236 protein-coding genes (2 of these 236 only partly in view) are annotated in these 230,686 nt (G+C 39.5%); 137 read left to right on the forward strand and 99 right to left on the reverse strand.

What is annotated here, in order from left to right; genetic code table 11:
* On the forward strand, window positions 1-1,798 hold the 3' portion of the coding sequence (locus tag ACULLG_RS03050; protein WP_452125294.1) for a hypothetical protein. 923 nt of this gene lie to the left of the window's left edge; only the last 1,798 of its 2,721 coding nucleotides appear in the window; the start codon falls outside the window, past its left edge; its stop codon occupies window positions 1,796-1,798.
* Between the two features lie 60 nt (window positions 1,799-1,858).
* Here the strand turns inward: ACULLG_RS03050 and ACULLG_RS03055 are convergent, their stop codons facing one another.
* The 5 genes from ACULLG_RS03055 to ACULLG_RS03075 all read right to left on the reverse strand — a co-directional run bounded on the left by ACULLG_RS03055 (window position 1,859) and on the right by ACULLG_RS03075 (window position 5,650).
* The gene (locus ACULLG_RS03055) at window positions 1,859-2,497 is read right to left on the reverse strand and encodes a class I SAM-dependent methyltransferase (protein ID WP_452125295.1); all 639 of its coding nucleotides are present in this window, start codon (window positions 2,495-2,497) and stop codon (window positions 1,859-1,861) included.
* A gap of 40 nt (window positions 2,498-2,537) precedes the next feature.
* The gene (locus ACULLG_RS03060) at window positions 2,538-3,650 is read right to left on the reverse strand and encodes an alpha/beta hydrolase family esterase (RefSeq protein WP_452125296.1); all 1,113 of its coding nucleotides are present in this window, start codon (window positions 3,648-3,650) and stop codon (window positions 2,538-2,540) included.
* Window positions 3,643-4,422: a sterol desaturase family protein gene (locus tag ACULLG_RS03065; RefSeq protein ID WP_452125297.1), complete on the reverse strand. Its 780-nt coding sequence runs from the start codon at window positions 4,420-4,422 to the stop codon at window positions 3,643-3,645. The genes ACULLG_RS03060 and ACULLG_RS03065 overlap by 8 nt, the downstream gene beginning before the upstream one ends.
* A gap of 76 nt (window positions 4,423-4,498) precedes the next feature.
* Entirely contained in the window at window positions 4,499-5,062 is a 564-nt protein-coding gene (locus ACULLG_RS03070) for a Crp/Fnr family transcriptional regulator (protein ID WP_452125298.1), read from the reverse strand.
* A 129-nt stretch (window positions 5,063-5,191) separates the two neighbouring features.
* Window positions 5,192-5,650, reverse strand: coding sequence for a YHS domain-containing (seleno)protein (locus tag ACULLG_RS03075; protein ID WP_452125299.1), 459 nt, complete (start codon window positions 5,648-5,650; stop codon window positions 5,192-5,194).
* A gap of 131 nt (window positions 5,651-5,781) precedes the next feature.
* Between ACULLG_RS03075 and ACULLG_RS03080 the strand changes: the two genes are divergently transcribed.
* Window positions 5,782-6,714 carry an AraC family transcriptional regulator gene (locus ACULLG_RS03080; protein WP_452125300.1) on the forward strand — a complete coding sequence of 311 codons (933 nt, stop codon included), beginning with the start codon at window positions 5,782-5,784 and terminating at the stop codon, window positions 6,712-6,714.
* A 10-nt stretch (window positions 6,715-6,724) separates the two neighbouring features.
* Here the strand turns inward: ACULLG_RS03080 and ACULLG_RS03085 are convergent, their stop codons facing one another.
* The 3 genes from ACULLG_RS03085 to ACULLG_RS03095 are packed head-to-tail and all read right to left on the reverse strand — an operon-like array spanning window position 6,725 to window position 8,814.
* Complete coding sequence (locus ACULLG_RS03085) at window positions 6,725-7,216, reverse strand: YdcF family protein (RefSeq protein ID WP_452125301.1); 492 nt, start codon at window positions 7,214-7,216, stop codon at window positions 6,725-6,727.
* A gap of 36 nt (window positions 7,217-7,252) precedes the next feature.
* Window positions 7,253-7,648, reverse strand: coding sequence for a DoxX family protein (locus ACULLG_RS03090; RefSeq protein ID WP_452125302.1), 396 nt, complete (start codon window positions 7,646-7,648; stop codon window positions 7,253-7,255).
* Between the two features lie 14 nt (window positions 7,649-7,662).
* Window positions 7,663-8,814, reverse strand: a complete 1,152-nt coding sequence (locus ACULLG_RS03095; RefSeq protein WP_452125303.1) for a DNA polymerase III subunit — start codon at window positions 8,812-8,814, stop codon at window positions 7,663-7,665.
* A 131-nt stretch (window positions 8,815-8,945) separates the two neighbouring features.
* Between ACULLG_RS03095 and ACULLG_RS03100 the strand changes: the two genes are divergently transcribed.
* The 3 genes from ACULLG_RS03100 to ACULLG_RS03110 all read left to right on the forward strand — a co-directional run bounded on the left by ACULLG_RS03100 (window position 8,946) and on the right by ACULLG_RS03110 (window position 12,856).
* On the forward strand, window positions 8,946-10,136 hold the full coding sequence (locus tag ACULLG_RS03100) for a phosphoglycerate kinase (RefSeq protein ID WP_452125304.1): 1,191 nt from the start codon (window positions 8,946-8,948) through the stop codon (window positions 10,134-10,136).
* Window positions 10,137-10,255: 119 nt separating this feature from the next.
* A complete protein-coding gene (locus ACULLG_RS03105) occupies window positions 10,256-11,857 on the forward strand; it encodes a LysM peptidoglycan-binding domain-containing protein (protein WP_452125305.1) in 1,602 nt (533 codons plus the stop codon).
* Between the two features lie 12 nt (window positions 11,858-11,869).
* The gene (locus ACULLG_RS03110; RefSeq protein ID WP_452125306.1) at window positions 11,870-12,856 is read left to right on the forward strand and encodes a DUF4837 family protein; all 987 of its coding nucleotides are present in this window, start codon (window positions 11,870-11,872) and stop codon (window positions 12,854-12,856) included.
* A gap of 95 nt (window positions 12,857-12,951) precedes the next feature.
* On the opposite strand, the gene ACULLG_RS03115 is transcribed toward ACULLG_RS03110, so the two are convergent.
* The 3 genes from ACULLG_RS03115 to tatA form a co-directional block, all read right to left on the reverse strand.
* The gene (locus tag ACULLG_RS03115; RefSeq protein WP_420320936.1) at window positions 12,952-13,122 is read right to left on the reverse strand and encodes a DUF6747 family protein; all 171 of its coding nucleotides are present in this window, start codon (window positions 13,120-13,122) and stop codon (window positions 12,952-12,954) included.
* 255 nt (window positions 13,123-13,377) lie between these two features.
* Window positions 13,378-15,441 (reverse strand): OmpA family protein, encoded by a 2,064-nt coding sequence (locus tag ACULLG_RS03120; RefSeq protein ID WP_452125307.1) that lies wholly within the window; start codon window positions 15,439-15,441, stop codon window positions 13,378-13,380.
* Between the two features lie 230 nt (window positions 15,442-15,671).
* Entirely contained in the window at window positions 15,672-15,866 is a 195-nt protein-coding gene (gene tatA / locus ACULLG_RS03125) for a twin-arginine translocase TatA/TatE family subunit (RefSeq protein WP_163420762.1), read from the reverse strand.
* Window positions 15,867-16,036: 170 nt separating this feature from the next.
* Here tatA and ACULLG_RS03130 point away from each other — a divergent pair, with 170 nt between their 5' ends.
* From ACULLG_RS03130 to ACULLG_RS03215, 18 genes are all read left to right on the forward strand, one after another.
* Window positions 16,037-16,909 (forward strand): M23 family metallopeptidase, encoded by an 873-nt coding sequence (locus tag ACULLG_RS03130; protein ID WP_452125308.1) that lies wholly within the window; start codon window positions 16,037-16,039, stop codon window positions 16,907-16,909.
* Window positions 16,910-18,406: a GH3 auxin-responsive promoter family protein gene (locus tag ACULLG_RS03135; RefSeq protein WP_452125309.1), complete on the forward strand. Its 1,497-nt coding sequence runs from the start codon at window positions 16,910-16,912 to the stop codon at window positions 18,404-18,406.
* A 57-nt stretch (window positions 18,407-18,463) separates the two neighbouring features.
* On the forward strand, window positions 18,464-20,149 hold the full coding sequence (locus ACULLG_RS03140) for a DUF6909 family protein (protein ID WP_452125310.1): 1,686 nt from the start codon (window positions 18,464-18,466) through the stop codon (window positions 20,147-20,149).
* 2 nt (window positions 20,150-20,151) lie between these two features.
* A complete protein-coding gene (locus ACULLG_RS03145) occupies window positions 20,152-21,201 on the forward strand; it encodes a hypothetical protein (RefSeq protein ID WP_452125311.1) in 1,050 nt (349 codons plus the stop codon).
* 13 nt (window positions 21,202-21,214) lie between these two features.
* Window positions 21,215-22,438 (forward strand): L-2-hydroxyglutarate oxidase, encoded by a 1,224-nt coding sequence (gene lhgO, locus ACULLG_RS03150; protein WP_452125312.1) that lies wholly within the window; start codon window positions 21,215-21,217, stop codon window positions 22,436-22,438.
* A gap of 2 nt (window positions 22,439-22,440) precedes the next feature.
* Complete coding sequence (locus ACULLG_RS03155) at window positions 22,441-23,439, forward strand: NAD-dependent epimerase/dehydratase family protein (RefSeq protein ID WP_452125313.1); 999 nt, start codon at window positions 22,441-22,443, stop codon at window positions 23,437-23,439.
* 2 nt (window positions 23,440-23,441) lie between these two features.
* Window positions 23,442-24,584 carry a LegC family aminotransferase gene (locus ACULLG_RS03160; protein WP_452125314.1) on the forward strand — a complete coding sequence of 381 codons (1,143 nt, stop codon included), beginning with the start codon at window positions 23,442-23,444 and terminating at the stop codon, window positions 24,582-24,584.
* Window positions 24,581-25,225, forward strand: a complete 645-nt coding sequence (locus ACULLG_RS03165) for an acetyltransferase (protein WP_452125315.1) — start codon at window positions 24,581-24,583, stop codon at window positions 25,223-25,225. The genes ACULLG_RS03160 and ACULLG_RS03165 overlap by 4 nt, the downstream gene beginning before the upstream one ends.
* A gap of 6 nt (window positions 25,226-25,231) precedes the next feature.
* Window positions 25,232-26,239, forward strand: coding sequence for an N-acetylneuraminate synthase (gene neuB, locus ACULLG_RS03170; protein WP_452125316.1), 1,008 nt, complete (start codon window positions 25,232-25,234; stop codon window positions 26,237-26,239).
* Complete coding sequence (gene neuC, locus ACULLG_RS03175) at window positions 26,236-27,399, forward strand: UDP-N-acetylglucosamine 2-epimerase (RefSeq protein WP_452125317.1); 1,164 nt, start codon at window positions 26,236-26,238, stop codon at window positions 27,397-27,399. Before neuB ends, neuC begins: the two co-directional genes overlap by 4 nt.
* Window position 27,400: 1 nt before the next feature.
* Window positions 27,401-28,285 carry a formyltransferase family protein gene (locus ACULLG_RS03180; RefSeq protein ID WP_452125318.1) on the forward strand — a complete coding sequence of 295 codons (885 nt, stop codon included), beginning with the start codon at window positions 27,401-27,403 and terminating at the stop codon, window positions 28,283-28,285.
* Window positions 28,285-28,956 (forward strand): PIG-L deacetylase family protein, encoded by a 672-nt coding sequence (locus ACULLG_RS03185; protein ID WP_452125319.1) that lies wholly within the window; start codon window positions 28,285-28,287, stop codon window positions 28,954-28,956. The genes ACULLG_RS03180 and ACULLG_RS03185 overlap by 1 nt, the downstream gene beginning before the upstream one ends.
* 20 nt (window positions 28,957-28,976) lie before the next feature.
* A complete protein-coding gene (locus tag ACULLG_RS03190; RefSeq protein WP_452125320.1) occupies window positions 28,977-30,023 on the forward strand; it encodes a nucleotidyltransferase family protein in 1,047 nt (348 codons plus the stop codon).
* Complete coding sequence (locus ACULLG_RS03195; protein WP_452125321.1) at window positions 30,024-30,713, forward strand: acylneuraminate cytidylyltransferase family protein; 690 nt, start codon at window positions 30,024-30,026, stop codon at window positions 30,711-30,713. It abuts the gene before it with no gap.
* A 27-nt stretch (window positions 30,714-30,740) separates the two neighbouring features.
* Window positions 30,741-31,382: an acyltransferase family protein gene (locus ACULLG_RS03200; protein ID WP_452125322.1), complete on the forward strand. Its 642-nt coding sequence runs from the start codon at window positions 30,741-30,743 to the stop codon at window positions 31,380-31,382.
* Between the two features lie 56 nt (window positions 31,383-31,438).
* Entirely contained in the window at window positions 31,439-31,765 is a 327-nt protein-coding gene (locus ACULLG_RS03205) for an acyltransferase family protein (protein ID WP_452126525.1), read from the forward strand.
* Between the two features lie 540 nt (window positions 31,766-32,305).
* The gene (locus ACULLG_RS03210; protein ID WP_452125323.1) at window positions 32,306-33,229 is read left to right on the forward strand and encodes a lipopolysaccharide biosynthesis protein; all 924 of its coding nucleotides are present in this window, start codon (window positions 32,306-32,308) and stop codon (window positions 33,227-33,229) included.
* Window positions 33,223-34,257, forward strand: a complete 1,035-nt coding sequence (locus ACULLG_RS03215; protein ID WP_452125324.1) for a polysialyltransferase family glycosyltransferase — start codon at window positions 33,223-33,225, stop codon at window positions 34,255-34,257. Before ACULLG_RS03210 ends, ACULLG_RS03215 begins: the two co-directional genes overlap by 7 nt.
* A 99-nt stretch (window positions 34,258-34,356) precedes the next feature.
* Here ACULLG_RS03215 and ACULLG_RS03220 read toward each other — a convergent pair whose 3' ends face one another.
* Window positions 34,357-34,518 carry a hypothetical protein gene (locus ACULLG_RS03220; RefSeq protein WP_452125325.1) on the reverse strand — a complete coding sequence of 54 codons (162 nt, stop codon included), beginning with the start codon at window positions 34,516-34,518 and terminating at the stop codon, window positions 34,357-34,359.
* Window positions 34,519-34,708: 190 nt separating this feature from the next.
* Here ACULLG_RS03220 and ACULLG_RS03225 point away from each other — a divergent pair, with 190 nt between their 5' ends.
* The 8 genes from ACULLG_RS03225 to purD all read left to right on the forward strand — a co-directional run bounded on the left by ACULLG_RS03225 (window position 34,709) and on the right by purD (window position 43,570).
* Window positions 34,709-35,374: an O-antigen ligase family protein gene (locus ACULLG_RS03225; RefSeq protein ID WP_452126526.1), complete on the forward strand. Its 666-nt coding sequence runs from the start codon at window positions 34,709-34,711 to the stop codon at window positions 35,372-35,374.
* A gap of 229 nt (window positions 35,375-35,603) precedes the next feature.
* Entirely contained in the window at window positions 35,604-36,590 is a 987-nt protein-coding gene (locus ACULLG_RS03230) for an O-antigen ligase family protein (protein ID WP_452125326.1), read from the forward strand.
* A complete protein-coding gene (locus ACULLG_RS03235) occupies window positions 36,580-37,479 on the forward strand; it encodes a hypothetical protein (RefSeq protein WP_452125327.1) in 900 nt (299 codons plus the stop codon). Before ACULLG_RS03230 ends, ACULLG_RS03235 begins: the two co-directional genes overlap by 11 nt.
* Window positions 37,480-37,502: 23 nt before the next feature.
* Window positions 37,503-38,192, forward strand: coding sequence for a WecB/TagA/CpsF family glycosyltransferase (locus tag ACULLG_RS03240; protein WP_452125328.1), 690 nt, complete (start codon window positions 37,503-37,505; stop codon window positions 38,190-38,192).
* 131 nt (window positions 38,193-38,323) lie between these two features.
* On the forward strand, window positions 38,324-39,673 hold the full coding sequence (locus tag ACULLG_RS03245) for an undecaprenyl-phosphate glucose phosphotransferase (protein WP_452125329.1): 1,350 nt from the start codon (window positions 38,324-38,326) through the stop codon (window positions 39,671-39,673).
* A gap of 78 nt (window positions 39,674-39,751) precedes the next feature.
* Window positions 39,752-41,155, forward strand: a complete 1,404-nt coding sequence (locus tag ACULLG_RS03250) for a UDP-glucose 6-dehydrogenase (RefSeq protein WP_452125330.1) — start codon at window positions 39,752-39,754, stop codon at window positions 41,153-41,155.
* Window positions 41,156-41,158: 3 nt separating this feature from the next.
* Window positions 41,159-42,145, forward strand: coding sequence for a UDP-glucuronic acid decarboxylase family protein (locus ACULLG_RS03255; protein WP_452125331.1), 987 nt, complete (start codon window positions 41,159-41,161; stop codon window positions 42,143-42,145).
* 153 nt (window positions 42,146-42,298) lie between these two features.
* Entirely contained in the window at window positions 42,299-43,570 is a 1,272-nt protein-coding gene (gene purD / locus ACULLG_RS03260) for a phosphoribosylamine--glycine ligase (protein WP_452125332.1), read from the forward strand.
* Here purD and ACULLG_RS03265 read toward each other — a convergent pair.
* On the reverse strand, window positions 43,565-43,786 hold the full coding sequence (locus tag ACULLG_RS03265) for a DUF6341 family protein (RefSeq protein WP_420320954.1): 222 nt from the start codon (window positions 43,784-43,786) through the stop codon (window positions 43,565-43,567). The two genes, purD and ACULLG_RS03265, sit on opposite strands and share 6 nt — an antisense overlap.
* A 39-nt stretch (window positions 43,787-43,825) precedes the next feature.
* Between ACULLG_RS03265 and ACULLG_RS03270 the strand changes: the two genes are divergently transcribed.
* The 3 genes from ACULLG_RS03270 (at window position 43,826) to ACULLG_RS03280 (ending at window position 46,577) form a co-directional block, all read left to right on the forward strand.
* Entirely contained in the window at window positions 43,826-44,758 is a 933-nt protein-coding gene (locus ACULLG_RS03270) for a DUF6427 family protein (RefSeq protein ID WP_452125333.1), read from the forward strand.
* A gap of 180 nt (window positions 44,759-44,938) precedes the next feature.
* Window positions 44,939-45,544: a DUF4254 domain-containing protein gene (locus tag ACULLG_RS03275; RefSeq protein WP_452125334.1), complete on the forward strand. Its 606-nt coding sequence runs from the start codon at window positions 44,939-44,941 to the stop codon at window positions 45,542-45,544.
* The gene (locus tag ACULLG_RS03280) at window positions 45,528-46,577 is read left to right on the forward strand and encodes a glycosyltransferase family 9 protein (RefSeq protein ID WP_452125335.1); all 1,050 of its coding nucleotides are present in this window, start codon (window positions 45,528-45,530) and stop codon (window positions 46,575-46,577) included. The genes ACULLG_RS03275 and ACULLG_RS03280 overlap by 17 nt, the downstream gene beginning before the upstream one ends.
* Window positions 46,578-46,716: 139 nt before the next feature.
* Here ACULLG_RS03280 and ACULLG_RS03285 read toward each other — a convergent pair whose 3' ends face one another.
* Window positions 46,717-47,343, reverse strand: coding sequence for a TetR/AcrR family transcriptional regulator (locus ACULLG_RS03285; RefSeq protein ID WP_452125336.1), 627 nt, complete (start codon window positions 47,341-47,343; stop codon window positions 46,717-46,719).
* 409 nt (window positions 47,344-47,752) lie between these two features.
* Here ACULLG_RS03285 and ACULLG_RS03290 point away from each other — a divergent pair, with 409 nt between their 5' ends.
* The 3 genes from ACULLG_RS03290 to ACULLG_RS03300 all read left to right on the forward strand — a co-directional run bounded on the left by ACULLG_RS03290 (window position 47,753) and on the right by ACULLG_RS03300 (window position 49,315).
* Window positions 47,753-48,535, forward strand: a complete 783-nt coding sequence (locus tag ACULLG_RS03290) for a class I SAM-dependent methyltransferase (protein WP_452125337.1) — start codon at window positions 47,753-47,755, stop codon at window positions 48,533-48,535.
* 230 nt (window positions 48,536-48,765) lie between these two features.
* Window positions 48,766-49,017, forward strand: coding sequence for a type II toxin-antitoxin system ParD family antitoxin (locus ACULLG_RS03295; protein WP_452125338.1), 252 nt, complete (start codon window positions 48,766-48,768; stop codon window positions 49,015-49,017).
* Window positions 49,010-49,315 carry a type II toxin-antitoxin system RelE/ParE family toxin gene (locus ACULLG_RS03300; protein WP_452125339.1) on the forward strand — a complete coding sequence of 102 codons (306 nt, stop codon included), beginning with the start codon at window positions 49,010-49,012 and terminating at the stop codon, window positions 49,313-49,315. The genes ACULLG_RS03295 and ACULLG_RS03300 overlap by 8 nt, the downstream gene beginning before the upstream one ends.
* A 33-nt stretch (window positions 49,316-49,348) precedes the next feature.
* On the opposite strand, the gene arsS is transcribed toward ACULLG_RS03300, so the two are convergent.
* The 4 genes from arsS to ACULLG_RS03320 form a co-directional block, all read right to left on the reverse strand.
* Complete coding sequence (gene arsS / locus ACULLG_RS03305) at window positions 49,349-50,437, reverse strand: arsenosugar biosynthesis radical SAM (seleno)protein ArsS (RefSeq protein ID WP_452125340.1); 1,089 nt, start codon at window positions 50,435-50,437, stop codon at window positions 49,349-49,351.
* Between the two features lie 173 nt (window positions 50,438-50,610).
* On the reverse strand, window positions 50,611-50,946 hold the full coding sequence (locus ACULLG_RS03310; protein ID WP_116184458.1) for an arsenosugar biosynthesis-associated peroxidase-like protein: 336 nt from the start codon (window positions 50,944-50,946) through the stop codon (window positions 50,611-50,613).
* A 165-nt stretch (window positions 50,947-51,111) separates the two neighbouring features.
* On the reverse strand, window positions 51,112-51,813 hold the full coding sequence (locus tag ACULLG_RS03315) for a TIGR04282 family arsenosugar biosynthesis glycosyltransferase (RefSeq protein ID WP_452125341.1): 702 nt from the start codon (window positions 51,811-51,813) through the stop codon (window positions 51,112-51,114).
* A 334-nt stretch (window positions 51,814-52,147) separates the two neighbouring features.
* On the reverse strand, window positions 52,148-53,197 hold the full coding sequence (locus ACULLG_RS03320; RefSeq protein ID WP_452125342.1) for a 2Fe-2S iron-sulfur cluster-binding protein: 1,050 nt from the start codon (window positions 53,195-53,197) through the stop codon (window positions 52,148-52,150).
* A 125-nt stretch (window positions 53,198-53,322) separates the two neighbouring features.
* On the opposite strand from ACULLG_RS03320, the gene ACULLG_RS03325 reads away from it, so the two are divergent.
* Window positions 53,323-54,792, forward strand: coding sequence for a DUF5687 family protein (locus tag ACULLG_RS03325; protein ID WP_452125343.1), 1,470 nt, complete (start codon window positions 53,323-53,325; stop codon window positions 54,790-54,792).
* 132 nt (window positions 54,793-54,924) lie between these two features.
* Window positions 54,925-55,620: an ABC transporter ATP-binding protein gene (locus ACULLG_RS03330; RefSeq protein WP_452125344.1), complete on the forward strand. Its 696-nt coding sequence runs from the start codon at window positions 54,925-54,927 to the stop codon at window positions 55,618-55,620.
* A 154-nt stretch (window positions 55,621-55,774) separates the two neighbouring features.
* Here the strand turns inward: ACULLG_RS03330 and ACULLG_RS03335 are convergent, their stop codons facing one another.
* From ACULLG_RS03335 to ACULLG_RS03350, 4 genes are read right to left on the reverse strand one after another with little or no spacing between them, the layout of a single operon-like run.
* Window positions 55,775-56,146 (reverse strand): SnoaL-like domain-containing protein, encoded by a 372-nt coding sequence (locus ACULLG_RS03335; RefSeq protein WP_452125345.1) that lies wholly within the window; start codon window positions 56,144-56,146, stop codon window positions 55,775-55,777.
* Between the two features lie 38 nt (window positions 56,147-56,184).
* Window positions 56,185-56,847, reverse strand: a complete 663-nt coding sequence (locus ACULLG_RS03340) for a DUF2461 domain-containing protein (protein ID WP_452125346.1) — start codon at window positions 56,845-56,847, stop codon at window positions 56,185-56,187.
* Between the two features lie 4 nt (window positions 56,848-56,851).
* Window positions 56,852-57,178, reverse strand: coding sequence for a TfoX/Sxy family protein (locus ACULLG_RS03345; protein ID WP_452125347.1), 327 nt, complete (start codon window positions 57,176-57,178; stop codon window positions 56,852-56,854).
* Window positions 57,179-57,180: 2 nt separating this feature from the next.
* The gene (locus tag ACULLG_RS03350; RefSeq protein ID WP_452125348.1) at window positions 57,181-57,495 is read right to left on the reverse strand and encodes a hypothetical protein; all 315 of its coding nucleotides are present in this window, start codon (window positions 57,493-57,495) and stop codon (window positions 57,181-57,183) included.
* 90 nt (window positions 57,496-57,585) lie between these two features.
* Between ACULLG_RS03350 and ACULLG_RS03355 the strand changes: the two genes are divergently transcribed.
* From ACULLG_RS03355 to atpG, 11 genes are all read left to right on the forward strand, one after another.
* Window positions 57,586-58,620 (forward strand): GlxA family transcriptional regulator, encoded by a 1,035-nt coding sequence (locus ACULLG_RS03355; RefSeq protein WP_452125349.1) that lies wholly within the window; start codon window positions 57,586-57,588, stop codon window positions 58,618-58,620.
* A gap of 115 nt (window positions 58,621-58,735) precedes the next feature.
* A complete protein-coding gene (porW, locus tag ACULLG_RS03360; RefSeq protein ID WP_452125350.1) occupies window positions 58,736-61,282 on the forward strand; it encodes a type IX secretion system periplasmic lipoprotein PorW/SprE in 2,547 nt (848 codons plus the stop codon).
* 6 nt (window positions 61,283-61,288) lie between these two features.
* Window positions 61,289-61,717 carry a bactofilin family protein gene (locus ACULLG_RS03365; protein ID WP_452125351.1) on the forward strand — a complete coding sequence of 143 codons (429 nt, stop codon included), beginning with the start codon at window positions 61,289-61,291 and terminating at the stop codon, window positions 61,715-61,717.
* Window positions 61,695-61,925, forward strand: a complete 231-nt coding sequence (locus ACULLG_RS03370) for an AtpZ/AtpI family protein (protein ID WP_452125352.1) — start codon at window positions 61,695-61,697, stop codon at window positions 61,923-61,925. Before ACULLG_RS03365 ends, ACULLG_RS03370 begins: the two co-directional genes overlap by 23 nt.
* Window positions 61,925-62,329: a DUF6168 family protein gene (locus ACULLG_RS03375; RefSeq protein WP_452125353.1), complete on the forward strand. Its 405-nt coding sequence runs from the start codon at window positions 61,925-61,927 to the stop codon at window positions 62,327-62,329. Before ACULLG_RS03370 ends, ACULLG_RS03375 begins: the two co-directional genes overlap by 1 nt.
* 105 nt (window positions 62,330-62,434) lie before the next feature.
* Entirely contained in the window at window positions 62,435-63,571 is a 1,137-nt protein-coding gene (gene atpB, locus ACULLG_RS03380; protein WP_452125354.1) for a F0F1 ATP synthase subunit A, read from the forward strand.
* A 31-nt stretch (window positions 63,572-63,602) separates the two neighbouring features.
* Entirely contained in the window at window positions 63,603-63,794 is a 192-nt protein-coding gene (gene atpE, locus ACULLG_RS03385; protein WP_045801726.1) for an ATP synthase F0 subunit C, read from the forward strand.
* 80 nt (window positions 63,795-63,874) lie between these two features.
* On the forward strand, window positions 63,875-64,375 hold the full coding sequence (locus tag ACULLG_RS03390) for a F0F1 ATP synthase subunit B (RefSeq protein ID WP_452125355.1): 501 nt from the start codon (window positions 63,875-63,877) through the stop codon (window positions 64,373-64,375).
* A 3-nt stretch (window positions 64,376-64,378) separates the two neighbouring features.
* Entirely contained in the window at window positions 64,379-64,918 is a 540-nt protein-coding gene (atpH, locus tag ACULLG_RS03395; RefSeq protein ID WP_452125356.1) for an ATP synthase F1 subunit delta, read from the forward strand.
* A gap of 2 nt (window positions 64,919-64,920) precedes the next feature.
* Complete coding sequence (atpA, locus tag ACULLG_RS03400) at window positions 64,921-66,501, forward strand: F0F1 ATP synthase subunit alpha (protein ID WP_452125357.1); 1,581 nt, start codon at window positions 64,921-64,923, stop codon at window positions 66,499-66,501.
* A 110-nt stretch (window positions 66,502-66,611) separates the two neighbouring features.
* Window positions 66,612-67,472: an ATP synthase F1 subunit gamma gene (atpG, locus tag ACULLG_RS03405; protein WP_452125358.1), complete on the forward strand. Its 861-nt coding sequence runs from the start codon at window positions 66,612-66,614 to the stop codon at window positions 67,470-67,472.
* A 167-nt stretch (window positions 67,473-67,639) separates the two neighbouring features.
* On the opposite strand, the gene ACULLG_RS03410 is transcribed toward atpG, so the two are convergent.
* Window positions 67,640-69,277: a sulfatase family protein gene (locus ACULLG_RS03410; protein WP_452125359.1), complete on the reverse strand. Its 1,638-nt coding sequence runs from the start codon at window positions 69,275-69,277 to the stop codon at window positions 67,640-67,642.
* A 113-nt stretch (window positions 69,278-69,390) separates the two neighbouring features.
* Between ACULLG_RS03410 and ACULLG_RS03415 the strand changes: the two genes are divergently transcribed.
* The 7 genes from ACULLG_RS03415 (at window position 69,391) to ACULLG_RS03445 (ending at window position 76,190) form a co-directional block, all read left to right on the forward strand.
* Window positions 69,391-70,860 (forward strand): lipopolysaccharide biosynthesis protein, encoded by a 1,470-nt coding sequence (locus ACULLG_RS03415; RefSeq protein WP_452125360.1) that lies wholly within the window; start codon window positions 69,391-69,393, stop codon window positions 70,858-70,860.
* Entirely contained in the window at window positions 70,850-71,284 is a 435-nt protein-coding gene (dut, locus tag ACULLG_RS03420) for a dUTP diphosphatase (protein ID WP_452125361.1), read from the forward strand. Before ACULLG_RS03415 ends, dut begins: the two co-directional genes overlap by 11 nt.
* Before the next feature lie 80 nt (window positions 71,285-71,364).
* Window positions 71,365-72,381, forward strand: a complete 1,017-nt coding sequence (locus tag ACULLG_RS03425; RefSeq protein WP_452125362.1) for a sugar phosphate nucleotidyltransferase — start codon at window positions 71,365-71,367, stop codon at window positions 72,379-72,381.
* A 92-nt stretch (window positions 72,382-72,473) separates the two neighbouring features.
* The gene (locus ACULLG_RS03430) at window positions 72,474-73,343 is read left to right on the forward strand and encodes a tetratricopeptide repeat protein (protein ID WP_452125363.1); all 870 of its coding nucleotides are present in this window, start codon (window positions 72,474-72,476) and stop codon (window positions 73,341-73,343) included.
* Window positions 73,343-74,128, forward strand: coding sequence for a DUF4292 domain-containing protein (locus ACULLG_RS03435; RefSeq protein WP_452125364.1), 786 nt, complete (start codon window positions 73,343-73,345; stop codon window positions 74,126-74,128). The genes ACULLG_RS03430 and ACULLG_RS03435 overlap by 1 nt, the downstream gene beginning before the upstream one ends.
* Before the next feature lies 1 nt (window position 74,129).
* Window positions 74,130-75,353, forward strand: coding sequence for a murein hydrolase activator EnvC family protein (locus ACULLG_RS03440; RefSeq protein WP_452125365.1), 1,224 nt, complete (start codon window positions 74,130-74,132; stop codon window positions 75,351-75,353).
* A 3-nt stretch (window positions 75,354-75,356) separates the two neighbouring features.
* Complete coding sequence (locus ACULLG_RS03445) at window positions 75,357-76,190, forward strand: aldo/keto reductase (RefSeq protein ID WP_452125366.1); 834 nt, start codon at window positions 75,357-75,359, stop codon at window positions 76,188-76,190.
* 156 nt (window positions 76,191-76,346) lie between these two features.
* On the opposite strand, the gene ACULLG_RS03450 is transcribed toward ACULLG_RS03445, so the two are convergent.
* Both ACULLG_RS03450 and ACULLG_RS03455 read right to left on the reverse strand, forming a co-directional pair.
* Window positions 76,347-76,859 carry an acyl-CoA thioesterase gene (locus ACULLG_RS03450; RefSeq protein ID WP_452125367.1) on the reverse strand — a complete coding sequence of 171 codons (513 nt, stop codon included), beginning with the start codon at window positions 76,857-76,859 and terminating at the stop codon, window positions 76,347-76,349.
* 58 nt (window positions 76,860-76,917) lie between these two features.
* The gene (locus tag ACULLG_RS03455; protein ID WP_452125368.1) at window positions 76,918-77,862 is read right to left on the reverse strand and encodes an HU domain-containing protein; all 945 of its coding nucleotides are present in this window, start codon (window positions 77,860-77,862) and stop codon (window positions 76,918-76,920) included.
* Between the two features lie 105 nt (window positions 77,863-77,967).
* Between ACULLG_RS03455 and dprA the strand changes: the two genes are divergently transcribed.
* The gene (gene dprA, locus ACULLG_RS03460; RefSeq protein WP_452125369.1) at window positions 77,968-79,074 is read left to right on the forward strand and encodes a DNA-processing protein DprA; all 1,107 of its coding nucleotides are present in this window, start codon (window positions 77,968-77,970) and stop codon (window positions 79,072-79,074) included.
* A gap of 300 nt (window positions 79,075-79,374) precedes the next feature.
* Here the strand turns inward: dprA and ACULLG_RS03465 are convergent, their stop codons facing one another.
* Window positions 79,375-79,566, reverse strand: a complete 192-nt coding sequence (locus ACULLG_RS03465; protein WP_452125370.1) for a hypothetical protein — start codon at window positions 79,564-79,566, stop codon at window positions 79,375-79,377.
* Here ACULLG_RS03465 and ACULLG_RS03470 point away from each other — a divergent pair.
* Complete coding sequence (locus tag ACULLG_RS03470) at window positions 79,557-80,579, forward strand: hypothetical protein (protein ID WP_452125371.1); 1,023 nt, start codon at window positions 79,557-79,559, stop codon at window positions 80,577-80,579. The genes ACULLG_RS03465 and ACULLG_RS03470 overlap by 10 nt on opposite strands.
* 284 nt (window positions 80,580-80,863) lie before the next feature.
* Window positions 80,864-81,184, forward strand: coding sequence for a GIY-YIG nuclease family protein (locus ACULLG_RS03475; RefSeq protein ID WP_452125372.1), 321 nt, complete (start codon window positions 80,864-80,866; stop codon window positions 81,182-81,184).
* Window positions 81,185-81,316: 132 nt separating this feature from the next.
* Here ACULLG_RS03475 and trpS read toward each other — a convergent pair whose 3' ends face one another.
* A complete protein-coding gene (gene trpS, locus ACULLG_RS03480) occupies window positions 81,317-82,285 on the reverse strand; it encodes a tryptophan--tRNA ligase (protein WP_452125373.1) in 969 nt (322 codons plus the stop codon).
* A 79-nt stretch (window positions 82,286-82,364) separates the two neighbouring features.
* On the reverse strand, window positions 82,365-82,607 hold the full coding sequence (locus tag ACULLG_RS03485) for a GlsB/YeaQ/YmgE family stress response membrane protein (RefSeq protein WP_452125374.1): 243 nt from the start codon (window positions 82,605-82,607) through the stop codon (window positions 82,365-82,367).
* 56 nt (window positions 82,608-82,663) lie between these two features.
* Here ACULLG_RS03485 and ACULLG_RS03490 point away from each other — a divergent pair, with 56 nt between their 5' ends.
* Window positions 82,664-83,407 (forward strand): lysophospholipid acyltransferase family protein, encoded by a 744-nt coding sequence (locus ACULLG_RS03490; RefSeq protein ID WP_452125375.1) that lies wholly within the window; start codon window positions 82,664-82,666, stop codon window positions 83,405-83,407.
* On the opposite strand, the gene ACULLG_RS03495 is transcribed toward ACULLG_RS03490, so the two are convergent.
* The 5 genes from ACULLG_RS03495 to recA all read right to left on the reverse strand — a co-directional run bounded on the left by ACULLG_RS03495 (window position 83,404) and on the right by recA (window position 89,119).
* Window positions 83,404-85,266, reverse strand: coding sequence for a sensor histidine kinase (locus ACULLG_RS03495; RefSeq protein ID WP_452125376.1), 1,863 nt, complete (start codon window positions 85,264-85,266; stop codon window positions 83,404-83,406). The two genes, ACULLG_RS03490 and ACULLG_RS03495, sit on opposite strands and share 4 nt — an antisense overlap.
* Before the next feature lie 198 nt (window positions 85,267-85,464).
* A complete protein-coding gene (locus ACULLG_RS03500; protein WP_452125377.1) occupies window positions 85,465-87,033 on the reverse strand; it encodes a hypothetical protein in 1,569 nt (522 codons plus the stop codon).
* A gap of 1 nt (window position 87,034) precedes the next feature.
* Window positions 87,035-87,565: an RNA polymerase sigma factor gene (locus tag ACULLG_RS03505; protein ID WP_452125378.1), complete on the reverse strand. Its 531-nt coding sequence runs from the start codon at window positions 87,563-87,565 to the stop codon at window positions 87,035-87,037.
* Window positions 87,566-87,593: 28 nt separating this feature from the next.
* Window positions 87,594-88,016: a hypothetical protein gene (locus ACULLG_RS03510; RefSeq protein WP_452125379.1), complete on the reverse strand. Its 423-nt coding sequence runs from the start codon at window positions 88,014-88,016 to the stop codon at window positions 87,594-87,596.
* A 95-nt stretch (window positions 88,017-88,111) separates the two neighbouring features.
* A complete protein-coding gene (recA, locus tag ACULLG_RS03515; protein ID WP_452125380.1) occupies window positions 88,112-89,119 on the reverse strand; it encodes a recombinase RecA in 1,008 nt (335 codons plus the stop codon).
* A gap of 197 nt (window positions 89,120-89,316) precedes the next feature.
* On the opposite strand from recA, the gene ACULLG_RS03520 reads away from it, so the two are divergent.
* From ACULLG_RS03520 to ACULLG_RS03555, 8 genes are all read left to right on the forward strand, one after another.
* Complete coding sequence (locus tag ACULLG_RS03520; RefSeq protein WP_452125381.1) at window positions 89,317-89,628, forward strand: hypothetical protein; 312 nt, start codon at window positions 89,317-89,319, stop codon at window positions 89,626-89,628.
* A gap of 238 nt (window positions 89,629-89,866) precedes the next feature.
* The gene (gene trhO, locus ACULLG_RS03525) at window positions 89,867-90,898 is read left to right on the forward strand and encodes an oxygen-dependent tRNA uridine(34) hydroxylase TrhO (RefSeq protein WP_452125382.1); all 1,032 of its coding nucleotides are present in this window, start codon (window positions 89,867-89,869) and stop codon (window positions 90,896-90,898) included.
* A gap of 100 nt (window positions 90,899-90,998) precedes the next feature.
* Complete coding sequence (locus tag ACULLG_RS03530; RefSeq protein WP_452125383.1) at window positions 90,999-92,156, forward strand: PSP1 domain-containing protein; 1,158 nt, start codon at window positions 90,999-91,001, stop codon at window positions 92,154-92,156.
* On the forward strand, window positions 92,146-92,634 hold the full coding sequence (locus ACULLG_RS03535; RefSeq protein WP_452125384.1) for a gliding motility lipoprotein GldH: 489 nt from the start codon (window positions 92,146-92,148) through the stop codon (window positions 92,632-92,634). The genes ACULLG_RS03530 and ACULLG_RS03535 overlap by 11 nt, the downstream gene beginning before the upstream one ends.
* A 2-nt stretch (window positions 92,635-92,636) precedes the next feature.
* The gene (locus tag ACULLG_RS03540; RefSeq protein WP_452125385.1) at window positions 92,637-94,970 is read left to right on the forward strand and encodes a penicillin-binding protein 1A; all 2,334 of its coding nucleotides are present in this window, start codon (window positions 92,637-92,639) and stop codon (window positions 94,968-94,970) included.
* Between the two features lie 207 nt (window positions 94,971-95,177).
* Window positions 95,178-95,879 carry a CoA transferase subunit A gene (locus ACULLG_RS03545; RefSeq protein WP_452125386.1) on the forward strand — a complete coding sequence of 234 codons (702 nt, stop codon included), beginning with the start codon at window positions 95,178-95,180 and terminating at the stop codon, window positions 95,877-95,879.
* A gap of 74 nt (window positions 95,880-95,953) precedes the next feature.
* A complete protein-coding gene (locus ACULLG_RS03550; RefSeq protein ID WP_452125387.1) occupies window positions 95,954-96,220 on the forward strand; it encodes a hypothetical protein in 267 nt (88 codons plus the stop codon).
* Complete coding sequence (locus ACULLG_RS03555) at window positions 96,220-96,873, forward strand: CoA transferase subunit B (protein WP_452125388.1); 654 nt, start codon at window positions 96,220-96,222, stop codon at window positions 96,871-96,873. The genes ACULLG_RS03550 and ACULLG_RS03555 overlap by 1 nt, the downstream gene beginning before the upstream one ends.
* Window positions 96,874-96,899: 26 nt before the next feature.
* On the opposite strand, the gene ACULLG_RS03560 is transcribed toward ACULLG_RS03555, so the two are convergent.
* The gene (locus tag ACULLG_RS03560) at window positions 96,900-97,484 is read right to left on the reverse strand and encodes an O-methyltransferase (protein ID WP_452125389.1); all 585 of its coding nucleotides are present in this window, start codon (window positions 97,482-97,484) and stop codon (window positions 96,900-96,902) included.
* A gap of 434 nt (window positions 97,485-97,918) precedes the next feature.
* Here ACULLG_RS03560 and ACULLG_RS03565 point away from each other — a divergent pair, with 434 nt between their 5' ends.
* Complete coding sequence (locus ACULLG_RS03565) at window positions 97,919-98,434, forward strand: GNAT family N-acetyltransferase (protein WP_452125390.1); 516 nt, start codon at window positions 97,919-97,921, stop codon at window positions 98,432-98,434.
* On the opposite strand, the gene ACULLG_RS03570 is transcribed toward ACULLG_RS03565, so the two are convergent.
* The gene (locus ACULLG_RS03570; protein ID WP_452125391.1) at window positions 98,414-98,743 is read right to left on the reverse strand and encodes a hypothetical protein; all 330 of its coding nucleotides are present in this window, start codon (window positions 98,741-98,743) and stop codon (window positions 98,414-98,416) included. The genes ACULLG_RS03565 and ACULLG_RS03570 overlap by 21 nt on opposite strands.
* Window positions 98,744-98,888: 145 nt before the next feature.
* Here ACULLG_RS03570 and ACULLG_RS03575 point away from each other — a divergent pair, with 145 nt between their 5' ends.
* Window positions 98,889-99,587, forward strand: a complete 699-nt coding sequence (locus ACULLG_RS03575) for a helix-turn-helix domain-containing protein (protein ID WP_452125392.1) — start codon at window positions 98,889-98,891, stop codon at window positions 99,585-99,587.
* An 83-nt stretch (window positions 99,588-99,670) separates the two neighbouring features.
* On the opposite strand, the gene ACULLG_RS03580 is transcribed toward ACULLG_RS03575, so the two are convergent.
* From ACULLG_RS03580 to ACULLG_RS03590, 3 genes are all read right to left on the reverse strand, one after another.
* Complete coding sequence (locus tag ACULLG_RS03580; protein ID WP_452125393.1) at window positions 99,671-100,816, reverse strand: methionine aminotransferase; 1,146 nt, start codon at window positions 100,814-100,816, stop codon at window positions 99,671-99,673.
* Between the two features lie 148 nt (window positions 100,817-100,964).
* Complete coding sequence (locus ACULLG_RS03585; protein ID WP_452125394.1) at window positions 100,965-101,453, reverse strand: very short patch repair endonuclease; 489 nt, start codon at window positions 101,451-101,453, stop codon at window positions 100,965-100,967.
* Window positions 101,454-101,501: 48 nt separating this feature from the next.
* The gene (locus ACULLG_RS03590) at window positions 101,502-102,383 is read right to left on the reverse strand and encodes a winged helix-turn-helix domain-containing protein (protein WP_452125395.1); all 882 of its coding nucleotides are present in this window, start codon (window positions 102,381-102,383) and stop codon (window positions 101,502-101,504) included.
* Between the two features lie 106 nt (window positions 102,384-102,489).
* Here ACULLG_RS03590 and ACULLG_RS03595 point away from each other — a divergent pair, with 106 nt between their 5' ends.
* Window positions 102,490-103,113: a YceI family protein gene (locus tag ACULLG_RS03595; RefSeq protein WP_452125396.1), complete on the forward strand. Its 624-nt coding sequence runs from the start codon at window positions 102,490-102,492 to the stop codon at window positions 103,111-103,113.
* A 140-nt stretch (window positions 103,114-103,253) separates the two neighbouring features.
* Here ACULLG_RS03595 and ACULLG_RS03600 read toward each other — a convergent pair whose 3' ends face one another.
* From ACULLG_RS03600 to ACULLG_RS03610, 3 genes are read right to left on the reverse strand one after another with little or no spacing between them, the layout of a single operon-like run.
* Complete coding sequence (locus ACULLG_RS03600; protein ID WP_452125397.1) at window positions 103,254-104,000, reverse strand: succinate dehydrogenase/fumarate reductase iron-sulfur subunit; 747 nt, start codon at window positions 103,998-104,000, stop codon at window positions 103,254-103,256.
* A 5-nt stretch (window positions 104,001-104,005) separates the two neighbouring features.
* Window positions 104,006-106,009, reverse strand: coding sequence for a fumarate reductase/succinate dehydrogenase flavoprotein subunit (locus ACULLG_RS03605; protein WP_452125398.1), 2,004 nt, complete (start codon window positions 106,007-106,009; stop codon window positions 104,006-104,008).
* Window positions 106,010-106,011: 2 nt separating this feature from the next.
* Entirely contained in the window at window positions 106,012-106,680 is a 669-nt protein-coding gene (locus ACULLG_RS03610) for a succinate dehydrogenase cytochrome b subunit (protein WP_452125399.1), read from the reverse strand.
* A 240-nt stretch (window positions 106,681-106,920) separates the two neighbouring features.
* Between ACULLG_RS03610 and ACULLG_RS03615 the strand changes: the two genes are divergently transcribed.
* From ACULLG_RS03615 to ACULLG_RS03625, 3 genes are read left to right on the forward strand one after another with little or no spacing between them, the layout of a single operon-like run.
* Complete coding sequence (locus tag ACULLG_RS03615; RefSeq protein WP_452125400.1) at window positions 106,921-107,811, forward strand: RimK family alpha-L-glutamate ligase; 891 nt, start codon at window positions 106,921-106,923, stop codon at window positions 107,809-107,811.
* Window positions 107,789-108,760 carry a succinylglutamate desuccinylase/aspartoacylase family protein gene (locus ACULLG_RS03620; RefSeq protein ID WP_452125401.1) on the forward strand — a complete coding sequence of 324 codons (972 nt, stop codon included), beginning with the start codon at window positions 107,789-107,791 and terminating at the stop codon, window positions 108,758-108,760. Before ACULLG_RS03615 ends, ACULLG_RS03620 begins: the two co-directional genes overlap by 23 nt.
* A 5-nt stretch (window positions 108,761-108,765) precedes the next feature.
* A complete protein-coding gene (locus tag ACULLG_RS03625) occupies window positions 108,766-109,353 on the forward strand; it encodes a 3-keto-disaccharide hydrolase (protein ID WP_452125402.1) in 588 nt (195 codons plus the stop codon).
* Window positions 109,354-109,369: 16 nt separating this feature from the next.
* Here the strand turns inward: ACULLG_RS03625 and ACULLG_RS03630 are convergent, their stop codons facing one another.
* The 4 genes from ACULLG_RS03630 to ACULLG_RS03645 form a co-directional block, all read right to left on the reverse strand.
* Complete coding sequence (locus ACULLG_RS03630; RefSeq protein ID WP_452125403.1) at window positions 109,370-109,795, reverse strand: hypothetical protein; 426 nt, start codon at window positions 109,793-109,795, stop codon at window positions 109,370-109,372.
* Window positions 109,796-109,885: 90 nt separating this feature from the next.
* A complete protein-coding gene (locus ACULLG_RS03635; protein WP_452125404.1) occupies window positions 109,886-111,064 on the reverse strand; it encodes a DUF1624 domain-containing protein in 1,179 nt (392 codons plus the stop codon).
* Between the two features lie 129 nt (window positions 111,065-111,193).
* Window positions 111,194-111,811 carry a hypothetical protein gene (locus ACULLG_RS03640; protein ID WP_452125405.1) on the reverse strand — a complete coding sequence of 206 codons (618 nt, stop codon included), beginning with the start codon at window positions 111,809-111,811 and terminating at the stop codon, window positions 111,194-111,196.
* Window positions 111,808-114,654 carry a VPS10 domain-containing protein gene (locus ACULLG_RS03645; protein WP_452125406.1) on the reverse strand — a complete coding sequence of 949 codons (2,847 nt, stop codon included), beginning with the start codon at window positions 114,652-114,654 and terminating at the stop codon, window positions 111,808-111,810. The genes ACULLG_RS03640 and ACULLG_RS03645 overlap by 4 nt, the downstream gene beginning before the upstream one ends.
* A gap of 178 nt (window positions 114,655-114,832) precedes the next feature.
* Between ACULLG_RS03645 and ACULLG_RS03650 the strand changes: the two genes are divergently transcribed.
* From ACULLG_RS03650 to ACULLG_RS03700, 11 genes are all read left to right on the forward strand, one after another.
* Window positions 114,833-115,114 (forward strand): hypothetical protein, encoded by a 282-nt coding sequence (locus tag ACULLG_RS03650; protein ID WP_452125407.1) that lies wholly within the window; start codon window positions 114,833-114,835, stop codon window positions 115,112-115,114.
* 97 nt (window positions 115,115-115,211) lie between these two features.
* Window positions 115,212-116,504 (forward strand): aminopeptidase P family protein, encoded by a 1,293-nt coding sequence (locus ACULLG_RS03655; protein ID WP_452125408.1) that lies wholly within the window; start codon window positions 115,212-115,214, stop codon window positions 116,502-116,504.
* Complete coding sequence (locus tag ACULLG_RS03660) at window positions 116,504-117,064, forward strand: Crp/Fnr family transcriptional regulator (RefSeq protein ID WP_452125409.1); 561 nt, start codon at window positions 116,504-116,506, stop codon at window positions 117,062-117,064. The genes ACULLG_RS03655 and ACULLG_RS03660 overlap by 1 nt, the downstream gene beginning before the upstream one ends.
* Window positions 117,065-117,184: 120 nt before the next feature.
* Window positions 117,185-117,385, forward strand: coding sequence for a tautomerase family protein (locus ACULLG_RS03665; RefSeq protein WP_452125410.1), 201 nt, complete (start codon window positions 117,185-117,187; stop codon window positions 117,383-117,385).
* Window positions 117,382-118,125, forward strand: coding sequence for an SDR family NAD(P)-dependent oxidoreductase (locus tag ACULLG_RS03670; protein ID WP_452125411.1), 744 nt, complete (start codon window positions 117,382-117,384; stop codon window positions 118,123-118,125). Before ACULLG_RS03665 ends, ACULLG_RS03670 begins: the two co-directional genes overlap by 4 nt.
* A gap of 12 nt (window positions 118,126-118,137) precedes the next feature.
* Window positions 118,138-118,506 (forward strand): nuclear transport factor 2 family protein, encoded by a 369-nt coding sequence (locus tag ACULLG_RS03675; protein ID WP_452125412.1) that lies wholly within the window; start codon window positions 118,138-118,140, stop codon window positions 118,504-118,506.
* Window positions 118,507-118,617: 111 nt separating this feature from the next.
* Complete coding sequence (locus ACULLG_RS03680) at window positions 118,618-118,794, forward strand: hypothetical protein (RefSeq protein WP_452125413.1); 177 nt, start codon at window positions 118,618-118,620, stop codon at window positions 118,792-118,794.
* A gap of 12 nt (window positions 118,795-118,806) precedes the next feature.
* Window positions 118,807-119,430: a Crp/Fnr family transcriptional regulator gene (locus ACULLG_RS03685; protein WP_452125414.1), complete on the forward strand. Its 624-nt coding sequence runs from the start codon at window positions 118,807-118,809 to the stop codon at window positions 119,428-119,430.
* A 67-nt stretch (window positions 119,431-119,497) separates the two neighbouring features.
* Window positions 119,498-119,737 carry a hexameric tyrosine-coordinated heme protein gene (locus ACULLG_RS03690; protein ID WP_420321035.1) on the forward strand — a complete coding sequence of 80 codons (240 nt, stop codon included), beginning with the start codon at window positions 119,498-119,500 and terminating at the stop codon, window positions 119,735-119,737.
* 8 nt (window positions 119,738-119,745) lie between these two features.
* On the forward strand, window positions 119,746-120,294 hold the full coding sequence (locus ACULLG_RS03695) for a DUF6896 domain-containing protein (RefSeq protein ID WP_452125415.1): 549 nt from the start codon (window positions 119,746-119,748) through the stop codon (window positions 120,292-120,294).
* Window positions 120,295-120,477: 183 nt separating this feature from the next.
* A complete protein-coding gene (locus ACULLG_RS03700) occupies window positions 120,478-121,128 on the forward strand; it encodes a LamG-like jellyroll fold domain-containing protein (protein WP_452125416.1) in 651 nt (216 codons plus the stop codon).
* On the opposite strand, the gene brnQ is transcribed toward ACULLG_RS03700, so the two are convergent.
* Window positions 121,121-122,395 carry a branched-chain amino acid transport system II carrier protein gene (brnQ, locus tag ACULLG_RS03705; protein WP_452125417.1) on the reverse strand — a complete coding sequence of 425 codons (1,275 nt, stop codon included), beginning with the start codon at window positions 122,393-122,395 and terminating at the stop codon, window positions 121,121-121,123. The two genes, ACULLG_RS03700 and brnQ, sit on opposite strands and share 8 nt — an antisense overlap.
* A 268-nt stretch (window positions 122,396-122,663) precedes the next feature.
* Here brnQ and ACULLG_RS03710 point away from each other — a divergent pair, with 268 nt between their 5' ends.
* Complete coding sequence (locus ACULLG_RS03710; RefSeq protein WP_420321039.1) at window positions 122,664-122,918, forward strand: hypothetical protein; 255 nt, start codon at window positions 122,664-122,666, stop codon at window positions 122,916-122,918.
* Window positions 122,919-123,036: 118 nt separating this feature from the next.
* On the opposite strand, the gene thiL is transcribed toward ACULLG_RS03710, so the two are convergent.
* Complete coding sequence (gene thiL, locus ACULLG_RS03715) at window positions 123,037-124,083, reverse strand: thiamine-phosphate kinase (protein WP_452125418.1); 1,047 nt, start codon at window positions 124,081-124,083, stop codon at window positions 123,037-123,039.
* A gap of 64 nt (window positions 124,084-124,147) precedes the next feature.
* Between thiL and ACULLG_RS03720 the strand changes: the two genes are divergently transcribed.
* The 11 genes from ACULLG_RS03720 (at window position 124,148) to ACULLG_RS03770 (ending at window position 134,607) form a co-directional block, all read left to right on the forward strand.
* Window positions 124,148-125,425: a choice-of-anchor B family protein gene (locus ACULLG_RS03720; protein WP_452125419.1), complete on the forward strand. Its 1,278-nt coding sequence runs from the start codon at window positions 124,148-124,150 to the stop codon at window positions 125,423-125,425.
* 10 nt (window positions 125,426-125,435) lie between these two features.
* The gene (locus ACULLG_RS03725) at window positions 125,436-126,776 is read left to right on the forward strand and encodes a hypothetical protein (RefSeq protein WP_452125420.1); all 1,341 of its coding nucleotides are present in this window, start codon (window positions 125,436-125,438) and stop codon (window positions 126,774-126,776) included.
* A gap of 121 nt (window positions 126,777-126,897) precedes the next feature.
* On the forward strand, window positions 126,898-127,227 hold the full coding sequence (locus ACULLG_RS03730) for a HesB/IscA family protein (RefSeq protein WP_452125421.1): 330 nt from the start codon (window positions 126,898-126,900) through the stop codon (window positions 127,225-127,227).
* A 39-nt stretch (window positions 127,228-127,266) separates the two neighbouring features.
* Window positions 127,267-128,712: a Fe-S cluster assembly protein SufB gene (sufB, locus tag ACULLG_RS03735; protein ID WP_452125422.1), complete on the forward strand. Its 1,446-nt coding sequence runs from the start codon at window positions 127,267-127,269 to the stop codon at window positions 128,710-128,712.
* A gap of 82 nt (window positions 128,713-128,794) precedes the next feature.
* Window positions 128,795-129,673 (forward strand): N-acyl homoserine lactonase family protein, encoded by an 879-nt coding sequence (locus ACULLG_RS03740; protein ID WP_452125423.1) that lies wholly within the window; start codon window positions 128,795-128,797, stop codon window positions 129,671-129,673.
* A 17-nt stretch (window positions 129,674-129,690) separates the two neighbouring features.
* Window positions 129,691-130,443, forward strand: a complete 753-nt coding sequence (gene sufC / locus ACULLG_RS03745; RefSeq protein WP_452125424.1) for a Fe-S cluster assembly ATPase SufC — start codon at window positions 129,691-129,693, stop codon at window positions 130,441-130,443.
* Window positions 130,444-130,540: 97 nt separating this feature from the next.
* Window positions 130,541-131,857, forward strand: coding sequence for a Fe-S cluster assembly protein SufD (gene sufD, locus ACULLG_RS03750; protein WP_452125425.1), 1,317 nt, complete (start codon window positions 130,541-130,543; stop codon window positions 131,855-131,857).
* Between the two features lie 36 nt (window positions 131,858-131,893).
* A complete protein-coding gene (locus ACULLG_RS03755; RefSeq protein ID WP_452125426.1) occupies window positions 131,894-133,120 on the forward strand; it encodes an aminotransferase class V-fold PLP-dependent enzyme in 1,227 nt (408 codons plus the stop codon).
* 72 nt (window positions 133,121-133,192) lie between these two features.
* Entirely contained in the window at window positions 133,193-133,615 is a 423-nt protein-coding gene (locus ACULLG_RS03760; RefSeq protein WP_452125427.1) for a SufE family protein, read from the forward strand.
* A 78-nt stretch (window positions 133,616-133,693) separates the two neighbouring features.
* Entirely contained in the window at window positions 133,694-134,023 is a 330-nt protein-coding gene (locus ACULLG_RS03765; RefSeq protein ID WP_452125428.1) for an SUF system Fe-S cluster assembly protein, read from the forward strand.
* 77 nt (window positions 134,024-134,100) lie between these two features.
* Window positions 134,101-134,607: a DUF2480 family protein gene (locus tag ACULLG_RS03770; protein WP_452125429.1), complete on the forward strand. Its 507-nt coding sequence runs from the start codon at window positions 134,101-134,103 to the stop codon at window positions 134,605-134,607.
* 70 nt (window positions 134,608-134,677) lie between these two features.
* Here ACULLG_RS03770 and ACULLG_RS03775 read toward each other — a convergent pair whose 3' ends face one another.
* Window positions 134,678-136,030 (reverse strand): Ig-like domain-containing protein, encoded by a 1,353-nt coding sequence (locus ACULLG_RS03775; protein ID WP_452125430.1) that lies wholly within the window; start codon window positions 136,028-136,030, stop codon window positions 134,678-134,680.
* Between the two features lie 155 nt (window positions 136,031-136,185).
* Here ACULLG_RS03775 and ACULLG_RS03780 point away from each other — a divergent pair, with 155 nt between their 5' ends.
* Window positions 136,186-137,118 (forward strand): DUF3078 domain-containing protein, encoded by a 933-nt coding sequence (locus ACULLG_RS03780; protein WP_452125431.1) that lies wholly within the window; start codon window positions 136,186-136,188, stop codon window positions 137,116-137,118.
* Window positions 137,119-137,389: 271 nt separating this feature from the next.
* Here the strand turns inward: ACULLG_RS03780 and hflX are convergent, their stop codons facing one another.
* On the reverse strand, window positions 137,390-138,601 hold the full coding sequence (gene hflX / locus ACULLG_RS03785) for a GTPase HflX (RefSeq protein WP_452125432.1): 1,212 nt from the start codon (window positions 138,599-138,601) through the stop codon (window positions 137,390-137,392).
* 96 nt (window positions 138,602-138,697) lie between these two features.
* Between hflX and ACULLG_RS03790 the strand changes: the two genes are divergently transcribed.
* Both ACULLG_RS03790 and ACULLG_RS03795 read left to right on the forward strand, forming a co-directional pair.
* A complete protein-coding gene (locus ACULLG_RS03790) occupies window positions 138,698-139,651 on the forward strand; it encodes an endonuclease/exonuclease/phosphatase family protein (RefSeq protein WP_452125433.1) in 954 nt (317 codons plus the stop codon).
* Window positions 139,652-139,802: 151 nt separating this feature from the next.
* Window positions 139,803-142,004, forward strand: coding sequence for a S8 family serine peptidase (locus ACULLG_RS03795; RefSeq protein ID WP_452125434.1), 2,202 nt, complete (start codon window positions 139,803-139,805; stop codon window positions 142,002-142,004).
* Window positions 142,005-142,080: 76 nt separating this feature from the next.
* Here the strand turns inward: ACULLG_RS03795 and ACULLG_RS03800 are convergent, their stop codons facing one another.
* Window positions 142,081-142,794, reverse strand: a complete 714-nt coding sequence (locus ACULLG_RS03800) for a 3'-5' exonuclease (protein ID WP_452125435.1) — start codon at window positions 142,792-142,794, stop codon at window positions 142,081-142,083.
* A 74-nt stretch (window positions 142,795-142,868) separates the two neighbouring features.
* Between ACULLG_RS03800 and ACULLG_RS03805 the strand changes: the two genes are divergently transcribed.
* Window positions 142,869-143,978 carry a hypothetical protein gene (locus ACULLG_RS03805; RefSeq protein WP_452125436.1) on the forward strand — a complete coding sequence of 370 codons (1,110 nt, stop codon included), beginning with the start codon at window positions 142,869-142,871 and terminating at the stop codon, window positions 143,976-143,978.
* Here ACULLG_RS03805 and ACULLG_RS03810 read toward each other — a convergent pair.
* From ACULLG_RS03810 to hemA, 13 genes are all read right to left on the reverse strand, one after another.
* Complete coding sequence (locus tag ACULLG_RS03810) at window positions 143,975-144,445, reverse strand: methylated-DNA--[protein]-cysteine S-methyltransferase (RefSeq protein WP_452125437.1); 471 nt, start codon at window positions 144,443-144,445, stop codon at window positions 143,975-143,977. The genes ACULLG_RS03805 and ACULLG_RS03810 overlap by 4 nt on opposite strands.
* The gene (locus ACULLG_RS03815; protein WP_452125438.1) at window positions 144,445-145,566 is read right to left on the reverse strand and encodes a CNNM domain-containing protein; all 1,122 of its coding nucleotides are present in this window, start codon (window positions 145,564-145,566) and stop codon (window positions 144,445-144,447) included. Before ACULLG_RS03815 ends, ACULLG_RS03810 begins: the two co-directional genes overlap by 1 nt.
* A 43-nt stretch (window positions 145,567-145,609) precedes the next feature.
* Complete coding sequence (locus ACULLG_RS03820) at window positions 145,610-146,842, reverse strand: serine hydrolase domain-containing protein (RefSeq protein ID WP_452125439.1); 1,233 nt, start codon at window positions 146,840-146,842, stop codon at window positions 145,610-145,612.
* A gap of 257 nt (window positions 146,843-147,099) precedes the next feature.
* On the reverse strand, window positions 147,100-148,089 hold the full coding sequence (gene hemB, locus ACULLG_RS03825; RefSeq protein ID WP_452125440.1) for a porphobilinogen synthase: 990 nt from the start codon (window positions 148,087-148,089) through the stop codon (window positions 147,100-147,102).
* Window positions 148,090-148,101: 12 nt separating this feature from the next.
* A complete protein-coding gene (locus ACULLG_RS03830) occupies window positions 148,102-148,710 on the reverse strand; it encodes a hypothetical protein (RefSeq protein WP_452125441.1) in 609 nt (202 codons plus the stop codon).
* 69 nt (window positions 148,711-148,779) lie between these two features.
* Window positions 148,780-149,568 carry a PhzF family phenazine biosynthesis protein gene (locus tag ACULLG_RS03835; RefSeq protein WP_452125442.1) on the reverse strand — a complete coding sequence of 263 codons (789 nt, stop codon included), beginning with the start codon at window positions 149,566-149,568 and terminating at the stop codon, window positions 148,780-148,782.
* Between the two features lie 28 nt (window positions 149,569-149,596).
* The gene (gene hemF, locus ACULLG_RS03840) at window positions 149,597-150,499 is read right to left on the reverse strand and encodes an oxygen-dependent coproporphyrinogen oxidase (protein WP_452125443.1); all 903 of its coding nucleotides are present in this window, start codon (window positions 150,497-150,499) and stop codon (window positions 149,597-149,599) included.
* Window positions 150,496-150,990: a DUF6973 domain-containing protein gene (locus ACULLG_RS03845; RefSeq protein WP_452125444.1), complete on the reverse strand. Its 495-nt coding sequence runs from the start codon at window positions 150,988-150,990 to the stop codon at window positions 150,496-150,498. The genes hemF and ACULLG_RS03845 overlap by 4 nt, the downstream gene beginning before the upstream one ends.
* On the reverse strand, window positions 150,987-151,535 hold the full coding sequence (locus ACULLG_RS03850; protein WP_452125445.1) for a GNAT family N-acetyltransferase: 549 nt from the start codon (window positions 151,533-151,535) through the stop codon (window positions 150,987-150,989). Before ACULLG_RS03850 ends, ACULLG_RS03845 begins: the two co-directional genes overlap by 4 nt.
* Before the next feature lie 15 nt (window positions 151,536-151,550).
* Complete coding sequence (gene hemE, locus ACULLG_RS03855) at window positions 151,551-152,576, reverse strand: uroporphyrinogen decarboxylase (protein ID WP_452125446.1); 1,026 nt, start codon at window positions 152,574-152,576, stop codon at window positions 151,551-151,553.
* Window positions 152,569-153,234, reverse strand: coding sequence for a uroporphyrinogen-III synthase (locus tag ACULLG_RS03860; protein ID WP_452125447.1), 666 nt, complete (start codon window positions 153,232-153,234; stop codon window positions 152,569-152,571). The genes hemE and ACULLG_RS03860 overlap by 8 nt, the downstream gene beginning before the upstream one ends.
* Complete coding sequence (gene hemC, locus ACULLG_RS03865) at window positions 153,212-154,138, reverse strand: hydroxymethylbilane synthase (protein WP_452125448.1); 927 nt, start codon at window positions 154,136-154,138, stop codon at window positions 153,212-153,214. Before hemC ends, ACULLG_RS03860 begins: the two co-directional genes overlap by 23 nt.
* Window positions 154,135-155,391, reverse strand: a complete 1,257-nt coding sequence (gene hemA, locus ACULLG_RS03870; RefSeq protein ID WP_452125449.1) for a glutamyl-tRNA reductase — start codon at window positions 155,389-155,391, stop codon at window positions 154,135-154,137. The genes hemC and hemA overlap by 4 nt, the downstream gene beginning before the upstream one ends.
* Window positions 155,392-155,601: 210 nt before the next feature.
* On the opposite strand from hemA, the gene ACULLG_RS03875 reads away from it, so the two are divergent.
* Both ACULLG_RS03875 and ACULLG_RS03880 read left to right on the forward strand, forming a co-directional pair.
* A complete protein-coding gene (locus ACULLG_RS03875) occupies window positions 155,602-156,480 on the forward strand; it encodes a helix-turn-helix transcriptional regulator (RefSeq protein ID WP_452125450.1) in 879 nt (292 codons plus the stop codon).
* Between the two features lie 9 nt (window positions 156,481-156,489).
* On the forward strand, window positions 156,490-157,236 hold the full coding sequence (locus ACULLG_RS03880; protein ID WP_452125451.1) for a ThuA domain-containing protein: 747 nt from the start codon (window positions 156,490-156,492) through the stop codon (window positions 157,234-157,236).
* Here ACULLG_RS03880 and ACULLG_RS03885 read toward each other — a convergent pair.
* Entirely contained in the window at window positions 157,222-158,070 is an 849-nt protein-coding gene (locus ACULLG_RS03885) for an N-acetylmuramoyl-L-alanine amidase-like domain-containing protein (protein ID WP_452125452.1), read from the reverse strand. The two genes, ACULLG_RS03880 and ACULLG_RS03885, sit on opposite strands and share 15 nt — an antisense overlap.
* Before the next feature lie 133 nt (window positions 158,071-158,203).
* On the opposite strand from ACULLG_RS03885, the gene hemH reads away from it, so the two are divergent.
* From hemH to ACULLG_RS03900, 3 genes are all read left to right on the forward strand, one after another.
* Window positions 158,204-159,235: a ferrochelatase gene (gene hemH, locus ACULLG_RS03890; protein ID WP_452125453.1), complete on the forward strand. Its 1,032-nt coding sequence runs from the start codon at window positions 158,204-158,206 to the stop codon at window positions 159,233-159,235.
* 123 nt (window positions 159,236-159,358) lie between these two features.
* Window positions 159,359-160,738 carry an MATE family efflux transporter gene (locus ACULLG_RS03895; protein ID WP_452126527.1) on the forward strand — a complete coding sequence of 460 codons (1,380 nt, stop codon included), beginning with the start codon at window positions 159,359-159,361 and terminating at the stop codon, window positions 160,736-160,738.
* A 54-nt stretch (window positions 160,739-160,792) separates the two neighbouring features.
* The gene (locus tag ACULLG_RS03900; RefSeq protein WP_452125454.1) at window positions 160,793-161,890 is read left to right on the forward strand and encodes a lactonase family protein; all 1,098 of its coding nucleotides are present in this window, start codon (window positions 160,793-160,795) and stop codon (window positions 161,888-161,890) included.
* A 5-nt stretch (window positions 161,891-161,895) separates the two neighbouring features.
* Here the strand turns inward: ACULLG_RS03900 and ACULLG_RS03905 are convergent, their stop codons facing one another.
* From ACULLG_RS03905 to ACULLG_RS03945, 9 genes are all read right to left on the reverse strand, one after another.
* Window positions 161,896-163,182, reverse strand: a complete 1,287-nt coding sequence (locus ACULLG_RS03905) for an SMP-30/gluconolactonase/LRE family protein (protein WP_452125455.1) — start codon at window positions 163,180-163,182, stop codon at window positions 161,896-161,898.
* Between the two features lie 88 nt (window positions 163,183-163,270).
* A complete protein-coding gene (locus ACULLG_RS03910; RefSeq protein ID WP_452125456.1) occupies window positions 163,271-163,735 on the reverse strand; it encodes a nuclear transport factor 2 family protein in 465 nt (154 codons plus the stop codon).
* An 11-nt stretch (window positions 163,736-163,746) separates the two neighbouring features.
* On the reverse strand, window positions 163,747-165,972 hold the full coding sequence (locus ACULLG_RS03915; protein ID WP_452125457.1) for a DUF5916 domain-containing protein: 2,226 nt from the start codon (window positions 165,970-165,972) through the stop codon (window positions 163,747-163,749).
* A 95-nt stretch (window positions 165,973-166,067) separates the two neighbouring features.
* Entirely contained in the window at window positions 166,068-166,829 is a 762-nt protein-coding gene (locus ACULLG_RS03920; RefSeq protein WP_452125458.1) for a LytR/AlgR family response regulator transcription factor, read from the reverse strand.
* A 131-nt stretch (window positions 166,830-166,960) separates the two neighbouring features.
* A complete protein-coding gene (locus ACULLG_RS03925; RefSeq protein ID WP_452125459.1) occupies window positions 166,961-167,602 on the reverse strand; it encodes a hypothetical protein in 642 nt (213 codons plus the stop codon).
* A 17-nt stretch (window positions 167,603-167,619) separates the two neighbouring features.
* Window positions 167,620-167,826 carry a hypothetical protein gene (locus ACULLG_RS03930; protein WP_452125460.1) on the reverse strand — a complete coding sequence of 69 codons (207 nt, stop codon included), beginning with the start codon at window positions 167,824-167,826 and terminating at the stop codon, window positions 167,620-167,622.
* A 163-nt stretch (window positions 167,827-167,989) separates the two neighbouring features.
* Window positions 167,990-168,490: a hypothetical protein gene (locus tag ACULLG_RS03935; RefSeq protein ID WP_452125461.1), complete on the reverse strand. Its 501-nt coding sequence runs from the start codon at window positions 168,488-168,490 to the stop codon at window positions 167,990-167,992.
* A gap of 21 nt (window positions 168,491-168,511) precedes the next feature.
* A complete protein-coding gene (locus ACULLG_RS03940) occupies window positions 168,512-169,603 on the reverse strand; it encodes a DNA helicase PriA (protein ID WP_452125462.1) in 1,092 nt (363 codons plus the stop codon).
* A gap of 71 nt (window positions 169,604-169,674) precedes the next feature.
* On the reverse strand, window positions 169,675-170,808 hold the full coding sequence (locus ACULLG_RS03945) for an SPFH domain-containing protein (protein WP_452125463.1): 1,134 nt from the start codon (window positions 170,806-170,808) through the stop codon (window positions 169,675-169,677).
* Window positions 170,809-171,029: 221 nt separating this feature from the next.
* On the opposite strand from ACULLG_RS03945, the gene ACULLG_RS03950 reads away from it, so the two are divergent.
* The 9 genes from ACULLG_RS03950 to ACULLG_RS03990 all read left to right on the forward strand — a co-directional run bounded on the left by ACULLG_RS03950 (window position 171,030) and on the right by ACULLG_RS03990 (window position 182,225).
* Complete coding sequence (locus ACULLG_RS03950; RefSeq protein ID WP_452125464.1) at window positions 171,030-174,164, forward strand: VPS10 domain-containing protein; 3,135 nt, start codon at window positions 171,030-171,032, stop codon at window positions 174,162-174,164.
* Between the two features lie 77 nt (window positions 174,165-174,241).
* On the forward strand, window positions 174,242-174,790 hold the full coding sequence (locus ACULLG_RS03955; protein WP_452125465.1) for a CopD family protein: 549 nt from the start codon (window positions 174,242-174,244) through the stop codon (window positions 174,788-174,790).
* Between the two features lie 184 nt (window positions 174,791-174,974).
* On the forward strand, window positions 174,975-176,381 hold the full coding sequence (locus ACULLG_RS03960; RefSeq protein WP_452126528.1) for an ATP-binding protein: 1,407 nt from the start codon (window positions 174,975-174,977) through the stop codon (window positions 176,379-176,381).
* Window positions 176,382-176,396: 15 nt separating this feature from the next.
* On the forward strand, window positions 176,397-177,179 hold the full coding sequence (locus tag ACULLG_RS03965) for an enoyl-CoA hydratase/isomerase family protein (RefSeq protein WP_452125466.1): 783 nt from the start codon (window positions 176,397-176,399) through the stop codon (window positions 177,177-177,179).
* A gap of 24 nt (window positions 177,180-177,203) precedes the next feature.
* Window positions 177,204-178,760 (forward strand): hypothetical protein, encoded by a 1,557-nt coding sequence (locus ACULLG_RS03970; protein ID WP_452125467.1) that lies wholly within the window; start codon window positions 177,204-177,206, stop codon window positions 178,758-178,760.
* 53 nt (window positions 178,761-178,813) lie between these two features.
* Window positions 178,814-179,266 carry an META domain-containing protein gene (locus ACULLG_RS03975; RefSeq protein ID WP_452125468.1) on the forward strand — a complete coding sequence of 151 codons (453 nt, stop codon included), beginning with the start codon at window positions 178,814-178,816 and terminating at the stop codon, window positions 179,264-179,266.
* A 55-nt stretch (window positions 179,267-179,321) separates the two neighbouring features.
* Window positions 179,322-180,395, forward strand: a complete 1,074-nt coding sequence (locus ACULLG_RS03980; protein WP_452125469.1) for a PA0069 family radical SAM protein — start codon at window positions 179,322-179,324, stop codon at window positions 180,393-180,395.
* A gap of 179 nt (window positions 180,396-180,574) precedes the next feature.
* Window positions 180,575-180,928, forward strand: coding sequence for a YciI family protein (locus tag ACULLG_RS03985; RefSeq protein WP_452125470.1), 354 nt, complete (start codon window positions 180,575-180,577; stop codon window positions 180,926-180,928).
* Window positions 180,929-180,980: 52 nt separating this feature from the next.
* Window positions 180,981-182,225: an RNA polymerase sigma factor gene (locus ACULLG_RS03990; protein ID WP_452125471.1), complete on the forward strand. Its 1,245-nt coding sequence runs from the start codon at window positions 180,981-180,983 to the stop codon at window positions 182,223-182,225.
* On the opposite strand, the gene ACULLG_RS03995 is transcribed toward ACULLG_RS03990, so the two are convergent.
* The 7 genes from ACULLG_RS03995 to ACULLG_RS04025 form a co-directional block, all read right to left on the reverse strand.
* A complete protein-coding gene (locus ACULLG_RS03995; protein ID WP_452125472.1) occupies window positions 182,222-183,325 on the reverse strand; it encodes an acyltransferase family protein in 1,104 nt (367 codons plus the stop codon). The two genes, ACULLG_RS03990 and ACULLG_RS03995, sit on opposite strands and share 4 nt — an antisense overlap.
* A 54-nt stretch (window positions 183,326-183,379) precedes the next feature.
* A complete protein-coding gene (locus ACULLG_RS04000) occupies window positions 183,380-183,679 on the reverse strand; it encodes a hypothetical protein (RefSeq protein WP_452125473.1) in 300 nt (99 codons plus the stop codon).
* A 116-nt stretch (window positions 183,680-183,795) separates the two neighbouring features.
* Complete coding sequence (locus ACULLG_RS04005; protein WP_452125474.1) at window positions 183,796-185,220, reverse strand: Gfo/Idh/MocA family protein; 1,425 nt, start codon at window positions 185,218-185,220, stop codon at window positions 183,796-183,798.
* Window positions 185,221-185,281: 61 nt separating this feature from the next.
* Window positions 185,282-185,932: an HD domain-containing protein gene (locus ACULLG_RS04010; RefSeq protein WP_452125475.1), complete on the reverse strand. Its 651-nt coding sequence runs from the start codon at window positions 185,930-185,932 to the stop codon at window positions 185,282-185,284.
* Window positions 185,933-185,936: 4 nt separating this feature from the next.
* On the reverse strand, window positions 185,937-186,665 hold the full coding sequence (locus ACULLG_RS04015; RefSeq protein ID WP_452125476.1) for a lysophospholipid acyltransferase family protein: 729 nt from the start codon (window positions 186,663-186,665) through the stop codon (window positions 185,937-185,939).
* 1 nt (window position 186,666) lies between these two features.
* Window positions 186,667-187,383, reverse strand: a complete 717-nt coding sequence (locus ACULLG_RS04020; protein ID WP_452125477.1) for an SDR family NAD(P)-dependent oxidoreductase — start codon at window positions 187,381-187,383, stop codon at window positions 186,667-186,669.
* Between the two features lie 61 nt (window positions 187,384-187,444).
* Window positions 187,445-187,855 (reverse strand): BrxA/BrxB family bacilliredoxin, encoded by a 411-nt coding sequence (locus ACULLG_RS04025; protein ID WP_452125478.1) that lies wholly within the window; start codon window positions 187,853-187,855, stop codon window positions 187,445-187,447.
* Window positions 187,856-187,980: 125 nt separating this feature from the next.
* On the opposite strand from ACULLG_RS04025, the gene ACULLG_RS04030 reads away from it, so the two are divergent.
* From ACULLG_RS04030 to ACULLG_RS04045, 4 genes are all read left to right on the forward strand, one after another.
* Entirely contained in the window at window positions 187,981-188,718 is a 738-nt protein-coding gene (locus tag ACULLG_RS04030; protein ID WP_452125479.1) for a TerB family tellurite resistance protein, read from the forward strand.
* Window positions 188,719-188,728: 10 nt separating this feature from the next.
* Entirely contained in the window at window positions 188,729-189,313 is a 585-nt protein-coding gene (locus ACULLG_RS04035; protein WP_452125480.1) for a HupE/UreJ family protein, read from the forward strand.
* Between the two features lie 85 nt (window positions 189,314-189,398).
* A complete protein-coding gene (locus ACULLG_RS04040; protein ID WP_452125481.1) occupies window positions 189,399-189,836 on the forward strand; it encodes a deoxycytidylate deaminase in 438 nt (145 codons plus the stop codon).
* A 15-nt stretch (window positions 189,837-189,851) separates the two neighbouring features.
* The gene (locus ACULLG_RS04045; protein ID WP_452125482.1) at window positions 189,852-191,483 is read left to right on the forward strand and encodes a S41 family peptidase; all 1,632 of its coding nucleotides are present in this window, start codon (window positions 189,852-189,854) and stop codon (window positions 191,481-191,483) included.
* Here the strand turns inward: ACULLG_RS04045 and ACULLG_RS04050 are convergent.
* A complete protein-coding gene (locus ACULLG_RS04050) occupies window positions 191,480-191,683 on the reverse strand; it encodes a hypothetical protein (RefSeq protein ID WP_452125483.1) in 204 nt (67 codons plus the stop codon). The two genes, ACULLG_RS04045 and ACULLG_RS04050, sit on opposite strands and share 4 nt — an antisense overlap.
* Before the next feature lie 11 nt (window positions 191,684-191,694).
* Window positions 191,695-192,273, reverse strand: a complete 579-nt coding sequence (locus ACULLG_RS04055; RefSeq protein WP_452125484.1) for a MarC family protein — start codon at window positions 192,271-192,273, stop codon at window positions 191,695-191,697.
* 117 nt (window positions 192,274-192,390) lie between these two features.
* Here ACULLG_RS04055 and ACULLG_RS04060 point away from each other — a divergent pair, with 117 nt between their 5' ends.
* Complete coding sequence (locus ACULLG_RS04060; RefSeq protein WP_452125485.1) at window positions 192,391-192,960, forward strand: DUF3109 family protein; 570 nt, start codon at window positions 192,391-192,393, stop codon at window positions 192,958-192,960.
* Here the strand turns inward: ACULLG_RS04060 and ACULLG_RS04065 are convergent.
* Both ACULLG_RS04065 and ACULLG_RS04070 read right to left on the reverse strand, forming a co-directional pair.
* Window positions 192,953-194,770 carry a tetratricopeptide repeat protein gene (locus tag ACULLG_RS04065; protein ID WP_452125486.1) on the reverse strand — a complete coding sequence of 606 codons (1,818 nt, stop codon included), beginning with the start codon at window positions 194,768-194,770 and terminating at the stop codon, window positions 192,953-192,955. The genes ACULLG_RS04060 and ACULLG_RS04065 overlap by 8 nt on opposite strands.
* Before the next feature lie 165 nt (window positions 194,771-194,935).
* Window positions 194,936-195,670: a LytR/AlgR family response regulator transcription factor gene (locus ACULLG_RS04070; RefSeq protein ID WP_452125487.1), complete on the reverse strand. Its 735-nt coding sequence runs from the start codon at window positions 195,668-195,670 to the stop codon at window positions 194,936-194,938.
* Between the two features lie 158 nt (window positions 195,671-195,828).
* Between ACULLG_RS04070 and ACULLG_RS04075 the strand changes: the two genes are divergently transcribed.
* From ACULLG_RS04075 to ACULLG_RS04085, 3 genes are all read left to right on the forward strand, one after another.
* Entirely contained in the window at window positions 195,829-196,080 is a 252-nt protein-coding gene (locus ACULLG_RS04075) for a hypothetical protein (protein ID WP_452125488.1), read from the forward strand.
* Window positions 196,081-196,583: 503 nt separating this feature from the next.
* On the forward strand, window positions 196,584-197,570 hold the full coding sequence (locus tag ACULLG_RS04080; protein WP_452125489.1) for a ribonucleotide-diphosphate reductase subunit beta: 987 nt from the start codon (window positions 196,584-196,586) through the stop codon (window positions 197,568-197,570).
* A gap of 129 nt (window positions 197,571-197,699) precedes the next feature.
* On the forward strand, window positions 197,700-200,177 hold the full coding sequence (locus ACULLG_RS04085) for a ribonucleoside-diphosphate reductase subunit alpha (RefSeq protein ID WP_452125490.1): 2,478 nt from the start codon (window positions 197,700-197,702) through the stop codon (window positions 200,175-200,177).
* Between the two features lie 252 nt (window positions 200,178-200,429).
* Here ACULLG_RS04085 and ACULLG_RS04090 read toward each other — a convergent pair whose 3' ends face one another.
* Entirely contained in the window at window positions 200,430-201,080 is a 651-nt protein-coding gene (locus tag ACULLG_RS04090; protein ID WP_452125491.1) for a gluconate 2-dehydrogenase subunit 3 family protein, read from the reverse strand.
* Window positions 201,080-202,798 carry a GMC oxidoreductase gene (locus ACULLG_RS04095; RefSeq protein ID WP_452125492.1) on the reverse strand — a complete coding sequence of 573 codons (1,719 nt, stop codon included), beginning with the start codon at window positions 202,796-202,798 and terminating at the stop codon, window positions 201,080-201,082. The genes ACULLG_RS04090 and ACULLG_RS04095 overlap by 1 nt, the downstream gene beginning before the upstream one ends.
* A gap of 143 nt (window positions 202,799-202,941) precedes the next feature.
* Here ACULLG_RS04095 and ACULLG_RS04100 point away from each other — a divergent pair, with 143 nt between their 5' ends.
* The 5 genes from ACULLG_RS04100 to ACULLG_RS04120 are packed head-to-tail and all read left to right on the forward strand — an operon-like array spanning window position 202,942 to window position 207,985.
* The gene (locus tag ACULLG_RS04100; RefSeq protein ID WP_452125493.1) at window positions 202,942-203,928 is read left to right on the forward strand and encodes a sugar phosphate isomerase/epimerase family protein; all 987 of its coding nucleotides are present in this window, start codon (window positions 202,942-202,944) and stop codon (window positions 203,926-203,928) included.
* 28 nt (window positions 203,929-203,956) lie between these two features.
* Window positions 203,957-204,400, forward strand: coding sequence for a DinB family protein (locus tag ACULLG_RS04105; protein WP_452125494.1), 444 nt, complete (start codon window positions 203,957-203,959; stop codon window positions 204,398-204,400).
* An 11-nt stretch (window positions 204,401-204,411) separates the two neighbouring features.
* On the forward strand, window positions 204,412-205,638 hold the full coding sequence (locus tag ACULLG_RS04110; RefSeq protein ID WP_452125495.1) for a nucleoside permease: 1,227 nt from the start codon (window positions 204,412-204,414) through the stop codon (window positions 205,636-205,638).
* Between the two features lie 21 nt (window positions 205,639-205,659).
* Window positions 205,660-206,835 (forward strand): MFS transporter, encoded by a 1,176-nt coding sequence (locus ACULLG_RS04115; protein WP_452125496.1) that lies wholly within the window; start codon window positions 205,660-205,662, stop codon window positions 206,833-206,835.
* A 13-nt stretch (window positions 206,836-206,848) separates the two neighbouring features.
* Window positions 206,849-207,985, forward strand: coding sequence for a Gfo/Idh/MocA family protein (locus ACULLG_RS04120; protein WP_452125497.1), 1,137 nt, complete (start codon window positions 206,849-206,851; stop codon window positions 207,983-207,985).
* Window positions 207,986-208,061: 76 nt separating this feature from the next.
* Here the strand turns inward: ACULLG_RS04120 and ACULLG_RS04125 are convergent, their stop codons facing one another.
* The 3 genes from ACULLG_RS04125 to ACULLG_RS04135 are packed head-to-tail and all read right to left on the reverse strand — an operon-like array spanning window position 208,062 to window position 211,114.
* Window positions 208,062-208,877, reverse strand: coding sequence for a hypothetical protein (locus ACULLG_RS04125; RefSeq protein ID WP_452125498.1), 816 nt, complete (start codon window positions 208,875-208,877; stop codon window positions 208,062-208,064).
* 59 nt (window positions 208,878-208,936) lie between these two features.
* Window positions 208,937-209,401 (reverse strand): ASCH domain-containing protein, encoded by a 465-nt coding sequence (locus ACULLG_RS04130; RefSeq protein ID WP_452125499.1) that lies wholly within the window; start codon window positions 209,399-209,401, stop codon window positions 208,937-208,939.
* Between the two features lie 9 nt (window positions 209,402-209,410).
* Window positions 209,411-211,114 (reverse strand): GMC oxidoreductase, encoded by a 1,704-nt coding sequence (locus ACULLG_RS04135; protein WP_452125500.1) that lies wholly within the window; start codon window positions 211,112-211,114, stop codon window positions 209,411-209,413.
* 142 nt (window positions 211,115-211,256) lie between these two features.
* On the opposite strand from ACULLG_RS04135, the gene ACULLG_RS04140 reads away from it, so the two are divergent.
* The 6 genes from ACULLG_RS04140 to nadD all read left to right on the forward strand — a co-directional run bounded on the left by ACULLG_RS04140 (window position 211,257) and on the right by nadD (window position 216,061).
* Window positions 211,257-212,309: a sugar phosphate isomerase/epimerase family protein gene (locus ACULLG_RS04140; RefSeq protein WP_452125501.1), complete on the forward strand. Its 1,053-nt coding sequence runs from the start codon at window positions 211,257-211,259 to the stop codon at window positions 212,307-212,309.
* 123 nt (window positions 212,310-212,432) lie between these two features.
* Window positions 212,433-213,182, forward strand: a complete 750-nt coding sequence (locus ACULLG_RS04145) for a 3-keto-disaccharide hydrolase (protein ID WP_452125502.1) — start codon at window positions 212,433-212,435, stop codon at window positions 213,180-213,182.
* Window positions 213,183-213,932, forward strand: coding sequence for a 3-keto-disaccharide hydrolase (locus ACULLG_RS04150; RefSeq protein WP_452125503.1), 750 nt, complete (start codon window positions 213,183-213,185; stop codon window positions 213,930-213,932).
* Window positions 213,933-214,019: 87 nt separating this feature from the next.
* Entirely contained in the window at window positions 214,020-214,877 is an 858-nt protein-coding gene (locus ACULLG_RS04155; protein WP_452125504.1) for a YicC/YloC family endoribonuclease, read from the forward strand.
* Entirely contained in the window at window positions 214,874-215,473 is a 600-nt protein-coding gene (gene gmk / locus ACULLG_RS04160; RefSeq protein ID WP_452125505.1) for a guanylate kinase, read from the forward strand. Before ACULLG_RS04155 ends, gmk begins: the two co-directional genes overlap by 4 nt.
* 3 nt (window positions 215,474-215,476) lie before the next feature.
* Complete coding sequence (nadD, locus tag ACULLG_RS04165; protein WP_452125506.1) at window positions 215,477-216,061, forward strand: nicotinate (nicotinamide) nucleotide adenylyltransferase; 585 nt, start codon at window positions 215,477-215,479, stop codon at window positions 216,059-216,061.
* Window positions 216,062-216,065: 4 nt separating this feature from the next.
* Here the strand turns inward: nadD and ACULLG_RS04170 are convergent, their stop codons facing one another.
* The 4 genes from ACULLG_RS04170 to ACULLG_RS04185 form a co-directional block, all read right to left on the reverse strand.
* Window positions 216,066-217,172, reverse strand: a complete 1,107-nt coding sequence (locus ACULLG_RS04170) for a glycoside hydrolase family 130 protein (protein WP_452125507.1) — start codon at window positions 217,170-217,172, stop codon at window positions 216,066-216,068.
* Window positions 217,173-217,176: 4 nt separating this feature from the next.
* On the reverse strand, window positions 217,177-217,884 hold the full coding sequence (locus ACULLG_RS04175; protein ID WP_452125508.1) for a DUF6503 family protein: 708 nt from the start codon (window positions 217,882-217,884) through the stop codon (window positions 217,177-217,179).
* A gap of 97 nt (window positions 217,885-217,981) precedes the next feature.
* Window positions 217,982-220,285: an anion permease gene (locus ACULLG_RS04180; protein WP_452125509.1), complete on the reverse strand. Its 2,304-nt coding sequence runs from the start codon at window positions 220,283-220,285 to the stop codon at window positions 217,982-217,984.
* Between the two features lie 76 nt (window positions 220,286-220,361).
* Window positions 220,362-221,564, reverse strand: a complete 1,203-nt coding sequence (locus ACULLG_RS04185) for a porin (protein ID WP_452125510.1) — start codon at window positions 221,562-221,564, stop codon at window positions 220,362-220,364.
* Window positions 221,565-221,887: 323 nt separating this feature from the next.
* On the opposite strand from ACULLG_RS04185, the gene dgt reads away from it, so the two are divergent.
* Entirely contained in the window at window positions 221,888-223,246 is a 1,359-nt protein-coding gene (gene dgt / locus ACULLG_RS04190; RefSeq protein ID WP_452125511.1) for a dGTP triphosphohydrolase, read from the forward strand.
* Here dgt and ACULLG_RS04195 read toward each other — a convergent pair.
* Both ACULLG_RS04195 and dxs read right to left on the reverse strand, forming a co-directional pair.
* Entirely contained in the window at window positions 223,243-224,310 is a 1,068-nt protein-coding gene (locus tag ACULLG_RS04195; protein WP_452125512.1) for a DUF3078 domain-containing protein, read from the reverse strand. The two genes, dgt and ACULLG_RS04195, sit on opposite strands and share 4 nt — an antisense overlap.
* Window positions 224,298-226,079: a 1-deoxy-D-xylulose-5-phosphate synthase gene (gene dxs / locus ACULLG_RS04200; protein ID WP_452125513.1), complete on the reverse strand. Its 1,782-nt coding sequence runs from the start codon at window positions 226,077-226,079 to the stop codon at window positions 224,298-224,300. The genes ACULLG_RS04195 and dxs overlap by 13 nt, the downstream gene beginning before the upstream one ends.
* Before the next feature lie 81 nt (window positions 226,080-226,160).
* On the opposite strand from dxs, the gene ACULLG_RS04205 reads away from it, so the two are divergent.
* Entirely contained in the window at window positions 226,161-226,610 is a 450-nt protein-coding gene (locus ACULLG_RS04205; RefSeq protein WP_452125514.1) for a nucleoside deaminase, read from the forward strand.
* A gap of 56 nt (window positions 226,611-226,666) precedes the next feature.
* Here ACULLG_RS04205 and ACULLG_RS04210 read toward each other — a convergent pair whose 3' ends face one another.
* The 4 genes from ACULLG_RS04210 to aspS form a co-directional block, all read right to left on the reverse strand.
* Window positions 226,667-226,858: a cold-shock protein gene (locus tag ACULLG_RS04210; RefSeq protein ID WP_298793226.1), complete on the reverse strand. Its 192-nt coding sequence runs from the start codon at window positions 226,856-226,858 to the stop codon at window positions 226,667-226,669.
* A gap of 82 nt (window positions 226,859-226,940) precedes the next feature.
* A complete protein-coding gene (locus ACULLG_RS04215) occupies window positions 226,941-227,204 on the reverse strand; it encodes a hypothetical protein (protein ID WP_452125516.1) in 264 nt (87 codons plus the stop codon).
* Complete coding sequence (locus ACULLG_RS04220; RefSeq protein ID WP_452125517.1) at window positions 227,201-228,985, reverse strand: chloride channel protein; 1,785 nt, start codon at window positions 228,983-228,985, stop codon at window positions 227,201-227,203. Before ACULLG_RS04220 ends, ACULLG_RS04215 begins: the two co-directional genes overlap by 4 nt.
* Before the next feature lie 170 nt (window positions 228,986-229,155).
* On the reverse strand, window positions 229,156-230,686 hold the 3' portion of the coding sequence (aspS, locus tag ACULLG_RS04225; protein WP_452125518.1) for an aspartate--tRNA ligase. Its footprint extends 218 nt past the window's final position; the window shows 1,531 of its 1,749 coding nt (coding positions 219-1,749); its start codon lies off the right edge, out of view — the gene reads right to left on this strand; its stop codon occupies window positions 229,156-229,158.

Here is a 230,686-nt window from a genome sequence, read left to right on the forward strand (position 1 = left end):
GCCCAATGTTCGCTACCACACAAGAGTTGTTTCAGAAAACAACGTTCATGTAGATACTATATTCCCATTACCGGTGGCAACTCCACAAGGAAGCATTTTGTCCGTTGAGAAAGCAGAAGAAGAAATAAGATTTCGAGTTGTCTCAAACAGTCAAACAGACAGCATTACCATCAAGGTCAGTTGCCGGGGAGAGGATTATTATTTGATAGAAGGTTTGCTGCACAAAGGAAACCTTCTTTCCGAAATTCCATCCGCAGATCTTCCTGATGGAATTGTCGTTTTCACCTTGCTAGACAAACAGAAACAACCAATCGCGGAACGACTTTTTTACAATGAATCAGGGAAGGAAAAACTACAGGTCGAACTTACAACGGACAAAACCACTTATAATCGACGAGAAAAAACGAGGTTGGACATTCAGGTGATTGAAAATGGAAGAGAACCTTCGGTTGCAAATATGTCCATCAAAGTGATTAAAAAGAATCAATGGCGTGAAGATGTTGGTGGGTTCATACAATCCTATTTCTATTTGGAGTCAGAATTGAGGGGAAACATTGAGAATCCAGGTCGGTATTTTGATAAAACCAATCCCGATCGCCTAAAGGAAATTGATGCTTTGCTATTGACCCAAGGCTGGCGCAACTATAAATATCCGGCCAAAAGGCAGGGCAACAATTATTTTTGGCCAGAAACTGGGCTTACCGTGAAAGGAAGGGTTGCCCAACCTTCAGCTAAGACCAGAATAGAGAACGAAGTTGACCTTACTTTGGCCGCTTTTGGTAAAGAAACTTCGCTCTATACACAGAAAACGGATAGTTTGGGAAATTTCCAATTTTTACTGGAGGACACCTTCGGTGCGCCAATGCGGATATTGCTCCACGCTACTTCCGATGGAAAAAGGAGAAAGAACAATACCATATCTATAGACACCTTTTCAAAACCCAAAACCAAATATGAGTTCAATTCCTTTGCGCAAGAACCTAATCAAATAACACGGAGTTATTTGGAGGCTGAAATGGAAAAGAAGAAAACGGAGGAAGTTTTGGACTCCGTATACGGAGTGACCCAATTGGATGAAGTAGTGGTGGAAGATTTCAGATTGACTCCTGAGCGCAAAGAACTGTACAAAAAATATGGCACACCAGATATTGTGATTTCAGGAGATTCACTAAAACAAAAAGAGAAAAAATGGTCCTATGGATTGTACAGTATCCTTTTGTTCAATTATGGAAATGAGGTTCAGATTGAAAGATTTCCTGATGGCTTTATGCTGGCCCATATCGCCGGTGGCCCAACCCTATTGATGGTAGATGGGAGGTTGTTACAAAGGCATGAATACGAAAGAGTTCCGGGCATGCCTCCGGGGATTATAGAAAGTGTGGAGTTGATAAAATTTGCCAAATTTTTCAAATCTCGATACTTAGAGGTATTCCCAGAAACGAATCCGCTAGACGCCCCGTACGTAGGGCATATTATTTCGATTAATACAAAAGGAAAAATAGGCCTTCAAGGGACGGATAAGCCCAAGCCAGGAACCTTAGACACCACGATTGAAGTATTCTCCCCAATCAAGGAATTTTATTCGCCAAAATACGATAAGCCGGTTCCAATCAACGAACAGAAGCCTGACCTTAGGTCTTTGGTTCATTGGCAGCCCATTTTAAAAACAGATGAAAATGGAAAGGCTACTGAAAGTTTTTACAACGGAGATATTCCAGGGGAATATGTCATTATAGTAGAGGGGATTTCAGAAGAGGGGCAATTGGGATACCAAAAAATAACCTATACGGTTGATTGAACTGTCTAAGCTAATCCGACTTTCCTATTAACAGTAATAATATTATGGCAAACAACATATCTATTTTATGGCCCACCCTCTAATTTGAGGAATAATGGGAACAAAGGGGGAGTAGGAATTGTATTCTTCCAATATCAAAGAACTAAAACCCGCTGACTCCAAAAGTGATTTTGTATCCCTATTGGTGTTGCATCCTTCAAAAAACCAATGCCATGGTTGATGCGTTAAATTTTGAATCAGCTCTAGCACCGTATTTTTCTTTGCCTTAACATGTTCAATAAAAACAAAAACACCAGAGGGTTTTAATATGCGTTTTATCTGTTCTATACATTTGACCGGATCGGAGACAGTGCACATAACAAGGGTGCATATCACAAAATCAATCGAATTATCTGGCAAATCAATGGATTCTCCCACGATGGTTTTTATCTCAAGGTCTATCCCATACTTCTGGGCACTTTTTTTTAAGTTTTTATGCATATGGATATTGGGCTCTACGGCGATCAACCTTGTTCCTTTTTTAAGGTATCTCATATTAGCGCCAGCTCCTGGGCCAATTTCTACCACAGTTTTTGGATGATTCTTGAAAAGCGTTCTTTTTGATTTGCCAAAAAGACAATCCATATACCCGGAAAGTGTTTTAAACATCCAAGAGTTAATAGGGCCCAAAATGGCATTGTTTTTAAATTTGATGCTCATGACATTAAAAATTTGTGTTGATGAGAGATGTTAAATCCAATTACTTGCCCAGTGAGGATGGCTCATGATATTGAAGCTGATAAAAAAAACGGAAAACAATTTCGGGAATATTGATTTGCTTTTCCATTTCACCTCCGATTTGAGGCCATTGCTTGGTGTTCGGGTTGGGAAAAGAATACCCACCTTTAACGATTTTTAAAAGTGAAACCCTTTGGTTCTTTTCCGAAGAAGAATAATCATATCGGATTGCATGGGAATTGGATTTTTCAATAAACGAAACTTTAGGTTTTGGCATCCTTCCATTATGCTCAAGAAGTTTTGTCCCGTGGTTCAATGTTTCATTTATGGGGTTAACTTTTTCCATTGTAATCCCATCCAATGAGGCAATCGTTCCATTGTTATTTGGGTTTATGGTGTCCGCCACATCGTTTATCATAATAATGGAAACCGGCTTGCTTATAGGGGTATAGTTATTCTTGGAGTTTGCTAAAAAAGTTGCTCCAATTACCGCAAATCCTTTAAAAATATCTGGAGTTTCCCCAGCTAATTTGTAGCACATATTTCCACCATTGAAATAGCCAACAGCAAAGACATTTTTACGGTCAATATGGTATCTTCTTTCCATTCTTTGAACAATGGATTTAACAAAACCCACATTATCTACACCTTTATTTTTTGCTTCAATTGATGTCACTTTTCGACAATCGTTCCAGAGGTTTTTATATCCTTGAGGATAGACAACTATGCTGCCGGCTGTTTTATCTGCCTGCTTATTAAACTCAAAACCAGTAATCTCTTGAATGGCCTTTGTGTTCATGTTGTTGTCGTGGAAAACAAAAATCAATCTGGAATTATCAGAAGGGAATTGAGGAACATGAAATTCAAAAATTCTCCAAATACCATCAACCAGAATAGAATCTCCAATGGTGTTTTTTTCATGACCCAATTGAGCATTTGTAGCTGATGTGCAAAGTGCTAAAAATAGGATTGACCAAACAAATTGTTTTCTACACTTCATCGCGTTGTTGTTTTTATTGATAAGTGTTTTGCATTCATGGTTTCTTCTTCCGTGCGTTTGAATATGGGTTCTGGGTTTTTCAGCTTGCCAGTACTGCTCCATCCAAACCAAATCATTTTCAAATTTTTCATCCACTTTTCTTTGAGGTTACATCTTTAAATCGAAGCATTTCGAATATCCTATTGGAGGCTCCCAAATAATATCCAGTTTCATGCTCGTAGGTTTTGGGATTCTTAAATGTTCCGAACAACATATCTATGATGGCTAAATCGGTATAATTGTATTTGTGGATTCCTTTAGCATGATGAAGGTTGTGACTCTCTGGGCGTTGAATTATATAACCAATCCACCGAGGAGTATTAATGTTGGAATGCTGAAATATGCCAAAGAAAGTCAGGGACAAAACAATTATGGTTATGGCCTGTGGAGTCAACCCCATGATTAGGGCAAAGCTTACAGACCCGACCAAGGAAAGACCAATCATATCATTAATGCTCAGCATGAAGGCGCTGGGCACATCCAACCGTTCTGAGCTATGGTGTATTTGATGTGAAACCCTGAACAGGAAATCTGATTTGTGCATGCTAATGTGCCAACCATATTGAACTAGTTCAAAAACCAGTAAACCAAGAACAACTTGTAAAAAAATAGGCAAGGAACTTAAGTCAAGCAATTGATAGGAAGCAAAAAAATCATCCCATACAAGGGGGATATAAGTGGTAAGAAGCGTATAAGCCAAAAAGAAAATCAAGCCTCGTAGCTTCCAGAATTTAACTTTTGGGAGTTGTCGGGCTGGGAACATAAACTCCCATAAAAATAGTCCGCCAAAAATGACATATACAATGAGTGAAATAGGGTCTAATAATATTTCTAACGGTGTGGGTAATTGAGAAAATATTTCTTCCATAATCTTTAGTTTAAAAATTCGACCACAAATGTATATGTGGTAAAAAGCTTAAACTAAAAAATGGACTTGACCTATGTTAGGAATTCATTTTCTTTCGTATTCTACTGAGGCTTTCAGGGTGTATGCCCAAGTATTTTGCAACTTTATTAACGGGGATAAAGGAAATATAACCAGAATGTGTTCGGAACATTTCCGCATATCTTTCCTCTGCAGTTTTGGTCAAAAGGTCCTTTTCCCTATTAGATTTTCTTATGTAACCCCGCTCGGTAGAAATTCTTCCAAATTTGTTCGCTTCAAGAGAAAACTCATACGCAGGCAAAAGATCTTCACGCTTCAACACTTCAATTTCGCAATCCATTAAAGTCGTTATTTGAACATCGGTTGGCTGTTGATCCAAAAAAGAAGTGAACCCGCAAAACAATTCGGCCTCAAAAAAAAAGTCGATAATTTTCTCTGTCATATAACTTTTGATGGTCATCTCAACAATGCCCTTGTTCATAAAGTATAGGGAATCCTCAATCTGGCCATACTTGGTTAAACAGGTTCCTTTCCCAACCCTTATGGTTTTCAAAGGAAAAGGCAGATCGCCATAAGTAAACGAAGTCTTTAAAACAGCGTTGTAAAAATCAATAAATAACATTTTACTCGGTTCTTATAAGGCAACTATTAAATTACTGCTTTTTTAGTTGTAATCCGTTGATTGAAATAAAAACGCCCTACTCGCAAAGTAAGGCGCATATCCACAACCAAAAGTAATTGACGGTTACTTTTAACCCCTCCAGTTTTGATCTGCTTTCACAATCATTTCCTTTTCATTGCTGTTCCAGGGAACTATAGTGTTAAAGGGCTTCCCTTCATAGTAATCATTAAAAAACAGATACAATTTTCCGTCCCTTATTTTAAAGGTCTTCGGGTCGGCGGGAATTTTTGCTCCTTTCATAGCCATAGCAAAAGCACAATACCCACCATAAACAGGTTGAAACATTTTTGGATTGGATTTGAAAGCCGAAGCGTTTTCAGCAGAACTGAAATAATACATTGCTCCATCATTTTTAACGGCATGGGCATTATTGCCCCTGACCGCTTCATGCTGTTTAAAATAAGCCACAACATCATAGCCGTTAAGAGCTACGCCCTCGGCGTTCACCGCCACATTGTTTTGGGAATGAGATGGAGCGATCACAAACATAAATAGTATGACCGATAAAATGGAGTTTGAAATTTTCATTGTTCACTATTTTAAATTAATAATGCAAAAGTCAATCAAATAATAGATTGATATAGCCCTAAAAGTTCTTATTTAGTGACAATTAGTACAAAATTTCGAATTTTAAGTAATGAACTGTGTAGCTTTGCAGCATGAAAGATGTTATTGCCGACGTACTGGAAACCGTTAAATTCAAATCGGCGGTTTACTTTAAACATGGTTTTTGCAACTCTTGGGGGATGGACGTGGAAGCTGGAAATTTTGCACAGTTTCATTTCTTATCTGGGGGCAACTGCATTTTGGAATTTAATAAGGAACACCATACCCTTTCCAAAGGGGATTTGGTTATTTTCCCAAAAGGAAGCCATCACCAAATAAAGTCGGGAATAAAGGGGTTTTGTCTCCCTGGTAAAGAAGTGGTCACCCAAATTTTGAAGGGCGACAGCCCGTTCGAAGAAGGAGAGGCAAACGCCAATTTAGTATGTGGACATTACGAATTGAATAGGGAGGTGGGCCATTTTCTTTTGGACGATTTACCGGAATGCATCATAATCAAAAGCGAGGAATATGGGCGATTTGATATGATTAATTCCATTCTAGATTTAATGGTAGAAGAGTTATCCGAAAAAAGATTAGGGTATGAAGTGGTGACGCTTCGCTTTGCGGAGATTCTGTTCATTTCAATCCTAAGGCATTATTACCTTAATCAGGTACAAACCAAGGTGAATTTGTTCAAGGACAAGGCCATATACCAAGCGATAAGCTATATCCATAATAACATTCATGATGTGCTGACCCTTGAAAAGTTATGTCTCCATTCAGGAATATCTCGTACACTTTTTATTGAACGGTTTAAGAATTCAGTTGGCAACACTCCCTTGGGATATATCAAATCATGGCGGATGACAAAAGCTAAACAATTGCTAAAATATTCAGATTTTACACTAGCGGAGATAAGTGAACAAGTTGGTTATGGGTCCGCTTCGGCATTTAACAGGGTGTTTAAGCAAACCTTCAGGGTATCTCCAAAAAATTTTAAGAATTTAGCACTTACAGAGCAGGCTGAAGAAATAATTGATTCCTGAGAATGATGATTTAATAGTACAATCCATTTTTAAGAATAACGGAGATTGCTTTTTTCTCATGGGCCAACAAAGTGTCGTAATCCTCTTTATCCAATGTACAGGGAACACCCATAAATGTTAACGCAAACCCATCCAATATTTCGTTGAAAATCAACCTTACCCTTTCCAGATGATATCCTGATGTGATAATAGTAAGCGAAACTTCCTCCTTGATTTTCGCTAAAATGGCTTTGGCTTTAACAGCATCGTCCACTGTATTTTCGGAGAGCGCAAAATCCAAAAAAGCACTTTCTGGCAACCCCTTTTGCAATAAATACTTTTTTGCATAATACGCATGCGGATGTTCAGCGGTATTAAAATGAGGCCCCCATCCCCCTGTACAAAGCACTAGACTTTTCTTTTTGAATAAATCGAGACAACAATCAAGTCGGCTTTTGGAAATAGCACTTAATTCACCCGTCTCAGAGTTTGGTGAGCCCAGGACGATTAAGATTTTCTTCATGGTTTTTCCACTGGCCAAGGGATAATCTTTAGAGTGTTATTGCAACAGATAAATCAGAAAAATGGTCGGAATAAAATAAACCACAATGGTTTTTGCACCCTCGTAATCTTTGGCCACCCGTTGTCCCAAAAGCAAAAACAACAATGTTATTGCAGAAAGCAGAGCTCCACAAAATGCCATATCACTTGCTCCGGACACAATAAACTGAAAAATGCCAACAGCACATAAAATTCCAGAGACCATTTCCAACAATAGAACAACTCCCAATAACGCCGGAACCATTCCATTGAAAATACTTTTAGAAAAATGGTCTTTGAGCCAGGTTACATTCCCGGTCCAATCCATGATTTTGTCAATACCACTTTGTAATAAGGTAATGGTCAAAAAGAGAAGTAAAAGAATTTGGGCTGCGTTTGAGAAGATATGTTCCATTGTAAAGATGATTTTTAGGCTGCTTTGGTATGCAGCAGTCGGGTTAGCTTTATTGAGAGATCTGTAAATATAATTTTGGAATTGCCATTTCGTTCCACATGAAAAATGGCCTTTTCAAGTTCTTCAACAATTTGTTCAATGTTGCCCTCATGTACAAAAGGAGCGAACTTGGATAGGTCAAACTTTTCCATATGTATCTTTAGATAAACCAGCTCGTGCGCACTATAGTTTAACAAGAGTGCCTGGCGCATTGCCCTAAGACAATAGTTTAAGAATTGCTTTTGCACTTCTCTTCCTGTTTTGGCCACCTCATCGCTCCATAAAATCAATTCCTGAATGGCCCCTTTATTGCCCTTGGCCTTAAAAGCACTTCGCACCCACTGCACAAACCAGCGTTCAAAGACCAGATCTTCTGAATCTTTGTTCACCAGGTCGAGAGCCTTGTTGAAATTTCCATTGGCCTCATGAGCAATGGAGTTAGCCTCAGATTCTTGGAGTCCTTTATTGATAAGAGCCTTGGCAATTGCGCTTTCAGAAAGTGGTGGAAAATGTAAAATCTGACAACGGGAACGAATCGTGCTTATAATCTGTTCCTCATCTTCTGCAACCAAAAGCAATATGGTTTTATTGGGAGGCTCTTCAATCAGTTTTAAAAGTTTGTTGGCGGCCGCGATGTTCATTTTTTCGGCCATCCAAATAATCAAGATTTTAAATCCTCCTTCATAAGATTTCAAAGCGAGTTTTTTTACCACATCCTGAGCTTCATCAACCCCAATCTGCCCTTGTTTTTTTTCTATTCCGATAAGGCGATACCAATCAAAGAGGTTTCCATAAGGCTGCTCTTTTACAAACTGGCGCCAATCTTCGAGGTAATGATCACTTACGGCATGGGATTTTATCTTGTCCGATGTGGAAACAGGAAAGGCAAAATGCAGATCAGGATGAGCGAGCGAATCGCATTTGGCATTGCAGACCAGGTCTCCTCCTTGATTTTCGCCCTCTGTATTGCCGCAAAGTAAATATTGTGCGTAGGCAACGGCCATGGGCAAAGTGCCGGTGCCCTCTCTCCCAACAAACAATTGGGCATGGGCCACTCGACCAGATTCGGCTGTGGAAACCAAATGGTTTTTAATGTGCTCCAGACCCAAAACATCTTTAAACAACATATTTCAAAGATACATTTTTTAGGTTCTGATGCGATGAACGCCTTTTTTGTTGGAACTCTAAAAATAAACAAGCTCAATCCACATAAAAAGCAGGAAATCTTTACATTTGACCTCGCCATAAAATGAATAGGATGAAGACCATAGAAGACTTTAATTTTGAAAATAAAAAAGCCCTAATACGTGTTGATTTTAATGTTCCGTTGGATGGAGATTTCAATGTTACGGACACCAGCCGAATTGAAGCCGCGACCCCGACTATTTTAAAAGTTTTGGAAGACGGGGGAAGCGCCATTTTGATGAGCCACTTGGGAAGACCAAAAGGACAAGTGAACCCTGACATGTCCTTGGCACATATCTGCGAAAAGGTTTCTGAAATTATTGGGGTACAGGTAAAGTTTGTCGATGCATGTGTGGGCGATAAAGTAGTGCAAGCGACTTCTGAACTTCAGAATGGTGAGGTATTGTTGTTGGAAAACCTTCGGTTTCATGCAGAAGAGGAAAAGGGAGATGAGGTGTTCGCCGAAGCACTATCCAAAAATGGGGATATTTATGTGAACGACGCTTTTGGAACTGCGCATCGGGCGCATGCATCCACAACTATAGTGGCCAACTATTTCCCAGACAACAAATGTTTTGGGTATTTATTGGCAAAAGAAATCAAGGCCATTGAAAAAGTAATGCAAACTGGGGAGAAACCTGTGACCGCTATTTTGGGCGGCGCCAAGGTGTCTTCAAAAATCACCATTATTGAAAACATTTTGGACAAGGTGGATAATTTGATTATTGGCGGTGGAATGACCTATACTTTTGTGAAGGCCAAAGGCGGAAAAGTTGGCGATTCCATTTGTGAGGATGATAAAATGGAGTTGGCCCTCGATATTTTAAAGCAGGCCGAAGCAAAAGGCGTAAAAATTCATTTGCCCGTAGATGTTTTGGCTGCCGACGCATTCGATAACAACACCAACACCCAGTTTTTGGATGTAAACGAGATTCCTGACGGATGGCAAGGCTTGGATGCGGGGCCACAATCTTTGGAGCTCTTCAAAAACGTGATTCTACAATCCAAAACCATACTTTGGAATGGTCCAGTCGGGGTTTTCGAAATGGAAAACTTTGCAAAAGGAACCATTGCCATTGGCAATTTTATAGATGAAGCCACTCAAAATGGAGCATTTTCATTAGTGGGAGGAGGAGATTCGGTTGCTGCGGTAAAACAGTTTGGCTTTGAGGATAAGGTCAGTTATGTCTCTACCGGAGGTGGGGCCATGCTCGAGAGCTTGGAAGGAAGAACACTTCCTGGTATTGCGGCAATATTGGCCTAAGCTCCACGTTATGAAGTAATAGGCAAGGCCCTATTTTAACGGATGTTTTAGACTGAAAACTTTAATATTTCAGAAAAAAACACCATTTTCGTTTGCCCCAAAACCAAACCTTGTCCAAAATGAACCCAAAATTAAACTTCGCCATCTTGGCGAGCATACTCTTTTCAGCTTCCGTACTGCAAGCCCAAGAGGTTAGTTCCACAGCAATTCCTAATGAAAAGGGTGAAGACTCGCTTAGAACCAAAGTTTTGGATTTAAAAGTCGATCCAAATCAAATTGATGGGCAGCAAATTATTCGAGCGGATAAGGAAAATAAATTCCAGCTAAAAGATTTACAGCAAGCCAGAAATTATGATAGCCTTTGGTTAAAGGAGCTTCATTCAAGCGCTCAGTTGTTCAGTGAGATGTTATTGGAAGTTGAAAACCCGTCCACTGAAGAAATGACTGTGGTGGATTTACCAACGGACACCTTAAAATCCCGTTTGGCGCGAATGGATGAAAAAACACCATTTAATATTTCGTATAATCCATCTTTGGAAAGTGTAATCAAGTCTTTTTTGGTTCGGAAGAAAGATTTAATGGAACGGATGATTACGGCCAGTCAATTTTATTTTCCCCTTTTTGAGCAGGAATTGGATAACCACGATATTCCTCTCGAGATTAAATATTTGGCCATTGTAGAATCGGCATTGAACCCACGTGCAAGATCTAGGGTTGGCGCAAAAGGACTTTGGCAATTTATGTACGGTACCGGAAAGATGTACGGATTGGACGTAAGCAGTTATGTTGATGAACGGAACGATCCAATTTTGGCGACCAAGGCGGCGAGTAAATATCTGTCCAAACTATACGACATCTTCAATGATTGGGACTTGGCACTTGCGGCATATAATTCTGGCCCTGGGAATGTGAACAAGGCCATCAGGAGGTCCGGAGGGTATAAAAACTATTGGAATATTCGAAGAAATCTTCCGCGGGAAACCGCAGGCTATCTCCCGGCCTTTTTGGCGACCATGTACATTTTTGAATATGCCGAAGAACACGGGCTGCATTACAAAAAGGCGGAGAGACCTTATTTTGAAACCGATACGGTACATGTAAAAAACCTGATCACATTCGACCAGATTTCAAAACTTGTTGATATAAGCACTGAGGAATTGGAAATGCTGAATCCGGCGTATAAATTGAACATTATACCAAAGATCAAGGGAAAAACATACACTTTACGATTGCCGATAACCAAAATCGGAAAATTTGTGAGCAACGAAGAGGCCATTTACGCCTATGCAAAAAAAGAACTGGACTCTCTTGAAAAACCTTTGCCACAGTTATCTATGGCCAAGAACCAAATAAGATATAAAGTTAGAAGTGGTGATTACCTGGGCAAGATTGCCGAACGTTATGGCGTTGGGGTAAGCCAAATTAAAAGATGGAACGGTTTGCGGAGCAATAATTTAAGAATAGGACAACGATTGACGATATTTCCTCGAAAACCCTATATCCCTAAACAAGCGGTGGCGAAAAAGAATACACCGCAATCGGCTTCCGGGGCGGTTGCCAGCGGAACAAAAGTGCATACCGTACAGGAAGGAGACTCACTTTGGACGATTTCCAGAAAATATCCTGGAGTTTCTATTGAAAATTTGCGAGAATGGAACGGTCTTAGTGGTAATAATTTAAAACCCGGCACAAAACTGAAATTGTGCGATTGTTCTTCGTAAATTTAAAGCAAGATGAAAAAATTTGGAACACTATACATTGCCGTGCTTACCCTGGCATTGTTTTCATGTGATAATGGACCCAAAAAACGATTTCTTCCACCTTCAACGGGGGGAGTCAACTCTCTTATGGTGGTAATGGACACCGAATTGTGGAAGGGAAGTGTTGGCGACAAGATTCGGGAGCATTTTGCAAAACCCGCGGCAGGGCTTACGCCCCAACAACCTATTTTTACAATAACTCAAATTCCTCCACAGGTTTTTAAAGGTGCAACCGCATATTCCCGATCGGTTCTTTTTGTGGAACAGGATACACTTTCCTTGGCGCATATCAAAACAAATGTGTATGCCAAACCACAAAAAGTGGCTGTAATCAAAGGAGAGACGTATAACGATTTTGCCAATAATATTGATTCTTTGGCCGGAATGGCCATTGCAGCATTCAAAAAAGTTGAGATTGGAGAGGCCCAAAAAAGGTTTACGCGTTCGCTGAACAAAGAAAAGGCCTTTGAAGAAGAGTTTGGAATTAGCCTAAAAGTACCATCGCTTTACAAACTTGGAAAGCGGGAAAAGAATTTTGTTTGGATGGATATACAGATCCCGAAAGGAACTATGAACATTTTGGCCTATTCCATGCCATTGAACAGCTTTGCAAACGACTCTACTTTTGCAAATGATATTGTCAAGATGAGGGATTCCATTGGCAAGAAATATATCCCTGGCCCTTATGAAGGAACGTTTATGATGACGGAAAAGGCGTTTTCACCCTATATATATCCGGCACAAATAGGAGGGAAAAAGGCTGCTGAGGCTAGAGGAATTTGGGAAATCAATGGATATCCGATGGCAGGTCCTTTTTTGACCTACATTATCAACGATAAGGAAAACAATCGAAAATTGGTCCTTGAAGGATTTACCTTCGCACCTTCGGAAGAAAAACGGGATTATATGTTTGAACTGGAAGCCATTTTAAAGACGGTACAGTTCGACATAGGTTCATGACCTTACTGACCTGAATAAGCAATTCAAAAAAGCCCAGTGATATCTCCCCAGATGTTCTGGGCTTTTTTGTTCTTTAAATGCTTAAAAAGGAGTTGTTAGTCAAATGCGAATCCAGTTGCAATTCTGTATACAAATGCATACAGCACAATAAAGAACATTACAAAACTGAACCAAGCAAAGATTTTAAAATATCTTTCCAACAGATAATGTCCAAGGTTTCTGAATCCTTCTAAATAAATTTCTTTTACAAGTAATAGTTTTTTCATAAGTCAGATTTTTAAGATTTAAAGACAAGGCAAAGATTGGGCTGAACAAAACGAATTGAAAAACTTCCAGATAAAAGGCAAGAAAAGAGTGATGAACACCCATGGACTTTTGAAAACCCTATAAAAGAAAAGGTTTCATCGATGAAATACTTGTTTTGAAAATCACGTTGTCGAAAGAAGCTGTCGATGAAATGCAAATAAGAGAAGGCGAGCAAAAAAAAGCCCCGTTTAAGGGGCTTTTGCTTTCTTGTTTTATCACATATTGACGATTATAAACTCTGATCGCCGGTTTTCTTGATGTTTCGCCCTGGAGCACCTGACGCCATTTCCGCATTCATTGAGCAATCGTTCTTCTCCATAACCTATTGCACTTTGAATTCTGGTGGCATCTATTCCTTTGGATATGATATAATCCCTGGTAGACTTGGCCCGTTTGTCCGATAAGTATTTGTTGTAGGCCTTTTTACCTATGGCATCTGTGTGGGATTCAATTTTAATGACCATTTCAGGATATTCGAGCATTACCGCCACTAATTTATCCAATTCAAATGCAGCTTGTTTTTTTATGTTGTAACGGTCAAAGTCAAAATAAATAGTTTCGGTTTCAATCTTGGCCACATTATTTTGTTCAACAATTATTTCTTTAAGTTTTTGCAAGGATTGCGAAACACTAATGGAAATATTGTTTTTGGTGGCCACTTCCTGCTCATCTTCAAAATATCCTTTCTTGGCCGCTTTAACGGTATACTTAGACAAAGGGTCAAGGTTTTTGAAGACATATTTGCCCTCTGGAGTCGTCTTTGCCTCGGCAACAATGACCTTATCTCTATTATACAATGCTACAGTGGCCTCTGCTATGGCCTCACCGGTTGAATCATCGGCTACGGATCCAGTAATTGCATTAAGGTTTTCCAGTAGTTTGAAGGAATAAATGTCATCATCTCCTTTTCCTCCCTTTCTGTTGGAAGCGAAATATCCTTTTTCTCCTTTTTTATCAATGATATAGGAAAAGTCATCCCTGTTACTATTAATAGGTTCCCCCATATTCACCGCAACACCGAACACATCTTCGGCGTAATCGGCCTGATAAATATCCAAGCCTCCGATTCCCATATTTCTGTCAGATGAGAAATAGAGGGAATTTTCTGTGATGTAAGGAAACATTTCCTTTTTCTTGGTGTTAATGGTTCTACCCAGGTTTTTAGGTTGTGTAAACCTTCCATTTTCTAGAATGTCAACCACGTAAATATCTGTGCCTCCAAAACCACCTGGTCGATCGGACACGAAATACATTTTTTTGCCATCTGGACTTATGGATGGGTGTCCGTTAGAGTGATTTTCACTATTGAAAGGAAGTTCTACGGCATCTGTCCATTCACCATTCACCAATTTTGAGCGATAAATTTTGAGGTGGTTAACCCCATTTTTACCTCTTTTTAATTTTTTGCCATAGTTGTTTCTGGTAAAATAGATGGTTTTTTGATCTGGAGAAAAGGCAACCGAAGCTTCATGATACTTGGTGTTGATTTTCTTGGAGAATTTTTTAGAACTATTTAATTCCTCACCCTGCTCGTCGCTTTTTGCTACATATAGATCAAGGAAGGGTTGATTGTTCCAGCGATAACGTCTTGTCGCCAAGAAGGCCGAATCAAGAGCAGAAGCATACACAACTTCAGAATCATTATGGAACATTGGTGAAAAATCGGAATATTTGGAGTTTATTGCCAAATTCTTGATTTGAATTTGCGTTGGACTTTTAAAAGTCATTGATTCCACATCCACTTCGTCAAAATCTTCATTATTTTTTTGACGGAACAATTTGGTAAGTTTAGCGGCCCTTCGGTATCGGCCGGTTCCTTTCAATGTATGGGTATATTTAAAAAATCTATCCTCGGTAATCTCATCGGTGAATCTAACATACAATTCATGATACCATTTATATGACTTTTCAAGATTGCCACTATAATAATGTGAATCGCCAGCTTTAGAAAGAAGTTTAAAGGTATGGTCTTCGTCACTTTTTTCCAGAACAATGTCGTATACCCTTGCAGCTTCAGCAAACCACATTTTATCATAATACTCATCCGCCATTCTAATGAGCTTCGCCGTGACACCCTTTTTATTAACAAATTTGGAAAGCGCACGATTACTGAGGCCATCCAGCTGTTTCATAAAAGGTGTTTGCATAGGCATATCAACGCCATCGGTGTTCAGCTCTTTTGTGTACAGTTCGTCGTCTTCAAACTGCAAAAGAGATAACTCCTGGGATTGTAGCCCAAAAGAACCTATAAAAATTAGGGTTAGAATGAGGTTTTTCATAATCTTTCCATCAGCACCGGTCAAGACCTGGTGATAGACAAAAACATCCAACAATACATATGAATGTCATAATCAAACGCTAAAATAGACCATGGAGATAGCGTTTATAATTTTTTGTTGTGAATGGAATGATTTACGACGTGTAGACGTAAAAAATGTGGTTTTTTATCGATAAACCCTTTAAATGCGGGCTTTTCCAATGTGAGAAAAACCTTTATAAATAAATGGAATTAGGAATCAGATTCCTTACCGCTCTCTAATTTTTCATCCTCTTTAGACGCGTCTTTGAATTCTTTGATGCCACTGCCCAAGCCTCTCATCAGTTCAGGAATCTTTTTGCCTCCAAACAGCAAAAGAACCACCAAAACAATCAGTACAATTTGCCAAGGACCCAGCATACCAAGAAAAATAGTTTGAGCAATCATATTATCTACACCTTTAAATGAAAGGTAAAATTACTAAAAAGAACTGTAAGGCCCCACATCATTAACGAAAATTAGTAAATACCACGATTAGTTTAGACTACCGAGGAGCCGCAAGCATTTTAAAAAGCTTAACAACTTAAATTAAAATCAAGGGTTATCTTTGTCCACATATGGCAAGGGACAAGAAAAAGAGAAAAGAGATCAAACGCAAGTTGCTTCACAAGTATCGTTTGGTGATACTGAACGAAAGCACCTTTGAGGAAAAAATTTCATTTAAGCTGAGCAGGCTGAACGTTTTTGTGACCGGAACGCTGTTCATTATTGCCCTAATTGGACTGACCACCTTGATAATTGCGTTTACTCCCTTAAGGGAGTACATCCCCGGATATTCCTCCACACGGTTAAAGAGACAAGCCACTGAATTAACCTACAAAACGGATTCCTTAGTCACTGTTTTAAATTATACCAATCGGTATTTAGACAATGTGCGCTTGGTTTTAAGGGGAGACATAGAAAATAATGAGGTAAATCGTGATTCTCTTTTTGAAAAATACAAATTAGATCCTTCAACTGTGGACCTCACCCCAATCCGCGAAGATCTGTTGCTTCGGGAAGAGGTTGAGCTGGAAGACAAATACAATTTATTCGAGCGCAACGTTGAAAATGTTGGAACCCTATTGTTTTCACCTGTGACTGGTACACTATCGCAGCGGTATGATCCCGAGAACAGGCATTATGCAGTTGATGTTGTGGCACCTAAGGACTCCCCGGTTAAATCAATTGCGGATGGAACAGTTCTTTTTTCCGAATGGACAGCAGAAACAGGATATGTGATTATTATTGAACATCAAGACAATAACCTAACTTCGGTATACAAGCACAATGGATCATTGAGCAAGTCACAAGGCGATTTGGTAAAGGCGGGAGAAATCATTGCATCCGTAGGCAATACGGGAGAATTGACCACGGGGCCCCATTTACATTTTGAACTATGGAGAAAAGGGAAGCCAGTGAATCCCTTAAACTATATTGATTTTAACTAAATGTCGCTAAAAGCATTTGCGGCAAAACTTTTTGCCAAAAACATTTCAAAAAAAACCGCGAAATGGGCAAACGACCCCATTGAGACCCAAGAAAAAGTATTTCAAGAGCTCGTTTCTTTCGCAAAGCACACACAGTTTGGGAAAGATCATGGTTTCGAGGCCATTAAAAATTATGATGATTTTGTCAAAAAAGTGCCTATTAGGGATTATGAGGCATTAAAAAGTTATGTTCATCAAATTATTGAGGGCAAGAACGATGTCCTCTGGCCAGAAAAGCCGATTTATTTTGCCAAAACCTCTGGCACAACCTCAGGAGCGAAATATATACCAATCACCAAAGCATCGATAAAACATCAAGTTGAAGCTTCACGAAATGCAATTCTATCCTATATCCATGAGACGGGCAATGCTGATTTTGTGGATGGCAAGATGATCTTTTTACAGGGAAGTCCCATTTTGGAAGAAAAAAATGGGATTAAGTTGGGTCGACTTTCTGGAATCTCCGCACATTACATTCCCAGTTACCTCCAAAAGAACAGGCTTCCAAGTTGGGAAACCAACTGTATTGAGGATTGGGAAACCAAAGTGGACAAGATTATCGAGGAGACCGAAAACGAAGATATGACCGTTATCGCGGGAATACCTTCGTGGGTTCAAATGTATTTTGAAAAACTCAACGCCAAATCAGGAAAAAAGGTTGGGGAACTGTTCCGAAATTTTCAATTGTTCATTTATGGTGGCGTAAATTATGAACCATATCGGGCGAAATTTGAGGATTTGATGGGCAGAAGAGTGGACAGTATTGAACTTTTTCCTGCCAGCGAAGGTTTTTTTGCCTATCAAGATTCCCAAAAAGAAGATGGAATGCTTTTGCTGTTGAATTCAGGTATTTTCTATGAATTTATTAAGGCAGATGAATTTTTTGAGGAAAATCCAAAGCGCTTGACAATTGCCGAAGTAGAATTAAATGTGGATTATGCCCTAATTATTTCTACAAATGCTGGGCTTTGGGCCTATAACATTGGAGATACCGTTCGGTTTGTTTCCCTAAAACCATATCGTGTGGTGGTTTCCGGAAGGATAAAACATTTTATATCCGCATTTGGAGAACATGTAATTGCCAAGGAGGTTGAAGAGGCAATAAAAATTGCCATTGAAAATACCGATGCCCTGGTCAACGAATTCACCGTGGCCCCTCAAACTTCTCCTCAAACTGGCGAATTACCCTACCATGAATGGCTGATTGAATTCGAAAAAGCCCCTACAGATTTGGCAAAGTTTTCCAACTATATTGAGGAAAGTATGAAAAAGCAGAACAGTTATTACTTCGATTTGATTGATGGCAGCATACTGCAGCCCCTAAAAATCACCAAGATCAGAACCGGAGGATTCCAAGATTATATGAAGACCATAGGCAAGTTAGGGGGGCAAAATAAAGTGCAAAGACTATCCAACGACCGCAAGGTTGCTGATGGGTTAATACCATTTCAACTTTAGTTGATAAACAACAGTGTTAATTTCGTAGGAATTCATGTATTTTTGCCAGAACGATTTATGGCAAACAAAGTAAAACAGACTACGCGAGCACAAGAATCCACCAACGCCATTGAGCGCATGTACATTACCATGCGGCATCTTCTCAATCGTGGATTTTATAAGCCATCAGGAGTTTCAGGGAATGCATTGCGCAATGCACTTTTGTTGTTGAGACCTGAAATTTATGGCACTATTGCGGAAGAAAAAGCAGAGCTTAATGGATTGATTTATGTGCTGGAAAGACTTCCAAAAGGAATAGAAGAATGTAGATTTGTCAATCTAACATCCGATGAAGGGTTTTCGAAATCCCATTTAAAAGCCATTGTCCCACCAAAACGAAGAAGAAATTGTTATCGCATCGATGATGAGCAAATGAACATTGAAATCACGAGGGGGCGAAGCGACATCTACGATATTCTTACACACCTTACCTTTTTATACATTGAATCTGGTAAAATATGCAAGCGCGTATTGGTCGAAGACGGAAAAGCTACCATTCGTGATTGGGATAAACTAGCGGATTTTGTCAAGAGTGAAGAAAAGGAAGAATCCGAACGTGAAATCGCAATGATTCATACGGCCAATATTCTTGGAAGAACCTATGATGAGGTGGTTGAACTTCATAATTCCCTCAAATCCAAACAAGACCCGGACCGATTTTTAAATGTGGTTTACTGGTTGGGGAAATTGGCCATTGAAGAAGAAACTACCGGAAACAAACGCACCATAACATTTAGTCCTTTACTTCGTGAAAGATTGGGACACCATATTCATGGAGAACGCTGGGCAGACATGATCAAGGAAACCCTTAGCAAGAACAATCTGTTACATAGACCAATCCATATTATTAGTGCCAATATGCACAGTGTTATGAATTCGCTGTTTGCCAAAAAAGCATTGGCCAAAGAATTTCCCGATACTGAATCCTTGGATATTTATGAATCATTGAGTTCGTCCGGCAACAAGGATTTAAGAAAAAAAGTAATGGAGGTTGGTGCCAAAAATGGCATGATTTTCATTGATGACACATCCGGGGCAAATATTGATGTTCAAATTTTCGATTCTGCAAAGTTTGGAAAGGATACCTGCTGTTATGCACTTCCAAAAGATTTACCGGAGGAGGAAAGACCGGTAATTTTTGTAATGGATTATGCCTTTGGAGAACAGGCTTACGAAACTATTGATGAGCTGTTAAAGCCCATTGAGGAAAACGGCCAAAAACAATTTCTGAACGTAGATTCCATATCCATAATGGGCAAAGCTGGCATTTTGGAGGGAGGAAAAGGCGATTTAATGATTCCTTCCGCACATATTTTTGAAGGAACAGCCGATAATTACCCATTTAAAAACGAACTTTGCGCAGCTGATTTTGAAGGCTACGGATTAAAAGTGTTGGAAGGAACCATGGTTACCGTTTTGGGAACCTCTTTGCAGAACAAGGATATTTTGAAGTTTTTCCATGAATCTACCTGGAGCGTGATTGGGCTGGAAATGGAAGGCGTTCATTATCAGAAGGCGATTCAGTCAGCTTCCAAGATTCGTAAAAGCATTAATAAGGATGTAAAAGTCAGATACGCGTATTATGCATCGGATAACCCATTGGAAACAGGAAGCACATTGGCGTCAGGAGGATTGGGCACAACTGGGGTAAAACCCACATATTTGATAACAGATAGGATTTTAAAACAAATATTCAACGTATAGTTATGGCAGAGCAACCATCAAACCAGAATAACTCGGACGAGATTGATTTGGGACAATTATTTCAAGTTATCGGAAGAGGTTTTCAAAAGTTTTTCAATTTTATTGGAAGCATTTTTAAGGGATTGTTCCATTTATTGATACTGCTTCTTCTTTTTGTCCAAAAGTATTTTTTAATTCTTACCATAGCGGCAGCCGCAGGAGTAATTGGAGGTTATTTTTTGGATAATTATTTGCCTGAAAAGTATGTTTCCAAGATGGTTGTTGAACCCAATTTCAACAGTGTACAACAACTATACAACAATATTGATTTCTACAACGATTTGGCACAAGCTGAGGATTCGATTGCTTTGGCATCTGCTCTAAATATCAATTCAGCTGAAGCAGCAAGCATAAAGGAGATTTTTGTGGATTCGTATTCTGATGAAAATCAAAAAATAAAATTATTTGATAATTTCATTAAAGGATTGGATACTACGACCATTAAGACAATTGACTTTGAAAACTATCTCAAGAATTTTAATTCTTTGGATGCCAGATTTCATCACATTTCAATAATAAGTACAAACAACTTGGTCGCCAAAAAAACACAACCAGCCATTATTAGCTCTATCTCGGTCAATGATTATTTTAAACTGCAAAAAAGTATCAATGATGAAAATTTGACACTTCAAGATTCTATTTACATGCAGCAACTTAAGGAAATAGATTCACTTCAAAGTTTATATAAAAGAGTTTTGGAGAAGGAAGCTGAAAAACCCATGCAGGGAACAAACATCAACTTGGCTGAGAACGGTGAATCTCAGAACAAGGAATTGGCCTTAGTTAAGGAACGGGAAATCATAAAAGAGAAGTTGGTGGACTTAAATGAAGAACGAGCTAATAAATCCGAGATTTTAAACATAATTAGTGATTTTCCAAATAGAGGAGTGGAGCAAAAGGGATTTTGGAAAAGCTATAAATTCTTATTGCCCTTGGTTTTATTGGGATTGGTGATGAGCATAACAACCATATTCGGGATAAACAAGTATTTAAAAAGTTACAAAAAAAATTAATAAAGTACCATTAATGACTAAGCCCAACCAAAAATTAAGAAAGAAAAGAGTTGCGATAATTGGCGGAGGCATAACAGGCTTGGCATTGGGGTACAAAATATTGGCTCAGAGCGATAACTATTCTGTTCAATTATTTGAAAAGGAAAGTTCAATTGGAACTCATCAATCAGGAAATAACAGTGGTGTTCTCCACTGTGGTTTGTACTATAAACCTAATTCTTTAAAAGCAAGATTAGCAGTTTCCGGAATTCGCGAAATGACCATTTTTTGTGAAAAACATAGCATAAATCACGATTTGTGCGGCAAAGTAGTTGTAGCGGTAGACGAGGGGCAATGTGAAACTCTGGATGCTCTAGCTGTCCGCGGAAAAAAAAATGGATTGGAAGGCCTTCGGTTTTTAAGCCCTTCAGAACTGAAAAAGAGGGAGCCATGTGTTAAGGCGGAAAAAGCATTGCTTGTTCCTGAAGAAGGCATTGTAGATTATAAGGCCGTTATGAATAAAATGGCCGAGTTGATTAAAAAGCAAGGGGGTGAAATCATAGTTGGAACCAAAATTGATAAGGTGATGGAAAGGAAAAATGTAACCACCATTTTTGCGAAACAAGGATCTAGCTATGAAGTTGATTTGCTAATCAATTGTACGGGGTTGTTCACTGATCGCATGTTTCAGACTCTTTCAGGAAACACTAGGCCTCTACGAATAGTTCCCTTTAGAGGAGAATATATGATGATAAAGAAAGAATATGATGATATTGTCAATCATCTTGTTTATCCTGTTCCGGATGTAAAATACCCCTTTCTCGGTGTACATTTTACACGAATGATTGGAGGTAGGAAAGAAATTGGACCCAACGCCGTTTTGGCTTTCAAAAGGGAAGGATATAAAAACACCGATTTTTCCTTAAAGGATACGTACGATAGCTTATCTTATCGGGGGCTACATAGTTTTTTGGCAAATAATTTTTCATTTGCCTTAAAAGAATTTGGCAGTTCTTTATCAATGGCGTCATTTGTAAGAAAGGCTCAAAAAATTGTTCCTGAGCTAAACATAAACATGATAGAGAAGGGCAATGCTGGAGTAAGAGCTCAAGCGATGAATGATGAAGGCGAGCTTATTATGGATTTCAAGATTGAAAAGCAGGGCAACCAGGTGCATTTATTAAACGCACCATCTCCTGGCGCAACAGCATCATTAGCAATAGCACAACATATTATTGACAATTATATAAATATTTAGATATGAAAAATGTCCTTTTAATAGGCGGGGCGGGGTACGTCGGAACTGTGGTTACAAACCACTTCTTAAAATTAAATTACAACGTCACAATCCTTGATACTTTTACCTATGAGAACCAATTTGCCGTAATTCCTTTTATTGGGGATTCGAATTTTAGGATCGTATATGGCGAAATGGGAGACAAGAAAATATTGGATATGGTATCAGAAGGTATTTCAGATGTGATAATTCTAGCTGGCCTGGTTGGTGACCCCATTACAAAAAAGTATCCTGAGGCATCTGAAGAAATAAACGAGGGTGCGGTTCGGGCATGTATCGATTATTTTGGAGACAAAAACGTTGACAAATTGATATTTATTTCGACATGCTCAAATTATGGGTTAATAAAAGATGATGAATTAGCGGATGAAGAGTTTGCGTTGAATCCATTGTCCTTATATGCAAAAGCAAAGGTCGCCAATGAAAAATACTTAATGTCAAAAAAGTATGAGGTAAACTATACCGGGGTAGTTCTAAGGTTCGCCACTGCTTTTGGTCTTTCTCCTCGAATGCGTTTTGATCTTTCGGTGAGTGAGTTTGTTAGAGATATGTATTTTGGCAAAGAACTCGAAGTATATGATGAACACACATGGAGACCTTATTGTCATGTTCGTGACTTTGCCCGCCTTCTTGATATTGTGCTCAAAGCGGATAAAGAAAAAGTAAACTTCGAAGTATTCAATGCAGGGGGTGAAATAAACAACAACACCAAGAAAATGATTGTTGACAAAATTATAGCCAATTTACCAGATGCTAAGGTAAGATACTCGGCAAATGGTACGGACCCTAGAAATTATAGGGTTTCGTTTGATAAGGTAAAAACCGTTTTGGGCTTTGAACCCGAATATACTATTGAAATGGGAATAAAAGAATTAATCTCCGCTCTTGAAATGGGCCTCTATGCAGATTGCATCAGTTCTAGGGAAAAATATGGGAATTATCAGATAACGAGAAGGCGTTGAGAATGCAACATTATTCAAAAGTAGCAGCTTTTATCAAAGACCTATTTTCGTCAAATGAGTTTATTCCTCTTCATGCACCGACTTTCAGGGGCAATGAAAAAGTGTATTTGAATGAATGTGTCGATTCCACTTTTGTGTCAAGCGTGGGTAAGTTTGTGGATCGTTTTGAAGAAGAAATAGTTGCTTTTACAGGTGCAAAATATGCTGTGGCAATGGTAAATGGGACGGCAGCATTACATATTGCTTTAAAATTAGCAGGGGTTACTGAAAATGACGAAGTTATAACTCAACCCTTGACATTTATAGCAACTTGTAATGCAATCAGCTATTTAGGGGCCAAACCCGTATTTGTTGATGTTGACCGTGAAACCATGGGGCTTTCTCCGGACAAGCTGGAAGATTTTCTGAAGACAAACACCGAAATAGTTAGAGGACATTGTGTCAATGTCCGGTCAAAAAGGAAAATAAAAGCTATAGTGCCAATGCACACTTTTGGGCATCCGGCCGATTTAGAAGAACTTACAGCAATATGTGAACGTTATAACATCATTCTCGTTGAAGATTCTGCTGAATCGTTGGGCAGTTATTATAGAGATAAACATACGGGAACTTTCGGAAAAGTAGGAGTGCTAAGTTTTAACGGAAATAAAACAATTACTACCGGCGGCGGCGGAATGTTAATAACCAACGACGGGAATATTGCCAAAATCGCCAAACATATTACAACAACCGCAAAAAAACCTCATCCATACGAATATGAACATGATATGATTGGATATAATTATCGATTACCAAACCTAAACTCTGCTTTAGGTTGTGCCCAAATGGAGAGTTTGCCGGAGTTTCTGGAAAAAAAACGCAGATTGGCCAAAAAATATGAAGCTTTCTTTGCAAATACAGACATAGATTTTGTTTCGGAACGTGAAGGGTGCATTGCAAATTACTGGTTAAATGCGGTCATTTTGAAATCACACGACGAAAGAAATTCATTTTTAAAAGAAATGAATTCAAGTGGAGTAATGACAAGGCCAATATGGATGTTAATGAACCGACTTGCAATGTTTAAAGATGCCCAATGTGGAAATCTGGAAAATGCCGCTTGGTTGGAAGAACGCGTAGTGAACATACCTAGCAGTGTTATATGATCAAACTTGTGCTTCTCGGTGGTGGAGGCCACTGTGAATCTGTTATAGATGTGATTGAACAGCTTTCGGACTATTCTGTGGAAGGCATTCTTGACCCATCATTTACTGCTGAAAAGTCTCAAGAAATATCCGGATATCCTATTATAGGAAACGATAATATGATTCCAAGTTGCATCAAGGATGGGTTTCATTTTGTCATTACGGTAGGCCAGGTCAAGAGCACTGGAATTAGAAAAAAACTATATAACATTGTTAAGAAAAACAATGGGAACCTTCCCGTTATTATTGCTAAGAATGCGCATGTATCAAAATATAGTTCCCTAAAGGAAGGAACTGTAGTAATGCAATTCGCAATGGTAAACAGTAATAGTAAAGTGGGCTTGTGTTGTATAATAAATAATTATGGAAATGTAGAACATGGCTGTGAAATAGGAAACTTTAATCATGTTTCTACTGGGGCGATACTAAACGGTGAAGTAAAAACAGGCAATGATGTATTCATCGGTAGTGGTAGTATTATAAATGAAGGTTGTAATATAGGAGATAGAGTTATTATTGGCTCTGGCAGTGTTGTTCGCAAACAAATCCCTTCAGATGTACTTTGCTATGGGAATCCCTTAAGAATTAAAAAAAAATCTTAAATCAAAATGCTGGAAAATAAAGTCATAGTTATCGCTGAAGCAGGAGTGAATCACAATGGAAGTATAAGCTTGGCAAAAAGACTAATAGATGCTGCCGTTGATGCCGGGGTGGACTACGTAAAATTTCAGACTTTTAACGCTAGTAAATTAGTCATAAAGCAAGCAGCAAAAGCGAGATACCAAATTGAGAATTCGCAATACAAAGAGGAATCTCAGCTGGCGATGCTGCAACAACTTGAATTGAGCAAGGATATGCATTATTCACTAATTGAATATTGCAATAGTCAAAAAATAAAGTTTTTATCGACAGCTTTTGATTTGGATAGCGTCGATTTTTTGAATGACTTGAATATAGACCTTTTCAAAATTCCCTCAGGGGAACTTACCAATTTGCCATATTTAAGAAAAATAGGCGGTCTTGGGAAACCTGTAATAATCTCTACTGGAATGGCGGATATAAATGAGATAGAAGAAGCCATTGCCGCCATTACCGAAGCAGGAACAACCCTTGATAATATTACAGTTTTGCATTGCAATACAGAATACCCTACCCCAATGGAAGATGTGAATTTAAGTGCTATGCATACGATTAAGAAGCGTTTTAAGATCCCTGTGGGATATTCTGATCACACTCTAGGGATAGAGGTGCCAATAGCGGCAGTTGCCCTCGGAGCAACTGTCATTGAAAAGCACTTTACTCTTGACAAATTTATGGAAGGACCAGATCATAAGGCATCTTTGGAGCCCCACGAGTTAAAGGATATGGTTGCCGCGATTAGAAACATTGAACGGGCTATGGGAGATGGTATAAAGCGACCCACCGAGAGCGAGAAAAAAAACAAACCTATTGTTAGAAAAAGCATAGTTGCCAGCAGAAAAATTAACAAAGGAGAAGTTTTTACCGAAAGTAATATTACCGTCAAAAGACCGGGCACAGGACTTTCTCCTATGAAATGGAATGAGGTAATAGGAACAATAGCCGCAAAAGATTATCAAGAGGACGAAATTATATGAAAAGAAGGGTGTGCGTAATTACGGGAACTAGAGCAGAGTACGGCTTGCTATTTTGGGTGTTGAAAAATTTAAAAGGTGATTCGGCCATAGAGTTGCAGCTCATAGTAACTGGTATGCACCTATCACCTGAATTTGGTTTGACATACAGACAAATTGAGGCAGATGGTTTTCAGATAAACAAAAAGGTTGAAATATTGTTATCTTCAGACACCCCAGTGGGTATTTCCAAATCAATGGGCTTGGCACAGATTGGTTTTACCGAGGCTTATAGCGAGCTCAAACCAGATATTGTGCTTGTGTTAGGGGATCGTTTCGAGGTGTTTTCAGCAGCTGCCGCAGCAATGATTTCGCGTGTTCCAATAGGTCACATACATGGAGGTGAATCTACGGAAGGCTTAATAGATGAACCTATTAGACATAGTATTACTAAAATGTCGCACTTGCATTTTACGGCAACTGCAGAATATCGAAATAGAGTTATTCAGTTAGGTGAAAATCCGGAAAGGGTATTTAATGTCGGTGCCCCAGGATTGGATAATTTGACTCACCTTGAACTATTGAACAAACAAGAGTTTGAGAAATCAATAGATTTCCAGCTGGGAAAAAAGAATGTTTTGGTGACCTTTCACCCTGTAACTTTAGAAGAAAACACTTCTGGAAATCAATTCAAAGAGGTCTTAAGAGCAATGGACCACTTTAAGGATACAAATTATATTATCACAAAACCGAATGCCGATACCGATGGCAGGATTATCATAGAACTAATCGACTCATTTCTCTCAAAAAACCCCAAACGGGCTTGCGCGTTTGATTCTTTGGGCCAATTGAGGTACTTATCGGCTCTGGGGCACGTAGATTTGGTATTAGGCAATTCATCAAGTGGTTTAACGGAAGCTCCTAGCTTCAATATACCAACAATCAATGTTGGGGACAGGCAAAATGGAAGAATAAAGGCCAAAAGTGTTATAGATTGTACTAACCAAAAAGAGGCAATCATAAAGGCCATGCAGAGAGGTTTTTCAAAGAACTTCAATTACCAAATACAAGGAGACATCAATCCCTATGGAAAAGGAGGCGCTTCGGTTAAAATAGCAGAGATTTTGAGTAGCTTTGATATAAAAGGAATTTTAAAGAAGGAGTTTTATAACATTTCAAAATAGTATGAAAATATTCTTTATTGGAACGGTTAAATTTTCTGAAGAAGCACTTCTTACACTTATCGATAATCAAGCAGAAATAGTTGGAGTAGCCACCAAGAAGAAATCGGACTTTAACGCAGATTTTGTCGATCTTGCTCCAATTTGCGTCCAAAACAACATTCCATTTAAACATGTAAAATCCATAAACGATGAAGAGGTTTTACGGTGGATTGGTTCATTGAACCCGGATATTCTTTTTTGTTTTGGCTGGTCTCAGTTGATAAAAAAGCCTTTACTCGAGTTAAGTCCAATGGGAGTAATAGGGTATCATCCAGCAGCGCTACCAAAAAACAGGGGCAGACATCCTATTATTTGGGCTCTAGTTCTTGGGTTGAACAAAACGGCATCAACTTTTTTCTTTATGAAAGAAGGAGCTGATGATGGTGACATTCTTTCACAGATTGATGTTCCGATTGCCAAAAATGACGACGCACAATCTTTATATGACAAATTAGTTGCTGTTGCACAGAATCAAATTGCTGCTTTTATACAAGAATTGACGAGAGGAGATTTTAAAAGAATTCCTCAGGATCATTCCAGGAAAAATTATTGGAGAAAAAGGGACAAGTACGATGGGCTAATTGATTTTAGGATGAACAGCGAGTCAATTTATAATTTGGTAAGGGGCCTCACCAAACCCTATGTGGGTGCCCACATTGTGCTTGATGGTGCCGACATCAAAGTTTGGAAAGTTAATATAGGAACCAATATAGAAGAAAATATAGAACCTGGTAAGGTGATTGGGGTTTCAGGTGGAAAAATAGAGGTTAAAACCCCTAATGGAAGTGTTTGGTTGATAGACCACGAAATAGATCAGTTACCAGAATTAAATTCATACATAAGATAATGGAAAAAGTCATTGTTGTTTCAGCTCATCCTGATGATGAGATTTTAGGATGTGGCGGAACCCTGCTCAAGCACAAAGCCAATGGAGATGATCTTTATTGGTTAATCACCACTAGAATAATGAAGGGGCAAGGTTTCAGCAAACAGAGAATGAATGAACGGGAAAAGGAAATTTCCTCAATATCCTCAAAGTTGGGTATAACATCGACCTTTAAATTGGATTACCCTACCATGGGCCTCTCAGATGAAAGTTTGATTTCTATGATTCCAGTAATCAAAAAGATTTTTTCGGAAATAGCTCCTGAGACCATTTATCTATTGAACCGATCTGATGCCCACTCTGACCATAATATAACTTTTAGGGCGGTTATGGCATGCACAAAGTCTTTTAGGGCTCCTTCGATAAAAAAGATTTTAATGTATGAGTGCTTATCTGAAACCGAGTTCGGGCCTGCACTTCCTGAAAATGTCTTTATTCCCAATTATTTTGTGGACACGACGGAATACCACGGGCAAAAGAAAGAATTGATGAAGATTTACGAATCTGAATTAGGGGAACACCCTTTTCCAAGAAGTCTTAGAAATATTGATGCTTCAGGTACATTAAGAGGAGCAACCGCAGGCGTTGAATATGCAGAGGCATTTCAAATCTTAAAATGGATAGATAAATAGAAAGTACAAAAAACATTTTTTTGAGAAATTTCAAAGAACACCTAATCCAAGAAGGAACCACGATCAAAGAAGCATTGTTAAAGCTCGATGAGCTGGCCAGTGATGCCGTCTTGTTTGTAATCAACCGAGAAAACCGGTTAGTAGGTTCGTTGACTGACGGCGATGTGCGAAGAGGCCTTATCAAAGGTATAGCTATTGATGAGCCAGTTGATGCTGTCATTCAAAAGAATCCAAAGTATTTTGAGAAAGGATTGCCAGATTTTGATAGGATTATCGAATACCGTCAAAATAACTTTAGGATTGTACCTGTTATTGATGAGGAAAAAAGGGTAGTCAACATTGTCAATTTTGGAAGTTTACGATCATATTTGCCTGTTGATGCCGTGATTATGGCAGGAGGCAAAGGTTCCAGGTTACGCCCCCTTACCGAAAGCATACCCAAACCCCTACTGAAAGTAGGTCAGAAACCTATTATGGAGCATAATATGGATCGGCTTATTCTTTATGGGATTGATGACTTTTGGATTTCAATTAAATATTTAGGTCAACAAATTGTGAATTACTTTGGAAATGGTGCAAGTAAGAATATAAAAATTGGCTATATCACCGAGGAGAGCCCCTTGGGGACTCTTGGTGCAGTTTCAAAAATTTCTGATTTTAAGCATGATACGGTATTGGTAACCAATTCAGATATTCTAACCAACTTGGATTATGAACGTTTTTATTTGGACTTCATCAGTAAAGGAGCAGATATGAGCGTAGCCACAATACCATATGATGTTAACGTACCCTATGCCGTCTTGGAAACCAATAATGGGCATATTCTCAGCTTAAAGGAGAAACCAACTTACACCTATTTTTCCAATGCGGGAATTTATATGGTAAAACGGGAAGTGCTTGAAAGGGTTCCAAAAGATGAGCAATACAATGCTACCGACTTAATAGAAAATCTAATAACCGAGGGCAGAAAAGTGATTTCGCATCCGATTTTAGGCTATTGGCTGGATGTAGGAAAGCCAGAGGATTTCAAAAAGGCGCAGGCAGACATAAACCAAATTAGATTTTAGATGGATTTATTGGCCGTAATTCCGGCAAGAGCAGGATCTAAAGGAATCTCGAAAAAGAATACCAAACTGTTGGCGGGGAAACCCTTGGTACAATACACCATTGAAGTTGCGAAAGAGGTGTTCAAAACAGAAGATATTCTGATAAGCACAGATGATGACCACGTTGTCGGTATTGCTGAGAATTTGGGTGTCCCCGTACCTTTCAAAAGACCTGAGTACTTGTCGAATGATACGGCATCAATGTATAATGTTCTGTTGCATGCTTTGGAAAAGCATGAAGAACGGGTAAAAAGGAATGTTTCCGGTTTGGTTTTGCTACAGCCCACATCACCTTTTAGAACATCCCTTCATGTAAAAGAAGCCATTCAAATATTCGAAGACAATAAGGGGTTAGATATGGTTGTTTCTGTTAATAAGGCCAAGTCGAACCCGTACTATACCCTTTTTGAAGAGAATAAAAAGGGCTATTTAAAGCCTTCAAAAAAGGGAGATTTTGTAAGAAGACAAGATTGTCCTGATGTTTGGGAATATAATGGAGCTGTTTATGTAATAAACATAAACTCTCTAAAAAAATACGCATTAAATAAATTTGAAAGAATAAAGAAATACGAAATGTCCGACGAAACCTCTCTTGACTTGGACACCCCTTTGGATTGGAAAATAGCAGAAGAATTAATAAAAATCATTTAAAAACCTTAACAGGGAATTGGGAAACGAATGCAATATCAAAGAATAGCAACTCTGGATTATTTAAGGGGCCTAATGGCATTATTTATAATGGTATACCATTATTTTTCTTGGACTTATAAAGCGCCCCTTAGCGAATCAATTTTGGGAGTTTTAGGAATTTATGGAGTTTCAATATTTTATATTCTTAGTGGGCTGACGTTATATTTGGTATACTTCGACAAGCTGATACTAAGCACAAGTTTTTCTTTTTATATAAAACGAATCTTTAGAATATACCCCGTTCTATGGCTGGCTATTTTACTAAATATTTTTCTCTTGAATAAAACTTATGATATTGAAACAATTTTTCTAAACGTTACTGGTATTTTTGGTTTTGTTGCACATGACAATTATATACCAACAGGAGCATGGTCAATTGGAAACGAACTTGTGTTTTATAGCCTATTTCCATTTATTATTATTGGAAAAAATATATATAAATACTTTCTTGAAGTATGTTTTACGATTTCTTTATTAATAGGAGGTTTTTTTTGTTTTATTAAAATGACAGATTTAGAAACTCTACAAACTCAATGGAAAATTTATATAAACCCTTTCAATCAGCTGTTCTTATTCCTTGGAGGAATGCTTGTCGCAAAGTATTTTTCATTTAAAAAAATAAGATTATAACTCTATTTCTTCTCCTTATTTCAGTTTTATTTTTTTATCCGGTAAGTGGAAATAAAATAAATATTGTAACTGGTTGGAACAGGATTTTCTTTTCAATCATTGCATTTTGTATCACTATCGGGTTTTTTAATTCTTATAATGTAGGAAAGGCATTGGATTCTGTACTGGGCAAGATTGGTCATATTTCCTATTCGATATATTTAATTCATCCTCTGGTATTTTGGTATGTAAATGTTTTTTTTAACAGAGGAGAAGACCCGGAACTTTTCTTATCCTTATGTTTCCTGATAACAATGTTACTTAGTTGGGGGATTTATGAAATTATTGAAAAAAAATTCATTGCATTTGGCAAAAAATTATCAAGAAAAGTTGAACTTCATTAAACGATTTTTTAGTTATCTACCTTATCCAGGTGTTAGGGTTTTTATAATAAAAGAACAAAGTGTGGTGATAAAATCCTTAAAACGTTATTGTTATGAATATAATTCTAAAAAAATAATAAATGACAGAAATGGGGCCACTAACTTTAGATATTAATGTATTGTGAGTATAGGTGCTAAAAACAATACCTTTGTTGCTGAACCTAATGGTCATTTAGTTGATTGTTATTTAAAATAGTCCAAAAATTGCAGAAATTAACTGCACTTGCTTTTAAGGGCGGTGGTATTTTAGGGAAGTTTTTACTGACGTTCTTATTAACAAAAAAAATCTCTTTGGAGTTTCAGGGAGAATTTTCGCTAATGAATGCAAACATTGCTTTGTTGGTTATTTTCATTGGCTTTGATTTTTATATCTATAGTAATCGTTTAATTGTAAAGGAACCATCGTCTATTCTATTTATATTTAAAAATGGGTTGGTTTTTTATTGTTGTTCCTATTTGCTGCTGATTCCTATTTGCTTTTTATTATGGCATATCGGACTGGTGGCAAAGGAAGTGTTATTGGTGTTCTTTGTTTTAAGTGTTTTTGAACATTTAGGACAGGAACTCTTCAGAATCTATATTGCTCTGGAAAAGGTGGTTTTTGCAAATATTTTATTTTTTTTAAGATCAGGCCTATGGTCATGGATTGTGGTACTCCTCCTTTTCTTTTTAGGAGAAAGCAACATTACCCTTAAAACCATACTTCTGCTTTGGACAGTAAGCAGCCTCATAGCAATTACTTTTGGCATCGCAAAATTGCCTAATATAAAGGATTTTGGAAAGATACAATTAGACAAAGATTGGATTATAAAGGGGGTCAAGGTTGGTGCTTCTGTCTTTTTGGCCACTATATTGCTAAAAGTTGTGGAGTACTCCGACAGATATTTAATTGATTATTTCTTGGGAAAGAAAGAATTGGGTGTTTATGTTTTCTATTTTCAATTGGCTAATATTATCAACGTATTGGTATTCACGCTCTATATTTCATTCATTTACCCAAAAATTCTCAAAAGTGTTTATGATAAGGACAAATTATCGCTAAAAAAGAACAAGAGCGAAATTTATAAAAGTACCTCAGCCATAGTTGTTGGTATGATTTCAGTGTTCGTTGTGTTTTCATCATTTCTTCTCGACACAATGGATAAGCCTGAGCTTTATACAAGCAAGAATATCTTCTTTGTTTTAGTGATTAGTGCGCTTTTTTTTAATTTTAGCTTTGGAAGTCATTACGTTCTTATAGCGGAAGAAAGAGAGAATTTGATTATCAAAACTACTTTTATGGCTTTTGTTGTAAATCTGAGCTTGAATCTTATATTAATTCCGGCCATAGGAATTTATGGAGCAAGCATTGCACTTTTGCTTAGCTCTCTTGCTCTTTGGATAAGCAAATTGTACGAAGAAACACAGCTTTTAAAGAAATGGTAGAGATTAACACCGTGGTTATACTGCTTACGCCACACCATAAAAGGTCAATAAGCCTACTATTTCCTCAAATTTTTAAGAGCCAGAAAACCTTGTTGCTTTATAGCCCTGTCATCAGAGTTGACGAATTTGAATGTCAGAAATATTTGTTGACAGATTATGCGTTTTCAAGAAGAAGAATTTTCAGTTCTCCTCTACAATTTGTAAAACCCTTTCGTGACAACATCCAAAAAATAGATAAAGAAATTAAGGCACTTGAACTCAAGTATTGCTTTCAATACGGTATACAATGGTTTTTTGGTAGTGACAAAGATATTTTTACCCAATTATTGCTTCAACGGCTAAATTCAAAACTTGGTAAGGTAATCGCTATCGATGAAGGATTGGGATTTTATCTTTTTCTTTCCTATAAAGACAGACTTATTTCGTTTTTATACTGGTTGATGACCCCAATTTTATTTGGGCGCCGGCTTTATTATGTTAAGAGATTGGGCACCATAAGAGCTATTGACACGGTTTATTTAAGGCATAAGGAGTTACTGCCAAGGACCAAAAAAGGAGTTGACTATAGGGAATTCAGTTTAAAAAGTAAACAAAACCATAGGAATATTGTAAAAGGAAAGGTCTTGTTTTTTTCTTACGCTGAGCAAGATTTTATGCTGGACCCCAAGAAAAAAATAGAAACACATAGAGAGTTGGCAGCGTTATTACGAGAAACAGGGCGGGAGCTGATTATAAAACCTCATCCGAGGGAAGATAGTGGATTTTTAAGGGAAGGGTTAAAAAATGAGTCCAATTTAACGATATTAGAATCAAATCAGATGGGTGAAGACCTTGATTACTTTGCCCATGAGCTTATTATCAATGTGTTCTCGTCTTTGATTTTTGATCTTTTGGACAGTAACTATCCAAAAAATAGAATTATAACCCTCGGTTTTCTGCCAAAACCTCCAATGAAGTTTGATGGCAAAATGACATATATTCCATTAAAGAACTTTAACGTTAAAACGCACCTTCACCTTGAGCCTTGATTTTTCCATCAATAAAATTTTATTTTTGGTGCTGCTCTATCCTGCGGTTCTGTTCATTCCCAATATCTTTGGTCAGGAAGGATTTTGGTTAACAGCTCCTTACTTTTTTTTGATATTCCTTCTATTGATGGGCTTTATTTTGGTCAGTAAAAAGGTCAAAGCTCCACTTAATACCTCTTTCTTTCTTATTCTTGGCATCTTTCTGGTCAGTTTATTTAATTTTTCAACATTTCGATACTCGCTTCCTCTTTTTTTTGCCATCTATGGTATTACTTTAATAATAGTATTCAAAACTCTACCAGAACAGAGTGTTCTCCAGAGACCTTTAGAGTTAGTTTTCTATTTGTATTTACTGCTTTCTGTGCCATTTTTGCTTAGCTCATTGGGTTATGTGCACCAGGATAGATTTGCAGGTTTTGTTGGATCTCCAACAATATATTCTGGTTTTATAATGGTGCTATTCGTTATAACCAGTTTAAGGCTTAGGGTCTCCTCGGTAAAATTTATACTCTTATATGCCTTGACCTTTTACTTGGTTTATTTGACTAAAACACGGTTGTTGCTTGTTTTTGTGCTTATCTATCCGATTTTACGCGAATTGATTTTCTCAGGAGGATGGCTAACAAGAAAAAGGCTTTTCTTGATTTTCTATGGGGTCACATTGTTTATCTACCCCTTGTATGTTGCTCTATTGGAATGGTTTCCAAATTTGTTGACCTCAAGGTATGGAGGAAAAACCGACACCTCATTTGGTTTACGGAACTATCTTTATCTAAAATCACAGGAAGAGTTGCTTAATGGCAGCACTATTGAAATACTGTTTGGAAGGGGTAATGAATATGCAAGAAATTTTGTTTATAATCTGATGAAAGTTGATTATATGCCGCACAACGATTATTTGCGAGTTTTAATTGATTGGGGGGTACTGGGATTTATGTTATTTTCCATTTTCCTTTATAAAATGGCCACTAAAAACAATTATACACTTTTTATTGCTCTAACTTATATGGTGCTTTTTTATTCCAATATGATTTTCAACCTATTTTTGGTCTCGATCTTGATATCATTTTATTATAGCAAATCGCAAAAACTGAACACTTATGCTAAAACAGCTTAAAAGCAATGAAATGCTTACAATTGCGATAAGCCTATTTGGGTTCACGCTTTCTCTTGGTCATTTTGCTATGTCCATTGGGTTATCGTTATTCATTTTTACGGCGTTTTTTCATCTTAGCAAAACAGGTGTATTGAAAAAGCAGATACTTTTCTTGCTTTGTTACAGCATATTGTTTTTAATGTACCTAGTAGGTGCTCTTTTTACACCTTATGTGGAAAGGTCTTTGCAATTGATTATAAGAACATTGCCCATTTTTGTCGTGCCCTTATTAATAATTTTCACAGGGACAAATAAAAAAATTGATTACTATATAGTTCGTCAATATTTTATTTTTGGCATTTTTTTATCTAGCTTGATTTCTATTTCGGCAGCAGCTATGAAATTATTAGCGGGCAATAATTATCAAGATATTGTTTATTTTGGCTTTACAGAACCTTTTGGTTTACATCCTTCATATTATTCCCTTTATATCCTAACTTCTTTAATTTTTCTTTTGGAAGCGCCCAAATTGTTGTTGCCTATTTTTAAGTCTTTTGTAGCTATTACCTTGGCGACCGCACTCTTACTTGCACAGTCAAAGATTGCCTTGGTCATATTTGTTCTGCTTGCGATGTTTTATTTGGCTCAATCCTTGAAAAATAAGGTCAAAAAACAATCAATATTGATTACTGTGCTATTGTTGGGCTTTGTTGGTTCTGGAATCTTTATTGGAGGAGGTAGGTTAAGTGAATTAACAAAAACTCGGCAATCAAATGAAATAGGAACCTTTTCTGAAGATGGTATTTCTCAGAGAATCTGGTTATGGCGAACTGCTGCGGAACACATGCAAGACAAACCTATATTTGGATTTGGTTTGGGCGCCCAAGAAGGATATTTCGGAAATAGGGTTGCAAAAGATCTTTTAAGGCAAGATTTAGATGCGACCTATATCAAAGCTTCAAAGGCATTGTCTCACTTTAATTTCCATAATAATTATGTTCAGATTTGGTATGAGTTAGGCTGGGCAGGGTCATTGCTTTTTTTAGTAGGAATTGTAGGAGTTTTAATTTATGGTTTCAAAAGTCGAGCGTACCAAGGAATTTTGATTTATGGGATATTTCTTTTTATTCTTACTGTTGAGGTAATGCTGAATCGGCAAATGGGCATTTATTTTTATTCTTTTATATCGATATTTTTGTTGTTTGAGAATCAAAAAGAAAAAGGTAATGAACTATAATCCGCGTTTTATAATGAGGCTGTTGGCGCCCTTGTTTTTTGCAATGGCTTCTTGCTCTGAAACGCCAATTACCCCCGAGTTAAAGATATTGAGCCCATTATCAAAAGCTTTTGCCCAAGGCGATTTCTTTGAAGCAACCAAAGATTTGTCTTTTGTGGTATTCAATGACTCGGTTCATTATATTTCGACAGACCCCAAAGGTTTTAATGACAATCGATTTATGTTTCATTTACTCAATAACGATAATACTTTTAAAAACTTTGACTTTTCGGCAACAGGAAAGGCACGGTCAAAAAAACTGGCGAAAACTGGCCATAAGGTATTTTTAATGAGCCAGGCACTCGATTTAAAATCCCATGAAGGATTTAGAACGGGTCAATTTTCAAGGGATAGCTTAGGAAATCCCATAAATATTTGGGTCAAGCAAATATCAAAAAAAGAACTGGGTAGGGGCAAACATCCATACCTTTCAATATTAGATGACTATTTGGGATTTAGCTTCTTGGAAGAAGAATTTATAAAAGATTTGAACCAGGGTACTTTTTATGAAAACCCTTTCGGATTTTATGTGCTGCTCACTCAAAACCATATTTACCTGATTACCACTCCAAAAACTACCCTTGAGGCACCCATAATGCTACATTTTGTGAAAGAAGACTACACCTTTACCAACAGTTCGTTCAATTTTTCGAACCATAGTATTGATACCTACTTAAATGGAAAATTCAAAGATTTTAGAATAGCCAAGGTTATATTGCCAAAAATCAATTATTCAAAAATCAGGTTTGGACAATACACCGAGAAAGAAAATATATGGGTTCAAGAGGTTTGGCCAAAAGAACTTTGGCACAACCCCCTTCTTAAATACAATGGCGAGCTAACAAGATAGACTCTTTCATTAATATAAACTCTGTGATACACCAAATAAAATCAAAGATAACGGATAATACCGAAGAAATACACGAAGCACAAATTACCAGTTATCTCAACATTTATAATTATATGTTGCTTCGTAGAGATCCGGAAACTGTCAAAAATATCGACTTTTTTACACTAGACGGGATTATGATGATTCTATTTTTGAAGCTTTTTTTTCAAAAGTCATTTGAACGTAAAGCTCCTGATTTTTCTTCATATTTTGTTCGTTTATTTTCAGAGATTTCGAAAAACAACAACACGATTGGTTTTGTTGGCGGTTCTAAAGAAGATATAAAAGCGTTTATTCGAACTGTTAAATTGAATTATCCTAAATTGCAGATTTTACATGCCATCAATGGCTACTATAGCAATGAACAGTTTGTGATAGATCAATTATTGAACAATCAACCTAATGTTATTATTGTTGGTATGGGCACTCCTATGCAAGAAAGATTTCTGGTTAGACTAAAGCAGCGAGGTTTTAAGGGAGGGCTATATTCTTGTGGAGCTTTTATAAGCCAAACGGCTTCAAAAGGGAGGGATTATTTTCCTTCTGTCATCAATAAGCTCCATTTGCGATGGGCCTATCGAATTTATGAAGACCCTAAGCTTTTCAAAAGATATGCCCTCTATTATCCGATGGCTATGGTTTTATTGCTTAAAGATTATGTGCAAAAAAAATAGATTAACTGTCAATAATTTATGTGTAGGTGGAAAAAGAAGAACAAATATTAAAAATAATATTTGATCCAAAATCAATAATTATTTTTTAGAATAATAAGCTTTGAAATTGTTAATATAAGTTAGTCAAAAAAATGATTTTCAAGAACAGTTCGGACTCAGATTTGGTTTTCAATTTATCTATTTTGATAGATTTATTGGTGTTGAACGTTTGCGGCCAACAATTGCCAATACTATTCGAATTTCCTTTAATATTCCACAGCTATATTTCTTTAAGCTGGGTAGTTATTGCACTTCATATTGATTTTTACAAGACATACCGATTTGATAAAGTCACTTATGTCTTAATGTTGCTTTTTAAGCAATTTGGCATCTTTTTTTTAGTATTGTTTGCTTTTATCGGGTTTTTTAAGCAGCCGAATATAAGTAGGCTAAACCTGGGAATATTCTTTGTGACGGTTTTTTTGGTGGTTTTCATTCTAAAATTCCTGAATTATTATTCTTTGATGGAATTTAGAAAGCGAGTTAAGGGAAGCCTTAAACATATAGTCCTTATTGGTAAGAACAGAAAGACGGACCAATTAGCTGGAATGTTCAAAGAGCATGATGAATATGGATATCGGGTGGTTAAACAGTTCTCACAAAGTAACCCGGAGTTTGATATTGGCCGCTGTCTTAAGTTTGCTAAGGAGAATAAAATTGATGAGATATTTTGTTCGGTTAACGAAATTAAGAATGAAGATATTGGAAGACTTGTTAATTATGCAGACAATAACCTAATAAAACTAAAATTCATACCGGATAATAAAGATATTTTTACGAAGAACCTAAAATTGGACTACTATGAGTATCTTCCTATCCTTTCTCTAAGGGAAATTCCTCTGGAGGACACATTGAATAGATTCTATAAAAGAAGCTTTGATTTTCTTTTTTCCCTTACGGTGATTATTGTTTTGCTTTCTTGGCTGATGCCGATAATTGGAATTTTAATAAAGCTGGATTCCAAAGGGCCAATATACTTCCGACAGAACCGGCCAGGATTTAATGAAGAAGGCTTTGGATGTTATAAGTTCAGAACTATGAAAACGAACAACGAAACCGAAAAATCTGCAACTAGAGATGATCCTCGTGTTACTAGAATAGGAAGGTTTTTAAGAAGAACAAGTATTGATGAACTCCCCCAATTTGTAAATGTTTTGCTTGGCCAGATGTCTGTGGTTGGTCCGAGGCCTCACCTCTGGAGGCAGAATAAAGAATACAATACAACTGTCCAAAAATATATGCTTAGACATTATGTTAGGCCTGGAATTACGGGTTTGGCACAGGTAAAAGGATATAGAGGAGAAATTGAGAATGAGGAAGACATTGTGAACAGGACTCGTTATGATTTTTTTTACATTGAAAATTGGTCTGTCCTATTAGATCTAAAAATTATTGTTCAAACCGTTTTAAATGTCTTTAAAGGAGAGGAAAAGGCATATTAATTTTTTTTGGCTGAAATTGGCCTTTCAAATCCCCCAGAATAGTATTTTTGCTTTTTATCTAATCTTGCTTACAATCTAATGAGTGTAAAAAATATATGTTGTATAGGTGCTGGATATGTTGGCGGCCCTACCATGGCTGTTATTGCCCAAAAATGCCCTGACATTAAAGTTATGGTTGTAGATATCAACCCCGAAAGAATTGCCGCATGGAATAATGAAGACACTGAGAAGCTTCCGATTTATGAACCGGGGCTGGCCGAGGTCGTTATGGAGGCCCGTGGACGAAATCTGTTTTTTTCAACCAAAGTGGAAGAGGCCATTGAGGATGCAGAAATGATTTTTATTTCGGTAAATACCCCTACGAAGACTTATGGCAAGGGAAAGGGAATGGCAGCGGACCTAAAGTATGTAGAGCTTTGCGCACGACAAATTGCCAAGGTGGCCAAACAAGACAAAATCGTTGTTGAAAAATCCACCTTACCGGTAAGGACTGCATCGGCCATAAGAAGTATTTTGGACAACACGGGAAATAACGTAAAGTTTCAAGTCTTGTCGAACCCGGAATTTTTGGCAGAAGGCACCGCGATTCCCGATTTGCTGGATCCAGATAGGGTTCTTATTGGGGGTGAAAATACGTCTGAAGGGGAAGAAGCTATTCAATCATTGGTCGATGTCTATGCCAAATGGGTGCCAAGGGAACAGATTTTGACAACAAATGTTTGGTCTTCCGAACTTTCTAAATTGACGGCCAATGCGTTTTTGGCTCAGCGGGTCTCATCTATTAATTCCGTATCCGAGCTTTGCGAAAAAACTGGAGCTGATGTAAATGAAGTGGCCAGGGCTATCGGCATGGACAGTAGAATTGGACCAAAATTTTTAAAGACCTCCGTTGGCTTTGGAGGTTCCTGTTTTCAAAAAGACATATTGAACCTGGTTTATATTGCTAAAAGCTACGGGTTACAAGAAGTGGCGAACTATTGGGAACAAGTTATCATTATGAACGATCATCAAAAAAATCGTTTTTCGGATAACATTATTAGTACACTTTACAACACAGTCTCAGGCAAGAAAATTGCCTTTCTTGGCTGGGCATTCAAAAAGGACACAAACGACACTCGGGAGTCTGCCGCAATTTATGTGGCCGATAATTTGCTTTTGGAACAAGCACATATTTTTGTGTATGACCCAAAAGTTTCTGAAGAAACCATTTATGCCGATTTAAATTACCTGAATACAAGGGAGGATAAAGAAAATAGAAAGTTTCTAAAGGTAGAAACGGATGCTTATGATACCTGTAAGGGAGCCCATGCCGTAGCGGTTTTGACCGAATGGGACGAATTTAGAACCTATGATTGGAAGTCTATCTTTGAAAACATGTTAAAACCCGCTTTTGTTTTCGACGGAAGAGGAGTTTTAGATAGAAAAGAATTAGAGGATATCGGGTTTGTGTACTACAAAATTGGAGAAAGTAATTTAGATTAAAATATGAAAAGGACTTTAATAACTGGAGCTGCTGGTTTCTTGGGATCCCATTTATGTGATAGGTTCATTGCGGAAGGACACTACGTTATAGCAATGGACAATTTGATAACGGGTGATCTAAAGAATCTGGAGCATCTTTTCCACCTTGAGAGATTCGAATTTAACCATCACGATGTTACCAAATTTGTGCATGTTCCAGGCAAACTGGATTATATACTTCATTTTGCTTCACCGGCCAGTCCAATAGACTATTTAAAGATTCCGATCCAAACGCTTAAGGTTGGGGCACTTGGCACACACAATTTACTGGGACTGGCGAAAGATAAAGGAGCTCGTTTTATGATTGCCAGCACTTCCGAAATATATGGAGATCCCTTGGAACATCCTCAGACGGAAGAGTATTACGGAAACGTCAATACCATTGGGCCAAGAGGAGTTTATGATGAAGCAAAGCGCTTTCAAGAATCTATAACGATGGCTTACCATCGTTTTCACGGCCTGGACACACGAATTGTTCGGATATTTAATACCTATGGACCAAGAATGCGGCTGAATGATGGTCGTGTAATCCCGGCATTTATGGGGCAAGCACTTCGAGGCGAGGATTTAACGGTTTTTGGTGATGGGTCCCAAACTCGCTCATTTTGTTTTGTGGAAGATGAGATAGAGGGGATTTACCGATTATTAATGAGTGATTATGTTTTGCCAATGAACATTGGTAATCCAAATGAGATTACCATTAAGGATTTTGCAAATGAAATAATCAAGCTTACAGGAACCGATCAGAAAATTGTATACAAACCTTTGCCAACAAACGACCCTATGCAAAGACAACCTGATATCTCTAAGGCAAAGGAAATTTTGGGGTGGGAACCTATAGTTGACAGAGCAGAGGGAATGAGGAAAACCTTTGAATACTTCAAATCCTTATCTCCGGAAGAATTACACCAAAAAGAACACCGCGATTTTTCACATTTAAATGGCAAATAAGCAATGTCATTTCGAAATGAGTTCTGATAATAATCGGAACGATTGAGAAATCTAACAACTTATTTTGAAAACCGATTTCTCCTTACACTCGAAATGACACTTTTCCTTCCTTATTCCATCTGAATTGGGTTATTTTTGCCAAAATTTTGATTGATGAATATCCTTATCCTTGGTTCCGGGGGTCGCGAACATGCGATTGCCCATAAAATTTCACAAAGCCCTAAAATTGAAAAACTGTTTGTCGCACCAGGCAATGCCGGAACATCTGATATTGCTACCAATATTGAGATTGGGGTAAATGATTTTGAAGGAATCAAGGCCTTGGTATTGGAAAAGCACATCGATTTGGTGGTTGTAGGCCCAGAAGATCCGTTGGTGAACGGGGTACATGATTTTTTCCTGAATGATTCGGAGCTTAAAGAGATTGCCGTGATTGGCCCGCAAAAAGCTGCTGCCGAATTGGAAGGAAGCAAGGAGTTTGCAAAGGAATTTATGATGCGCCATAACATTCCAACGGCTGCTTATCAAAGTTTTACTTCGGACAATTTAGAGGAAGGCTATGCCTTTTTGGAAACATTAAAACCTCCTTATGTGCTTAAGGCCGATGGTCTTGCTGCTGGAAAAGGCGTATTGATTCTTCAGGATTTGGAGGAGGCCAAAAGAGAATTGAAAGCTATGCTTTTGGATTCTAAATTTGGAGCAGCCAGCGCTACTGTTGTTATCGAGGAATTTTTGGATGGGATTGAATTGAGCTGTTTTGTGCTGACCGATGGTTCCAACTATAAAATCTTACCAACGGCAAAGGACTATAAAAGAATAGGGGAAGGAGACACTGGACTTAATACGGGCGGAATGGGAGCCATTTCACCCGTCCCTTTTGCCGATGAGGTCTTTATGCAAAAGATTGAGCAACAAATTGTAAAACCCACGGTAGAGGGCCTTAAAAAAGATAATTTACCCTATGTGGGATTCATTTTCATTGGATTGATTAAGGTTGGCGAAGAACCCAAGGTAATCGAATATAATGTGCGTATGGGTGATCCAGAAACCGAGGTGGTAATACCTAGATTGAAATCGGACTTGCTGGAAATTCTTGTGGCAATGTCCAATGGAACACTGGATAAAATCAATCTGGAAATTGATGAAAGAGCGGCGACAACGGTAATGGCCGTTTCAGGAGGTTACCCAGAAGCTTATGAAAAGGGAAAACAAATAACAGGAATTGAAACCATTCAAGATTCATTGGTTTTTCACGCTGGAACCAAAGAAAGTAATGGAAATGTCGTGACCAATGGCGGACGTGTAATTGCAATCACTTCCTTTGGAAATGATTTCAAGGAGGCATTGCAAAAATCCTATCAAAACATAGAAAAGCTACATTTTGATGGAATGTACTACCGAAAAGATCTTGGATTTGACCTATAGGTAAGAATGCGAGCTAATGCTCTTATCTTCCTCGCCGTTGTCGTTGAACATCTTGAGTTCTTTCATCCAATACACCATAGCAACAAAACCGATAATGGCGAAAATCCAGTTCACTGCGTTGGAACCCCACCAGTTTTGCATAAATCGGAAGAAATCATAAGGAGCAAAAAGACCATTTACAAATAAGTCTTCAATGCCGTAAAAAAACTTGCTCATCTTAGCTATATTTACTTTGCAAAAGTAGTAAAACCCAACATGATTTCAAGCTTTTTTGGAAAAACAAAACCGATAAATTACATCGTTTTAGCTGTTTTTCTCTTTGTTTTTTACACCATTTACCTGTTTTTCGGATCAGCTCGGGGAATTACTATTGATTCGCTCCCTGAAGAAAGCTTGATTTTGGGGATACTGCTACTTTCTACCTATAGTATTAGCAGAATGGTTAAAGTTGAGAAAGTTACTGGGCTCAGCTCATTTGCCATGTTGTTTTTTACCATATTGTTAGTGTCGTTTTCTGATACTTTGGAAGACAAAAATGCGATTTTCTCCAATTTCTTTCTGCTATTGGCCATTTGGAGATTGTTGGCCATTAAATCCATGAGAAATGTAAAGCACAAAATTTTTGATGCTTCTTTTTTGATCTGCATTGCCAGTTTTTTCTATGACTGGGCAATCATTTTTTTGATACTCGTTTTTGTTGTTATCAATGTTTATGACCGGAAACCACCGAAGAATTGGATGGTTCCTTTTATGGCAATAATAACCGTCTTTATTTTAACATTTGCCATTTTAAAACTCGGTGGTTCCCTGGATTTTTTTGAAAACCATTATCGGTTTGAAATAGATTTAATATCCAATGAATTTTTCGGGGAGGGGACAACCACTAAATTGTTGATCTACCTTTCCTTGCTGTTGTTGGTGATGTTCCTAGTTTTTTTAAAAGTCCGCAAAAAAGGTGGTGGAAAACTGGTAATGCTTCGCATTGTGTTTTTGGCATTTGTTCTGGGAGCAATTATGAGTTTCCTGAAATTCAATGAATCTTCACCTGTGTTGATTACGTTTTTTCCGGGAGCAGTGTTTTTGACAAATTATTTGGAGACCATAAAAAAAGCAAAACTTAAAGAATTGGTTGTTGCAATTTGTATCCTGGTGTCATTTTTGCTTTTTGTGCTAGAACTTAATTTTTGAGATGTCACTTGGAGCTGCCAACCTGAGCTCGCCAAAGAGCTACTTATCAATATTGTCAGGTCGAGCGCATTCGAGACCTAAATTCAAGTATTTTGCTTTTAAGACATCTCTACTGCACCCGAAGTCATAAGTAACATCCAATTCACCTTAAAGCAATATCTTTGCCCCAAATTATTGCACATGTTCAGTTCTTTTGCCTTCAAAATATTTCAGGAAAGTATAGACACTTATCATATAAAGGATGATGTTTACCAAGATTTTGCAAATCCTTATCCGAAGGATAAAGTAGAACATTTACTCTATCGAAAAAATTGGATTGACACCGTTCAATGGCATTATGAGGACATCATCAGAGATCCAGGGATAAATCCCGTAGACGCATTGGACCTCAAACGGAAAATTGATGCCAGCAATCAGGACAGAACAGACCTTGTGGAATATATTGATAGTTATTTTTTGAACAAGTATAAAGATGTTGAGGTGAATTCCAATGCCACAATTAATACCGAAAGTCCCGCTTGGGCCCTGGACAGACTTTCTATTCTAGCCTTAAAAATTTATCATATGCAGGAAGAGGTTGATCGCACAGATGCTTCCCCAGAGCATATTAAAAAATGTAGCCAAAAGTTGGCGGTACTTTTGGAGCAAAGAAAGGATTTGTCTTCCGCCATTGACCAACTACTTAAAGACATTGAGTCTGGAAACAAGTACATGAAAGTCTACAAACAGATGAAAATGTACAATGACGATGAACTAAATCCGGTACTCCGTGGACAAAAAGGGTAGGCAAACCCATATTTTGGTCATTCGCCTATCCGCAATGGGCGATGTGGCCATGACCGTTCCCGTTTTGCGGGCATTGCTAGATCAACATCCACAGGTAAAAGTTACCGTACTTACCAAAAAACCATTTCTTCCCATTTTTTCTGGATTGGAAAATGTTGATGTGTTTGAGGCCGATGTCAAAAAGAGGCACAAAGGATTGGTTGGACTTTGGCGATTGTACCAAGAACTGAAAACACTTCAAATTGATGCCGTGGCCGATTTGCACAATGTGCTGCGAAGTAGGGTGCTTCAAAAATACTTCGGGCTGGGTAAGATTCCCTTTAAGCAAATAAACAAGGGCAGGGAAGAGAAAAAAGCCTTGACGAGAGCCAAGAATAAAGAATTCAAACAACTTAAAACCACACATCAACGCTATGCCGATGTATTTGCCGAACTGGGCTTTACGGTTGATTTGACAAAAGCAAAGCTTTTGGAGCGTGTCCCACTTTCGGATAAATTGCTTGGGCTAGTACAACAGGACACTAAAAAGTGGGTGGGAATTGCACTTTTTGCTGCTCATGAGGGTAAAATGTACCCATTGAACCTAATGAAAGAGGTAATCGCGGAACTAAATAATACCAATAAGTATAAAATATTGCTATTTGGTGGTGGCGCCAATGAAATTAAGCAGTTGGAAGCAATTGCCAGTGAGGGTGAATATGTTTTGAACATGGCTGGAAAGCTAAATTTGAAAGAAGAACTGGCTTTGATTTCGAATTTGGATGTAATGCTTTCCATGGACAGCGGGAATTCGCATTTGGCTGCAAATTATGGGATTCCGGTTATGACACTTTGGGGGGTTACGCACCCCTTTGCTGGGTTTTATCCGTTTGGCCAACCTCAAGAAAATGCTTTATTGGCCGATAGAAAACGTTATCCTTGGATTCCTACTTCCGTGTATGGCAATAAATTGCCGAAGGGATACGAAAGTGTGATGGCGACCATAACTCCCCAACAGGTGGTGAATAAGATTACCACTCTATTGGAAGATTAAATTAAAATCGTCTTGATTTTTTGGTTCGTTTTGTATCAAGACAAAATGAATAAAGAGATAAACTTCTTGATACTAAATCTCGACAAAAAACACTTCGACAAGCTCAGTGTGACATTTGTGATAATTGGTGAAATTTGTGTCAAAATGATCTAGCTACGGCCTGTCTTTCCGAAATAGAATTAAAATAATGCTTCAACTGCTGTAAGTATTTATATTTTAATTGTCCACCATTGGTTTCCGAAAGCAAAGAGCGTATGCCCAAATAGGAGGCAATAATGTAGGTGGCAACTGCTTCGCAATCGATATGACGAGCAATATAGCCATCACTTTTACCATTTTTCAGAACGGAAATCAGATTTACCTCCCAGACTTTAAGGATATCCTTTAAATAGGTGCTGATTTCAGTGTTTCGTTTATTGAATTCGGTGATAAAGTCGTTCAGCATAAAACCATAGGCCATTTCATTGCTTTTACCTGGCTCCATAGCATTTCCCAAACTATCCAAAATGGCGTGCAATGGATTTTCTTGTTCATTCAAGGGTTCTACCAATAGGGCATAGACCTTTTGAACTATCAAGTTTTGTACAATACTGATAAAATAATCCTCCTTGGATTTAAAATGATGGTAAAAAGCACCTTTGGAGAGATCTAGTTGGGTTAAAATATCATCCAAACTGGTATTGTAATAACCTTTGGCATAAAAAATCTCCAGGCCCATTGTATGTAATCGGTGCAGAGTTTCGCGTCGTTTTAGGTTTCGTTCCATAAGATTTGGTTTTGGGTTAATCAAAAAGAAATTCTCGCAGCTTGCTGCGGGTTTCCGATAAACTGTCATTCTCGCGAAAGCGGGAATCCAAATAACAAAATTTCGGTTTCGAGAATTTGTTATTTAGACCGTTAAGTCTGTTACAAAGTTTCGCCAGATTGGGGCTAACCTCAAGATTCAGGGATGAATTTGTGGGAAAAATCGTTGAAGTGTGAAAAATGTACCCAAAATCCAATATCTTCAAAATACAAACAGACTAGCGGGTCGGTTTAACCGATTCTTTTTTGGGGTAAAATACAATTCGACCAGGAACAAAACACATTGTAATTGAGAATGAATAGTTTAGAGTAGGGCATTGGGAAGCAGTAAAAATATAGAAATACACGAAACGTCGTTTGTAACATCAACCTTGAGATCTTTTGATGAAAATTTAAGCCAAGATATTTTTGCGAAGCTATGGCACAATCCAAAAACAGAGCTGTGGTTGGAAAAATATCTAGCTGAGGTCTCTTCAGAAGAAATTTACACGCATTGCTTAAGGAACCGATATTTTTTGGATACCATTAAAAGATTGGTGGATTCAGGAAAAATTGAGGTCTTGATAAATTTTGGAAGTGGATTTAGCATGTACCCCTTTTTGTTGAATGAAGAATTGCTCAATATAGAAATTGACAAACCAGAGATTGTCAATTACAAAAGGAATAGGTTGGAGGAGTGGCAAAAAAGCAAGGTGCTTCCAAAAAGAAATCTACATTTAATTGGAGTGGACTTCAGTGAAGACTATGAAAAAGACCTCATATCCAAAATTAGTTCGATCAAAACTGACAAGTCCTGTTTTATACTTGTTGAAGGGGTGCTGTTTTTTTTGACAAAAACTGAAACGGACAAGCTTTTCAATTTTTTTGACAAGATCCAGAACAGTGAGGACTATATTGGTAGTGCTTCTTTTCAAGACGCCATAGCCGAAACTATGGCCTATAAAAATCTGCTGCACTTTTTTGGCCAAAAACTGTCCAATACAGGAGAAGGGGATTTTCAAACGATACAAGATGAATATTATCTGTCATTTAAAAACTATAATTTGATGGACCACCAAGATTATTTCAGTCTTTCTAAAAAATATGGAAATACATTAAAGGAGTCCAAGGAAATGATCTTGAACGAAAATTTTTATTTGCTCAAGAAAAGTTGACTTAAACATGACGCCTCCGTTTAATATAATATTGAAAGCTCCAAACTATTTCACTAGAGTTTTGTTTTTGGGCAAAATAAAGGATATCCTATAAAGACGACCGTTCCATAGCAACTACTCCATATACCCACGGCGCAGCCATAACAATATTGGGAAATGATACGCTCTTTAATACGGGCAGCCCAAAATAATTACCATTTTTTGGTATATTTGATTCAAATCATATTAAAATGAACAAAAACACATCTATATCACTTGGAAATTATTTTGATGAGTTTGTTCAAAGTCGAATAAAGGAAGGGCGGTTTAAAAATGTCAGTGAAGTTATACGCGCCGGGTTAAGACTTTTAGAGGAAGAAGAAAGCAAAGTGACCGCATTGAAAAATGCAATTAAAGAAGGCCTTGACAGTACGTTGGTTGAAGATTTTGACTTTGACGAAAATCTTAAAAAATTAAAAGCTGAGAAAAGAAAGAATGGCTAAAGTTATTTTCAGACAAGAAGCCATTGATGACTTAAATAGCATTTGGGATTATACTTTTGAAAAATGGTCTGAAAACCAAGCGGACAACTATTACACGACAATTAAAATGACGTGCAAAGCATTAGGGGAGAATCCCAATATTGGAAAAGAATATTACGGAATAAGTAAAAATTTGTGTGGACTTAAATCTGGAAAACACATCATATTTTATCAGATAATATCAAGCGATAGCATTGAAATTATTAGAATATTGCATGAGCGAATGGATTTAAGAAAGAGAATGTCCAAAAACCGATAAACGCTCACTCCATAATTTTGCCTAAATGATGTTTTAAGCCACCGTCCCCTGACAACTGCTCCCGGCTCCCGCAGTACAGCCATAACAATGTTGGGAGATAATAATGTTCCTATCGTTTAAAATGTCCTCGTTGTAATCCTTAATGTGTTTCACTTTGCTGGCGACCTTTAGGTCCAGCATTTGGTTAAAGTCACAATCGTACAACCAACCGTCCCAGCTTATGGAGATGGTGTTGGTGCACATCACATTGGCCACCGCGGCCGGATTGTAGGCTTCGACTAAGGCGTACATATAATCTTCATAGTTTTCGGAGGCAATCAGATAATCCAAAAAGCGGGAAATCGGTAAATTGGTTATCGCAAAGAGGTTGTGGAACTGAATCCCGAAATCCTCATCCAAAGCCTTTTTAAAGTCGCGCTCCATAGCCATTTGGTCTCCAGGTAAAAATGCTCCGGAAGGATTGTAGACCAAATCCAACCGTAAAGGGCTGTCGGGCATACCATACCCTACAGCATTCAATTCCTGCAATGCTTTTATGGACTTATCAAAAACTCCATCACCACGTTGCTTATCGGTTTTGCCCCGAGTGTAATGTGGCATGGATGAGACCACGTGCACATTATGTTTTTTAAAGAACTCTGGAAGATCGTAGTATTTTTTATTGGCCCGGATAATGGTCAAATTGGAACGGACAATAAAATCCTGGATGCCCGCTTTGGCGGCCTCTTCAACAAACCACCTAAAGTTGGGGTTCATCTCGGGAGCACCTCCAGTAAGGTCTAAAGTATGGGCTCCTGTATTTCGGATGACCTCCAGACACTGCTCCATGGTCTCACGGGTCATGATTTCCTTTCGGTCGGGTCCGGCATCCACATGGCAGTGCTCGCACACCTGGTTGCACATATAACCCACATTGATTTGTAGGATTTCCAACTTGTTGGGGCGAAGCGGAAAATGACCTATTTCAGCAATCTTGTCCTTAAAATAAGGAAGCTCGCCCTCAGCAAAGACCCCTCCGTTCAAGATTTCCAATTGCTTGTTGGTTTCGGCCAATTCATTTTCCCGTGCTTTAAGGGATTTTTTGGCCGCTTTTTTTATCTGGGGCATGATACTTTCACTCATTGTTTAAAATTTTATTGCCAAAACACTTATTCTCGATACTATTTCCCTTTGATTTCGACTGCGCTCAATCTGACAGGGAAAAAAACTCGAATTGACGGTTTTTGTTTAATTTATCAGTTAGGGTTTAGAAATACAGAGTGAAAATTCCCTTCGTACTTTTAACCTCTTACTTCTTACATTGATAGCTTGTTATACTTGTTCATCATCTGCACCCCGTGCACCAATGTGGCACCACTTTCAATGGCAGCACCTGCATGAACGGCTTCCATCATTTCTTCTTTGGTAATTCCCTTTTGAAGCCCATCTTTGGTATAGGCATCTATACAATATGGGCATTTGACCACATGTGACACGGCCAATGCGATAAGGGATTTCTCCCGTGCACTAAGCGCTCCCTCTTCAAAAACTTTTCCATAGTAATCGAAAAACTTGTTGCCGAGTTCCTCGCTCCATTCGGTGATTTTTCCAAATTTTCGAAGATCTGCCGGATCGTAATAACTGTTTGCCATTTTTATGTTTTTTGGTGTGTCATCCCTGTTTTGGCGGGAATCTTATAATTTTAAATTGAAAATGTTTATTCTTTTTAACCCATTTCCCGATCCAAAGGAATAAACAAAGGCTTATAACCTTTAAAGGGTTATTTAACCTGCAATGCGGATATTGTATTGGAAATGCTACTGAGTCAATAGCAAAAGGTTGGGTGAACCTTTATTGAAAGTAGAGATGATGAAGCGCATTTCCGGTTTTAAGATATGCGTTTCGAAAAAGTAAATATTTCTTTTAGTTAAGTCAGCTAAGATTTTATAAACAACTTTAGGAATTCGTCCAATGAAATTCAGCAAAGCTGACACATCCTCAAGGATGTCGATATCCCGAAGTAAGGGAAGCGTGTGTAGGGTTGAATTGTTCGTGCTGAACAGACATGAGATTTTGTTGAACAATCCCACGCGCTGCCAAGGCAGTTTTTGGAAAAGGGAGGGGTCAAAATTAGAACGATGCAGCCCCATCAAATAAAAACCGCCATCAAACGTGGGCCCCAGAACCGTTTTGCCAAGTTTTAACTGATTATTGGTCTCAGCCAAATGATGTAGCCTTAATTCCGGACTGTCATTGCCAACGGTAATTATATTTTCATAGCCCTTATCATAAATAGCTTGGATAGCGTTGGAAAAGCGTTCGCCAAAGTTGGTTCCGTTTTGCTCTTTTTCGGTAAAATGGAAAAAGGGCAAACCCGATTGGTGTACGATATTTAGGGTATGTGCAGTGAGCTCATAAAAAAGCTCTGATTTGGAAATAGAAGTCTTGTTACGGGCATCTACTACCGCAGAGTTCGCAAAAATCAAAATAGCCGTTTCCTTTAATCTTTTTTTATTCAAAATTTGATTCCGATCGTACACCTAATATTAAGAATTTAGGTCGAAATATGCCTGCTTTAATTACAATATAACCTCAAAAACGCCGAAATTTAACATTCCGACTCCTTGGTCGGTTTTATAAAATTGTGGTTTTGAATTCTTCAAGATTAAAATCGAAGCAATATCGATAAAGTGTAAAAAAGGCATCCATTTTCGAAGGAAACAAACTGGGGAGTCTGTTTGTAGCATGTCATCCTGAGCCTGTCGAAGGATTTTAAAAGGTAAATATGCCCTGAAGAACGTTATACTTCTCGACTGCGCTCGAAGTGACACGCTGTACTATAAATTTACCGCGCTACACGTCATCGTAGTCCACTTTTAAAGTTGGGGTAAGCGGATGTGCTTGGCAGGTCAATATCAACCCTTCGGCTACTTCTGCATCAGTCAAAATCTGATTTTTTACCATTTCTGCTTTTCCTTCCGTTATTCGGGCAATGCAGCTACTGCATACTCCACCTTGACAGGAATAGGGAGCGTCAATGTCTTCTTTCAGCACGGCGTCCAAGACCAAGGATTTTTTATCCATGGTAAAAGAAAAGTTTTCATCATCTACCGTTATCTCAACCTGGGTTTGTCCGTCCAAGTTTTCTGCTACCGTATCTTCCGTATCTGATGAGGTAAAAAGCTCAAACAATATTTTGTCCTCAGAAACACCGTTATTTTTCAGGGTATCTGAAACCGTATTGATCATTTCTTCAGGACCGCAGAGGTAAAAAGCATCAAATGCGGTTTCCTTGAATCTGTTCTTTACGATAAAATTCACCGTTGACGTTTCAATTCGACCAAAAAGTGAGCCTTCTTCCTGGGAGCGACTATAGATGCGCTGAACAAAAAACCTATTGGTATATTTTTCTTGAAGTGTCTCAATATCCTGTAAATACATGGCTTCTTGAGGCGTCTGATTACCAAAAACCAAAACAAACGTACTTTCAGGGTGACTTTCCAAAACCGTTTGCGCAATGCTCATTATGGGAGTGATTCCACTACCGGCTGCAAAAGCTGCTATATTTTGTACGGTGGCATCATTTTCGAAAACGAAACGCCCTTCGGGCGGCATTACTTCTATTATGTCACCAGATTTGATACTTTCATTGGCATAAACAGAAAATGTGCCATTCGGTACTTTTTTAATTCCCACTGTAATCTTACCCGATGAAGGTGCCGAAGAAATCGAATATGCCCTTCGCACCTCTTGTCCATTAACATCATGTTTTAAGGTAATATACTGTCCGGCAGTAAAAGCAAAAATGTCGGTAAGATTTTTTGGAATATCAAAAGTCAAGGCTACTGCGTTTGGGGTCAAGGCATCCACCGCAGAGATTTTTAATGCATGAAAGTCACTCATGTAAGATCAATTTTTTTGCAAAGCTACGGATTCGGGCAATTTTGATAGGGGAGTTTTTAAAAAAAGAAGTGCTGGTGTAACAAATCATTCCAACTGAGTACTAACCTGTTGAAAATTACCAACCCATGTTTAAGCGATTTATAGACCTTCAATGGAAAGCTTTTTTTAGATCTTCTTCTTTTGGAAAGGGAATAACAATAAAAATCTTGGTCACCTTTTTTACCATTTATTTATTGGCCATAGTGGTTTTCATTGGCGCTTTTTTATATCCCATTTTAAGAGAGATTTTCCCAAACGAAAACCCAATGTGGATGTTGAGCAGGTACTTGGTATATTGGGTGTTCATTGAGCTTTTTATCAGATACTTTTTGCAGAAACTCCCAGTCTTGGATATAAAGCCCTTGCTTTCACTTCCCATAAAGAAAAGCACCATTACCCATTATATTCTAAGGCGGTCTTGTGTATCGTGGTACAATATTTTGGCACTTTTCCTTTTTATTCCTTATGGAATTATTCTGGTTTATCACGGATATCCTGCCCTAAATGTATCTCTGTGGATTGTTTCCGTTTTTGCGATTGTACTCTGCATAAATCATGTCAATTTTATTGTAAATAAAAGTGATAGGGCGTTGTACATTATTGGTGGTATTATAGCAGTACTCTATGGGTTGGACCATTTTCAACTGTTGCCGGTAAAAGACTTTTTCGGACCTATTTTCCATGGACTTTACCAATACCCTGCGACGGTCATTGTTCCCATTGCCTTGGCGATTGTTGCATATTGGATAAATTTTAGGTTTTTAAGGAACAAACTTTTTTTGGACGCCTCATTAAGTGTAAAAACAAAGGAAGCAAAGACTTCGGAACTCGCTTGGACGAAACGCTTTGGAGAAATGGGGCCGTTTTTGCAATTGGACCTTAAAATGATCTGGCGAAACAAGAGAACAAAGGCCCAAGTTGTAATTTCTCTGCTCTTTGCTTTTTATGGTCTTATATTTTACACCCAAGAAGTATATGCCAACATGGTACCTATGTTCGCATTTTTGGGAATTTTTATGACAGGTATTTTTCTATCCAACTTTGGGCAATTTATTCCTGCATGGGATAGCAGTTATTATAGTATGATGATGTCCCAAAACATTCCACTTCGCAAATATTTGGAATCCAAAGCAGGGTTGATTTCCGTAAGCGTGGTGGTAATGTTTTTGCTCACCATTCCATATGCCTATTTCGGGTTGGATAAATTGGCTATAAATTTTGCCAGCGCGATTTACAATTTGGGAGTCAACATCCCATTGATTCTATATTTTGGTTCGTACAATAAAAAACGCATCGATCTTGAGAAAAGTCCCATTGGTAATATGCAAGGGACCAGTGCTACCCAATTTCTCATCATAATTCCAGTTTTGGGATTACCTATTTTAATTTTTACCGCATGCTATTATCTGATCTCTTTGGAAGCTGCAGTGTTGGCACTATCCTTATTAGGAATCATCGGATTTGCGTTAAAAAACAGATTATTAAATATAATCACGGAGCAATATAGAAGAAAGAAATACGGAATGATTGCCGGATTTAAAGAAAAGAATAGTTAGTAATATCAAATGGTAGATGTCGCTTCGAGATGTCATCCTTAGCTTGTCGAAGGAGCAGTCGAGAAGTCTCAACCAGAAAATTGAACTTAGATCGAATTGATACAACACTATTGAAACATAAATGAAATATAGATGATCACAACTCAAAATCTAACCAAAAAATACGGTTCACAACTAGTATTGAATGTTGAAACTTTGGAAATCCCAAAAGGGCAAAGTTTTGGATTGGTTGGCAACAACGGTGCCGGAAAAACCACCTTTTTCAGCTTGTTGCTGGATTTAATTCAACCCACCTCTGGCAGCATTGTCAATAATGCAGTGCAAGTGGATAAAAGTGAAGCATGGAAACCTTTTACATCATCTTTTATTGATGAATCCTTTTTGATTGGATACCTAACCCCAGAAGAGTATTTTTATTTTATTGGGGATTTACGAGGTGCCAATAGAGCTGATGTGGACAAACTGTTGTCCTCGTTTGAAGATTTTTTTCATGGAGAAATTTTGGGTCAGAAAAAATACCTGCGTGACCTATCCAAAGGAAATCAGAAAAAAGCTGGAATAGTTGCCTCGTTTATTGGCAACCCGGAAGTGGTGGTTTTGGATGAACCTTTTGCAAATTTGGACCCCACTACACAAATAAGGTTGAAAGGGATAATAAAAGATTTGGCCGCCACCAAGGATGTCACAGTTTTGATATCAAGTCATGATCTTATGCATGTGACAGAAGTCTGCGAACGTATTGTGGTATTGAACAAGGGGGAGATTGTGAAAGACATTCAAACTTCGACGGAAACCTTAAAGGAACTCGAAACCTTTTTCGGGGAATAAGAAATGACTGCCAAGAAAAGTGTCATTCTGAATGAAATGATGAATCTCAACAGTGTTTCAGCAGTTGAACAAAACCCCTTGAGATTTTTCGCTTCCGCTCAAAATGACAATACTATACTTTTCAAGACAGCCTCAAAAAAACTTGTACTATTGGCTATCCCCCGAACATGGATGGATCATAAAAGAATTGTGCTTTTTTGATTTTTCCATTTTCAACCTGGTACATGCAGAGTTCTTGCATATTGCATCTTCCCATCCCCTTAAAGGTGACGTCACTTGTCATGGGCACCACAAAATGGTTATCCATTACCACGGCGTCACCAACAGTGCCTCCGTGCCTCTCCTCAACATTATTGGCCCATTCTTCAAAACCCTTCAAAATGTTATCTATTCCTTGGGTCATTTCATTCGGCACACCTGCCATCTCAACGCTTACAGCATCATCCGCATATAGGCCATATGCTTCTTGATGCTTTCCTTCCCTACATAGATTTACTAATTTGTCCGCTACTTCTTGTGTTGTCATTTTGTATTTGTTTTTATGATTAATAAATAAACTTATTGTCAATCGAACGCCTGGGTCAAATAGATGTTCAAAGGTTTAATAGCTTTAAAGTGATTTAAAATTTCTTCGTTCAACCTTTCCGAATCATAAAAAGGCTCCAAAGGAAACTCGGCCATGGCATAGAACTGTTTGTTATAGATCAAATCTGTTTTTTCTGCAGCGGACATGAGGCTTTTATCCAATCGTTTAGATTTTTCACCGCTCAGCTTTCCAAAATTTTGGGTAAATGATGAACCGGTGGTGATTTTGATTAATTCAGAAGTGTTTAAGGCAATATGATTTCTAACCCTGGAAAGTTCCGGGGGACGTAACGTAAAAAGACCCCCTCCCACATGGATACTTGTCGCATCAATGCCCAAATAGTATCCAGGCAGCATCGATTTTTTCCCATTGGGTGAAAATCCAGCCTTCAAAATCGTATGATATGGTGTTTTGTCCTTGGCAAAACGCACATCCCTATTAATTCTAAATAGCGCTTTTTTTGGGTCGGCAAGAATTCGAGAATCCCAATCTGTGAGTGTTTCCAAAAGATTGTCAAGTAAATTCAGGAAAGGCGCTTTGGCATCATTTTCATATCGTTTTTTATTCGCATGAAACCATTCTTTATTGTTATTCCTTGCCAATTCTTTGAAAAAGGAAGTGTAAGCTTTAGTAATGGACATAGGTTTATTTTTTTGAAATTTTTATAGATTTCTCTACCCACTCTAGTAACATGGCATGATTTTTTAAAACAGTTTCCGGAATGGAATAGTAAGGCATTTTTCCGTGTTTATGGGTACCTGCCTTTTCAAAAATTTCTAGGATAGTAGCGTCAGCTTTTAGATAAGCAGCTCCTTTGGAATCCACAATCCCAAACATTTTGCCTTCATGAAACAATCCATGCCCACCAAACATTTTTTTGGCTTTGATGGAACCAATTGACCCAAGCTTTTGAACCAACAGCTCCGCGGCCAGCACGGAATCATTCGTCATTTTATCGCCTTTTGCTCCCATTTTCAATTCAATTTTATTTGTTCCAATGCGGTTGAGGTCAACATTTCCCATTTTTGGTGATGTGCAAAATCAACCTCGTACCACCCTGCGAGCGGTTTTTTGTTCTTGAAGGGATTGAACTCCGAAACCTTGACTCCAAGGTTGTCCAGAGGATAATCTTTCCCCAATTTGAAGACCATTTTGTGCTTTCTTGAAAAAAAGGCGAACACCTTTTTATTATAATGTATAGCAGGAGAGCTCATCATTTTACCTTCGGTGACCTTGGGATGTCTTAGGCAAAACTGCTCACGGATTTCCATAAACTTTTCCAACTCCATATCCCAAAACTACAAAAGAGACGAAGGCCAAGATAAGGGCAAATAAGACACTTTAAAGGGTTGAATGTGCCACGATTAACCCTTACATTTATGGCAGTAAAAGTTTTGACGATGAAACATGTAAGTATTTTGGTGCCCAAAGGGAATACCATTTTGAGCAGTGTGGTAGGTCCATTTAAAATATTGACGGCCGCAAATCAATTTTTAAAGCAGCCAGGAGGAAGCGAAGACGATTTTTTTGATGTTCACCTGGTTGGACTTGATGAAGGTTCTACTTTGTATGAAGGGCTGTTCAGCATCCACTGCGACAGTACCATCACTGATGTTGAAAAAACCGATTTGATATTGATACCGGCGCTGAGACCGGATAAACTTGTTGAGGATTTGGACCAGAACAAGGATTTTGTGCCGTGGATTCTTAATCAACGCAATAAGAATAACGCAGAGGTGGCCAGTATGTGCATGGGAGCCTTTGTGTTGGCTCAGACGGGATTGGTAGATGGTAAGCAATGTGCTACCCACTGGGCAGCGATGGAGTTGTTCAAGAAGATGTTTCCAAAGGTACATCTGGTGTCCAACAAAATTGTGACGGATGAAGATGGCATCTATTCCAGCGGAGGGGCGTTTTCTTTTTTGAACCTCATGCTACATCTCGTTGAAAAATATTGCGGTAGGGCTACAGCAATTTATCTCTCCAAGTTTTTTGAGATTGATATGGATCGTGTAGATCAAAACCAATTTGCGATTTTTCAAGGCCAAAAAGACCATGACGATACCGCAATCAAAGAAGCCCAAAAGTATATTGAAAGCAATGTAAACGATAAAATTTCGGTGGAGCAGTTGGCCAAAAAATATGCAATTAGTAGCCGGAACTTTGTGCGTCGATTCAAAAAGGCTACCCAAAACACACCATTGGAGTATATTCAACGGGTAAAGATAGAGGCGGCCAAACGCAGTTTGGAATCCACCGAACAGAATGTAAATGAGGTCATGTATCAAGTGGGCTACGCCGACCAAAAAGCTTTCCGTACCGTGTTCAAAAAATATGCCGGACTATCCCCTGTCGCATATAAAACAAAATACAATCGCAGCAGGGCCAATTTTGAACGGCCAACAACTTGGTAAAAGATACATTTTTACCAATGTTTTGGCCGCAATAAAAAATAATTGCATTTTACCGATGAGCCTTATAATAAACTGACCGTTTTTCAGTTAAGGTAAAACACGATTACCTATAATTTTGAAGCTTCAACACCAAGTTTTTATACTATGTCTATTTGCAGGAGTACTTTTCAACTCCTGTTCCACTAAAAAGGATGCCTTTGTCAACCGTAATTGGCATGCCCTAAAAACCAAGTACAATGTGCTGTACAATGGTAATATTGCCTTTGAACAGGGAAGAGAGGAATTAAACACCAACTATCGTGATGATTTCTGGGAAACCCTTCCTGTTGAACGTCTTGAGGTCACTGAAGAAATCAAACTCGATTCAGAGGATAACAACCCCAATTTTATTATTGCTGAGGAAAAAGCCACCAAAGCAATCCAAAAACATAGCATGGACATTAAGGATGAGGAACGCAATCCTCAGACCGATGAAGCATTTTTGTTGTTGGGAAAGGCGCGTTACTTTGACCAACGTTATATCCCAGCTTTGGAATCGTTCAATTATGTGCTGCGAAAATATGTTGAAAGCGATAAGCTTAATGAGGCCACAATTTGGAGAGAAAAGACAAATATGCGTTTGGACAATCCTGAAGTAGCCATCAAAAACTTGAAAAGACTCTTCAAATTTGAACGATTAAAAGATCAGGAATACGCAGATGCCAATGCAGTTTTGGCACAATGTTATATCAATTTAAAAGCCAAGGACACGGCAATTCAAAAATTAAAGATTGCCCAGGCCTATACCAAAAAGAATCCTGAAAGGGGAAGATATTTGTTCATCATTGGGCAGCTTTACAACCAGTTGGGATTTAAGGACAGCGCCAATTATGCTTTTGACAAGGTGATTGCTTTGAACAGAAAATCACCCCGTGTGTATATGATCAATGCACATCTCAAAAAAATACAGAACACTGAGATTACCGATACCAACCGAGAAACTTTGCTCGAATATTTGACGGAGTTGGAAGAGAATCGTGAAAACCGACCTTTTTTAGATAAGATCTATCGTCAGATTGCAGAATATCATATGGCTAATCAATCCGATAGTCTTGGAATAGCCTATTACAACAAATCCTTGGCAGCCAACCGGACAGAGCGCAAATTGAACGCACTCAACTATCAAAGTCTCGCCGATTACAATTTTGACAAGGACCAATACAAAACAGCCGGAGCCTATTACGATAGCACACTTACCAATCTTGTGGTTAATACCAAGAAACATCGAAATATAAAAAAGAAGTTGGACAACCTTGAAGACGTTATAAAATACGAGGATGTTGTTCAATATACAGATAGTGTCATTACGCTATATGAAATGCCCGAGGCGGAACGCAAAGCGTATTTTGAAGATTTGATTGCTGAACTCAAACGTCAAGGAGAAGAAGCCGCCCAAAAAGAATTGGAAAGAACGAAAGCAGGGTTTGCTGCCTTTGCCGAATCAAAAGGAGGCAAGGAGAACAAGGGCAAGTTTTATTTTTACAATATCACAAGTCTTGGTTATGGAAAAAATGACTTTAAGACGCGTTGGGGCAATCGGGAATTAGAAGATGACTGGCGTTGGAGCAACAAGACCAGGTCCTTGCCATCAGAGGCAATAGGTGAAGACATTACTGCTTACCAGCAATCTGAGACCACAATTACGGATGAGCAGAAATATGATCTGGACTTTTATCTAAATCAAGTTCCTACCGACATTACAGTTATTGATAGTCTACGTGGCGAAAGAAATTTTGCCAACTACCAGCTGGGATTGATTTATAAGGAAAAATTTAAAGACAATCTCTTGGCTGCCGCAAAATTGGAAAGAGTTTTGGCGTTGAATCCAGAGGAAAGATTGATTTTACCATCAAAATATAACCTCTTTAAAATTTATGAAGAATCCGGGAGTCCCTTAGCGGATAATATGAAACAGGATATAATCCTTAATCATCCCAATACGCGCTACGCAGAAATCCTTTTGAACCCTCAAGCCATTCTTGAAGGAAATACCGACAGTCCTGATGCACGATATGCTTCTTTGTATAAGATGTATGAAAAGCAGGAATACCTTCAGGTGATAACCTTGTCCCAAGAGTTCATCAACAAATTTACTGGGGACCCCATTGTGCCCAAATTTGAAATATTGAAGGCAAATGCCATTGGAAGACTGCAAGGTTTTGAACCGTTCAAGGAAGCCCTTAATTATGTTGCATTGACGTATCCGAATAATCCCGAAGGGAAAAAAGCTGAGGAAATCGTTGCAGATCAATTGCCGAAATTAGAGTCCAAAGTGTTTTTGGATGATGCAGCAAAAGGCAATTGGAAGGTGGTGTTTCCATTTAAAATAAGAGACAACGAAAAGGCGTTAAAACTTAAAGAGCGTTTGGAAGCTTCCATCAAGGAGCTTAACTATAAAAACATTATTTCCAAGGACATATATAATTTGGAAGATCAATTTGTGGTTGTGCACGGATTCAAATCCAAGGATTTTGCACTAGGCTACACCGAGCTTATAAAAAAGAACAAGGACTACCGTATCAACGATGAGAATTTTGTAGTTTTATCCAACAATTACAAAATCATACAGGTCCATAAGAACCTAGAATCATACAAAGAACATATTTCAACCCCAAAACCCTAGAACACCATGTTTTCAGATAACAAAAAACCTAGACCTATGACAGAATTTGGAGGACAGCCCAACCGAATTGAAAAGAATACCAAAATAAAAGGAAACATCACTTCCGAGGCTGACTTCAGGATTGATGGAAAATTGGAAGGCAATGTCAAAACTTCCGGTAAGGTAGTGATTGGCAAAGACGGCTATATCAACGGGAAAGTAGAATGCGTCAATGCCGATATCGAAGGAAAGTTTAATGGCGAACTTGCCGTTAAGGACTTACTTTCTTTAAAAGCTTCTGCCATTATAGAAGGCACAGTAAGCGTTTCAAAATTGGCTGTGGAGCCGGGAGCAACCTTTAACGCAGCCTGTACTATGGGCAAAGGAGTGGAAACCGCATCAAGTACTCCAAAGCTACAGTCGACAAAAGCAAATGAGCCAGCAAAAGTCTCCTAAAAAGAAAAACAATTTTAAGAATGCCGCAATGCTCTCCGGTATTGCTTTTGAAATGGGTGCCATAATATTTTTGGCAGTAAAAGGCGGTAAATGGTTGGATGACCATTACCAAAACGAAAAGAATATTTTTACAGTAATTGCCACTTTATTGGGAGTGGCAATTTCTATTTGGGTAGTTTTGCAACAACTAAAACGAATTAAATATTGATGCTGAAGCTCAATTTTCCTGCGCAATTTTTGGCACTTCTGATTATACTCTTGCTCATTTCCTTCGGATTGCACATTTTGGTCTTGTCCAATATGGAATTACCGATCTTGGATAACCTAATTGTGCGCTCCTATTTGATCAACGGGCTTTTGGCCGCCATCATCTTCCTATTGCTGTTTAAGTTTCGTCAAAAATTAAAAAACCAGATTGGATTTTTATTTATGGGAGGCAGCTTACTAAAGTTTTTGTTTTTCTTCCTTCTTTTTTACCCAACGTATAAAAGCGATGGCGACATGTCAGGCCTAGAATTTGGTGCTTTTTTCATTCCCTACATTGTTGCACTTCTTTTGGAAACATTTTACACCTCCAAAATGCTCAAAAATTTGGATACGGACTCCAAATAATTAGACCCTCAAAATCCTCAAAAATAAAAGCTTGAAAGCTTTTTTCTTTTTGTAAGAAAGAATTACATTTGCACCGATTTTTGAGAGACCGATATTTTGAGCGAAATGCAAAAAACTTTTTTCAAGGGAATACTCGTTGGAGCAGCACTGTTTTTAGGTCAGTTCACTTTTGCCAGTGAAAAAGAAAGCGAAGCCGGTGGAGACGGCAAAGATCTTAAGACTGAAATAAAGGAATATATCTCCCATCACCTTCAGGATTCACACGATTTTTCACTGTTTTCATATACCAAGGAAAATGGGGAGCATAAATATGTTGGATTCCCTTTGCCGGTGATGTTGTGGGATGATGGGTTAAAGGTTTTTTCATCTTCCAAGTTCCATCATGGCGAAACTTTGGCCGAGGTTGATGGCAACTACTACAAGCTATACCACAGCAAAATCTATAAAACGGATTCGGAAGGCACCATCCATTATGATGAAGATCATCATGCCACCAATGTAAAACCTTTGGATTTTTCGATTACCAAGAACGTGGTAATGATTATCATAACCGGATTGTTGATGCTTTGGTTGTTTACAAGCCTGGCAAAATCATATGCAAAGAACAACGGAATCCCAACGGGTGCCGGTCGTTTCTTCGAGCCCATTGTGCTGTACATTCGTGATGACATTGCAAGACCAAACATAGGGGAAAAGCGATACAGGAAATATATGCCCTTCTTGTTGACGATATTCTTCTTTATCTGGTTTTTGAACATTTTCGGACTGACCCCTCTTGGAATTAATGTAACTGGAAACATTGCAATAACAGTTTCTTTGGCCTTAATGACATTCGTAATTACCAATGTTACAGGAACCAAGGATTACTGGATGCACCAATTTAATCCACTTGGTGATTCATTGCCTTGGTATGGAAAAATACCGTTGTATATCATTTTGGTTCCAATTGAATTATTGGGATTGTTCATTAAGCCATTCTCATTATTGATTCGTTTATATGCCAACATGCAGGCAGGGCACATTGTATTGATGAGCTTGATTGGTTTGATGTTCATATTTAAAAGCTGGTTGGGAAGCCCGCTATCCTTTGGATTGGCCTTCGCAATTTCATTGATTGAAGTATTGGTAGCATTGCTACAAGCGTATATTTTCACCATGTTAAGTGCATTGTACTTTGGATTTGCTTCTGAGGACCATCATGAGGAAGGTCACGAAAACGATCCGGAGTTAGCACATTTATAAGATTGAATTTTAATTTTTAAACTAGATAGATATGGAAATTCCAGTAATGGTAGGTGCAGGTTTAGTTGTTATCGGTGTTGGTCTTGGTATTGGTAGAATCGGTGGTTCTGCAATGGAGGCTATTGCACGTCAGCCTGAAGCTTACGGAAAAATCCAAACAGCGATGTTGATTGCAGCAGCGTTGATTGAAGGTATTGGTTTCGCTGCACTTTTCGCGGTATAATCAAAACATCTAAGGCGAATGGCTGTAACGGTTGGTTGCAGCCTCTGCCTTGTTTAAAAATTTATAAATAGAAAGTAATTATGGCAAAGTTATTAGAAGAGTTTTCGTTAGGACTGTTTTTCTGGCAAACACTATTGTTTGGACTGTTGTTGTTCCTTTTGTGGAAGTTTGCATGGAAACCAATCCTTGGTGCAATCAATGATCGTGAAGAAGGCATAAAAAATGCGTTGGATGCAGCTGAAGAAGCCAAAAAGGAAATGCAGAATGTTACTGCTGATAGCGAAAAGCTTTTAAAGGAAGCTAGAGCAGAAAGAGAAGCTATGTTGAAGGAAGCTCGCGAGATTAAAGATAAGATCGTTGCCGATGCCAAAGAACAAGCCCAAGTTGAGGGTGATAAGTTGGTAAAGCAGGCTCAAGCCACTATCGAAAGTGAAAAGAAAGCTGCAGTTGCTGATATCAAAGCGCAAGTAGCGAACCTTTCCATTGATATTGCAGAGAAAGTAATCAAAGAAGAATTGTCCGATACAAAGAAGCAACAAAAGTTGGTTCAAGATATGTTGGGCGATATCAAATTGAACTAAGAAATGAACGAGAGTAGGGCAGCCATACGCTACGCAAAAGCAACCTTGGATTTCGCTATCGAAAAGAAAGCGGCGGATGCTGTTGAAAAAGATATGCGGGAGATTTCAGCCACCATTTCTGAAAACACGGAACTTCAAAACCTTTTGGAGAGCCCGGTGGTCAAAGGTGAAGTAAAGAAAAATTCTTTGCTACTGATTTTCAAGGGGTCTAATGAGATTACAAAAGGTCTTATTGGGACATTGATCGGTAACAAGCGAATTGCTTTGCTGCAAGAGGTGGCCTTAAAATACATTATTCTACACGAGCAGTTAAAGGGAGAGGGTGTTGCCTATGTAACAACCGCGGTTCCGTTGACTGGTGACCTGGAGAAAAAGATTTTGAGCGAGGTGACCAAACTTACCGGCAACAAGGTTACCATTGAAAATAAGATTGACGAAAGCATCATCGGTGGATTTGTACTTCGCGTAGGCGATTTACAATATGATGCTAGTGTTGCCAACAAATTGAACGGATTAAAAAGAGAATTTACAAATAGTCTATAAAAATGGCAGGAGTAAAAGCCGCTGAGGTATCAGCAATTTTGAAAGAACAATTAGCAGGTTTTGAAGCTACCGCTTCCTTGGATGAGGTAGGTACCGTATTACAAGTGGGTGATGGTATTGCCCGTGTGTACGGACTTTCCAATGCTCAATATGGTGAGCTTGTGGAGTTTGATGGCGGTATGGAAGGTATTGTTTTGAACTTGGAGGAAGATAACGTTGGTGTTGTATTGTTGGGCCCATCCAAAGAAGTAATGGAAGGTGCAACCGTAAAAAGAACACAACGTATCGCATCGATCAATGTTGGTGAAGGAATTGTTGGCCGTGTGGTTGATACCCTTGGTAATCCAATTGATGGAAAAGGACCAATTGCTGGTGATACTTACGAAATGCCATTGGAGCGTAAAGCCCCTGGGGTTATTTACCGTCAGCCGGTAAACGAGCCATTGCAGACAGGAATCAAAGCGGTCGATGCCATGATTCCAATTGGTAGAGGACAGCGTGAGTTGGTTATTGGTGACCGTCAAACAGGTAAGACTACCGTTTGTATCGATACCATTTTGAACCAAAAAGAGTTTTTCGATGCAGGTGAACCAGTTTATTGTATCTATGTTGCCATAGGACAAAAAGCTTCTACCGTTGCTGCCATCGCGAAGACTTTGGAAGATAAAGGTGCTTTGGCCTATACAACTATTGTTGCGGCTAACGCATCCGACCCTGCTCCTATGCAGGTATATGCCCCTTTTGCTGGTGCAGCGATTGGAGAATACTTCAGAGATACAGGTCGTCCAGCTTTGATCATCTATGATGATTTATCAAAACAGGCGGTTGCATATCGTGAGGTATCACTTCTTTTGAGAAGACCTCCGGGACGTGAAGCATATCCTGGTGATGTTTTCTACTTGCACTCAAGATTATTGGAGCGTGCGGCTAAGGTTATTGCCGATGATGACATTGCAAAAAACATGAACGACCTTCCTGATTCCCTTAAGCCAATGGTAAAAGGTGGTGGATCATTGACCGCACTTCCAATTATTGAAACACAGGCAGGTGACGTATCAGCATATATCCCAACAAACGTAATTTCGATTACGGATGGTCAGATATTCTTGGAGCAAGATTTGTTCAACCAAGGTGTGCGTCCAGCGATTAATGTGGGTATCTCTGTATCTCGTGTTGGTGGTTCGGCTCAGATCAAGTCCATGAAAAAAGTGGCAGGTACATTGAAACTGGATCAGGCGCAGTTCCGTGAATTGGAAGCGTTTGCTAAATTCGGTTCCGATTTGGATGCCGCTACCCTGAACGTTATTGAAAAAGGACGTAGAAACGTGGAAATCTTGAAACAGGCGCAGAACGATCCATTTACTGTGGAAGATCAGGTAGCCATCATCTTTGCAGGTTCCAAGAACTTGTTGAGAGATGTTCCTGTTGATAAAATAAAAGAGTTTGAAAGAGACTTTATAGAGTTTTTAAATGCCAAGCACAGAGGTGTTTTGGATACATTGAAAGCTGGTAAATTGACTGATGAGGTAACTGAGACATTGACCTCAGTCTGTAAAGATCTTTCAGGAAAATATAGAGCTTAAATGATTGTCATTCCTAATTGTCATGCTGAGCTTGTCGAAGCATATTTTAAGACAAATAGGATTAAGTAAATAAAAGATTCCCGCCTGCGCGGGAATGACAAACGAAAAGAATGGCAAACTTAAAGGAAATACGAAATAGGATAGCCTCGGTATCTTCAACCATGCAGATTACCAGTGCCATGAAAATGGTATCTGCTGCAAAGTTGAAAAAAGCCCAGGATGCCATTACAGCGATGCGTCCGTACGCCAACAAACTTACTGAGTTATTACAAAACCTTAGCGCTAGTTTGGATGGTGATGCCGGAAGCAAATTTGCGGATAACAGAGCGGTGAACAAGGTGTTGGTTGTGGCCATAACCTCTAACCGTGGTTTGTGTGGTGCCTTTAATTCCAATATCATCAAACAAAGCAATGTTTTGTTGGGTGAAACCTATGCTGGAAAGCAGGTCGATTTTATAGCAATAGGGAAAAAGGGAAATGATATCCTTGGAAAAAGAGGGAGCGTTATCGCCAATCACAGTGCTGTTTTTGATGATTTGACTTTCGACAATGTTGCATCCATTGCCCAAGATTTAATGGACCATTTTACCGAAGGTAATTATGATAGAATTGAGTTGGTCTACAACAAGTTTAAAAATGCCGCTACCCAAATTGTGATGACAGAGCAGTTTTTGCCTTTAGTTCCAGTTGAGGGAGATACTTCTGGTGCTGCTGATTATATTTTTGAGCCATCTAAGCCAGAGATTGTCGAGCAATTGATTCCAAAGTCATTAAAAACACAACTGTACAAAGCCATTCGTGATTCTTTTGCCAGTGAGCATGGAGCACGTATGACGGCAATGCACAAAGCAACCGATAATGCTACCGAGCTTAGAGATCAGTTAAAACTGACCTATAACAAAGCAAGACAGGCTGCTATTACAAATGAAATACTTGAGATAGTTGGAGGAGCTGAGGCACTGAACAACTAATGGAGAATAAATGAATTCATTAAAAGGGCCGCTTCTTTAAAAGCGGCCTTTTTTTTGTCTGTTCGAGCCGTCATCCTGAGCTTGTCGAAGGATAAGCACAAGAACTAAAGTTTATATTGGAATCATGATAGACCAACACACTTCGACAGGCTCAGTGTGACAAACAATCAATGATTACCAGCCGTTCTGGCATTATGCAAATCAATATAATGTTGATTGAGTTCATCCGAATCTTTGTACTGTACTCGAAGTTCATCTAACTTCTTGTGCAATTCTTTAACCACACCGGCATAGGCAGGGTCGGAATACACATTATTCATTTCCTGGGGGTCTTTTTTACGGTCGTACAGTTCCCATTCATCTACATCATAATAAAAGTGGGCCAACTTATAATCAACAGTAACAATACCATAATGACGCATAACTTGATGCTCAGCGGGATACTCATAATAATGATAGTAAACCGCATCTCGCGACCAATTCTTTTCATTTGAAGTTAAAAGAGGGATAAGACTTTCACCTTGCATATCATCGGGCGCTTCAATTTGGGCAGCTTCCAAAAAGGTTTGGGCAAAGTCCAGATTCTGTACCATTTCCTCATTAGTAATACCGGCTTTTATTTTGTTGGGCCAGCGAACTAATAATGGTGTTTTGAAAGACTCATCATAAATAAAACGCTTATCGAACCACCCGTGTTCTCCCAAATAAAACCCTTGGTCGGAGGTATATACCACCATAGTGTTTTCAGACAGATTACTTTCATCCATATAATCCAGTAAACGGCCGACATTATCATCCACAGAAGAAATACAGGCCAAATAGTCTTGCATGTAGCGTTGGTACTTCCAGATCATTTTCTCTTCTGAGGTCTTGGATGGCCAGTTTTCCTCAAAATCTTTGCTTATTGCATCCAGAAAAGGCTTGTATTGTGCTTTTTGTTCATCTGTGGCACGATTGTATATATTGACAAATGCTTGGACCAAATCAGGTACTTGAGGAGTCACTTCACCCATTTTGGCAATGGTCTCTGGCCATACTTTGGTGTCATAGACATACTTCATATGGGTCAGTAAATTCATTTCCGCAGTTTTCGCCGCTGAACCTCGGTTGCTGTAATCATCAAAAAGTGTAGCGGGCAACGGGAATTCTTTCCCATAAAACTCTTTAAACTTTTCAGGAGTTGGCCACCATGGTCTGTGAGGGGCCTTATGAAGATACATCAACATAAATGGCTTTTCAGGATTTCGTTTTTTGTCCAACCAGTTAAGGGTTAGGTCGGTTATGATATCTGTAGCATATCCAATTATTGTGGTGTCGCCATCTTGTGTGATGAAATCTGGGTTGATATAATTTCCTTGTCCTGGGAGAATCATAAAATCATCGACCCCTTTGGGGCTGTTTCCAAAATGAAGTTTTCCAAACATAGCTGTTTCGTACCCGGCATTTTGAAACAATTGCGGAAAGGTTACTTGCGTGGTATCAAAAGGCATAAGATTATCCACTTTCCCATTGATATGGGTATGTTTTCCCGTTAAAATGGTTGCTCGTGATGGGGCGCAAATGGAATTGGTCACGCTAGCATTGGTGAACACAATACCTTCCTTGCCGATACGATCAATATTGGGTGTTTGTATGAGATGGTCGCTATAAGCACTGATAGCCTGATAGGCGTGATCATCGGACATTATAAAAATAATGTTGGGTTTTTCTTGAATCGAAGCTTTCCCTTCCTTCTTCTTTTGAGCACAAGAAATGAATAAGATGCTAAAAAGGGCAATAAAAACGGATCTTGATAAGATATTCATTGGTTGGATTGTTTAAAGCTAAAAAGGTACAAATTGTTCGCCAGAAGCTATAACTAAAGGCTTTTCCGTAACTTGTGCACACCTTAATGACGATTTTATAACAAGAGTCTCAATTGAACCCTCTTAAACGGCTTTTCAAACAAACTTTCATCTATGGCCTGGCAACAGTTTTGCCTAGGGTAATCTCCTTTTTCTTGCTTCCATTGTACACCTCTATTTTTGAGAATGCTTCAGGGTATGGTCAGTACACAAACATATATGCCTGGATTGCAATTTTCAACGTGTTTTTGGCCTATGGTATGGAAACGGCCTTTTTCCGATTCTACCATAAGGGAGAACATAAGAGTAAAATAATATCCACCTCGTTGATTTCGTTGTTGGGATCTTCCCTGTTGTTTTTGGTATTGGCACTTTCCTTAAAGGAAACCTTGGCAAGTGTAACCAACATAGATGTCGATTATATAAAATTCACGACCTATATTTTGGTTTTGGATGCTTTGGTGATTATTCCCTTTGCGTTGCTCCGGGCACAAGAAAAACCAATGAAATATGCGGTTTTAAAGATTATTAATGTTGCCATAAACCTTTCGTTCAATGTCTTCTTCCTGTTGATTCTTCCAAAAATTGCACAAGAAAATGGAAATGGTTCTCTCACAAGTATCTACAAAGAAGGATGGGAAATTCAATATATTTTCATTTCAAATATTATAGCTAGTGCTGTTACCCTGCTGCTGCTATTACCCACATACTTCAAAGTGTCCTATAAGTTTGATGCACGTATTTGGAAACAGATGCTGAAATATGCCGGTCCTGTTATGGTAGCGGGAATTGCATTTACCGTAAATGAAGTATTGGACAAAATTCTGTTGACAGAGATATTACCTTCGGATATAGCCGAGACCGAAGTCGGAAAATATGGGGCATGTTACAAATTGGCGCTGTTCATGACCCTGTTTGGAACTGCATTTAGAATGGGGGTTGAACCTTTTTTCTTTAGTCATGCCAAAACAGAAAGACCTCAAAAGACATATGCGCAGATAACCAATTATTTTGTAATCATTGGATCAGTGATTTTACTTGGAGTGGTTGTTTTTGTGGATGTTTTAGGAAAGCTTTTAATTCGAAATGAGGTCTACTGGGAAGCACTTGATGTAGTTCCGATAATACTTTTGGGCAGTTTTTGTTTGGGGATATACCACAACCTGTCCGTTTGGTATAAAGTTACAGATCAAACCAAATTTGGCGCTTATATTTCCTCAATTGGCGCCTTGATTACCTTAATCATAAATATTGGCCTGATACCGCGAATTGGATATATGGCTTCTGCATTGGCTACCTTGGCGGCATATGGAAGTATGATGTTGCTTTCCTATTATTTTGGAAGAAAATACTATCCCGTTCCCTACAATATGCGCAAGATTCTTTTTTACCTTTCTATTTCCATTGTGTTTTCTACCCTTTCTTTCTACGTTTTTCACAGAAATTTAATAGCCGGCAGCCTTCTACTTTTGTTATTTTTGGGGATAGTTTACAAAATGGAAGGAGATAAATTAAAAGCCATATTTCTACAGCGTGAAAATTAAGATAATAAATAAGTCAAACCATCAATTGCCCCATTATGAAACACCTGCTTCCGCGGGCATGGATCTTAGGGCAAACATTAAAGAACCAATTACTTTAAAATCATTGGAAAGAGCGATTGTGCCCACGGGTCTTTTTATGGAACTTCCCGTTGGTTATGAGGCCCAAGTACGACCACGAAGTGGTCTTGCGGCAAAAAAGGGAATTACCGTTTTAAACGCCCCAGGGACTATCGATGCCGATTATCGTGGTGAAGTTGGTGTTATTCTGGTTAACCTATCTGCTGAAGATTTTACCATTGAAAATGGGGAACGTATCGCACAAATGATCATTGCCAAACACGAACGTGCAGAATGGATGGAAGCAGAAGTGCTTTCAGAGACTGATCGGGGCGCAGGCGGATTTGGCAGTACGGGGACTAAATAGTTTCCAGTTTGAGCTATCAGTATACTAACTTCAGAAAATAAATGTTTAATTAAAAGATAACTGCTTCAGCAGCAAATACTATGAAAATAATTGTTCCAATGGCCGGACGAGGTTCCCGGTTAAGACCACATACATTAACAGTTCCCAAACCATTGATTCCGGTTGCTGGAAAGCCCATTGTGCATAGATTAGTGAGTGATATTGCCAAAGTGTTGGGAGAACAGATTGAGGAGGTCGCCTTTATTTTAGGAGACCCTGCATTTTTTGGTGATGATGTTGTTCAAAGTTTGATGGACCTTGCTGAAAGTCTTGGAGCAAAAGGTTCAATTTACAGGCAAGATGAGCCGTTGGGAACGGGACATGCTATAATGAGTGCCAAGGATTCTTTGAGCGGTCCTGCTGTAATTGCTTATGCGGACACCTTGATTCGAGCTGATTTCGATTTAGACAAATCTGCCGACAGTGTTATTTGGGTAAAACAAGTTGACAGGCCAGAAGCGTTTGGCGTGGTGAACCTGAATCAGCAAAATGAAATTGTAGAGTTGGTTGAAAAACCACAGGAGTTTGTTTCCGATTTGGCAGTAATTGGAATCTACTATTTCAAGGATGTTGGAGTGCTTAAAAACGAATTACAATACGTTTTGGACAATCAGATCATCAATGGAGGTGAATACCAAATTAATGATGGAATAAAACGTATGATGGAGAAGGGCATGAAATTTGTCCCAGGAAAAGTGGATGAGTGGATGGATTGCGGAAATAAGAATGTAACAGTGGAAACCAACCAGCGTATGCTCAACTTTTTGGAAAAAGATGGAGAAGGGCTGATTGCCAACTCGGTTAAAAAGGAAAATGCGAATATCGTTGAGCCTTGCTTTATTGGTGAAAATGTGGTCTTGAAGAACACAACTGTTGGCCCGTATGTTTCCGTGGGAGCAGATACCATTTTGGAAAATTCAACGATTAAGAATAGTTTGATACAGAGCAAGAGCAAGATTTCCAACGCCAATTTGGACAACGCCATGATTGGAAACCACGTGGTTTTCGATGGTAATTTTGAAGCCATCAGCATTGGGGATTATTCAGTACTGGAATAAAAAGTCCCCTCTCCCTTGGGAGAGGGCAAGGGAGAGGGTATATGAAAGCAAAACCGTTACTTATTAAAGTTATAATCACAGCAGTACTGCTGATGTTTAAACTAGCTTACACCCAAGAGGAAGAACAAAGTGCTGAGGTTTTTCTAGAGGAATACACCGATGAATTTCAAGAAAGCTTTTTTGAAGCCCTAAAGCAGAAGGGAATCCAAAATTATGACAGAGCAATCACATTGTTTCTGGAGTGTAAAAACCTGGACCCCCTGAACAGTGTTGTGGATTATGAACTTGCAAAGGCCTACTTTTTAGATAAACAGTACATTCAAGCACAGGAATATGCCATTGAAGCATTGATTTCTGAGCCTACCGATTTTTGGTATTTGGAAAGTTTGGTGAACATTTTGGAAAAGCAAGGTAATGCCGTGGAATTGATTAAAGGGAGTATTCCCTACAATGAGAATAAACTACAGGAAAATCTTGCCGTCATTTACTTTAAAAAGAAAAAGTACCAAGATGCATTAAAAGTTTTGGAGGGACTTGGAAGTTCGGAGTTTGCCTCGGAGTTGACATTGAAGATCAACGATTCTCTTCAAAAAGGCAGTGAGAAAACCAAAACTATCATTGCCGAAAAAGCTCCAAACGATGAAAATCCCATTGGGCAATACAAAAGTAGAATAGAAAGATTATTGGCAAAAGCTGATTATGGACAAATGGAGTCCGTCTCCAAGGAAGCACTGGATTCCTATCCATTGCAGCCCTATTTTTACTTTGCATATGGAACGGCTCTAAACAGAAATTCCAAATCGGCTAAAGCCGTGGAAGTTTTGGAAAGTGCCTTGGATTATTTGCTTGATGATGATGCCATGGCCAATAATATATATAAAGAATTATCCAGAGCGTATTCAACTATAGGCAATGTATCAAAGGCCCAAGAATATTTGAATAAAGTAAAATCAGGTTTGTAATGAGAGAACATCGATTTCATAAAATAACAAAGCCAGCATTTTTACTTTTGGTGCTGCTGGTTTTTGGCGCTTGTAAATCGACAAAATCAATTACAGGTGGTGAAATTGACTCGAGGCTCTCTGCCAAGCGAATCATTGAAAATCATTATAACAACCAAACAGATTTTAAAACACTGAGCGGTAGAGTAAAGATTGATTATTCAGATGGGAAGAGCAATCAAGGAGTAAGTGTAAGCTTGCGCATGGAAAAAGACCGGGTAATTTGGTTAAGTGCTCCCCTTGGAGTTGTAAAAGCACATATTACCCCAGAAAGAGTGTCTTTTTACAACAAATTACAAAATGAATACTTTGACGGAGATTTTGGCTATTTAAGTGAGCTCTTAGGTACCGAATTGGACTTTGAGAAAGTACAAAGTCTTTTGTTGGGCAACGCAATTCTGGATTTGAGAGATGAAAAATACACTTCGGAAATTGATCAGGGAAACTATCAGTTAAAACCAAAAAAGGCGCAAGAACTTTTTAAAATCCTATTTCAATTGGAACCAAAAAACTTTAAGATTGCGGCTCAGGAAATTGCCCAACCTCAAGAGAACCGACGATTAAGAGCAAAATATACCTATCAGGATATTTCTGGAGAAGCAGTACCCAACGAAATTCATATTGTTGCATTGGAAAACATGGATAGAACAACAATCGGATTAAGTTTTAAACACATGGAATTGAATAGGACGTTGAATTTTCCATATAAGATTCCAAAGGGATTTGATGAAATAATATTGAAGTAATATGATAAATAAAATTTCATATTGCACTTGTTTTCTTCTTATTACAATTTTATTGTCGAATTCGTTATCCGCACAAACCAGTGAACAAAAAGCATTGGAGGCAAAAAGGGAACGACTCCAAAAAGAAATAAAGGAAATTAATCGATTGCTCTTCGCCGAGAAGAAGGAAAAAGGCAATGTTCTTGACCAAATGAACGCTTTGGACCAGAAAATTAATGTCAGGCAAGAGCTTATCCGGGTTACCAATCAACAATCCAATTTACTCAATAGACAGATAAACGTAAATATTAGAAGTATTAGTAAGCTTCGGGAAGACTTAAAGATACTGAGGGAAGATTATGCAAATCTTATTCAAAAATCTTATCAGAACAAGTCACAAAGTAACCGATTGATGTTTTTGTTATCCGCGGAAAACTTCTACCAAGCGTTCAAAAGGCTGCAGTATATGGAGCAATATGCAAAGCATCGAAAAAAGCAAGGAGAGGATATTATTAAAAAAACTGATGAATTGGCAGAATTAAATAAGGAGTTGGTGACTCAAAGAAAGTCGAAAGAGCGCTTACTTGCTGAAAATAAAAAAGTGAAGAACGAATTGTTCGTAGAGATTGAATCACAAAAAAATCTTTTGCGCAGTATTCGGCAAAATGAATCCAAATATGCAGCTGCGATAGAGCAGAAAAGGAAAGAAGCACGTAAAATAGACCGCGAAATTGAACGACTTATCAAAAGCGCGATTGCAAGTACAAACAGAAAGGCCGGAAAATCGAGCAGGACCAAATTTGTTTTAACGCCAGAGGCTCAGCTTGTGGCCAACAATTTTTCGGCAAACAAGGGAAAGCTGATTTGGCCGGTTGAAAAGGGCATTAAAAGTCAAGGATATGGAGTTTATGCGGACAAACTTTACCCCGGAATCAAACATCGGAACAATGGGGTTACCATAGCCACCGATGAAGGTAGCCAAGCAAGGGCCATTTTTGAGGGAGAGGTGATTGCTATTATTTCTGTTCCTGGTGGTAGTAGAGGAGTAACAATCAAACATGGAAATTACATTAGCACCTACTATAATTTATCCAAATTATACGTCCAAAAGGGAGATAAGGTGTCCACAAAAGAAGTCATTGGCGATATTTATACCAGTCGGTTTGATGGTTCAACAAAACTCAAATTCTATTTGTACCAAGACTCCAATCGATTGAATCCGGAAGACTGGATTTACCAGCTTTAACGTATGAGAAACATTACGGATTTACAAGGAACTTTTGAGTTGAACAATGGGGTTCAAATGCCCTATTTTGGTTTGGGGGTGTATTTATCCAAAGACGGAAATGAGGTGGTTAATGCGGTCAAGGAAGCACTGAATCACGGTTATAGACATATTGATACCGCATCCATATACAATAATGAAAGTGGCGTCGGTGAAGGTATCAAACAAAGCGATGTTGACCGAAAGGATGTTTTTGTGGTCAGCAAGGTTTGGAACAGTGATCAAGGATATGATTCGACTTTGAAAGCATTTGATGACAGCCTTGACCGATTGGGTTTGGACTACCTGGATTTGTATTTGATTCATTGGCCTAAGGAGCAATCAAAAGATACATGGAAGGCGATGGAGCGTCTTTATCGGGATAAAAGAGTAAGAGCCATTGGTGTAAGCAATTTTATGCAACATCACCTAGAAGATTTATTAAAGGATGCCAATACTATCCCTATGGTTAACCAAATGGAATTTCATCCTTATTTGGTTCAACAGGATTTGATTGATTTTTGCCGTCAAAAAAACATTCAATACGAGGCCTGGTCCCCGATGATGCAAGGAAACATTTTTGAAATCCCCCAGTTACAGGATTTGGCCAAAAAATATAACAAGACAGTTGCTCAAATTGTACTTCGTTGGGACCTTCAAAAAGGGGTAATGACCATTCCCAAATCGTCCAAAAAAGACCGTATTATTTCAAATGCCGATATTTTTGACTTTGAACTGGGTCATGAGGATGTTAAACTACTCGATTCTTTAAATAGAAATCGACGCTTTGGCCCGGATCCGAATAATTTCGATTTCTAGATTAAATAAGGCTTATCTATAGGCCGAAATTGGAGGCAAAAACCTCTTTTTTAGAAATCACTTCGAGCTGTCACACTGAGCCTGTCGAAGGGGCAGTGCAGAAGTGTTGATATCCGTATTTTAAATAGGTCTCGACTACGCTCGACCCGACAATACTTATGAAGTGAACAAAGCCCTTAGTTCTGTTGCTTTATTAGGTTCCATTTTACCAGCCAAGACCAAACTTAGTTGCTTTCTTCGAAGTGCACCTGCAAAACGCTCTTTTTCCAAATCAGTTTCAGGCTCCAACGGAGGCACTTCAGTGGGAATTCCAGTTTCGTCAACAGCTACAAATGTGTAAATGGCTTCATTGGCTTTGGCCTTTTCTCCGGTAAAACGATCTTCCATCCATACATCAATATAGATTTCCATGGATGTTTTAAACGCTCGGGAAACGGAGGCCTCAACAGTGACCACGCTCCCCAAGGGAACCGACCTATTAAAAGCAACATGGTTTACAGAGGCGGTAACGGTAATTCTCCGACTATGTCTTCTTGCAGAAATACTGGCGGCCCGGTCCATACGAGCTAAAAGCTCCCCTCCAAAAAGATTGTTTAAAGGATTGGTTTCACTGGGCAATACCATATCCGTCATTACAGTACGTGATTCACTTGGAGTTTTCGCGCGCATAAGGTTTAAATTTTGCGCAAAGATATTGAAGTGGATATTGGTTTTAAAGAAAGAAAGACTATTTCTCAGAAAGCATCCAGGCATCTGGAGATTCAGTGCGTTTTACCTTTCTAAGAAACGCAAGTGCTTCTTTTGGATTTTCAAAACTATCGTAAGCCACTTGGTGTAGTCCAAATTTATTTACGCCCAAATAAAAAGCATTATAGCCCTTCTCCTTAAGGAGGGCCACTTTTTTATCGGCATTTTGCTCAATTCGAAAAGCACCGGCAATGACATGGTGTTTGCCTAGCTTTTTCTTGCTAATGTTGATATTTAAGGCCGGAAGTTCCAATGGAGCACTTTCAAAAAAAGTGGCTTCCTGTATCAAGCGGGAAACTTCCTCTTGGGCATCTTGCTGAACCGTTACCTGTTTCTGCTGAAGCTCATCATACGCTCTGTACGAAGTTGAACCCAATGAGACAGCCAATAAAATCACCGCTGCATATTTTAGCCAAGGCCTGAACGAAGATTCTCTTCGCTTTTCTGGTGTGATAATGAACGGAATTTTCTCTTCGAGCTCCTCAACCTCTTCTTTTAGAACCTCTCGTTGAATTGGAGTGGCGGCAAATGCAGAAAGACCAAAAGATGAAGTTAAATAGTTGATTTTATTTTCAGGTTGAAACTGGATTTTATGCTCCCGGGTCATGGACAATTTTCCAATCCCGAAAAGATCTATGTTTTCACCTTGCTCCAACCGCTTCTTCCAATTTTCCCCAACATCTTCTACTTCTTGCAATAGTTCTTCATAACCAAGATGTTTTTCCTTGGCAATATAAGACACCAACAAACCATCATTTTTTGAAAGCTGGGCGTTGAAAGAAATTGTTTTGGATGGAGGGATAAGCGTATTGGATGCCAAATCAATCGCTGCGGACTTACCATGGGCCAAAAATGCCCCAAAACCAGGCACCACCACGCAATTATAATCGTAGAGTAATTTTTCTATATAAGGTTCAATCCGCATTGCCACAAATATTGAAAAAAATCCCGCAGTACAAAATAGCGCTTATCACTTTTTATTAACATTTGAAATTCTGTATTTTGTGAACAACTACAATCCCAAATCGAAATGACTGAACCTGAAATTATTGCAGCGCTTCGGCTGCAGGCCATTCCAAATATTGGAGACATTACCGCCAAAAAATTGATTGCCCATTGCGGAAGTCCAACTGCAATTTTTAAGGATAAACTACAGCACCTCCTCAAAATAGACGGAATTGGGAAAATGACTTTAAAAGGTCTGTTCGACACAATCCATCTGGAAGAGGCAGAAGCGGAATATCAATATTTGTTGAAAAAGGAGATTGCAATTTCCTATTTTGAAGACGAGGATTATCCAAGTTATTTAAAACACTGCATCGATGGGCCCATATTGCTTTTTAAACAGGGCAAAATTGATTTTCAGAGCGGTAAAATAATCAGTGTTGTAGGTACCAGGAACATAACAAGCTACGGCCATGCCTTTTGCGAAGATTTTATTGAACAAATTGCACCCTTGAATCCCATAATTGTTAGCGGATTTGCCTATGGTGTGGACATAACCGTCCAGAAAATGGCCATGGAAGCTGGATTGCAGACCATAGGCTGTTTGGCTCATGGATTGAATCAGATCTATCCGAAGACACATAAAAAATATGCATCAAAAGTTGAAAATAATGGGGGATTTCTAACCGAATTTTGGAGTACAAGTAATCCAGATCGGGAGAATTTTTTAAAACGAAACCGAATTATAGCAGGGCTTAGCGAAGCTACCATTGTTGTGGAATCGGCAGAGAAAGGAGGCAGTTTGGTCACGGCCGATCTTGCCAACGGATACGACCGAGAGGTCTTTGCAGTGCCTGGGAGGTCAACGGACAAGTTTAGTAAAGGGTGTAATGATCTGATTAAGCGGCAAAAAGCCCATATGCTTACCTCTGCTGCGGAACTGATCTATTTATTGGGATGGGATTTAGAGGAAAAAAAAGAAAAAACCAACATTCAAAAACAACTTTTTGTAACTCTGGACGAAACAGAACAGTCTATCTACTCCTATTTGCAGTTGAACGGCAAACAATTACTGGACACCGTTGCTTTGGCATGCAAACTGCCCATTCACAAAACGTCATCCACACTTTTTAATATGGAAATGAAAGGAGTAATCAGGCCTTTGCCGGGTAAATTGTTTGAAGCGATATAAATGTCATCCTGAGCCTGTCGAAGGATGCAATAATAATCCTTGATCAACACTTCGACTACCTGTCCTCCGTACGAGACTTCGGAAGGCAGGAGCTCAGTGTGACAGCTCGAATTGACATCAGACATTGGACATCGGACATTCACCTTTTACCCTTTACCCTTTACCAATTTCACCACTTTGCTTTGCGATTATGAGATCATTGGATTCTCGGATTATCAGATTGTTGGAATTTGGAATTTGGAATTTTCTCATTTTGAATTGCCCACTGCCCATTGATAATTGTCCATTGTTCACTGCCCACTAACCCACTATTTCACTATCAACTCCCTTCACCCTTAACCCATTGTCCAAAGCTTTGGCGTAGGACAACCCTTCACCCAATGTAACCCATTGTCCAAAACTTTTCAGCTGTCGTAGCCAAGCCACTTTGGCGGAGAAGGCTAGTGCAGGACAATCGTCAACCCAAACCCCCCATCCATCAATTGGCAACATCCCGCAACACCCTGCACTTTTACCTTAGCGGAATTCATTTTAAACTTAAATACCATGAAAAAAGAAATACATCGAGCGCCATCGAGCGTAAAACACTGAAAAGATTTTTATTAGTGGGCTGCATGGCCCTGACCCTGACCTTTATCGCCTGCTCCGGTGAGGATGGTGAAGATGGACTAACCGGTCTGAACGGGATAAACTGTTGGGATCTGAACGCCAACGGGATCAATGATGCCAATGAAGATACCAATGCAGATGGTAAATGGGATATCAAAGACTGTCAAGGTACCAAAGGAGATACCGGAGGTAATGGCAACAATGGAGACAATGGCGATGACGGTATCAATTGCTGGGATTTGGATGCCGACGGCATTAACGACCCCGAGGAGGATATTAATGGCGATGAAAAATTCGATGGATTGGACTGCCAGGGAGCAGATGGCGACCCGGGAACAAATGGAGACAACGGCAATGATGGCATTGATTGTTGGGACTTGAACGGAAACGGAAAAAACGACCCAGAGGAGGACATTAACGGCGACAAAGAGTTCAACGCCCTAGATTGCCAAGGAGCAGATGGCAATGCCAATGTGATAAAATATACTGAGGATGTCTCAGATTTAGCCAATTTCTCAGAAATACCTTTTAACCTTATTGATGATTTGGGTATTGCAGCAGAAGACTTGCCAAATTATACTTTTCTGTTTTATTTTACAGTCGGAGGAAGTTCCGTTGTACCTGCACCTAATAAAGTGAATTTCAATGGATATAAGGATATAGTTGTTTTTTATGACGAATTTTCTGGAGATGGTAGTTATCAGTTTTTAAACCCCGATGGTTCTGCATTTAATGTTATACAGGGAATTATCGATGAAATTAGAATCGTGGCCATTGAGGATTCCGTTGTTATCAATAAAAATAGCAATGGCAATGTCATGGCCCAGCTAAAAGCCGCGGGTGTGGACACCAGCGATTACTATGCCGTACTGGCCTATTTTGGTTTAAAGGAGTAGTCTTGTTTTTCATAACAATGGTTGTAAGGAGAGCCCGAAAGGGCTCTTTTTTATGTTTATGATCAGTAGTGAGATGTCCAATGTCACACTGAGCCTGTCGAAGTGTCTTCGTGATAAGAAATAAAAATGAGAAGCTGGAATTCAGAAATCTAATGTCTGAAACTTTGAATTGTTGGATTGCTAGATTTTTGGAATTTGAATACTGGCAAGCATAAGCTCCTCCTCCTATTTAGGGGGAGGTGTCCCGCAGGGACGGAGGGAATCGATATAAAACTGTTTTAAAAATGAAACAAGAAGGGTGGCATACATATCATGTTTATATTTTAACCAATAAAAACAAGACTGTTCTCTATACAGGAATGACCAATCATTTGTCAAGACGGTTATTGGAACACAGGGAAAACATGCATTTGGGCAAAAAAACTTTTGCTGCAAGGTATAATTGCCAGCATTTGGTGTATTATGAAAAATTCTCTTGGGTACATGATGCCATTGTCCGAGAAAAAGAAATAAAAGGCTGGTTAAGGATAAAGAAATTGGAATTAATAAAAACCATTAACCCGAATATGGAATTTTTGGAAGATTTATTTCTTGCCAATGACTAAGATAGTGCGGTATTTAAGATAATCGTACTCTTTTTTTGTCATGCTGAGCAGCGCGAAGCATCTCAAAACAACTTGAAATTGGTTATGCGGGATTCTTCACTCGCTACGCTCATTCAGAATGACAAAAGACAATCAATACCCCAACTTTCCGCGAACCCGTTCCAAAACACCATCCGCAACTTTCTTTGCTTTTTCTGCACCAATGGCCAAAGCCTCATCCACCTCCTCCAAATGGTTCATGTAGTAGTCGAATTTTTCACGGGGCTCGGCAAATTTGTCCAAGATTACTTCGTAAAGAGCTTGCTTGGCATGTCCGTAACCATAACCTCCGGCTAGGTAATTGGCACTCATTTCCTCAATTTGTTCTGTGGAAGCCAATATTTTATACAATGCAAACAAATTGTCATTGGTAGGATCTTTTGGATCTTCCATCGGGGTGCTGTCGGTGACAATGCCCATGAGCTGCTTGCGCAATTTCTTATCAGGTTGAAAGATGTTGATGATATTCCCTTTGCTCTTACTCATTTTTTGCCCATCTGTTCCTGGAATGTACATGGTTTCTTCTTGTACCTTGGCTTCGGGCAATACAAATGTTTCTCCCAGTTGATTATGGAATCTTGAGGCCACATCCCTTGTCATTTCTAAATGCTGTAACTGGTCTTTCCCTACGGGAACAATATTGGCATCGTACAGCAAAATATCGGCGGCCATAAGCATCGGATACGAAAACAATCCGGCATTTACATCCTCAAGGCGATCTGCTTTATCTTTAAAGCTATGTGCAAGGGTAAGGCGTTGATACGGAAAAAAACAACTGAGGTACCAAGCAAGTTCGGTTACTTGTGGCACATCGCTTTGGCGGTAAAAAACAGTTTTTTCAATATCCAAACCAAAAGCAAGCCAAGCGGCCGCGGTGGCGTAAGTATTGTTTCTAAGCTCCTCCCCATTTTTTATTTGGGTGAGGGAATGCATATCCGCAATAAAAAGAAAAGATTCATTTTTGGGATCTTGTGCCATTTGAATGGCAGGGATAATCGCCCCCAAAATGTTTCCCAAATGTGGCGTACCTGTACTTTGAATTCCGGTTAAAATTCGGGCCATACCTAATTTTTGCCCGTAAAAGTAAGCATCCGGGTGGGATAAAAAAAGTTGTGCTTATCAGTGTTTAAATAAGCTAGCGTTATTTTTTAAAGAGGCCGGCCACGAACAGGACTACTACCGCTCCAATGACTCCCGTTATAAGGTCGCCGACAACCCCAGAACCAATATGGACACCCAAAACACCAAAAAGCCAGTTGCCCACAACACCACCTACAATACCGAGAATAATGTTTATGAGTGCGCCAAAACCACCGCCTTTCATAATTTTACCTGCCAGCCAACCAGCGGCGGCCCCGATCAATAAAGCATATAGTAATCCCATTTTCAAGTTTTTAAGGTTATTCCAATAAAGATATTCAAAAATTCTACTTTTGGCGAATGCTTTCCATTTTCAAGAACATAGGGCATATTTTATACCGAATCTGGTTTTATATGCTTGTGGCCCTTCCAATTTTTCTTTTTTTTCCATTTTTATTGTTGACCACACTTTCTGAAAGCACATATAAACAGTTCTTCTGGCTGGCCCGAAATCTTTGGGCCAAAACTATACTTTATGGGATGGGTTGTTTTCCAAAGATCATTAGGGAGCAAGAGATGGAGAATGGCAAAAGTTATATGCTCGTGGCCAACCATACCAGTATGCTGGACATTATGTTTATGCTGGTAGTGAGCAAGAATCCATTTGTTTTTGTTGGAAAGAAAGAATTGGTAAAGATTCCTGTTTTTGGATTTTTCTACAAACGGGTGTGCATTATGGTGGATCGTGAAAGTGTTAAAAGCAGGACAGGAGTATATCGCCGCGCACAACGCAGGTTAGATCAGGGGTTGAGCGTTTGCATTTTTCCCGAAGGAGGTGTTCCGGCCGAAGATGTTGTTCTTGACCAATTTAAAGATGGCGCTTTTAAAATGGCCATTGCCCATAAAATTCCTGTGGTGCCCATTACCTTTTACGATAACAAAAGGCGGTTTTCCTTTACTTTTTTAAGTGGCGGCCCTGGAGTCTGCAGAGCTCGGGTACACCGTTTTTTTGAAACCGGTATTTTGGGAGAAGAAGATAAGTCCACCTTACGGGAAGAAGTACGGGAAGTGATTCTCCAGGAATTGCAAAAGGAAAACACTTAAACCGGAATTCTGATAATCACCTTTGTGCCCAACGGATTGTTTTCTTCATCCACTTTATCAATAATTTGCAGGTTTTCGGGATTTTCACCCATAGACTCTAAACGTTGTTTGGTCACTTCCAATCCTCTGGATTTCTTTTCTTTTTGATAAATATGCAACCTCAATTTGGCCATTTGTCTGCCCACGCCATTGTCCTCCACTTCACAGATCATGGTGTTGCCTTCTTTTTTATAGTTGATCAATAGCTGTTTGTTGTTGCCTTTTTTGGGCAATAGACCATGGATAATGGCATTTTCAACAAAGGGCTGCAAAATCATAAATGGAATTTGAATTTCTTCGGGATCCAAAGCTTCGTCAATGTTTATTTTATAGGAAAAAGCATTGTCAAATCGCAAAGATTCCAGTTCCAGATAATCCGTCAACAATTTTATTTCTTCGTCAAGGGTAGTATTGGTCTCAAATGAACTTTCAAGAATGTTGCGTGTCAACCTACCAAACTTGGATAAATATTTCAACGCAGAGACCTTGTTGTTTTTGGTAATTAGATGCTGAATGGAATTCAGGGAATTAAAAATAAAATGCGGATTGATCTGTGCCCTTAATGCCTTGGTCTTGTTTATGAATGCCTCCTCCTGAAATTTTAATCGCTCCGTATTTTCCATAAAGATCTTGTAGGTAAGACCCAGCGCAAAAATGGTAATTTCCAAAATAGAACCGATAATTATATAAAGCTTATTGTGGTTTAATGGATCCACATCGGTGTCTAGATAAAAGAAACATCCGACTCCGACCATAAAGGTCACTGAACCTAGAATGAAAAATGTGGTGAGAAGGTTTTTATTGAAGAGAAAAATATAACCTACTGATAAAAATGCCGTGGTTGAATCCAAAATAGGAACTATCTCAAGAATATAAATGTGTCCAATAAAAAACTCAAAGAAATAAAAACAAGCATCCACTATTAAAATAAGAAGATGAACGCTTATGGAAACTTGTAAAACTTTAAAGGCGAAGGGATACTCTTTCTTTAGGTTCAAATAAAAGATCATAAACATCATATAACCTAAACCAATGACAATTACTAAGTTTTCCAGAATCCATGTTTTAAGAAGCTCGTTATCTGTAAAGAGATTATGGTACAGCAATAATTCCTCTTTGAATATGAAGACGAGCAACCAAAAAACATAAAATGAGTTTAGAAAAAACTCCCATCTTCTTAGGTAAATAAAGAACAGGAATACAAGCAAGGACATAATTCCACTTACTCCCGTAAAAATGTAAATGGGTAAATGGGCCTTAAAATCATCCCAAGAATATATATTTCTAATAGATTGTCGTTGGTAACTGATTTCCCAATTCTCCAGTTTTTCAAAGAATGTTACCCTACGAACTTTTAAATAGAGGTATTTTTTCTGGAAAAGTGTGGCTGAATTAAATGAAATTTCAGAAAAATATTTGTTGGATTTAACTTTTTCACTTTGGGTGCGGGAATCAAATTTTCCTACGGGCTGTTCATTTATTGCTCCGTTCTTCAGATAGAAGAGTTTACCGTAGTCATACGAATTGAACTTTAGGTACCAGGGATCTTTGGTATTTAGCTGGGAAAGTTCTTTTTCAAAGTTTATTTGAATCCAGTAGATGTCATCGGGATGTGTTTTTTGATTGAACTCACCCGGCAAGGCAAAGTGATGTTTTGATCCTAAAATAGCATCTATTGAGAGAGAATTGTCCGTGGTTTTGAATACTTTGAACGGCAGCATTTTTCCTTGGACGATGGAATCGGCTTGCGCAACACCAAAATATGATAAGGTGAGATGCAGGAATACCAGTAGAATAAGATTTTTGGATGGCTTTGGCATAGGTCAGAAAAAACAACCTTTTTTAACTATGGTTTTGTTTGCGGGGTTACTTATTGACTTGGGAAACTTTGAAACCGAATTTTAAATTAGTAAAAATTTCCACATAAGATATTTCGCACACAAAAAACACCCCGCCGAAACGAGGTGCTTACATGATTGCTTTAAAGGAGCAATCTTCCTAACCAACTTCTTTATATCTTAAAACTTAAAACGCACTCCGCTATACACCCCTACAGAAAAAGGTCTAAAGGAACCTGCGGTTTCAGAGAATGTGTTTAGTTGATATTTTAAGACTGGCTCTAAGTTCAATTGGACGTTGGAAGAGAATTCATAATTAAGACCTACCCCGACATTGGTGCTAAAGTTAACTGAGTTGGCATTGTTTGCCTCACCAACCTCGGTCACCAAATCATCAGACTCCAAAAGCACTGAATTTTCTACAAGGAAAAGTGAACTGACACCACCAATGATATTTACCCCAAACTTTTTGTCGATAAGAGCGTAGTCAAGTTCCACCGGAACCTCAATATAACCTAGTTGCTGAACCATTTTTCCATCAAAAGATGGATTTTCATTGGCAGCAATCTCTAAGAAAGCATCATTGGCTGAAACTTCAGGTAAACTATTCTGACTTTGAACCACAATAGTACGGGAAGCTTGACTGTAGTCTATATTATCAATTTTCCCATTTGCCGAAGCATCCAAAGAAGCCGAAAAGACAACATCATTGGTGTCGTAACCATAATTTACACGATGTACCCCAGAACGCACTTTCAATTTTTTGCCAAGCTCATAGGCTACGGTAAGCCCGTAACTCAAATTGAGATTTCCCGATTTGGAGTTGGCCGCAAAATCTGAGTGTATCGGTGACCCATTTCCGGAAGCACTAAAATAGACCGGTGCCACAGACGGACCCACAGACCATTTTGGGGAGGATGTTTCGGCCAAAGCTTCTTCTTCCCTTTCCTCGATCACCTCAAAAATTGATTTCTTTTCTTGGGAGGGATTCAATTCCTCATCGGCATTTTGTTGTTCGTTCTTTTTGTTTTCAGTAACCGCATCGGTATTATTGGGAATTTCAAACAGTTTTTCTCCCTGTTCCACCCTTTCGGAACGATTGTTTTCCTGAGGATTATCGCCGCTCGATTCGGTTTCGACATTTTTTAACTCCGGAGCACTTGTTTCCGCAACGGCCACTGCGTCATTTTCAATTTGGTTTTCATTTCTTTGATCAACATTAACATCAGCGACTTCTTGGTCGGTAGCCGAGATGGCATTCAATTCGCCGTTGTCGGATGTTTTCTTCGGATGCTGATGGTCGGGATTCGCAGCCAACTGCGACCCAGAATCTCGGCTCGAATTTTTAATGAGATCATCAGCGCTACCCTCTTCAATATTAGCATCGGGTTCTAGGTCGTCATCCTTTGATGATTCAACCACTTGTTCCTTAGCTGGTGTGGCAAAAGGGTCCACTTTCTCAGAATCTTGATTATCGGTATCATTATCTGATCCATCGGTCTCAGTTTGCGTTTCACTGATGATCACATCGCCATTTTCATTTGAACTTTCAAATGGATTTACCACATAAAACAGAATTGCTAATAAAGCTGCTACTCCGCCTAGCCTCCACCAAATTGGGATGACTCGTTTCTTTTGTTCTTTTTTGTTCAAGGAAGCTTCGATAGAGGCCCAGACTTTTTCGTCGGGAGTCTCCTTAAAGTCCTTAAATACTTCTTTGAACAATTGCTCTAAATTCTTTTTCCCCATCTTAAGCAATGTTTATATTTTCCTTTTCTATCTTTTCCCTCAGAATCATTTTGGCCCTAGCCAAATTAGATTTAGAGGTTCCTGTGGATGTTCCTAGCATCGCACTTATTTCTTTATGGCTATAGCCATCCAAAACGTAAAGGTTAAAGGTTAGCCTATACTTGTTTGGCAGCTCTTGTATATATCCCAACAAGGCAGAAAGACTTATATTTTCCTGCGCTGTATCAACATCCAATTCTTCTCCTATGTTCTCGGAAACCACATTTAGGTGTTGTTCCTTTCTATATTTCTGAAGTACGGTATTTACAGTGATTCGTTTGATCCAACCTTCAAAGGAACCATTAAAGTTGAACTGGTCGATTTTGTCAAAAATTGTCATAAAACTGTCGTGCAGATTATCTTCTGCTTCAGTTTTATTACGGGAGTATTTGAGACACATCCCGAAAAGAATACCGGAGTATTTCCGGTATAGTTCGGCCTGTGCCTGTCTTTTGCCCTTTTTACAATTATGTATTAATTCTTCAAGATCCAAATGTTGGTCAGTTTTGGATTGTTGATGTCTAGTTGACTGGAACCGTATATTCTATATATGTGGCATTATCTTCATTATCATTACCTGCATAAAATCTGAAATGGTATTCCCCGGTAAAAATCACATTGAACCGTAGAACTGCGGTCGATTCCTGTATTGCCAAGGTGCACGCCGTATTTTCATCTATTATCTCGGTTCCTATTACCACCACATCTCTGTCCGTATCTCCGGTTTTGGTTACATCGAACCCTTCAAAAAACACACAGCCATTGTGTCTTTCATAGGTCACTTCAATGTCGTAGGTCCTATTCAGTTCAAAAAACTCTGGCATTTTGGCCTCTACAACTCTAAGAGTAGTAAATTGGAAATTTTGGCCGTCATCCAAATCACAAGAAGATAAGGACGATGCAATTCCAATTAGCACAAACAGCGCAATTACCTTTTTCATCATTAAAATTCTTTAAACCCTAGATGTATAGTGTGGTTAAGGGTTGCGTGAATTTGCCTGTTTCTTGAAAAAGTAAGATGTATGGTAAAAAACTTGGTTTAAGCGCTCACCGTGGCAATGGCCTCCTTGATTTTGGCCTCTAGCTCTTCAGATAGTTCTGGGTTGTCCGCCAACAAGGCTTTCACGGCATCTCTTCCTTGGCCGAGCTTGGTATCGCCATAGCTGAACCAAGAACCACTTTTCTTAACAATTTCATAGGCTACGCCAAGATCCAGAATTTCACCTACTTTGGAAATTCCTTCCCCATACATAATGTCAAATTCGGCAGTTTTGAAAGGAGGGGCAACCTTGTTTTTTACCACTTTTACCCTGGTCTTGTTACCTTGAACCGCTCCGTCAGTATCTTTTATTTGGGTAGATCTTCTAATATCTAATCGAACCGAAGCGTAAAACTTAAGTGCGTTACCGCCGGTTGTTGTTTCAGGATTTCCAAACATCACACCAATTTTCTCTCTCAATTGGTTGATAAATATAACCGTACAATGAGTTTTGCTAATGGACGCAGTCAATTTTCGTAAAGCCTGTGACATCAACCTGGCATGAAGTCCCATTTTAGAATCTCCCATCTCGCCCTCGATCTCACTTTTTGGAGTAAGGGCAGCAACAGAATCCACAATTACAATATCAATGGCTCCAGAACGAATCAAGTTGTCCGCAATTTCCAAAGCTTGCTCACCGTGATCAGGTTGGGAAATAATCAAATTATCGATATCAACACCCAATTTTTCCGCATAAAAACGATCAAAAGCATGTTCCGCATCAATAAAGGCGGCAATACCACCATTCTTTTGTGCCTCTGCAATTGCGTGCAAGGTCAAGGTTGTTTTTCCAGAAGACTCCGGCCCATAGATTTCAATAACCCGTCCACGCGGATAACCACTAACTCCCAAAGCTATGTCCAGCCCCAATGACCCCGAAGGGATAACCTCTACATCCTCTACCACACTGTCCCCCAATTTCATGACGGCACCTTTTCCATAGGTTTTGTCCAATTTGTCAAGGGTTAGCTTTAAGGCTTTTAATTTTGCTTCTTTTTCGTTGCTCATGGTTCTCTTGATTAGGAAGGCTAAATTACCATTTTCTTTCTTCATGCCACAAAAGCGAAGCAACCTTTTTGAAGAAAGGATATCATACTTTATAAACTATCCTTTTGATGAAAAAATGTCTTTTGATTTTTCTGCTTGTATGTTTTTGTTCTTGTTCGAAAGAGAATGAAGATACTGCCCAACTACAAAGCCTCAAGGTGAGAATAGAAAAAAACTGTTCTAACATGAATAATGAGGCCATAAAGGAAATAATACAGGAATATGTGAATGAAACATCTTCTACAAAAGAATATCAATATGTGCTGAAGGCAAAATATAATGGAAAGACAATTTTTGTTTTAGGTAACTGTTGTCCCAATTGCAATTCAGTGATAATGGCATATGATTGCTCTGGAGATTATTTAGGGTATGTTGATAGCACAAATGGGGGAAGAGAAAATGCCATAGATGACAACAAAATTACAAACAAAGAAAAGCTATGGCCCAAAACACCCAATTGTGGATTCTAAAAAAGGATACGCAACCTTTTTAAAATGATGTATCTATTGGACAACTAATTCAAAAAACGACATATCGAATCGAGTTTTCGATTCAACACCACACAGCAAAGGGAAATTTGCGCTATGAAAAGAAACATGGTGGTTGAAAGGGCTTCTTGTTAAAAGAGGCCCTTTCTTTTTGAATCAAAGAATTGTACCTTTGCCCTCATTTTAATTCAGTCTTTTTAACTTAAATTATTGGTATAGCATGCAACTGTACAATACGTTAAGTGCGAAAGAAAGAGAAAAACTTATTGAGGAGGCCGGCAAAGATCGGTTGACCATCTCTTTCTATAAATATGCGCACATTGGCAACCCCGAAATTTTAAGAAACCACCTTTTTATCAACTGGAACCAGATGGATGTGCTTGGCCGAATTTATGTGGCCAAAGAAGGGATAAATGCCCAATTATCAGTCCCTGCGGATAACTTTCAAGTATTCAAGGAACATCTTGATTCTATTTCCTTTTTAGAAAATGTGCGCTTGAACATTGCTATCGAGCAGGACAACAAATCATTTTTGAAATTGAAGGTCAAGGTGCGCAAAAAAATAGTTGCGGATGGATTGAACGATGACACTTTTGATGTGACCAACAAAGGAATTCATGTAGGTGCGGAAAAATTCAACGAACTTATTGAAGATCCCGATACCGTTTTGGTAGATATGCGGAACCATTACGAAAGTGAAATAGGGCATTTTAAAAATGCGGTTACTCCCGATGTGGATACCTTTAGGGATTCTTTGGATATTATTGAAGAAGATCTGGCAGCTCACAAAGAAGATAAGAAATTGGTCATGTATTGTACCGGTGGAATCCGATGTGAAAAAGCAAGTGCCTATTATAAACACAAAGGCTTTAAAAATGTCTACCAACTGGAGGGCGGAATTATTGAATATACCAGACAAGTAAAGGCAAATAACTTAGAGAATAAATTCTTGGGCAAGAATTTTGTTTTTGACCACAGACGGGGAGAACGTATATCCGAAGATGTCATTGCCAATTGCCACCAATGCGGAAAACCGTGTGACACCCATGTAAATTGTGCAAATGAAGCTTGCCATTTGCTGTTTATTCAATGCGAAGAATGTGCCGCCGCCATGAACGAATGCTGTTCTCAAGAATGCAAGGAAATCCATGCGTTACCCTATGAAGAGCAAAAGAAGTTGCGCAAAGGCAAACATGCAAGCAACAAGATTTTCAAAAAAGGCCGTTCAGAAGTACTGAAGTACAAAAGTTAACATTTCATAGCTGCCTCAAATTGTGCTATATTTACCACTAGTAATTTATGAACCCTTTTTAAGAAAATGTATTGCATTTTCTTAAATCAAGATAAAAAATATGGGATGTAGCAGTTGTTCAACCGGCAAGGATGGACAACCGCGGGGTTGCAAGAACAATGGTACTTGCGGCACAGATGGTTGTAATAAGCTAACGGTCTTTGATTGGCTTTCCAATATGTCGTTGCCCAGCGGTCAAAAACCATTTGATTGCGTTGAGGTACGTTTCAAAAACAGTAGAAAGGAATTTTTCAGAAATGTGGATAACCTTCCCTTGGCAATAGGAGACGTGGTTGCCACACAAGCCAAGTCAGGTCACGATGTTGGCATAGTTACCCTCACCGGAGAATTGGTGAAGGTGCAGATGAAAAGAAAGAAGGTTCCTTACGATGATGAAGCTGTTCCCAAAATATATAGGAAAGCATCGCAGCGCGATATTGATATTTGGCAGAAGTGCCGTAACAAAGAACCGGAAATTCAAAAGCGTTCCCGTGAAATTGCCATATCACTTAAACTCCAAATGAAATTAAGTGATGTAGAATTCCAGGGAGATGGATCCAAAGCAACCTTCTATTACACTGCTGAAGAAAGGGTAGATTTTAGACAGCTGATCAAGGATATGGCGAAGGCCTTCGGCATTCGTATCGAGATGCGTCAAATTGGCTATCGTCAAGAAGCGCAACGATTGGGAGGTATAGGTTCCTGTGGTCGCGAATTGTGTTGTTCCACTTGGCTTACAGACTTTAGATCGGTGAGCACCGCTTCCGCGAGATATCAGCAATTGGCATTGAACCCACAAAAACTTGCAGGGCAGTGTGGAAAACTAAAATGCTGTCTTAATTATGAATTGGATATGTATTTGGAAGCGTTAAAGAATTTTCCACCCCAAGACAGCAAATTGAAGACAGAAAAAGGAATAGCTTTTTGTCAAAAAGCAGATATTTTCAAAGAAACACTTTGGTTTTCCTATAAAGATGACCCTGCCTCTTGGCATGCATTGGGCAAAGATCAGGTCTTGGAAATTTTGGAATTGAACAAGAACAATAAAAAAATAGCCAGCCTCGAAGAATACGCTGAAGAGAATGTAAGTGAAGAAAAAATGGCCTTCGAAAATGTTGTGGGTCAAGATAGTCTCACCCGATTTGACCGTCCCAGGAAAAAGAATAGAAGTAAAAACAGAAGAAAAAATAGGCCAAAAAAACAATCCAATGCGCAATAAATTCCTTGTTGTTCTGGTTTTTATGTGGAGCATGGTTTCATGCAACAACAACTTGGTCTTTTCCGAATTCAAGGCCATGGAGAACGGAAAATGGAATATGGACAAAGCGATAAATTTTGAGTTTTCATCTTTGGATTCAGTGCAACCGCACAATATGTTCATCAATGTTAGAAATGACAATACATTTCAATTTAGCAACCTCTTTTTAATTACCGAATTGGAACATCCAGATGGCAAAACATTCAAGGATACTTTAGAATATAAAATGGCCGAACCTACCGGTGAGTGGTTGGGCAAAGGGTTGGGAAGTGTTAAGGAAAATAAACTTTGGTTTCAGGAAAAGATCGTTTTTCCAGATTCAGGCGTATATAAACTGAACATTGTACATGCGATGCGCAAAAACGGCAATGTGGAAGGCCTCCATATTTTGGATGGCATTACCGATGTAGGTCTGGAAATAGAAAAAAGTACCCACTAAAAATGGCAAAAGCGCAAAAAAAAGAACAGAAAAGCTTCTTCGTATTTATTAAATGGTTTTGGATTCTCTTCGGGTCGGGAGTTTTGGCCGCTATTTTGATTTTTTTATTGGCCGCTTGGGGGGCGTTTGGTGAAATGCCAACATTTGAACACTTAGAAAATCCTCAAACGAATCTAGCTACTGAGCTTATTTCTTCAGATGGAGAAACACTAGGAAAGTACTTTTTGGATGACAACCGCACATGGTTGGATTATAAAGATCTTCCCGAAAATTTGGTAAATGCGTTAATCGCAACAGAAGATGCCAGATATTATGACCATGCCGGAATTGATGCGAGAGGAACTTTACGGGCATTTGCATTTTTAGGAACCAAGGGAGGAGCCAGTACCATATCACAGCAATTGGCAAGACAATTGTTTGTTGGCAAAAAAGCTCAAGACTGGAGAAGATATCTTCAAAAGGTCAAAGAGTGGGTAATTGCAACTCGATTAGAACGAAATTATACCAAAGAGGAAATCATAGCGATGTATTTTAATATCTATGATTTTGGAAACAACGCGGACGGAATACGCTCTGCTGCCAGAGTTTATTTTGGAAAAGAACCTACGGAATTACGAACAGAAGAAGCTGCAATGCTAGTTGGAATGTTCAAAAACTCCTCTTTCTATAACCCTAGACCCCATCGAAACCCGGTTGGCACCCGAAATCGAAGAAATGTAGTGCTGGGTCAAATGGCCAAATATGGATACCTGCCTGAAATGGAAAAAGATTCACTTCAAAAACTGGAACTGAACCTAAACTACAGTCCAGAATTGCATAACGAAGGTCTTGCCACCTATTTCAGAATGTATATGCAGCGTTGGTTAAATGGGTGGGCCAAGAATAACCCTAAACCCGATGGAGAGCGATATAACATTTACCTTGACGGGCTAAAGGTTTATACTACTGTTGATTCTAGAATGCAGAAAAATGCGGAAGAAGCCGTTCGGAAACACATGAAAAATTTACAGGCTGAGTTTTTCCATCAAAATACTCCAGAGCGGAATCCAACGGCTCCGTTTTTAGATTTGACCAAAGGCGCAATCGATACCATTATGCGTCGTGCCATGAAACAATCTGGAACATGGAAAAGTCTTAAGAGATTGGGCAAATCTGAGAAAGAGATTGAAGAATACTTCCATCAGAAAAAAGGAATGACCGTATTTGATTGGAATAGTGATTCTTTTGACAAGGACACTATCATGACACCTATGGATTCTATACGTTACTACAAAACCTTTTTAAGAACTGCAATGATGTCTATGGAGCCGCAAACAGGTCATGTAAAAGCTTGGGTAGGTGGTGTAGACTATAAACATTTTCAATATGATAATGTGCATCAAGGGACAAGACAAGCTGGGTCAACTTTTAAACCCTTTGTTTATGCCGCGGCGATTGATCAGTTGCGCTATTCCCCATGTGATTCTTTACCAGATAACCAGTACTGTATAGAGCCATTAAAGCACGGAAATATGGAGGCATGGTGCCCCAAAAATTCGGATGGAAAATATTCTGGTAAAAATTTGACCCTTAAGCAGGCTTTAGCGAATTCCGTAAATACGGTGACGGCGCAATTGATAGACAAGGTAGGGCCTGGCTCCGTTGTAAACATTGCAAAAGACATGGGAATTTCAAGAGAAATGCTTGAAGTGCCGGCGATAGCATTGGGTGTTCCAGAAGTTAATGTTTATGAGATGGTTGGGGCTTTTGGAACCTATGTTAATCAAGGGGTTTATGTAAAACCGGTCACAGTAACACGTATCGAAGATAAAAATGGCACTGTGCTATACGAATATGTGCCAGAAACAAAGGATGTTCTTAGTAAAGATGTAGCCTACGCCATGGTTAATTTGATGGAAGGAGTTACCCAAGGAGGTTCAGGAACAAGATTGAGGCACACTTTTGCCAAGAATCAAACAGTATACAAGGATATAATTACCGGATATCCCTATGAATTAACTAATCCGATTGCTGGTAAAACAGGAACTACGCAAAATCAAAGTGATGGTTGGTTTATGGGCATGGTACCTAATCTGGTTACTGGTGTTTGGGTCGGTGGAGAAGAAAGAGCAGCTCATTTTAAAAGTATTTTGTATGGTCAAGGAGCATCCATGGCCTTACCTATATGGGCGTTGTATATGAAGAAAAACTATGAGAACGAAGAATTAGGAGTATCTAAAGATGCATTTGAAGAGCCTGAGGAAATGTCTATAAATGTAGACTGCACCAAAGTACTGGAAGACCTCAAAGAAGAACAGGACACAGAGGATGATCTTGACGAAGACATTGGATTTTAGCTGTAATAAGCCAAAAAAAAATAAGCCCCAAGAAGCATTTTGCCCTTGGGGCTTTTTTATTAATCGCAAAGAATTCCCCGATGTCTTGCATCGGGGTTCCTAAAAAATGTCATTCCCGTTCATACGGGAATCCAAAATAAAAGAATTTCGTTTTTAAGAAATTCTATTATTATCGTAATTTCAGGCAATCAGAAAACTCATGGATAAATGATTAAAAAAACGGTCTCCAATGTTGAAAAAGCATTGGAAGGAGTAGCAAATGGAATGACATTTATGTTAGGCGGATTTGGGCTTTGTGGAATTCCTGAAAATGCAATTGCGCAGTTGGTAAAATTGGGCATTACAGACATTACCTGTATTTCAAACAATGCGGGCGTAGACGATTTTGGGTTAGGCCTATTGCTTCAAAATCATCAGATAAAAAAGATGATCTCATCATACGTAGGGGAAAATGACGAGTTTGAGCGTCAAATGTTAAGCGGGGAATTGGAAGTAGAGCTTACCCCTCAAGGAACTTTGGCAGAAAAGTGTAGGGCGGCACAAGCAGGTTTTCCTGCTTTTTACACCCCCGCTGGATATGGCACCGAAGTTGCCGAAGGCAAAGAAACTCGAGAATTTGATGGGAAAATGTACGTATTGGAGCCTGCCTACAAGGCGGATTTTTCATTTGTAAAAGCCTGGAAAGGGGATGAGGCAGGAAACTTGATTTTTAAAGGAACCGCACGAAACTTTAACCCATGCATGTGTGGGGCCGCTAAGATTACGGTGGCTGAGGTTGAGGAATTAGTTCCGGCTGGAAGTTTGGACCCCAATACCATCCATATCCCGGGGATTTTCGTGCAACGCATTTTCCAAGGAGAGCACTATGAAAAACGGATTGAACAACGAACTGTAAGACAAAAAGTATAATGAGGTTGACATATACTTGTTCGGCGTGTAAAAAGGTGAATTTTTTAAAAGAAAACGTTGAAACCAGGCCAGATTTGCAGATGAAGGTAGGTAAAGATGAAATTCATGTGAATTGTAACACATGTGGTAAAATGGATAGCAAGCACATCAATAGAATTACTGCGGTGGTTGACAATAGAGTTATGTTGGCCGGAATTATAACTGGGATTATTGCGACTATTGTTCTTTGGAATTATTTTGGAGCTATTGCAGTATTTACATTTTGTATTCCCATTATTTTTTGGAGATATGAAAGCAAGAAAGCCCATAGATTTAATACTTACGCTCTAAAAAGAAGATAATGCTGGATAAAAACGGAATCGCAAAGCGAATCGCAAAAGAAGTAAAAGACGGGTATTACGTAAACCTGGGAATTGGAATTCCAACCTTGGTGGCCAATTTTGTTCGAGACGATATTAGTGTTGAGTTTCAAAGTGAAAATGGTGTATTGGGCATGGGCCCATTTCCGTTTGAGGGAGAGGAAGATGCCGACATCATCAATGCTGGAAAACAAACCATAACAACCTTGCCTGGAGCTTCTTTTTTTGATTCTGCCACCAGTTTTGGGATGATTAGGGGCCAACATGTGGACCTGACCATATTGGGAGCGATGGAAGTAGCCGAAAACGGTGATATTGCCAATTGGAAAATCCCCGGCAAGATGGTGAAGGGCATGGGAGGAGCCATGGATTTAGTTGCCTCTGCCGAGAATATTATCGTGGCCATGATGCATACCAATAAAGCTGGGCAATCGAAATTGCTTAAACAATGTTCATTGCCATTAACTGGAGTGGGTTGTGTCAAAAAAATTGTTACCAATTTGGCCGTTTTGGAAGTCACAGAAAATGGATTTAAACTTTTGGAAAGAGCTCCAGGCGTTTCTGTAGATGAAATTGTGCAGGCGACAGAAGGTAAACTTGAGGTTAACGGAGATATTCCTGAGATGGAGGTTTAAATAGGAAATCCGTTATTCAACTTTTATCAATCACTTCTTTTTGTCATAATAACAATACCAGTTGACCAATTCATTTTGGTCATGGTAAAATCCGTTCTAGCTTCTAATTTAAAAATCAAGTTCTTGGCATTCTCGTCATGCCCTTCAGGCCAGTTGGGTTGTTTTACCATATCATCAATCACATAAAATCCACCCGGGTTAACAAGATCAAGAACTTCGCTCAACTCACTATATTTCCCTGGCCAGGCATCAGCAAATACCAAATCGAATTTTTCACCTTGATAATTATTGATCCAAGTGCTACCATCTTCACAAACAATGGTAACATTGGGATGGTCCTTAAAAAAATCTTTGGTGATTCCAACCAACTCTTGGTCGTTATCAATGGATGTCATTCTGGAGTCCTTGCACATTCCATCAACCATCCATGCCAATGATAGACCAATTCCTGAACCCAACTCAAGAAAATTACCATTTGGTTTGGATGCAACCAGTGTTCTTAACAGCGAACCAACCAATTCATCTGAGGGCATTGAAAATCCAATTTCTTGGGATTTGAGTTGAATCTGAGCAAGATTTTTTGGTTTTTCTGTAGTTTGGGAATCTATCATATTGAGATTGTTTAGTGCAATCTCGTTAAGACCAATGAAGTTGACTGATTTTTATTTCTAGATTTACGACATTCATTGTCCATTTTAGTCTTCTTAATGAAGCTTGGACTTCATGTGTTAATACTTTTTGCTTACAACAAAATCCAACAGTTACACAACAAACATTTTCATATAAAAATAGTTGTATTTAGTTTTGATATTATTGAATTTTTTCCCAAATTAACAACCTAAAAATCAACAGCATGGCACCCAGATTAAACCGACCTTCTTTGGACGATACCGTCCAGGTCTACAGAAACGACTTTTTTACAGGATTTATACTATTGATCAAAAAGCTTTTTATGCTTTAATACTTATAAAACCTAACTGAATCAAGAGCCAACATTATGTTTGGCTCTTTTTTTTGGTTTAATTTGAAGGCTCAAATAAGGATAATGAAACTAAAGCTGCAACAATGTACTTTGGGGGATTTGGAACAATTGATGCAGATTTCAAGGGACACTTTTATTGATGCTTTTGAAAGGGACAATGACCCTATTGACTTTAATTCATATATAGATGAAGCTTTCAGTGAAGAACAACTGCGTTCCGAGCTGGAAAACCAAAACACGGAGTTCTTCTTTGTTTTCTTGGCGAAAGAGCCGATCGGATACTTGAAACTAAATAAAGCAGATGCCCAAACCGACATTAAAGACGGAGAATCTTTAGAGTTGGAGCGAATTTATGTCGTTCAAAAATTTCAAGGAAAAGGAATAGGGAATTGGTTACTACAACAAGTGATTCAGATTGGACAAAAACAAGCTTTGGCCTATATGTGGCTGGGTGTTTGGGAAAAAAATGAGGCTGCAATCCGATTTTACCAAAAGCATGGTTTTCAAAAATTTGGCACCCATCCCTATTATATCGGCAAGGACAAACAAACCGATTGGTTAATGCGCCTCGACCTTTAAATAGCTGTTTAAAAACATGGTATCCCCATGAGCTTGCAGCTTGTGGGCAATTGAGTTTTCATATGCGGCATGCATAAGCAGCGAAATGGCCATGGCGTTGGACTTGGTTAAGCTGTTGGTTCGATACACGACATCCCGAATGGTGGAAAAACTTACGTTGCTCCTCGAAGCGATATTTGCAAAATCGTTTTTGGTTGCATTTCTTCTCAAAATGATGGAAAGTTGCTCACTGATTGGTTTTCCAAAGTCATCTTTGGAAAATACTCTGTCGATGTTGATCACAAGACCTAAATTTTTGATTGAACCCATATTATCTCTTTTATAGTTTATCAATTAATATGATGGGGTCAATTCCTATTTTCTATATTTGGTCTGTAACCCAATTACAGAAATGTATATCCTGACTGCGCAGATTCAAATATACGAAAAATAACTACACATATTTAAGAAAAGTATGCGAACAATTAAGCAGTTAAGACGTAAGAAGGGCATTAGTCAAACCCAATTGGCAGAAATTGTTGGGGTTAGCCTACGCACTGTCCAGAATTATGAGAAAAGAAACGCCAATATTCCAACTAAAAATCTGTCTAAAATTGCGGCCTATTTCGACCTGAGTATTCCCGAATTGTATTTGCAAGAAGAGCATGAAACTTACGCCGAGCAAAAAGCCTTTATAAAACACGGTTGCATTTTCTATCCAATGGAGGATAATAAACACCATGTTTTAACACCTTTGGTACTGGTAGAACGCCAAAAGAACTACATAGAAAGCCTGGCAGAAACCCGTTTGGGCAATAGTCCATATAAAACAGGTTTTATAATCGATTTTTTAGAAGATGACCCGCTTAAGGCTTTCGAAGTCTCAGGCAATTCCATGAACGATGGAAGTATCAATGCAATTCCGAATAAAGCTATTGTATTGGGAGTTAAAAAAAGAAAGGAGAGCTTTACCAAAGAAAACAACATAATGCTTAACAAATCATATGTTTTGGTCTGCAAAGACAGGGTTATCTGTAAAAAAATCTCCGATTTTGATGCTTCAAACAATACCGTTCGCTGTCAAAACTTGAACAAATCCCCCGAATTTCAAGATTTTGATTTAGCCTTGGATGAGGTATTGGAAATATTCAGAATTGTTAAAAAACAATTTTAGATTTGGGCGGTTTAAGTCACACTGAGCCTGTCGAAGTGTCTTTTTTAGTCTAAAATATCTATCCTTCGACGTGCTCAGGATGACTAAATTTGAAGTAAAATTTCAGCAGCCTGATCTAATACATCTTGGGTTTTGGCAAAGCAAAAACGCAGAAACTTTTTATTATAATCTGCACCCGAAAACACAGAAATGGGAATGCTGGCAAGCTTATGTTCCTTAATCAATAGTTCTGCAAAATCAGTATCTCTGTCATCAGTGATATCAGCATAATCCAATAACTGAAAATAAGTGCCGCCCGAAGGGGTCATTTTAAATCTAGAACCTTTAATGGCATTTAGAAAGTAATCCCGTTTCTTCTGATAGAAATTGTTGAGATTGACATAACGCTCAGGATCTTTTAAATATTGGGCCAAAGCAATCTGAATGGCATGGTTCACCGAGAAAACATTGAACTGATGTACTTTCTGAAATTCTTTCATAAGCGCTTTTGGAGCCACACAATATCCCATTTTCCACCCGGTGGCATGAAATGTTTTTCCAAACGAGGAACAAATGATACTGCGAGAGGCCAAATCCGGATATTTGGCAACACTCTCATGTTTCTTTCCATCAAAAACAATATGTTCGTAAACCTCATCACTCAACAAGAGAATATCTGTTCCCTTAAGAATTTCTTGAAGCTGCAGTATGTCACTTTCGGACCAAATGGTTCCGGTTGGGTTATGTGGTGTGTTGATGATGATCATTTTGGTCTTTGATCCGATGGCAGACCTAAACTTGTCCCAGTTCATTTTAAAATCATTGCCCTCCAAAGGTATGGGTACAACCTTACCCCCAAAAAGTTCAATGGCCGGTTCGTAACTATCATATGCCGGTTTAATGACAACAACTTCATCCCCAGAGTGGACAAAGGTTGAAATGGTGCTGAAAATGGCTTGCGTGGCCCCTGCGGTAATGATAATTTCAGATTCAGGGTGATAAGAGTGACCGTACAAACTTTCAATCTTTTCTGAGATTATTTCCCGAAGGGAAAAAACGCCCTGCATTGGAGCATATTGGTTATATCCACTTTTGAAGGCATGGTCCACCAATTCCAAAAGTTTTGGATCAGGGTCAAAATTGGGAAACCCCTGGGACAGGTTTACCGCATTGTGGGTATTTGCCAATTGACCGATGGTGGTGAATATGGTGGTGCCCACATTGGGCAGTTTGGATTTGATTGTATTCATTAAAAGAATGTTTTATCCTATTACAATTTTTGTCAGGTCGAGCACAGTCGAGACCTATTTTGGGAATTGACTATGCAGATTTCTCTGCTGCGCTTCGACTTCGCTCAGCACAAGCTTGCTCGAAGTGACAATTTTACTATTTTAAATTTCATTTATTTTCGAACCCCTGGGTTTTAGCCTTTAATGATTCGACTACTTTATGTAAACAAACATCTAAATTCTTTTTCACCTCGCTCTCCCAAAACCGAAATACGGTATAGCCCATTTCCTCAAGGGCAAGATTCACTTCTTGGTCCCGTTGAATGTTACGTTCTATTTTTGGAATCCAGAATTCGCGGTTGGTTTTTATTTTATGTTTGCGCTCCTCCCAATTGTGCCCGTGCCAAAACTCCCCATCAATAAAAATTACGGTTTTGAATTTGTTAAGGGCGATATCTGGTTTGCCAATTAGTTTTTTATAATCTATACGATACCGGTAGCCTGAAGCCCACAACGCTTTTCTAAAAGCCAATTCCGATTTTGTGTTTTTTCCACGGATTTTGCCCATGATCTTGGAGCGCTCCGGAGTGGTATAAAACCCAGATTCCTCATTAAAACGAGGGACCTTTATACGTTCTTCAGAATACTTTTTGGGCATGGTTCAAGATAGCAAAAACAGAGGCATGTGGGTTTATTTTTGAACGAACTATTTGCGCTGTTTTTTTACAATTTCAAGTTTGTATCCAACCCCATGAACGTTGACAATATTTATCCCATTATCTTCTTTAAACTTCTTTCTCAATTTTGAGATAAACGTGTCCAAACTTCGTCCCACGAAAACCCCCTTATCTTCCCAAACTTCTTTAAGCAGAAAGTCTCGCTTTACAACTTGGTTGGGATTATCGCAGAATATTTGGAGCAACTCAGATTCTTTGGAAGTAAGTTGTATGCTTAGATTATTTTTCACCAATTCATTTTGGTCTTTATAGAATTTGTACTCCCCAATGGTTTCAAAAGATAAGCTATCGTATATTTTGTTCTCCTGCTTCTGTTTGGTCCAATAAATCAAAATTATGCCCATTATACCTAAAAGAACCAATGCATACCACGGGGCGCCAAAGCCTAATCCCATTAATGCAGTATTCTGGTCAAACGATACATTTATCGAATAACATCTTAATGGAAGATTTCGGCCTAGGCATGGAATAATATTTTTTTCCTGGTTGTTGGATACGGAATAGCTATAAGAAACTTCTTTATTGCTGCAATTTATGACCTCTACCAAATAATCATTGGGAAGATTCAAGGCTGTAAAGTCTTTGTTGATTGCCTTTACAAGACTATCGGGAGTTATAATTAGTTCTGTCTGAAACGACAAATGAAAATTATTTTTCGGGGATTCAGTTACCGGCAAAACCAAGGAAGTTGAGTCTTTGCTTTGCAATAGCAGAGAATTTCCTGTATTTCTTAAGGCCACTTTGACCAATTTCGAAAAGGTTTCATCATTTTCATTGAAGGTATATCCACTTATTAGGAAGGAAAGCACCACTAAGAATAGCGCACAAATTAAATAAGTAACAGTTTTCATTTTTATAAACTTCGGGATGCGAAAAATTGCAATTTTTTACACTTCATTTACACTTTATTCACGACTCGAAACCTGCTCGAGTCTAGATTTGTCCAAAAACAAAACAATGAAAAAAATCATCATCTTATTGGTAAGCATCGGCACTATTTCAATAGCGCAAGGACAAGGTAGTATAAAAATCGACACAGAAAAAAGTGTGATCAAATGGAGTGGTTCCAACCTCTTTAAATTTAACCGGCATTACGGAACTGTAAAGTTCTTGAGCGGGGAAATTTCTATGGCCGACCCCGCTAACTTCCCCAGCCCGGAAATTTCCGACAACAGACCCAAAATAGCTGACGGAAAATTTGTTGTGGATATGAACAGCATTGTGAATACCGACGGCAAATACAATGAGATGCTGGTCTCCCACCTTAAGCATAAAGATTTCTTTGATGTTGAAAAGTATCCAACGGCCAAATTGGAGATTCACAAAATAAAACATAGGGACAATGGACAGATGGAAATTGAAGCGCTGTTAACGATAAAAGGAATTTCCCGAACAATAAAGTTCAGTTCCACTATGAAAAAAGGCCCCAAAGGAACCTTGCTTAAATCAAAATTTATAATTGATAGAACCCGATGGGGAATCAATCATGAATCCCAAGGACTGGTCGGAAGCGTCAAGGATGATATTATTTCGGACGCTATCGAGTTTGAGGTAATCATTGTTTTTCGACTACTTTGTTGACGATAAGGATTGAAACATAAAAAACCCAAACTCCATTTGGAATTTGGGTTATTCTTTATGTTGATATATCACCTCGAGAATGTCATCCTGAGCTTGTCGAAGGAAGAATCGAGAGGTCTCGACTGCGCTCGACCTGACAACTATCCTTTTACGCTGGCAGAAAGATATTCCCGATTCATTCGTGCAATATTCTCCAGAGAAATACCTTTAGGACACTCTATCTCACAAGCTCCCGTATTGGTACAGTTTCCAAAACCTTCTAAATCCATTTGGCGCACCATGTTCTGGACACGGTCTGCGGCCTCAACCCTTCCTTGTGGCAATAAGGCGAACTGTGAAACCTTTGCCGAGGTAAACAACATGGCACTTGCATTTTTACAAGCGGCGACACAAGCTCCACAACCAATACAAGTAGCGGCATCCATAGATGCATCGGCATCATGTTTGTTAATTGGAATGGCGTTGGCATCGACCGTATTTCCAGAGGTGTTTACCGAAATATACCCTCCAGCCTGCTGAATGCGGTCAAAAGAGCTTCGGTCCACAATCAAATCCTTGATTACAGGGAACGCCTTTGCTCTAAAAGGTTCAATAACGATAGTATCTCCATCATTGAATTTTCGCATATGCAACTGGCAGGTAGTGATCAATCTATCTGGCCCATGAGGTTCGCCATTGATTTGTAATGAGCATGTTCCACAAATCCCTTCCCTACAATCATGGTCAAATTCTACAGGTTCTTCACCTTTGGAGATGAGCTCTTCATTGAGGATGTCCAGCATTTCCAAAAAAGACATATCTCCTTCAACCCCATCAAGGGTGTAGTCTACCATTTGACCTTTTGAAGAAGCGTCTTTCTGACGCCATATTTTTAATGTTAGCTTCATAACTTTTATTTGTAAGAACGTGTCTTTAATTCAATGTTTTCGTAAACCAAATCTTCCTTGTGCAGTTCCGCATCTTTAGGTTCGCCTTTAAATTCCCAGGCAGCTACGTACTTAAAGTTCTTGTCATCACGAAGTGCTTCGCCTTCTTCAGTCTGGTACTCTTCACGGAAGTGACCTCCACACGATTCGTTTCTATGCAGGGCATCCTTGGCGAACAATTCACCAAGCTCCATAAAATCTGCAACCCTTCCAGCTTTTTCAAGCTCTTGGTTTTTGGAATCCGAGGTTCCAGGAATTTTCACATTTTCCCAGAAATCCTTTCGCAATTCTGAAATCTCCTTGATGGCCTCTTTCAGCTCTTTTTCATTTCTGGACATACCACATTTGTTCCACATGATCTTGCCCAACTTTTTGTGATAATAATCCACGGAGTGGATTCCGGTACCCGACATCAACTTTTCCATACGGTCCCGTACTTCTTTTTCTACGGCATCAAACTCTGGAGAATCTGTAGAAATAGGTCCGGTACGAATATCGTCAGATAAGTAATCGCCAATAGTGTACGGTAGTACAAAATAACCATCGGCCAAACCTTGCATCAATGCCGAAGCACCCAAACGGTTGGCTCCGTGATCACTAAAATTGGCCTCACCAGCGCAATAGCAACCCTCAATGGTTGTCTGTAGATTATAATCGACCCAAAGTCCACCCATGGTATAGTGCACCGCAGGATAGATCATCATTGGGGTTTTGTATGGATTTTCATCCACAATTTTTTCATACATCTGGAAGAGGTTTCCGTACTTCGCTTCTATAACCTCTTCTCCTAATTTGATGATGGTTTCCTTGTCAGGATCTTTAATCCCAGAAGTCAAGGCTTTTTCTTTTCCATAACGCTGAATGGCAGCTGCAAAATCGAGATAAACAGCTTCCCCGGTCTTGTTTACCCCAAAACCAGCATCGCAACGCTCCTTGGCAGCTCTTGAGGCCACATCACGAGGAACCAGATTTCCAAAAGCTGGATACCTTCGTTCCAAATAGTAGTCACGTTCTTCTTCACCCAATTGCGTAGGCTTCAATTTTCCTTCACGGATGGCAACAGCATCTTCCTTGCGTTTTGGCACCCAGATACGACCATCGTTACGAAGCGATTCCGACATCAAGGTCAATTTGGACTGATGTTCTCCTGAAACAGGAATACAAGTTGGATGAATCTGCGTGTAACAAGGATTGGCAAAAAATGCTCCTTTACGGTGCGCGCGCCAAGCGGCAGTTACATTACTTCCCATGGCATTTGTGGATAGGAAGAAAACATTGCCGTATCCGCCAGTGGCCAACACCACGGCATGGGCACTATGTCTTTGGATTTCTCCAGAAACCAAATCCCTAGCGATGATTCCACGAGCTTTTCCATCCACCAAAACCAAATCCATCATTTCATGACGGTTATAGGCTTTGATTTTTCCACGATTTATTTGACGGTTCATGGCAGCGTAAGCACCCAACAACAATTGTTGTCCAGTCTGTCCCTTGGCATAGAAAGTTCTGGAAACTAAAACCCCTCCGAAGGAGCGGTTGTCCAAAAGGCCTCCATATTCACGTGCAAATGGAACTCCTTGTGCAACGCATTGATCTATGATATTTACAGATTCCTCTGCCAAACGATATACGTTGGCTTCTCTGGATCGGTAGTCACCACCTTTAATGGTGTCATAAAACAAGCGGTAATGGCTATCACCATCGCCTTGGTAGTTTTTAGCGGCATTGATTCCACCCTGGGCGGCAATGGAATGCGCACGACGCGGGGAATCTTGATAGCAAAATGTCTTTACGTTATAACCCAACTCAGCCAAGGTAGCCGCTGCGGCACCTCCGGCCAAACCGGTTCCGACAACAATGACATCAATGTTTCTTTTGTTGGCCGGGTTGACCAGGTCAATCTCATTTTTATGTTTGGTCCATTTATCGGCCAAGGGACCGGATGGAATTTTAGAATCCAATATGCCCATAATTAATGTGTTATTGGGTTAAGATGATGGTACAAAGCAATAAAAGCAAAAGCCAGTGGTACCACTATTGCGAATAGTTTTGTAAATGTTTTTAGCGCTGGGGTATATTTATTGTTAACCCCCATACTTTGAAGTGATGAAGAAAAGCCATGACATAGATGCAAGCTCAACAATACAAATGAAACTACATAAATAATTGTACGCCAAAAGGGCTCAAATTTCTCTACGGTTTCGGCATAATAACGAGTAGGGTTTTCAGGATTCACCTCAATATACTTATAGGTCATTTCATGAATCCAGAAATCGTAAAAATGAAGTCCCAAAAAAGCCAAGATTACAAGTCCTGAGTAAATCATGTTTCTAGACACCCATGATGCATTGGCACTACCTTTATATTGTTCATAGCTTACCCCACGGGCATTTCTGTTTTGAATTTCGAGCACAAAACCCATAACAAAGTGCACAATCACTCCGGCAATCAAAATGGGCTGCATGAGGTATTGCACTAAAACATTATATCCCATAAAATGGGAGGCTTCATTAAAAAAATCTGGAGATATAACGGATGCTAGGTTGATGGTGACATGAATAACAAGAAAAGTTACTAGGAAAAGTCCCGAAAGTGCCATCACTACTTTACGGGCAATCGAAGATTTTATCAATCCACTCATTAGTGTTGGTTTTAACTACAAATTTACGGTACGGCCTAGTTTTTAACAAGCATTGAAGCTTGTAAAAGAGGTTATTTAGACCGATTTTAAGCTGTTTATAATTTTCTGGGGCCAATTGATGAAAAAGGATTTCCTTGGCTCATGGAACTTGGTCGCATTTATAGTTTAAAATTTCAATTATAACGGCGATTTTGCAAATTTTATCGGATATTAAGATCGTTTTTGATTAAACCAAACTAAGTGGACATTGCCATTTTATCTGTAAGCCTTAATGTGCACTCTACAAAAAGAATTGTGGAGGAAGGGCAAAAAGCAGGTCATTATATCGAATTGATCGACCATACCAAATGCTCTGTGAAATTGGGCGAAGGGAAACCACAAATTTTTTTGGGAGAGGAAAATGTCACCAATGAGTTTGATGCTATAATTCCCAGGATTGGCGCAAAAGTAACCCGCCATGGAGCGGCCATTGTGAAGCAGTTTGAAATGAACAATGTGTTTAGTACGGCCAGATCGTTGGGAATAATGAGAGCAAGGAACAAGGTAAGAACCTTGCAGATCATGGCTCGCAAAGGAATTCCAATACCGGAGACCCTTTTTTCCATCAACCCAAATAACATTGGGGAACAGATTGAATTATTGGGAGGGCCTCCGGTAATCATAAAACTTCAGGAAGGGACACATGGAAGCGGCGTTATTTTGGCCGAGAGCAAAAAATCGGCAAAATCCATTATCGATACCTTTTATAAAATGGACACGAGCATCTTGCTCCAAAAGTATATTGAAGAAGCCAATGGGGAAGATATCCGGATAATAGTTGTGGGTAATAAAGTTGTGGCGAGCATGAAACGCATAAGTGAACTTGATGATTTTAGGTCCAACGTGCACCGAGGTGCTGAAACCGAAGCCATCAAACCTACGGCCAAAGAGCAATTTATTGCTTTAAATGCAACTAAATATCTGGGCTTGGGAGTAGCTGGCGTCGATTTGATGCGGTCCAAAAAAGGACCGGTCTTGATTGAGGTGAATGCGTCACCTGGCCTTCAAGGTATTGAGGGTGCAACAGGAATCAATGTTGCTAAACATATTATTCAATTTGTGGAAAAAAATGGGCGAAGAGGAAGAAAATAAGACCATCACCATAAATGGAGCGGCCATTTCCCCTGGACAGAATAGTCTGGTTCGCATAGGAATTTCAAGATTGCCAACAGGAACACTTATTGATATTCCCGTACATGTTTTTAATGGGAAAAAGGCGGGGCCCACTGTACTCGTTCAGGCTGGATTGCATGGCGATGAGATCAATGGAGTGGAAACTTTAAGGCGCATGCTCCAAGAGAATTCATTCAGTATAAAGAAAGGAGCAGTCATAGTGGTGCCAATCCTCAATATTTTTGGATTTATTCATTTTTCAAGGGATGTTCCTGATGGAAAAGATGTCAACCGAAGCTTTCCAGGTACAAAAACAGGCTCATTGGCGAGTAGAATTGCCCATACGTATACTTCGGAGATTTTACCTCAAATCGATTTTGGTATCGATTTGCATACAGGTGGAAGTCAGCGGCATAATTATCCGCAGATTCGCTATTCCGCTGAAGATACCAAGAGCAAGGAGTTGGCTGAAATTTTTAATGCGCCATTCTATTTTGCCTCACGGCAAATCAATGGCTCGTTCAGAAAAACCACTTTTAAAATGGGAATACCAACAATCGTATTTGAGGCAGGGGAGAGTATGCGATTCGATGAAGAATCCATTCAAAAAGGGATTGAAGGAATCCAAAATGTGTTGGCCGGTCTCGGAATGATTCCCAAAAAAGGATTGGCAAAACAAAAACCATCATTGCATTTAAACTATATTAGATGGATTCGAGCTCCGAGGGCAGGAATGTTTGTACCTGAAGTTAAAAATGGGGAACAAGTTATCAAGGGACAAATTTTAGGGCAGGTAACGGATACCTATGCAAAGAAAAATAAGAAAATAAAAGCACCTTTTGATGGCCATGTGTTTTGTATCAATAATCAAGCAGTGGTCAATCAAGGTGATGCCCTTTTCCATATTGGAAGATTAACAACCAAATAAAAATCATGAAAAAATCAACCTTTTTTATGGGAGCAATGCTTGTTGCAGCTACCTTAATTTTTTCTCACGGATGCAAATCCAAAGAGAACCAATCAATAACACTTTTTGAAGAGAACAGCGACACATGGTTTGTTGATGGAGACTCAAAATGGGAATTTGTGAACAATGAGCTTATCGGGGTGGCCGATAGCACTTCGGGATTCATAATTACCCATGATAAATACCGAAATTTTGAGTTGAATCTGGAATTTCAACCGGACAGCACCATCAATTCTGGAGTTTTTGTGCAATGTGCAAGACCAGAAATGTCGGCTGAAGACTGTCATGAACTCAATATTTGGGATTTGCATCCGAATCAGGACTTTAGGACGGGATCCATTGTGACGAAGGTAAAGCCCTATGAGATTGTGGAAACCTTAAATAAATGGAACACCTATAAAGCTGTTACGGAAAATGGAAACATAAAAGTCTATGTGAACGACGTACTAACCTCCAGTATTGAAAAGGATACTCTCATGGAAGGGCATATTGGACTTCAGGCCATGGGAAATGGAACCATAAAATTCAGAAAAGTGAGGCTTAAAAAGATGTAGTACAATCAACAAGCCGTTAAACCAAGTCTTTTTTGGCATTTATTTGCGCCATGCTCCACGCAATAGCATCGTCAAGATTTGAAAATTGTTGGATGCTATTCCTAAAAAACATTTTCTCCATAATAAGGCTGGCAAGTCCACTTTTGTTATAGCTCACTACAGAATAAAACTCGAGCTGGTGTCTATGGGTATAGAATTTTAACCAATCTGCTGCTACAATTGAGTAGGTATTGATTCGATTGGAGATGTATGCAATGGGGACATCTTTTCCGATGACCTCGTAGGCCGCATTGATTACTTTTTGTGCCATGGCCCAATTGAAAACCACTCCTTCCTTTACTTCGGAAATGACAAGACCATCAAAAAAATAAAAGACACCAAATTCGCACTCCCGGATTTCCCGGATGTTCTTGAAGAATTCTATTTCTTTTACACTTTGCATTACCAAACTATCTAAATACTACTTCTTTAGAAAAAGAAGGAAGAAGCTTATAAAGATATGAATTCTTGAACTTTGTTTTCTTTTTGACAACTATAAATAACTCAACCACCACTTTTCCCGATGGTTGGTTTTATAATTGTTGTACCAACTGCAAATGGGATAGAGGGCGATGGTCAGAACAATCCAAATGAGATAAACTACCCAGAGTTGGAAACCATATCCCTGTAGTTGGGGTTGCAATGTTATCCAAAGGTCAATGACCATATCGGAAAAACTGAAACCGGTTAGCATGGCGGCAATCACTCCAAAAAAGTGAATTACATATAAATGAACAATGTAAAAGAACATGGGGACCCGGCCAATGACGACCAATTTTTCCGATAGCCAATTTTGCCAATTTTCGACCAGCGCCAAAAAAATAATGGATGGCCCCAAGGTTATCAATAAATAAAGTAGTGACGGAGGATACTTGGCCACATTAAAAAAGGAAGCTATGGTCATACCTATTGAATCTTGTTCAGACCAAGGAACAAGATCACCATAGACATTGATTGCTCTAAGCGCAAAAAACAATATGGTGATTCCCAATCCCATTTGAAACAACCGCTTGATTCTTAGTTTTGGGTCAACAGAGGGTTTATAAAGTTCACCAAAATAATAACCCAAGGGCATTACAAATATCCATGGAATCATGGGATAGCCGACAAAAACCTGAAAACTTCCAAAATCAATCAAATTAAATACATGTAAAAAGGTCCAAATACCTGATGCAATAGGGTCGGTAGGTGCAATTGCATCCAGTAAATTATGTCCGAAGATTGCCACAAGACATAGTCCGATCATGAATTTTTTAGGGAGATGAATGAATCCTGCCAAAAAAATCATGCTTATGCCCAGTACCCAAATCACCTGCAGCACAATGGATGAATAATCCAACTTGAACATCCATGCCAATTTTATGATGGTAAGCTCTGCAATTACCAACCAAACACCCCGTTTCAACAGCCAAATGGACAATGATTTCTTATTTCTACGTTGCCCGACAAAAAAGGCTGAGGTTCCTGCCAAGAAGACGAATACCGGAGCACAGAAATGAGTCACAAAACGAGTCCAAAAGAGCGACACATTGGTTTTGGTCATATCGGCGGGGTCAAAAAGGTAGGCATCAAAATGAAAATAGTCACGAACATGGTCGAGAGCCATAATGACCATGACCAGTCCTCGTAACATGTCTATAGATTTGATTCGTTTTTTTCTAGTGGCTTGCATTATATGAAATTGGGTTGGTATATGTATGGTCTTTCATCTGGACTTATGTAAAGTCCAGTGCGGCGGTCAACTTTTCAAAGCTAAAATTATAAAGAAAGAAGCATATTTATGATACGGATTCTTGCGCTTTTAATCTTCAACTGGATAACCGTAAACTTCAATCCAATCCACCCTGGAGCAGGCATCCGAATTGCCTCCGGGCATCAAGTCTGTCCAGCCGACGGCTTCTACTTTGCTCAAATCTGGATTTTGTACCAGTTTTGTTTCAACGATCAATTCCATGTCCAAAGCCTTCCAAGTAATATCCGAAATATTGAATTCGCGTATTCTCCAATCGGCAGATGGTCCATCGGAAGCATCACTGACCAACCACGTTCCATCAGCAAGTTTAAGAACAATACGAAGTTGACGGAAACCGGATTGTTTTGACCTCCATTTAATCTTTCCAAATTTGGACAGGTCGACATGTTTGGAGCGATGTTTTAATGTAACCGCCCAGGTACTTCGGCATAATCCCGACCAAACATAATAAGGATCATCCTTGGGCGTATCATGATGACTTTTCTTGAGCTGGCCTGAATCTTCACCATATAAACTGATGACCACATCCTCATTGTTGATATGCTTTTGGCTTACAGGTATTTCGGCAGGAGTTTCCTTAAAATCCTCTCGAAAGAAAAGTTTTGGCCGTTCTTGCGCAAATAGCGCACATTGAATAAACAGGAAAAAGTATATGAAGTATCTCATTCTTCTATTATAAATTCAATTTTTTCGGCTTTTCCATTTGCAGAGATTTCAACTACATAATTGCCTTGGGGCAAATAGGTTTTTCCATCTTTGGCTTCTTCCAGTTTCATTTTGTTCTTTTTAAGGAAATTACTTTTTCCTTTTTTGGTAAAGGCCAGGTCATAGGACAGAATATTCAAGCCTTTATCGGCCTGTATTTCTGTTGAACTTACTTCGGTTCCATTCAAGGTCATCACTTTGGCGATACAGGGTCCAGCTGCGAAACAATAAAAATTGACATCCAGCCCAGGGGTGTTGGGTTTTGACCAGGTGTATGATATATTGCCCCAGTTTTTGGAGTGTTTAATGTTTCCAACATCAAAAACGACCAACTCTTTGGAAAGGACATCCGAATTCATTTGCTGAAGTGTTGAAATATCCGCTTTATAGATACTTCTGCCATGTGTGCCAATCAATAAGTGTTTGGCTTCGGGTTGAATTACCAAGTCATGAATCGCAACATTGGGGATTCCGTTTTGGAATAGTTCCCATGATTGACCGCGATCGAAACTTGCATAGAGGCCATTATCGGTTCCTGCAAACAACAGATTTTCATTTTCCGGATCTTCAACCAAAGCGTTGACCGGGGAAGTTGGGATATTGCTAGAGATATTTTTCCAACTTTTCCCATAATCATCACTTACATATATATAAGGAGTGAAATCATCCCAACGATAACCGTTCAAAGTGACATAAACTCTTTCCTTTTTGTGTTTGGACGCAACTACTTCACTTACCCATAAATCCTTTGGAAAGGAATTGGAGATTTTTTCCCAACTACCACCAGCATTTTTTGAAACATGAACCAAACCATCGTCACTACCTGCATAGATCAAACCAAACTTAAAAGGTGATTCCGAAATTGAAGTTAGGGTTCCGTAGGCAACATTTCCTTTTCTACCTCCTTGGGTAAGATCATCGGAGATGGCTTCCCAATCGTCACCTTGGTTTAATGAACGATGCAATTTGTTGCTTCCTAAATATAAAATATCCTGATTGTGCTTCGATAGGAATATGGGCGTCTGCCAATTAAATCGATACGGAGATTCACCCAATTCATGTTTGGGTTGAATGTATTTTTGACTGCCATCATCAAGATTCAACCGATAATAATTTCCGAATTGAAAACCGGTATAAACGATATCCGAATTTCTATTGTCAATCTGTACTTGCATGCCATCTCCACCCATAATCATCTTCCATGGATTTTTACCTGACTGATGCCATTGTCTATCTTCCTTACTGTTATGGGCTCCCTTCCATACCCCATTATCCTGCAATCCACCATATACATTATAGGGTTTTTCATGGTCTATATTAATAGCGTAAAACTGGCCTACGGTTGGGGAATTGTTCTTCATCCAATTGTCTCCGTCGTCGTAGGTAATGTTGACGCCGCCATCATTTCCATTGATGAGGTGCCCCGGTTTTTTAGGATTTATCCAAAGCGCATGATGATCAGCATGCACATTTTCCTTGTTGATTGAAGTATAGGTATTTCCACTATCCTCAGATTTGATCAATGGAACCCCGGCCAAATAAATATGGTCCTTATTATTGGGATCAACCCGAATCTGTGCAAAATAATAGCCGTAACTATAAAAAAGATCATCAATATACTCCTTGTTCATTTTTTTCCATGAGGTACCGGCATTGTCACTACGATACACTTCCGCTCCTGTCACAGGGGTGTCGAATAAAAGAGAATTGGCATTCTCCAAATACTTGGTCAAATCGATGGGTTTTACCGCCCCACTTCGAACCATTTGTTTTACATTTTCGGCGCGATATTTTTCTTGGAAACCATTAGTCTTGAGGTAGTCGTTCAACTTTTTATCATCTAAAGCAAGAAAAGTTTCAGTGTTCATGGATTTAAAATCATCCTTGGTTAGACCATCTTCTTTCTTTTTGGACTTTTGCTCTCGTCTAAACTGACTGTCGTGAACGGCATAAACCGTATTGTCATCAAAAACCACCAATCCAATTCGGCCAACACCCTCTCCCGTCGGGAACCCACTTCCTTCGGAAGTGACCAAAGCCCAGCTGGCACCTCCATCAACACTTTTGTAAATCCCTGAAGCGGCACCATTGCCGGAAAAGTTCCATGCCTTTCTATCTTTTTCCCAGGCCGCGGCATATTGAATGTTGAAGTTGTCCGGGGAATGGGCAACATCAATAATTCCCGTGGCATCGTTAACAAAAAGAGTTCGTGTCCATGAATTGCCGCCATCCATGGTTTTGTAGATGCCCCTTTCTTGGTTTGGGGAATACAAATGACCGGTAACTCCGACCACAATATCATTGGGGTTGTTCGGATTGATTAAGATTCTTCCAATATGATGCGAATCGTGAAGACCCATATTTTTCCATGTCTTTCCTTTATCCGTAGATTTTAAAATGCCAATTCCAGCATAAGATGAGCGGGACGAATTGTTTTCACCGGTTCCTACCCAAATTGTTCCCGTTTTCCAATCCACAGCGATATCTCCAATATTTTGGGTGTTGGAATTGTCTAGAATGGGTTCAAATGAAATTCCATTGGAGGTAGTATGCCATAATCCTCCGGAAGCATAGGCAACGTAAAACTCAGTAGGATCATCGGGGTTCACTTCCAAATCAACCACACGTCCGCTCATTACCGACGGGCCAATATTTTTTATGGGAATGTTTTTGAGCAATGAGGTTTCAGCCATTTTAGACTTTTGGATCAAGCCCTGCATAACTTTATCAGCAGCAGTAGAAGTCTGTTGGGCAAGGGTACTTTGGAAAAGTAAAATAAGGCAGAAAAAGAAAAGTTTCTTCATGAAAATCAGGGTTAAATTCTTTTGATCAAGGTATGAATAACTAGCGGCAGGAACAAACCAAGAAAATTGAATTATTCAAAAGTATAAATTGATAAAATGAAATTTTATTAATATAGATTTTGTCATATTCATAAAAAAATTCTTATTTTCTACGAATTAACCATTATAAACTATAAATATGGAAGAGTACTTACCGTTGATTATTCAACTAATTTCTGGCGCCGTAGGCGGTAATCTAGCAGCTAAATTATTGCCCAAACTGAATTTGGGAACATTGGGTAATTCCATTTCTGGAATCCTTGGTGGTGGATTGGGAGGATATCTTTTGGGTATGCTCGGTCTAGGAACAGATGGAGGAATGGATGTATCCGGAATTCTGGGAAGCATTGCTGGCGGTGGTGTTGGCGGTGGTGTTATTATGGCCATTGTGGGTGCGATTAAAGGAGCCATGTCCAAATAACCCGATTATACAAAGTATAAAAGGAGCCATATTGGCTCCTTTTTTTGTTTGTGGCCGATAATCAAATTTTTACATTTGGAACAAATAGTTTAGCTCAATGAAATACCATCAAATCGACAACCAGCTTTTTATCAAAAACCGCAAAAAGTTTATGGCGCAAATGAAGCCTAAAAGTATTGCGATATTCAATTCCAATGATATTTATCCAATTAGTGCCGATAGTACAATGGCTTTTGAGCAGCACCGAGATATTTTTTATTTGAGCGGAGCTGATCAGGAAGAGACCATTTTGTTGCTTTTTCCCGATGCAATGGACAAAAAGCATCGTGAAATTTTATTTGTTAGGGAAACGAACGAGCATATTGCCGTCTGGGAGGGTGCTAAGCTAACCAAGGAACAGGCCACACAGGTTTCTGGGATTGAGTCCATCTATTGGTTGACAGATTTTGACAAGGTCTTTTTTGATTTGATGACCGAGGCCGATACGATTTATTTCAACACCAATGAGCATTACCGGCAAGCGGTGGTGACCCAAACTCGCGAAGACCGATTCATTGAAAAATGTAAAAAGGATTTCCCAGCACATCAATGGGCCAAGAGCAATCCAATTCTTCAACAGATTAGGGGAATAAAGGAACCCGAGGAAATTGCCTTGATGCAACAAGCCTGTGATATTACCGAAAAGGGATTTCGAAGAATCTTGGAGTTCACTAAACCCGGGGTTTGGGAATATGAAATGGAAGCTGAATTCTTGCATGAATTTGTTCGAAATCGCTCCAAAGGCTTTGCCTATACCCCTATAATTGCGGCTGGCAATAATGCCAATGTGTTGCACTATATTGAAAACAACCAACAAGTTAAGGACGGTGATTTGATCCTTATGGATTTGGCCGCCGAGTATGCCAACTATGCCAGCGACATGACGCGTACCATTCCTGCAAATGGGCGTTTTACCGACCGACAAAAACAAGTGTACAACGCAGTGCTCCGTGTTAAAAATGAAGCTACCAAAATGCTGGTGCCAGGAGTTATTTGGGCCGAATACCACAAAGAAGTGGGCATAATTATGACTTCAGAACTTCTGGGTCTCGGTCTATTGGACAAATCAGATATTCAAAATGAAAACAAGGATTGGCCTGCCTATAAAAAGTACTTTATGCATGGCACCAGCCATCACATTGGTTTGGACACACATGATTATGGCGAACTTAAAACTCCAATGAAACCCAACATGGTCTTCACGGTAGAACCTGGAATATACATTCCCGATGAAGGTTTTGGAGTTCGCTTGGAAGATGATGTGGTGATTCAAGAAAAAGGAGAACCTTTTAATCTAATGCGAAACATTCCGATTGAAGCCGAGGAGATTGAGGAATTGATGAATTCATAATGCATCCGCTAAGACAACATATTCAAGAGTTGATACAATTGACCGATGAGGAATTTGATGTTGTCTTGAGTCATTTTGAACACGTAAAAAAACGTAAGCATCAATACATTGTTCAAGAAGGGGATTTAGTAAACAAAGAATATTGGGTCATCAGAGGATGTTTAAAAAGCTGCTTTTTTGAAGATGATGGAAAGGAACATATTCTCCAATTTGGCATGGAGAATTGGTGGATCACTGATTATGAATCTTTCATCAAGCAAACGCCATCAAAAATTGCAATAGATTGTATTGAAGACTGCGAACTGCTCTATATCACTTTTGAAAACAGAGAGAAATTGACGGCCCAAATGCACAAAATGGAACGTTTTTGGGCCAAAAAAAGTAAGTACGGAAGAATTGCGCTTCAAAAAAGAATATTGTCCTTATTGAAAAACTCTGCGAGCGAACGCTACAATCTTCTTTTGGAAGAATATCCCCAACTTTTTCAGCGAGTCCCAAAAAAATTGATTGCCGCCTACCTTGGTGTTTCCCGCGAAACTTTGAGCCGATTATCCTCTTAAGACCACGATTCTCTTTTTCCATTTTCACATGTGATATATGTCACCCATAATCTGTGACTTTCCTCCTTTCGTTCCTGACAACTACACGAGAACTTTGTGCCATAATTTAAAATGGAAAATATGCCATATGTAAACATTAAGGTTACCGATGAACAGGTGACCACAGAGCAAAAAGCCCAATTAATTGCCGGAGTAACACAATTACTTGTGGATGTTCTAAACAAGAATCCACAAACGACCCATGTGGTCATTGACGAAGTGCCCATGGGAAATTGGGGTCATAACGGGAAACAGTATACAGGAACAAAAACAACAAAATGAAAAACAAAACAGCAATAATTACAGGCGCCTCAACCGGTATTGGTAAAGAAACGGCCAAATATTTTTTAGATAAAGGCTATAATTTGATTATGAACTCTTCAAATGAAGAGAATCTTAAAGAAACATACGAAGCTTTTGGTTCTCCATCCAATGCAATTTATTTTGCAGGAGATGTTAGCAAACCTGAAACAGGAAAACAATTGGCAGCCTTAGCTCTGGAAAAATTTGGAAGGATTGATGTGTTGATCAATAACGCGGGAGTTTTTTTACCTAAGCCATTTCTGGATGTCACCGAAGCGGACCTGGAACGTTTTTGGAAGATAAATCTTTTGGGAACTTACTTTACCTCCCAAGCAGTTATTCCTCAAATGGTGAAACAGCAAGAAGGTTCCATCATCAATATCGGAACTGTTTTGGTGGATCATGCCATTGGAGGCTTTCCTGCTACGGCACCCCTAACAAGCAAGGGAGCCATTCATGCTTTAACCAGACAGTTGGCAGCTGAATTTGGAAAGGACAATATAAAGGTGAACACTATTGCTCCAGGAGTTATCAGGAGCCCATTACAAGGTAAAATGGGTATTGAAGACGCCGATAGTTTGTCCGGTCTTCATTTATTGAATAGGATAGGAGAGGCCAAGGAAGTGGCTGAAGCAGCCTATTATTTGGCAACCTCAGATTTTGTAACGGGCGAAACTATAAATATTGCCGGAGGGCATACCGTAGGACATTCAATTTAAGCAGATAAGAAAATGTATAAAGAAAATAGAGCGGAAATAGAGCAGTTGATCAATGATTATTTTGAGGGCATTTTTAATGGGGAGACCGATAAACTTGAAAAGTGCTTTCATGATGGTCTGTACCTTTATGGAGATATTAAGGGGGAGGACTATCTTAAAAGCAAACATGAATATATTGATGGGGTAAAAAGCCGAAAAAGTCCCAAAGAGTTGAATGAAAAATTCAACATGAGTATTATTGGGCTGGATATTTTGGGCAAAGTTGCCATGGCAAAATTACACGTACCTTTTTCAGGATATAACTATTATGATTATCTGTCCATGGCCAAAATGAATGATAAATGGATCATTGTAAATAAAATATTCACACATGTGGAATGAAGCTGGACCTAAAATCCTAAAGTAAGACAAAAGCGGTTTGCTAATATGGAAGCCGCTTTTTCTTTGTGGTATATTTGCTATTATATTTATGGGCGACAAATGCAATATACAATGAGACCAATTTTATTTTTACTACAACAGCCTGACATTGAGGAAAAAATAAAAGAGGCTCCGGACAGCGCTTATGAGATTGGAGTGGTCATTGGATCATATCTTCCGTTCGTGGTTTTGGTGGTGGTTGCTTATGCCATTTATCACTATAATAAAAAGAAAAGGGGAGACAGCTAAAATCCGAACTAAATGAAAGCAGGTTTTTTAGCAGATTGTTACCCCCAATTGGAAAAATCCCTAATTGAAGAAATTACACGACATTCGATAAAAAAGGATTTTTTAAGTGGAGAAAAGATTGTGGTACAGGGGCAGTATATGAAATACCTGCCCATTGTGGTGTCTGGTAACGTAAAGGTTTTTAGCCAAGAAGACACCATACAATTTCTATTGTATTACATATCTTCCGGAGAGTCTTGCATATACAGTTTTGCCCACATACTTAGAAATGAAAAGGCCGATTTTTCGGCGGTGGCTGATTCCGATAGCTCATTGCTGCTGCTTCCCGTTCAAAGGGTTAAGCTTTGGATGGGAAAATACCCTTCATTCGGCAGTCTGGTGTTGGATGATTTTCAAAAACATTATTCGGATCTACTCAATACCACAAAGCAACTTATTTGCTACAACCTTGAAGACCGCCTTTTTGAATATTTAAAAACGAAGACCCAAATTGAAAAATCGGATCTGCTCGCTCTTTCGCATCGTGAAATAGCGGATGACCTAGGAACTTCTAGAGAGGTTGTGTCCAGAGTAATGAAAAAATTGGGAGTCGCCCAAAAGATAGAACAGCAAGGGCGAAAAATAAAAGTGCTCTAAAAGTAACATATGTCACTGTTTGATAAGTACGTGGATGTTAGTTTTGCGTATTATAAACATATCACCTATGTCTGAAGAAATACAACTTATTCCCGGAAACTCACTGATTACCAATACCCCTGAAGAAGGCAGGGCACTTGCCATAAAAATCGCAAGACTTACCATTAAAATTACGCAACCGGATGCTGAGGTTCGCGAAAAACTTCGCCCTACATATGCCAATGATGCCAATATGCTTATTGCGATTGGGCAAACGGTTGCGGCAGAATTTGCAATCATTGCCCAGGCCAATAATTATTGGAGATAAGGCTATTCTTGCGTAATGAAGTTAGGGGATATTTAACCTTATCAATTGAAAGTAGAGGTTTATCACTTACTTATCACCATCCATCAAATGGAGATGCCTTTGTGGCCAAAATTTCCGAGATTTCCTGCCAGATTTTATTTGGCGAAATGACAAAAACGGATGAACTGTACAACATTATTGGACTTTTTAATAAAAGGCAAGTCGAAGTTGTTGGCATTTTGGAAAGACATTTTGGTGAAATTCCACAAAGCGAATTGGGCTGGTCATTGTGGAGCAGTATGCACCATAACAAACTTCAAAGTTTTAAGGACGATTTTAAGCTATTTCCACACGGGTATGGGCTCACTTTCTCCAACAACGAATTTTGGATTGATTTTGATTTCGGCGAGGACGGTGAGATTAACGGATTTGATGCAAAAAGACTATGGGTATTTATAGAGAAAAATAATATTGAAACTAACTTTCTGTCCTCCCATGAGATTCAAGAAATCATAAAACTTAAAACCAAAAAGGGGAAACAGGTGTTTAGTGGGGATACAAATTATTATATAAAATAGACGAATGGTCTATGAACAGTAATAATCTGTTAGTACATAATATATCGAGTGTTTTTCCTAATTGAATACTATAGTGACGTCAACTGGGACTGGCGTTTTATCACTTCAAGAAGCTGGCCGGTCAATTTAGTTCCTGTTTTGTTGGGGAAATATCGAACTTGAATTAAAATCAAGCATACTATTATGTTTAAAATGGCAATTGTTGGATTGTTTCTAATCCTTGTTTCAAGCTGTGGCATAGCAAAGCATCAAATTGTTGCTTTGGAAAATGGAAACATCAACATAAAGGACGATAGAAAGATAAATGTCCAATGTGATACCGAAAGTAATTTAGATGGTTTCCGTTTTAATGGAAGCGATCAGTATGTTGACCTTGATACACTGTCATTGGAGACAGGGGATGGTTTAACGCTATCACTGAAGATAAAAACCAAATCCAAAGAGTTTCAATGGGTGATTGGTAAATATGATTGGCGTACAGATGCGGGCTACCATTTGATTTTGATAGATGGGATTGCCAGGTTTAATGGCAGGGATAAGGGTGGCAAATATGTTCGTTGTGAAGGGAGAACCTTTATTGCTGATGGGAAATCACATCATTTAGTCAGTGTTTGGAAAGGCAATAAATGGGCATTATGGGTCGATGGAAAATTAGAGAATCAAGTGGAAACGGAAACACTAACACCTAGTATTAAGAATTTACAACCCTTGGAATTGGGCAGATCGATAATCGGGCATAAAGGACTTCACTATTATTTTGAGGGGACAATAAATCAAATCAAACTTTATAATACGGCACTCAACGAAAAACAAATTAAAAGATTACTCAACTAGAATGCCTGTTTAAGGTCATGTTTCTTGCCACAAAAACAACCAAAGCTGGCAACACCCAACCCATATGGTATTCCCTTAAGGGAATCCATGAGGTGAAAGAAGTGATGGTATCTCCATAGCCAATACTGCCCAAAAAATCTGGAATGCTAAAAAGTATTGTTGCACCAACTACCCATTTAAAAATTTTAGGGGTCGCATATTTGTCTGGTACCACGTTCAACAAGATTAACACAATGGTAATGGGATAAATAAACATCAATGCGGGGATTGCCACAGCAATAATATAGCCAACATTGAATTGACCCATCAACACGCCCAGCACACATCCAACAATTGCCGTAATCTGATAAGCTAGTTGGGAATCGTTAAAACGACCTTTAATAAAATCCGCTGTTCCTGTAACAATGCCCACCGCAGTTGTAAAACAAGCTAAGCTGACCAATATGCTCAACCCTAAATTGGCCGTATTTCCCAAGGTTTTTGTGCTTATCCCACTTAAAAGAGCGGTTCGAGAAACGTCGACATCAAAGGAATCGTGGAACAGGGCCCCAGTAAAAATAAGTCCGGTATAAATAAGGAATAAACCCAATCCGGCCAACCATCCGGCTTTTCGGATCAAACTTTTTTTAATTTCATAGGACGCCTTTTTGTCTTTCAAATTGATGGAAATAATAATTACGCCTCCCACAACTACGGCGCCAATGGCATCAAAAGTTTGGTAACCTTCCAACACACCATGACTAAAAGGACTTTTGAATTCGGTTGTCCCAAAAACAAAATCAACATTAAAAATCACCGCACCAATTATCAAAAGGAGGACTATTAAGATACCAGGTGTCAAAAGTTTACCCACCACATCCAAAATCTTGGAACGGTTAACCACAAAAATATAGACCAGTGCAAAGTAAATTATGCTCGTAAGCAAATAAGAAGAATCCCAAACAGGTTGAATGGCCATTTCGTGCGTTACCGAAGCGGTTCTTGGTGATGGCAGCGCTATAGAAATGGCATAAACAATATAACAATACACCAGACTAAAAGAGGGAGATACCTTTTTGGCAAAATCAAACATGGTGCCCTGCAATTTGGCATGGGCCAATATCCCCAAAATTGGGATGAGGACAGCCGAAAGACAAAATCCAAAAGCGACCAGCCACCATAAGCCGCCAGATTTAAAACCCAATTGGGGAGGAAGGATAAGGTTGCCCGCGCCAAAGAACAATGAAAAAAGTGCAAACGCGGTTACGGCGACAGTTTTTCTATTCATAAATTGTTAATAAATTTTTGATAAGATAAATCAAAATACTATATTTCAAACGAGTATTACAGCGAGTGAATGTGGCTTTTTATCGAATATTGTGCATTTCATCGAAAAATGGCATTTCGGGAAAAGTTTATGAAATAAAAAGTTATTAACATCCGTTGCTAAAATATAAGGTCAATTGCAAATATTAAGATTATAAAATAGAATTACAGAAAATTAGCATTTTCGATCCCCAAATCGTACCAATGCTCCACCCAAACAACACCGGCTTATGAAAACCACCACTACCCCCCATGGCAACAAATTCTCTTCTTTCTTCTGCAATTTATTCGGACATCATTATGTAGTGTCCAAGAAAGTCACCAAACATATTAAAGAGTACAAATGCCTACATTGTCAAAAACAAGTTACCACCGATGTAAGTGGAAAACTTTCGGCATTGACGCCACAAATGCAGGACATCAACAGTACTTTGGAAGATATGTATCGCAAAAGACAAAGCAGGCACGTACAGCATGTAGCCTAATTATTCTGGACTAGAAAATATTTAAGGTTTATCCCGGAGATTGAGCAAACACCTCAAGCTATTCAGTCGCGTGCCCCAAGACCGTTTAGAGAGTTCTGTTCTTGATTTTCGGGATTTTTTATTCCTCAAAAGAATCCCACCCCTGAGCGGTCAAAGCTATTTTGGTCTCCGCCCTTGTAATTAAATGAGCTCCTTCTTTCTTCTCCACCATATGTCCAATCACCGTTAAATTTGGATTGGCCTTGATCTTTGGATAGTCCTCTTGATCTATGGTAAACAGCAGTTCGTAATCTTCTCCACCACTCAAAGCTATTGTGGTCGAATCCATTTTGAATTCCTCTGCGGTAGAGATCACGGTGGGATCCAATGGGATTTTATCTTCAAATAAATTGCACCCCACTTCACTTTCTTTACAGAGATGCAAAATTTCTGAAGAAAGCCCGTCGCTGATATCGATCATTGAAGTTGGTTTTACCTCTAATTTTTCCAACAGCTCAACCATGTCTTTTCGCGCCTCCGGTTTTAGTTGCCGCTCTACGATATAGGAATAGGGCTCCAAGTCGGGCTGACTATTGGGATTTACCTTAAAGACTTCTTTCTCCCGTTCCAAAATCTGCAGACCTAAATAGGCGCCTCCAAGATCGCCGGTGACCACCAAAAGGTCATTGGGTTTTGCTCCTTTTCGTAATACAATTTCGTTTTCCTCGGCAATCCCAATGGCCGTTACGCTTATTAGCATTCCTTTGGTGGACGAAGTGGTGTCTCCTCCAATTAAATCCACATGGTACGTTTTACACGCCAAGGCAACCCCAGCATAAAATTCTTCAAGAGCTTCCAGGGGAAATCGATTGGAGACTGCAATGGAAACCGTTATTTGCGTCGCTTGGGCATTCATGGCGTAGATATCGGAAAGATTTACCATTACCGACTTATAACCCAGATGTTTTAAAGGCATATAACTAAGGTCGAAATGCACCCCTTCAATAAGCAGATCTGTGGAGACCACCGTTTTCTTTCCCCTGAAATCGAGCACGGCGGCATCATCACCAATACCAAGAATGGTGGATTCATGATTCAATTCAAAATGTTGGGTAAGATGTTTGATCAAACCAAATTCTCCCAAATTTTCCAAAGCTGTCCGTTGCGGACTTTTATCTTCTAGCATTCGGCAAAAATAAATAGGATAATTTTAAGTTGTATCTTTAGTAAAAACTTAAAATTGCTATAGCATGCCAAGAGTGATTCTTCAAATGATTCTTGTGGCATTCATTGTGGTTGGATGCTCAAGTGATAATGGCGGCGACAATAATCTAGGAAACGGCGACAATAATGGAGGCTCCGGCAATGGTGGTGGTACAAACATTGGCACTGGCGATGTGACCCGAGGCGCTACACCATGCGATGGTGGAATGGCCGCAATTTATCCCTGTAACGGATATGATCTTTTATTTCAAATGGATCTTGGGGCTTTTGCTGCCAATTCATCAAATGATATTTGGGGGTGGACCGATGCCACGACCAATAACGAATATGCCATAATGGGCCTTGACAACGGCACCGCGTTTGTTGATATTTCTGACGAGACTAATCCTATCTATTTGGGAAAACTGCCAACAGCTACTGTCGCAAGTGGATGGAGGGATGTAAAAGTTTATGGTGATTATGCCGTTATTGTTGCCGAAGCGGACAATCATGGAATGCAGATATTCGATCTAAAAAAACTGCGAAACGTAACAAACCCACCCCAAACATTTACTGCAGATGCTAGATATACTGGAATCGGGAATGCGCATAATGTTGTGGTCAACGAAGCTAATGGATTTGCCTACCCGGTTGGCACCGCAAGAAACGATTCCTTTAATGGAGGAGTACACTTTGTCGATATTCAAAATCCAACCAGTCCAAATGGAGTGGGAGGATATGGTGTCAATGGATATACGCATGATGCCCAAGTTATCACCTATAACGGACCGGATTCAGACTACACGGGCCGGGAAATTTTTATTGGGGCCAATGAAAATCTTATTGCGATCGCAGATATTACAGATAAGTCGAACCCCACTCAAATAGGAACTATCGGCTACAGCAATATTGGCTACACCCATCAAGGTTGGTTTACGGAAGACCATCGTTATTTTATTCTCGGCGATGAATTGGATGAAATCGACTTCGGATTTAATTCCCGTACCCTGGTTTTTGATATGACCGATTTGGATGCCCCACAATTGCACACAACCTATGCCGGACCAACAGGAGCTATTGATCACAATGGATATGTATTGGGGGATGAATTTTTTCTGGCCAACTACACCGCTGGAATGCGGGTATTGGACATCTCCGATATTGATAATGAAAACATAACCGAAAAAGCCTTCTTCGATACCTTCCCATCCAATAACACAGCCAGTTTTAATGGTGTCTGGAGTGTTTATCCTTATTTCAGTAGTGGTAAAATTATTATCAATGACAGCAACTCTGGATTGTTTGTAGTGCAAAAGTCCAACTAAAAAAAGCGTAATGAAGCAGTTAAGTGGCATTTTGCTTTTAATGTTTCTTTTGGCATGCAGCAATGATGACAATGGAGGCGAACCGATGGACAAAATCACTTTTTTGGGAGAAGTGGATTGGATAAAAAATTATGGTGGAACAGGGGAGGACACAGCTCAATCCGTCATTCAGACCTCCGATGGCGGTTATGCCATTCTGGGCTTCAGTAATAGCGTGGATGGGGACATTGTTGGGAAAACGACGGATGTCAATGATTACTGGTTGTTGAAATTGGATGCCGAAGGAAATCCAATGTGGAATAAAACCTATGGTGGAAGCAAAGATGATCGAGGGCAGTCCGTTATTCAAACCACCGATGGTGGCTATGCCATTGTGGGTTATGCCATGAGTGATGATGGAGATGGCAGCAATAATGAGGGCTTTCACGACAATTGGATATTAAAGTTGGACAGTTCCGGAAACGTTGTTTGGGAAAAGAGCTTTGGTTTTTCCGGGCATGACCATTCCTATGATGTTGTACAAACTTCCGATGGCGGCTTTTTCTTTTCAGGATTTCTGGATGTGACTTCTTCTGGTGGTGATGGCAATAATGGTAAGGGAACTTACCTTACGCGCCATGGCGTTGGCGAATTTTGGGGAACAAAATTGGACGCAGATGGGAACTTACAATGGCGCAGATATTTTGGAGGCAGCAATAATGACCGTTCATACGGTGTCGTACAAGCTGATGATGGAGGATTTGTTTTGGCCGGGGCATCCGAAAGCAATGATTTTGATATTACAGATCCGAAGGGAAGCTATGACTTTTGGGTGTTGAAAGTCAGTGGCACAGGAGACCTATTTTGGCAAAAATCTTATGGAGGGACGGGTATAGACAAAGCTTATGCTATTGCCAAAACAGCAGACAATGGCTATGTGATAACCGGCAACACGTTCAGCACCGATACGGATATTTCCAAAAACAATGGAGAATCAGATGTTTGGCTGATCAAAATTGATGATAACGGAAACCTGGTTTGGGAAAAGTCATTTGGAGGAACAGCTTTCGATGCTGCGCAAGGACTAAATCTAACTGCCGATGGAGGCTTCGTCATTGCGGGGAATTCCAAAAGTGCTGATGGCGACGCAATTGAGAACATGGGAGAAAATGATCTTTGGATCATTAAGACAGATTCCGAAGGAAACATTGAATATCAAAAAACATTTGGAGGCTCGGGTCTGGACTATGGTTTCGATGCCATCCAAAATACTGGAGGAAGCCTAATTTTAGTTGGAGAAACCGCTAGTGACGATTTTCCTGAACTTCAATCCAAGGGAATGACCGATCTAGTGGTCATCAAAATCAAATAACCCCCATACTTTTCCATAGATAACCCCTATTGGATTATTCGTTATTATAATGTTAGGAAATGTGGTAAAACCCTACTTATACCATATATTTGTAAGCTATTTAGAATAAATCCAAGTAAGAATGATTAAAGTTTCAGAAACAGCCAGACAAAAAGTGGTGACCATGATGACCGAAGAAGGTTATGATGCTTCTACGGATTTTGTCCGTGTGGGTGTAAAGAGCGGAGGTTGCAGCGGATTATCCTATGAATTAAAATTTGATAAATCCACAACAGATACCGATAAAGTTTTTGAAGATAATGCCGTGCGTATCATCGTTGATAAAAAGAGCTTTTTATACCTAGTCGGAACCACTTTGGAATATTCAGGCGGATTAAACGGAAAAGGGTTTGTTTTTAACAACCCAAATGCGCAGCGAACTTGCGGTTGCGGCGAGAGTTTTTCACTATAAATTGTTAGTTGACCATTGGTCATTGACGGATTGAAGAGTATGGCGTATACAGAAGAAGAATTAAAAAAAGAACTGGAAACCAAAGAATACGAATATGGTTTCTATACCGATATTGAATCAGATACGTTTCCAAAGGGATTAAACGAAGATATTATTCGTGCAATTTCCAAGAAAAAGAACGAACCGGAATGGATGACGGAATGGCGCTTGGATGCTTTTCGCATTTGGGAAAAAATGGAAGAACCGGAGTGGGCAAATGTCCACTATGAAAAACCGGACTTTCAGGCAATCAGTTACTATTCTGCTCCTAAAGCTGCGGACCCCAATAAATCCTTGGAAGATGTGGATCCTGATTTATTGGAAATGTATCGAAAATTGGGAATTTCCGTTGATGAGCAAAAGAGATTACAAAATGTTGCAGTTGATATTGTCGTGGACTCTGTTTCTGTTGCAACCACTTTCAAAAAGACGTTGGCAGAAAAAGGAATTATCTTCATGCCTATATCAGAAGCCATTCAGGAACATCCGGAATTGGTAAAAAAATATATGGGAACCGTTGTTCCAAAAACGGATAACTTCTATGCGGCATTGAACTCTGCTGTGTTTACAGATGGTTCCTTCTGTTACATTCCCAAGGGAGTACGTTGCCCTATGGAATTATCCACTTATTTCAGGATTAATGAAGGAGGTACTGGTCAGTTTGAACGTACACTGGTCATCGCAGATGAAAGTAGCTACGTAAGCTATTTGGAAGGATGTACTGCGCCATCAAGAGATGAAAATCAATTGCATGCTGCCGTTGTAGAGCTTATTGCTATGGATGATGCAGAAATCAAATACTCAACAGTTCAGAATTGGTTTCCTGGAGACAAAGAAGGAAAAGGAGGGGTATATAACTTTGTGACAAAACGAGGTTTATGCGAGACAAATTCCAAGATTTCTTGGACCCAGGTTGAGACCGGTTCAGCTGTAACTTGGAAATATCCCTCATGCATTTTAAAAGGAAATAATTCCGTAGGTGAGTTTTATTCCATCGCGGTTACCAATAACTTTCAACAAGCGGACACAGGAACTAAAATGGTACACTTGGGCAAAAACACCAAGAGTACTATTATTTCCAAAGGAATTTCAGCAGGGCAATCCCAAAATAGCTATCGTGGATTGGTTCAAGTAAATAGCAGAGCGGAAAACGCGCGGAACTTTTCGCAATGTGATTCATTATTGATGGGAAACAAATGTGGGGCGCATACTTTTCCATATATCGAAGCAAAAAACAAAACAGCACAAATAGAACACGAGGCCACAACCAGTAAAATTGGAGAAGACCAGATTTTCTATTGCAACCAAAGAGGCATCGATACCGAAAAAGCAATTGCGTTGATCGTAAACGGATTTAGCAAGGAGGTTTTAAATAAACTTCCCATGGAGTTTGCTGTAGAAGCACAAAAATTATTGGAGATAAGTCTCGAAGGCTCCGTTGGATAATCAAAAACGAATAATGTCACCTCGAGCGCAGTCGAGAGGTATCAAAAGTTCTCGACTGCGCTCGAACTGACTAATAAAAAGCATGAAAAAACTACTACTACTTATAGTAACACTTGCTGTAATTACAAGCTGTAAACAAGCAAAAAAGGAGGCGGAATCCACTGAGGAAAAACCCGCAGAGATTGTTAAGCCAGAAGTTAAGCTTTATACCTTCAGTGGAGGAACGGTGATTGCCAACAGACTGGAACTTTTCTCGCAGGACACAACCTACACTGGTCAATCCAAGGAATTTGCCGATGCGTTTTACGTGATCAGTCACCCAAAAGGGAATTTGATGTGGGATGCAGGATTACCGGAAATGTTGGTGCCCATGCCCGAACCATTTACAACTCCCGGAGGGGCCTTTACGGTTTCCAGAAAAGATTCGGTTGCGAATCAATTGGCAAGTATTGGTCTGAAAGTGGATGATATAGACTACATCACGTTTTCGCACACCCATTTTGATCATACGGGGCACGCCAATGTGTTTTCTAATTCCACTTGGATTGTACAAGAAGCTGAATATGATTTTGTGGCAAATGAAGAAGCGCAAAAAAATAGAGCGGATAATTACAATGCAATTAAGGAGCTTCAGAACATTCAAAAACTAAATGGCGACCACGACGTTTTTGGAGATGGGAGTGTCATCATAAAATCTATGCCCGGACATACACCTGGACACCAAGTGTTGTATTTGGACTTAACAGAACATGGGCCACTGCTTCTGTCAGGCGACATGTACCATTTTTATGAAAATAGGGAGCACCAGAGGGTGCCAATTTTTAATACAGATGTAGAACAAACTAAGGCCAGCATGGTAGCTTTTGAAGCTTTTGCAAAAGAAAAAGGAGCAAAGGTTTATTTACAGCATGCTAAAGGGGACTTTGAAAAATTACCCAAAGCACCTAACTATTTAAAGTAATATTGAAGAAGAACACAATGTTAGAAATTAAGAATTTACACGCAAGCGTCGAGGATAAAAAGATTTTGAATGGCATCAACCTCCAGGTGAATGCAGGAGAGGTACATGCCATAATGGGTCCCAATGGATCTGGAAAAAGCACACTTGCCTCCGTTATCGCTGGAAAAGAAGAATTTGAAATAAAAAAGGGAAGCGTTTCATTAGAGGGTGAAGATTTAGAGGAATTAGCACCTGAAGAACGAGCACACAAAGGAATATTCCTTTCGTTTCAATACCCCGTGGAAATTCCAGGGGTCACCGTGACCAACTTCATGAAAACTGCGATCAACGAATCAAGGAAAGCAAGAGGTTTGGAAGATATGCCCGCCAACCAAATGTTGAAATTGATTCGTGAGAAATCAGAACAGTTGGAGATAGACCGCAAGTTTTTATCTCGCTCCCTTAACGAAGGATTCTCCGGGGGTGAGAAGAAAAGAAATGAGATTTTCCAAATGGCCATGTTGGAACCCAAATTGGCAATTTTGGATGAAACTGACTCAGGATTGGATATAGATGCTCTTCGAATTGTTGCTAATGGCGTGAACAAATTGCGTGGAAAGGATAATGCCATAATCGTAATTACCCATTACCAAAGATTATTGGAGTACATCGTGCCCGATTTTGTACACGTATTGCACGATGGTAAGATCGTAAAATCCGGAACCAAGGAATTGGCGCTGGAATTGGAGGAAAAAGGATACGACTGGTTAAAACGGGAGACGGTAGTATAACCTACTTTGTCATTCCTGTGAAGGCAGGAATCCATGACAAAAACAATTATGTTTTAAAAGATTCCCGTTCTCACGGGAATGACAACGACAAAGAAAAATGGATTTAAAAGATAAATTACTTTCTTCATTTATAGCTTTCGAGAATAATGTGGATTTAGATCATCCCGTGCACGAAGTGCGTTCTGAAGCCATCAAAAATTTTGAGACCAAAGGATTCCCATCAAAAAAAGATGAAGCTTGGAAGTATACGTCCCTTAATAACATTCAAAAGGTAGATTTTAGTGTTTTTCCAAAAGAGGAAAGCACACTGGACTATAAGGATATTAAAAAGTATTTTCTACATGAGATAGACACCTATAAAATTGTATTTATTGACGGGGTTTATAGCTCTTACCTTTCGGAAACCACCCACGATGGTGTGGATGTGTGTTTGATGAGCGCTGCTTTCAGCAAACCGATGTATCGTCAAATCATTGAGCTGTACTTTAACAAAATTGCCTCTAAAGATGAGTCGTTGACCACGTTGAATACGGCATTCAGCAAAGAAGGAGCATATATATACATTCCAAAAAACAAGGCACCTAGAAAACCAATTCAGATCATACACTTTGCCACAGGAAATGAGGCAGCATTGATGTTACAACCTCGTAATTTGGTGATTGTTGAGGAAAATGCGGAAGTACAGATCATTGAGCGCCATCAAAGTTTGACCAGTAATGAGGTATTTACCAATTCAGTAACCGAAATATTTGCCGCCAAGGATGCCATTGTTGATTACTATAAGGTTCAAAATGATGCCAATACCGCATCCTTGATAGACAACACTTACATATCACAAAAAAACAACAGTGTGGTTCGTGTTCATACCTTCTCTTTTGGTGGAAAATTGACACGAAACAACCTTAACTTTTATCAAAACGGAGAGCGCATAGATTCTGTTCTTAAAGGAGTGACCATTTTGGGTGAAAAACAACATGTAGACCACCACACTTTGGTGCACCATGCACAGCCCAATTGCGAAAGTCATCAGGATTATAAAGGAATCTTTGGAGAGAAATCTACGGGAGTTTTCAACGGAAAGATTATTGTGGACAAGATAGCCCAGAAGACCAATGCTTTCCAGCAGAACAACAACATTCTAATCAGTGATAAGGCAACCATCAACACAAAACCTCAGCTGGAGATTTTTGCTGATGATGTAAAATGCTCCCACGGGTGTACCATTGGGCAGTTGGATGAGGATGCTTTGTTCTATCTTCAATCCAGAGGAATTCCCAAAAAGGAAGCCACGGCTTTATTGATGTATGCCTTTGCCAATAATGTATTGGAAAGTGTACGTATACCTGAGTTGAAGACTCGGATCAACAAGATTATCGCCAATAAATTGGGGGTACGGGTCGGGTTTGAGCTCTAAGTTAAATCAACACTCAAAGACTAATCCCTAGTAAAAATGGTGCAATCCTCATTGGACATACAAACAATTCGTAAAGACTTTCCCATTTTAAACAGAAAGGTCAACGGACAACCTTTGGTGTATTTGGACAATGCCGCAACCTCACAAACACCGCAGCAGGTAATTGATGTGATTGTGGAGTACTACCATAAGTACAATGCCAACATCCATAGAGGGGTGCATACCCTTTCCCAAGAAGCTACCGATGCTTACGAAGCGGCTAGGGGAAAAATCCAAAAGCATTTTAACATAGCTAAACCGTATGAGGTTATTTTAACTTCAGGGACTACCCATAGCATAAATTTGGTGGCCAACGGATTTTCTTCCTTTATAAAGGAAGGGGATGAGGTTATAGTTTCGGCAATGGAGCACCACTCCAACATTGTACCTTGGCAAATGCTGTGTGAAAGAACGGGTGGCGTTCTGAAAGTGATTCCAATGAACCAAAATGGGGAATTGATTATGGACGAATTCCATAAGCTGCTTTCCGAAAAGACTAAACTCGTGTTCTGCAACCACGTTTCCAATGCCCTGGGAACCATAAACCCTATTGATGAAATTATTGAGGCCGCACACCGGGTTGGAGCTGCGGTTTTAATTGATGGCGCACAGGCAGCAGCTCATATCAAGGCTGATTTACAAGCTTTGGATGTGGATTTCTACACGGTTTCCGCACACAAAATGTGTGGTCCAACCGGAGTCGGAATGCTGTACGGAAAAGAAGAATGGCTCAAGAAATTACCTCCTTACCAAGGTGGCGGTGAAATGATAGAGGAGGTCACCTTTGAAAAAACCACCTATGCCGATCTGCCCCATAAATTTGAAGCAGGCACCCCAAATATTTGCGGAGGAATTGCATTTGGCGCAGCTTTGGATTATATAAATTCCATCGGATTTGAAGCTATTGCGCAGTATGAAGATGAGTTAATCCGTTATGCAACGGAGGAACTTTTGAAGATTGAAGGATTGCGTATTTACGGGACTGCCAAACACAAGACCTCTGTGATTTCATTCAATATAGATGGAATCCACCCCTATGATATTGGTACAATTCTGGATAAAATGGGTATAGCAGTTCGCACGGGTCACCATTGTGCGCAGCCCATCATGGATTTTTATCAAATCCCTGGAACCGTTCGAGCGAGTTTTAGTTTTTACAACACCAAAGCAGAAGTTGATGTTTTGGTGGAAGGAGTTAAGCGAGCTAAAAACATGTTGCTATAACCAGAAGTTATCTTTCTCTTAAAGGGTTTGATTGGGAAATGCCCGAATTGTACTTTTGAACAAAACATATAGATGACCATAACAGAAATTCAGGAAGAGATTGTAGACGAGTTTTCCATGTTCGATGATTGGATGCAGCGGTACGAGTATATGATTGAGCTCGGAAAATCCCTTCCCTTGATTGAGGAGCAATACAAAACGGAGGACAATATTATAAAAGGGTGTCAAAGTAAGGTATGGGTACACGCCGAACTGGACAATGACAAATTGGTTTTTACTGCTGACAGTGATGCTATCATCACAAAAGGCATTATTGCAATTTTGATTCGAGCTTTCAGCAACCAAAAACCACAAGATATTATAGATGCCGACACCAATTTTATTGATGAAATTGGTCTAAAGGAGCATTTGTCGCCCACTAGGGCAAATGGTTTGGTAAGCATGATAAAACAGTTGAAACTGTACGCAATTGCCTATCAAACGCAATTGAACTGAGTTGAGGAGGTTTTGGTTTAGGAGTTTAAAAGACTTCCCTAAACGTTTAAACTTCTAAACCCATAAACTACAAGAAGAATGAGCGAAGAAATTACTATAGATACACAAGAACTGGGAGAGAAAATCGTGAGGGTGCTAAAGACCATTTATGACCCGGAGATTCCCGTTGATATTTACGAATTGGGTTTGATTTACGATGTTTTTGTGAATGAAGATAATGATGTCAAGATTTTAATGACCTTAACATCACCGAACTGCCCGGTTGCAGAAACTTTACCCGTTGAAGTTGAGGAGAAGGTTAAATCTTTGGACGAATTGAAGGATGTAGAAGTGGAAATCACCTTTGATCCACCCTGGACCCAGGATTTAATGAGCGAAGAAGCGAAATTGGAGCTGGGAATGTTGTAACTAAGTCACACTGAGCCTGTCGAAGTGTGCATGGACGTAAGCTTTAATTTGATTCCCGCCTTCGCGGGAATGACGATATGGGAAATGAAATAATAAACAGAGTAGCCCAAAGCAAACTGATCACTTTTGATCTAGAGGAATTATATCCCGAAGGTCGAAGGGAAGTGTTGGACATCAAAGATTGGCTCTACGAAGGCATAATTCTAAAAGAAAAGGAATTTAGAAGTGCTTTGGATGAACAGGATTGGTCAGCTTACCAAGATGCTTATGTTGCATTGACCTGTTCCACCGATGCCATTGTACCCGGATGGGCGTTTATGTTGGTGGCATCCAAATTGAATCCATTTGCAAAAAAAGTAGTTATTGGGAAGCTCGAAGATTTGGAAACGTCACTTTATCAAACCATTCTTGAAGCATTGGATCTGTCCCCATTTAAGGATAAGCCGGTGATCATAAAAGGATGTTCCAACAAACCAGTTCCGGAAAATGCCTATATCATGGCAATGTCAAAAATGCAACAAGTGGCCAAAAGCGTGATGTATGGCGAAGCCTGTTCTGCTGTTCCTCTTTTTAAAAAGAAATAAATCTTTTAATGTCCTATCGAGCGCAGTCGAGATATGGACAATAGTTCTCGACTGCGCTCGAAAGACAAATTTATTTCACAAAAATAGAGTAGGCTCTTGCCCAACTGGTCCCATCACTTAAATCAATGCGTACACCATTTTTCCATAAAATGGCCACATAATTGTCTCCGTTATATTCGTGTCCCACTACATATACATCAGATTCGTGTACATAAATTGAGCGTGGATCTGTGTAATATGTTCCATCACTTAAATTTACAGGAACTTCATTTTTCCAGTATTTGGCTATAGGGTTCGGACCTCCATTATATTCTTGACCAGCTACATAAACATCGGACCCTTCCACGAAAATGGAGGCTGCAAATGCGTTATAGGCTCCATTGGTTAATAGACTTTCCCGTTTTCCATTTTTCCATAGTACGACAGCACTATTGAATTCATTTTGATATTCCACTTGCTCAATTCCCACAACGTATACGTCGGATCCTTCGATATAAATCGCATTGGCATACGCATGGCTATCTCCATTCGTAAGGGGCATCGGATTTCCATTTTTCCATAACATAGCAAGGGTTACTAGGTGATTCTCACTTTCCATTTGGATTTCCTCAGACCCTACAACATATACATCGTCTTCATAAACGAAAACACCATTGGCAAAGGCTTCTCCTGTGCCATTTGTGAGATTTTCCTCCTTTCCATTGATCCACAATTTGGCCACAAAATTGTCTCCATTATGCTCATAACCTGCTACATATACATCATTTCCATTGACAAACATTGAATGGGTGCGTGCTCTTTGGGCACCATCGGTCAGTTCGGATTGGACTCCGTTTTTCCAAACCAAAGCCGAAGAGCCATTAAAGCCTACATTTTGAGAACCCGCGACGTATATATCTCCATCAAAGAGATAAACCGACCTTGCGTAACTATGTCCGCCACCGGAGGTCAAACTTTGCGCGACCCCATTTATCCATAACCGGGCCACGGCATTGTTGCCAATTCTTTCATCGCCGACAACAAACACACTTGGGTTTACCTTAACCTTGCAAAAGGCAGAAGCCTCTCCAAAGCTTGCCATCACATTAGCTGTTCCAGCTTTAAGTGCGGTAATATTGCCCTGGGCATCTATATGCAATACTTTTCGGTTGCTGGTCGCCCATTCAACAGCGCTGTTTTCATCTCCTCCAGAAATTGAGGCGGTTAAGGTTGCTGTATCTAGGGTAAAGAGTTCCAATTGGGTGTTGTCCAGAACAATTTCTACGGAATCTTCAGTTTCCGCTTTATCCTCCGGGTTCTCAATTTCATCTTCTTGGTTTTGTCTTGGGTCGGGAGGTAATAATAAAGGAAGTTCACTGGAGCATACAGATAGGAAAAGAAAAGAAATCAATACAAACAATACTGAATGGAATCGATTTTTCATGGGATTTATGGTTATTGATGTAAAGACAAACAAGAAAGAACAAAATGAGATAGAGGTATGTCGCCAATTTATATATGGGCTATTTCAATTGATGGTTCCCCATTTTCAAGGTGACATTTCTTAATTTTGCGTTTCTAAACACAAAACTCCATTCTATGAAAAAACTACTTTATGCGGCCACAGCATTTTTTGTGCTGACAGCAACACATGCGCAGACCGAAGAAGAAATCAAGGCTCAAATGGGGCCTAAAAAAGATTCCATTGCTGCCATTCAAGGTCGGGTAAATGCCCTTCAGGCACAATTGGATGCCCTCCCGGGTTGGAAAGTCGGTGCTTTTGGTACCATAGGCGGAAGCCTTTCAGGCTTCAACAATTGGTTTTCACAAGGCATTCCGAATAACTCTTCCGGGACAATCGGGTTTACGGTCAATGCTTTTGCCAATCAACAAGAGGAAAAATTCTTTTGGAGAAACTCGGCCAACATCAACCTGAACTGGGTTAAATTGGATGACAAGGATGACCCGAACGACGAAGATGGTTTTAGAGAGTCAACAGACGTGTTCAATATCTCCTCACTTTATGGTTATAAATTGAGTGACAAGTTTGCCATTTCCACACTTGGGGAATACAGAACCACCATTTTGAGCAACTTTAACGATCCGGGATATTTGGATGTCGGTATCGGTGGTACGTGGACTCCAATTGCAGATTTGGTCGTGGTGATTCACCCGCTCAATTACAATTTTGTTTTTAGCGATGAGGATACCATTTTTAATTCATCATTGGGTGCAAAAATCGTAGCGGATTATACCAGACAAATCGGAGCCGTTAGTTTTAAGACAAACCTATCCATGTTCCACAGCTATGAAAGTGGGGATTTGAGCAATTGGACTTGGACCAACTCTTTTGCCTATACCTTATGGAAAGTAATTGGTGTGGGTTTTGATTTTGGATTACGAAACAACAAGCAGGAGACCTTGAACTATATTGTGAATAATGCTCCTACTCCTGATCCAACTGCAACTTTTGATACGATTGACAATGAGCTGCAAACCTATTGGACATTAGGACTGAGTTATTCCTTCTAAAACAAAGAAACGTTATCAACTAAAAAAGCCCTCAAAATAGAGGGCTTTTTTATGGGGTTATATATGATTTGGGGGTGTTTTTAAGCCATGTTATAAGTAGGTTAAGTTTATAGCGGATTTGGCGCGTAACACTATCACTTAAAAACAGTATGAAAGTAGTTTTTCTGTTGTTAGGGCCTAAACTTTTGTTGTGAACAGGCAAAAAGATGTGGTAGAAAATGTTAACGGTTGTATTTCATCGAGAAACTAAAACACATCGTCTGAACAGGTTTTAATACTGGTCAAGGTGTTCGGGGTACAAAAAGTTGTTATACGGGAATCTGGTGACATGAATGTCACGGACTTCATCGTAGACCCGTTTTCTAAAATCATCTAAATTCTCCTTGTTCAGGGCAGAAATAAAAAGTGCCCGATCTCCTATTTTATTGAACCAGGTTTTCTTCCATTCCTCCAAAGTAAAATGGGATTTGGTACGTTCGGTGACCAGATCATCCTCATCAATAGTTTCGGGTTGGTATTGGTCGATCTTATTAAAAACCATAATTGTCTTTTTGTCGGCACTTTTAATCTCGTCCAAAATTTTATTTACAGAAGCAATGTGCTCCTCAAAGTTGGGGTGCGAAATATCCACTACATGTAATAACAAATCCGCTTCGCGAACTTCATCCAACGTACTTTTAAAACTCTCCACCAATTGTGTGGGCAGCTTTCGAATAAATCCAACGGTATCACTTAACAAAAATGGGAGGTTGCCGATAACCACTTTTCGAACCGTGGTGTCCAAGGTGGCAAAAAGTTTGTTTTCCGCAAAAACCTCACTTTTGCTGATGACGTTCATCAAGGTCGATTTACCGACGTTGGTATAGCCCACCAAAGCAACTCGGACTAAAGCCCCTCTGTTACCCCGTTGGGTCTCCATTTGGCGGTCTATCTTGGTAAGTTTCTTTTTTAAAAGAGAAATTCGATCACGAACAATCCGCCTATCCGTTTCAATTTCGGTTTCACCAGGTCCTCGCATTCCAATACCCCCTTTTTGCCGCTCGAGGTGGGTCCAAAGACCAGTTAACCTAGGCAGTAGATATTCATACTGTGCCAATTCTACCTGCGTGCGTGCATAACTGGTTTGTGCCCGTTGCGCAAAAATGTCCAAGATTAAGCTAGTTCGATCTATAATTTTGCAACGAAGTTGCTTTTCAATATTCCGCTGTTGCGCAGGAGAAAGCTCATCATCAAAAATTACTGAACCTATTTCGTTTTCTTTCACATACTTTTCAACTTCCTCCATTTTCCCACTACCGATTAAGGTTTTGGGATTGGGTATCTCCATTCGCTGCGTAAATCTTTGGAGGACTTCCCCGCCAGCAGTATAAGTAAGGAACTCCAGCTCATCCAAATATTCCTTGACCTTCTCCTCATTTTGTTCACGGTTGATTACACCAATGAGCACCGCCTTTTCATAATTTGTAACCTTCTTTTCTAGCATGGGACCAATTAAAGTGCAAATCTAAACAATGTTTACGAAGCTGTTTTCGTACTTTGGAGTTTTATATTTTTAAGCAGAAACCGAAACCTCAGCACATTGAATCATCTAGAAAATCAATATACCGTAGCTTTTTATAATCTTGAAAACTTTTTTGATACTACAAACGACCCTTACACTTTAGATGATGATTTCACTCCTGATGGAAGAAAGGCCTGGAACGAGCGGAAGTTTGACAAGAAGGTGAAGAAAATGGCCAAGGCTATTTCACAAATTGGTCTGGAGGATAGTGAAATACCTCCAGTACTTATAGGAATTGCCGAGGTGGAAAATAAAAAGGTCATTAATGCCCTTTTGGGATCAAAGGCACTTCGAGACGAAGACTACCACTATGTGCATTTCGATTCTCCTGATGAACGGGGTATCGATACGGCCCTAATCTATAATCGGGAACATTTTGACCTTCTGGATGCCGAAATCGTTCCATTAATGATTGAGGATGAGGATGGAGATAGGGATTTGACCAGGGACATCTTGTATGTGCACGGTCAGCTACATAATGAAGAGGTACATGTTTTTGTAAACCATTGGCCTTCTCGAAGGGCGGGGGCAGAAGAAACTAGTTATAAAAGAATCAAAGCAGCTGAAACCATTATTAATAAACTAAACGCTATAACCGCCTCCAACATCAATTGTATTGTTATGGGGGATTTTAATGATGACCCGAATTCGGCAAGTATCCAAAAATTAATGGAAACCGAACTGTTTATTAATCCAATGCAAAAGTTGTTGTCCCCAGATTCAGGTAGCGCCAATTACAAAGGTGAATGGAGCCTATTTGACCAAATATTGATTTCACATAGCTTTCTGAATTATGAAGAGGGGACGCATAGCTTTCAAAAAGCCAATGTTTTTTCACCTCGATTTTTAAAAGAATGGAAGGGCAAATACAAGGGCAATCCGTTTCGAACATTTGTAGGGAAAAAATATTTAGGAGGCTATAGTGATCACTTTCCTGTATATGTGGTTTTAAAGGAAAACAAGCAAGATTAAAAAGAAAGAAAAATACTACACCACATAAAAATGTAATTTCACAACAGCTCATCTTCAAAAGCTGTGCAATTCATCGAAATAAAAGGGTTTTTTATCGACAAATTTTGATTCGATAATAGATTTGTAGTCCAAATCCTACTCAACCTTTATTATGGATTGTAAAAAATCAACCAAGGGCACAGGAGTTTTTCTAATGTCCATTTTATTCTTTTTAAGCATCTTTTGTGCTTTTGGCCAATCCGATGCCAACAAAAAGATTATTCAATCAACATACAATAACCAGCAATTTATCTCCATGGTTTCTAAAATGGAAGCTGAGTATGCCTCCAAAGAAGCCAAAATTGGCCAATTACTTAAATCCAAAGCTTGGAAACGATTTGAAAAGCAGAAGGACGGGACTATTGTGGCGCTAAATGATATAGGAACTGACGGAACACCTCTTTTTTACACCACCTTTAATGATCCATCCAATCAGGTTTCAAGAGCAAACACATTGTATTCGGACGGACTTTTACACCTAGGCCTCGATGGAAAAGGGCTTGAGGTAGGCGTTTGGGATGCTGGACGTGCGCTTACCTCCCACCAAGAATTTGATCACCGAGCCAAAAGTATGGATGCTGCCAAAGAAGTAAGCTTGCACGCCACTCGGGTAACAGGGCATCTTATTTCTTCCGGGGTAAAACCCAATGCGAAAGGAGTTGCATATTCTGCAAAAGTATTGTCGCATGATTGGACCAGGGATAAAATTGAAGTTGCAGAAGCGGCCGCAGATGGGCTATTGTTGAGCAATCATTCCTATGGAATAAAATCGGATAGGGTGCCCGATTGGTATTTTGGTTCTTATATTAGGGTCTCACAGGATTGGGACCGAATCATGCATAATGCGCCTTATTATTTGATGGTGACCGCAGCTGGCAATGCGCAAAGATCTTATGACAATGCATCACCCAATTTTGGCAAAACAGCTGAGGGATTCGACTTATTGCTTGGATTTGCAACCTCTAAAAATGGACTTGTTATTGCAGGTGCCAATACCAAAATGGGAAATAAGGGAGAACTTAAAGAAGCCAATGTTTCCAGTTATAGTAGTTTAGGCCCAATAGATGATGGACGCATAAAACCCGATTTAGCAGGAGATGGATCTTCTATTTTTTCAACAAGTTCCAACAGCAATACGAGTTATGATACATCTATGGGGACGTCGATGGCAACTCCTGGAGTAACGGGGTCTTTGCTTTTGTTGCAACAGTACCATGAGGATTTATACAGAACTTATATGAAGGCTGCCACGTTAAAGGGACTTGCCCTGCACACAGCAGATGATGTCAATGGCCAAGGGCCAGATTATAAAATGGGTTGGGGCGTAATGAATGCAAAGGCTGCAGCAGAGCTACTGCAACAGAAAGACTACAGTAGTTTAATCAAGGAGGAAACCCTTTCCGAAGGAAACACCTACGAGATTACCGTTACCGCCAACAATCTAAAGAATCTTATGGTTTCGATAAGCTGGACGGACCCTGAAGGGGAATTTATTAATAGAGGGGATTTAAATAATACTACCGCAGCGCTCATCAATGATCTTGATGTTCGCGTGACTAAGAACGGGGAAACCTATTTGCCCTGGAAATTGAATCCATACCAAGCCAAAGAACCGGCAACTAGGGGAGATAATAAGGTTGACCCCTTTGAGCGGATTGAAATTGCCAATGCAAAAGGGGAGTATGTGATAAGGGTTACACATAAAGGAAGTTTAAAAAATGGGATGCAGGACTTCTCATTATTGGTTTCCGGTGCGCAGATTTCCAAATGTGTCGCTGTAAGCCCTTCAAACTTTGGAATACTTTCCGCTGAAGAAAACAAAACTACGCTTAACTGGGATGATGCAACCGATACGCTTTTTGAGATTCAGTATAAAGCGATGAACGATGATGTCTGGAAAAGTGAATTGGTATGGGCCAATAGTTTTGAACTTTTGGATTTGGAAATCGGGACTACTTACGAGGCAAGGGTGCGTTCAATCTGCACAGAAAACATCACTTCTGATTTTTCTGAAGAAATACAATTTGTATTCAATGGCAGTGAAACTGAAATTTTTGAGTTCGAGCCCTATACTTTGCCAGAAGGAGAGGGATTGGAAATGAAACTTTACCCCAATCCTACAACCGAGTGGCTTTCCATTGGGGCGGAAATGTCACCAGACGCCATATACTCCATAGTCACCACTTTGGGCAATACCGTAAAAAAAGGAGGTGCCAATGGTGATATTGACGTGTCAGGACTTGCTACCGGGGTGTACGTATTGGTAATGCAAGATCACTCGGGAATACAGAGCGCCAAGTTTTACAAGAACTAGAAAAAAAACGCATTTATGTTAAGGGTTGTCTCACAGAAGGATAAAAAACCAAGACTTCTAACTTTACTGATTTCAATCATACTTTTTTGACCTCGGCGTCATCAAGCAAAGCTTCATTTCGCAATTTCAGAAACACTTGGGCCGTTGTCACCACATCCAATTCACAATAGGTGATGATTCTATCAAGATCATTATCTTCATAAAACACGCTTTTTACCATACTGCCATCCATGTCTTCTTTCGGAGAAGGAATTCCCAAAACATTTGCCAATAATTTTAGGGAAGTATAATGTTTGTAATCACCAAACTTCCACAATTCCATGGTGTCCAAATGAGGAACTTCCCAGGGTTTCTTGCCGAATAAATTCAATTTATAGGGAAGCTCTATTCCATGTATAACCATTCTACGTGCTATGTAGGGAAAGTCAAATTCCTTGCCGTTATGGGCACACAAAAGGTGTTTTGTTTTGCTAAAATGCTCTTGGAGCAATTGTTTGAACTGTTTCAGCAACTGTTGCTCCTCTCCAGAAAAGGAAGTGACTCGAAAGTTTCTTACATCCCCTTTAAAAGTAAAATAGCCCACCGAAATGCAGATGATTTTTCCAAACTCGGCCCAAATACCGGCACGGTCGTAAAAGTCTTCTGCGGTGATTTCATCTTTTCGTTGGTATTGGGATTTTTGTTCCCAAAGGAGCTGGGTGTTTTCATCCAAATCGTCAAAGTTTGGTTTTTGAGGAACGGTTTCAATATCAAGAAACAGGATGTTTTCTATAAGTAGTTTTTTGAGCATATCGGAAAATACTAATTTAAGGGATACACCAATCGCATGATCTAATAAATCGTACCTTGTAATTGATAAATGCTATGAAATTGAAAACTTGGATAGGATTGGCCATAATTTTTGGCCTTGTCGGATGTGCATCCGATGACCAACCTCAAGAAAATTCCCCGAAGTTAAAAGAAGGGAGTTTTGTTGCGGTTGGGGAGGACTTGAACAACGTTTTTCAATATAACTACAATGCAGTTTCTAAAACGGCAGTAACTTTTGATCTAACCCAAGATATTGACGTCCCAGCTGATTTTTTAGCACTCAGACAAAGAAATGAGTTTTTGTCCTTTTTCTCATTTTCTGAAGGACGGTTTTCTTTGGCTTTAAAAAATATAGTTACCGGACAAACTAATAAGTATCCCGATTTTTATACGAATAACACGGAGCGTTCCATAGCTTGGGGAGTACATCAAGATTCGGAAGTATTTTTTGCCTATTTGGAACGCACCGGTTCTAGAAATCTTGGGATTCTGGAATTGGACCTGACAGATTCGAATGAAACTGAAATCACTATCGATTTTAATATTGCGGATGTTTTCGAACCCCTGTTTTATGAAGAGATGCTGTTTATCTCCTATATAGATGCACAAGGAAATTATAAATTGACTGCGTATAATACTGCAACAAAAGCTGTTGGCACCATTCTAAATTTCCAGAGTACCCCAATAAGTTTGTTGATTTCTGATGTGGGCGATTTGGTGGTTCTAAAGGGACAACCACAAACCGAATTGGAAAAATACGATTCCAAAACCCTTGCCTTTCTTGAAAAAACACCATTAAATGCAAGGTTTGGCTTTTTGCCAGGGCCCATTGAAGACATGTTTCTTGTAGACGAACAGATTTTTTTCAACCTGGAATATGCACAACCTTCCAGACTATTTTCGGCACCTGCAACCTATGATTTGGTAAGTCAGGAAACCAAAAATATTGACTTGTTTGCCTTGGTGGAAAAGGTAGAAGAAGAAATTGGGCAACCTTTGCGAATTACCACACAGATTTATGACAAATCGGAACAAGTGTTCTTGATTGGCTATGGAACGTTTGATGATAATGTGCTCGGAGGAGTCTTCCAAGCTTCATTGGAGGGTGATTTACTGCATAACATCACATTTCCATTTTTTCCTTCCTATTTTGTAAGGGATTAGAAGAGTGATTGTTGGGGAGATGGGCTTTCGTGCTCTAAAAGCCACTTTTTTCGATGTAGTCCACCTGCATAACCCACCAAATCACCTTTACTTCCAATGATTCTGTGGCAAGGAACAACAATCCACAACGGGTTTTTTCCGTTAGCGGCCGCAACGGCCCGAATGGCTTTTGGGTCGCCCAATCTTTTAGAAAGTTCTAAATATGAAAGTGTTTTGCCAAAGGGAACGTCTAAGAGAGCTTTCCATACTTTTTTCTGAAAATCGGTCCCGGATGGATTCAGTTTGAGGTCAAAATTGTTACGTTTCCCCTCAAAATATTCACGAAACTGATAAACGGCATCTTCCAAGGCTTCCGGAATTATACCAATAGGTTTTTCTCTGTCTAAAACTCGTACTGCGGACAGCCCATTTTCATCACCTTCAAATTCAGCTAAGCCTATAGATGTTTGTAAATAAGCTATTTCCACTATTTCATATCATTTTTAACTTCAATAATCCCAATACGCTTGGCTCTGCTCTCCCAATTCTTTCTGGCAAGCTTTTGAAGGTCTTCAACATTGTCGCTTTCATCCATAATCTCTAATCCGAGCAGGGTTTCAATGACATCTTCCATGGTGACTAACCCACTTACCGAACCATATTCATCCACAACCAGGGAAACGTGTTCCCGCTTTGCCACAAATTTTTCAAAAAGCTCCGGAATGGGCTTGTTCCTATTGGTGACCAAAATTTCCCTTTTAATGGTATTTAAGGTTTCCTTTCCTTTTTTGTTGATAATGGACTCCAACAACTCATCCTTCAGGAAAAAACCAGTTATATTGTCCATTCGATCTTTATAAAGTGGGATTCTTGAGAATCGAAGTGGTCTGTTTGCCTCAAAGAATTCTTGTATGGTCATGTCTTCTGATGCTGTTTTCATAACGGTTCTGGGCGTCATGACATCCTTGGCCAGGATTTCATCAAACTTCAAAAGATTTTTAATGACTTTGGATTCCGATTCCTGAAAAACGCCTTCTTCATGAGCGATTTCCGTCATGGCAGTAAAATCTTCACGACTCAAAACACTTCCATGATGCCCTTTTTTGCCGATGAGCTTGGTAAACAATTGCAATATCCAAAGCAATCCGGTCCATTTCAGCATAAACACCATTAGCTTTAGGGCTTTGGCCGTAAAGTTGGCCAACTGTTTCCAATACGTAGCTCCAATGGTTTTAGGAATGATTTCGGAAGCAACCAAAATTAGAATGGTCATTATGGTAGAAACCACTCCCACCATTAAATCTTCGGTGAACTCAATTCCAAATATGCTTCGGGTTGTGGTTCCATAGATATCTACGTAGGCGACTTTGGCCTGTACCCCGACCAAAATGGCACCTACGGTATGTGCAATGGTATTTAAGGTGAGAATGGCGATTAGCGGTTTGTCCACATCCTTTTTTAATCCCTCGAGCAAAGTTGCGTATTCCTTGCCCTCTTGTTTTTTAACATTGATAAAGGTAGGGGTGATGCTCAACAGGACAGCTTCCAAAATGGAGCAGAGAAATGAAAAGAAAATGGAAATAAATGCGTAAAAAAGGAGTAAGCCCATGTGTTTTATCTAGTTGTACTAAGGTAATGATTACGGACGAATTCTACTCTTGCGAATTGACCAAGGCATTATAAAAAACCTGATGTAATGCCGTGCGTATATTCAGCTTGTAGAGCTTTCGGTGATCTCTTGATGGATATACCCTGTTAGAGAGAAAAATAAATACCAATTGGTTTTTTGGGTCTGCCCATGCAAAAGTGCCTGTAAAACCAGCATGCCCAAAGCTTGTTTTGCTTGCCAAAGGTGCTGGATAAGCATCTTTTAATGCAAGCATGTCGTTCCCAATCAGAGGCTTGTCAAAGCCCAATCCTCTGCGATTTTCATTTTCAGGATATTGAATAGTGGTAAATTCTTTAACCGTTTCAGCTGAGATGAGTTGCTTGTCATCCACCTTGCCATAGTTTTGGTAAAAGAGCATGATTTTGGCCATATCGTCGGCAGTAGCAAACAAACCGGCATTTCCAGAAACCCCTCCCAAAAGTGAGGCATTTTCGTCGTGTACCCATCCTTTCACCAAAGTTTTTCTGAACAATGTATCTTGCTCTGCCGGAATTATTTTGTTGGTAAAATTCTCTTTTGAAGGGTTAAATCCTAGGGTTTTACATCCTATAGGGTTGTAAATGTTTTCTTTTAGATAGGTTTCGTAATCGGTTCCTGTCAATTGAGAGATTAATTCGGGGAAAATGAGAAATGTAAGTCCGGAGTATCTGTATATTTTTTCAGGAGACACATCTGAGCGGTTGATAATGCGATACATTTTTCGCTGAAAGCGATTTTTCACATAAAGGCCATTGTAAACCTGTTTCTGAAATCTTTTGCTCGGTTTTCTTTTGATGAACCTGTTTTTGATTTTTCCATTTTTCATCACTTTTTCCAAAAAAATGATATAGGGAACCAAACCGGCTTGATGGCTCAAAATTTGTCTTAGCGTGAGGTCTTTTTTGTCCCTTCTTTTGGCCCAAGGTTTCCAATAGGTGCTGAAAGGGACATCCAAATCCAGCTTTTTTTCATCCACAAGTTTCATGAGTGCCGATAACGGACCTGTAATTTTGGTCACAGATGCCAAATCGTAGATGTCATTCAAGCCAACTGGTTGAAGACTATCGTAAGTATGATAACCGTATGCCTTATGAAAAATGACCTTGTTGTTTTTGGCAACCAATACCTGTGCTCCAGGAAACGCTTGTTCTTGGATGCCCAAAGTCATTATGGAATCAACCTGATGGTTGATATAGGATTCATCCATCCCCATTTCAGATGGACTTGCATATGGCAAACTAGTTTGAGCGAGGCTCAGTTGCACGAAAGCGCAAAAACAAAATAGCAATTGAATCGATTTATTCATTAGAAACACTTCATCTCAACAGGGAATTAAATAAATACGTCGTCAGGTCGAGCCTTTCGACTTCGCTCAAGACAGGCCAAGGTCGAGACCTGTCAAATGGATTCCATAAAAACCTCTCGACTGCTCCTTCGACAAGCTCAGGATGACATTACTCGAGGTGACATTTCTAGCAATAGAATTTTATTAAGTTAACCTAAAACCCGAATAAAATCCTTGGCAAAATAGCTGGCAATGATATTGGCCCCAGCTCTTTTGATGGCAACCAATTGCTCTAGCATCACACTGTCATGATCTAGCCATCCTTTTTCGGCAGCAGCTTTGAGCATGGCATATTCGCCAGAAACTTGATAAACTGCTACTGGGACATCGACTTCGTTTTTGATTTCCCGAACAATATCCAAATAAGCCAGACCAGGTTTTACCATTACAATGTCTGCTCCTTCGTCAATATCCATTTGGGTTTCCCGTATGGCTTCGAATCGGTTGGCAAAATCCATTTGGTAAGTTTTTTTGTCCTTCGGAACATTGGCAATGTCCACTGGAGCCGAATCCAGGGCATCACGGAAAGGACCATAATAAGCACTGGCGTATTTGGCTGAGTAGCTCATAATCCCTGTATTTTGGAAGCCTTCATCTTCCAATGCTTCGCGAATGGTCAAAATGCGTCCGTCCATCATATCGCTTGGGGCTACAAAATCAGCTCCAGCTTGGGCGTGTGAAACACTCATTTCGGCCAAAACCTCTGAAGTTTCATCGTTCAGAATCTGCCCTTCGGCAACAATACCGTCATGTCCGTAAGAGGAAAAAGGGTCAAGCGCAACATCGGTCATGACCAGCATCTCTGGACAGGCATTTTTAACCGTTTTAATGGCACGTTGCATCAATCCATCAGGGTTCAATGCTTCGGTTCCTTTGTTGTCTTTGAGGTTGTCTGGAACCTTTACAAAAAGTAAAACAGCACAAAGGCCCATTTGCCAGAGCTCTTTGGTTTCTTTTTCGAGATTGTCCAGACTCAATCGATAGTAATTGGGCATGGATGGAATTTCTTCTTTGATGCCCTTACCCTCAACCACAAAAAGTGGAACCAAAAAATCATCTGGTGAGACAACAGTTTCACGAACCAATCGTCTTATGGATTCTGATGAGCGAAGTCTTCTATTTCGTATTAATGGAAACATTTGAAAGGAGATTTAAAGCCAATTTTTAATAATATGTTCTACTTCTTCATAGGGTTTATGCCCAAACCAATGTTCAAGAATGGAATAATCTTTATCAAAAAGCACAAAGGTGGGTGTCCCTCGAAATTGATTCAGTGTAAAGGTAACAGGGATTATGGGATTCGTATTCAGATAATCCTTGATTTTATGATCAAATTGTTCGCGTTCTAGTTCCGAAGCTTGACCATAATTCGGAAATTGGCCCCCAATGTAAGTGATATTTTCCTGTGTAATAAATGTTTTATCACTCAAAACATCCATGGCAATGGGGAAATCAATATCGGAAAGTTGGAGTTCATCGGGATACGTGTCAAAAGCTTTTTTTGTTTCGCCAACAAGCTTTTTTTCGTCCAATAACTGTTTTGTGTTTTCTAAGTTGTTGAATTGAAAATCTTCAAAAGCTGTGGACAATCCCAAAAAATTGATTTGCCCATTATACTTTTTGAACAAATTAGTTACCGTGGGAAAGCCATAGAAAAAACATCCTGGGCAATTCACCTGGAAGGCAAACAACAGATTGCGTTTCCCAAGAGAAAACTTTCCTTGTAAAATGGACGAATATTCCAGTCTAAGTTTTTTCATGGCGTCGCTTATGGTTTGACACGAATTTTTCTAATTATCACAAAAGGTTATTACACGAAAATAACATCGCTAGATTTCTATTTCTCCAACAAGATATGGTGCGCCCTTTCCCGAAATTTTTACTCGCTCGCCCAAAAACTCACAAATCAAATCCCCGCCGCGTTGCGAAAGTTGCTTGGCCGTCATTTTGGTTTTTCCCAAAACACCTGCCCAATATGGTGCTAGGGTTGTATGGGCGGAACCGGTCACAGGATCTTCGGGAATGCCGCATTGAGGGGCAAAAAATCGAGAAACAAAATCAACCTTTTCTCCTGGGGCAGATACAATGACTCCTCTACAATCCAATTGATCGAGCAAATGGAAGTTTGGGGTTATGGCCTCAATTTCTGCTTGAGAATTATAGATAAGCAGGTAATCCGTTTTTCCCTTGATGGTTTTTATGGGAGTAAGACCAATGGCATTGTCAATTTCTGGGATGTTCCGAATGGCCACTGTTTCATCAGTGGGAAAATCCAAAGTCAGTAGACCATTGGGTGACTTTTCAACCTCGAGTGGGCCGCTTCGTGGTGAATGAAATTTGATGATATTTTCCGAAACACCGTAGTAATTGAAGAGTACGTACGCGGTTGCCAAAGTCGCATGGCCACATAGATCCACTTCAACCTCCGGAGTGAACCAACGAAGTTCATAGCCCTTGGCATTTTTTACCGCAAAAGCCGTTTCGGCCAAGTTGTTTTCCTGGGCAATCTTTTGCATGAGTTCAGTATCAAGCCAATTGTCTAAAATGCATACCGCAGCTGGATTGCCTCCGAAAACATGGTCTGTAAAAGCGTCTATTTGATAGATTCTCTGTTTCATAGGGTTGGTTTTCTAACAAAACTACGGATTAAACCCAATGCACGGGATCTTGTAATACTCGAATAAGTTTTTCCTCATCACTTCCTTTTTCGGGATGATGATCATACCTCCATTGCACATGGGGAGGAAGGCTCATTAATATACTTTCAATGCGTCCATTGGTCTTTAATCCGAATAAAGTTCCTTTATCGTGTACGAGATTGAATTCGACATACCTTCCACGTCTAATTTCTTGCCAATCCCTTTGTTCTTGGGAGTAGGGCAGCTCTCTTCTTTTTAGAACGATTGGTACATAAGCTTCCAAAAAGCTATTCCCGACCTCCGTAACGAAGTTGTACCAATCTTCCATGGAGGTTGAATCGGTTGCTTTGCAATAATCAAAGAAAAGTCCACCTACACCTCTGGCCTCATTTCTATGGGAATTCCAGAAATACGCATCGCAGCGTTTTTTGTAATTGGGATAAAATTCTGGATTATGGGCATCGCATGCCTTTTTACAAATGGAGTGAAAATGCTTTGCATCTTCTTCAAAAAGATAGTAGGGCGTTAAATCCTGACCGCCGCCAAACCATTGATCAACAATGTTTCCCTGCTTGTCATACATTTCAAAATAACGCCAATTGGCATGAACTGTCGGAACCATCGGACTTTTAGGATGAATCACCAAACTAAGTCCACAGGCAAAGAAATCAGCATCTTTTACTCCAAAATAGTTTTGCATGCTCTGTGGAAGTGCTCCATGAACCGCCGAAATATTGACCCCGCCTTTTTCAAAGACCGCTCCGTTTTCTATAACCCGGGTTCTTCCACCGCCGCCTTCCGGCCTTTTCCATAAATCCTGCTGAAATTTGGCCACTCCATCTACTTCTTCCAGTTTGCTTGTTATGGTATCTTGGAGCTGTTGTATGTAATCGTAAAACTTGTCTTTCATTCCTCGTCAATTATATAAACCAATTGGTTTTTTACTAAAGTAAAATCTGTTTCAATGTCTATTTTAATGGCGTTTGAGGTCATTTCCCTTAAAAGATCAATCACTTGACTTTCTAACTTTGAAAAGTGTTTCTTAAAAAGAAAACGTCCAACTTCATTGTTATGCAAATCCATCTTTTTGGCCAATTCCCGATTCGGAAATGCATTTTCATGCCAATCCGTAATTTTCTTGGCCCACACCAAAACGGCTTCCATATTATTTCGCCAACGGAAACACTTTTTTGCAATCAGATAGTTCCAAAAAGCATGTCTAAATGCATTGGCAGGCCCATTTTTGTAATGTAATCGACCATAAATTTCAGTTGAGGTTGACATACATTGCCTGGTGGCAGATAAGGTTGGAAAAATAAAAAACGGAAACCTTAAACATAGCTTTGCTAAAGTCCAAAAACTTTTTAAACTAATCCTTTTGAGTGTTTTTAGCACATTCATGATTGCAAGGCTGGATTTTGGAGTTCGTACAATTCCATATCCAAAATTTCACCATTGCCGGTAGTGTGCTCCTTCAACAAAGTTTGCTTCCATTGAAATCCATTATGCTCTGCAATCCTTATGCTCGACAAATTACTGTTATGCACAATGATTTGAAGGGTTTCTAATTTGGCGCTATCAAAACACCAAGGAACCAGATTTTTAATACTGGCCTTCATTATTCCTTTTCCCTCATGCTGATAACCAATGCAATAGACCAATTCACCTTTGTTTTGCTCCTTATCTAATTCTTTTAGAAAAATCAGACCGATAATAGTTCTGTTTGTGTTTTCCTTTATGGTAAAAAGGAATTCTTCCTTGGCTATAAATTCCTTGACTTTTTTGGCAACAAAGAATTGCGCCAATGTTGGATTAAGATTTTGCTGTACCGTTTTTGGAAAATAATCTTTGAGCCTATCTTCATTGGAAACCACAAAGTCGCACAAGCGCCAAGCATCTTTTTCTTGAATAGGACCTATGCTGTAGTTTTCAAATTCGATTTGCATCAAAACCTTTAAAATCTATTCTGTGTATTCTTTTACTGCATCAATAAATACTTTTGCATTCTCCAAAGGAATGTGTGGAAGAATTCCATGTCCTAGGTTCACCACGTATTTATCCTTTCCAAACTCACGAATCATTTGGGTGACCATTCGTTTGATTTCTGAAGGAGGTGAGAGCAGTCTTGCGGGGTCAAAATTTCCTTGCAAAGTAATGTTTCCGCCCGTTAAATAGCGCGCATTTTTTGGAGAGCATGTCCAATCTACGCCCACGGCAGAAGCTCCGGATTTGGCCATTTCTCCAAGGGCGAACCAGCAACCCTTTCCGAACACAATTACTTGAGTTTCATCTTTTAGGGCATCAACAATTTGTTGAATGTATTTCCAGGAAAACTCTTGGTAGTCAGTTGGGGACAGCATTCCTCCCCAAGAATCAAACACCTGAACGGCATTGACGCCCGCCTTTACCTTCGCTTTTAAATAGGCAATGGTCGTATCCGTTATTTTTTGGAGTAACTGATGTGCAGCCTCAGGTTGGGTAAAACAGAACCCTCTGGCCTTATCGAAACTTTTGCTTCCCTGACCTTCCACACAGTAACATAAAATGGTCCATGGAGATCCGGCAAATCCGATTAACGGAATTTCATCCTCCAGTTTTTCCTTGGTTTGGGTAATCGCATCCAAAACATAACCCAAAGAGTCTTTAATATCAGGAACAACAACTTTTTCCAAATCTTTGGCAGAACGAATTGGATTTGGCAAATAAGGCCCAAAGTTTGGCTTCATTTCCACTTCAATGTCCATTGCTTGGGGAATCACCAAAATATCGCTGAACAAAATGGCAGCGTCCATTCCATACCTGCGAATGGGCTGGACCGTTATTTCTGAAGCCAACTCTGGGGTTTGACAACGGGTAAAGAAATCGTATTTTTCTTTTAGCGCCATAAATTCTGGAAGATAACGCCCAGCTTGACGCATCATCCATACCGGTGGTCTGTCCACAGTTTCACCTTTTAATGCTCTAAGAAATAAGTCGTTTTTAATCATGTTGTTTAAAATGTTTTATGACTTGCACCAACACGTTTTCCACGGTTGGCTTGTTAGCTATTATAATTTGATCGGTATGTTTTTTGGCTTCTGATGCTGTGGTCGGCCCAATGCAAAAGGCCCAGCTTTGTCCAATTTCATTTTCTTGAAAATAGCTTCGTATTCCACTTGGACTGAAGAAAAGAACTCCATCAAAAATCCTATTAAATTTTTTGGGTCTTAGATGGGTGTTATAGATTTGAACCTCTTTATACCGAATGTTATTTTTTTCTAATAATTCCGGTAACTCTGATCTTCTTTGGTTTCCGGATAAAAACAAAAAATTTGTGTTTTTGTGGTTTTTTGCGATAAAATCACCTAATTCTGATGCGTTTTGGGCCATTTTAACTACGTTTAAGCCATTTTCTTCCAAAAAGGATTTCGTCTTTTCTCCAACGCAATAAGCATGATAATTCGAAAAGTTGGGTTCATCAGATAGTTTAAGAAATGCCTTTACAGCATTTTTGCTGGTGAAAATGAGATTTGAACAATCCGTTGGAATTTCAACATCCAAAAATTCAAATTCAAGAGCATTGTACTCCACAAAACCAATTCCAGAATTCAGTAATAATTCTTTTTGGGAAGGGGTGAGTATTTTAGTGGAGAGCACTGTTTTCATTTCGTAGGGCTTCCATCAATTTATCTCCACCTTTTTCCAAGACTTCTTTGGCACAAGCTTGTCCAAAACCTTTGGCTTTGGATAGTGGAATATTCTTTTCAATACTGATTTTTTCTTTCCCATCCAATGAAAAAAGGACCCCTTCAAAATAAACCTTTTGGTCTTTAATTTGAGCTAAGGCCCCAATGGGAGCGGTACAACCGCCTTCAAGGGTTCTTAAAAATTCCCGCTCAATACCCGTGGCAGTTTCAGAATCAGAATGATTCAGTTTTTGCAATGCCTTTTTTGAAAAATCATCACTTTCTTGAGCAACAACAACCATGGCGCCTTGTGCGGGCGCTGGGACCATCCAGTCGAGCACTAAAGCATCCTTTGGAAGTAACTTTATCCGCTGTAATCCAGCTTGGGCAAAAATGGCTCCGCTCCAATCGTTTTCAATAAGCTTTAAAAGACGAGTATTTACGTTCCCCCTTAAATCTACCACTTGGTGATGAGGATATTTATGCAACCACTGGGCTTTTCGGCGCAAGCTTCCCGTAGCAATCGTTGAAGGTTCTTCCGATTCTAGAAAATCCAACCCTTTATGCACAAGAATATCGTGGGTAATGGCCCGTTCCAAAACTGCAACCTGAACAATGCCCTTTGGCAGTTGTGTGGGAACATCTTTCATGGAATGCACAGCGATATCAATTTGCCCTTTGAGCAAGGCAACATCCAAGGTTTTGGTAAAGATTCCGGTAATACCAAGCTCGTAAAGCGGTTTGTCCAGGATTTGATCTCCAGTAGATTTTATGGGAATCAAAGTGGTGTCATAACCCAATTCCTCCAATTTGTGCTGCACCGTATGTGCCTGCCACAATGCCAATTCGCTATCGCGGGTACCGATTCTTAAGATTTTGCTCATTGAGAATCGATTTCTAATTGAAACACTTTTTGGATAAGTGCCAAACTATCTTCTGTATCGACCTCTGAACTCTTTAAATGGTTTGCAAATTGCTTGGTGATTTTTTGAATAATGCGCTCCGAAATTACCTCGGCTTGGTCTTCGTTAAAATCGGATATTTTTTTAGACTGAAAATCAATTTCCTCGGCTTTCATGGTTTTAAGCTTCTTTTTAAGAGCCTTAATGACCGGAGCAAATTTTCGAGTCTCCAACCATTTTAGAAAATCCTTCTTTACCTGCTCAATAATAGCTTCGGCCTTAGGGACAAACTCTTTCCGTTTGGCCAACGTATCGTCTGTAATTCGAGAAAGTTGATCTAGGTGAACCAGAGAAACATTGTCCAGTTCCATTACATCATCCGATACATTTTTGGGAACGGAAAGATCCAAGATCAATAACGATTTTTTGGAATAGATCAGTGCTTTAGAAATTGTAGGCAATTGTGCGCCTGTAGCCACGACAAGAATATCCGTTTTTCGAATCTCCGTTTGAAGATCGCCATAGTCCTTAACGGTAAGGTGAAATTTACCTGCGACATCCTCAGCTTTTTCTCGGGTTCTGTTGATAAGCGTTATGTGGGAGTTGTTGGAATGCTTCACTAGATTCTCACAAGTGTTCCTCCCAATTTTTCCTGTTCCAAAAAGCAAAATGTTCTTTTCAGAAATGTTTGAAACGTTGTCCAAAATATATTTTACCGAAGCAAATGCAACCGAGGTAGCACCTGTTGACAATTCCGTTTCATTTTTGATACGCTTACTGGCTTGGATTACCGAATTGCAAAGGCGTTCTAAAAACGGATTCGCCATTTCATGCTTTTTAGCGCGGTAAAATCCTTGTTTTATCTGACTAATGATTTCAAAATCCCCTAGAATTTGACTGTCAAGGCCAGTACCTACCTTAAACATATGGGAAATGGCGTCATGGTTTTTATAGACGTAAGCCACCTCTTGAAATTCTTCAACACTGCCCTGGGTTTCATCGCAGAGCATTTTTATCAACTGGAAGGGGTGCTGGGCAAAACCATAAAGTTCGGTACGGTTGCAAGTAGAAATGGCCAAAAGACCATCAATGCCCTGCTCTTTAGCTTGAATTATGATTCTATCTATGGCAGGAACATCCAAACTGAATTTTCCCCGAACTTCAGCATCAGCTTTTTTATAACTGAGGCCAACGGCATAAAAAGAACTATGTTTTGAAATATTATAACTCCTCATAAAGGATTTAAAATCGATGACAAAAATAAAGGCATCATTACATAAAAAATAACGCTAGAGGAACAATAAATAACAGTTCCTATGTCTTTAGATGGGTTTTTGGCCAAAAAGTTTCAAAAACATTGCATTTATTGATACTTTTGATAAGACAACAACTAATTTAGAATCGTTATAAATAGAAAATATCAATTCTTTTGATTAACAAATTGTATGAAAAATGTCGCCAAAGGTTCCTATGAGGAAATTTTAATCGAAGATGGGTTTTATGTACTTAAAATTCAGAACGATAGCGAAGAATCCGCCCTTGTGGAACGGGAAATTGACAGCAGTTTTATCCAGTTTCATTTTTGTTTGAAAGGAAGGGGGCAGTTTCAATTTAATCAAGGCAATTACCAGCTTGAAGTTACTGAGGAGAACTCATTGTTACTTTATAACACACAAAAAGACTTGCCCCTTAATCTTCAGGTTTCACCAAATTCATGGGTGCTGTCGGTGATTATGACCATCCGAAAATTTCATTCCCTTTTCTCTTCGGAAGCTGATTACATTCCATTTTTGAGTGATGAGAACAAGGAAAAAAAATACTATTCCCAAGAAGTAGTGACCCCTACAATTGCTGTGGTGCTTAGTCAGGTAATGAACTATAGTTTACATCCTTCCATCAAAGAACTTTATTTAAGAGGGAAAATATATGAACTGATTTCATTGTATTTCAACAAAACGCCAGATGCCGATTTGGAACAATGCCCTTTTTTGGCAGATGAAGATAACGTAAGACGAATCAGAATGGCTAAGGAAATTATGATTTCCCGTATGTCCGAACCTCCCACTTTAGCCGAACTGTCGCAAGAAATTGGATTGAGTTTGAAGAAATTAAAAGAAGGATTCAAACAAATTTATGGGGACTCGGTCTATGGTTTTTTATTTGATTACAAAATGGAATATGCACGCAAAATGTTAGAAACGGGAAACCATAATGTGAACGAGGTGGGCCTAAAAGTTGGGTATAGCACGGCAAGCCACTTTATCGCTTCTTTTAAAAAGAAATATGGGACAACACCTAAAAAATATTTAACTTCAAGCGCTTAATATCAAACCATGCGCTCAATAAAATTTTTACTGATTACTTTTTGTTTTGCTCTGATTGCCAATGCCCAAGAACCAATCAATATTCAGGAAGGAGCAAAAATGCCCGATTTGGTGTTGGTCTTTACCAAAACCGAGGGATACCGGCACAAATCCATTGAAAAAGGAGCCCGAACACTGCGACAATTAGGTAGAACCAATGGTTTTATTGCCTTGCAAAGTGAATCAGCAGAAGATTTTAATTCCCAAAATTTGAAAAATTTCAAACTGGTGATTTTTTTGAGCACTACAATGGATGTTCTCAATGACCAACAACAGAGAGCACTTGAAGGCTACATCAAAAATGGGGGAAGTTTTTTGGGAATCCATGCGGCGGCAGATACAGAATATGATTGGCCTTGGTATGGTAAATTGGTGGGAGGATATTTTGAAAGTCACCCTGAACAACAGCAGGCCAAAATTAGTGTGGTGGACAGAACCCATCCTTCAACAGTTCATTTAAAAAATGAATGGCTTCATTTTGATGAATGGTACAACTTTAAAAACCTTAACCCTAAGGTTAATGTGCTCATGAAATTAGACGAGTCCAGCTACAAAGGTGGGACGAATGGGGATAATCACCCTATAGCTTGGTATCACGAGTTTGATGGGGGTAGAGCTTTTTATACAGGATTGGGTCATACAGAAGCCGCTTACGATGACGCCGATTTTATACAACATTTGCTTGGCGCCATTGAATGGTGTCTAAGGAGAAAGTAAGGTTGGTCTTGCCACAATAATCCCAATATTGCTTTTTATTTTTTTGAGGTAATCCACCAGAGGTTCTTTGGTAATTTGTACCGAACCGGAAATGGATGCATGTAACAGATGGATTCTTCCATCGGCTTCACGAATGGCGATTCCTGTGTGCGTAACATCCAATCCTTTTATGGAAGTGGCCAATGCTATGATATCACCCGATTGGATTAAATGTTCATTGCTTTGGATTTCATCCTGCGCCAAAAAGCAAAGACTTTCTTTGGCCAATTCAGCCTCTGCTTTTAGAATGGCGTTATAGTTTTTGTCCTGCTCCAAAAAGGGGTATAAATCGCGATGCGTACCCATAAAATTAATGGGTTTTTTATGTTCCCTGCCACCTAGTTCTGAGGTAATATCCCTTACCAATCCTTTTTGTTCATTATTTCGAATCCAATCTGTAAAGTAGTGCAATCGAGAAGGATATCCGTCCAAAATGCCATTTCTATACCGAATGGTTTCCAGATTTTTAGCAAAATCTGTAAAATCAGATTGTTCTTTTTCGAGCATGAGGCCAAATGCCAGAACATTCTCTACAAAAGTGGTACAATCCAACCCTCCTAGGTTAACAACCAAGGTTTCGGTATCACCCACTTCCAAGGTTTTTTCAACATAGGGAATATCCAAAAAGGACTTTCCTACAAATACTAAACTATCTCCCAGATCTTTACCTTCAACTTGTCGTAACTCTTTCATTTTAGAAATGAAAAGGGAAGAATCTTTGGGAGCATAGGTGATTTGTGCCTCGCCTTTAACAGAAAACACTAGAAAAAAACAAAAAAGTATCCTAGGAAGCATGAGCGTATTGGTTTGTCCTTCGAAATTAGGATTATCTATGGAATTATAAAGAAACAAATTAGGAGAAACAAATGTTAAATCAGCTTCAAGTAGTATTTTTATCGCCTCTAATAACAAAACTATCCTCAGTGCTATGAAAGGAGTATTATTGGTCAATTTAGGTTCCCCGGACAGTCCAACAGCAAAAGATGTAAAACCATATTTGGATGAATTCTTGATGGATGAACGGGTAATTGACACCCCAAAATGGCTCCGAAACATCATTGTAAGAGGGATTATCCTTCAAACCAGACCAAAAAAATCGGCTGAAGCATATTCAAAAATATGGTGGGATGAAGGCTCACCGCTAATTGTAATTTCAGAACGGTTTGCGGAAAAGGTGAGCAAACAGACCGATATGCCAGTGGCACTCGGTATGCGTTACGGCTCCATGACCATAAAAAAAGCACTTCAAGAACTTAAGGACAAGGGCGTAGATGAAGTATTGCTGGTACCCTTATATCCACAATATGCCATGAGCTCTTTTGAGACCGTTGTGGTAAAAACCATGGAAGAACAGGCAGCACATTTTCCTGAAATGCACTTAACAACCTTACCGGCTTTTTACGGCAATTCAGATTATATAAAAGTGCTATCTGAAAGTATTGCAGAGGGATTAAAAGATTTTGAATACGATCATATTCTATTTTCCTATCACGGAATTCCTGAAAGGCACATACGTAAGTCGGACCCGACAAAGTTTCATTGTAAAATTGACAATAGTTGTTGCACGACCAATTCTGTGGCCCATCATACCTGTTATAGACATCAATGTTTTAATACCACCGAAAAGGTAAAAGCATTTTTAGGATTACCAGAAGACAAAACCAGTATTTCTTTTCAATCCAGATTGCCCAATGACCCATGGTTAAAACCATTTACTGATTTTGAGTTTGAACGATTGGCCAAAGAAGGGAAGAAAAGATTGGTAGTGATTACCCCTGCATTTGTTAGTGATTGCTTGGAGACTTTGGAGGAAATTGCCATGGAAGGTAAAGAACAATTTAAGGAAGCAGGCGGTGAGTACTACATCCATATTCCTTGCCTTAATGACAATGATGCTTGGGTTTCCTTGATGGCCAAATGGGTTAACGAGTGGCAATTCAAGGAAACGTTGCCAGTGTAAAAAAATGTTAGGTCGAGCGACATCCTGAGCCTGTCGAAGGACGAGACCTATTAATAGTAATATATTCTGCCAATATCTCGACTGCGCTCGATATGACAGATGCAATATCATGTCGTAAAATCTGTGGCAAAAGTATCTTCAGATCAATTAGGAGTTGAGCCAATCGGTAAATTGCTGATCAAGCAAGCCGTACCTGCATCCATTGGTATTTTGGTCATGTCACTGAACGTTCTGGTCGATTCCATTTTTGTGGGAAACTGGATTGGTTCCATCGCTATTGCGGCCATTAACGTAGTACTTCCCGTTTCTTTTTTTATAGCTGCTTTGGGAATGGCTATTGGAATTGGGGGATCGAGTATTGTTTCCCGCACATTGGGTTCAGGAGATAAGGAAAAAGCCCTAAAAACTTTTGGAAATCAAATAACCCTCACGTTTACCATAACCACCGCTATGGTGGTATTGGGGCTTTACTTTGTTGATGGTCTAATTCCTGCTTTTGGGGGTAAGGGTGCAATTTTTGACCCGGCCAAGATCTACTATACCATCATTCTATATGGGGTTCCATTTTTGGCGCTCTGTATGATGGGCAACACGGTGATTAGGGCAGAGGGAAAGCCAAAGTTCGCCATGGTAGCCATGATTATCCCATCCGTGGGAAACCTGTTTTTGGATTACCTCTTCATCTATGTTTTTGATTGGGGAATGCACGGAGCTGCTTGGGCAACCACGGCCGGATATTTGTTGTGTTTTGGGTATATCCTATATTTTTTCCTTTCCAAAAATTCAGAATTAAAAATTGGGTTTCCGCATTTTGGGTTGAACATGCCCATCTTGAAGGAAATAGGCGCACTGGGTTTTGTTACGCTGGCCAGACAAGCTGTTACCAGCATTACCTACCTGCTCATGAATAATATATTGTTCAATTTGGACGGAGAGGCTATGGTTGCTGTTTATGCTATCATTGGAAGGATGTTGATGTTTGCCTTTTTTCCAATTTTTGGGGTCACCCAAGGATTTTTGCCCATTGCGGGATTCAATTATGGTGCTGTAAAGTACGATCGGGTAAAGGAATCCATCTATACCGCAATAAAATATGCAGCCTTTGTGGCTACATTGGTATTTGTAGTCTTGATGGTTTTTCCGGATGCCTTTACTGCCTTGTTTTTGAGCAACAGACCAGATTTGCCACCTGAAGAACTGGCAACCAATTCCTTTGTAATGGAGCATGCTCCCACGGCCATGCGATTGGTGTTTGCAGCCACCCCAATTATTGCTTTACAGCTTATTGGAGCGGCATACTTTCAAGCTGTTGGAAAAGCTATTCCAGCCTTATTGTTGACCTTGACCAGACAGGGATTCTTTTTTATCCCATTGATTCTAATACTCCCAAATTTTATGGGCGAACTGGGTGTTTGGCTTTCATTTCCGATTGCAGATGTCCTCGCTACTGTGGTCACGGGAATTTATTTGGGCAAAGAAATCAGGACTAAACTATTAAACTAAGTCTTGCGTAAGGATTCAATTCTTTATTTTAGAGGCATAATTGTACCAAAGTCCATGAAAAAATATCTATTGTGTAGTCTGTTCGCCATTTTGGCAATAAACTGTGTGGAACAACCTGAAAAAAAAACAATGTATACTCTTTTTGTTGGAACCTATACCGATGGTGATAGTGAAGGCATCTATAAATTTACTTTTGATGCCAGTACGGGAGCATTAACAAACAAAAATTTGGCGGCTGTTTTGCCCAACCCATCATTTATCAAGATTTCTGAGGACAAGAAAAACATTTATGCTGTTCAGGAAACTGCTGATTTTGACAGTTTGGGTGGAGGTGTCACTGCATTTAAGTTAAAGGATGGACAGCTTGAGCTTTTAAACAGTATGGGTACGGCAGGAAAACATCCTTGTCATGTTGCTCTTTCAGGAGATGGCTATTTGGCGGCTTCAAATTATTCAGGTGGAAATGTTTCTGTTTTTAGGTTGGGAGATAATGGAGAGCTGGTATCAAATCCCCAAATTATAGATCATAAAGTTCTCGATACTACAAAGACCTCACATGCCCATATGGCAAAATTTAAAGGGAATAATCTTCTGGTAGCCGATTTGGGATTGGATGCTGTTAAACTATATTCAAACGAGAACAATGTGTTTGTTCCTTCGGAACAGGCTTCCCTGGATCTTGCTGAGGGAGCCGGACCAAGGCATTTTGTTTTTGGGAAGGAAGGCATCCTTTATGTTATCAATGAGTTGAATTCAACCCTTACCGTTTTTCAGAAAAATGATGACGGCACCTATGCTGAAATTGAGACCCAAAGCACCCTCGATTCGGCTTTTGAAGGTAAAAGCTATTGCGCTGATGTGCATCTGTCGGCCGATGGAAAGTTTTTGTACGGATCTAACCGAGGAGAGAACACCATCGTGGTTTTTGGTGTTGATTCAGATTCTGGAAAATTGACTTTAGTGGGAAGGGAATCCGTTCGCGGAGATTGGCCACGAAGCTTCGCTATAGATCCCTCAGGTAATTTTCTGCTGGTCGCCAACCAACGGAGCAATAACATCACCATCTACAAAAGGGATGCTGAAAAAGGGACGCTTGAGTTCCTAAACGAGATAAAAATGTCAAGTCCGGTTTGTCTCGAGTTTTTGGATTAAAAACACTATTCGCACCGATATGTTTTACCATTAAACTCAAAAGAGGTATTGTTGTTGGGTCTTAAAGCACCGTGCCATGTGTCTTTGTACCACTTTTCAGGCTCGTCATCAGCTCTGTAATCCGCTGTAAAGAAGGAAAAATCATCTGTAAAGGTGATAATGATATCCCCTTCTCCGTCTGGATCATGCCATCGTCCTGTCATAACTTTATTTTCTAATTTTCCCCAAACACTCCCCAAGGTGTTTTTGTGTTTCAGATAATATGCTCCAGCCACTTCATTATCATCAAAAACCAAATCAAAGCGACCGATTTCGGTGCAATATCTTTTGGAGATTACCGTACTTTTTTCATTGTTTATGCCATTGCCTGCCAAGTTTGAAATCAGCAGACGATAGTTTTCCAATTTTGTAGTATCCGTAATCGCAACAATCTGCTGATCCAACATATCCAATTGGGAATCAACTATAAAGTACATGGTATCACCTTGTAGGTCAAAGGTTGTTGGAATATCTGTTAGGCGGGGGAAGGTTTGTAATTTTTCCTGCTGAATAATTTGAGTGTTGTTTTTATCCAAATGGAACCGATAAATACCATTCAGGGTCGCATCCCGACGGCTGTTCACAATGGTAACCAGGTTATTGTCGTAAAATTTCATCCCATCAATGCCCTTATGGTTGTTGGGTTGATTGACCAATTTTTTAGCGGCAATATCCAAAACACGGATTCCGCTTACATATGAGGCGAAAAAGAGAAGCTTATCGTCTGGGGAAATAGCAATTCCGTTGGAGTGTTTGATCTCATCATTGGAGAAAAACACCTCCAGCTGGTCCGTGGACTTGTTTATGGTGTAGATGTTAATGCTTTCGGAGTCGGTTATGTAAACATCTCCATCTGAACTTACAGCAATATCGTTGAGATATATAAAATCAGGAACATTTAGGGGATAGGACTTTATCAATTTGCCCGAAGGGATGTCCAGCAGCAATAAAATGGATTTATTATTGACTTTGGGAAGCGTGTTTCCAAGTGCAAACAGCGTATCGCCCTTAATGGTCATACCAAAGCCACCCAAATAACCGTATTGATTGCTCAAAATAAAATCCTCGGGATTGGAACCATCAAGATTACAGCGCACAATTTTGTTATGCACAAGGCTGTTGATGTACACTTTTTTGGATGGTAGGTGAACCGCAATACCTTCCGGGATCAGGTCTTTTTCAAAATCCAAAGGAACAGATTGTGCGTTTAGCGCAGAAGAAATGAAAATGAATAGCCAAAAAAATGTTCTCATAAGGTTGATTGGACACTCCAATTTAAGTGATAAATAGTCCGGTCATTTCAAAAATTATGTTAAACTAAAAATTGGAGCGTGCCCATAATCAATCTAAATTCTTAATCCCAGATACATGGGAAGCGACTGCTTTCCAAATCCCCGTGCGTTTAATCAAGATGTTGCTGGATTGGTAAATGGTCTCTGTGCTATCGTTAAAAATATGTCCGGTGCCACAGATTAGTGCTGTGCCATTAGGGAGCACATCCAAACGTTTTATCTCATAAAAAAATGAATCGTTTTCCATGGCATTTTCTTTGATCCATTCCAATTCTTTGGCCTTGTTGGACCACTCGCCACTGGCATCGATCATTTGGAAATCATCGCCCAAAATTCTATCGAGTAGAAGCGTGTCTTGTTCGCGATAGGCTTTGGGCCATTGCACTTCCTTAAGATTACGTAAGATTTTTTGGTCCTCATCACTAATTATAGACGTTTGTGCCGTATCTGGTTTTGGTTGATTGCACGAGAAGGAAAGCATGAAAATAAATAGAAGCAAAATTAAATTTTTCATAATGTGTTGATTTAGAAAAAGGTATATAAATATTTTAGTGTGAACAAACGGTTGTTGAATCGCGGCAATGAGATTCCCATTTGGGTTACCCCTGTATTGTAATCTTGATTGAAGACGACATACAAATTATGTCCATCTTTAAAATTATAGCGCAAACGGACACTGGCAAAAACTTGATCTTGAATGGAATTGTATTGGGCGGTCATACTACCTGAAAGATGAAGATTATAAGCCCAATTCAATCGGAGTTGAGGTACATTGATCCACTCATCTATATTTCTGTTTTTGAAATTAAGGTAGTTGATTCGCCATGAACCTTCCAAGGTAAAATGCTCGTTGATGCTCCATTCCGGGCTTATACGGAACTGTAGATTTTCACCATCAAAAAAGCTTCCATATTCTGCAGAAATGGGAATCTTGAATGCCCTTTGAAACCCGCTGGAGTAGGATGCCCCAAAGAAAGTGAAGAAATAATCCCCTTCGGGGATGGTTATGTCTTTTGAGAATACCAGAGGACTTTGTAAAAATTCATACTGGAGTTGTCCAAAAATTGAGATTTCATCATTGTTGAAAAATCGCCCACTCCATTGGCTTCGGTTATACCAAGTGAGGACATCACTGAAATTTGTAGTAAAGTACAGGTCAGAGTTGATGGGCATCCACCTTCTATATTGAAAGGTGTTATCTTCTTTATTCGTCTTGAATTTTCCATGGTTGAGCCCTACATAAACGTTGTGGTGTTTTTCACGAAGCAAGAAACCCATACCGGGATTAAAATCTTCCCCTGAGTATTCATAGGCCGTTCTATAAAACCAGCCATCCCGCTTTCGTTTGGCAAACTGAAAGGCAAAACGGGAATTGTCTATCAAGTTAAAACTCGAATTGGAATAGTTTTCACCTTCCAGCGTTGTGGCCAGAGAGGTAATTATAAAATTCTCCTTGCCTACATCGATGACGCCATCCATGCCCAAGGCAGTGTTTACATAATCCTCACGAAGTCGATTGGTGGCCATAAACCCAATAAAGGATCTATCGTTGAACACCTTCCGCCTAAGTCGTAAAACGGAAAAATTCTCCGTGGGTAAAGCATTATCATTTATGGTAGATCCCTCTGTCTGTAATGAAAGGAAACCCAAATCCCAATTTCCCAACTCACCTGTTAACTTGGCACCACCGATTATGGGTGTCAACTGTCCGTTGCTTATTCCAATGGTTCTGCTGTAGAAAAGCTGGGAAAGAATCCCCAAATCAAAATCAAAAAGACCCGATTGCTGTAAAAAGAACTTCCGGCGTTCTGGGAAGAAAATGGAAACACGTCCTAGATTTACCACTTGATCGTCAATTTCCACTTGTGAAAAGTCGGTGTTCAAAGTCAGGTCCAGGGTCAAGCTTGGGGTGATGCCATAGCGCACGTCCAAACCTACATCCAGTTCGTTAAACGAATTTTCTTCATATTGGGTTTCATCTTCGGAGAGTTGAAATTGGGTTTGGGTGGATGCTAAAAGATATGGGGTAATCTGGAGGTCTTTTTTAGGTTGAAGTCCTACAAAACGAACCGGTTTTTTTAGGGAAGGTTTTCCGTTGGCGCCAGTAATATTTTGTGGAACTTCCGGATATACCAGCAATTTGTTATCATAATTGATCGTACGTTGTGCTGAAATGCCACCAAGTACTTCTCCATCGCGAATCTCAAATCGCAAGTTGGACAATGGAATGCGATACTCGGCCTGCCAACCTTTATCCGTGATTTGGGTTTTGCCTTCCCAAATCATATCATAAGCTGGAGTTGATGGTGCATTACCTAAAGGAACATTATCGTTGTATATAGCATCATCATACCTGCTACCCGAAGGGTAGATGCTAAAAATAAAGGCATTTTTACGGGTACGGTTGGGGTCTATCTGAAAGGCAAAATAATCGTCACCATACCAGCCATCGCGAACCAAGTTTCGACTAATGATCTTATCGGGATTTGGATCGTTGGCATTCAAACCTACATACAAATAGTCATCATCAAAAGTGATAAAAAGTGTTGTTAGGCTATCAGCAACTCCCCAATCTGGTTGCCATTCCATAAATGGAAACTTTTGGGCATCTTTCCATAGTGGTTCGTTCAAAAAACCATCGAGATGGAGTTGCCCTTTCGTCCCATGAATGCTTTCAATACTGTTCAGGTATTCCTGTGAAAACAAAATCGTAGGAACCAAAAGAAATAGAATTTGATTGAGAAATCGCATTGGCATGATCAGTTTGGGCCAAAACTAATCGCGCTAGGTTGCGGAATAAAAAATAGCTGTGTAAGCTGCGGGAAAAAAAGGGTAAGTTGCGGACTCTAAATGTGGGCCAACTCTTGAAGATAGGTTCTGCTGAACTTTAAATCATCTCCGGTCTTTAAGCGAAGCTTACCATCTCCACTGTTGTTTTTCTGTATTTGATCTATAAATTCAGAGTTCACCAAATACGAGCGATGAATGCGCTTAAAAGTGTTTGGGCAAAGCGTTTGGGAAAACGAGCGAAGGCTCTGGTATTTTACAAACTTGCCTTTTTGGGTATGTAGTACAATGCAGTTATTACTGGTCTCTACATAAACAATTTCATGAGGCTCCAAAAGAAATTGCGCCCCTCTTTTTGAAACGGCAACCCTATTTTTTAGCTCGGGCATATTGTCTTGCTGTGGAACAGACTTATCTCTTTTAATGCCGACAAAGTAAAAGAGCAGCGAAAAATAGCAGAGCAAATTCACTGCTATATTATTGGTAAGGCTGGCATTGAGCATATTGAAACTGGGAGAGGTGCAATTGTATATGGTGGTCATTAGAAACACCACTAAAACCTGTCCGATAATAATGTTCAAGGCGGAGGCGGAAATTCCTATTCCACCTTGCAAGAGCATATTCTTTCTCGTGGCATCTACCGCACATCTTGCAGCCCAGGTCTTGATTTGTTTTGCCGAGAAGTTCCAGAAGAAAAAGCTGGTAATGGCAAGAATGGACAGCTCGGAAAAGCAAGTGGCGCCTAAACTTTCCTGGAACATGCGTCCAATGCCCATATTCAACAGCACAAAAATGGAAATAAGGGAGACTTGTTTTGCCATAGGCTAAAAGTAAGGATTCTAACGGTTGACAACCAAAACTTTAAGATTTAGTTAAAGAATGTATTGAATAGAAAAAACCGCCTTCCCAAATTATGGGAAGACGGTTTCCAGTATTTATTTGACAAAGCTATTTATTGTTGCACCTCAGGCTCAACAACCTTTTTAAGTTGCTCGGTTTTTTCTTTTAGCTTTTCCCTTCCTTTTTTAATGGAGACTTCCAATTCGTCCAGTTTTTGCTCTACCGTTTTGAGTTTTTCTTCTTTCTGGGCAATTATCTCAGGCTCTTCTCCTTTTTCTTTTGCTTCTTCAACTCTTTTTTTGGCGTCGTCCAATGACTTTCGCCCTCTTTTAAGAATTTCTTCATCTTCATTGAGCATGTTTTCAGAGGTCATTAACTTTTCCTTTGCTTGAGAAGCGCGAAATTGTCCAAATTCTTTACCGGACATATCACCTTTATTTTTTCCGTAAGCATTTCCCTTGTTTACTTTTTCGGATTTTTCTTTTGCCTCTTCAACTTCTTCCCCCATCTCCTCGACATCTTTTTGACGCTTTTCTTTTGTTTTTTCAGCTTTCTCCTTCATTTTATCACCCTTTTCTTTTGCATCTTCTTGGGCGTCTTCTACATCATCTTCAACCTCTTGTTTGGCTTTTTTCACCTTTTCGGTCTTAGCCTTGTTCTTTCCTTTTTCTTGGGATTTGCCTTGTGCATTTCCAGATACAACAAGACCAAACATTGCAACTAAAAACAATACAGATTTTACTATGTTTTTCATTTTTCTAGTTTTTGGGATTAAATACTGTCCAATTCTTTAATTAGTTCTTCTACTTGTTCTGCCTTTTCGTTTACAACATTAAGTGTTGAATCAACTGCAGTTTCTACAGCTTCGATTTGTTCCAGTTTTTGGTTCAGTTCTTCTTGCTCCTTTTTGGTGTCCTTGCAGGCCACAATAACAAGACCAATCATAAAGATAAAGGCCATTAGTTTCTTAGTCAGCATATTATGTGATTTAATGGTTAATATAATTAATATACGCATTAAGACACATAATAGGATGTTTGGTCACTTTTATGTCAGAGGTAAGAGTATTGAAAATGTAGAAAACCGCCTTTATTATCAATTAATGGATTGAATTCTCGATGGAAAACGGGAATGAACTGATTTAGTTAAAGAGTGGTTCTACATTTTCATGGGGTTCCCCTTTCACAAACCATGTCATTTTGTGCTTTTGAGGTCGCCTTTTTATCAGAGTGTCGGCTTTTCTATCATACCAAACGGCGTCGAAATCACCTTTTGTAGTCAATACCACACGCCACTCTTGTTGTAATATGTTTGGGTCTTCATAATCAGCATTTAAATTGTTCCAATCGACACGGGAAAGAACTTGGGGGTCCAAATGTGCCATCACTTCCTGTTCACTCAAAATGGCCAGCCATATAGGAGTGGAAAGATGCTCTATGGAAAGTTTTTCGTTTTTGCCGCCCCATCCAACTTTCACATCCTGACCATTACGAATCGCATTTATAAGATTTTGTTTGCTTCCAGAAAGAACGGCACCATTTTTATCTGTTTTGAGGGCAATTAGCCATTCGTTGGTGGATTTTTGATTTTGCATACAGGAGCAAAGGGCAAGTGCCCAAGCCATTAGAATAAGTTTTTTCATGATGTTGCTTTTTGTTGATGATTATGCTTTTCCAAAATATACGAAAAGTAAAATCAACAACAGCCCGAAAATAATGGCCAAAAAGATTTTCCAAAAGCTATATGGTCGGGTACCAGAGATTTGTCCATTTTCCCCATTGATGTAAAAATTGTACTCTTTGCCTTTGTATCTATAAGCGCTGACATATACAGGAAGCAAAATGTGCTTAAAAGTCTCTTCGGAAAGTTTCATGTCCATATGAGATACCCTTTGGGTATCGCCACCGATGTCTTGCCTGCACCATCGTTCGGCAATATTTCGGGCAACGTCTTTGGAATGTAAATGGCCCTCCTTTAGTGGGATGGTATATTTTTCGGTGACAAAACCAGATAAAAAACTGCTATCGAAAGGCTGTAATTTTTTTAAATTCCAATGCGCTATCTTACTTGGAATTCTCCCTGAACGCTGCTGTGAAGCTTTAATCAAAGTATCGTCAACAAAACCAGAAACTTGACCCGATGCTGGATACCAACGTGTTTTTCTAACCTGTTGGGTCACGGTTTTACCTTGGGCATTTTTAACCCTTCGGGTTTCGTAATAATATTCACCTCGTTGCCCGGTATAGGAAGCGGAAAGTTGTGCATCAAAAGTCCAGAAGGGTAAATACAGGCCTTTAGTAAATTGAGGGTCCAAAGCTGCCTTTTTTAGTTTGTTTGGAGCCCACCATAAACGATCGACCCATTTCTGAAAAATGAGGAAAGATTTTTTCTTTTCAATTTGAAAAGGGAGCACTGCACCTGGTAAAATCCAATCTTCTTTATAGGCATCTTCAATCACAAGAGGCATACTACAGTACACACAATGCAGCGATTTGTAGTTTTCTTCTACATGCTGATTGGCACCACAGTTTTTGCAATGGAGCATGGAAATTTCTTCACTGTGCTTTTGGGCGCCCATTTCCTGTAAATAGGGGTACAGCTCCAATTCCTCGAACCCATTTTCATCAATTTTGATGGACTCTTCATGTCCGCAATACTCGCAACTGATGTTGGTGGTCCCAGGTTTATATTTGAGCTCCGCACCGCAATTGACACAGGACTTTTTAAGCTCTGTTTTTTTTACTGTTTCGTTCATGATGTCATTCCCGTGAAGACGGGAATCGTATTATTATGGATTCCTGCTTCCACAGGAATGACAAAATTAAATTATGGATTTGGCAGTGGTGGTGGGGTATTCCCTCCCAAGAAGGATTTTAGTTCTTCTACATCTTTTAAAGCTGTCCAGTTGGCCATACCCTGCTTCCAGACCAGACTATCCCGATTTATGGTTCGACCTGCAAACAAGGCTTGTAATTGTTCAAAGGAAACCGGACCTTGTTGGGCGCCGTTCACCGCATAAAAATATTGAACAGCGGCTGGCATAGGCGGGGGTACTGGGGCTCCTGCTTGTTGCATTTGGGGGTTTCCACTCATCTGTGGGCTCATCATTCCGCCCATTTGTTGAGCCAAAACAAAGCCCATTCCCATTCCCATTCCAGCTCCGGCCGTTCCTCCTTCATTTTTAGCGGCTGCTTCAATGGCTTTGGCAGTTTTGAACTTGGTCAACTTGTCCAGATCCAATTTGTCAATACGACTGTACTCGAAGATTTCTTTTTTAAGGTCTTCGGGCATGGAAACATTTTCAATATAGAATTTTTCCAATGAGATTCCCACAGATTCAAATTCCGGAGCCATGACCTCTCTACAAGTATCTGAAAGTTCCGAGGTATTGGCGGCATACAATTCGATGGGAAGATTGGCCTCACCCACAGTATCTGTAAATCGGGTGGCAATCAAGCTTTTTAAATGTTCATTGATTTCAAAATTTGTGAAATTGTTATCCGTGCCAACAATGTCAACAATGAACTTTCCAGCATCTGAAATTTTAAAAGCATAGGTTCCGAATGCCCTAATTTCTACCAAGCCAAAACGCTCATCACTTAAAGTGATGGGACTCTTGGTCCCCCATTTCTCATCCGTAAACAAATGTGTGTTTACAAAATAGACTTCAGCTTTGAATGGAGAATTGAATCCGTATTTCCAACCCTTAAGAGTTGCCAAAATAGGAAGGTTTTTGGTGGTGAGATCATAAGTGCCTGGAGTAAAGACATCGGCTAATTGTCCTTCGTTGACAAATACTGCGGTCTGCCCTTCACGAACAATAAGTTTGGCTCCGTTCTTAATTTCGTTTTGGTAGCGCTCAAATCTATGGGCAATAGTATCATCTGTGAAATCGAGCCACTCAATTATATCAATAAACTCGTGCGTGAGTTTTTCTTTGATCTTGCTAAAAATATCCATGGTAAAGTGTTTTCTGTTAATGTTTCTAAAGTAAGAAATTGGATGATTACTTCCTCCAATGGATTAGTATAAAATTATCCACATTGTTACAAATGATGCCATTCTTGAGCAGTCAGAATTCGAATTAGTATTAAAAATCTAATAGGAATGTCGTGTTAATTCCTCCAAAGAGTATCTACTTTTTCCCTACATTTAAGACCGACTAATTCAACATCAAAAAAATGAAACAACTGCTTTCCAAAAAGGGAGTGCTATTGGCCGCACTTTGCCTGTTAGTTATTCCTGTCCAGTCCCAAAGAAAACAGAAAAATCAAACTGTCCCTGAATATCCTGAGGAACTTTACTCCAGTTTGGAATATCGTTTGGTGGGACCGTTCCGCGGAGGGCGTTCTGCAGCGGTAACCGGAGTACCAGGAGAGCCCAATCTTTTTTATTTTGGAGCCACTGGAGGAGGTGTGTGGAAAACCACTAATGGTGGTCGCACCTGGGAAAATATATCCGATGGTTATTTTGGCGGAAGCATAGGCGCAGTTGAGGTGGCGAAAAGCGACCCCAATGTAATTTATGTGGGTGGAGGAGAAAAAACACTTCGTGGAAATGTGTCAAGTGGATATGGCATTTGGAAAACAGAGAATGCTGGAAAGACCTGGTCATTCGCTGGATTAAAAAATAGTAGGCACGTACCCAGAATCAGAATTCACCCAACCGATTATAATACAGTTTATGCTGCGGTATTGGGCAACATATACAAACCAACCAAAGAGCGTGGAATCTATAAGAGCATTGATGGAGGTAAAAACTGGAAGCAAGTACTTTTTGTAAATGATCAATCAGGTGCTGTCGATTTAACTTTCGACCCCAATAACTCAAGAATTTTATATGCTTCTACTTGGAGAGCAAAAAGAACACCTTACAGTTTAAGTAGCGGAGGTGACGGGTCTGCACTATGGAAAAGTACCGATAGTGGTGAAACTTGGACAGAGATTTCAAAAAACGAAGGCTTTCCAAAAGACACTTTGGGGATTATTGGCGTGACCGTTTCTCCTAAAAATAGTGAGAGGGTATGGGCTATTGTTGAAAACAAGGAAAAGGGCGGTTTATATCGTTCCGATGATGGCGGCAAAAAGTGGATCCAGGTAAATAGTGAACGTAAATTACGGCAACGGGCTTGGTATTATACTCGAGTATATGCCGATACTGAAGACGAGGATGTGGTCTATGTATTGAATGTCCGCTATCATAAATCCACAGATGGCGGAAAAACCTTTAACACCTTTAATGCACCACATGGCGACCATCATGATTTATGGATTTCACCAGAAAACTCAAAACGAATGATCATTGGTGATGACGGAGGGGCTCAGGTTTCTTACGACGGAGGTGAAACGTGGAGTACTTATTACAATCAACCGACCGCTCAATTTTATCGAGTGACCACGGATAATGCATTCCCATATCGCATTTATGTGGCTCAGCAGGATAATTCCACCATACGAATCAATCACCGAAGTGATGATGGATCTATTGGCGAAGATGATTGGGAACCGACTGCGGGGGGTGAGTCGGCACATATTGCTATTGATCCTACCAATAATGACATAGTTTACGGAGGTAGTTACGATGGATTTTTAACTCGGGTCAACCATAAAAATAAAACCGTTAGAGGCATTAATGTTTGGCCGGATAATCCAATGGGGCATGGAGCGGAAGCTATGAAATATCGTTTCCAGTGGAACTTCCCCATCATCTTTAGCAAGCACGATTCAAAGAAACTATACACTTTCTCCAACCATGTGCATTTGAGTACTAATGAAGGTCAAAGTTGGGAAGTGTTGAGTGGAGATTTAACCCGGAACGACCCAACAAAGTTGGTTTCGAGTGGAGGCCCTATCACACAGGACAATACCAGTGTGGAATATTACTGTACCATTTTTGCCGCTAATGAAAGTCCAATAAAAGAAGGTTTGCTTTGGGTGGGAAGCGATGATGGATTGATTCATGTCACAAAGGATGGTGGAGCCAGTTGGGAAAATGTTACTCCTCCCAATATGCCCGAATGGAATATGATCAATAGTATTGAACCTTCGTCTTTTGATGAGGGCACTTGCTATGTAGCAGCTACCCGATATAAGTTGGGAGATTTTCAACCTTATCTTTACAAAACCACGGATTATGGAAAGACCTGGGCCAAAATTACGAACGGAATACATAATGAACATTTTACGCGAGTACTTCGTGAAGACCCAAAACGAAGAGGACTGCTGTACGCGGGAACTGAAACGGGAATGTATATTTCCTTTAATGATGGCAGAGACTGGCAAAAATTCCAATTGAATCTTCCCATTGTACCCATTACCGATTTGGTTATAAAAGATGATAATCTGGTTGTTGCTACTCAAGGACGTAGTGTGTGGGTCATTGATGATCTTACAGTGCTTCACCAACAAGATGCTTCCCAAAAAACTGCTAGTGCAATCCTTTATCAACCCAAAGATAGCTATAGGACCAAGGGAGGGGCAGCCAAGGAACCTTCAAAAACCGAAGGGCAGAACCATCCAAATGGTGTGGTTACGCATTTCTATATGAAAGATGTATCTGAGAAGGATAGCATTAGTCTTACGTACACAAAAATGAATGGGGATACCTTGGCTAACTATAGTAATTTTAGTTCAAAAAAAGATAAAAAGCTTGAGGTGAAAAAGGGGGGCAACACCCATGTTTGGGATACCCGTGGAAAAGGTGCCGAAAAATTAAAAGGAATGATTCTTTGGTGGGCAAATTTAAGTGGAGCCAAGGCTGTACCAAGTAATTATAAGGTTCATTTAAATGTCAATGGTTCAAATCAATCCCAAGAATTCAAAATCCTTCCAGACCCAAGGGCAGAGGTTTCGGTTGCCGATATGCAAAAGCAGTACGATTTTATTTCAGATATCAACGAAACCATTGATAGGGCACATCAATCCATTAAGAAAATCAGAAAAATCAATGCACAATTGGATGCTTTTACAAAACAGTACAAAGACAATGAGCAGACTAAAGATTTGGTGGAAAAAGCCAAAAAGATGAAGGAAGGCTTTGAAAGTGTTGAGAAGGCATTGTACCAAACCAAAAACCGAAGCAACCAAGATCCTTTGAACTTCCCAATTCGATTAACCAACAAACTTGGGCACTTGAATAGTTTGGTGTCTATCGATGATTTTCCACCTACAGAGCAGGATATAGCGGTTAAAAATGAACTTTCAGCAAAAATTAAATCCCAGTTGGATGTTTTTGATAAGCTGGCAAGTGAAGAATTACAGGCGTTTAATAACGAGTTCAACAATTTGAAATTGGATTATTTATTTGTTGAAGAGTAGCTGGGTAAAAGGTAAAGGGAGTACGGTTATTCCATATATGAATCAAACCCTTTACCTTTAACCTTTCAACCAAAAGGATGGAAATTTACAATTACATCAAATCCCTGCATCTCATTTTCGTGGTTACCTGGTTTGCTGGGTTATTCTACATTCCACGCTTGTTTATTTATCATATTGAAGCTTGGCAAAAACCTTCACCCGACAAGGAAATTCTATCGGAACAATTAAAGTTGATGACAAAGCGATTGTGGTATATTATCACTTGGCCTTCGGCCATTTTGTGTACTGTATTCGCCATTTGGTTGTTGGTGTTAATGCCGGGTTGGTTGCAACAATCCTGGATGCATGTTAAGTTGGGATTTGTTGTACTTCTTTTTATTTATCATTTAAAATGCCATCAGATTTTTAAACAACTACAACGGGATGAGGTGAAATACACCTCCCGATTTATGCGAATTTGGAATGAAGTGGCCACATTGATTCTCTTTGCTGTTGTGTTTTTGGTGATTCTAAAAAACGCCTTTAACTGGATCTATGGTGTTGTTGGAATCTTTGTTCTTGCAATGCTATTGATTTTGGGCATTCGATTGTACAAACGTGTTCGTGACAAAAATCCGAATGCGTGAGCCAAATCTCAAAAACCAAGCTCTAAAATCCAATGTGTTGAATTGATTGGTTTTGGAATTTGATATTTTAAATTTGGATTTTTGGGCATTGCCCTTTTTTGGTTCGATAATTGCTAACTTTATTTCCAAATCCATTTAGAGATTGTTTAAAAAACTATCACTTCGCTCGCGCATTTTCATCTCCATGATACTTTTGGTGGTTATTGCCTCCATTTTAATTGCCGGGGTGACCATATACCAATATCGAGAACAAAGCAAGGATTATCACGAAAACAGATTGGAGCGAAAAGAAGAACAGATTCTTCAAAGTATTTCATATGCTTTAAAAGAGACGACTTATCCAGTTACTACTGAAAATCTGGAACTCATTTTTAAGGATGAGATCTATAAGATAGCCGATGTTCAAAATGTCCCCTTCAATATTTATGATCTGGAGGGAGGATTGATTAAGAGCTCAAGACCTGCTTTCGAGGCGGATTCCATTTCCAATTGTTTGGATGCCGAAGTTTTGAATAACCTTAAAATAACCACAAATAAACGCTATGTGGAGAAGAAAACGGCGGCAGGAGACAACTACCAAGCTTCATACTCGTATATCAACGACCTGCAATTTAAACCGATAGGTATTGTGAATCTTCCATATTTTGAAGACAATTCCTTTAGCAATATGGAGCTTCGTGAATTTTTATTCCGGTTGGGAGGTGTTTATTTGTTAATGCTTTTGTCCGCAATAGTACTTGCCTACTTCATTTCAAAATATATAACCCGTTCGTTGCAAACCATTTCCGATAAAATATACCAAACGGACTTAACTAAGCGGAACGAGAAAATTTATATAGAAAATCCCGGGCAAGAAATTGGAAAATTAGTTGATTCTTATAATGGAATGATTGATGAACTGGAAGAAAGTGCTGTAAAATTAGCCCGAAGTGAACGGGAGCAAGCCTGGAGGGAAATGGCCAAACAGGTGGCTCATGAAATCAAAAATCCATTAACACCTTTACGATTGACCGTTCAAAGTTTTGAGCGAAAATTTAACCCTGAAGACCCCAAAGCGGAGAGCAAGGTCAAGGAATTTTCAAAAACCTTGATTCAGCAGATAGATACGATGAGCAACATTGCTTCAGCATTCTCTAATTTTGCCGATATGCCGGCGCAGCAAAAAGAAACCCTCAATGTGGTTAAGATTGTGAAGTTGGCCTTGGAAATTTTTACTGAGGATTATATCCATTTCATTTCAGATGAAAAGGAAATTATTGCAAAACTGGACCGCACACAATTGATAAGGGTAGTGACCAATCTGGTAAAAAATGCAATTCAAGCTGTGCCCGAGGTGGAATCTCCCCGAATTCTGGTAACAGTGGCATCTGAGCAAGATGAGGTAAAAATTTCGGTTGCTGACAACGGTGTTGGAATAGCCGATGATTTTATGGAGAAAGTATTTGAACCCAAGTTTACCACCAAGTCCAGTGGAATGGGTCTCGGTTTAGGGATGGTCAAAAATATCGTTGAAAATTATAAGGGTACCATTGATTTTACTTCGCAAGAGGGCAAAGGGACCGTGTTTACCGTTAAGTTTCCAAAGGAATAATATAGAATTGAACACATGAATTACGAGAATATCTACATCGAAGAAGAAAAGAACATTGCTGCCATTACTATCAATAGACCTAAAAAACTGAACGCACTTAACAAAAGAACCATTTCGGAGTTGCATAACGCATTCAAAGAATTGGATGAGGATGCTGAAACCAAAGTTATTATCATCACCGGAAGTGGAGAGAAGGCGTTTGTTGCTGGGGCCGATATTTCAGAATTTGCGCATTTTTCGGTCGAAGAAGGAAGACAGTTGGCTGCCGATGGTCAACAAACACTCTTTGATTTCGTTGAAAATTTGACAACCCCTGTTATTGCCGCAATAAATGGCTTTGCCCTAGGAGGTGGATTGGAATTAGCAATGTCCAGCCATTTTAGAATTGCCAGTGATAATGCCAAAATGGGTCTTCCCGAGGTTTCTCTTGGTGTAATTCCCGGTTATGGAGGCACACAACGTTTACCTCAGCTTATAGGTAAAGGTCGGGCTATGGAAATGATTATGACGGCGGGGATGATGGATGCCAACAAAGCTTTGGAGTGTGGATTGGTCAATTATGTGGTGCCACAAGCCGAATTATTACCACTTTCTCTTAAAATTGCGAGCAGGATATCGAATAACTCCTCAGTTGCCATAAAATATGCAATAAATGCTGTAAATGCTGGTTTTAAGTATGATGTAAATGGTTATGCTTCAGAAATTGATGCTTTTGGCAATTGCTTCGGTACCGAAGATTTCAAAGAAGGAACTTCAGCCTTCTTAGAAAAGCGAAAAGCGGAATTTCCTGGGTCATAGCTGTTGGTCTAACCAAACCAGACTATGATGAAAAAGCAATTTATTCTACTTTGCTTGATTTTGGCAGGAGGGTTAATATGTGCCCAAGAAAAAATGCCGGTCTCCTACGACTTTGGCGAAAAATACAGTGATAGATACCGTTATTCGAACCTATTGACCATTTCTGATGATGATTCAGGTGGCTATATTCTGGTTCGGGCCTATTTTCAAGGAATTATCCTTAAGCCGAAAGGATATTTAATTGAGCGCTACAATAGTAATTTGGAACTGGTTTCCGAATACAATTACAAACTAAAGGGATTAAATTTCGTTGATGGATTCTTTAAAAATGGTCAGCTGAACCTTTTATTCTTGAATTACAACTATGAACGCGGTCAATACGAATATTGGGTACATAGCAGTCCAATTATTGCTTTCAACTTCAGACAAAAGAAGTTGTTGACCATTGCATCAGAAGAAGTCAGAAATCCAGTTGGCAAAAACTACTACAATCGAAACTTTTCAAGCGGGTTTTCCACAACCATACTTTTCAACGAGGCGAAAACAGGTTTTGTAATCAGTACACACCATAAAAAAGGAAAACAGAACAAGCACATCATCCATTTGTACGATACGGCCTTGAACAAGAAATTTGAGCATGATTTTTCCCATGAAATTGAAGAGAAGAACTACGCTTTTGAAAACCTGGCCATCAGTTCGGATGTACAAACAGCCTACATTGTTGGGAAGGCTTATTTTAAAAAGAAACGTTTTCGTGTTGATGAACGTAAATTTCAATATGAATTGATAAAGGTTTCGCCAAGTGGAAGCCAAACACAATCATTTGTTGACCCAGGTAAGTATCCGGAGGCGCTTTATCCAATAATATTTAAAAACAGACTGGTCTGTGCAGGTTTTTATGCCGATAGAAAGGATAATAGATACAATGGCATAGCCTATTTTAACATGAACCCGGTTTCCTTGGAAATCAATTCCAAAAAGTACAACCCATTTTCGCAGCAATTCATGGAAGACAAGTTCGGACGGGATGAAGAAAAAGTCATTAAAAACTTGGTTTTTAAAGGTGTTGAAGTAACCCCCTCGCAAGACATCTTTTTTAATGCCGAAGAATACTTTGTTACCAACAGTATTCAGGTAACTGGAGCCGGCCAAAGGGTTAAGATAGATCGCTACCATCATAACGATATTGTAAGTGCCAAGCTGGATGCCAACGGAAATTTGGATTGGGCCAGAAACATAAACAAAGCCGAAGTAACACAAGGTGATGGTGCCTATGCTTCGTACAGTTCGTATTGCAAGAATGGGAAAACGTATTTCTTTATATGCACAGCAGCGGAAAACCCACAATTGATAAACAATGAACGGCTAATATTCAAACAAGGCTTGAGTCGAAATAGGAATGTTTTTATGATTTCCTTGGATGAAAATGGGGTTATGGACTACGAAAAAATTATTGACAACCAGGAAGCACGTCTACCATTAATGGTTTCCAAACCACTCAAAATTTCTGAAGACAACAATATGCTTTTTTATGCCAAACGAGGAAGTAAAAAACAATTGGTAAAAGTTTCATTTCTTTAGAAACAAAAGCAACGAATAGATGGTTTCTGTCTCTAAAGATAAATACCATTTTCATGAAGTCACGTCTTCTAACATCCGGCCTGTCCTACATAGTTTTAGCTTTGGTTTTAGGTTGTAGCACAGATGCCTCTACCGTTACCGAGCAAAGAGTTCTAGGGGTTTGGCAAATTTCGGCCATTCATAATTCAAGCCCTTCCGGTCCCACGTTAGGTCCCAATACGGGCGAAATTATTTCCATTACGTTTAGAAATGATGGTAGCTTTAGTGGAACTACATCGGCAAATACCTTTGGAGGGCGTTTTTCTGCAACTTCAGATGCTCTTGTAATAGAGGAATTGGAAACAACTGAGGTTGCCGAAACCGTCTTTGGTCAAGCTTTTTATGAATCCTTTAATGAAAGCCGAAATTCCGGTACCGGGTTTTCAGAGTTTGGATCCGTCTTCACAGGAGAGAACATCCTAAATCTTGAATACCAAGAGTTCAAATTTTTAACACTTCAAAAGTAATAATCTTAACATCTATTATTGGAGTTATTCCATATTTTTGGAATAAATCCAATAAATGAATTCCGAAAACATTCGTAAAGGGAGAGGTGCCCAAAAAAACACCCCCAACCGATTTCTTCAGCACGTTTATGAAATGCGTGACGAGTTTTTGGAGTTCTGCCGATTGGAGGGAGAGGAACCGGAGAACAACAAAACTGAATACATCCCTATTTTTCCAAAAACCATTGTCAATAAGGTCGACAGTCCCGATGTTGGTATGATGTACTCCATGAACCCCTATCAAGGCTGTGAACATGGATGTATTTACTGCTACGCCAGAAATGCACATGAATATTGGGGCTACAGCGCCGGATTGGATTTTGAACGGAAAATCCTGATAAAAAAATCCGCTCCAGAACTATTGGAAAAAAAGATAAAGCACAAAAACTGGAAAGCGCATACGATTGTACTGTCGGGAAACACGGATTGCTATCAACCTGCCGAACAAAAGTTCAAGATTACAAGAAAGTGCCTGGAGGTATTCTTAAAATATAGACATCCGGTTGGTATAATAACAAAAAACGCATTGGTGCTTAGGGATTTGGATATTTTAACTGAGTTAACTACGCATAAACTGGTTGGAGTGAACATTTCCATAACCTCACTTTCAGAAAAGACAAGAAGAAAATTGGAACCCAGAACAGCCTCAATCCAAAAGCGATTGAAAACCATACGTATACTTTCAGAAAATAAAATTCCCGTGAATGCCATGCTGGCTCCGATCATTCCTGGAATAAACAGTCATGAATTGTTGAAATTGGCTGAAGCTGCTGCGGATCATGGAGCGAGTTCATTTGCAATAACTGTGGTTCGTTTAAATGGAGCAATTGGCCAAATTTTTACAGATTGGATAAAGAAGGCCATGCCGGACAGAGCAGAAAAGGTGCTGCATTTAATTCAGGATTGCCATGGGGGTTCAATCAATGACAGTCGTTTCGGATTACGAAATAAAGGGGAAGGGCATGTTGCAAGGCAAATACATGATATGGCCCGATTGGCAAAAAAGAAATACTTCAAAAACCGAAGTTTCCCAAAATTGAACTATGATCTTCATGAGCAATACAAAGATGGGCAAATGAAATTGTTCTAGACATGCCATTTAGAAATGGGCAGAGCGATTGAGAAATCTAGATTTCTTGCATTCGCTCGAAATGACATTGGTTTTTTAAATAAATTTATAGGGATTGTCCAATCCCAACTTTGTTTTTCGTCAATAAAACAGAACAAAGTAAAACCGGTCCACCAATGATGGACATAAAATGAGAAACAATGAGCAATTTTTTGTATTTATTTAGAGGAGGTGATGAAGCCTATGCAAAATTATCACAAGAAGAAAAACAAGCCCATATGCAGGTGTGGGGGGAGTGGATGGGAGGTCTAAAAGAAAAAGGCCAACTTTTGGATGGTCTCCCCTTGGGCGAGGATGGAAAAGTAGTGCGTAATCGAGGAGAACTGGTTACCAATGGCCCATACGCAGAAGGAGCCGAAGTTGTTGGAGGTTATTTAATTGTTTCCGCCAAGGACATTGAAGAAGCCGTGGAACTTTCCAAAGGATGTCCCATTTTTGATTATGATGGAAGTTTTGTTGAAGTAAGGGAAATTCTTTCCATGGATGGACATTAAATAACAATTTGAAGCAACAAAGCCTGATGCAAATCGGGCTTTTCTTTTTTATATGACACAGGCCAAACTCAATAACACCATAGATCACCTTTTTAGGAATGAATATGGGAAAATAGTAGCTGTATTGACCAGCAAGTTTGGCATTTCGCATTTGGAGCAAATCGAAGATGCGGCCCAAGACACTTTTATTAAGGCCATGCAAGTTTGGGGCTATAAATCCATTCCTGAAAATCCTACGGCTTGGTTGTACAGAGTTGCAAACAATGCTCTTATTGATGTGCTTCGTAGAAATAAAAAAATGGATTTGTTGGATAATCGCGAGTTGAAGGAAGAGAGTGAAGATTCATCAATAAAAGAGCCGTCATTAGACGATACCATTTCCGATAGTCAATTAAAAATGATATTTGCCTGTTGCCACCCCTCATTGTCAGAAGAATATCAGATTATATTGAGCCTTAAGCTCATTGGGGGCTTCAGCAATAAGGAATTGGCAGATGCACTGATGAAAAAAGAGGAAACCGTGGCCAAATCGTTTACAAGGGCCAAGAAAAAGTTTCGAGAAGAAGTGCAATTCCTCCAGATTCCGGTCCAAATGGGATTGCAATCCAGGTTGTTCATAGTACTTCGGGTTATTTACTTGCTCTTTTCCGAAGGATATGCCGCTACAACAGGCTCTCAAATGCTCAAAAAGGACATTTGTTATGAAGCGTTGCGATTGGCTTTATTGTTACGGGAGAACAAATATTGTAAGCATGCCAATTTGGAAGCCTTAATTGCATTGATGTGCTTTCATGCCTCGCGGTTCGATGCACGCCTTGATTCAAAAGGTGAACTGGTTACTTTGGAATTTCAGGATCGATCCAAGTACAATGACGAATTGATAAAAATTGGCGTTCGTCATTTAGAAAGCTCGGGAACGGAAGACAAACTACCTTCCATTTATCATCTGGAAGCTGCAAGGTCGTTTTACCATTGTGAAGCCAAATCTTTTCAAAAAACAGACTGGAAAAGCATCCTGTATTTGTACGATTTGCAATTGAAGCAACAATATTCATCCATGCTGGCGTTGAACAGGATAGTGGCCTTTGCCAAAATTCATGGAGCGGAAAAGGCACTAGAAATGTTGAATGCGCTTGGTAGCAATTCCGAAATGAACAAAATGGGATTGTTTTACGCTATTAAAGCGGAGTTGTTGTTAGAACTTGAGCATGCGGACTATAATGCAATCTTAAAAAAAGCAATTGATCTTACGGATAACGAACTAGTAAAAAAACATCTTCAAAAAAAGCTGGTTTAAACTTTGATAAAAGTACCATTTCTATACATATACCATAACAAAAGGTAAAGAACTCCAAACCCGCCAAGAGAAAGAATCATCGGGTAATATGCCCCTACATATTGCTCCAAGCCATATAAAAGAAAACCAGCGACTTCACGGAAATTGATAACATGGGAAAGCACATATGCTGTAATCGCATTCATGCCAATGACTTTTAATGGAAAAGCCCATTTGTTTTTTCCTTTCACATCAATAATCCAATAAAACAGGGCCAATAAAATGTAGCACACTCCTGAGGAGGCCAGCACAAATGTGCTTGACCAAATCTTTTTTACAATAGGATGCCAAATACCCCAAATCAGCCCAAGAGCCAAGGCGGCAATCCCCGCTAAAAGTAGATATAGGGAAACCTTTTTTCGTGGAAGGTTAGACTTGATAAGTTCTCCCGCAAAAACCCCTGATAATGTTGTCGCCGTAAATCCAAATCCACTGAGAAGCCAAGTATATTGAAGACCATCATCAAATTTCCCAAAAATCAAACGATCAAAATACAGTGCAAAATTTTGATCAGGCAAGAGCATACTTCTTCCCACTCCAGGAACATTGGGAACGGTCAAAATCAAGGCATAAATAATAAGGCAAAATGCAAAAACCACATAAAGCCATTTTCTTTTCAAATGGATATACGCTATGCAAGAGAATAAGTATCCTACAGCAATGGCTTGTAATGTATTGCTGAAAATATGAAACTGGTCGGCGTCCCAAGCCAATAAATTGCCCTGTACGATCCAACCTAATATAAATAAGATGATAAACCGTTTAACAAGCTTTCTATAAATTGCACCTTTACCGGCATTTTCTTGCATCCTTTTGGATAAAGAAAAAGGAATGACAGCACCTACAACAAATAAAAACAGGGGCATTATGATGTCATAAAAAGTAGAACCAAACCATTCGGGATGGCTAAACTGTTTTGCTAAAGATGCTGTAAACGAAGTTCCTGCTCCTTCGTTAAGATTGTAAAAAAAATGGTCGGCAAAAATAATCAGAAACATATCGAAACCTCTCAAGGCATCAATTGAAAGAATTCTTTTGTGGTGTGATGCATTTTCACTCATGCTATGGAGGTTTGGTTGGTTTTTATTAAAAACTTTGATCAGTATAAGGTCATTTTATGAGAACCCACCAATCAAAGCAAAGGCCATTATTGGAATGATAAGCAATGGCACAAAAAACAAAAATTTGACCCAAAGCTTGGTAACATTCTTAAAAATGAATGCATTGAGAATGGTAAGCACAACAGCCAAAACGGAAAACCCTGCAGCACCATAGAGTAGGGTTAGCCCTTGAGCCATTCCATTTCCAGCTGCGTCACTTCCTGTAAATTCAGAAAAGGTAAAAATTAATCCCGAAATACAGAACAAAATCAAATAGGACGATACCGAAACTATAATTCTTTTGTTGGCACTCATAATAAAAATCGCATTTAGATTATTAAATAAACTGATAGATGCATTCGAGGTTGAATTCAAATAATAGGTCATTTAAATCTAAGCTTAAGGTTAGCGCCCAATAAAACCAAAATGGTTTAGGTCAGCTCCCAACCCTTGCGATACTCACGGCTTACCCATTCGTTGGCCTTGTCATAGTTGGTGATTTTCATGTTTTCACCATCCCAAAGCAACTTACGTCTTCCTGGATACTCATAAGGGTCCCAATCTCCTACTTTCTTACCCTCTTTCAATACTTTGTATTGATATGCTTTCACGGCCAAATTACCCATCAAGACGGTTTCTGTGAGCGGGCCAGCTTTGGCAAAATTGGAAGAGGTTTCGGCTCCAGTCAAACAGCCATCCACAAAATTCGCAATATGTCCACCCATGCTTCCAGGGACTCTGGCGTATTTAGGTTCGGGGGATTTATAAAGATCCATCATGTCGGATGGAAGCAGACGGGCATTTTGGGAATAAGTATCACAAACCAGAATTCCCTTATCACCATACATTATGGTACCACCATCTCTATTACCAACTATTTCGCCATCCTTTAACTCGTCCGGAAGATCGGGCATAATTCCACCATCATACCAGTTTAATTGTATATCTCCGTGTGTGGGATGTTCAAATTTGAGATGGATTTTTGAAGAAGGTGGACATGAAGGACTGTAATCTGCCTCAACAAAGTCACCTACCCAAACTGTGGTACAACTGGCCTCTGCTTCAGTTGGATAGCCAAGATCTAAAACACTAAAAGGCGTTTCCATAATATGACAACCCATATCACCCAGGGCTCCGGTGCCAAAATCCCACCAACCTCGCCATTTGAATGGCAAATAGGCGTCATTGTAATTGCGATTCGCTGCAGGTCCTAACCAAAGATCCCAATCCAGTCCTTTAGGAACATTTTGTTTTGCTGTTGGTACAGCTACTCCTTGTGGCCATACTGGGCGATTGGTCCAGCATTCTATAGTATGTACATTTCCGATAACACCCGATTCAACCCATTCACGGGCAATTCTACTGTCATCGCTGCTAGCTCCTTGATTTCCCATTTGGGTTACAATCCCATTTTCAGCGGCAACCTTGGTCATTAACCTTGCCTCATGAATGTTATGTGTCAGCGGCTTTTCAACGTATGCATGCTTTTTTTCACGCATAAAGGGAAGCGCAATGGTTGCATGGGTATGATCAGGCGTGGCCACTGCAATGGCGTCAATATCCTTTAAATGTTTCTTGTATACCTTTCGAAAGTCTTTATATCGTTTTGCATCAGGAAAAGCCTCATAAGTTTGCTGCGCCCTACGGTCATCTACATCACAGAAAGCAACAAATTTGACTTTGCCAGTCTCGGCCAAACCTTGGATAACACCTCCACCTCTACCACCGGCTCCAAAAGCGGCCATATAGAGCGTATCACTTGGAGGAACATGATTTTTTCCGAGCACAAAACTGGGAACAATAGTAAAGGCCGCCGAAGTGGTTGCAGCATTTTTCAAAAACTTTCTTCGTTGCATTTGGTTTGTTTTTTTTGATGGGATTGAAGATACAAAAAACAACAATAGACAAAGAGCGTTGTTACGTATTCCACTCTTTATAAAATTGTTCCAGATAATCTAACATGAACTGATGTCTTTGCTCAGCTAATTTCCGGCCAGTTTCAGTGTTCATTTTGTCTTTGAGCAGAAGCAGTTTTTCATAAAAATGATTGATGGTAGGTGCATTGGAATTCTTGTATTCTTCCTTCGACATATTCATTTGGGGATGAATATCAGGATTGTACAATTCCCGATTTTTAAAACCTCCGTAATTGAAAGTCCGTGCTATGCCGATGGCACCTATGGCATCCAATCGGTCAGCATCTTGAACCACTTGAAGTTCTAGGGAATTAAATTTTTCACCGGGCTCCAAACTATTTTTGAAGGACATGTATTTTATGATATTGACTATATGTTTGGTGGTGTCGCTTTCAACATTCTGGTTTTGTAGAAATTGTTGAGCTAACCTCGGACCAACCGACTCATCTCCGTTATGGAATTTTGGGTCCGCAATATCATGTAGTAAAGCGGCCAATTTAATTACCAAAGTATCCACCTCCTCAATTTGTGCTATTTGTTTTGCATTGTTGAATACCCTTTGGGTATGAAACCAATCATGGCCTCCTTCTGCACCTTTCAGTGTTTGTTTTACAAAATTGATGGTCTTTTCTACAATGTTTTCCTCTGCCATAAGCTTAAATAATGTCTTTGGTAACCTGAAGTTCCACCTGTTTGATGATGTCCTCAGGGTTTCCTTCATTAATTATGGGTGGGTGAACCTTAAATTTGATATAGGCTCCCAATCCCATTGGGAACTTTCCGTATCGAAGCATTTTCCAAGAGTTGTTAATGGTAATGGGCACAATAAATGCTGAAGGAGCATGTTTCATAAGCATTTTTAGACCCGAAGGCTTAAAAATTTTGGGTTTACCATCACGACTACGGGTGCCTTCCGGAAAGATAACAGCACTTCGGTTATGTTTTTCAATGTAGCTCCCCAATTTTCCAATTTCGGCGATCGCTTGGGCAGGGTCTTTACGGTTGATCAATGCTGATCCACCATGCCTTAGATTAAATGAAACACTCGGAATACCTTTGCCCAATTCTTTTTTGCTGACAAATTTTGGATGGTGCTTTCGCATATGCCAAATAATGGGAGGAATGTCGTACATGCTCTGATGGTTGGTCACAATAATCAATGGTTTGTTGGTTGGGATATCATGTTCGTTTTCAAATAGGTATCGAACACCTAATATGTTGGTGCATCGCATCAAAAACCAATTCAAAAAACTCACACTTCGTTTATGGGCACCGTAACCAAAAAAATTTAGACAGACCCACTGAATGGGATGAAAAACTACCAAAGTCAACCCAAAACAAATAAAGAAAACGAGTGTTAACGGATATGAAAGTAACTTGAGCATGCTACATTCTTTTATAAAGCCAAGTTGGTAAAATCTTTAGAATTAGGGCAATGATTCGCCATCTTTTTGTGACATAGACCTTATCTTTTTTTCTTTGGAGGGCACTATACATCTGTTTTGCTGCTTTTTTTGGAGGTGCGACCCAAAATTTCCCATCCCCTTTTGCCATAGCCGTATCTACAAACCCCGGGCGAATATCGGTAACTGTTATTTTCAATTTGGATTTGACGGCTTTCTGACGAAGCCCTTCCAAATAATTGATTTGATACGCTTTGGAAGCATTGTATGATGGAGCAATACCACTTCCCCTTAGCCCGCCTATAGAACTAATGGCTGCCAAATGTCCAAAACCTTGTTTTTGGAAAAACCGAAATGCCCATCCTAGAATCTTGGAAAAGGCAAGCACATTAAGATTGTTGGTCATTTGTTCAATGCCATCGTCAAGCGATTCATTAAGGTCCCCAGTTCCGGATGAAAATATAAAAAGATCAAGACCACCAAGATTTTCAACTAGGGTTTCTAGATTTTCAATTACATTTTCTTTGGTACAATCAAAAGCTTTTGGAATAAAGGAGTTGGGATAATCATTTGCCAATTGGTCAAGTAGTTCCTCCCGTCTTCCGGTGACGCCTACCTTGAAGCCGCTGTGTGCTAAGGTAAGGGCAAGCTCTCTTCCGATTCCAGAAGAAGCACCTACTATTATCGCTTTTTGTTCCATAAGGGGCAAAAATAAAAAACCACCCTTAAGGGTGGTCTTTAAATTTTTCTAATGGTTAAATCTAGCAGAATTCGTTATAAGCTTCCATTAGATTTTCCGCAATGATTTCTGCAGGTCTTCCTTCAATATGATGTCTTTCGATCATATGAACCAATTCACCATCTTTGAATAGAGCCATACTTGGCGAGGAGGGAGGGAAGGGCACCATATGGTTCCTTGCCGTATCTACCGCCTCGGTATCAACTCCTGCAAAAACGGTGGCCAAATGGTCTGGTTTTTTGCTGTTTTGCAAGCTTAATTTTGCCGCTGGTCTTGCATTGGCTGCAGCACATCCACAAACAGAATTTACCACAACTAAGGTAGTTCCATCTTGCTTCAATGCATTTTCAACAGCTTCACTTGTATATAGTTCTTCAAACCCTGCTGAGGCCAAATCAGCTCGCATAGGTTTAACCAATTCTTCTGGATACATAATTTAATTTTTAAAAAGCATTCAAAGATACGGCTTTTGTCGCATTTTTTTCATTGGCCTTAACATTCCTAAAAGGTTTGTTTCCTGTGCAAAGTCCTATATTTGGGCTTTAATAATTTTGAGGGATGATTAAATGGGTGGCCGCGTTTTTGGGCTATTATATATTTCGTTTTCCAGGAGCTATTCTTGGGTTTATTCTTGGAAGTCTTTTTGAGAACATGGGAGGCTCCAAAGGAGGAGGTAGAACAATCTTTCAAGATTTTACTCGTCAAACCGTTTCCCCAGCTGATTTTGAACTGAATTTACTCTCACTGTGCTCCATTATTATCAAGGCCGATGGACAAGTAAGCCAGCGCGAATTGGATTATGTTAGGCAATATTTTTTGAGCACTTATGGCAAGGAAAAGTCAAATGCGATTTTCCGAACATTTAATGATGTCATTAAGAAAAGAGAGATTTCAGCTCAAAGAATCTGTTCTTATCTAGTGCAGCGAACCCGTTATGAAGTTCGATTACAACTGCTGCACTTTTTGTTTGGAATTGCCCAAGCCGATGGACACGTGAGCAAGGCTGAGGTAAACAAACTAAAGGAGATAGCAGGGTATTTAAGAGTAGGGCATCATGATTTTGAAAGTATCATGGCGATGTTCATAAAATCTGCTGACAATGCCTACAAGATTTTGGAGATTGAAAAGACCGCTTCGGATGATGATGTTAAAAAGGCATATAGGACCATGGCTAAAAAATATCACCCAGATCGTGTGGTCACAGAAAACGAGGCCATCAAAAAAGGTGCGGAAGAGAAGTTCAAAGAAGTACAGAAAGCCTACGAAACCATTCAAAAAGAACGTGGAATTTCTTAATAGATAATTTATGCAAGAATTTTGGTTTTACATTAAATTGGGATTGGATCATGTGTTGGACTTTGGCGCATATGATCACATATTATTTTTATCGGCCTTGGCCATTCCGTTCACTTTTGTGAATTGGAAAAGAGTGGTAATCTTAGCTACCATCTTCACCGTTGCTCATTGTACTTCACTTGCACTTTCGGCATATGATGTCTTAACAGTTGATGTTGGATTAATAGAATTCCTTATTCCCGTGACCATTCTTTTGACTGCTCTATTCAATTTCGTATACGTCAAAAAAGAAATTAAAAGTGTTGGGATGACCCTTCACATTCTTGCTACCACTTTTTTTGGATTGATCCATGGATTTGGATTCTCCAATTACTTTAAGATGTTAATGGCGGAAGAGGACGATAAAGTTGTTCCGCTTTTGGGATTCGCTACGGGCATCGAGCTTTCCCAAGTAGCCATTATCCTGGCCATTTTGGCAGTTGCATTCGTGGTTCAAGACCTGCTAAAGGTTAAAAAAACGATTTTTATAGCCATTGCATCGATTTTGGTCATTGCGATTACAATACCATTACTCATTGCCACGTTTCCCCAATAGGGCCTTTGTTAAAATTAGCAGAATAAGGTTGTAGGGGACTTACAAAGCGGGTATATTTATTGATTATCGGCTTATTATTTGACACATGAAGGAGCGTAAACAGGAAAAGTATGACAAGGCCTATTTAAGAATGGCCAAAGAATGGGGCAAATTGTCCTATTGTCAACGCAAGCAGGTAGGTGCCATCATTGTTAAAGACCGAATGATTATTTCGGATGGCTATAATGGAACCCCAACAGGCTTCGAGAATATTTGCGAAGATGATGAAGGGTACACCAAATGGTATGTACTGCACGCAGAAGCGAACGCTATATCAAAAGTGGCCTCTTCCACTCAATCTTGTGAAGGAGCAACACTTTATATTACATTGTCCCCATGCAGGGAGTGCAGCAAATTGATTCATCAATCAGGAATAAAACGTGTGGTGTACCAAAAGGCTTATAAAGATGACTCTGGATTACGCTTTTTGGAACGAGCCGGTGTAATCACACATCATCTTCCTATTTTGGAAGAAATGGTATAACCTCACCATTAAGCTATGAAAAAGAAATATCAATATATATTACCTACACTGCTCGGTTTTGCCGTGGCCATAGGAATTTTTATCGGAGGGAAACTTCACTTTGATGACACTCCTGAGAAATTGTTTTCTACCAATTCCAAAAAGGACAAACTCAATAGACTAATCGATTATATCGACTATGAATATGTAGATGATATTGATACGGATAGCATTGTGGATGTCACGGTGAACAATATTTTGGGAAAGTTGGACCCTCATTCCGTATATATCCCCAAAAGTGAGATGGAAGAGGTTACCGAGAACATGAAAGGTGATTTTGTGGGTATTGGGGTAAGCTTTTATATGTATCGAGATACCATTACAGTAATACGAACCATTAAAAATGGGCCAAGTCAAATAAGTGGGATCAAACCAGGCGATCGTATTTTGGTGGCTGATACCGATACATTGTACGGCCGAAGAATTCCTAATAATGCGGTAGTTTCTACTTTAAAAGGAAAAATAGGCACCAAGGTGGATTTGAAGGTATACCGTAAATCCGAAAATAAAATGATGGATATTACGGTTAGGCGTGATCGCATCCCAATCAAAAGTGTTGATGCCTACTATATGTTGACCAACGACATAGGCTATATTAAAATCAATCGATTTGCCGAATCTACCTTTAACGAATTCAAGGACGCTCTTAGAAAGCTAAAGATTCGGGGAGCGGAAAAATTGGTTCTTGATTTAAGGGATAATCCTGGCGGTTATTTGGGGATAGCGGAGAAACTGGCCGATGAATTTCTTGAGGATGACAAACTGATTTTGTACACTAAAAACAAAAAAGGAAGAATAAAAAAGGCCTTTGCTTCCAGTAAGGGAGATTTTGAGGATAAACCAGTTTACGTTTTGATAAATGAAAGGTCTGCATCCGCCAGCGAGATCATTGCTGGAGCTTTACAGGATAATGACGTAGGAACAATAGTTGGCCGTAGGTCCTTCGGTAAAGGTTTGGTGCAACGTGAGATGGATTTGGGAGATGGTTCTGCCGTGCGACTTACGGTGTCCAGATATTATACCCCGACCGGGCGTTCAATACAGCGATCCTATAAGAAGGGGCATCGCGATTATTATCAAAAATTCATCGAACGTTACAGCAGTGGGGAGCTTATTTCAGTAGATAGCATAAAAGTGGCCGATTCGCTAAAGTTTAGGACCCCAAAGGGCAAAATTGTTTATGGAGGCGGTGGTATAATCCCAGACATTTTTGTGCCGATTGGGAGTAATGAAGAAGAGGCGATTGATAGTATGGATGATACATATGAGTTCTTCGCTAGATTTATTTTTGAACACCTTGAAAAGGACCGAACTAGGTTCGCAAACTACACTAAAAATCAATTTTTGGATGAGTATCGCGTAGACGATATTCTTTTTGATGAATTTATCCAGTTCGTGCTCAATCGAAAGATTAAATTGGACTTTTATGCCTTTGAAGATAAAATAAAGGACTACTTAAAGGCCAATATTGCTGAACAATTATTCTCGCCCAACCTTTCGGCCCAGATAAAAGGGAAACATGACGCAATGCTTGTCAAAATCAAGGATTTGGACGCCGCATCAACCTTTGACAAATCTGAAGAAGTGGCACTTAGGCCGGAAGACTAATTGTCTTTGATTTTTTTGTCGATTTTCTTTGAGGTCATAAAAATCAGCAAGAGCACAATGGCACAGAGCGAGGCCAAAATCCCGATGAGAGCAATGGTGCTATCACCCTTAAAAGGAGCTTCAAAATCTACTAAAGTCACATTGTAGGAAATGAGTCCTACGGCAAGAATTATGAGAATTATGATAAGAGTTTTGCTCATGATGATTGCAGTTAATGCATAAACATTTGGTTGACATTGGTGGCGAACAGCTTTACGGCAATTGCCAATAAAATGACCCCAAATACTTTCCTGATTACGTTAAGTCCATTTTTGCCTAAAATACGTTCAATTTTGGCACTTGACTTTAAAACAAGATATACAAAGATAATGTTTACGACAATTGCGATTATGATGTTCTCAACATGATACTCGGCCCGCAATGCCAAAATGGAGGTCAGGGTACCAGCACCGGCAATAATCGGGAAAGCAATAGGCACAACGGATGCGCTTTCTGGCTCATCATGTTTGAATAATGTAACCCCCAATACCATTTCCAATGCCAAGAAAAAAATAACGAAGGCACCGGCAACGGCAAATGAATTCACATCGATGCCGATAAGTCCAAGAATACTTTCTCCTACAAAAAGAAAAGCGGTCATAATACAAGCAGCGACAATGGAAGCCTTTCCAGATTGGATATGCCCCACCTTGGTTCTTAAGGAAATAATAATTGGGATACTACCTAAAATATCGATAACGGCAAAAAGAACCATGCTGGCTGTAACAATCTCTTTTATACTGAAATTCATCCTCTTAAAATTTGTTCCAAATGTACGGGTAAAAAAGTCTTTTGGATTACCAAAATGGGTTTAGAAAACATCAATTTTGTGGTTTGATTATTTTTGTGCAAAAAAATAGGGATTGCCATGTTCCAAATTGGAAAAACCATAGTGTCGGAAGAGATTTTAGAGAACGACTTTGTATGCAACTTAAATGCATGCAAGGGCGCCTGTTGTGTTGATGGCGAGTACGGCGCTCCCTTGGAGGAATCGGAGACCGAAATATTGGTCAACATTTTTAATGATGTCAAACCATACCTTAGAGCCGAGGGCATTAAGGCAATTGAAGAACAAGGCGCCTTTGTGAAAGGTGAAGATGGGGAATGGGAGACACCTTTGATAAACAAGAGTGAATGTGCGTATGTTGTTTTTTCAGAAGGGGGGATAGCCAAATGCGGGCTGGAGGAGGCTTATAACAATGGAGCCACAAAATGGAAGAAACCCATATCCTGTCATCTGTATCCTGTTAGAACGCGAGCGTATTCCGAATTTACAGCGGTCAATTATCATAGATGGGAAATTTGTGACCCTGCCTGTAGTTTGGGCAATGAGCTCAAGGTGCCCATATTTAAGTTTGTTAAGGAAGCCCTGATCAGAAAATTTGGTGAGAACTGGTATAACGAGTTGGAAGAAGTAGCTCGTGAAAATGCTAAATAATAGGGATGTCCAAAACTACCTTGGTGCCTATAGACTCGCCATCATCATTGAACAAGTCCACAATATCCACATCGAAACTATTTTGATAGTCTTTGGAAAAATTGGCCAAGCGTTCTTTTGTAATCCGTATACCCACTGATTTTCTTTTCAAGACCCTATTGGCCTTGTTTGCTTGGGCGGCATCCCTACCAACTCCATTGTCAACAACTTCAATGGATACATGGCTTTCAGCTTTCTTTTTTACCAAAAGATGGATCATCTTTTGCCCTTCCTTGGGAGAAAGCCCATGCCACAGCGAATTCTCTAAGAAAGGTTGAAGTGCCAACGAAGGCACTTTTATGTTATCTACGTTAAGGCTATCATCAACCCTTATTTTGAAGTCGATTTCGTTGGAAAAGCGAATATTCTCAATATTCATATAAAGTTCAACGGTTTCCAATTCTTCCGCCAAGGAAATCTCTTTTAGGGAAGAAGCTTCCAATATTTTACGTACCAACTTTGAAAACTTGTTTAGATAATGAACAGCATTTTTTTGTTCGTTGTTGATGATGTAAAGCTTTATTGAGTTCAGTGAATTGAACAAAAAATGAGGATTCATCTGGCTGCGTAGCATGTTTTGCTCAAGAGTGAGCACTCTTTTTTCATTTTTACTCTGATACTGACGGTACAAGATGTATAAAATGGAAGAAATCAGACCAACTATTAAGGCACTTACCAACAAGGTGGTCTGGTTTTTACGAAGTCTTAGCCTGACAATTTCATTTTCTTTGGCCAGCACCGATATTTGATTGGTTTTTTTGTCGGCTTCGTACCTAACGATAACATCATTCATGTACCTAAAGTTGGTGGCACTGGAGATTTCCTTATCGTACTCATCGGCCTTAACGTAGTAATTATAGGCTTGTTGATAGTTGCCTCTTTCGTGTTCTAGATCGGAAAGTTTTTGATAGGCATATAAAACATTGCTGGGCAGATTATGGCTTTGGGCCATTTCAAGACCATCTTGGATGAACTTTTGGGCTTTAGTGTAGTTGCCCAACTTGGTATGGGCCCATCCTGTATTTATGTAGACCATGGCGGTGATAAAAAAATCACCTATGGCTTTCGATTGCTCGTAAAGTGGTTCTAACAATACCAAAGCTGCATAAGGCATATCTTGTTTAAGATAGATTTGGGCCAAACTATTTTTACAGATGACCCTACCGTAATCCGAATTGATTTCTTCGTTGTACGCCAGGGATTTGCGATAATTCTCCAGGGCACCTTCCAAATCACCTTTGTACTCCATGCAATCCCCAATATTTTGATGGTTGATGGCCAAACCTAATTTGTTTCCCAGTTCTTCTTCAAGCGTTAATGCTCTTTTAAATTGTATGATTGCCAGATCGTACTGCTCCAAAGTTTGGTAGAGATTGCCAATGCAGTTCAAGGAGACATTGATACTCCGTTTGATGTGTGTGGAGGGATTTTCCACTTGTTCCGCCAGCTCTAATGCTTTCTGGTTATAATCCAGCGCGGTTTTAATGGCATCAGTTCTTCGATATACCACTCCTAGCATGTTTAGTGCCCTAACCCTAAGGCCGGTGTTATTAGCCTCCTCGGCGAGGGTCAAGGCCTCTTGATGAAGGTCCGCAGCTTGTTTGAATTTGGAGATATTTCGATATCGTGCTCCAATTTGGTCCAAGGCGTATGAAGCACCTTCCAGATAATTCTCACTTTTACTGAGATTGGCAAAGTATCGGAGTAATGTTGTATCTCCCTTTTCATCCTTAAGTTCAGTATCTAAGGAGAGATATGTTTTGGGCTGCATTCGTATGATTCGCTCAGCCTTTTTCTTAAACGATTCCGGGATTTCTTGTGCTTGGGTTAAACCTGAAGTGATTAAGAAGCAAAAGGACAACCATGCAATTCTTAGTGCCGGGGGGAGTTTTTTGTTTGGTATCAATCTAAATTTGAACACAGCTATCCTACGAAGTTACAGCATATCCAAAAAATCGGATTTCTTTTGCCGGGAAACGGGTATTTTATGGTTGGATTCCAAAACCACATATCCGTCTGTTTTGAGAAATTCTTTTATTTTGTTGAGATTGATGATGTATGAATTGTGTATTCTGAAAAAACTATTATCGGGCAACAATGTGTTTACTTCCTTTAGTTTTTTTGTCAATAGAATTTTATGGCCATCGCTTAAATATATGGTGCTATAGTTGCCATCCGATTCGGCATAAAGAATATCATCACTGTTCAAGAACACCAATTTACCGTCGGTGTTGATGGTTATTTTTTTACTATGGGAATCTGCATTGAAGTTCAACAAGATTTTTTCCAACTTATCAACCGTAAGGTTTTTGGTGTTGTACTTCTTTATTTTGGCAATGGTGACTTGAAGGTCATCAGTGTCTATTGGTTTTAGCAAATAATCAATGGCCTCGTTTTTTAAAGCCTGGAGCGCGTATTGATTGTATGCAGTGGTAATGACAACAGGGAAATCCTTGTTTTTAAGATTTTTGATAAACTGGAAACCGTCCATTGCCGGCATTTCAATATCAAGAAATAGGCAATCCGGAGTATTACGCTCTAGGTAATCCAATGCTTCATGTGCATCAGTAAAAGAGGCAACAATATCCACTTCATCACTCAAATTGGTCAATTCCCAACTCAAACTTTGCAGTGCTTTAACCTCGTCATCTACTATAACTGCTTCTAACATCCTCTGTTTTAAATCAAACCCAAATTTATAATTATTATAATAAGGTATTTAAAATTATGTGTTGATGGACATTTTCTGCGTATAACTGGTAAAAAACAATCAAGATTTGGATTCTTGTACATAAATTCTTAAAAAACACCGCTATTTTACCCCTAAATATGGTCAAAATAAAAAAAGGAAAAACCATTTATACACAAAAAGCGGCAATTCATACATGGCGCAACGGAACCACTGGTTTTGTTTTATACTTTGGACTCGTCAAAACAAAAGACAACCTAAAAAGTACTCAAATGAGAAAATGTGTTGTGTTATTTATGATTTTGATATTCGCTCTGATTTGCGCAGCAGTGCTGGAAAGTAAGGATATGGAGATGCAATCAGACTGGAGTGAAATGGCGGTGAATCCATGACCATTTCAATTTAAAGACGTTCATAAACATTACCAATCAAATTGTACGGCCGGAGCAACCAACCTCTTGTTTTAGAAACTGCTTGCAAAATATGTGACCCGGTCTAGCCAGGATTTGAAGTTTGATTTTAGGTTTCGGGGGAACTACCTAGAATTGAATCATTCTCCATCGGCGGGATTTGGACAGGCCGTACTGTTTGGTAATGAAGATCGGAATAGCTTTTAGTGTAATTCCCGTAAATAGATCAGGACCAAGGAATATAGTTTTTTATACTCCTTGGTCTTTTTTGTTGCAGTTATTTTTCAAAAAAAAGTTTTCATTTCCTCTAAATTTTACCAGCCCAAGTAACATGGGTTGCCAAGCTAGATTTCAACATGTTGTGTTAAAAACTTTGAGACCGTTTTCATAAAACTGCCTTTCCAAAGTGGTTTCAATTTTGAATCTTTGTTAGCCCTATCCTCAGGGAATTTTTCTTCCGAACTATAAATTTTTAACGAGAAACTATGTCAGCAGCTAACGAGCCCATTTTACAAGAAAATAAAGACCGATTTGTAATTTTCCCTATCAAACACCATGATCTTTGGGATTGGTATAAAAAATGTGAGGCTTGTTTCTGGACAGCGGAGGAAATTGATCTGCACCAAGATTTAACGGATTGGAACAATAAGCTCAATGACGATGAGCGCTATTTCATAAAGCATATTTTGGCCTTTTTTGCTGCTTCTGACGGCATTGTAAATGAGAATTTGGCAGAAAACTTTGTTAATGAAGTACAGTACTCCGAAGCTAAGTTTTTCTATGGATTTCAGATTATGATGGAGAACATTCACTCCGAAACATACTCCTTGCTCATTGACACATATGTAAAAGATGAAAAAGAGAAAAACGTGCTTTTTCAGGCCATAGAAAACTTTCCTGCGATTAAAAAGAAAGCAGATTGGGCTCTTAAATGGATTGATTCTCCAAGTTTTGCAGAGCGATTGATAGCTTTTGCAGCAGTGGAAGGAATTTTCTTTTCTGGGGCATTCTGTTCCATTTTCTGGTTAAAGAAAAGAGGATTGATGCCTGGATTGACCTTCTCCAATGAATTAATTTCAAGAGATGAAGGCATGCATTGCGATTATGCGGTGCATTTACATAACAACCACTTGGTAAATAAGGTGCCAAAAGAACGCATCAAGGATATTATTGTGGATGCATTGAACATTGAAAGAGAATTTATTACAGAGTCTCTTCCTGTGAGCCTAATAGGGATGAATGCCAAATTAATGACCCAGTACCTGGAGTTTGTGACCGATAGATTATTGGTCGAGTTGGAATGCGAAAAAGTGTACAACTCCACAAATCCATTTGACTTTATGGATATGATTTCACTTCAGGGGAAGACCAATTTCTTTGAAAAAAGAGTGTCGGAATATCAAAAAGCAGGTGTTTTAAATAAAGAAAAAGACACAGATTCACAAAAAATCAGCTTTGACGCGGATTTTTAAGTAACCAACCTTATTGAAGGCCCTCTTACCCCGGAGGTCTTCGTGACCTTAACCTTGAGCATTGGTTTATCCAATGATAAATGCAAATGGTATAACCAACAAACGTATCATTTAAAATATTCGTAGCGCATGTATGTATTAAAAAGAGATGGAAGAAAAGAGCCGATGATGTTCGACAAGATCACGGCCAGAGTCAGAAAACTTTGTTATGGGCTTAATGGCCTGGTAGATCCTGTAAAGGTTGCCATGAGGGTGATTGAAGGATTGTACGATGGAGTAACAACCTCAGAATTGGACAATCTGGCGGCTGAAATAGCGGCTACCATGACCACTACCCACCCCGATTATGCAAAGTTGGCAGCTCGCATTTCTGTTTCCAACTTACACAAGAACACCAAAAAATCCTTCTCCGAAACCATGAAGGATTTATACGAGTACGTAAATCCAAGAACCGGAAAAAAAGCACCTTTACTTTCAGACGAAGTATATAAGGTGGTAGAAGAAAATGCCGAAAAGTTGGATTCCACTATTATTTATAACCGAGATTTTGGCTACGATTATTTCGGTTTTAAAACATTGGAACGCTCTTACCTTCTTAAGCTGAACGGGAATATTGCAGAACGCCCACAGCATATGTTAATGCGTGTTGCGGTTGGAATTCATTTGAACGACTTGGATGCGGCCATCGAAACTTATGAGTTGATGTCCAAAAAGTATTTCACCCATGCAACACCTACACTGTTCAATTCGGGTACACCAAAGCCGCAAATGTCTTCCTGTTTTCTTTTAGCAATGAAAGATGATAGTATCGATGGAATTTATGACACCTTAAAGCAGACCGCTAAAATTTCCCAGTCTGCGGGAGGAATTGGTTTGTCAATTCACAATGTTAGAGCTACAGGATCATACATTGCTGGCACCAATGGAACATCAAATGGGATTGTTCCAATGCTTCGCGTCTTTAATGATACAGCCCGATATGTGGACCAAGGAGGAGGAAAAAGAAAAGGAAGTTTTGCCATCTACGTGGAGCCATGGCATGCCGATATCTACGATTTCCTCGATTTGAAAAAGAATCATGGAAAAGAAGAGATGCGAGCGCGTGACCTTTTCTATGCCATGTGGATACCAGATTTGTTTATGAAAAGAGTTGAGGCGGATGCTGAATGGACTTTGATGTGTCCGAATGAATGCCCTAACCTTTTCAATACCCATAGCGAGGAATTTGAGGCACTCTATACCAAATACGAAAAAGAAGGGAAAGGCCGCAAAAAAGTTAGAGCTAGGGATCTCTGGGAGAAAATATTGGAATCGCAGATTGAAACCGGAACCCCGTATATGCTGTATAAGGATGCGGCGAACAGAAAGAGCAACCAAAAGAATTTGGGGACCATTCGTTCTTCGAACCTTTGCACAGAAATTTTAGAGTACACTTCACCTGATGAGGTTGCTGTATGTAATTTGGCTTCCATTGCCCTGCCCATGTTCGTTAAAAATGGAAAATTTGACCATAAAGAACTATTTCGGGTAACCAAAAGGGTAACCAAAAACCTAAACCGTGTAATAGATCGTAATTACTATCCTGTCAAAGAAGCAGAAAATTCCAATATGAGACATAGACCTATCGGTCTAGGAGTTCAAGGATTGGCTGATACCTTTATCATGCTTCGATTGCCGTTTACCAGTGATGAGGCGAAAGAACTGAACCAAGAAATTTTTGAGACCCTTTATTTTGCCGCGGTAACAGCTTCTATGGAAGCATCCAAGGAGGAAGGAACGTATTCAACTTACAAAGGTTCGCCCATTTCCGAAGGAAAGTTCCAACACAACCTTTGGGGAATCAAAGATGAAGAATTGTCCGGCAGATGGGATTGGGGTAAATTAAGAAAAGATGTCAAAAAGCATGGAGTGCGTAACTCACTTTTAGTAGCGCCTATGCCTACGGCATCCACCTCACAGATTCTCGGAAACAATGAATGCTTTGAGCCCTATACATCCAACATCTATACAAGAAGGGTGCTTTCAGGTGAATTTATCGTAGTGAACAAACATCTGTTGGAAGACTTGGTAAAATTGAATCTTTGGAACGAAGGATTGAAACAGGAATTGATGAGGGCCAATGGATCAATTCAACATATTGATGTCATCCCAGACGATATTAAAGAGCTTTATAAAACGGTTTGGGAATTGAGCATGAAAGATATCATCGACATGAGCAGACAAAGAGGTTATTTTATTGATCAAAGCCAATCTTTGAACTTATTCATGGAAAATGCGAATTACTCCAAGTTGACCTCTATGCATTTTTATGCATGGAAAAGTGGACTTAAAACAGGAATGTACTATCTAAGAACCAAAGCTGCTGTAGATGCCATTAAGTTCACTTTGGACAATACCAAGAAAAAAGAAATTCCGGTAAGTGTAGCTGCAGAAGCTGAGGTTTTGGCAGCGAGCACTAAAGCTGCAGAAGGGATTAAAGTGGAGACCACTCCGGTTGAACAGCAAGAGGTGGATATACAGCCAATGACAGCGGAAGAAATGAAAGAAATGATCGCACGGGCCAAAGAAGGCCAGGCAGATGACGATTGCCTAATGTGCGGTTCATAACCGTAGCTGAACATGTGAACATGTTTCAGTATGTGATAGTGTTTATTATTTGACAAAGCACCTTGGGAAAGCTCACCCCACATTGAGCGGCACCAAGGTGTTTTTTTATTGAAAATACTATGTCTGTCATTCCGGCAAAGGCAGAAATCCATTAACACTCAAATTCCTAATTGGGTGCAAAAAAGGAAGTTTTGTTCAAAGAAAATCCCTATTGCTTGCAATAGGGATTTTTGTATACACTCTCTTGGAAATTTATAAGGACCAAGCTCTTCCCTGGGTCAATTCGTCAACATTCCCACAGGCCACATATTCTCCTGGGATTGGCAAATAGGCAAGTACTTCTTCACCAATATATTCAGTTGATTTATAGGCCCAAATTGCCGATCCTCTTAGGTTATTGGCAAAAGCATGGCAAGCCACTTCATCATCAAGTTCAGCGGACTCTCCTTTTTCAAGGGCCTCTACATAAGCTTCCATGATTTTTCCATGCTCCTCCTCTTTTTCAGGGGTTCTTTTCTTTAAATAAGTAACAAATAAAGGTTCTAAATCTTCGCTATCAAGGTCAGCCAAACTTTCTTTGCCTGCATTGGCCAATACCTTGTTGGTGAATTTTTCCATGGTCAGTTTCATTAAACCTTGTTGTTCTTCGGGTAATACCTCGTGAGCAAATTGATCCAGAAACATATGTACATTGAGCTCAGTTGCAGAAGGGGTATCGGTCTTAGGTAAAAGAATATCTACCAAAGAGTGAATTACACCACCTTGATCTTTACTGAAGAAACTTGGAGTCCAATCCAATGCCTTTTTACTTTGACAACTTTGAACTATACTCAATAGGGCCGGAGTGGCCGCGGCATAGCCGAAAACCATTCCCATATTTTTAAGTGCTGTTCTTCTTTCCATTATATATTTCCTTTTTTAAGTTCTTGGGCGGCATGGTTGGCTGCCCTTGCAGTGAAGGCCATATACGTTAACGATGGGTTTACACAAGATGCTGATGTCATAAAAGCACCATCGGTAACATAAACGTTTTTACAATCGTGTACCTGGTTATATCCATTGAGTACAGAAGTTTTTCTATCTCGGCCCATTCTTGCCGTACCCATTTCATGGATTCCCAATCCAAGTGCTCCAGGATTATCGAAAGGTTTTACATCTCGCAAACCAGCTTTTTCCAACATCTCCACAGCCTGGTTCTTCATATCTTCACGCATGTTCCATTCGTTTTCCTTGAATTCAGCATCAAAAGTGACGGTGGGAAGTCCCCATTGATCCAAATTATCATAATCCAAGGTCATACGGTTATCTTCATAGGGCAATACTTCACCAAATCCACCGATACCAAAATTCCAACCTCCTGGTTTTAAAATGGCTTCTTTTAACCCAGCTCCATGTGACATTTCAGCTACGGTGTCTTCCCAATTACTTCTTCGGGCACCTCCTTGATATCCGTAACCTCTTAAAAATTTATCGGTATTTGTGCTTCCACCAAGATTTCTAAATCTTGGAATATAAACGCCATTCGGCTTTCTGCCTTTATAATATTTATCCTCAAAACCATCAAATTTTCCAGATGCGCCAACACCTAGATGATGATCCATGATGTTTCGTCCCAACTGATCGGAATCATTTCCCAGACCGTCAGGAAAGCGATCCGATTTGGATTGCATCAAAATTGCGGTGGAGGCAATTGATGATGCGCACAGAAAAATCACTTTGGCTTTGAACACATGCTCTTCTTTGGTAACCCGATCAATAATTTTAACCCCAGAAGCCTTCTTGGTTTCTGGATCATATACAACCTCGTGAACAATTGAATCAGGACGCAATGTCATATTACCTGTGCGCTCGGCCGCAGGCAAGGTAGACGATACACTACTAAAATATGCGCCAAAAGGACAGCCTCTAATACAACGGTTTCTATATTGACATCTAACCCTGCCGTCTCCTTCAAATTTTTTGTCACTATTAATATGGGCCACACGACCGGCAGTGATTACACGGCCATCAAAATGCTCTGAAACTTTATCACGCACGTGTTGCTCTACGCAGTTAAGTTCCATCATGGGCTCAAATTTCCCATCTGGAAGTTGGGAGAGGCCCAACAGTTCCCCTGTGACCCCAATGTATGATTCTACTTTATCATACCAAGGAGCTATATCCTTATATCTCACTGGCCAATCTACGGCGATGCCATCTCTCTTGTTCGCTTCAAAATCAATTTCACTCCAACGATAGCTATGTCGTCCCCACATAATGGAACGCCCTCCTACATGATAACCTCGCATCCAATCAAAACGTTTGGTTTCATTGTATGGATGTTCTAAATCGTTAACAAACCAATGCTTTGAAGCTGCATTGGTGGTATAACCGGTTCGATTTTGCTTCTCTTGTTTTTTTAGGTCGGCTTGGGTAGGTTGTCCATTGTTTGGGAAATCCCAGGGATCCATATTGGCTGTGGGGTAGTCTTCTCGGTGTTTGACCATGGGGCCTCGCTCCAGAACCAAGGTTTTAAGTCCATTTTCACAAAGTTCCTTTGCAGCCCATCCACCACTGATGCCTGTTCCAACAACAATTGCATCGTAAGAATCCTGTTCTTCGTTGTAATAGAATTTGCTCATTTATTATTGATTGTTTATTTTCTAAATGTATTAAATATTAAATTAATTTTCTACATTTAAACCCCATGTTTATTGGGAAATTAACACTATAACGTTGTAGTAAATCCTAATCTTTTAATAATCAGCATCACGAAATAAGAATCATGAAAAGAAGAAAATTTGTAGCCAATTCTGCAAAAGTTGGTTTAGCCATCACCGCTTTAGGAGCGTATGCTTGTAAACAAGCAAAAAAAGAGCCTGAAAAAGAAGTCGTAGCAGCATCTGAAGAGGTGATTGCGGAACCATTCTTTAAACTATCACTGGCCCAATGGTCCATGCACCGAATGATTAGGGAAGACGGAGTTGATCCCTATACTTTTGCTGAAAAGGCCAAAGCTTGGGGATTCACAGGATTGGAATATGTAAGTGGACTTTACTATAAAGAACTGGAAGAAGACAATTTTTCGGAGGCCGCAATGCAAGCATTTATTGATAAAAGCAATGCTGAGGCTGAAAAGCACGGCATGGAAAACTTACTTATTATGATCGATGGCCAGGGTGATCTGGCAACGCCAGATGCCACTGAACGTAAAAAAGCAGTAGAAAATCACCATAAATGGGTAGATGCTGCTGCGGCAATGGGATGCCATACCATTAGGGTAAACTTAAGTGGAGCGGATGAAGCGGAAGAATGGACAAGTGCATCAATCGATGGTCTAACGCAATTGGCAACGTATGCCAAACCAAAAAATATCAACATCACAGTTGAAAATCATGGAGGATTTTCTTCTAACGGGGCCATGTTGGCCAATGTAATGAAAGAGGTAAATATGGATAACTGCGGAACGCTTCCTGATTTTGGAAACTTCTGTATGAAATGGGCAGAATGGCCTGAATGTGATGATTGGTACGACCGATATAAAGGAATGAAGGAACTAATGCCCTACGCCAAGGCGGTAAGTGCCAAATCACATGATTTTGATGAAAATGGCAATGAAATCCATTCCGATTATGTAAAAATGCTGAAAATCGTTAAAGATGCCGGATATAAAGGATATATCGGAGTAGAATATGAAGGAAGCGGCATTAGCGAGGAAGAAGGTATAATAGCAACAAGGGATTTGTTGATCAAAGCTGGGAAACAAGTTTAAGACACTGTCTTCAGTTCATAAAACAAGTATGCAGGCACTATTTAACCAACTATTTGATTACAATTTTTATTGTAACAAAAAGCTTATTGAGCAATGTACAGGTATGGAGAAAGTTCCGGAAAAGTGCATTGTGCTTTTTAGCCATATTCTAAATGCCCACCATGTGTGGAACAATAGAATTGTTGGTAAACCTTACGAATTTGGTGCTTGGCAAGAACACGCCATTGATGACTGGGGCGATATTCATTACGAAAACCAAAGAACCTCATTTGAGATCATTACCAACACCGATGATTTCACCAAACGGGTGGACTATGAGAACAAGGAAGGTCGGATGTTTGCCAATGAGCTTAAAGACATTCTTTTCCATATCATAAACCATTCAACACATCACAGAGGTCAAATGCTATCCGATTTTAGAACCAACGGACTTGAACCCGAACCACTCGATTACATTTTTTATAAAAGATAAACCTCCCACCCATGAATTCAAAAGTAAAGTTCCAGTTGTCGTTTATGATGTTTTTAGAATTCTTTATTTGGGGAGGCTGGTTTGTGACCCTTGGCATTTATCTGCCCAATACACTTAATGCAAATGGAGGTGAAATAGCATTGGCATACTCCACACAATCTTGGGGAGCTATAATAGCTCCTTTTATTATTGGGTTGATTGCTGATCGTTTTTTCAATGCAGAACGTATATTGGCGGTTTTACATTTAGCGGGCGCCTTTCTAATGTACCAGATGGCAAATGCCACGGACTTTGGTGTTTTCTATCCCTATGTGTTGGGTTATATGATTATTTATATGCCCACCTTGGCTTTGGTAAACTCTGTTTCCTTCAACCAAATGAAGGATCCTGCCAAGGAATTTTCCTTTGTAAGGGTTTTTGGCACTATAGGATGGATCATCGCGGGGCTTACCATTAGTTTTATTGGATGGGATAGCGAAGCTGGTGTTCAACAAGGGCTTTTAAGAAATACTTTTTTAATGGTTGCCGTTGCCTCGGCTGTACTGGGGTTGTTTAGTTTTACATTGCCCAAGACACCACCGCAAGTGTCAAAAGGAGAAAAGATAACGCTTTCGGATATTTTGGGATTGGAAGCACTTAAGCTTTTAAAAGACCGAAACTTCCTTATTTTCTTTTTAGCATCTGTTTTGATTTGTATTCCCTTGGCATTCTATTACCAACATGCAGGTCAATTTTTGGGTGAAATTGGAGTTTCAAATCCGGCGGGAAAAATGACCATTGGCCAAGCTTCGGAAGTACTTTTTATGCTGTTACTTCCATACTTCTTTAAAAAATTTGGATTCAAAAAGACCATTTTGGCTGGAATGCTGGCATGGACCCTACGCTATTTGCTGTTCGCATATGGAAATGCCGGCGAAATGGCCTTCATGTTATTGTTGGGAATTGCACTGCATGGCATTTGTTATGATTTCTTCTTTGTATCCGGCCAAATATATACCGACTCCAAAGCTGGTGAAAAATATAAAAGCGCCGCTCAGGGACTCATTACCTTGGCAACTTATGGAATAGGTATGTTGATGGGCTTTTGGATTGCGGGCAAGATTACCGACACCTATCTTATTGCAGAAAACACACATGATTGGGGAAGTGTTTGGATCATTCCAGCAATTTTTGCCCTGGTCGTTTTTCTTTTGTTCGCACTTTTCTTTAAAAAGGAAAAAGTGGAATATAAATCCTAAAACCAACCAAATTAATATTATATGGAAAACGTAAACAAGAATCGATTATTCATAGCATCCTGCGTCGCCTTATTGGTTACTGCAATGACCTTTGCCATTAGGGCAAGATTGGAGACCGTTTTTGGTCCAGAAGGAGTTGGGTTAACGTTGGAGCAAATAGGATGGGCTTTTACCCCCGCCTTTTGGGGCTTTACGCTGGCGATGATAATCGGGGGCCCCTTGGTTGATTCGCTCGGGATTAAAAAAATTACTTGGATTGCCTTTATTACCCATGCCATTGGAATTGTATGGACAATTTTGGCCAAAGACCAAACATCATTGTTTATAGCCACACTGTTTGTCGGAATTGGTAATGGGATGGTCGAGGCTGCCCTTAATCCTATGATTGCATCGATGTATACCGAAAACAAAACCAAGATGTTGAACAGGTTTCACGTTTGGTTTCCAGGAGGAATTGCAATTGGTGGAGTTTTGGGATGGCTAATTATGGATGTTATGGGCTTAGGATGGCAAATAATGGTTGGGGTATTATTTATCCCATTGGTAATCTATGGATTTATGTTTTTCGGACAAAAATTCCCGGTTACAGAACGTGTTCAATTGGGAGTAAGTAATAAAAAGATGATTGCCAGCCTAGGAAAGCCCTTGTTCATTTTTATGGTCTTTTGCATGCTCTTGACCGCTGCATCAGAATTGGGTACCACACAACGCATCGAATCATTGTTAAAAGAATCTGGTACCGTACCGTTATTGGTCTTGGTATTTATCAATGGTATTATGGCCACAGGAAGGGCTTTTGCCGGTCAAGTGATACATAAATTGCAGCCAGCCGGGATGTTATTGTTTTCTGCCATATTCACCTTTATTGGACTATGGTTATTGACCATAACAAGTGGAACAATGACATTTGCGGCAGCAGCTGTATTTGCTGTGGGAGTTACTTTTTTCTGGCCAACAATGCTCGGGTTTGTTGCTGAATATTTACCAGAAACTGGAGCTTTGGGACTTTCCATTATGGGAGGTGCAGGAATGTTGTCGGTGTCTATAGTATTGCCCATTATGGGGAGGTTGATGGATGATGCCAGTGCAATAGAGGCATTACGAACAATGTCGATTTTGCCCGCAATTTTAATTGTGGCATTCATAGGGTTGTACATATTCATGAAAAAACGGAAATCAAATACACAAGAAGCTTAAAAAAAGAAAACGCATGCCAAAGAAAATAAGACTTGGAATTTTAGGAGGTGGAGGAGATTCGCTCATTGGGGTTTTACACAGGGTGGCCTCATTTATCAATGATAATTATGAAATTGTTGGAGCGGTATTTAATCCCGATCATGAGCAGAGTTTGGAATTTGCCAAGGAAATTGACATCCCCACTAATCGTATTTATAAAGACTTTGACACCTTGGTAGCGGAAGAGTTAAAACTTCCAGAAGATGAACGTATTCAGGTATGTTCCGTATTGACTCCTAACTTTTTGCATTTTCCCATGGCCAAAAAACTATTGGAGAATGGATTTCATGTCATTTGTGAAAAGCCGATGACCATGAACTACGAAGAAGCCAAAACCCTTCAACAGGTGCATAAAGAGTCGGGAAAGGTGTTTGCCCTTACCCATACTTATACGGGGTACCCCATGGTACGTCAAATGCGCGAGATGATCAAGGCCGGAGCTTTGGGAAAAATACACAAGGTGGACGCCAGATATTATCAAGGGTGGATCAATGCAGTTATTCACGATAAAGAAAAGCGCTCAACAGTCTGGCGATTAGATCCAAAAAAAGCTGGAATTAGCTCATGTATGGGTGATATAGGTGTTCATGCATCCAATTTAATAGAGTATACGACAGGCTTAAAGATCAAATCAGTGCTATGCGATTTCAATTATCTCTATGATGACAACCTCATGGATGTCGACGGAACAGTTCTGATTCGAATGGATAAACATGTAAAAGGTGTTGTTCGGGCAAGTCAGGTTGCAACAGGGGAAGAAAACGGACTGGCTATTGCTATTTATGGTGAGAAAGGAGCTTTTAGATGGGAGCAGGAAAAACCAAATTTCCTGTATAAATTGAGTGATACGGAACCGTTACAGGTGTACAAACCAGGGCATGCATACAATTCTGAACTTTCATTAAAGGCTTCCAAGATACCGGCCGGACATCCAGAAGGTATTTTTGATTCCATGGCCAATATTTATTTAGGAGCTGCCAGGGCCATTCGTGGAGAACAATATAACGATGGAGAGTTCCCAACCATGCAAGATGGAGTAAGGGGAATGAACTTTATTGAAAGTACGGTCGCTTCCCACAAAAATGGGAATGTTTGGGTGGAGTTGGATTGACTATCACCTAAAATATTAGGTCAAATAATGTAGTCGAGAACAGGTGGTTGCTTATAGCATCACTCTTGTGCATTTGTTATTTTTTAGTTCCTTCAAGTATTTTCTGTAATTCAGAGTTGAGCTTTTCGTCTACAATCTCATTTAATTTACCATTCTCAAAATCATACCTTTTTATTAGTGTTGGCTCATTGTGTTCTTCGTATTTTCCATCATCATTTTTGTCAACACCAAATCGTATGGTCAAATCTTTTCCATTATTAATAAACTTATAGCTTGCTATGTCCATACCATCAATTCCGATGGTTTTTATTTCCTTTTTCTTAAACGAATAGATATACAGCCTTTTAAAGTCTAATAGATTAATTACCCCATCTTTATGCGTGTCTTTTTCTGACACTTTCATTAAAAGAAAGATATCATCATCAAAGTATTCTGCTGTTATCTGATTGAAGTTTACTCTTTTATCAAATAAACTTCGGTTTGTTCTCTTTTTTGCATCGTAAACAATTAAATTGTTGAAAGCTCCATAGTGATAAGAAGAATATCGAGAATCACTTTTTTCATAATCGTCTGAAGAAGAAAAAGCATTTAGAGTTTTGCCAATGTCTTCCGGTTCATTCAAAGTTTTATGGGAAACAGGAATTACATATACAGAATTTAGAGTGTCAATCAACCTTGGATTGTCGTATGAAATGACTTGTTCGCGTTTATTTTCTTTTTGTAATTCTTCAATTCTTTCATCAGATAAAATTCCGGTTTCAATGTCATCATTATATCTCAAATGCTCTATTATGGTTATTGAAATAAATGCTATCAAGGCAATTATTAAAAAAATCACTGCAACTGTTCCTAAAACGGCAAGGAGACGTTGGTTATATTTCTCAATTTTCATTTGTTTTCGATTTTTTCAGAATAATGCACAGCATAGGTGAGTATCTATACCCAAATCTGTCATCGTTGGAAAACCTTTTCAAACTCCTCAAAGACCACAATCATGCTTTCACGAGGGATTCTATTGAATTCTGAAAGCTCTCTGGTATAATAATCCCAATGGGTCTTTTGCCAATGTTCCAAACTTTTGTCTCCCTCACCTTCAAGACGGGCATGTTCCGAATTAACTGCGAAGTAAGGAACCAGTTTAACAGAAGTTGTTCGGATAACACATTTGGCCTTACCAGACCAATCCGTGACCACGGCAAAATCCCCAATTCTAGGCATTGGTTCTTTTCGGTTTTGAAGTCCTAACAATGAGTGCGAGGTGGCACGTTTCACATCTTTACATACCAAATTGACACAATCGTTCGCATCTTTTTCATTATCGCAAAAGTGAATCACTTTGGGTGCGTCTTCGGAAGCGAATTCCAGATGGGCATCCAAAAAATCGCCCCATAAATTTCGAGCAGAAGCATTTTCCATAGTAGGTGTTTAAGAAAATTTATGTTGTTTAAATTGTTTAGCGGCGTGGTTGGCAGCTCTGGCCGTAAAAGCCATATATGTCAATGACGGATTAACACAACTTGCCGATGTCATAAAGGCCCCATCGGTAACATAGACATTGGGTACACCGTGTACTTGATTATGCCTGTTGAGAACGGAGGTTTTTGGGTTGTTGCCCATTCTTGCACCTCCCATTTCATGAATCCCCAATCCAGGTCCGGTTTCCCGGTCGTAGGCATTTACATCTCTAAAACCGGCAGCTTTTAGCATGGCAACGGCCTCTTGTTTTATAGTTTCACGCATTTTATGTTCATTTTCCTTGAAGGCGACGTCAAAATCCAACTGTGGCAGCCCCCATCGGTCCTTTTTATCCCTGCTCAAGGTAACACGATTATCATGATATGGCAACATCTCACCAAAACCGGTCATTCCAATTTCCCAGCCACCGGGTTTTAGAATAGCCTCTTTCAAAGCTTTTCCATAACCCAATTCGGCGACCATTTCTGACCAATTGGATCTTCCCGCTCCACCTTGATAGCCAAATCCACGTAAAAATCCGGTGCGTTTGGTCTTTTCATCCAGATTTACAAAACGCGGAATATAAAATCCATTTGGTCTTCTACCTTTATAATATTTATCCAGATGCCCATCCACTTTGGCTGAAGCCCCTAATTGGTAATGATGGTCCATAATATTACGGCCCACTTCATCATAGTTGTTGCCCATTCCATTTGGAAATGCTTTCGATTTGGACTGTAGTAAAATTCCAACCGAAGCCATCGCTGAAGCACATAAGAACACAACTTTGGATTTAAACTCTATTTTTTCATGGGTTTCGGCATCAATGACTTTTACCCCAGTTGCCTTTTTTTGTGAATCGTCATAGATCACTTCGTAAACAATGGAGTTGGGGCGAAGTGTCAGATTACCTGTACGTTCTGCAGCTGGGAGTGTAGAGGAATTGCTACTAAAATAACCACCAAAAGGACACCCCCTCCAGCATCTATTTCTATATTGGCAAGGGCCACGACCCTCAAAATCCGTAGTGTTTTTGGTTATATGCGCCGCCCTACCTATGGTTAAAAGCCTTCCATCCTCGAAATTGGTTCCCAAAGCCGATTGGAACTCTTTTTCCACGCAATTCAAATCCATTGGCGGTAAAAACTGTCCGTCAGGCAATTGTCTCAATCCCAATTTTTCACCACTCACTCCAATATAGGATTCAACTTTATCATACCATGGAGCTATGTCTTTATACCGAACAGGCCAATCAACTGCAATACCTTCTTTTTTATTTGCTTCAAAATCAATATCGCTCCATCGGTAGCTTTGCCTGCCCCAAGTAAGAGATCTTCCACCTACTTGATAACCTCTTATCCAATCAAAACGTTTGGTTTCTTGGTAGGGATGCTCCAAATCATTCACGAAAAAATGCTTGACGTCTTCCCGTGGTGCCCAACCTACGCGCAGCTGTTTTTGATATTTTTCTTTGTCACCCCGCGATAACTCACCTTTTAAGGGGTAGTCCCAGGGATCATCGTTCATGGTTTTGTAGCCCTCCACATGTTTAACCATTGGACCACGTTCCAAGACCAAGGTTTTCAATCCATTTTCACACAATTCCTTGGCCGCCCAACCACCAGTTATCCCAGTCCCGACAACAATAGCATCATAAACAACATTTTCATTCATTATTGTGCTGTTTTAATTGTTGGCGAATCGCTATATTTATGTCTTCCCGTGGGGAAAATGAAAACATCATAATATTTTTCTTAAATATAGGTGATAAATCCTAAAACCTTAAGGTTTTGTCAATTCTTAAAAGTTGATTTAAATGAAGACAATTAAAGGGCCAGCAGTATTTCTTGCCCAATTTGTGGACAGCCACGCCCCCTTCAATTCGTTGGATGGAATGTGCAAATGGGCATCAGAACTGGGCTATAAAGGAATCCAAATCCCGACATGGGAATCCTTTCTGATTGATTTGGATAAAGCCGCAGAAAGTCAGGATTACTGCGATGAGCTAAAAGGAAAAATCAATTCGTACGGGTTGGAGATAACAGAGCTTTCAACACATTTACAAGGGCAGTTGGTGGCCGTGCACCCAGCTTATGATATCATGTTTGACAATTTTGCGCCGGATATCGTAAAAAACAATCCAAAGGCCAGAACAGAATGGGCTATTGAAACCGTAAAAAAGGCAGCAACTGCCAGCCGAAGATTGGGAATAGCTGCCCATGCAACATTTTCTGGGTCGTTGCTTTGGCACACTGCACATCCGTGGCCGCAAAGACCTCCTGGGCTGGTTGAAATGGGATTTGAGGAACTGGCCAAAAGATGGATGCCCATTTTGGATCATTTCGACAAAGAAGGGGTTGATGTCTGTTATGAAATCCACCCTGGCGAGGATTTACATGATGGCGATACTTTTGAACGGTTTTTGGAAGCAACCGGTAATCACAAAAGAGTAAATATTTTATATGACCCCAGCCATTTTGTGTTGCAACAGCTTGATTATATCACATATATTGATCACTACCATGAGTTTATCAAATCCTTTCATGTAAAAGATTCTGAATTTAATCCAACAGGTAAAAAAGGGGCGTTTGGAGGATATAACGATTGGGGAGATCGAGCTGGCCGTTACCGTTCTTTAGGTGATGGACAAATAGATTTTAAGACCATTTTCTCCAAATTAACCCAGTATGGATGTGATGTTTGGGCGGTTATGGAATGGGAATGTTGTATAAAAAGCCCGGAACAAGGAGCAAGGGAAGGCGCTAAATTTATTCAAGATCATATTATAGAAGCCACCACCAAAACCTTTGATGATTTTGCTGGTGCGGAAACAGATACTGAAAAACTCAAAAAAATACTGGGACTATGAAATGAGCGTAAACAAATTTCATCATTATCTTACTTACGGATATGATTAAATTTTTTATGCGAATTACTGAATGTGCAGAAATTTTTAGTTTCTCCATTCTAAAAACTATAAAATTTTAAACAGATGAAAAAACTAGTTGTATTCACGGCATTAATGGTAGTCTTTGCTTGCAAAGACAAACCTAAAGAGGAGCCTAAAGAAGCAATTGATAAGGAAGTTGAAGTGCAAACCAATCAAAAGGAAGACGATTGGGAAACTTTATTTGATGGGACATCCTTCAACGGATGGCATTTGTACAATGAAGGCGAAATAGATGAGCCTTGGAAATTGGAAGACGGAACCATGGTGTTTTATCCGCCCAAAGACAGGCAAAAAGGAGAAAGTTATAACATTGTCACAGATAAAGAGTTCACCAATTTCGTACTTTCCTTAGAGTGGAAAATATCAGAAGGAGGTAACAGTGGAATTTTTTGGGGTGTTTTTGAAGGGGAACAATACGGGCAACCCTATTTGACAGGCCCTGAAATTCAAGTTTTGGACGATGAAAATCATCCTGATGCCAAAAATGGCACCACCCATCAGGCAGGAGCCCTGTATGACATGGTCGCCCCTTCGGAAAAGGCAGTTAAACCGGCTGGCGAATGGAATACCGTTGAATTGACCATAAATCATGAAGCAAATCACGGACAGGTACTATTGAATGGAATTAAAGTTGTTGAGTTTCCTGTACATGGCGATGAATGGGACAATATGGTGTCTAAATCCAAGTTTGCCGATTGGGAAGGTTTTGGGGCATATAAAACAGGAAAAATTGGCTTACAAGACCATAGCGATATTGTAGCTTATAGAAATATTAAAATCAAAGAACTGTAGATGACTAAAAAACTATTTCTAGCATTGTTTAGTGTTACAGCTATTACCTATAGTCAAGAAAAAGAACCAACCAATCCCGAAGCTACTGAAATTTATGAACCCGTACCCCCTCGAGTAACTCCTGGTCTAAATGGGGCACCGCCCAGTGATGCCATAGTTTTGTTTGATGGAAAAAATTTTGATCATTGGATCAGCGCTGTGGATAGCACCAAAGTCAAATGGCATTTGAACAAGGATGGCAGTATGACGGTAAAGGACAAGACGGGAAACATTCAGACCAAACAAAACTTCGGAAGCATACAATTACACCTGGAATGGAAATCCCCCAAAGAAGTCCAACGTTCCGGTCAGAATAGGGCCAATAGTGGAGTTTTTATGCAAAAAAGGTATGAGCTTCAAGTTTTGGACAACAATGAGAATGACACCTACGTGAATGGGCAGGTTGGCGCTTTGTACAAACAAGGTGTGCCTTTGGCCATGGCTTCATCCCCTACTGGAGAATGGAATTCATATGACATTATCTTTCATGCACCCCAGTTTAGTAGAGGTGGAAATATCGTAAAACCAGCTACCGTTACATTGTTGCATAATGGTGTTTTGATTCAGGATCATTTTGAAATTGAGGGCACCATTGAATACATTGGATGGCCAACCTACGAAGCGCACGGAAAAGCCCCTTTGATGTTGCAGGACCACAACGACAATAGCAGGGTAAGTTTCCGAAATATTTGGGTAAGAGAGCTGGATTAAAGATTATATTCCTGGGATTTTACCGTTGCTTCAAACCCAAGGCGAAGCCCAATTTTAGTTACCTTTGCCAAAATTTAATCATCCCATATGATTCAATCCATGACCGGTTTTGGAAAGCATGTTGTACAGCTTCCATCAAAAAAAATAACCATCGAACTTAAATCCCTTAATAGCAAAAATCTGGATATCAATGCCAGAATCCCACAATTCTATAGGGAAAAGGAACTGGAATTACGTAAAATGATTGCTGATGTTCTGGTTAGGGGCAAGGTTGATTTTGGATTATATGTTGAGATAACCGGAGAGGAAACTACAGCTGAAGTAAATCAAGGTGTGGTCAAAAAATATATGCAGCAGTTGGCAAATATAACTGAGGGTGATGACCTAAAATTATTGGAATTGGCCCTTAGAATGCCCGATACCATGAAAACTGAAAAGGGGAATATAGATGAAACCGAATATGGGGCCATAAAAACTGCAATGAAAAAAGCCCTTTCCGAAATCACCAACTTTAGAAATGAGGAAGGGAAGGTGTTGGAAATGGATTTCTTGGGCCGACTTAAAAAGTTGAACGAATTGCTTGTAGAAGTAAAGAACATGGATCCAGGGCGCTTGGATACCATTCGTGAACGTCTTGAAAAAGCCGTGACTGATTTAAAAGTAGAACTGGATGAAAATCGGTTTGAACAGGAACTGATCTACTATCTGGAGAAATATGATATCACTGAAGAAAAAGTGCGTTTGGCCAACCACTTGGATTACTTTGAGAGTACGTTGAAATCAAATGATTCCAATGGAAAAAAGCTTGGGTTTATTGCCCAAGAAATTGGAAGGGAGATCAATACCATAGGCTCCAAGGCGAATTATGCCCCCATGCAGCAATTGGTGGTGCAAATGAAGGATGAGTTGGAAAAAATCAAGGAGCAAATGTTGAATGTGCTATGAAGAAAGGAGGAAAGCTCATTATTTTTTCAGCACCTTCGGGAAGTGGTAAAACTACTATTGTAAAGTATCTTTTAGAGCAGCCTGAACTCAATCTGGCCTTTTCGGTTTCAGCAACTTCTCGACCTAGACGAGGGAGGGAAAAGGAAGGTAAAAATTATTATTTCATGTCCATTTCCGAATTCAAGAACCATATCAAAAACGGTGATTTTTTGGAATGGGAAGAGGTGTACCGTGATAATTTTTATGGAACCTTGAACAGTGAAGTGGAACGACTATGGGCAGAGGGGAAGAATGTAATTTTTGATATCGATGTGGTCGGTGGCCTGCGTATCAAAAAGAAATTTCCAGAGGAAACCTTGGCTGTATTTGTTAAACCTCCGAGTGTTGATGAGCTGAAAATCAGACTCAAAAAGAGAAGCACCGAAAGCGATGACAAAATCAATATGAGAGTTGCCAAAGCGTCAGTTGAATTGGCTACGGCACCTCAATTTGACAAGATCATCAAGAACTATGATTTGGATGTTGCGCTAAAAGAATCCCATCAATTGGTAGCGGATTTTGTGGGAGCAACAGTTCCAAATTCTGAAGAAGAATAGCAAATGAAAAGTGTAGGGCTCTACTTTGGGACGTTTAACCCTATTCACATTGGCCATTTGGCCATAGCCAACCATATGGTGGAGTTTTCAGAGCTTGATGAGGTTTGGTTTATAATAACACCACAAAGCCCTTTTAAAACCAAACAATCTTTGCTGGATGATCACCACAGGTATCAAATGGTTTTTGAAGCCCTGCAAGAATACCCAAAACTAAAACCAAGTAAAATTGAATTTAATCTGCCTCAACCCAATTATACCATAAACACTTTGGCGCATTTGGATGAGCAATATGGTTCCGAATATCAGTTTTCATTGATTATGGGTGAGGACAACCTTAAAAGCTTCCATAAATGGAAGAATTATGAAGCCATTTTGGAGAACCATTCCATCCATGTGTATCCTAGAATTTCTAATGGAAAGGTTGAACATCAATTTGAAGGACATCCAAAAATCACTAAAGTCGATGCACCTATAATGGAAATTTCATCAACCTTTATTCGTAAACAACACAAGGCAGGCAAAAACATTAGGCCGTTGCTTCCTGAAAATGTGTGGAAGTATATGGACGAGATGAATTTTTATAGATAGTCGATTATCTTTTTGCAGTCACAACACCAACCATGCTGTCTGCAGTTCCGTAATATAGGTGCCAAATCCCGTTGAATAGCACCAAGCCTTCCAAAAAAGTAGTACCATCTGCATATTGGCCCGATTTTTCAAAAGGCAACTCCGGCTTAATAAATGGAGTTTCACAGCGGTCCAGCAATTTCCAGGGCTCTTTGGAGTCAAAAAGAGCTTGTCCACCCGTATAGACCCTGTTTCCCAGTTCTTGTATGCCAATGTTTTGGGAGTTTCCGGCATTGTAAAGCACAACTATTCCGTTTTCTGTAAGAACAGGAGGTGGGCCAGCTTCGACCAACCATGAATCGAAATAACCTGGCCTTGGACTTAAAACGGGTGCAAGGGTGCCTTCGTAGGTTTCAAGAGGCGTCCAATCAATGAGATTTTCGGAACTAGCCAACCAAACATGGGGAACGCCGTAGTACATCCAGTATTTACCATGGATTTTGGCTGCAACCAATTTCCCATCAATAAGTTTTGTTACAATGGCCCCTGACTTTGTTTCAAGATTGTTGTATTTGCCTTTTTTGTGGTTTTGGAAAACGGGGCCGTACTTTTCCCAATGAACCAGGTCTTTTGACGTGGCCACGGCCAATCTGGGCACTTGCCTGTTCCATTGGGTATAGGTAAGTATATAGAGTCCCTCTTCGGTTTCCACAATTCGCGGGTCTTCCACTCCCCCAGGCCATTCATTTTCCTTTTGATTATCATTGGCTGGATAAAATACGGGAGAAGAATTTCGGGTATAGGATATTCCATCATTTGAAACCGCCAAACCTATTCTTGAGGCATGGCCTCCAATTTCTTTTTCTCCCAACTTTTCTTCCGCTCTATACAAAACATGAATCTGATTGTCCTTAATTATGGCTGCGGGATTGAACGTGGCCATAGATTCCCAGAAAACTTTTTGGTTTTTGATGGGATCTACAAAGGTGGTAGTACTGTCTTTTTGGATTATGGGCTGTGCATTATGGGCTCTTTGAAAGGGTCCCATCATCCATGATTTTTCAATTTCTTGACCCAAACACAATGTCTGAAATAAGCTGACGAATAAAAAAATAAAAATTCTTGTTCTCACAGGATTAGTTTTTCGACAAGATGTCGGTTCCTAAATATTTGTTGTCTTTATTGTAATACCAAGCTCGGGTTTTTGGCATCTGAATCCCTTGGATATCTTCTAGTCCATTGAGCAAGATAAATTCGCCATCATTTTTGGATTCATCATGATAGAACTGATACACTTCCATGGCATATGTCTTCGGGTCAAAATAGAAGTACCAAACATCATCGCCTACACCTTCTTTGTAATTTACTTTTAAGACCAAATATTCTTTTCCTTTAAAAGTCTTGGTCAACACTTTGTCGCCTAAGATCGTGCCAGGATCTTTGAGCTTCATCGGGAGGCCATACAGATAAGTGTAATAATTCTTCATTATTTTACCACGGTCACAGTCCAACCTATACTTTTCTCTACTCTCCTTGTTAATTTCAGTTGAACCATTCAAACGGGTTTCGCATTTTTTCCCCTCAAAGGAATAGGAATAAGTTACCTCATCTTTTTTAACTTTCAGCGTGAATTGTTGTTTGGGAAGGTTGAGATTGATAAGACTTAACCTGTCCGAAGATTTTGGGGTCTGCATTACAATTTGAAAGTCCCCATTAAAAGATTTCCATTGATTATTGGAATCATGAAAAGCTATTGCCCTGTTCAACAATTCATTGGAGGTCAAAGTCTGGGCCAATGTAATATTGGAGACAATTAGGATAAGGGTAAGAATGATTTGTCGCATAGGTTAAAAGTATAAAAATAAAAATTCCGGCCTTGAATAAATTCAAAACCGGAATTTCGCTTTTTCCGATACAATTTCGGAAAGGTAGTTTATGTAATTAAGCGGGATCCACAGGATCAATCCTTGCAGGTTCCACCGAGCTGTCGTGCTCCACATAGTAAAGCTCCAACAGTTCAAAAATAACCTCAACTAAATCTTTACTTTCCGTAAGAATTGAAAAATAAAGCGTGGTGTTCTTTGGGCTGGACTCTTCAGTACGTGTTCTGGCTACTTGACGCTCAATTTTATCCGACATTAATTGGAACAATTCCTTTTTGCTTTCCAACGTATTTCCGATCTCATCAAAAGACCTGTTCTCAAAAATTTGTTGGGTATCGGCAATTAGTTTTTCCAAAGCCAAATCAAGCTCTTTTAACTCTTTGATTTGGTTGTACTTTAATTTCTTGTGATTGTTGTTCACATGTTTGTGACTAACCTTGCCAATATACTCGAGAGACTGGGCAATGTCGGTAAGGTGTGCCAAGGTGTTGATGTAGAAATTGCTTGCCCCAACATTGGATTCGTCAAGGTTTTTGATAAAGAAAAACAGATGATTTCTAAGATCTTCAATTTCATCCGATAATTTTGTGCCTTGCTTTTTGTTCTTTTTCAAAAGCTCCAAATCTTGTTTTGCCAATCCGTTTATGGAATTGGTATAGATTTTATTGGTTCTTTTAAGAACATTGGCAATATTGTTGGCACTCTCTTCAATAACCCCTTGAACGGAACTGCTTTCAGCTCTGCTAAGGCTATCTTCAGCTTTTTGCTCCTTGGCTTTTTTGTTATAGGCCGTATAATTTCTGATCAATAGTAGTATCGCAGCGAACAACAGAATTGCAATTGCAGCTCCTTGTCCAAAATTGATCAGGGTTAAAATGGTCCCTGCCGAAACGAATGCAATAATAGCTGTGCCAAACCAACCCCCGATAACATTAAGTACACCGGCAACCCTGTATACGGCACTTTCTGCCCCCCATGCCCTATCGGCCAATGAGGTTCCCATCGCCACCATAAAGGTTACATATGTTGTGGACAAAGGCAATTTGTACGATGTTGCTATGGAAATAAGGATGCCGGCAACCATTAGGTTCACTGCCGCCCGTACCATATCAAATGCAGGTAGCTTGTGCACTTTATCTTGCGACAATGCGATTACAGGTTTTTCGAATCTTTTGTCCATGTTTGCTTTTAATTTTTTTGGAAGCAAACTGTTGGTGTATGCTGAAATATTGGAAGACATCCTAACCAGACCTCTTGAGATAAAGTTGGGCTGGAATCTTTCTTTAGCTTCACCTTCCCTTGAAAGATTGATTTCGGTATCGGCAACATACCTTGCCTTTTTGGAAAGCCATAAAGTGACCACCATAACAATTCCTGCAATAAATAGAAGCGCTGTCGGAGTTGGGACTTTCTTGGCCAATACATCCATGCTAAATTCTGTAGCTGGAATACCTGAGGCAACCCAGGCTTCATAACTTTGCCATGCCGCAATGGGCACACCAATAAAGTTTACCAGGTCATTTCCGGCGAAAGCCAACGCCAAAGCAAAGGTTCCCACGCCAATAATTACTTTGTAAATATTGATTTTGGCCACATGGATGAATACGTAGGACAGTATGGACCAAACTATAAAGTTCACGATAACAATGGAAGCTACTTCCTGCTCTAGAAAATCTTTGATTTTCATCCCACCAAGAATCTCGAAGGTTTCTCCTGCATACGGAGTCCCTTTGATACCCTTCATCAAAATAAAGTATACCATAGAGGACAAGGCCACACCACCGAACAATGCGCCTACCCATTTGGCCTTTTTCTCAAAATTATAGGACAACAGTAACCTGGAGATCCATTGCACTATAGCTCCAATGGTAAATGCTACCACCACCGATAGCAAAATACCTGAAATAATCTGAATGGCCTTAGAGGTGTTAATATAGTTCACCACATCAGAAAAATTGCCATTTGCAGCTCCAATTTTTAAAAGTGACATTGCAACCGCGGCACCCAACAATTCAAAAACAATGGAAACTGTGGTTGAGGTTGGCATCCCAAGGGTATTAAAAAAGTCCAAGAGCAAGATGTCCGTGATCATCACGGCCATAAAAATGAACATAATCTCTTGAAAATAGAATTCGCCTGGGTTAAATATACCCTTTCGGGCCACTTCCATAAGTCCGCTGGAGAAAATGGCGCCACATGCTATCCCAGCACTGGCAATGATCATAATGGTTTTAAAAGAAATCGCTTTTGAACCAATTGCCGAGTTCAAAAAGTTAACAGCATCATTACTGACCCCGACCACCAAATCTGCAATTGCCAAAACGGCAAGGGCAATGATCATTAAAAAGTAAATATTGTCCATAATTGTTTCTAAAAAATAATTGTCAAATGTCTATAGTTTACTGATGCTCAATGTTATGTAAAAGTTATGTTTTTATTTAGAAATGAACATCGACCTGTAATCGGTACATCAATTCGTCTGTACCGCTATCAAAAGTAAGATAGCTTAAATCTGTTTGCACCTTCAATTTGTGCCCTACAATATATTTTGAAAGGCCAACTGTATATTGATTGCGATCACTACTTCCAGTAATGTCATCAAAGTTAATATCAGTATATCTACCAGAAACTTCCCAATTGTTTTTGAAAAGATAACCGGATTGTAGGTTTAACCCATTTCCAACAAGAACAATATCTCCTGTTGGTGATCCATCTGAATTTGTAGCAACAGGATTGTGGGCGTCTCTATGCGCATATTCACCCATTAGTGAAAAACCTTGATACTTAAACATGGCATCTACAAAAGTGGTGTTGATTGTGGTTTCGTAAAAACCAACATCGTTTGTCATGTACGACCCCAGGTTGCTTCTTGTTTTTACTGCATTTTGGTTGGTATCGTAGGTAGCGGCGAGCATTAATTTAGGCGTTTCTTCGCGTTTGAGATCTGCTCCGCTATAATCACCTTTACTTATAAACTTTCCAAAAGGAAGTAATTCAATTCGTGCGGTGTATTGATGTCCGCCAAGGTTTCCCGAGGTAATATTTCTACCCTCACCCTGGGATATGGCCAGTTTTTCCCGCACCAAAAATTTATCGGTTAGATTAAAATGGTGTCTCAGCTGAATCCCCATATCTCGGTCAATATTGAATCTGCTATTCAATAAAGAACGATCCACCTGCTGAAGGTTTCCTGAAGAAATAACTCGCTCAATATTGCCAGGGAGTTTGGTTTGTCCTACCCAAAGTTCAAAATTCTCATGGAAATTCCACATGATCACGGCATCCAAAATATACCTAGGAGCATTGTTTGTAAACTCACTTGTTCCTCCAATATCACGGTTAGACAATCCCAACTCAAATTTATATTTAAGTTTCGGTGAATATGCAAAACCATCAAATTTCAATCTCGCCCTTCTTACCAAAAAGTTTTGTTCAGGGTTTACTAGTCCATCGCTAGCGCCTTCATCCCATGTTGCAATACCCAATAATTGCATCCTCATGGCAAATTTCATGGTCCAGGTACTGTCTTTGCCTACAATATTAAAGAGTCCTTTCCCAAACTTAGGGGCTTCAACTTTTTGTGAGTGGATAGAAATGCTGAAAAGCGCAGCAAGGCCAAAGGCCAAAAATTTAAATTTCATCAATACTAGTTTTTGTCGGGTGCAAAGAACTAATACCAATGTTAATTTAATGTTTGCTTTATGTTATATTTAATATGGCCACCTAAAGAAGATGGCCATATATTTAGATTTCAAAATCTAGCTGACAAAAACTAATATATTAAGAAATCCTTTGTCAATAAGACAGGAACAAAAATCCAATAGGAAAACCAATTTAGTGTAACCTAAAGATTAACTTATGTTTAAACTTTCGGGGTGGTTTCTGAAATTTGAATAGGCCCAAATATTTTACCCTCGTTGTAATGCCAACATAAAATGTATCTTGCGCTTTAATATTTTTTTGAATGAATTGGGAAACCCTTTTATTGCTAAAACGCCATGGTGATACCAACAAAAGGCTGAGGACAGAGCAAGAAGAAACCCGTTTGGGTTTTGAGGTGGACTATGACCGAATTATTTTCTCTTCTGCCTTTAGAAGTCTTCAAGATAAAACACAGGTAATTCCGCTTCCCATTAGCGTGGGATCCAAAAAAGATTTTGTGCATACCCGGTTGACCCATAGCTTAGAGGTATCTGTTGTGGGAAGAAGTCTTGGGCGCATTGCGGGACAACAAATTTTAAAAAAATATCCTTCTTTAAAAGAAGTACATGGATACAGATTCAACGATTTTGGTGCCATCGTTGCCGCCGCGGCGCTAGCTCACGATATTGGAAACCCTCCTTTTGGGCATAGTGGTGAAAAGGCTATTGGCAATTATTTTGAACAGGGCAACGGCAAAAAATATAAGGCGCTCCTTTCTGATGTTGAATTTCAGGATTTGGTAGATTTTGAAGGAAATGCCAATGGGTTTAAGTTACTAACAGAATCTAGGGAAGGGGTTCCCGGAGGGCTTCGGTTGAGTTATGCCACTTTGGGAACCTTTATGAAATATCCCAAAGCATCATTGCCCAAAAAACCTTCAAAACATATTGCGGACAAAAAGTTTGGGTTTTTTCAATCTGAAATGGATTTTTTCATGGATGTGGCAAAGGAACTTGAACTTATTCCCAATCCCAGCAACCCGGGAACAGGATTTTTTCGCCATCCATTAACCTATCTGGTCGAAGCTGCGGATGATATCTGCTATACCATAATTGATTTTGAAGATGGGATTAATCTGGGACTTATTCCGGAGGAATATGCATTGGAATATCTAATCAACCTGGTAAAGGATAAAATCAATACGAAGAAGTATAATGCCATGACCACGTCCAGTGATCGGTTGAGTTACTTGAGAGCTTTGGCCATTAGTACTTTGATCAAAGATGCGGTCGATGTTTTTATTGCGAATGAAACTGAAATTTTGAAAGGAAATTTTGATTCAGCGCTGTTGGACCGTGGAAAGTACAAAGCGCAAATAGATGATATTATTAAATTGAGTGTTGAAAAGGTTTATCAATCCGCCGAGGTAATCGACAAAGAATTGGCAGGATATCGAATCATTTCTGATATTCTTGATCTATACACCACAGCATTAATTAACATTAAAGAAGGAAAAGGCACCAATTATGACCGATTGTTGGCAAAGAGCCTTCCCGAAAACTATCAAAATACATCCACATCCATTTATAAGATCTTGTTGGATACTTGTTGCTTTGTAGCCAGCCTATCGGATAGTGCGGCGGTGCACATCCATAACAAATTAATGGGGAAACAGCTTTAAAAAGCGTAGTTGAGTCCTACGCCCAATAGTTGTTTAAATTGGATTCTTGGAATTCCGGGATCTATAATGTTTCCATCGGCATCGGCCACCTCGTCAAATTTAATGTCGTCATCAAAAATAACATGGGTGCCAATATTGGCATTGATGTACTTGTTCACCTTGAGATTGAAATTCAGTTCCCAATCAACATCAACATTACCAAAACTTTCGAGATAATCGCTGTACAGGCTAATGCGATGGTTCATCAAAACATTTTTCAGGACTTCTGTTTCCCAAGAATTGGTTATCAAGAACCCAAGTTCCATAAAAAGATGCTCTCCTGCATCTACCCCAAAAACACCTTGGTTAGATAGGTCTTCATCAAGCACAAAGGTTGCTTTTTGCGTAAGAGGCGAAATATATAGGTTAAATTTCTTCCCTTCGGGAATGTAGGAAGTACCTGCTCCCAAAAACAAATAGCCGGGAGCCATAAATCGCGAAATTGGTGTTGTTCTATTTGGGTATTTGTATCCGTTGGAGAACTGGGTGTTAAAATTGGCCTTTACGGAATAGTACCAATTGGTAATAGTGTCTTTTCTAAAACCAATGGTGGAAGACAATCTAATTTGATCATCGGTTTTTCGCAATTGCCTTCCTTCTTGTGCATTGAGGCCATAACGAAGGCGTACCTCATTTTTCCAATTGAGGTAACGAAACTTATAGTTGCGACTAAACCGCAGATTTGCCAAGGCGGAAACGGAGTTATCGCCACCTGCATTCCAATTTACAAAGGCAACTTCATTGATGTTCAGTCCAAGTTCGTTGATTTTGGTCCAGAAAGATTGAGGAACAAAACGTCTATATTTTTTATGCAGTGGTTTTATCCGATTTAGAACTGTTCTGGGGTCGGTGAGCTTCGCTCCCCTTGGAACGTATTTTAGCTTTACTTCTTTTATTCGGACAACTTGAAATTGGCTTCTGGTGGTGTCGGGATCTTGCTCAAACACACTTAAGGGATTTATTTGAGCGGAAGAAACAACTACAAAACTCAGAAAAAAGAAGAAAAAAGAAATTAGTGGTCGCATTGGGTCAAGGTTGATTTTATATAAGAATTTACCGCATCAAAATCTATACCAGCCATAATATGTGTTTCCTGAATTGTTCCGTGTTCAACAAAGTTGTCGGGAACCCCAAAAATTTTAACGGGTTTTGAATACCCTTCGGCATTGGCAAATTCCAATATTGCCGAACCAAATCCACCTATTTTACATCCATCTTCCAAGGTTAGAACATGATCATATTTTTTAAAAATAGCATGAAGTTGTTTTTCGTCCAGCGGTTTTACAAAACGCATATCATAATGTCCAATGGAAGCTGCATTGTCATTTTGTTCAATGATTTTGGAAACGGTATTTCCAATATGGCCAAGGGACAAAACCGCTACCTTGCTACCTTCTTTTAGACAACGAGCCGTACCCATTTCGATTTTTTGATAATCATTTTTCCAGTCCAGGTTGATACCTCTTCCTCTTGGGTAACGAATGGCAATGGGTCCATCCAATCCCATTTGGGCCGTATACATGATATTTCTGAGTTCCATCTCATTCATGGGAGCAAAAACCGTTAGATTGGGAATGCACCGTAGGTAGGCCAAATCAAAAACACCATGGTGGGTGGCACCATCCTGACCCACAAGACCCGCTCTGTCCAAACAAAAAATCACTGGAAGGTTCTGCAGGGCGACATCATGAATCACTTGATCATAGGCCCGTTGTAAAAAGGTGGAATATATGTTGCAAAAAGGGACAAGTCCTTGAGTGGCCATTCCAGCCGAAAGTGTAACCGCATGTTGTTCTGCAATACCCACGTCAAAAGCTCGATTTGGAATTTCATCCATCATAAATTTTAGCGAACTTCCAGTGGGCATGGCAGGGGTAATTCCAACAATTTTTTCATTTTGCTTGGCCAATTCAACCAAAGTATGCCCAAAAACATCTTGATATTTTGGAGGAAGTATTTCTTCTGATTTTTTGACTTGCTCACCTGTGGTTTTATCAAATTTGCCCGGAGCGTGATAGACCACCTGGTTTTCTTCTGCCTTTTTTAGTCCTTTTCCCTTAGTGGTAATTATGTGAAGCAATTTAGGGCCTTTGACTGATTTTAAGCGTTGTAGTTCTTCAACCAATTTGACAATGTCATGACCATCAAGAGGGCCTGTATAATCCAAATTTAGACATTCGAATATGTTTTCATCCTTAGCCGTTCCTGCTTTTACATTGGTCAGATATTTTTTTAGTGCTCCGACACTTGGGTCTATTCCTATGGCATTATCATTTAATATAATAAGTGCGTTGACATCTGTTACTCCAAGATGATTTAGCCCTTCAAAAGCCATTCCGCTTGCTATGGAGGCATCACCAACTACGGCTATGTGCTGCATGGAGGTATCCCTGTTCAGTTTAGATGCCATGGCCATTCCCAAAATGGCAGAGATTGCCGTGGAGCTATGGCCGGTACCAAAGTCGTCATACTCACTTTCACTCCGTTTGGGAAACCCACTAATGCCTTTCAATTGTCTGTTGGTATCAAAAACGCCTTTTCGTCCTGTTAATATTTTATGGCCGTATGCCTGATGACCGACATCCCAAATCAGCTTATCATCTGGAGTTTCAAAAACATAATGTAAGGCTATGGTCAGTTCTACCACACCCAAGCTAGCACCAAGGTGTCCTTCTTTCGCAGATACAATGTCAATAATAAATTCCCGTAATTCTTGGGCAAGTTGAGGTAAACTGTCCAAAGGCAGTTTTTTGAGGTCGGACGGGTAGTTGATATGTTTTAAAAGTTCTTCCAAGAATTCAAAAAACAAAAGTACCTATAATCGGCAAAATTATTTTATGCTTAGTTTAGCCATCTTAAAAATTGTTTGAATATCGTGGAGAATCCATTTGATGATACTTATTTTATGAAAAAGGCGCTGCAAGAGGCAGAGGCGGCTTTTGAAAAAGGAGAGGTTCCCGTAGGTGCAATTGTTACCGTGAACAATAGAATTATTGGCAGGGCACATAATTTAACGGAGCGATTGAACGATGTAACCGCACATGCCGAAATGCAAGCAATAACAGCGGCGTCCAATTTTTTAGGTGGAAAATATCTTCATGGATGCACCCTATACGTGACCTTGGAACCTTGCCAAATGTGTGCCGGGGCATTGTATTGGAGCCAAGTATCGAAAATTGTTTATGGTGCACCGGATTTGGAGCGTGGGTTCAATGTGATGGGAGGGAATATTCATCCCAAGACGGAAATTGTTGGTGGAATTCTCGAAAACGAGGCTTCGGAAATGTTGAAACGCTTTTTTATACAGAGAAGGAATTTGAACTAACAAAAAATCCCAGCCTTTAAGCCGGGATTCAATCAAATCAAAATAAAATATTGTTGTTAGATCACTTGCACTTGTGCAGCAACCACTCCTTTTCTTCCTTCTTCTTCTTGGTATTCTACTTTGTCGCCTTCGTTCAACGACACGCCGTTCAATGCGGTTACATGAACGAAAATGTCTTTTCCGGTTTCGTCGTTTGTAATGAAGCCATAACCTTTGGATTCATTAAAAAATTTTACTGTTCCAGTCATTAAAAAATATAATTGTTAAAACACTAAAATAGCTTTTTTAAAAAAACAAAAAGTAAAATGAACATGAAATCTTTGAAAAAAATCATTGATTATCAGGATTTTTTCTGTCCTTAGCTTGCATTTTTTCTATGTTTTCCTTGGTCAGCATATAGTCTTTCATATTTTTCCCCTTACTTTCTTTAAACAAGAAAAGGGGCATTACCACCAGAAAAAGACCGGCTGTACCAGCACCGATAAATTTGTTTGCCCTGGCAGTTTGTTCTTCTTTAATATTGAATCCATAAATAATCAAACCAATAGAAAGAAACAGGGCAACAACAGTTACATATTTAAGTTTGATTTTCATCGAGTGTAATTTATAAGTTTCCTTCGATATGCGGTCAAAAGCTTGGATTTTGAAATGAAACCCTCATATTTTCCATCCTTGACCACGGGAAGGTTCCAGGCACCGCTATCTTGAAATTTTTTCATTACAGCTTTCATATTATCCGAATTATAGAAGATATGTTCCGGTGGGGCATGCATCAAATTCTTGACATACGTTGACTCGTAAAGAGTTCTATCGAACATAAATTCCCGGATGTCATCCAAAATAATAATTCCCATTAACTTTTCTTCTTCATTGAGTACTGGAAAGATGTTCCGTTTGGACTTGGAAACGGATTCATGTAACATTTGGCCCAATGTCATTTCAGGGTGAACAGGCTTGAAGTTTTTTTCAATAACATCATCCAATTCCATCATGCCCAGCACCATTTGATCTTTGTTATGGGTAAGTACGGCTCCAATTTTAGCAAGCTCTTTGGTATAGATGGTGTAATCCAATGCATTTTTGGTGATAAGAAACGAAATTGAGGCGGTAATCATCAAGGGAACAAAAAGTTGGTAGCCCCCGGTTATTTCAGCTATTAGGAAAATTGCCGTCAAAGGGGCGTGGATTACCCCGGCGATTAATCCGGCCATACCGATAAGGGTAAAATTACTTTCGGAAACCGAAAATCCGAGCCCAATATTATTGATGACCTTAGCCACCACATTGCCCAAAGCACTTCCCATAACCATGGTTGGGATAAAGATTCCACCGGCACCACCAGCAGCAAAAGTGGCCGTCATGGCAATGGCTTTAAAAATGGTTATACCGAACAAAAGGGCAATGACCACCCAGATATTTTCAATATAAGCATCAAAAGGAGTTGTGCCCAATGCTTTTAGGTGGTTTCCATCCAATAGGTTATTGATGAAACCAAAACCTTCTCCATATAGCGGGGGAATGGCATATAACATAATGCCAATGGCGATACCACCAACCAAAAGCTTGTATTTTGGACTTTTAAATCTTTTGAAGAAATTCAGGATGCCGAAGTACATCTTGGTAAAGTAGATGGAGGCGAAGGCGGTTCCAACACCCAAAAGCACATAAAAAAGCGTGTCCTTAAGTTCAAATCCTTCGGATAGGGAAAAACTGAAGAGCACCTCATTTCCCAAAAAGAAGTAGGAGGTAAGAACCCCTGAAATTGATGCCAGGAGCAGGGGCAACATGGAAAGCATTGTTAAATCCAAAGTAAATACCTCGACAGCAAAAATTATCGCTGCAATTGGAGATTGAAAAATGGATGAAATGGCACCTGCGGATGCACATGCCACTAAAAGAGACCGTGTTTTTGCATCGATATGAAAAAGCCTACTCAAATTAGAACTCAAGGCCGAACCTGATTTAACGGCTGGCCCCAATAATCCAACAGAACCTCCAAAACCTACGGTCAAGGGAGCAGCAATCAATGGGGTATATATGTTCTTGACCTTTAGGAGCCCTCCTTTTTTGGATAAGGCAAAAATGATGGAGGAAACGGCATGCTGAATCGGCTTTTTATGCACAAATTTGACATAAAGGTAAACCAAAGTCAGTCCAATTATGGGTAGAATGAAATACAGTTGATTTTGTGAAATGACAATGCCGCTTTCTAAAGAAGATTGTATAAAATAGGTGACATTTTTTAAGGTTACAGAGACCAATCCAGCTAAAAACCCCACCACTATACTCATGATGTGCACAAAAGTTCTGTTAGAGATATTTTTATACCTCCATTTTAGGAAACGGGTGAGCCAGCTTTTCTTTTTGTTTGGCATGTGGTCAATGATTCACTTAAAAGTAGTAAAAGCCTTCGTCTAAAAACCTTAAAAATTAAAATTGTCGGTCTGAGCTTGTCGAAGACAGCTAGAAAAATGAAAAAGTCTTAAACTTAGACAGGCTCAGTTTGACAGTATTTTTTTGTTTTCAGACGGATATTCAATAAGGCTTAAAGATCTAATCTTAGGTGGAGTTCCTTTAATTGTTCGTCATCGATATGGGCGGGAGCATCAATCATCACATCCCTTCCGCTGTTGTTTTTGGGAAAGGCAATAAAATCTCGAATGGTTTCTTGCCCACCTAAAATGGCAACAAGTCTGTCCAACCCAAAGGCAATACCTCCGTGCGGAGGTGCTCCATATTGGAATGCATCCATCAAAAATCCAAACTGTGCTTTTGCTTCTTCAGGGGTAAAACCTAAATGCTTGAACATTGTCGCCTGAATCTCTTTATCGTGAATACGGATGGAACCTCCTCCAATTTCATTTCCATTCAACACCAAGTCATAGGCGTTGGCCTTCACATCACCGGGATTTGAATCCAATAATTCCAATTGACCTGGTTTTGGCGAGGTGAACGGATGGTGCATGGCATGATAGGTGCCAGTTTCCTCGTCCAATTCCAACAATGGAAAGTCAATTACCCAAAGCGGGGCAAATTCCTCTGGCTTTCTGAGCCCTAATCGTTCTGCCAACTCCATTCGCAATGCACTTAACTGTGCTCTGGTCTGATTGGCGTCACCAGATAACACACAAATCAAATCGCCAGTTTTTGCTTGGGTGACTTCTGCCCATTTTGCCAGGTCTTCTTGGTCATAAAATTTATCGACAGAGGATTTATACGAACCATCGTCATTGCACTTTACATAGACCATTCCTTTTGCTCCAATTTGAGGACGTCTGACCCAGTCAATGAGTTTGTCAATTTCTTTACGGGTATACGAAGCTCCTCCTGGAACAGCAATGCCCACAACTAATTCGGCCGAATTGAAAACATTAAAATCTTTATGCTGCGCAACCGCATTCAGTTCCCCGAACTCCATTCCAAAACGGATATCAGGCTTGTCGTTACCGAAGCGTTTCATAGCTTCTTCGTAGGTGATTCTTGGAAAATCTGAAACTTCAACTCCTTTGATTTCCTTTAAAAGATGTTTGGTGAGACCTTCAAAAGTGTTGAGAATATCTTCTTGTTCCACGAAAGCCATTTCGCAGTCGATTTGTGTGAATTCAGGTTGCCTGTCCGCTCTAAGGTCTTCATCCCTAAAACACTTTACGATCTGAAAATACTTATCCATTCCACCGACCATAAGCAATTGCTTAAAGGTTTGTGGGGATTGCGGGAGGGCATAAAACTGTCCTTCGTTCATGCGGCTAGGAACCAGAAAATCCCTTGCTCCTTCGGGAGTTGATTTGATGAGGTATGGGGTCTCTACATCTATAAAACCTTGGTCGGAAAGGTATTTTCTAACTTCCATGGTCACTTTATGTCTAAAAATGAGGTTTTCCCTTACTGGATTTCGACGAATATCCAAGTAGCGATATTTCATTCGGATATCCTCACCGCCATCCGTTTCATCTTCGATGGTAAAGGGAGGAAGCTTGGATTCGTTTAAAACCTGTAGCTCAGTAACCAATACTTCGATATCACCAGTGGGGATGTTGAGATTTTTGGAAGCTCTCTCAATAACCTCGCCCTTCACC

The sequence above is a fragment of the Flagellimonas sp. 2504JD1-5 genome, assembly GCF_053618295.1.

Excerpts from the sequence above, each read along its gene's own strand:
- ACULLG_RS03055 (WP_452125295.1), bottom strand. The coding sequence starts at position 2,497 with ATGAGCATCAAATTTAAAAACAATGCCATTTTGGGCCCTATTAACTCT.
- ACULLG_RS03065 (WP_452125297.1), bottom strand. The coding sequence starts at position 4,422 with ATGGAAGAAATATTTTCTCAATTACCCACACCGTTAGAAATATTATTA.
- ACULLG_RS03070 (WP_452125298.1), bottom strand. The coding sequence starts at position 5,062 with ATGTTATTTATTGATTTTTACAACGCTGTTTTAAAGACTTCGTTTACT.
- ACULLG_RS03075 (WP_452125299.1), bottom strand. The coding sequence starts at position 5,650 with ATGAAAATTTCAAACTCCATTTTATCGGTCATACTATTTATGTTTGTG.
- ACULLG_RS03080 (WP_452125300.1), top strand. The coding sequence starts at position 5,782 with ATGAAAGATGTTATTGCCGACGTACTGGAAACCGTTAAATTCAAATCG.
- ACULLG_RS03085 (WP_452125301.1), bottom strand. The coding sequence starts at position 7,216 with ATGAAGAAAATCTTAATCGTCCTGGGCTCACCAAACTCTGAGACGGGT.
- ACULLG_RS03090 (WP_452125302.1), bottom strand. The coding sequence starts at position 7,648 with ATGGAACATATCTTCTCAAACGCAGCCCAAATTCTTTTACTTCTCTTT.
- ACULLG_RS03095 (WP_452125303.1), bottom strand. The coding sequence starts at position 8,814 with ATGTTGTTTAAAGATGTTTTGGGTCTGGAGCACATTAAAAACCATTTG.
- ACULLG_RS03100 (WP_452125304.1), top strand. The coding sequence starts at position 8,946 with ATGAAGACCATAGAAGACTTTAATTTTGAAAATAAAAAAGCCCTAATA.
- ACULLG_RS03105 (WP_452125305.1), top strand. The coding sequence starts at position 10,256 with ATGAACCCAAAATTAAACTTCGCCATCTTGGCGAGCATACTCTTTTCA.
- ACULLG_RS03110 (WP_452125306.1), top strand. The coding sequence starts at position 11,870 with ATGAAAAAATTTGGAACACTATACATTGCCGTGCTTACCCTGGCATTG.
- ACULLG_RS03115 (WP_420320936.1), bottom strand. The coding sequence starts at position 13,122 with ATGAAAAAACTATTACTTGTAAAAGAAATTTATTTAGAAGGATTCAGA.
- ACULLG_RS03120 (WP_452125307.1), bottom strand. The coding sequence starts at position 15,441 with ATGAAAAACCTCATTCTAACCCTAATTTTTATAGGTTCTTTTGGGCTA.
- tatA (WP_163420762.1), bottom strand. The coding sequence starts at position 15,866 with ATGATTGCTCAAACTATTTTTCTTGGTATGCTGGGTCCTTGGCAAATT.
- ACULLG_RS03130 (WP_452125308.1), top strand. The coding sequence starts at position 16,037 with ATGGCAAGGGACAAGAAAAAGAGAAAAGAGATCAAACGCAAGTTGCTT.
- ACULLG_RS03135 (WP_452125309.1), top strand. The coding sequence starts at position 16,910 with ATGTCGCTAAAAGCATTTGCGGCAAAACTTTTTGCCAAAAACATTTCA.
- ACULLG_RS03140 (WP_452125310.1), top strand. The coding sequence starts at position 18,464 with ATGGCAAACAAAGTAAAACAGACTACGCGAGCACAAGAATCCACCAAC.
- ACULLG_RS03145 (WP_452125311.1), top strand. The coding sequence starts at position 20,152 with ATGGCAGAGCAACCATCAAACCAGAATAACTCGGACGAGATTGATTTG.
- lhgO (WP_452125312.1), top strand. The coding sequence starts at position 21,215 with ATGACTAAGCCCAACCAAAAATTAAGAAAGAAAAGAGTTGCGATAATT.
- ACULLG_RS03155 (WP_452125313.1), top strand. The coding sequence starts at position 22,441 with ATGAAAAATGTCCTTTTAATAGGCGGGGCGGGGTACGTCGGAACTGTG.
- ACULLG_RS03160 (WP_452125314.1), top strand. The coding sequence starts at position 23,442 with ATGCAACATTATTCAAAAGTAGCAGCTTTTATCAAAGACCTATTTTCG.
- ACULLG_RS03165 (WP_452125315.1), top strand. The coding sequence starts at position 24,581 with ATGATCAAACTTGTGCTTCTCGGTGGTGGAGGCCACTGTGAATCTGTT.
- neuB (WP_452125316.1), top strand. The coding sequence starts at position 25,232 with ATGCTGGAAAATAAAGTCATAGTTATCGCTGAAGCAGGAGTGAATCAC.
- neuC (WP_452125317.1), top strand. The coding sequence starts at position 26,236 with ATGAAAAGAAGGGTGTGCGTAATTACGGGAACTAGAGCAGAGTACGGC.
- ACULLG_RS03180 (WP_452125318.1), top strand. The coding sequence starts at position 27,401 with ATGAAAATATTCTTTATTGGAACGGTTAAATTTTCTGAAGAAGCACTT.
- ACULLG_RS03185 (WP_452125319.1), top strand. The coding sequence starts at position 28,285 with ATGGAAAAAGTCATTGTTGTTTCAGCTCATCCTGATGATGAGATTTTA.
- ACULLG_RS03195 (WP_452125321.1), top strand. The coding sequence starts at position 30,024 with ATGGATTTATTGGCCGTAATTCCGGCAAGAGCAGGATCTAAAGGAATC.
- ACULLG_RS03200 (WP_452125322.1), top strand. The coding sequence starts at position 30,741 with ATGCAATATCAAAGAATAGCAACTCTGGATTATTTAAGGGGCCTAATG.
- ACULLG_RS03215 (WP_452125324.1), top strand. The coding sequence starts at position 33,223 with ATGGTAGAGATTAACACCGTGGTTATACTGCTTACGCCACACCATAAA.
- ACULLG_RS03220 (WP_452125325.1), bottom strand. The coding sequence starts at position 34,518 with ATGGCAAAAAAAAGAGGAAGCGAGTATCGAAATGTTGAAAAATTAAAT.
- ACULLG_RS03225 (WP_452126526.1), top strand. The coding sequence starts at position 34,709 with ATGGTGCTATTCGTTATAACCAGTTTAAGGCTTAGGGTCTCCTCGGTA.
- ACULLG_RS03235 (WP_452125327.1), top strand. The coding sequence starts at position 36,580 with ATGAACTATAATCCGCGTTTTATAATGAGGCTGTTGGCGCCCTTGTTT.
- ACULLG_RS03245 (WP_452125329.1), top strand. The coding sequence starts at position 38,324 with ATGATTTTCAAGAACAGTTCGGACTCAGATTTGGTTTTCAATTTATCT.
- ACULLG_RS03250 (WP_452125330.1), top strand. The coding sequence starts at position 39,752 with ATGAGTGTAAAAAATATATGTTGTATAGGTGCTGGATATGTTGGCGGC.
- ACULLG_RS03255 (WP_452125331.1), top strand. The coding sequence starts at position 41,159 with ATGAAAAGGACTTTAATAACTGGAGCTGCTGGTTTCTTGGGATCCCAT.
- purD (WP_452125332.1), top strand. The coding sequence starts at position 42,299 with ATGAATATCCTTATCCTTGGTTCCGGGGGTCGCGAACATGCGATTGCC.
- ACULLG_RS03265 (WP_420320954.1), bottom strand. The coding sequence starts at position 43,786 with ATGAGCAAGTTTTTTTACGGCATTGAAGACTTATTTGTAAATGGTCTT.
- ACULLG_RS03270 (WP_452125333.1), top strand. The coding sequence starts at position 43,826 with ATGATTTCAAGCTTTTTTGGAAAAACAAAACCGATAAATTACATCGTT.
- ACULLG_RS03275 (WP_452125334.1), top strand. The coding sequence starts at position 44,939 with ATGTTCAGTTCTTTTGCCTTCAAAATATTTCAGGAAAGTATAGACACT.
- ACULLG_RS03285 (WP_452125336.1), bottom strand. The coding sequence starts at position 47,343 with ATGGAACGAAACCTAAAACGACGCGAAACTCTGCACCGATTACATACA.
- ACULLG_RS03295 (WP_452125338.1), top strand. The coding sequence starts at position 48,766 with ATGAACAAAAACACATCTATATCACTTGGAAATTATTTTGATGAGTTT.
- ACULLG_RS03300 (WP_452125339.1), top strand. The coding sequence starts at position 49,010 with ATGGCTAAAGTTATTTTCAGACAAGAAGCCATTGATGACTTAAATAGC.
- arsS (WP_452125340.1), bottom strand. The coding sequence starts at position 50,437 with ATGAGTGAAAGTATCATGCCCCAGATAAAAAAAGCGGCCAAAAAATCC.
- ACULLG_RS03310 (WP_116184458.1), bottom strand. The coding sequence starts at position 50,946 with ATGGCAAACAGTTATTACGATCCGGCAGATCTTCGAAAATTTGGAAAA.
- ACULLG_RS03320 (WP_452125342.1), bottom strand. The coding sequence starts at position 53,197 with ATGAGTGACTTTCATGCATTAAAAATCTCTGCGGTGGATGCCTTGACC.
- ACULLG_RS03325 (WP_452125343.1), top strand. The coding sequence starts at position 53,323 with ATGTTTAAGCGATTTATAGACCTTCAATGGAAAGCTTTTTTTAGATCT.
- ACULLG_RS03330 (WP_452125344.1), top strand. The coding sequence starts at position 54,925 with ATGATCACAACTCAAAATCTAACCAAAAAATACGGTTCACAACTAGTA.
- ACULLG_RS03335 (WP_452125345.1), bottom strand. The coding sequence starts at position 56,146 with ATGACAACACAAGAAGTAGCGGACAAATTAGTAAATCTATGTAGGGAA.
- ACULLG_RS03340 (WP_452125346.1), bottom strand. The coding sequence starts at position 56,847 with ATGTCCATTACTAAAGCTTACACTTCCTTTTTCAAAGAATTGGCAAGG.
- ACULLG_RS03345 (WP_452125347.1), bottom strand. The coding sequence starts at position 57,178 with ATGGGAGCAAAAGGCGATAAAATGACGAATGATTCCGTGCTGGCCGCG.
- ACULLG_RS03350 (WP_452125348.1), bottom strand. The coding sequence starts at position 57,495 with ATGGAGTTGGAAAAGTTTATGGAAATCCGTGAGCAGTTTTGCCTAAGA.
- ACULLG_RS03355 (WP_452125349.1), top strand. The coding sequence starts at position 57,586 with ATGGCAGTAAAAGTTTTGACGATGAAACATGTAAGTATTTTGGTGCCC.
- ACULLG_RS03365 (WP_452125351.1), top strand. The coding sequence starts at position 61,289 with ATGTTTTCAGATAACAAAAAACCTAGACCTATGACAGAATTTGGAGGA.
- ACULLG_RS03370 (WP_452125352.1), top strand. The coding sequence starts at position 61,695 with ATGAGCCAGCAAAAGTCTCCTAAAAAGAAAAACAATTTTAAGAATGCC.
- ACULLG_RS03375 (WP_452125353.1), top strand. The coding sequence starts at position 61,925 with ATGCTGAAGCTCAATTTTCCTGCGCAATTTTTGGCACTTCTGATTATA.
- atpB (WP_452125354.1), top strand. The coding sequence starts at position 62,435 with ATGCAAAAAACTTTTTTCAAGGGAATACTCGTTGGAGCAGCACTGTTT.
- atpE (WP_045801726.1), top strand. The coding sequence starts at position 63,603 with ATGGAAATTCCAGTAATGGTAGGTGCAGGTTTAGTTGTTATCGGTGTT.
- ACULLG_RS03390 (WP_452125355.1), top strand. The coding sequence starts at position 63,875 with ATGGCAAAGTTATTAGAAGAGTTTTCGTTAGGACTGTTTTTCTGGCAA.
- atpH (WP_452125356.1), top strand. The coding sequence starts at position 64,379 with ATGAACGAGAGTAGGGCAGCCATACGCTACGCAAAAGCAACCTTGGAT.
- atpA (WP_452125357.1), top strand. The coding sequence starts at position 64,921 with ATGGCAGGAGTAAAAGCCGCTGAGGTATCAGCAATTTTGAAAGAACAA.
- atpG (WP_452125358.1), top strand. The coding sequence starts at position 66,612 with ATGGCAAACTTAAAGGAAATACGAAATAGGATAGCCTCGGTATCTTCA.
- ACULLG_RS03410 (WP_452125359.1), bottom strand. The coding sequence starts at position 69,277 with ATGAATATCTTATCAAGATCCGTTTTTATTGCCCTTTTTAGCATCTTA.
- ACULLG_RS03425 (WP_452125362.1), top strand. The coding sequence starts at position 71,365 with ATGAAAATAATTGTTCCAATGGCCGGACGAGGTTCCCGGTTAAGACCA.
- ACULLG_RS03430 (WP_452125363.1), top strand. The coding sequence starts at position 72,474 with ATGTTTAAACTAGCTTACACCCAAGAGGAAGAACAAAGTGCTGAGGTT.
- ACULLG_RS03435 (WP_452125364.1), top strand. The coding sequence starts at position 73,343 with ATGAGAGAACATCGATTTCATAAAATAACAAAGCCAGCATTTTTACTT.
- ACULLG_RS03440 (WP_452125365.1), top strand. The coding sequence starts at position 74,130 with ATGATAAATAAAATTTCATATTGCACTTGTTTTCTTCTTATTACAATT.
- ACULLG_RS03445 (WP_452125366.1), top strand. The coding sequence starts at position 75,357 with ATGAGAAACATTACGGATTTACAAGGAACTTTTGAGTTGAACAATGGG.
- ACULLG_RS03450 (WP_452125367.1), bottom strand. The coding sequence starts at position 76,859 with ATGCGCGCGAAAACTCCAAGTGAATCACGTACTGTAATGACGGATATG.
- ACULLG_RS03455 (WP_452125368.1), bottom strand. The coding sequence starts at position 77,862 with ATGCGGATTGAACCTTATATAGAAAAATTACTCTACGATTATAATTGC.
- dprA (WP_452125369.1), top strand. The coding sequence starts at position 77,968 with ATGACTGAACCTGAAATTATTGCAGCGCTTCGGCTGCAGGCCATTCCA.
- ACULLG_RS03465 (WP_452125370.1), bottom strand. The coding sequence starts at position 79,566 with ATGTTGCCAATTGATGGATGGGGGGTTTGGGTTGACGATTGTCCTGCA.
- ACULLG_RS03475 (WP_452125372.1), top strand. The coding sequence starts at position 80,864 with ATGAAACAAGAAGGGTGGCATACATATCATGTTTATATTTTAACCAAT.
- trpS (WP_452125373.1), bottom strand. The coding sequence starts at position 82,285 with ATGGCCCGAATTTTAACCGGAATTCAAAGTACAGGTACGCCACATTTG.
- ACULLG_RS03485 (WP_452125374.1), bottom strand. The coding sequence starts at position 82,607 with ATGGGATTACTATATGCTTTATTGATCGGGGCCGCCGCTGGTTGGCTG.
- ACULLG_RS03490 (WP_452125375.1), top strand. The coding sequence starts at position 82,664 with ATGCTTTCCATTTTCAAGAACATAGGGCATATTTTATACCGAATCTGG.
- ACULLG_RS03495 (WP_452125376.1), bottom strand. The coding sequence starts at position 85,266 with ATGCCAAAGCCATCCAAAAATCTTATTCTACTGGTATTCCTGCATCTC.
- ACULLG_RS03500 (WP_452125377.1), bottom strand. The coding sequence starts at position 87,033 with ATGGGGAAAAAGAATTTAGAGCAATTGTTCAAAGAAGTATTTAAGGAC.
- ACULLG_RS03510 (WP_452125379.1), bottom strand. The coding sequence starts at position 88,016 with ATGATGAAAAAGGTAATTGCGCTGTTTGTGCTAATTGGAATTGCATCG.
- recA (WP_452125380.1), bottom strand. The coding sequence starts at position 89,119 with ATGAGCAACGAAAAAGAAGCAAAATTAAAAGCCTTAAAGCTAACCCTT.
- trhO (WP_452125382.1), top strand. The coding sequence starts at position 89,867 with ATGCAACTGTACAATACGTTAAGTGCGAAAGAAAGAGAAAAACTTATT.
- ACULLG_RS03530 (WP_452125383.1), top strand. The coding sequence starts at position 90,999 with ATGGGATGTAGCAGTTGTTCAACCGGCAAGGATGGACAACCGCGGGGT.
- ACULLG_RS03535 (WP_452125384.1), top strand. The coding sequence starts at position 92,146 with ATGCGCAATAAATTCCTTGTTGTTCTGGTTTTTATGTGGAGCATGGTT.
- ACULLG_RS03540 (WP_452125385.1), top strand. The coding sequence starts at position 92,637 with ATGGCAAAAGCGCAAAAAAAAGAACAGAAAAGCTTCTTCGTATTTATT.
- ACULLG_RS03545 (WP_452125386.1), top strand. The coding sequence starts at position 95,178 with ATGATTAAAAAAACGGTCTCCAATGTTGAAAAAGCATTGGAAGGAGTA.
- ACULLG_RS03555 (WP_452125388.1), top strand. The coding sequence starts at position 96,220 with ATGCTGGATAAAAACGGAATCGCAAAGCGAATCGCAAAAGAAGTAAAA.
- ACULLG_RS03560 (WP_452125389.1), bottom strand. The coding sequence starts at position 97,484 with ATGATAGATTCCCAAACTACAGAAAAACCAAAAAATCTTGCTCAGATT.
- ACULLG_RS03565 (WP_452125390.1), top strand. The coding sequence starts at position 97,919 with ATGAAACTAAAGCTGCAACAATGTACTTTGGGGGATTTGGAACAATTG.
- ACULLG_RS03570 (WP_452125391.1), bottom strand. The coding sequence starts at position 98,743 with ATGGGTTCAATCAAAAATTTAGGTCTTGTGATCAACATCGACAGAGTA.
- ACULLG_RS03575 (WP_452125392.1), top strand. The coding sequence starts at position 98,889 with ATGCGAACAATTAAGCAGTTAAGACGTAAGAAGGGCATTAGTCAAACC.
- ACULLG_RS03580 (WP_452125393.1), bottom strand. The coding sequence starts at position 100,816 with ATGAATACAATCAAATCCAAACTGCCCAATGTGGGCACCACCATATTC.
- ACULLG_RS03585 (WP_452125394.1), bottom strand. The coding sequence starts at position 101,453 with ATGCCCAAAAAGTATTCTGAAGAACGTATAAAGGTCCCTCGTTTTAAT.
- ACULLG_RS03590 (WP_452125395.1), bottom strand. The coding sequence starts at position 102,383 with ATGAAAACTGTTACTTATTTAATTTGTGCGCTATTCTTAGTGGTGCTT.
- ACULLG_RS03595 (WP_452125396.1), top strand. The coding sequence starts at position 102,490 with ATGAAAAAAATCATCATCTTATTGGTAAGCATCGGCACTATTTCAATA.
- ACULLG_RS03600 (WP_452125397.1), bottom strand. The coding sequence starts at position 104,000 with ATGAAGCTAACATTAAAAATATGGCGTCAGAAAGACGCTTCTTCAAAA.
- ACULLG_RS03605 (WP_452125398.1), bottom strand. The coding sequence starts at position 106,009 with ATGGGCATATTGGATTCTAAAATTCCATCCGGTCCCTTGGCCGATAAA.
- ACULLG_RS03610 (WP_452125399.1), bottom strand. The coding sequence starts at position 106,680 with ATGAGTGGATTGATAAAATCTTCGATTGCCCGTAAAGTAGTGATGGCA.
- ACULLG_RS03620 (WP_452125401.1), top strand. The coding sequence starts at position 107,789 with ATGGGCGAAGAGGAAGAAAATAAGACCATCACCATAAATGGAGCGGCC.
- ACULLG_RS03625 (WP_452125402.1), top strand. The coding sequence starts at position 108,766 with ATGAAAAAATCAACCTTTTTTATGGGAGCAATGCTTGTTGCAGCTACC.
- ACULLG_RS03630 (WP_452125403.1), bottom strand. The coding sequence starts at position 109,795 with ATGCAAAGTGTAAAAGAAATAGAATTCTTCAAGAACATCCGGGAAATC.
- ACULLG_RS03635 (WP_452125404.1), bottom strand. The coding sequence starts at position 111,064 with ATGCAAGCCACTAGAAAAAAACGAATCAAATCTATAGACATGTTACGA.
- ACULLG_RS03640 (WP_452125405.1), bottom strand. The coding sequence starts at position 111,811 with ATGAGATACTTCATATACTTTTTCCTGTTTATTCAATGTGCGCTATTT.
- ACULLG_RS03645 (WP_452125406.1), bottom strand. The coding sequence starts at position 114,654 with ATGAAGAAACTTTTCTTTTTCTGCCTTATTTTACTTTTCCAAAGTACC.
- ACULLG_RS03650 (WP_452125407.1), top strand. The coding sequence starts at position 114,833 with ATGGAAGAGTACTTACCGTTGATTATTCAACTAATTTCTGGCGCCGTA.
- ACULLG_RS03655 (WP_452125408.1), top strand. The coding sequence starts at position 115,212 with ATGAAATACCATCAAATCGACAACCAGCTTTTTATCAAAAACCGCAAA.
- ACULLG_RS03660 (WP_452125409.1), top strand. The coding sequence starts at position 116,504 with ATGCATCCGCTAAGACAACATATTCAAGAGTTGATACAATTGACCGAT.
- ACULLG_RS03665 (WP_452125410.1), top strand. The coding sequence starts at position 117,185 with ATGCCATATGTAAACATTAAGGTTACCGATGAACAGGTGACCACAGAG.
- ACULLG_RS03670 (WP_452125411.1), top strand. The coding sequence starts at position 117,382 with ATGAAAAACAAAACAGCAATAATTACAGGCGCCTCAACCGGTATTGGT.
- ACULLG_RS03675 (WP_452125412.1), top strand. The coding sequence starts at position 118,138 with ATGTATAAAGAAAATAGAGCGGAAATAGAGCAGTTGATCAATGATTAT.
- ACULLG_RS03680 (WP_452125413.1), top strand. The coding sequence starts at position 118,618 with ATGAGACCAATTTTATTTTTACTACAACAGCCTGACATTGAGGAAAAA.
- ACULLG_RS03685 (WP_452125414.1), top strand. The coding sequence starts at position 118,807 with ATGAAAGCAGGTTTTTTAGCAGATTGTTACCCCCAATTGGAAAAATCC.
- ACULLG_RS03690 (WP_420321035.1), top strand. The coding sequence starts at position 119,498 with ATGTCTGAAGAAATACAACTTATTCCCGGAAACTCACTGATTACCAAT.
- ACULLG_RS03700 (WP_452125416.1), top strand. The coding sequence starts at position 120,478 with ATGTTTAAAATGGCAATTGTTGGATTGTTTCTAATCCTTGTTTCAAGC.
- brnQ (WP_452125417.1), bottom strand. The coding sequence starts at position 122,395 with ATGAATAGAAAAACTGTCGCCGTAACCGCGTTTGCACTTTTTTCATTG.
- ACULLG_RS03710 (WP_420321039.1), top strand. The coding sequence starts at position 122,664 with ATGAAAACCACCACTACCCCCCATGGCAACAAATTCTCTTCTTTCTTC.
- thiL (WP_452125418.1), bottom strand. The coding sequence starts at position 124,083 with ATGCTAGAAGATAAAAGTCCGCAACGGACAGCTTTGGAAAATTTGGGA.
- ACULLG_RS03720 (WP_452125419.1), top strand. The coding sequence starts at position 124,148 with ATGCCAAGAGTGATTCTTCAAATGATTCTTGTGGCATTCATTGTGGTT.
- ACULLG_RS03725 (WP_452125420.1), top strand. The coding sequence starts at position 125,436 with ATGAAGCAGTTAAGTGGCATTTTGCTTTTAATGTTTCTTTTGGCATGC.
- ACULLG_RS03730 (WP_452125421.1), top strand. The coding sequence starts at position 126,898 with ATGATTAAAGTTTCAGAAACAGCCAGACAAAAAGTGGTGACCATGATG.
- sufB (WP_452125422.1), top strand. The coding sequence starts at position 127,267 with ATGGCGTATACAGAAGAAGAATTAAAAAAAGAACTGGAAACCAAAGAA.
- ACULLG_RS03740 (WP_452125423.1), top strand. The coding sequence starts at position 128,795 with ATGAAAAAACTACTACTACTTATAGTAACACTTGCTGTAATTACAAGC.
- sufC (WP_452125424.1), top strand. The coding sequence starts at position 129,691 with ATGTTAGAAATTAAGAATTTACACGCAAGCGTCGAGGATAAAAAGATT.
- sufD (WP_452125425.1), top strand. The coding sequence starts at position 130,541 with ATGGATTTAAAAGATAAATTACTTTCTTCATTTATAGCTTTCGAGAAT.
- ACULLG_RS03755 (WP_452125426.1), top strand. The coding sequence starts at position 131,894 with ATGGTGCAATCCTCATTGGACATACAAACAATTCGTAAAGACTTTCCC.
- ACULLG_RS03760 (WP_452125427.1), top strand. The coding sequence starts at position 133,193 with ATGACCATAACAGAAATTCAGGAAGAGATTGTAGACGAGTTTTCCATG.
- ACULLG_RS03765 (WP_452125428.1), top strand. The coding sequence starts at position 133,694 with ATGAGCGAAGAAATTACTATAGATACACAAGAACTGGGAGAGAAAATC.
- ACULLG_RS03770 (WP_452125429.1), top strand. The coding sequence starts at position 134,101 with ATGGGAAATGAAATAATAAACAGAGTAGCCCAAAGCAAACTGATCACT.
- ACULLG_RS03775 (WP_452125430.1), bottom strand. The coding sequence starts at position 136,030 with ATGAAAAATCGATTCCATTCAGTATTGTTTGTATTGATTTCTTTTCTT.
- ACULLG_RS03780 (WP_452125431.1), top strand. The coding sequence starts at position 136,186 with ATGAAAAAACTACTTTATGCGGCCACAGCATTTTTTGTGCTGACAGCA.
- hflX (WP_452125432.1), bottom strand. The coding sequence starts at position 138,601 with ATGCTAGAAAAGAAGGTTACAAATTATGAAAAGGCGGTGCTCATTGGT.
- ACULLG_RS03795 (WP_452125434.1), top strand. The coding sequence starts at position 139,803 with ATGGATTGTAAAAAATCAACCAAGGGCACAGGAGTTTTTCTAATGTCC.
- ACULLG_RS03800 (WP_452125435.1), bottom strand. The coding sequence starts at position 142,794 with ATGCTCAAAAAACTACTTATAGAAAACATCCTGTTTCTTGATATTGAA.
- ACULLG_RS03805 (WP_452125436.1), top strand. The coding sequence starts at position 142,869 with ATGAAATTGAAAACTTGGATAGGATTGGCCATAATTTTTGGCCTTGTC.
- ACULLG_RS03815 (WP_452125438.1), bottom strand. The coding sequence starts at position 145,566 with ATGGGCTTACTCCTTTTTTACGCATTTATTTCCATTTTCTTTTCATTT.
- hemB (WP_452125440.1), bottom strand. The coding sequence starts at position 148,089 with ATGTTTCCATTAATACGAAATAGAAGACTTCGCTCATCAGAATCCATA.
- ACULLG_RS03830 (WP_452125441.1), bottom strand. The coding sequence starts at position 148,710 with ATGAAAAAACTTAGACTGGAATATTCGTCCATTTTACAAGGAAAGTTT.
- ACULLG_RS03835 (WP_452125442.1), bottom strand. The coding sequence starts at position 149,568 with ATGAAACAGAGAATCTATCAAATAGACGCTTTTACAGACCATGTTTTC.
- hemF (WP_452125443.1), bottom strand. The coding sequence starts at position 150,499 with ATGAAAGACAAGTTTTACGATTACATACAACAGCTCCAAGATACCATA.
- ACULLG_RS03845 (WP_452125444.1), bottom strand. The coding sequence starts at position 150,990 with ATGAATGTGCTAAAAACACTCAAAAGGATTAGTTTAAAAAGTTTTTGG.
- ACULLG_RS03850 (WP_452125445.1), bottom strand. The coding sequence starts at position 151,535 with ATGCAAATCGAATTTGAAAACTACAGCATAGGTCCTATTCAAGAAAAA.
- hemE (WP_452125446.1), bottom strand. The coding sequence starts at position 152,576 with ATGATTAAAAACGACTTATTTCTTAGAGCATTAAAAGGTGAAACTGTG.
- ACULLG_RS03860 (WP_452125447.1), bottom strand. The coding sequence starts at position 153,234 with ATGAAAACAGTGCTCTCCACTAAAATACTCACCCCTTCCCAAAAAGAA.
- hemC (WP_452125448.1), bottom strand. The coding sequence starts at position 154,138 with ATGAGCAAAATCTTAAGAATCGGTACCCGCGATAGCGAATTGGCATTG.
- hemA (WP_452125449.1), bottom strand. The coding sequence starts at position 155,391 with ATGAGGAGTTATAATATTTCAAAACATAGTTCTTTTTATGCCGTTGGC.
- ACULLG_RS03875 (WP_452125450.1), top strand. The coding sequence starts at position 155,602 with ATGAAAAATGTCGCCAAAGGTTCCTATGAGGAAATTTTAATCGAAGAT.
- ACULLG_RS03880 (WP_452125451.1), top strand. The coding sequence starts at position 156,490 with ATGCGCTCAATAAAATTTTTACTGATTACTTTTTGTTTTGCTCTGATT.
- ACULLG_RS03885 (WP_452125452.1), bottom strand. The coding sequence starts at position 158,070 with ATGCTTCCTAGGATACTTTTTTGTTTTTTTCTAGTGTTTTCTGTTAAA.
- hemH (WP_452125453.1), top strand. The coding sequence starts at position 158,204 with ATGAAAGGAGTATTATTGGTCAATTTAGGTTCCCCGGACAGTCCAACA.
- ACULLG_RS03900 (WP_452125454.1), top strand. The coding sequence starts at position 160,793 with ATGAAAAAATATCTATTGTGTAGTCTGTTCGCCATTTTGGCAATAAAC.
- ACULLG_RS03905 (WP_452125455.1), bottom strand. The coding sequence starts at position 163,182 with ATGAGAACATTTTTTTGGCTATTCATTTTCATTTCTTCTGCGCTAAAC.
- ACULLG_RS03910 (WP_452125456.1), bottom strand. The coding sequence starts at position 163,735 with ATGAAAAATTTAATTTTGCTTCTATTTATTTTCATGCTTTCCTTCTCG.
- ACULLG_RS03915 (WP_452125457.1), bottom strand. The coding sequence starts at position 165,972 with ATGCGATTTCTCAATCAAATTCTATTTCTTTTGGTTCCTACGATTTTG.
- ACULLG_RS03920 (WP_452125458.1), bottom strand. The coding sequence starts at position 166,829 with ATGGCAAAACAAGTCTCCCTTATTTCCATTTTTGTGCTGTTGAATATG.
- ACULLG_RS03925 (WP_452125459.1), bottom strand. The coding sequence starts at position 167,602 with ATGAAAAACATAGTAAAATCTGTATTGTTTTTAGTTGCAATGTTTGGT.
- ACULLG_RS03930 (WP_452125460.1), bottom strand. The coding sequence starts at position 167,826 with ATGCTGACTAAGAAACTAATGGCCTTTATCTTTATGATTGGTCTTGTT.
- ACULLG_RS03935 (WP_452125461.1), bottom strand. The coding sequence starts at position 168,490 with ATGAAAAAACTTATTCTAATGGCTTGGGCACTTGCCCTTTGCTCCTGT.
- ACULLG_RS03940 (WP_452125462.1), bottom strand. The coding sequence starts at position 169,603 with ATGAACGAAACAGTAAAAAAAACAGAGCTTAAAAAGTCCTGTGTCAAT.
- ACULLG_RS03945 (WP_452125463.1), bottom strand. The coding sequence starts at position 170,808 with ATGGATATTTTTAGCAAGATCAAAGAAAAACTCACGCACGAGTTTATT.
- ACULLG_RS03950 (WP_452125464.1), top strand. The coding sequence starts at position 171,030 with ATGAAACAACTGCTTTCCAAAAAGGGAGTGCTATTGGCCGCACTTTGC.
- ACULLG_RS03955 (WP_452125465.1), top strand. The coding sequence starts at position 174,242 with ATGGAAATTTACAATTACATCAAATCCCTGCATCTCATTTTCGTGGTT.
- ACULLG_RS03960 (WP_452126528.1), top strand. The coding sequence starts at position 174,975 with ATGATACTTTTGGTGGTTATTGCCTCCATTTTAATTGCCGGGGTGACC.
- ACULLG_RS03965 (WP_452125466.1), top strand. The coding sequence starts at position 176,397 with ATGAATTACGAGAATATCTACATCGAAGAAGAAAAGAACATTGCTGCC.
- ACULLG_RS03970 (WP_452125467.1), top strand. The coding sequence starts at position 177,204 with ATGATGAAAAAGCAATTTATTCTACTTTGCTTGATTTTGGCAGGAGGG.
- ACULLG_RS03975 (WP_452125468.1), top strand. The coding sequence starts at position 178,814 with ATGAAGTCACGTCTTCTAACATCCGGCCTGTCCTACATAGTTTTAGCT.
- ACULLG_RS03980 (WP_452125469.1), top strand. The coding sequence starts at position 179,322 with ATGAATTCCGAAAACATTCGTAAAGGGAGAGGTGCCCAAAAAAACACC.
- ACULLG_RS03985 (WP_452125470.1), top strand. The coding sequence starts at position 180,575 with ATGAGCAATTTTTTGTATTTATTTAGAGGAGGTGATGAAGCCTATGCA.
- ACULLG_RS03990 (WP_452125471.1), top strand. The coding sequence starts at position 180,981 with ATGACACAGGCCAAACTCAATAACACCATAGATCACCTTTTTAGGAAT.
- ACULLG_RS03995 (WP_452125472.1), bottom strand. The coding sequence starts at position 183,325 with ATGAGTGAAAATGCATCACACCACAAAAGAATTCTTTCAATTGATGCC.
- ACULLG_RS04000 (WP_452125473.1), bottom strand. The coding sequence starts at position 183,679 with ATGAGTGCCAACAAAAGAATTATAGTTTCGGTATCGTCCTATTTGATT.
- ACULLG_RS04005 (WP_452125474.1), bottom strand. The coding sequence starts at position 185,220 with ATGCAACGAAGAAAGTTTTTGAAAAATGCTGCAACCACTTCGGCGGCC.
- ACULLG_RS04010 (WP_452125475.1), bottom strand. The coding sequence starts at position 185,932 with ATGGCAGAGGAAAACATTGTAGAAAAGACCATCAATTTTGTAAAACAA.
- ACULLG_RS04015 (WP_452125476.1), bottom strand. The coding sequence starts at position 186,665 with ATGCTCAAGTTACTTTCATATCCGTTAACACTCGTTTTCTTTATTTGT.
- ACULLG_RS04020 (WP_452125477.1), bottom strand. The coding sequence starts at position 187,383 with ATGGAACAAAAAGCGATAATAGTAGGTGCTTCTTCTGGAATCGGAAGA.
- ACULLG_RS04025 (WP_452125478.1), bottom strand. The coding sequence starts at position 187,855 with ATGTATCCAGAAGAATTGGTTAAACCTATGCGAGCTGATTTGGCCTCA.
- ACULLG_RS04030 (WP_452125479.1), top strand. The coding sequence starts at position 187,981 with ATGATTAAATGGGTGGCCGCGTTTTTGGGCTATTATATATTTCGTTTT.
- ACULLG_RS04035 (WP_452125480.1), top strand. The coding sequence starts at position 188,729 with ATGCAAGAATTTTGGTTTTACATTAAATTGGGATTGGATCATGTGTTG.
- ACULLG_RS04040 (WP_452125481.1), top strand. The coding sequence starts at position 189,399 with ATGAAGGAGCGTAAACAGGAAAAGTATGACAAGGCCTATTTAAGAATG.
- ACULLG_RS04045 (WP_452125482.1), top strand. The coding sequence starts at position 189,852 with ATGAAAAAGAAATATCAATATATATTACCTACACTGCTCGGTTTTGCC.
- ACULLG_RS04050 (WP_452125483.1), bottom strand. The coding sequence starts at position 191,683 with ATGAGCAAAACTCTTATCATAATTCTCATAATTCTTGCCGTAGGACTC.
- ACULLG_RS04055 (WP_452125484.1), bottom strand. The coding sequence starts at position 192,273 with ATGAATTTCAGTATAAAAGAGATTGTTACAGCCAGCATGGTTCTTTTT.
- ACULLG_RS04060 (WP_452125485.1), top strand. The coding sequence starts at position 192,391 with ATGTTCCAAATTGGAAAAACCATAGTGTCGGAAGAGATTTTAGAGAAC.
- ACULLG_RS04065 (WP_452125486.1), bottom strand. The coding sequence starts at position 194,770 with ATGCAGCCCAAAACATATCTCTCCTTAGATACTGAACTTAAGGATGAA.
- ACULLG_RS04070 (WP_452125487.1), bottom strand. The coding sequence starts at position 195,670 with ATGTTAGAAGCAGTTATAGTAGATGACGAGGTTAAAGCACTGCAAAGT.
- ACULLG_RS04075 (WP_452125488.1), top strand. The coding sequence starts at position 195,829 with ATGGTCAAAATAAAAAAAGGAAAAACCATTTATACACAAAAAGCGGCA.
- ACULLG_RS04080 (WP_452125489.1), top strand. The coding sequence starts at position 196,584 with ATGTCAGCAGCTAACGAGCCCATTTTACAAGAAAATAAAGACCGATTT.
- ACULLG_RS04085 (WP_452125490.1), top strand. The coding sequence starts at position 197,700 with ATGTATGTATTAAAAAGAGATGGAAGAAAAGAGCCGATGATGTTCGAC.
- ACULLG_RS04090 (WP_452125491.1), bottom strand. The coding sequence starts at position 201,080 with ATGGAAAGAAGAACAGCACTTAAAAATATGGGAATGGTTTTCGGCTAT.
- ACULLG_RS04095 (WP_452125492.1), bottom strand. The coding sequence starts at position 202,798 with ATGAGCAAATTCTATTACAACGAAGAACAGGATTCTTACGATGCAATT.
- ACULLG_RS04100 (WP_452125493.1), top strand. The coding sequence starts at position 202,942 with ATGAAAAGAAGAAAATTTGTAGCCAATTCTGCAAAAGTTGGTTTAGCC.
- ACULLG_RS04105 (WP_452125494.1), top strand. The coding sequence starts at position 203,957 with ATGCAGGCACTATTTAACCAACTATTTGATTACAATTTTTATTGTAAC.
- ACULLG_RS04110 (WP_452125495.1), top strand. The coding sequence starts at position 204,412 with ATGAATTCAAAAGTAAAGTTCCAGTTGTCGTTTATGATGTTTTTAGAA.
- ACULLG_RS04115 (WP_452125496.1), top strand. The coding sequence starts at position 205,660 with ATGGAAAACGTAAACAAGAATCGATTATTCATAGCATCCTGCGTCGCC.
- ACULLG_RS04120 (WP_452125497.1), top strand. The coding sequence starts at position 206,849 with ATGCCAAAGAAAATAAGACTTGGAATTTTAGGAGGTGGAGGAGATTCG.
- ACULLG_RS04125 (WP_452125498.1), bottom strand. The coding sequence starts at position 208,877 with ATGAAAATTGAGAAATATAACCAACGTCTCCTTGCCGTTTTAGGAACA.
- ACULLG_RS04130 (WP_452125499.1), bottom strand. The coding sequence starts at position 209,401 with ATGGAAAATGCTTCTGCTCGAAATTTATGGGGCGATTTTTTGGATGCC.
- ACULLG_RS04135 (WP_452125500.1), bottom strand. The coding sequence starts at position 211,114 with ATGAATGAAAATGTTGTTTATGATGCTATTGTTGTCGGGACTGGGATA.
- ACULLG_RS04140 (WP_452125501.1), top strand. The coding sequence starts at position 211,257 with ATGAAGACAATTAAAGGGCCAGCAGTATTTCTTGCCCAATTTGTGGAC.
- ACULLG_RS04145 (WP_452125502.1), top strand. The coding sequence starts at position 212,433 with ATGAAAAAACTAGTTGTATTCACGGCATTAATGGTAGTCTTTGCTTGC.
- ACULLG_RS04150 (WP_452125503.1), top strand. The coding sequence starts at position 213,183 with ATGACTAAAAAACTATTTCTAGCATTGTTTAGTGTTACAGCTATTACC.
- ACULLG_RS04155 (WP_452125504.1), top strand. The coding sequence starts at position 214,020 with ATGATTCAATCCATGACCGGTTTTGGAAAGCATGTTGTACAGCTTCCA.
- gmk (WP_452125505.1), top strand. The coding sequence starts at position 214,874 with ATGAAGAAAGGAGGAAAGCTCATTATTTTTTCAGCACCTTCGGGAAGT.
- nadD (WP_452125506.1), top strand. The coding sequence starts at position 215,477 with ATGAAAAGTGTAGGGCTCTACTTTGGGACGTTTAACCCTATTCACATT.
- ACULLG_RS04175 (WP_452125508.1), bottom strand. The coding sequence starts at position 217,884 with ATGCGACAAATCATTCTTACCCTTATCCTAATTGTCTCCAATATTACA.
- ACULLG_RS04180 (WP_452125509.1), bottom strand. The coding sequence starts at position 220,285 with ATGGACAATATTTACTTTTTAATGATCATTGCCCTTGCCGTTTTGGCA.
- ACULLG_RS04185 (WP_452125510.1), bottom strand. The coding sequence starts at position 221,564 with ATGAAATTTAAATTTTTGGCCTTTGGCCTTGCTGCGCTTTTCAGCATT.
- dgt (WP_452125511.1), top strand. The coding sequence starts at position 221,888 with ATGAATTGGGAAACCCTTTTATTGCTAAAACGCCATGGTGATACCAAC.
- ACULLG_RS04195 (WP_452125512.1), bottom strand. The coding sequence starts at position 224,310 with ATGCGACCACTAATTTCTTTTTTCTTCTTTTTTCTGAGTTTTGTAGTT.
- ACULLG_RS04210 (WP_298793226.1), bottom strand. The coding sequence starts at position 226,858 with ATGACTGGAACAGTAAAATTTTTTAATGAATCCAAAGGTTATGGCTTC.
- ACULLG_RS04215 (WP_452125516.1), bottom strand. The coding sequence starts at position 227,204 with ATGAAAATCAAACTTAAATATGTAACTGTTGTTGCCCTGTTTCTTTCT.
- ACULLG_RS04220 (WP_452125517.1), bottom strand. The coding sequence starts at position 228,985 with ATGCCAAACAAAAAGAAAAGCTGGCTCACCCGTTTCCTAAAATGGAGG.